This is a genomic window from Nocardiopsis sp. NPDC049922, assembly GCF_040660275.1.
GTDB lineage: Bacteria > Actinomycetota > Actinomycetes > Streptosporangiales > Streptosporangiaceae > Nocardiopsis.
This window is the reverse complement of record NZ_JBFAME010000001.1, coordinates 1-227119: the sequence shown is the minus strand read 5'-3', so window position 1 is coordinate 227119 and position 227119 is coordinate 1. Positions and strand designations below refer to the sequence as shown.

Below are 227119 nucleotides of genomic sequence, written 5' to 3'. Positions count from 1 at the left end.
CAGCGGACGCCGTCGGCGCCGTCACGGCGCACGTCGTCCCGGCTCGCGCTCGCGACCACCCGTGCCGGGGCCTCCCGCAGTGCCCTCCAGCGGGTGGGCGTCATGGCCGAGCACAGCAGGAGCACGCCCAGTGGAAGCGCGACCGCCGTCCCCGCGCCGCCCGGAAAGACGAAGCTCTCCGGGTCGAGCCAGCCGAGCACCGCGCCGAGCGACGCCGGTGCGGTCACCGGCCACAGCGCGAGCGCCGTCAGCAGGGCGCCGCTGGAGGCGGCGAACAGCGGGGACACGTGGCCCGCCGCCAGGTAGGCCCCGCCGATTCCCACCAGGCACAGCACCACCACGGACAACACGGATGCGATCGTCACGTCACCCCCGGTGATCCGCGGGAGGATGTCGGCGCCCCACGCGACGGCGATCCACAGGACCGGCGTCAGGGCGATGCCTGCCAGCAGACCGACCAGATGGCGGAGCACGGGTCACCTTCCTCGCACGGGATCACGCACAGATGTTGTCCCGGGCGGTCGTCGTGGCCAGGGGGCCGTCGGAGGCGGAGGCCTCCGGTTCGGGCTCCGGGAGCTCGGGGGCGGTGAAGGTCGTGAAGTTGAAGCCGATCACGACCTGGATCTCGTCGTCCAGGGTACGGTCCTCCACCAGCTCCGAACCGGGGAAGACCTCCGCCACGAACCGCGCCCGCTCCTCGGCTCCGGCACCGCGCGGGTGCCGGATCTGCGTCGTGGCCACGTCGCGGTTGTCCCAGTTCTCGGCCGGGGCGATGACGTCGAACCCGACCTGGTCGAGGTTGTCGTCGGTCCGCGCGCCCATGCCCGGGGTGGCGGTCCCGTTGAACACCCGGATCCGGATGTCGGCCGGGTCCGGCGGTTCGGGGGAGGCCTCCTCGGCCGGGTCCCCCTCGGCGATGGGGCGGTCGGCGCGGATGTCGGCGAACAGGTCGCGGGCGGCGGGCTCGTCCCACAGCAGCGCGACGTCACCGCGCGGCGTCCAGTGGTTCATGTCGGCGATCGGCACCTGCGTGAACGCCACCGCCGACAGGTCGATCTCGCGCAGCTGGTACGCGAGCTCGTTGAGCGCGCGTCCGTCCAGCTCCTCGTCCACCGTCACCGAGGACAGCGCGCTCTCCAGGAACGTCGCCAGCCGTGCCGGGTCGGTGAGGGTCTCGCTGCCCATCGCCCGGTCGAGCATCGCGGACAGGACCTGCTGCTGCCGGTCGATCCGGTCCAGGTCGCCGCGCGCGGTGGCGCGGGTCCGGGCGAAGGCCAGCGCCTCGGCGCCGTCCACCTCGTGCGTGCCCGCCGCCATGTCCAGCCGCGCCTTCGGGTCGTCGATCGCCTCGGGCAGGCACACCTCGATGCCGCCCAGGGCGTCCACGACGTCCACGAAGCCCTCGAAGTCCACCTCGACGTAGTGGTCGATCCGCACGTCCGTCAGGGACTCCACCGTCCGGACGGTCATCGCCGGGCCGCCGTGGGCGTAGGCGGCGTTGATCTTGTCCTCGCCCTCGCCGGGGATGTCGACCCACAGGTCGCGGGGGATGCCGACCACGTTGACCCGGTCGCGGTCCTCGTTGATCCGCACCATCATGATGACGTCGGACCGTCGGCCCGGCGTCGATCCCACGCTCAGCGCGTCCTGGTTCTCCTGGCTCATCTCCCCGCGCGCGTCGGAGCCGATCACCAGGAAGGTGAGTCCGCCGGTCGGGTTGTCGGGACGGTCGCCCGCCGCGAGCGCCCCGAACACGTCGAACCGGTTGAGCGCCCCCGACATCCAGCCGGTGATCGCCCAGGACGTTCCGGAGGCGAGCAGGACCAGCGCCGACAGCGCGCCCATGACCAGCAGACCGGTCCTGCGGCGGCGCACGGCGACCGGGGGCACCGTCACCCGACCGGAGCGCGCCGACCGGCGGGCCTCGGGCGGGACCGGCTGGGAACGCTTGCGCCGGAACTCCTCCGGCGGTCCCTGCCGTCCGGTGTTGTCGTCGCCCATCGGAGTCCCCGTCCCACCCGTGCAGCGGTGTCCTTCATCCTTAGGTTGTCACCCGATCCGCCGAAGGGCGCGGGATGTCAACGCTCGGCGTGTTGTCGTCCGTTTGGGTGTGACGCCGTCGGCCGGGGAACCGTTCACGCGGGAACGAACGGGCCGAAACCCCGGCTGTCGGAGGCCGCCGTGTGCAGTACGGTTGACGCGCGTACCACGCAGTCCCGACACGTCTTGACCTTGGGAAGTGCCCCGTGTCCTGGCCGCCAGTCTCCGTCGTCATGCCCGTCCTCAACGAAGAGCGCCACCTCGCCGCCGCGGTGGAGCACGTCCTCGCCCAGGAGTACCCGGGCGAACTGGAGGTCGTGCTGGGCGTGGGCCCCTCCACCGACCGCACCCGCGAGGTGGCCGACGGGCTCGCCGCCGCGGACCCGCGCGTCAAGGTGGTGGACAACCCCACGGGACGGACCCCGGCCGGGCTCAACGCCGCGATCGGCGCCTCCAGCCACGACATCGTCGCCCGGATCGACGGGCACGCCATGATGCCGTCGGACTACCTGAGGGTCGCCGTCGAGACGCTGCGCGAGACGGGGGCGGACAACGTCGGCGGCATCATGGCCGCCGAGGGGACCACACCGTGGGAGAAGGCCGTCGCAGCCGCCATGACCTCCAAGGTCGGCGTGGGCAACGCGCGCTTCCACACCGGTGGTGAGGGCGGCCCCGCCGACACCGTCTACCTGGGCGTCTTCCAGCGCTCGGCGCTCGACCGGGTCGGCGGCTACGACGAGGCCTTCCTGCGCGCCCAGGACTGGGAGATGAACCACCGCATCCGCACCACCGGCGGCACGGTGTGGTTCCAGCCGCGCATGCGGGTCTCCTACCGGCCCCGGCGCGACGTGCGGCTGCTCGCCAAGCAGTACTTCCACTACGGCCGCTGGCGGCGCGTGGTCGCCCGCCAGCACAGGGGCACCATCAACCTGCGCTACCTCGCTCCGCCGGTCGCCGTGGCGGGCGTCCTCGCCGGGCTGGTCGGCGGCCTGTTCTGGTGGCCGCTGTTCCTGGTGCCCGCCGCCTACCTGGCCCTGGTCACGGCGGCGTCGGTGCCGCTGGCCAAGGGCCTGCCCGCCGCCAGCCTGCCGTTGCTCCCGCTGGCCCTGACGACCATGCACATGTCGTGGGGTGTGGGCTTCATCACCAGCCCGCCCGGTCTCGGGTCGGACTCGCGCACCGCGCGGGCCTCGCGCTCCACACGCGCCTGACGCCTGGGGCCCGCCCCTACCGCTGGGCCCGACCCGGGCGGCGGGGCCCGACACACGCCCGGGGCGCCGAGCACCCGCCCGGCCACCGGACACGGTCACCCGGTCGGGGCGGCGCCAGCCCCGCCGACGGCCTTGAGCGCCGACACCGTGCCCGGCACGTCGTCCACCACGACCGCGTCCATCCCCGCCTCGGCGTACCTGGCCGCGTCCACCGGGTCCGGGCACCACGAGATGATCTCCAGCCCGGCGCGGTGCGCCAGGGCGACGGTGTAGGAGACCGACCGGCGGCCGGGCCGGGGCGCGTCGCCCGTCCGTCCGAGCGACCGTGCGTCGACCGCCACGATCGAGCAGCCCATCCCGGCCGCCCCGGCCACCGCCTGGTCGAGCGGGTTGCGCACGTAGGGCATCCACGCCGTCGGCACCCCGGGCGCGCCCTCGCGGACGGCCAGCAGGACACCGGGGTCGAAGGAGCACACGAACACGCGCCGCCGCGCGGCCTCCCGGCGCAGGTGGGGGAGGAGGAGCGACACCGTGCGGCGCGACGGGGCGTCCACCGCGTCCTCCATCACCGACTTGACGTCCACGTCCAGGCCCACCCCGGCGGGGAGGGCCGCCAACCCCTCCTCCAGGCGGATCACGCCCGCCGCCGCGCACGCGTCGGCGGTCAGGTCCACGATCGCCCGCCCGTCGTCCAGGGCCGCGTCGTGGTGGAGGACGAGGGAGTCGTCGGCCGTGCGGCGCACGTCGATCTCCACCCAGTCCGCCCCGGCCTCGGCCGCGGCGGCGTAGGAGGCCGCGGAGTTCTCCGGAGCGCCGTCGACCACGCCGCGCCCGGCGCCCCGGTGGCCGATCACTTCGGTCGGCGTGAACACCCGGCTCATCGCGCCTCCCCCGCGCTCCCGTTCCCGTGCCGGACGCGTGCCCGCCGAAGCAGGGTCTCGGCGATCTCGACGTCGCCCGGGTTGGTCACCTTGATGTTGCCCTCGTCACCCGGCACGATCCGGACCTCCTCCTGGGGCAGGTACCGCAGCACCACCCCGCAGTCGTCCGTGGCGACCAGGCCGGGGTCGGCCATCGCCAGCGCGTAGGCGCGGCGGAGCACGCCCAGGCGGAACCCCTGCGGCGTCTGCATCCTGCGCAGCTCGGCGCGCGGGGGCACGTCCACGATCGCCTCCCCGCCGGTCCGACCGGGGGCCACCCGCACGGTCGTGTCCGTGCTGGGCACCGCGACCCCGACCGCGCCCGCCTCGCCCAGCGCCGCCACGCACGACGTGACCGTGGCCGGGCGGAGCAGCGGTCGGGCGGCGTCGTGCAGCAGGGCGAGATCGGTGTCGGCGGCCGACGCCATCGCCGTCAGCGCCGCGTAGGAGGTCTCGGTCCGGGTGGCGCCGCCCGGCAGCACCCTGGTGACCTTGGTGAACCCGGCGTCGGCGACGAGGTCCTCCACCCGGCCCACGTGCTCGGCGACCATCAGCACGATGATCTCGTCCACCTCGGGGCAGGCCTCGAAGGCGGCGACGGAGTGCTCGATGATCGGCCGGCCCTCCAGCGGGAGCAGCTGTTTGGGCGTGGCCGCGCCCATCCGCGCGCCCACCCCTCCGGCCAGGACCGCGGCGATCACGCGCGGAGCTGCGGACATCTCTTCGCCTTTCTCGGGACGCGTGCGCACGCACGGGGAATCCAGTCGCCGACACTAGCGGACGGCCTCCGTGGGCACCCGACCGATGGTTCGGTCCGTCTTCCACGGCGGTAACCTATGGACGCCTGTATGGCGTGCCCGGTCCGGACCTCCTCTGACACGGTCGTGAGACCGGGCGCGGTCCGCGACATCCCCCACTCGCTCGGACACGCCCCCCGTGCCACGGGCCCGGTGAGGGCGGAACCGCGAATGTCGGCCCGGTGCGCGCAGGTGAGTACCTACACGCCCGTCCGGAACGCTTCGACCCCGGACGTGAATCAAACCCTTGGAGGTGGCGGTGGCGTCAAGGACGCTGGCCGTCTGGGAGCACCGGAGGGTCGTCGGCCTCCTGGTCCGGCGCGACCTGAAGGTCAAGTACCAGCAGTCCGTACTCGGATACGCGTGGACGATGCTGGAGCCCATGGCCATGACGTTGGTCTACTTCACCGTCTTCGGCGTCATCCTCAACGCGAACCGCGGGATGCCGGAGAGCGCCATGGACAGCGGCGGCTTCCTGCTGTTCCTGGTCGCGGGCATTCTGCCGTGGACCACCTTCGGCGCGATCCTCGGCGAGGCGCCCCGGGCGATGATCACGCACTCCAAGCTGATCACCACGATGAAGGTGCCCCGGGAGATCTTCCCCCTGGCGACCGTGGGCACGAAGTTCGTCGAGTACCTGCTGACCTGGCCGGTCCTGCTCGTCTTCGTGTTCGCGCTGGGCGGTCGTCCCTCCGTCGAGGGCCTGCTCCTGTGGCTGCCGCTGGCGGTCGTGCTGACCTTCATGTTCGGCCTGGGCGTCACCCTGTTCCTGTCCTCGGTCAACGTCCTGCTGCGCGACGTGGAGCGCCTGACGCGCATCGTCACGCGTGTGCTGTTCTACGGTTCGGCGATCCTGTTCCCGGCCTCGATGGTCCTGGACTCGGCCCGGCTGCCGGGTTGGGCGGGGACGCTCTTCCAGCTCAACCCCCTGATGGGGATCTTCCAGATGCACCGCACGGTGTGGTTCGCTGGGTTCGAGGAACTAACGCCGACGACCTTGGCGTTGTCCGCTTCGGTGGCGGGTTCCGTCCTGATGCTGATCATCGGATACTGGACGTTCCGCCGTCTGGAGATGTCCGTCCTGAAGGAGTTGTGATGGCGCAGACCACCTACGGCGCCGAGGGCACCGGCGGACCGGTCATCGAGGCCAAGGGGCTCGGCGTCAAGTTCGCCGTGAACCGCCGCCGTAAGCGCAGCCTGCGCGAGATGTTCATCCACGGGTCCAAGCGCGACCCCAACGCCGAGGGCGACGAGTTCTGGCCGCTGCGCGACGTCTCCTTCGAGATCGCGCGCGGCGACTGCGTGGGCATCGTCGGCAAGAACGGCACGGGCAAGTCGACGCTGCTCAAGCTCATCGCGGGCGTGCTCATGCCGGACGAGGGCGAGGTCCACGTGCGCGGCAAGGTCGCCCCGCTGCTGGAGCTGCGGGCGGGCTTCAACGACAACCTCACCGGCCGCGAGAACGTGTACCTGGTCGGCTCGCTGCACGGCATGTCCGAGAAGCAGATCGACGAGCGCTTCGAGGAGATCGTCGACTTCGCCGAGATCGAGTCGAAGTTCATCGACTCCCCGGTGCGCCACTACTCCAGCGGGATGAAGGTCCGGCTCGGGTTCGCGCTGATCTCCCAGCTGGAGCACCCGATCATGCTGGTCGACGAGGTGCTCGCGGTCGGCGACAAGGCGTTCAAGCGCAAGTGCTACGACGCGATCGACCGGATGCTGGCCAACCAGCGCACGATGGTCCTGGTCTCCCACAGCGAGAGGGACCTGCGCCGGTTCTGCAACCGGGGTCTGTACGTCAAGGGCGGCGGGCTCGCCCTGGACACCGACATCGAGGCGGCCCTGGACGCCTACAACGAGGACACCCAGGCCAAGATCGCCGAGCGCAAGAAGCGCGAGGAGGAGAAGAAGCGCAAGGCCGAGGCCGAGCGCGAGAACGGCGAGGACCCGACGGGCGGCGGCAGGGCCGCCTGACGGGCTCGGGCCGGACGGCGGCCCGAACCCTCCCGCGAACGAGTGACGACGAGCGCATCTCCGACCCCTTTCGGAGATGCGCTCGCGTCTGTCCGGGCATGCCCGAAACGCGGTCGCTCGACCCTCGCCACGTCTTACCAGGCGCTATGTGCGTGTCAGTGGTTGAATGGTTACTCAGAGTGAGAAACGGTGACTCCCAGCACGGCTGGAGGAGGCACGACCATGGCCAAGGACTCGGTGGCGCGGGCCACCGCGCGCATGTTGGAACGCAGGTGCGTCACCCGCTCGGGGGTGACACGGATCAGCGTCGTGGCGGCGATCGCGGCGGCGGTCTGGTTCTCCCAGGCCGACACGGTCGGCTGCCTCGTCGGCTCGGCCTTCCTCGGGGTCGTGCTGTTCTGCGACGCCGTCCGGGCGCGCATCCGGACCGACCGCCGCGACGCGCTCACCATGTGGCTCGCGGCGATGCTCGGCCAGCTGCGCGAGTACGCCGTCTACGTCGGGCTCGCCCTCGGGGCGGTCGCGGCGGGCATCCAGGGCGCGTGGGGCTGGGCGGCGGGCGCGCTCATCGCGTTGGCGCTGCGGGACTCGTTCCTGGTCGTGCGGTCGGCGCCGCCCGCGACCGGGAACGGCACGGGCGGCGGAGCCGTGTGGGGGAGAGGGGACACCGCCGGTGCGGGCGGGTCCGCCGCGCGCGGCGACAGCGGTGTCCAGGACGGGCCCGACGGGCTCCTGGCCGGACTCGTGCCCCCGCCGCCCCGGGACACCCGGGAGAACGACCCCAGGCTCACCGACCGCCTCCTCGGCGGCCCCGAAGGGCGCCCGGTCGCCACGCGCGACGGCGTCGCCCCTGGCTCCTCCACCGGAACCGCCGTCCGCGCCACCGCGGGGGTCGCCGCCGCACCCTCCACCACGGAAACGGCCGCCGCCGCGGCCGACACCGGCGCGCACGACGCCGCCGCCCGAGCCGGGGGAGCGCCCCTGCCCGCGGCGATCCGGCGCGTCATGGTCTTCACCCAGCCCACGCGCTTCCTGACCATCGCGGTCACCACCACGGTCTGGGACGCGCGGGTCGCCTTCCTCACCCTCGTCGTCGGGTGCGCGCTCGCCGTGACCGGGGAACTCGTCGACCCCACCGCCAAGGAGACGCGCCGGTGACCGGACACGACCTCGACGGCGGCGCCCGGGCGCCGCGTGAGCGTCTGTGCGCCACCGTTCCCGACCTGCGGACACTACGTGACGACAGTCACGTCTGCGCGCTGCTCGGTCGGGTCGCCCCGGGAGCCGTCGCGCCCATGCTGCCGGCGCTCACCGGCCTGCTGGTGGCCGGGACGCTCCTCGTGGCGGTTCGGGGACAGCTGGCAGGCATTACCCTGTTCGCACCGGTCGCTGCCCTGCTACTGTCCGGTCTGGCCTCGGGGCACCCGCACGACGGGCGCCTCGACCGGCTCGTGCCGCCCGTCCTGCGGATCACCGAGTACGGGTACCTGGCGGTCCTGGGGCTGGCGTCCGGTGTACCCGGTCCATTGGTGTTCGTACTCTTGATGGTGGTCGTCAGCCACCACCGCGACGACGTCGCGCGTCCCTCCGTCGGCGTCGCCCGCCCCGCTTGGGTGCGCAGGGCGGCGCTCGGATGGGACGGGCGCATGCTCGTCATCGCGGTCGGCGGTGCGTTCGACGTCCTCGCGCCCGCCTACGGGGCACTCGCCGGATACCTGGCGGTGCTCCTGGTCCGCGAGGCGGTGCGCTCCTGGTGCGCGACGCCCGTGACCGAGGTGTGCACGACCGTCACCGCGTCCCCTCGCGGAGGCGGCACGGACCGGGGAGGTCCCCGGACGACCCCACCTGGACACGAGGACGGGGGCCGACCGGCCGCCGGAACGAACGGGGAGGCGTGAGGCGTCTCCCCGACCTAAGGAGGAACACGCCCTCATGCTCGGAATGGTTCTCGCCGCAGGCGCGGGACGGCGTCTGCGCCCCTACACCGACACCCTGCCCAAGGCTCTGGTGCCCGTCGACGGTGAGACGACCATCATGGACATCTCGCTGCGCAACCTCGCCGCCGCCGGGCTCACCGACGTGGTCGTGGTGGTCGGTTACCGTGCGGAGGCCGTCGAGGCCCGCAAGGAGGCGCTCGAGGAGCGTCACGGCGTCAAGATCACCCTCAGCTACAACGACAAGGCCGAGGAGTGGAACAACGCCTACTCCCTGTGGACCGCACGCGAGTTCTTCCCCGAGGGCGTCCTCCTGGTCAACGGTGACACGGTTCACCCCGTGAGCGTCGAGGAAACGCTACTCGCCGCGCGGGGTCCGGAACTCCTCCTCGCGGTGGACAACGTGAAAAATCTGGCCGACGAGGAGATGAAGGTGACCCTCGACGAGGGCGGCCACCTCAAGACCATCACCAAGCTGATGGACCCGGCCACCGCCGCGGGCGAGTACATCGGCGCCACCCTCGTCGAGGGCTCGCTCGACGCCCGCCTGGCCGACGCGCTCAAGGCCACCTGGGAGCGCGACCCGCAGCTGTACTACGAGGACGGCTACCAGGAGCTGGTCCGCCGCGGCGAGAAGGTCTCCGTCGCCCCGATCGGCGACGTCCAGTGGGTCGAGGTCGACAACCACGACGACCTGGCCAAGGCGAGGGAGATCGCGTGCCGCTACTAGCGCGAATGCTCCCCTCCCCCCTGGCGATCGACGTGCGCCGGGGGGCCATCGCCTCCCTCGGAACGGTGCTCGCCGACCGCCGGATCGCCACCGAGGGCCGCATCGCGGTCGCGGTCGGCCCGGGCCAGGGCGCGCAGATCGCCGCCGACCTGGACCTGCCCCAGTGCGAGGTCTTCCAGGTCGACGAGGGCACCGTGGACGCCGCCACCGACCTGGGCAAGAAGCTCCGGTCGGGCGCCTACGAGGCGGTCGCCGGCATCGGCGGCGGCAAGACCATCGACGTGACCAAGTTCGCCGCGACCATGGCGGGCATCCCCATGGTCGCCGTCGCGACCAACCTGGCGCACGACGGCATCGCCTCGCCGGTCAGCTCCCTCGAACACGAGGGCGGAAAGCCGTCCATCGGCGTCACCATGCCCATCGCCGTGGTCATCGACGTCGACTACGTCCAGGCCGCCCCCTCGCACCTGGTCCGCTCCGGCATCGGCGACGTCGTCAGCAACATCTCGGCCATCGAGGACTGGGAGCTGGCGGGCCGGATCGGCGGCGAGCCGGTCGACGGCATGGCAGTCACCTTCGCCCGGGTCGCGGCGGAGGCGGTGCTGCACCGCCCCGACTCCATCGAGTCCGACGCCTTCCTCGCCGTGCTCGCCGAGGGTCTGGTGCTCTCGGGGATGGCGATGTCGGTGGCCGGGTCCAGCCGACCCGCCAGCGGCGCGTGCCACGAGATCCTGCACGCGATCACGCAGCTCTACCCGGGGACCAGCAACCACGGCGAGCTCGCCGGGCTGGGCGCGCTGTACGCGTCCTTCCTGCGGGTGCGCCACCTGGGTTGGTCGCAGCGGCGCCTGGAGGAGATCCGCACCTGCCTGGTCCGCCACCAGCTGCCGACCCTCCCCTCCGACGTGGGGCTCGACGAGGACGCCTTCACGCGTGCCGTCGTCCACGCTCCGGGCACGCGTCCCGGCCGCTTCACCATCCTTGAACACCTGAACCTCTCCGAGGACGAGATCAAGCGGAGTGTCGCGGACTATGTCGAAGCCGTCGGTCGCTGAGGTCCGCGCGGGCGGCCAGCCCGCGGGGATCAAGGAGCGTGTGAACGAGGAGCACTGGGCGGGCCGCTACTACATGCGGGACGTCTCCCCGTACCTGAGCACGCTGTTCGTCCGGCTCGGCGTCCCGCCGAACCCGATCACCTACCTGATGATGGTGTTCGGCGTCCTGGCCGGGGTCGTCGTGGCCTTCGGCGGTCTGTGGTCGGCCGTCCTGGCGGCCGTGTTGGTGCAGGTCTACCTGCTGCTGGACTGCTCCGACGGCGAGGTGGCCCGGTACACGGGACGCACCAGCGTGGCGGGGATCTACCTGGACCGGATCGGCCACTACGTGTCGGAGATCGCCCTGCTCATCGGCCTGGGCGTGCGTGCCCAGGGCGGGTTCGAGCCGGGCGGCTGGGTCATCCTCGGGATGGCCGCGGCGATCGGCGTCGCGCTGATCAAGGCCGAGACGGACAACGTCGTGGTGGCCCGCGCCAAGGCGGGGCTGTCGGAGGAGGTCACGGCCGAGGCGATGCGGCCGCGCTCGTCCGGGCTGAGCCTGGCCCGGCGCCTGGCCTCCGCGTTGAAGGTGCACCGCGTGATCCAGGCGGTCGAGCTTTCGCTGCTGGTCGTGGTGGCGGCGGTCGTGGACGCCGTCCTCGGCGACCTGGCCGCGACCCGGGTGCTCGTGGTCGCGTGCGCGGCCGTGGGCGTGGTCATGAGTCTCGCTCATTTCGTGAGCGTGGTCGCGTCGCGTCGCCTGGAATAACGCGTCAGTGACGGTACCGTCACATACGAGGCCGTGCGTGTTACCCGCCCCACGGCCTCGTACACCTTTCTCTTATTCTCTCGTTAGTCTGTTCGTGCGAATGTTGACGAGAGTCAATCTTCTCGATGTCCGTCGTCCACTGAACGGTCGCAAGCATGGCCACATCCGTGATCCCGTCCTCACCGGTCTCCGGCGCGTCCGCGGGGGAGGACTCCCGAGCGCCGAGAGCCGAACGGAGCCGTCCCGAGGTGTCCGGTCCCATCCAGCCCACGCTGTCCTGCGTCCTGCTCACCATGGGCAACCGCCCGGCTGAGCTGCGCAGGGCGATCACCAGTGTGCTCGAGCAGGAGGGCGCGGACGTCGAGGTGGTCGTGGTCGGCAACGGCGCTGACCTGCCCGAGCTGCCCGAGGGCGTCAGGACCGTGCGGCTGCCGGAGAACGTGGGCATCCCCGCGGGGCGCAACCACGGGGTGCGGGCGACCAAGGGCGACGTCGTGCTGTTCCTGGACGACGACGGGTGGTACCGCTCCACCGACCTGGCCCGGCACGTGCGGGAGCGGTTCGCCGCCGAACCCACGCTGGGCGCGCTGTCCTTCCGGATCGCCGACCCGGACGGGGGCCCCGACCAGCGCCGCCACGTGCCGCGGCTGCGGGTGGGCGACTCCCGGAGGTCGAGCGTGGTGACCACCTTCCTGGGCGGTGCGTGCGCGATCCGGCGCACCGCGTTCGAGGAGGGCGGCGGTCTGCCGGGCGAGTTCTTCTACGCCCACGAGGAGACCGACCTGGCCTGGCGGATCATGGACGCGGGCTACACGATCGAGTACGACGCCGACGCGGTGATGTACCACCCGGCGGTCGCGCCGACCCGGCACGAGAACTTCTACCGGCTCAACGCCCGCAACCGGGTGTGGCTGGCGCGTCGCAACCTGCCGTGGGCGCTGGCCCTCGCCTACCTGGGGACCTGGGTCGGACTGACGGTGCTGCGCGAGCGGGACCGGGCGGCGCTGCGGTCGTGGTTCGGCGGCTTCCGCGAGGGCTGGCGCGAGAACCCGGGACCGCGCACGCCGATCCGGTGGTCGACCGCCTGGCGGATGACGCGCGCGGGACGCCCTCCGGTCATCTGAGATCCGCCCTCGTGCCGCTCGGGGAACGGGTAGATTCCTGGGGCAGGATCAACAGCTCCCACAGCCGAAGGCAGGACGGTAGCGATGCCCGAACAGCCTGTGGTCGAAGCCACAGAGGCGCCCTACATCCCACGCCCGGACGCGAATCCCACCGCGTTGCGTGCCGCCTTGTCGCGGATCTCCCCTTCCCAGGTGAAGGAGTTCGACCGGCAGCTTGTCGAGGCCAGCACGAAGGCGCAGACCAACCAGAGCCTTGGCCCGCTGTGGCTGTTCTGTCGTTCGTGGGCCCAGTTCATCGAGGTGGAGAGACACCCCGACATCGCGCGTCGGCAGGCTGAGCTGTTGGCCATGGTGGAGGACAGACACCCGGACGCCAGGGAGGCCATCTCTGAGATCTCGCGCATTCTGGCCTGGGCGGACGCGAGGCTCGGCAGGTGAACGAATGGACGTGGTGCTTCGACCCGGAGGACATCTCCAAGGGACTTCCGCCCGGGGCGCTGGCGGCGGTCGAACGCTTCGCGACGGAACTGGCGGTCCTGGGCCCCGAAGCCGATCACGTGGGCGATCCCCCCGATCGCTCAGGCGGGCTGCGGGAGTTCTCACTCGGGGATGAGGTGGGCTTCTTCAAGTTCCTCCTCGCCCACCACAGGAGGGAGATCGTGATCGTCCACATCACCCTCTGGCCACACTGAGGACACGAGGGGGCTGGGCGCCGCGCGGCGCCCAGCCCCGTTCGAGCGTGGATCAGACCTCGGTGACGACGTCCTCGTAGTCCAGGCGCGGCAGGCGGTCGAACCAGGCGTCCGGGCCGGGCTTGCCTACGTTCATCACGACGACGGGTCGCAGCGGCGAGTCCTCGCCGAAGAACTCCCCGCGCACGCCCTCGGCGTCGAAGCCGGTCATCGGCCCGGCTGCCAGGCCGGCGGCGCGCACGCCGATGATCAGGTACGCGATCTGGAGGAACGCGCTCTGCTCGGCCACCCTCTCGCGGGCCTCGGGCGCCTCCGCGAGGTTGTCGCGCGCGCCCGGGAAGACCGGGAAGACCTCGGGCAGCCGCTCGTGGAAGTCGGTGTCCGCGGACAGGATGAGGGACAGCGGCGCGGTCGAGGTCTTCGGGGCGTTGTTGTCCCACATGTGCTCGACCAGGCGTTCGCGCGCCTCGGGGGAGCGCACGACCGTCACGCGCAGCGCCTGGTTGTTCATCGCGGTCGGGCCGAACTTGACCAGGTCGTGGATGGCACGGACCTGTTCGTCGGTCACGGGCTCGTCGGTGAACGTGTTCGCGGTACGGGCGGACCGGAACAGCAGGTCCTGGGCGGTCTTGTCGAGAACCAGTGCCTCGTGCATGTCATAACCTCTGGGGTGCTCTGCGGGCGCCACCAGCGCGAACGCCGTGGCGGGCTGACAGAGGCCACAACATAGTTATCTAGGAAGATATTTCCCAGAGTCCTTCAAGTGGTCCGGATCACTCGCTCGTCGCGAACCGGCGCCGCGTCCTCGGGCGCGGTATCTCCGGCACGACCGGTGAGCTCCTGTCCGCCCACTCCTCCAACCGCTTGACGAACAGCCGCGCCTGCACCGGCCAGTGGTACGACGTCCGTGCGATCCTGTGCCCGGTGCGCGCCAGCGAACGCCGCAGGTCGGCGTCGCGCCGCAGCCGCAGCACCGCGTCCTCGGCCGCGTCCACGTCGCCGAACGGGACCACCAGGCCCGCGTCGCCCTCGGGGCGTCCCGTGACCAGGTCCTTGGCCATCGGGTTGGCGGTCGTCACCACCGGCAGGCCGTGCGCCATGTACTCCACGACCTTGGTCGGCATCGAGTGCCGGTAGTTCGGGGTGTCGTGCAGCAGGCTCAGCCCCGCCATCGCCCCCGCGCAGATCCGCAGCGCCCGGTCGTTGGGCACGAACCCGTACCAGTTCAGGTCGCCGTCCTGCTGTGCCTGACGCAGCAGCGGCCGCACACTCGCGTCCGCGCCGCCGATCACCTCCAGCCGCACCCCGTGCGGACGCAGTCTGCGACCCAACTCGACCAGCTCGTGCGCCCCGCGCGCCACGGACACGTGGCCCAGGTACACGACCCGGTCGTCACCCGGCTCACGGGCGGGCTCCACCGGCACGTCGGTCGTGTTGGGCACCACCGGGTGCTCGAACCTGAACCGCGACCGGTACCCCTCCTCGGCCAGCAGCAACCGCATCCGGCGCTCGGCCCCGCGCTCGAAGGCGCGCGCCAGCGTGCCGAGCGGCCGCCGCAGCGGCCGGGGCACCCACGGCTTGGTCAGGATGGCCGCGGCGGTGTCCTCGTGGACGTCCCACACGGTCACGGGACGCTTGGCGGGCAGGGCCAGCATGAGTTCGGGGTCGTGGAAGAGCAGCAGGTCGGCGCGGGGAGCGTGCTCGGCGAGCACCGCGCGCGCCGCGCGCAGGGCCTTGAGCCGCTCACGGCCGACCGCCCGGGGAACGTCGACGGAGTTCACCTCACCCCACGGGGTGACACCGCACTCCCTGAACGGGGCGACGTAGGTCACGTCGTGTCCCGCTTCGAGGAGCGCGCGGATCTGTCGGTGCAGGATCCGGGCGTCCTCGGGATGGTGGACCACCGTGGCCACGAGCGCGTGCATTGAACATCACCTAAGTCACCGGTCGGGTCCGTCTACAGCGATGATCCGCCTCACCTGCGCGGTACCAGCTGTCCGACACGGTATTCACCTGCGGAAACGGTGCGAATAAACCACGGTGGACACATGGGGGTGATCCGGTGAACCTTCGGTTGGACGAAGGTGAACGAAACGGGGCACGCCGATGAACCGCGATGGGTTCGGAATCGGCGTGCCCCGGTCCTTCCCGTTCAGGGGGCGGCGGGCGCTCAGAGCACCCGGAGGCCCTCGTGCCGCGCGAGCGCGCGGGTCTGGGACGGCACCTCCGCGTCGGCCTCGGGCGCCGAGCGGCGCAGCACGCCGCGGGTGTCCAGCAGCAGCCGCGCGTACTCCGCGAGCCGCTTGGGCCGGTACTCGCCGTGGTCGGTGAGCAGGATGGTCAGGTCGGCCTCGGCCAGCGCCCGGTCCAGGTCAGTGGCCCGGGGGACCTCCTGGCCGTCGACCTCCCACGCGTCGACGTGCGGGTCGTGGTAGGTGAGCGTGGCGCCCTTGGCCGCGAGCTTGCGCGCCACCGGCCGCGCCGGGGACTCGCGCTGGTCGGCGATGTCGGCCTTGTAGGTCACGCCCAGCAGCAGCACCTTGGACCGCGACAGCGCCAGCCCGGACTCGTTGAGCAGCTCCTGCGCCCGCTGCGTCACGTAGGCGGGCATCCGGCCGTTGATCTCCTGCGCCAGCTCCACGAACCGGAACGGGTAGCCCAGCGTCTTGACCTTGTACGACAGGTAGTTCGGGTCGATCGGGATGCAGTGCCCGCCCACGCCCGGCCCCGGGTAGAAGGCCTGGAAGCCGAACGGCTTGGTCTTGGCCGCCGCGATGGCGTCCCACAGGTCCACGCCCAGCTCCTGGCAGAAGATGGCCATCTCGTTCACCAGGGCGATGTTGACGTGCCGGTAGGTGTTCTCCAGCAGCTTGGCCATCTCCGCCTCGCGCGTCCCGCGCGCCCGGACGACGGTCTCCACGAACCGGCCGTAGAACTCCGCCGCGGCCGTTCCGCACTCCTCGGTCAGGCCGCCGACCACCTTGGGGGTGTTGGCGACGCCGAAGGTCGGGTTGCCCGGGTCGATCCGCTCGGGGGAGAACGCCAGGTGGAAGTCGGCGCCCGCGACCAGACCGGACTCCTCCAGCAGCGGCCGGACCACCTCCTCGGTGGTGCCCGGGTAGGTGGTGGACTCCAGGATGACCAGCGTGCCCGGGGTCAGGTGGGCGGCGATGGCCTTGGCGGCGGAGGTCACCGCGCCCAGGTCCGGCCCACCCTCGGGGGACAGGGGGGTCGGCACGCAGATGACGATCGTGCGCGTGCGGGCCAGGCACGCGGCGTCCGTGGTCGCGATGAACCCGCCCTCGCGCATCGCGCGGACGTCCTCGTCGGCGAGGTCGTCCACGTGCGACACCCCGCGGTTGAGCCCGTCGACGACGTGCTCGTTCACGTCGAGACCGACCACGCGCAGCCCCGCGGACGCGGCCTCGGCCGCCAGGGGCAGGCCGACGTAGCCGAGCCCGATGATGACGAGGTCGCTGGTCTCACCGGAGGGCTGTTCGGGAACGGACACTGGGTTGGAGGCTGCGGCATCCACTTCGCGGTCACACTCGCATTCGTTTGGTGAACGGGCGCACTGTTTTCGGGGACAGCCTGGGGAGGAGGGCGGGACACCCGAGTGTAGGCAGATGTCGTCCCCGGCTATGGGATCTGGCCTGGTTCGGACAATTTCCGAATAAGAGCCCGGTACGCCTGGTTGTAGCGGTATGCGGCTTCCGCCCAGGTCCGATCGGTGCCGACACGGTTTCGGCCAGCGAGACCGTACGAAATCCGCTTTTCATGACTGTAAGCGAGCTTTGTCAGCACTTCAGCGAGACCCGCTGATTCGCCAGCCGGAATTAACTCACCAGTCACCCCTGGTTCCACAATCTCTTGCAACGCCGGCAACCCACTGGCCACAACGGGGAGGCCTCCCGCCATAGCCTCCACGGGCTTGAGCGGTGTCACCAGCCGACACACCCGCTCGTCCCGGCGGGGCACGGCGAACACGTCCAACGCGCCGTGGTACGAGCGCACCTCGCCGGCCGGAACCCGCCCCGGGAAGTGCGCCGCCCCCGCCAGACCGATCTCCCGCGCGTGGGCGCGCAGCGCGGGCAGTTCGGGGCCGTCGCCGACGACCAGCGCGTGCACCCGCTCCCCTCGGCCGCGCATCAGCGCCACCGCGTCCAGCAGCACGTCCAGGCCCTCGTAGGAGAAGCAGCTGGTGGTCGTGCCCACCACGAACTCCTCGGCGCCGATCCCCAACGCCGCCCGCACGCCGTCGCCCGGCGGCAGCGGTTCGAGGAAGGAGGCGTCCACCGCGTTGGGCACCACCAGCAGCCGCTCGCGCGGCACGCCCCGGGCCTCGATGTCCGCGCGCATCGCCTCGCCCAGCGTGACCACCAGGTCGGCGGCCAGCATGCACTCCGTCTCGCTCGCCCGTTCCGCCTGGTAGAAGGCATCCTCCACACTGCGCGAGGGGTCCCGCGAGAGCCAGGACTCCTCCAGGAAGCCCCGCACCTCGTACACCACCGGCAGCCCGTACCGCCGACCCAGTTCCAGGGCCAGCCGCGCGTTGTGGTGGTTGCTCGCCGCGTGCAGCACGTGCGGGCGCAACGCCTCCACCAGGGGCCCCGCCAGTCTCAGACCGGCCGCCAACTCCGCGCGCGCGTCGGCGGGCGCCGTCCACGGCAGCAGCCGGTGGTAGGCGATCCCGTCCACCCGCACCAGCGTCCGCGGGTCCGCGGCCCCCTTCGTGAGCGGGTATCCGGCACGGGTCACCACGTGCACGTCCATCCCCGCCTCCCGCTGCGCGGTGGCGATGCGGTGCGTGCGCTGCGTGTACCCCGCGTTGGTGTGCGGTAGCGCGTTGGTGACCAGATGCAGCACGCGCAGCCCCGCCCCCGGTGCGGCCGGGTCCCCGGCCACACGCCACCGTTCACCGGCGGGGCGTGCCGGTCGCCGAGCGTTCACCGTGTCGTCGGGCCGCGTTCGGTGACCACGGGTTAACGTGATCCCGTGATGGTCGGGCGACGTGGACGGGGACGCGGGAACAGCGCGTCCTGTCGCCAGAGCCGTCCGATACTCCGCCGCGTCCCGACGCGGACCCTCCGGGAGCTGTTCCACCAGCTCACGTGCGGTGTCCGCGTCGCCCGCGGCCAGGCTGGCCGACACCAGCCGGTCGACGCGGCGGGGGGAGGCTCCCCTCGCGGCGGCGAGCACCGCCGCGCGCGCCTCCCCGCGCTGGCCCCGGTCCCAGAGCGCGTAGGCCCGTGCCAGGCCGCCCATCCGGGTGGCCGCGGCCCGGACCGCGTGCCGCAGCGGGCCGGGCGTCAACCGCAGCGCCAGCAGCGGCAACCGCGCGGGATCGGACCGCAGGTGTCGCCAGGCCAACGTGACGGTGAACGTCACCGCTCGCACCCAGCGGGTACGCGGACGCGGGACGTGGGATTCGGAAGTCTGGGTGTCATGCACGGTCAGTCACACAACCACGTGGACGTGACCAGGTGGTGACACCACGGCGACACGGACGGGACGGCTCGGGCAAGGAACCGGGCGGACCGTTCCGGGGCCGGACCGGGCCCACCCCCCACCACCAGGTCGGACCCGCCCCACCAACCCCCTCGGTGGGCACAGCACCCCAACAGAAGGAAACGTGAGAGACGTGGCATCGAGCGCTCCCCTCGGGAGTCAGGACACCGGGATCGTGCACGTCGTCGGAGCACGGCCCAACTTCGTCAAGGCCGCGCCCGTCGTCTCGGCACTGCGCGAGCGCGGCGCGCACCAGGCGGTCGTCCACACCGGGCAGCACTACGACGACCGCATGTCCGCCGTCTTCTTCCGCGACCTGGGCCTGCCCACCCCCGACGTCGACCTCGGCGTGGGCTCGGGCTCCCACGCGGCGCAGACCGCCGCCCTCATGGTCGGGCTGGAGAAGGAGTTCACCGAGCGCCGCCCCGGCATGGTCGTCGTCTACGGCGACGTCAACTCCACCGTGGCCGCCGCCCTGGTCGCCGCCAAGCTGCACATCCCCGTCGCGCACGTGGAGGCCGGACTGCGGTCCTTCGACGACACGATGCCGGAGGAGATCAACCGCCGCGTCACCGACCAGCTCAGCGACCTCTGCTTCGCCACGAGCCCGGAGGCGATCGGCCACCTGGCCGCGGAGGGCGTCCCGACCCACCGCGTCCACCTGGTCGGCAACCCCATGATCGACACCCTCCTCGGCAACCTCGACCGCTTCGACGCCGACGCGCTGCGCGCCCGCCTCGACCTGCCCGAGCGCTACGTCGCCGCCACCCTGCACCGGCCCGCCAACGTCGACGACCCCGAGATCGTGGCCCGCCTCGTCGCCCGGCTGCACGAGATCGCCGACGCCGTCGACGTGGTCATGCCCGTGCACCCGCGCGGCAAGGCCGCCTTCGACCGCGCCGGGCTCGGCGACCACCCGCGTGTGCGCCTCCTCGAACCCCTCGGCTACCTCGACTTCGTCGCGCTGACCCGCGGCGCCGCCGCCGTGGTCACCGACTCCGGCGGAGTCCAGGAGGAGACCACCATCCTCGGCGTCCCCTGCCTGACCCTGCGCCCCAACACCGAACGGCCCGTCACCATCACCCACGGGACCAACCAGCTCGTCACCGAGGCCGACCTCCTCCAGGCCCTCACCAAGGTCCTGGACGGGCACGGCCCCGAGCGGCTCGGCGACGACGTCCCGCCGCTGTGGGACGGGCGCGCCGGCGAGCGCATCGCGGCCGTCCTCACCCAGTGGTCCAGGTGAGCACCATGGCACACTTCCACCAGACCATCCCCACACAGCGCAGACCGCGCACGGGACCCGCCACCCGCCCGGCCACGGGCGTCCGCGCGTCCCGGAGCACACACCCGGCACCGTCCGACCGATCCCGCACCCAGGCCCGACGCGGTGGAGACGCCGACCCGACCAGAACGCGAGGTGGCAGACCGTGAAACGGCGTGAACAGAGCCAGACCGAGCAGCTCAAGCAGGCCCTGGCCGAACGCGAGGCCCAGCTCCAGGAGGCGCGCGCACGCCTGGCCGCCGTGGAGGGCTCGACCTCCCTCCAGGTCGGGCGGGCGCTCACCGCCGCCGCCAAGCGGCCCGGCCGCTCCCTCGTCCGGCTCCCGCGCGACCTCTACCGCCTCTGGCGCCGCAGCGGCCAGACCAACCACAGCGAGCGCCGCCGCCCCGCCAACGAGCCGGTCCGCTCCTTCGACGCCGAACGCCAGGAGGCCCGCCTCCTCACCGGCGTCGTGGGCGGTCGCGAGGACCTGCTCATCGCGGCCACCGTCGTCGGCCCCGCCATCCAGGCCGCCGTCGACCCCTACGTCCGCACGGTCCCGCTGCGTCCCCACGACGCGCAGATCGTCATGGACGGCGTCGACGTCGACCTCGTCCTGGTCTCCTCGTCCGCCGCCGCCCCCGGCTCTCCGTGGGCGCACGTGGGCGACCCCGCCTCCGCCGACCGCACCCGCGCCCTGCACTGGGTCCTGGAGTCGGCGGCCGCCCGGGGCATCCCCGCCGTCCTCCTCGACGACGCGCCCGCCCCGCCCGCCCTGCGCGAGCTCGGGTTCGACCGCGTCCACCGGGGCGACGCCGGGGTCCCCCTCCACCTGTTCAACCCGGTCGCCGCCGACCTCGCGCCCGGCCCCGCCGCCGTGTACGTCCGCGCCGTGCCCGACGAGCCCGTCCCGGACGTCCTGGCCGACCTCGGCGTGCGCGTGGTCGACGCCGACGCCGCCGACCTGCCCGACGCCCTGCGCGCGGCCAACGTCGCCGTCGTCCCCGACGCCTCCCCGGACACCGACCGCCTCCGTCGCCGCGCCTGGGCCTGCGGCGCCCGCGTGGTCACCCACTCGCCGGTGCCCCAGCCCACCGGCGAGGACCTCGCGGTGTCCGTGCCGCGCCTGCGCGCCGAGGAGCCCACCGAGACCGAGCAGCGCGAACTGCTGCGCCGGGTGTTCCTCGACGAGGCCACGCCGGTCCGTCTGTCCTCGGTCCTGGACGGGCTCGACTTCGCCTCCGGCACGTCCGGCACCGACCTGCCCCTGCGCGGGCGCTCCGTCGCCGTCCTCGCCGACCCCGCGGGGGAGGCCGACGCCGACCAGCTCGCCGCCGACCTCCTGACCGCCCGGCTGCGTCCGGCCGAGGTCGTCGTCCCGGGCACGGCCGCCAAGCTGCCCGGCGTCAAGCGGCTGCGCGCCGAGGGCGTCACCGTGCGCACCGTGCGTTTCAGCGCTCCCGACACCCCCGAGGAACTCACGCGGGACACCGCCCGCGACGGCGGGGACGGCCACGGCGGGCTCTCCGCCCAGCGGTGGGCCGCCCTGGCCGAACGCGCCACCTCGCCCTGGGCCCACCCGTGGACCCGCCCCCTCGGCGACCACCGGCTCGTCGACCTCGTCTGCGCCGCCGAGTGCTCCGGGGCCGACGCCGTCGGTACGGCCGACACCGGCGCCGACCCCGACGACCCCCTCGCGAACCCGGGGGAGCGCGGCTTCTTCGACCGCCCGACCACCGGCGGCCAGCAGTACGAGTTCGTCAGCGCCATCACCCCGGAGCTGGCCCGCACCGAACTCCTCAGGCGCGGCTGGCGCCCCAGGGAGTGGAACCGGCGCGGCAGCCGCCTCCTGGCGCTGGGCCCGGACCACGGCACCGGCGCCGACCCCGGCGACGACGGGTCCTCCCACACCGCCGCCCAGACCGGCGCCGTCGGTTGACCCCCGACCGCGCCGACCGCCCCGCACGGGCAACCCGAAAGCATCCGAAGGGAAGAACGTGAGTACACCTCCTCCGCGCGCACTCCTGTACGGGGACGTGGACCTCAACATCATCGACGGTTCCGCGATCTGGGCGCAGTCGATGGCGCAGGCCCTGGCCGCCGCCGGATGCGAGGTCACCCTCCTGCTCAAGGCGCCCGTGCGCACCGACCGGCTGACCGCGCCCCTGACGGAGGTGCCCGGCGTCCGGCTGCTGCGGCCCTACGAGGACAAGCTCCTTCCCGACCTCGGACCGCGCGGGCTCACCCCCGAGCAGGCCGTCGCCCTGATGACCAGACAGGACGGGCGCAGGCGGTTCGACCTGGTGGTGGTGCGGGGCCGGCGGCTGGCCGGGCTGGCCGCCCAGGAGGAGTCGCTGTCCGGTCGGCTGTGGACCTACCTCACCGACTTCCCGCACGGCGTCGCGGAGTTCACCGCCACCGCCACGGCGGAGCTCACCGAGATCGCGTTGGCCTCCCGCTTCCTGCTCTGCCAGACCGAGGAGCTGCGGGCCTTCCTGGAGTCGTCGGTCCCCGCCGCGTGCGGGCGCTCGGTCCTGTTCCCGCCCGTGGTGGTCGTCCCCGAGGACGTGCGCGCCCAGGGGGAGGTGCACGCCCGCGCCCGACTGGCCTACACCGGCAAGTTCGCGCCCCGGTGGAACACCCTGGAGATGACCGAGCTCCCGGCGGAGCTGGCCCGTCTCGGGGTGGACGCCGAGGTGGTGATGATCGGCGACAAGATCCACTCCGACCCGGCGGACTGGGCCAAGCGCATGCGCAGGGGCCTGGAGAGCACCGAGAACGTGGACTGGCGCGGCGGCATGTCGCGCGCCGACGCGCTCCGCCAGGCCGCCGAGTGCGACTTCGGGCTCTCCTGGCGCGACCCGTCCATGGACGCCAGCCTCGAACTGTCCACCAAGGTCCTGGAGTTGGGCGCGCTCGGCCTGCCCGTGGTCCTCAACCGCACCCCCATGCACGAGGCCATGCTGGGCCAGGACTACCCGCTCTTCGCGGGCACCGGGGTCGGCTCGGTCGCCGCCGTCGTCGCCCGGGCCCACGGAGACCGCGCCGTCTACGCGGACGCGGCCGAGCGCTGCCGTCGTGCCGCCGCCGACCACACGCTGGAGCGCGCCGCCCAGCGGCTGCGCGCCTGCCTGACCGAGGCGCTCCCGCCCGCCCCCGCCGGGGCCGATCCCGAGCGTCCGCTCAAGGTGGTCGTGGCCGGGCACGACCTCAAGTTCTTCACCCGCCTGGCCGACTACCTCGACTCCCTGCCCGGGCTCGACGTGCGCATCGACCAGTGGGAGGGTCTGAGCACCCACGACCAGTACCGTTCCCGGGAGCTCGCCGGGTGGGCGGACGTGGTGATCTGCGAGTGGTGCGGCCCCAACGCGCTGTTCTACGCCAAGTGGAAACGCCCCGACCAGCGGCTCGTGGTGCGCCTGCACCGGTTCGAGCTCTACGCCGAGTGGCCGCGCAGGCTGGACGTCGACAAGGTGGACGCGGTGGTGTGCGTCAGCCCCCACTACGCCGACCTGACCCGCGAGATCACCGGCTGGCCCGCCGACAAGGTGATCGTCGTGCCCAACTGGGTGGACGACGAGCAGCTGAGCCGTCCCAAGCTCGCCGGGGCGGAGTACGCCCTGGGCATGATCGGGATCGCGCCCTCACGCAAGCGCCTGGACCGCGGCCTGGACGTGCTCGCCGAACTGCGGCGGATGGATCCCCGGTACACGCTCTCGGTCAAGACCAAGCAGCCGTGGGACTACTGGTGGATCTGGAACCGGCCCGAGGAGCGCGCCTACTTCGAGCGCGTCTACCGGAGGATCCAGCGCGACGAGCGGCTCGCCCCGGCCGTGGTCTTCGACCCGTTCGGCCCCGACGTGGCCACCTGGCTGCGGCGGGTCGGCTTCATGCTCTCCACCAGCGACGACGAGTCCTTCCACCTGGCGCCCGCCGAGTGCGCCGCCTCGGGCGGGGTGCCCGCCCTGCTGCCGTGGCCGGGCGCCGACACCATCTACGACCCGCACTGGATCCACGCGGACGCGGTGGAGATGGCCGAGGCCATCCACACGATCGTGTCCGAGGGCCGGTTCGCCGAGGAGGCCGAACGGGCCCGCGCCGAGGTGACGGGCGCCTACGGCTTGTCCCGGGTGCGTGCCCTGTGGAGCGACCTCGTGGTCGGCGGGAAGGTGCCCCAGGACGCGACGTCCCCGACGGTCGCCTAGGTTCGCTCCGAAACGGAGCGGAGGCCCCAAGAAGCACGGTCAGACCGGACCGGTCATCTTCGTCAGGCCGCCCGCCCCCGCGGGCAGGAACAGGGCGAAGGTGGTCGGCCGGGTCTGCACCAGCTCGATCCTGGCGCCCTCGGACTCGGCGATGTGCCGGGCCAGCGCCAGCCCGAGCCCGGTGCCGCCGTCACCGCTGACCTCGCGGTCGAAGATCCGGCCCGACAGGTGCTCGGGGACGCCGTCACCCTCGTCGCTGACCTCGACGCGCACCGACTGCCCGGTGTCGACGCGGCGGATGGTGACGGTGCCCGCGCCGTGCTTGTAGGCGTTCTCGACCAGGGTGGCGAGGATCTGCGCGAGGTCGCTCGGCACGGTCATGGCGGTCAGTCCGGCGGCGCCGGTGACGATCAGGTCGCGCTGTTCCTGCTGGAAGACGGGGGACCACTCGGCCTGGAGGTGGTTGAGGACCGGGTCGAGCTCCACCGGTTCGACCTCGGGGTTCTGGCTCTTGCGGGCGCGGCCCAACAGGCTCTCGACGGTCTCCGCGAGGCGTTCGGTCTGCGCGAGGGCGGCCTCGCCCTCCTCCCGGACCACCTCGGGGTTGCCGGACTCGGCGATGATCTCCTCCAGGCGCATGGTCAGCGCGGTGAGCGGGGTGCGCAGCTGGTGGGAGGCGTCGGTGGCGAAGTGGCGTTCGGTGGCGATCAGCCCGGCGATGCGTTCGGCGCTGCGGTCGAGCACCTCGGCCACCCGGTCCGCCTCGGGGATGCCGTAGCGATGGCCCCACGGCGTGGTGACCCCCGATCCCAGGCGTTCGGCGGTGGCGGCGAGGTCGACGAGGGGGAGGGTGAGTCTGCGGGCCTGGAACATCGACAGCCCCACGGCCACGCCGATGGCCAGCAGGGAGAGGGAGGCGATCCCCAGCCAGGCGCGGACGACGCTGCGCTGGACCTCGTCGGCGCTGGCCCAGACCTCGACGACGGTGCCGCGGCTGGTGGTGTCCGTGGCCCGGAGCAGGCTCGGCGCGTCCGGGGCCACGGGGTTGAGCGTCGGGTCCCCGGCCGTGAACGACGCCGCGTCCCTGGGGGGAGTGACACGCATGAACCGGGCGGGGTGCTCGGCGCTCAACTCGGCGGGGTCGAGCTCGCCCTGGAGTTCGAGCATGTTGTCGCTCTCCGCGCCGATGAGCTCCGCCTCGCTGTGGAGCTGGCGGCTGGCCTCGTCGTGCACCAGTTTGTACGTGAGCGCGCCCAGAGGCAGGCCGAGCAGCATGACGGCGATGACGGTCACCACGAGGGTGGAGAAAACCATCCGCCTGCGCATGTCACCTCATCCGTGCGGCCCCGGTGGCCGATCCGCGTGCGTCGGCCGGGGCCGGGTCAGTCCCGTTCGAAGCGGAAGCCCACGCCGCGAACGGTGGTGATGTACGACGGCTGGTTGGCGTCGTCGCCGAGCTTGCGACGCAGCCAGGAGATGTGCATGTCCAGGGTCTTGGTCGAGCCCCACCAGTTGGTGTCCCAGACCTCGCGCATGATCTGCTCACGGGTCACGACCTTGCCCGCGTCGCGTACCAGGACGCGCAGGAGGTCGAACTCCTTGGTGGTGAGTTGGAGCTCGCGCTCGCCGAGCCAGGCGCGGCGCGAGTCGTTGTCGATGCGCACGCCGTGGACGACCGGAACCTCGGCCCCTCCCCGTCGCAGGAGCGCGCGGACGCGGGCGAGCAGTTCGGCGAGGCGGAACGGTTTGGTGACGTAGTCGTCCGCCCCCGCGTCGAGGCCGACCACGGTGTCGACCTCGTCGGCGCGGGCCGTGAGGATGAGGATCGGTGTGCCGTGACCCTCGGCACGCAGCCGACGCGCCACCTCGAGGCCGTCCATTTCGGGCAGCCCGAGGTCCAGGACCATGAGGTCGATGTCTCCCGCACGGGCACGGTCGAGTGTCTCAACGCCGTTGACGGTCACGTCCACCGTGTAGCCTTCGCGGCGGAGTGCACGCGCGAGGGGCTCGGAGATCGAGACATCGTCTTCGGCCAGCAAAACGCAGGTCATGATCCCGATCGTAGGTCCGAGGTCGCGCATTTCCCTATTATGCGCGCCGGATGGCCCAAGGTTGGCCGAAAATACGCTATTCACATACTGGGCATATGGTTCAAGAGCCCATATTCTATGTTTTCTTTGCTTTTTCTTGGCGAAACTGGGATGCTTGTTCACTCCAAGCGTGGTGGTCCCCACTCTCGGCGCTTCGAGCCGACCCCGCTCCGCGCCACCCTGAGGAAGTGGGACACTTCACCACGCGACGGGTCATGGGGGTGGCTCAGGCGGGGCATCGACGCGGAGTCGGGACCGCGTTCCGCCGCCAGTCCCCGTCCGGGCGCGACCGACCCCCATCCCCAGACACCGAGGAGCCCCTGAGTGAACCACCACACCCCCGACCCCGGAGGCGGCTTCGGTCCGCCGCCCCAGGGCCCGCACGGTCAGCAGGGCCCCCAACAGCCGCACCAGGGTCAGGGCCCCCAACAGCCGCAGGGGCAGTCGGACGCGCACGGGTACCAGCAGCCCTACAACCCTCAGGGAACGCAGCAGTCTCAGGCGGCGCAGTCCTTCCTGGACGCCCACACCCCCCAGGGATCTCCGGGCGGCTGGGGAGGGCAGCCGCCCCAGGGACCGACCGGCCCCACGCCGCCCCCTCCGCCTCCGCGCCCCGGCCGATACGGGACCGGCGTCCTGGCCGTGCTCACCGTGATCGCCGTCCTGGCGGGCGCGTCCTTCCTCGGCGGTGGCATCGTCCTCGGCCAGACCGTGGTGAGCGGCTTCGCGGCGGACGCGTCCCCCGAGCCGTCCGACGAGCCCACGGAGGAGCCGACCGAGGAGTCGTCCCCGACCCCCGCCGAGGACCCCTATGAGCCGACCGAGGAACCCACGGAGGAGCCCACCGAGGCGCCGACCTTCGAGCCCGAGGAGCTGCTGACCTCCGAGGAACTCGTCGACGAGCTGGCGAACGACTTCGACATCGCCGGTCGCCTCGACACCACCGACGACGTGTGCGTGTCCGAGAGCGGTGAGGAGGCGCCCTTCCAGTGCACCTCGGCGATGGACACCAACCTCGTGCGCGTGGTCGCGTTCGAGAACGTCGGCATCGCCTCGATCGTGGCCATCGGACTGGCCGCGGACGAGGAGTCCGACGCCGTGGACGTGCAGAGCGCCTGCCACTTCGTGCTCATCTGGTTCGAGGCCAACGGCACGGACCAGGGCCAGCGCGACGACATCGTCTCCACCGCCGAGGAGATCACCGGCTGCGTCTGAGCCGCGGTCCAGGGCGTCCTCCCGTCCGGGACGCCCCACGTGTCGTTACGCGCGCTGTCGATCACTCTGGGTGACAATAGCCTCGTTGGTGCGGTCCGCCGGGCTTGTGTGCCCTGTGTCCGTTCCACTGAGTTCATCCATCCCGGTGCCAGCCCCGGCCGCCACCCAACGGCCGACAGCCCGACCGGAGCGCCGACACCGGCAACATCCCCGTCCCGTGTTCCGGGGCGGGGCGAGGAGCGGCGATGGCCAACAGACGAATCCTGAGAGCGACGGCGGCGGCCCTGGGGCTCGCGACGCCCCTGGCCCTGGCGGCGCCGACCGCCGTGGCGGAGAGCGCCGCGGCGCCGACCGCGCCCGGTGGCCGGTCGGCGGCGGAGTCCTTCTCCCCGCGGCTGTACTACACGACCTGGCGCGAGGCCAGCACCTACTGGTCCGCGGACACCCGCTACAGCACCGGTGGCTGGCTGTGGCCCGGAAGGCACTACGTCTTCTGTCAGGCCGAGGGCCAGCCACACACCGACGACCAGGGCAACCGCACGATGTGGTGGGTGCTCACCGACGACGACACCGGCAACAGGGACGTCTTCGTCAGCGCGACCGCCTTCGAGGCGTCCGAGCCCTGGAAGCCGATCGAGGGCCTGCCGCTCTGCTGAGCGCCCGGGGGCGGCCCGACGACGGGCCCGCCCCGGCAGGCGGCACCGGCGCCGTCCGACTCCGCGAGGGAAGCGGGGCGGACGGCGCCGTGCGCGTCAGCGCTCCTCGACTCAGCGCTCCTCGACCTCGAAGGTCAGCGGGCCGGCCAGGACGTTCCCGTCACGGTCGAGCAGGTAGGCCGTGAACATGCCCGTCCCCAGGCCGCGCGTGCTGATCGGGACACGCCCCCACGCGCGGTGGGCCCGACGCGCGGCCAGCGGTTCGTCCTCCCCGGGGACACCGTCCTCCGCGAACACGGCCACGCGGTTGCCGCGGTCGGGCGCGTCGGTCGTGTACCGGAAGATCGCCGTCGTGCGCTCGCGGACCGGCGTGCGGGCGAGTTCCAGCGTCCCGGTCGGCTCCCCGCCCGGGTCGGTGGCCTCCTCCCCGACGACGATCCGACCCGAACCGCCCTCCGGGTACCGCTCGGCGGTCACCCGGCCCTCCAGGGTCTCGCGGAGGTACCGCTCCAGGGCGCCCTGGTAGGTCGCGCCCACCACGGTGAAGTCCGCGCCGCGGAACGGGTACATGTCGCCGCCGCGCGCGGAGAAGTCGATGGTGGCGATCGTGATCGGGTCGCCCTCGACCACCTCCCCGTTCTCGACGACGACCGTCCCGTCGTGCAGGATCACCTCGCGGACCCGCTCGCCCGGCGTGAGCACCCGGCCGTCCGCGTCGACCTCCTGGGCGGTCCGCTCCGGGTCGTAGGCGAAGTTCACCCCGCCCACCTGCATGAACCCGCCGTTGGCCGCCGGGGCGGCGTGCACGCCGTGTTCGAGGAGCTCCTTGATCTGCGTGCGCGGGACGTCCGGCACCACCACGACCTGGTTGGCGAACGGCGCGATCCCGTAGGTGTCGAGGGCGGTCAGCGGCCCCGGCGGGATCACCGACGAGTTGCGGATGCCGCCGCCGTTCTGGATGCCGATCCGCGGTTCGGGAACCCCGTACTCGGCCGCGTTGCGGCGACCGGTGTCCAGCAGCGCGTCGGCCATCAGACCGCCCAGGTTGGTCTCCTGGGTGCGCACCCCCGGGTCGCGTGTGCCGTCCAGGGCGACCTCGCTCTCCGCGACCACGGTCTCGTCGAGGGCGGCGACGTGGTCCGAGACCGGCTCGGTGACCTCGTCGCGCACCCCGGCGTGCGGTTCGACGGCGTCGTCGCCGGTGCCCGACACCCGGACGGTCCCGGAGCGGTCCGAGACCGAGGACACGCGGCCCTCGGCGTCGAAGGTGACCACCAGGCGGCCGACGTACTCGTAGTCGCCGCCGGTGGTGACGATCGGCAGGTCGGCGCCCTCGCCGTCGCTCACCCACAGCGGGTAGGCCAGGGGCTCGCCGGTGGAGGGGTGCGCGGTCACCTCGTCACCGGGGATCAGCGCGTCGTCGGGGTTGGCCATGACCTCGTGGCCGCCGCCGGAGACGATCGCGTCGACGCCGGTCAGCTGCCGGCCGACGCTCTCCTCGAAGCCGATGTTCTGGAGGTGGGAGATCATGACGATCTTGTCGACGCCCTCGGCCGTGAGCCGGTCGACCTCGGCCTGCACCGGGCCGACGACCTCGTCGATCACCAGGTCGCGCGGGCTGCTGATGCTGTGCAGCGCGGGGTAGAGGGCGCCGACGACACCGACCCGCTCGCCCGCCACGTCGACCACGGTGCTGGGCGCGATGCGGCCCGCGTCCGCGAGCGCGGCCAGGCGCGGCTCCCCCGACACGTCCACGTTGGCCGCCACGACGGTGGTGTCGCCGGTGAGCTGTTCGAGGAAGTCGGCGTACACGTCCGGGCCGAAGTCGAACTCGTGGTTGCCCATCGAGACGGCGTCGTAGCCCACGTGGTCGGTGGCGATCGCGTCGTAGAAGGGCGCGCCCTCCTCCATGGAGGCGGAGAACTCCGGCCCGGGCAGGTAGAGGTCGCCGGAGTTGACCGAGAGCACGCCCCGCTCCGCGGCCTCGTCGGCGCCCGCGCCGACACCGGTGTTCTCGGCGTCGCGCAGCTGGTGGAAGAGGGTGGTGTACCGTGCCGCGCCGCCGAAGTCCGGCTGGCCGGAGGTGTGCAGCAGGTGGGACTCGGGGTCGTTCCCGTGCAGGATCGTCAGGGTGAAGTCGGCCGCGGCCTGGGTCCCGGGGGTCTCGCTGGGGGCCACGCCCGCCGCGGAGACGGACACGGACGCGGCGACCAGGCCGCCCGCCAGTGCCAGCGCGCCGGAGACGCGCAAGAGTCTGGACATGCTCGGGGACTCCTGTTTCTCGGGGGTCGGGGGAACAGGGGATGGGATACCGAAGGGATCACCCTAGAGGACGGACGCCGCCCTGGCACGGGTCACGGGGTGACGAAGCGGAGAACCCGCGGTGCCGTCGCGGGGAGGCGGGCGGACGCCCCCGGAGGGCGACGCGGCCCCGGAGGAAACGGGTGCGCGCACTACCGCGTCCCCGGTCGCCGCGCGACTACCATGGACGCACACGCCCATCGACTCCTCGGAGGACCCCCGTGTCTCCCTCTGGCCAGGACCCGCACGACTTCGACGGGGAGCGGAGCGCGGGCGGCGTCCCTCCGCAGCGGGGGCTGTTCGGCTTCGGTCCGCACTTCGACGCCCTGCGCCCGGACGCCCCGACGCCCCGCAAGGTGGCGGTGGTCAGGACGCTCATGCTCATCGGCGGATCCTGCGGTCTGGCGCTGGCGGCGCTGTTCCTCATGGGGCTGAGCGTGCCGACGGAGGCGATGGACGAGGCCCTTCGGCAGCAGGTCGACACCGCCGCCCAACAGGGCGTCGAGCTGGTGGTCACCGTCGACGTCATGCGTTCGCTCATGGGGGTGCTGGCACTGGTCACCGGGGCGTACGGAGTGCTGTCCACACTGCTGGCGACCCGGATCCGGCGGCGGACGGTCGGCGTCTTCTGGGGCGTGGTGCTCTTCCAGGTCGCCGCGGGGCTGGTGCTCCTGTGGAACCTGCTCGGCGGGGAGCTGTTCTCCCTCGTGCCGCTGGGCTTCACGGCCACCATGGTGGCGTTCATGTTCTCCCGCGAGGGCCGCGCCTACTACGGGCTGCTCTGAGACCCGTCCGCCCGGTCCGCTCCGGTCAGTCCGCGTTCCCGCCCGAGCCGCGCCCGAACGGCCACGGCCCCTCGCGCGGGGGCAGCGGGGGCCGGACCGCGACCTCCGTCCACTGGCGGCCGAGCAGCGCGCGCACCGCGCCCGCCCCCGAACCCGGCGCCGCGGCGTCCTCGGGCGCCCGCACGCCGCCCTCCGCGTTCTCCAGCGCGAGGCAGGCGCGCAGCAGCTCCCCCGCGTCGGGACGGTCGTCCGGGTCCTTGGCCATCGCCGCCGCCACCAGCCGTTCCAATCCCGGGGGAAGGTGGTCCACGTCCGGTTCCTCGAACATGACCCGACGCGCCATCTCCTTGGGGTGCGCGTGCCCGAACGGGTCGTGGCCGACGGCGGCGAACGCGACCGTCGCCCCCCACAGGAACACGTCCGCCCGTTGGGTGGTGGGCTGGCGTCCGTACTGCTCCGGGCTCATCCACCCCGGTGTGCCGAGCTTGTCCGGACGCCGCGCCAACCGCTCGTCGGAGAGCGTCTCCGGTGACGGAAGCCGCAGGTCGCGGTAGGCGCGACGCATCCGGCGCAGCCTGATCCACTTGGTGGGGTCGGGGTCCTCCACCGGGTGGGCGATCCCGAAGTCCAGCAGCTTGGGCCCGCGCTCCGAGAGCACGACGTTGCTCGGCTTGAGGTCGCGGTGCACCACCCCGGCGTCGTGGATGGCGCGCAGGGCCTCGGCCGTGCCGACCGCCAGTCCGAGCAGCATGCCCCGGCGCAGCCGGCCGAAGCGCTCCACGTGGCGGCGGAGGGTGGGGCCGGGCACGTACTCGGTGATCATCCATGGAGGGTCGGCCTCCACGTCCGCGCGCACGAACCGTGCCACCGACGGGCTGTTCACCCTGGCCAACAGCCGTGCCTCGTGGGCGAACCGCGCCCGGAAGCGGGGGTCGGCCGCCTGCTCGGGGTGGACGACCTTGACCGCCAGGTAGCCGTGGACACCGGGGGAGTCGGCGGCGTAGACCGTGCCCATCCCGCCGGAGCCCACCCGCCCCCTGACGCGATGCCCGCCCACGCTACGCGGGTCTCCGGGTTCGAGCGGGGCGAGTCTGCGGGTGCCGCGCGCCTTCATGGTGCTCCCGTTCGCTGGAGGACGCGTGTGCCGGGATCCTATCCCCGGCACGGTTACGGGACAGGTCACGAACGCGCGACGGTCGGCGCGGCCGCGGTACGGACGCACACCCCTCGGCGCACACGGGATTGGGCACAACCACGGACGCGGTTCGGGCGTCGAATCCGGCGAGAGGTACGCCCACCCTCGGGCCGCACGCCGGAAGGGACACGATGAAGTTCAACCTCGCCGACGGCACGACCGTGCGGATCACCGCCACCACCTCCCGCGCGTTGCGCGCGGCGGTGCCCGTGCCCGGCCGTCCCGGCGTGCTGCGGCTGCGCGGCCGCACCCCCGGTGAGGCCCTCCGGGACCTGGCCGAACAGCGGTTGGCCGTCCACGACCGGCACCTGGGCGTCTGGGTGCTCACCCAACGCGGCGCGGGGGTGCGGGAGCTCCTGGACAACGCGCCCGGCGTCGCGGTCGGCGACGCGGACGACGGCGGCTGGGGCGGTCAGGAGCCCACGCGCCTCACCATCCATCCCGAGGTCGACGACACGACCGCCGTGCGCCTCAACGCGGCCGCGCTCCGCCGGCACCAACCCCCGCCACCCCCGCCCCCCCTCCCGTACTGGCGCTCCGGCGCCCCGTCCCGCGCGAACGACCACTGGATCTACCCGGTCGGCGCAGCGGCGCTCGTCGCACTGGGTCTGACCCTGGTGGCGGTCGCCGGCGTGCTGGCCCTGATGCCGCTCCTGTTCGTCGCCGGGTGCGTGGTGGCTGCCGTGAAGCTCGCGAACGGGCTCTCGAAGTCGGCCGCGGCTCCCGTGCCCCGGCAGGTCCAGGAGGCGGCCGAGCGCGAGTGGGAGCGCCGCCTCCTGGAGCAGTGGCGGGACTGGTACGTCGGCCCCGACGCGCTCGACACCCAGGCCCGGGCGCTGCTCGCCCGCACCCAGGCCGCCGTCGACTCGGTCCTGGCGTCCTCCCTGCACGACCAGGGCCTCCTGCTCGACACGGTGCGCAACCGGGTGGTCCTGGCCGACGTCGAGTGGGCCGTGGCCGACCGCCTGCGCGGCCACACCCGCACCCGCCGCACCATGGCGAGCACGCCCACCCCCGGGGAGCACAGCCGGCGGGCCGCCGCCCGCGCCCGGGAGGTCCTCGACCAGGACGTGGCCCGGGTCGAGGCGCGCGTCCGGGTGCTGGAGGACTACGCCGCCAAGGTCCGCGCGGCGGAGATGGAGCGGTACGACCGCCGGGCCGCCGAGCGCCTGGACGCCCTGGCCGTCGAGGCGGGGGTCGACCACGAACAGCAGGACGAGGCCCTCTCCTCCCTCGTCCAGGCCCAGGAACTGGCCCTGCGCGTGGCCTCCCTCACCGACGAACTCCTCGGTCCCGGCCGACCCGGCGGCCCGGAACCGCTGGACCCCCCGGAGGAGGGCCGTTGACCCGCGTCGTCCACCGATCCACGACGGCGCCTCCCGTTCGTCGGTCCCTTCTGGCACGCTCGACGTGAGAGGAGGGACCATGACCCCCGAGCAGTTCGTCGACGCCGCCCTGTGGTTTCCGGAGGCGTCCGAGTCCGAGCCCTTCGGCCCCGGGCCGCTGGTCTACAAGGTCGCCGGGCAGAAGGTGTTCGCCGTGCTCACGGAGCGCGACCAGGGCCCGGTCGCCAACCTCAAGTGCGACCCGGAGCTGGCCCTGGAGCTGCGCGACCAGTTCCCCGGGGTCACCCCCGGTTACCACATGAACAAGCGGCACTGGAACTCCGTGTCGCTGGACGGTTCGGTTCCCGACGACGAGGTCCTGGAGATGCTGAGACACTCCTACGTACTCGTCGCCCGGAGCCTGCGCCGGGCCGACGGGGACCGCGTGCTCGCCGTCCTGGGTGACGACGCCCCCGACCCCGGGGGAGCGCGCGACACCGTTTGACTGCTCCCCTCCCTGAAAGGAAGGGGATTCTCATCACCCTTCCCACCATGAGACCTGCGGGGATTCCTGGCCCAGGCCGCCCGAACGTCCAGCGGACGTTCGGGTCCTCTGCCCTCGACACCAGCCGGGGCCAGACCCGCCCGGACCAGCACCACGTGCGCGGAGTTCTTGTCCCGGGGACGCGAAACCCCGCACGCGGTGCAGGTGTAGGTTCTCTCCGACAACGGCAGGCGGTGCTTGGCCCTGGCACCACACCAGCCGCAGTCCATCGTCGTATACGCCGCACGCACCAGGCGCACGTCCCGGCCGTGCTTACGGCCCATCTCCATCAACGCCTGTTTGGTCGCGCCGATCGCCGCGTCGGCGGCCTTGCGCGCCATCGAGGACTTGGCGAGGAACTTGGGTTTGAAGTCCTCCACCGCGATCGAGTCATGGTCACGGACGACACGCTTGGCCCACTTACGGGCCCGATCCTGGCGCTGCCGGGCGACCTTCGCGTGCGCTTTGGCGGCCCGCTTCTTCGCTCGCTGGTAGCCCTTGGACGCCTTCTGTCCTTTGGGTGGCTTGCGGCGGGCCATCATCCGCTGGTACCGGGCCAGCTTGGCTTGGGCCTTCCTGCCGTGTTCGGTGTGCGGCAGGTCGTGCTCGTCCGAGGTGGTGGTCGCGGTCTCCCTGACGCCCCAGTCCACACCGATCACCCGCCCGGTGGAGGGCAGGGGCTCGGCCTGGGCCGGGACCACGAACGAGCAGTACCAGTGGCCCAGACCGTCGCGGTAGATCCGCACGCTCGACGGTTCGGCGGGAAGCTGGCGCGACCACACCACCCTCAGGGCGATGCCCCCGGCCAGGTGCAGGCGTCCGTCCCTGAGACGGAACCCGCGCCGGGTGTAGTTCAACGTCGCAGCGGCCTCGTGCTTCCTCTTGAAGCGGGGCATCCCCGCCCGCTGACGGACCGGTACCCGGTTCCTGATGTCCTTCAAGGCTTTGTTCCGGGCGGTGGCGAAGTCGCGGACGGTCTGCTGTTGGGGCACCGACCCGCCCTCGCGCAGCCACCCCCGGGCCGCACGCCACCCGGTCAGGAGTTTGTCCAAGTGGGCCGGGCCACACTCCTGTCCCGCCTGGTGCGCGGCGCGGGATTCGGCGACGCACTGGTTCCACACCCACCGGCACCGGTCCCACTCACCCGACAGAGCCCGGCGGGCGGTGGACGACACACGCAGCCGGAAGGTGTACCGGGCGTACCCGGCCTCCTCGGTCATGTGTGTTGGTGTCGTCACGATCGGCAAACTAGCGGGGACCCACGACGAAGAAGGGAGGATCCCCCACGTGTGTGAGTCAGATCACCACCAGTGCGGGTGGGCGACAACGGAGGCTCCGATTCCTCCCCGGCCTGAAGGCCGAGGCATCCTCGGAGGAAACTGGTGACCGCACCGTCCGACCGACCGGGAAGGGACGCTCCCGTGTCCGACAAGACCTTCCGGCCCGCCGTCGTCCAGGGTGTCCTGGAACGGATCACCTACGTCAACGAGGACAACGGGTACACCGTCGCCAAGGTCGACACCGGACACGGGCCGCACGACCTCCTCACCGTCGTGGGCGCGCTCGCGGGAGTCCAGCCCGGCGAGGCGGTGCGGATGCGGGGCCGCTGGGGCTCCCACCCCCAGTACGGCCGCCAGTTCCAGGTGGAGGACTACACCACCGTCCTGCCCGCCACCGTGCAGGGCATCCGCCGCTACCTCGGCTCCGGGCTGATCAAGGGGATCGGCCCGAAGATGGCCGAGCGCATCGTCGACCACTTCGGCACCGACGCCCTGGACGTCATCGAGGACGACCCCGAGCGGCTCATCGAGGTTCCCGGACTCGGGCCCAAGCGCACCCGGCTCATCGCGGACGCCTGGGAGGAGCAGAAGGCGATCAAGGAGGTCATGGTCTTCCTCCAGGGGGTGGAGGTGACCACCTCGCTGGCCGTGCGCATCTACAAGAAGTACGGGGACGCGTCCATCAACGTCGTCCAGAAGGAGCCCTACCGGCTGGCGTCGGACGTGTGGGGGATCGGGTTCAAGACCGCGGACACCATCGCCCAGGCGGTCGGGATCCCGCACGACAGTCCGCAGCGGGTCATGGCGGGCATCCAGTTCACCCTGTCCGAGTCGACCGGCGACGGGCACTGCTACCTGCCCGAGGAACGGCTGATCTCGGCCGCCGTGAAGATCCTCGGCGTGGAGGCCGGGCTGGTGATCGAGTGCCTCCAGCAGCTGGTCGCCGACGAGGGCGTGGCCCGCGAGACCGTCCCCGGCCCCGAGGACGAGCCGGTGCGCGCGGTCTACCTCCTGCCGATGCACCGGGCCGAGATCGGACTCGCCTCGGGCCTGCGCTCCCTCCTGGACCACCCCGTGGACCGGCTCTCCGCCTTCTCCGACGTGGACTGGGACGTGGCCCTGGGCTGGCTGCGCGAGCGCACCCACGTCGACCTCGCCGACGCGCAGCGCGAGGCCGTGCGCACGGCGCTCACCCGGAAGGTGTGCGTGCTCACCGGCGGCCCCGGGTGCGGCAAGTCGTTCACCGTCTCCTCCGTGGTCACGCTGGCGGCGGCCAAGCACGCCAGGATCGTCCTCGCCGCGCCCACCGGTCGCGCGGCCAAGCGGCTGACCGAGCTCACCGGCGTGGACGCCTCCACCGTCCACCGCCTGCTCGAACTGCGTCCCGGCGGCGACGCCGCCTACGACCGCGACAACCCCCTCGACTGCGACCTGCTCGTGGTCGACGAGGCGTCCATGCTCGACCTCGTCCTGGCCAACAAGCTGGTCAAGGCGGTGCCGCCCGGCGCGCACGTGCTCTTCGTCGGCGACGTCGACCAGCTGCCCTCCGTCGGCGCCGGGCAGGTGCTCCGCGACCTCCTCGCCGAGGGCTCGCCCATCCCCAGCGTCCGCCTGACCCACGTGTTCCGGCAGGCCCAGCAGTCCGGCGTGGTCACCAACGCCCACCGCGTCAACACCGGTGAACAGCCCGAGCTCCAGGGGATGACCGACTTCTTCCTCTTCGCCTGCGACGACGCGGAGCGGGCGGCCGAGCTCACCGTCGACGTCGTCGCCCGCCGCATCCCCCGCAGGTTCGGCCTCGACCCCCGCCGCGATGTCCAGGTGCTCACCCCGATGAAGGGCGGACCGGCCGGGTCCGGGCAGCTCAACACCGCCCTGCAGGCCGCGGTGACACCGCCGGGGGAGGGCGTGCCCGAACGCCGCTTCGGCGGACGCGTCTTCCGGGTCGGCGACAAGGTCACGCAGATCCGCAACAACTACGAGAAGGGCGCGAACGGCGTCTTCAACGGGACGCTGGGCGTGGTCACCGGCATCGACGCCGTCGCCCAGGAGGTGGCCGTGCGCACCGACGAGGACGAGGAGATCGCCTACGACTTCGCCGAACTCGACGAGCTTGCGCACGCCTACGCCATCACGGTGCACCGCTCCCAGGGCAGCGAGTACCCGTGCGTGGTGGTGCCGGTCACCACCAGCGCGTGGATGATGCTCCAGCGCAACCTGCTCTACACCGCCATCACCCGGGCCAAGAAGCTCGTGGTCCTGGTCGGTTCCCGGCGTGCCCTCGCCCAGGCCGTGCGCAACGCCTCCTCCGGTCACCGGTACACCGCCCTGGCCCACCGGCTGGGCAGTGTTGTTTAGGGCCTCCGCTTCGCTTCGGCCCGTGTTCGGGCGCCCCAAGGCCAGGGATGCTTCCTCCTCGGCCACGCCCGCCCGTCGCCCTCCACCACCCTCAACGGACGCCTCCGGCGCGGTCTCGACTCAAGCTCGTTCCTCGCTAGCGGCTCGCCTCGTCGTGCAGCACCCTGGCGGCGCCCGAACGGCAACCCCCAGGGGTGCCGGTCCCAGGAATAGGCCATAGGCTGGTTGACCGTGCGAGAGACCCTGATCGTCGTCGGCGCCGCCATCATCCGTGACGGCCGCGTCCTGGCCGCGCAGCGCGCCGAACCCGCCGCCCTGCGCGGTCGGTGGGAGTTCCCCGGCGGCAAGGTCGACGACGGCGAGTCGGCGGTCGAGGCGCTCACCCGCGAGTGCCGGGAGGAACTCGGCGTCACCGTCCGGCCCCTGCACCCGATCGGCTCCGACGCCCCCTTCCCCGCCCCCTCCGCGGCCCGCGCGCGCGACGCCGTGCTGCGGCTGTGGCGGGTCGAACTGGTCGAGGGCGAGCCCGAACCGCTGGAACACCTGTCCCTGCGCTGGCTCTCCGCCGCCGACCTGCGCGCCGTCGACTGGCTGCCCGCGGACGTCCCCTTCCTCGACCCGCTCGCACCGCTGCTGGCAGACCCATCGTGACCGGGCTGACCTGCACGTTTCCCCACCAGACATCTGTTACCGCATAAACTGGCAACGGGCCGTGGCACTCTGCGGTCTCTACCCAGTACCAGGAGATCGAGACTTTCCCATGTCCAGCGCCATGCCCGTCGAGGGCTCCGCACGCCGCAGCGACATCCGCAACGTCGCCATCGTCGCCCACGTGGACCACGGCAAGACGACCCTCGTCGACGCCATGCTCTGGCAGTCCGGTGTGTTCCGTGAGAACCAGGACGTCGACGACCGCGTGATGGACTCCAACGACCTGGAGCGCGAGAAGGGCATCACCATTCTCGCGAAGAACACGGCCGTCCACTACACCACGCCCGAGGGCGAGGACGTGGTCATCAACATCATCGACACCCCCGGCCACGCCGACTTCGGCGGCGAGGTCGAGCGCGGTCTGTCGATGGTCGACGGCGTCGTCCTGCTCGTGGACGCCAGCGAGGGCCCGCTGCCGCAGACCCGCTTCGTGCTCCGCAAGGCCCTGGCCGCCAAGCTTCCCGTCATCCTCGTCATCAACAAGGTCGACCGGCCCGACAGCCGGATCGCCGAGGTCGTGGACGACACCTACGAGCTGTTCATGGACCTGGACGCGGACGAGTCGCAGATCGAGTTCCCGATCATCTACACCTGCGCCCGCGACGGCAAGGCCTCCCTGGAGCGCCCCGAGAACGGCCAGGTGCCCGACAACGACAACCTCGTCCCGCTGTTCACCACCATCCTGGACACCATCCCGGCGCCCGAGTACACGCCCGGCGCGCCCCTCCAGGCCCACGTCACCAACCTGGACGCCTCCCCGTTCCTGGGCCGTCTGGCGCTGGTGCGCGTCCAGCAGGGCGAGCTGCGCAAGGGCCAGCAGGTCGCGTGGATCCGCGCTGACGGCACCACCCAGCAGGTCAAGATCACCGAGCTGCTCATGACCGACGGCCTGGAGCGCCAGCCCGCCGAGAAGGCCGGGCCCGGCGACATCGCCGCCATCGCCGGTATCCCCGACATCATGATCGGCGAGACCCTCGCCGACCCCGAGGACCCGCGCCCGCTGCCGCTGATCACGGTGGACGAGCCCGCCATCTCCATGACCATCGGCACCAACACCTCGCCGCTGGTCGGCAAGGTCAAGGGCGCCAAGGTCACCGCCCGCCTGGTCAAGGACCGGCTGGACCGCGAGCTCATCGGCAACGTGTCGCTGCGCGTGCTGCCCACCGAGCGCCCCGACGCCTGGGAGGTACAGGGCCGCGGTGAGCTGGCGCTGGCCATCCTGGTCGAGCAGATGCGCCGCGAGGGCTACGAGCTCACCGTCGGCAAGCCGCAGGTGGTCACCCGCGTGATCGACGGCAAGACGCACGAGCCGGTCGAGCGCCTCACGGTGGACGCCCCCGAGGAGTTCATGGGCGCCATCACCCAGCTGCTCAGCGTCCGTAAGGGCCGCATGGAGAACATGGTCAACCACGGCACCGGCTGGGTGCGCATGGACTGGCTGGTCCCCTCCCGCGGCCTCATCGGGTTCCGCACCGAGTTCCTCACCGAGACCCGGGGCACCGGCATCGCCCACCACGTCTTCGAGAAGTTCGAGCCGTGGTTCGGCGAGCTGCGCACCCGTCCCAACGGCTCCCTGGTCGCCGACCGCGCCGGGGTCGCCGTGGCGTTCGCGATGTTCAACCTCCAGGAGCGCGGCACGCTGTTCGTCGAGCCGACCACCGAGGTGTACGAGGGCATGGTCGTGGGCGAGAACTCGCGCTCCGACGACATGGACGTGAACATCACCAAGGAGAAGAAGCTCACCAACATGCGCTCGGCCACCGGCGACGAGCTCGTGCGCCTGGTGCCGCCGCGCCGTCTGTCCCTGGAGCAGGCCCTGGAGTTCTGCCGCGAGGACGAGTGCGTGGAGGTCACCCCGGAGAACGTGCGCATCCGCAAGGTCGTCCTCGACCAGAAGGAGCGCGCCCGGATGACCGCGCACAAGAAGCGCCAGCAGCAGTAGGCTCTGGATCCTCCGCGAGGGCGGCCGGTGACTCCGGCCGCCCTCGGTGCGTTTCTCGGCAGGTCAGGGGGGTAGACCGCATAGAGCGATGAAGTCGGAGCCCTCGTGTCCTCGATGCGGGCGCTCGGTCCAGCCTCCGGGGCTGTGGACCAGCGCCTGGCAGTGTGACGTCCACGGCCCGGTGGCGCCCCTCCAGGGGGTCAGAGCCCCCGGGGTGAGCAGCCTCGACGCCCTGCTTCCCCAGGCGCGCGTACCGGTCTGGGTACCGTGGCCCCTGCCCACCGGGTGGGTGGTCACCGGGTTCGCGGAGGCGGGCGACGAACGCAGCGGAGTGGTGGCCGCCGCGGTCGCCCTCTCCGGACCCAACCCGCTCGGCGGGATCGGCGAGGTCGCCATCGTGGCCGAGGACCCGGGCGTGGGCCTCGGCGCGCGACTGTCCGGGCTGGAGGGGCCCGACCCGGGCGACGGGTTCGACTCCTCGGCCGCCGACGCCAAGGTCCGCTTCGACGGCCACGAGATCGCCCTGTGGAACCTCGACGTCGGCCGCGACCGGGCGGTCTACGCGGGTGAGGCGCTCGCCCACTGGCTGTGGTTCGTGTTCGCCTCACCGGACACCGCGATCCTCATGTGCGAGATCAACGCACTCCGGGACCTGCGCGACATCAAGGACGGCGGCGTCGCCTTCGAGCCGCCGTTCGGGGCGCTCAGCCCCTTCCTCACCAGGGGCCTGGCCCCCCAGGCCTGACCTCCGACGACCGCGTCTGACTACAATCGCCCGGTGACCCGAATCGACCTGCACTCCCACAGCTCCGTCTCCGACGGGACCGACACGCCCGCCGAGGTCCTCGGGTACGCGGTGGCCGCCGGTCTCGACGTCCTCGCCCTGACCGACCACGACACGGTCGGCGGGATCGCGGAGGCGGCCGAGCACGTGCCGCCGGGCTTCACCCTCGTCCCCGGGATGGAGCTCTCCTGCGCCCACGCCGGTTCCAGCGTCCACCTGGTGTCCTACCTGTTCGACCCCGAGGACGCCGGGCTGGCCGCCGAGCTGCGCCGGGTGCGCTCCGACCGCGCCTCGCGCGCGGAGGAGATGGTGGCCAAGCTGCGCGCGCTCGGCGTCGACGTCACCTGGGAACGGGTCCTGCGCATCGCCGGGGCGGGCCACGACGAGTACGCCGACGCCAGCACGATCGGCCGACCCCACCTGGCGCGCGCGATCGTGGAGGCGGGCGCGGCCCGCGACGTCCAGGACGCCTTCGACCGGTGGATCGGGTCGGGCGGCCCCGCCTACGCGGCGCGCTACGCCCTCGACCCGGTCCGCGCCGTGCGGCTGGTGCGGGCGGCGGGCGGCGTCTGCTCCCTGGCCCACCCGGCGCGGGCCGAGGGCGCACTCAACGGGGCGGTCCCGATCGACCTCGTCGAACGCATGGTGGCCGCCGGTCTGGGCGGGATCGAGGCCGACCACCCCTCGCACAACCGGGCGCAGACCAAGGTGTGGCGGGGCGTTGCGGCCGACCTGGGCGTGGTGGTCACCGGCTCCAGCGACGACCACGGGAGCCTGACCGGTCACCGGCTGGGCTGCCGTACCACGGCGCCGGAGGCCTTCGAGGAACTCGTGGCCCCCGCGACCGGCGCCGCACTGATCCGAGGATGACCCGCGTGCCCGGCCTGCGCGTTCGATACGGTACGGACCACTGCCGCAGGGCGCGACAATGGTCGCGGAGAACTACCCGAACTTGGACGATTCGAAAGGTCTGACGCCGTGTTCTGGAAGCGGAAGCCGAAGAAGCAGGACGGCCAGGAGGCCGCCGACTCCGCTGCGGAGGTGGCGGTGGAGGTCGAGGAGGCCGAGGACACGGCGACGACCTCGGACGACAAGGACGAGCGGGACTCCGCCGCGGAGGCCGGGAAGGCCGAGGAGCAGGAGAAGGACGCGGAGGAGACCGAGGCCTCCGACGAGGACACCCGGGAGGCCGAGGAGTCCGAGGAGAAGGAGTCCGAGGACGAGGCTCCCGCCGACATCTTCGCCGACGACTCCGAGGAGGTCGGCGTGACCGGCCCCGACGACGACGGCATCACGCGCGTGCGCACCAAGGGCACGTTCGAGTTCGACGACGAGACCTACGAGATCGTCAGCAACACCTGGATCGTGGACGCCGACGACGAGGGCGTCGTCGTCATCGACCCCGGGCACGACCCCGAGGCGATCCTCAAGGCCGTCGGCGAGCGCGAGATCTACCTCGTGGCCTGCACCAACGGCTACACCCCCCACATCGAGGGCGCGCTCCGGGTCGCCGAGGAGGCGGAGACGGACATCGCCCTGCACCCGCGCGAGATGCGCGCCTGGCGTCGCCGCCACGGCGCCGAGCACCGTCCCGAGATCGAGGTCGAGGGCCAGGGCGCCTTCGACATCGGCGACCTGCACATCGACGTCCTGGCGCTGCCCGGGACCTCGCCCGGCACCGTCGGCTACTACATCAGCCAGCTCGGCGTGGTCTTCAGCGGCGACACCGTGCGCAAGGGCGAGCCCGGCATGGTCGGCAACACCTACATCGACTACACGACGCAGCTCGCCTCCATCGGCGAGGCCCTGCTGTCGCTGCCGCCGACCACCCGCATCCTGCCCGACCGCGGCCCGGCCACCACGTCGGGCGCGGAGAGCGCCAACTTCGACGCCTGGGTCTGACCCGGCCGGTTCCGTCCGCCGCGCCGCTCAGGCGGCGCGGCGGACGCCCCTAGCGGCGGCCCACGGACTCCGTCTCGTTCCAGAACGAGGTGAGCGCGCTCGACGTGGTCTCCGGGGCCTCCACGTTGGGGGAGTGCCCGGCGCCGGGCACGACCAGGCGCTCGGCGTCGAGCCGCCGTGCCATCTCGGCCTGCTCGTCCGTCGACCAGGTGTCGTCGTTCTCGCCGTACAGCACCAGGACGGGCAGGTCCAGGGCGGCCAGTTCGTCCACCCGGTCGGCCGTGCCCAGCAGGTCCTCGGCGGTGCGCATGAGGCCCGTCGCGCTGCTCGACAGCAGCCGTCGGCGCAGGAAGTCGTGGATACGCGGATCCTCGGTGCGCTGCCACGCCTCGGAGTCGAACTGCTCGTCCCACAGCTCCCGCAGGCGCTCGGTGGAGGGGTCCATGGACAGCGCGGCGATGAGGTTGCGGGTGCCGGACGCCCGGTCGCCCTCCAACGCGCCGGGGCCGCTGCACATGAGCGTGAGCGAGGCCAGGGGCACGCGTTCGGACAGTGCTGTCTCCCGGACCACCAGCCCGCCGAAGGAGTGCCCGACGAGGTGGACGGGGGATCCCTGGCCGACCTCGCGGACGACCTCGGCGACGACCGCGCCGAGGGAGGAGAGCCGGTAGTCGGGGAGCTGGACGTCCGGAGGCGCGGTCAGCGTCTCCGGACCGGGTGACTCGTAGGTCCCGGGCAGGTCGATCGCGACCACCTCCCGGCCGACCTGCGCCAGGCTCTGGAGGAGGGCGATGAAGTCCTCCTTGCTGCCGGTGAAGCCGTGCACCAGGACGGCGGGCGCCAGTTCGGCGCCGCCGGAGGTCGGCAGCGCGCGCAGGGCCGCCACCGGGCCGTGGGACAGGTGCAGGTCCACCCGCCGCACACCGGGCGGCGGGTCGAGGAACGTCGGTGTACTCACGTCGGGCAACCCTAGGGCATCCCCGCCCACCCGTCCGCCACCTGGGCGGACGGCAGACGGTCACGGGATCAGGTGTTCTCCGGGTCCCGGCGTGCGGCGCTGGCGCCACCGCGCGTACGGCGGCGACGGCGGACCCGCTTGGCGCCCTCCTCGCCGGAGGACTGCGCGGTGGAGCGGGCGGGCGCGCTGGCCGCCTTCTCGGCGGTGGCGTTCTCGGCGGGCGTCACGGTCGTGCCGCCGCGGGTACGGCGGCGCGGACGCCTCCGGCTCCGGCCCTCGCCGCGCGAGCCCTCGCTACGGCCTCCCTCGCCACGGTTTCCCTCGCCGCGGCCACGGCGTCCGCCGCGCTCGGCACGGGGACCGCCGGTGTCGCCGATGTCCTCGACCTCCTCGGCCTCCAGACCGGCGTGCGTGCGCTTCTCGACCGCCAGCTTGCCCTTGGTCCCCGCGGGGATCTTGAGCGCGCCGAAGAAGTGCTCGGAGGTGGAGTAGGTCTCCTCGGGGTCCGGGAACGGCAGGTCCAGGGCGGCGTTGATGAGCTTCCACCGCGGCATCTCCTGCCAGTCCACGAAGGTGACGGCGGTGCCGCTGCGCCCGGCCCGGCCGGTGCGGCCGATCCGGTGGGTGTAGGTCTTCTCGTCCTCGGGCGTCTCGTAGTTGACGACGTGCGTGACGTCGTCGACGTCCAGGCCCCGGGCGGCCACGTCGGTGGCCACCAGGATGTTGATCTTGCCGTTGCGGAACGCCCGCAGAGCGCGCTCGCGCTGGCTCTGGCCCAGGTCGCCGTGGACGGCCGCGGCGGCGAACCCGCGCGCCTTCAGGTCGGTGGCGACGCGGTCGCAGGTCCGCTTGGTCTGGCAGAAGACCATGCTCTGACCGTGGCCCTCGGCCTGGAGCAGGCGGGCCAGCATCTCGATCTTGTCCATCTGGTGCGTGCGGAACGCGTGCTGGGCGATCCGGCCGGTGATGGAGGAGCCGTCGATCTCGTCGTCGTCGCTGGCGCGCACGTGGGTGGGCCGGGTCAGGTACTTGCGGGAGAGGGCGACGATCTCGCTCGGCATGGTGGCCGAGAAGAGCATGGTCTGGCGCTCGGACGGGGTTCTGGTGAGGATGCGCTCGATGTCGGGGAGGAACCCGAGGTCGAGCATCTTGTCGGCCTCGTCCAGGACCACGGCCGCGACCTGGTCCAGCCGCAGGTGCTTCTGGTTCTCCAGGTCCAGCAGGCGGCCGGGGGTGCCGACGACGACGTCCGCGCCCTCCTTGAGGCCGTTGATCTGCGGCTCGTAGGAACGGCCGCCGTAGACGGTGAGGATGCGCAGGCCGTTGCGCTTGCTGGCGGTGGTCAGGTCCGCGGCCACCTGGATGGCCAGTTCACGGGTGGGGACCACGACGAGGGCGCGGGGGCGCTTGGCCGAACCGGGCTCCGCCTGGGCCCGCTGGAGCAGCGGGAGGCCGAAGGCGAGGGTCTTGCCGGTACCGGTGCGGGCTTGGCCGATGATGTCGTTGCCGCTCAGGGCGATCGGGAGGGCCAGCTCCTGGATGAGGAAGGGTTCGACGATCCCCTCCGCCTCCAGCGCGTCGACGATCTCGGCGCTCAGGCCGAGATCGCGGAAGGTCATTCGGGACTGTGTGGTCTGTGGTGTGCTGCTCAGGGCTCAAGCCTCCATCTTGGCGGGCCGAGGCGTTGGCGTGGCCGCGGCGCGGTGCGGTCGCGGGCGGCTTCTGGCCGCCGCGTGGGGCGCGGCTCACCGCTGCTCCACCTTCCGGTGGGCGGCGCGGTGGCGCTGCCGTTTGGATCGGCGCGGTTCGGGCCGTACCCGTCCGCGTACCGGCTCCATCCGCAGTTCTGTCGTGTACGAGGGGTCTGTCCCCGCGTGTGAGGGGCGCTTCGAGGGCCGCTGTGTTCCAGACCGGCACCGATCGCCGCGCCGTGGTGGCCGGGTGACCGTCCCCGAAGGGGCGAGGGCTGGTCTGGTCGTCTGCACACGCCGGTCATCACGCAGAGTCTAGCTGGTGCCCCGCCCGGTGGACGTAACGGTTCGCCGGGCTGTGGACGGCCGGGGACCTACCCGTTCCCAGCCGGTGCAACCGTGGTCGCGGCGTGTTTAGTCCCCGGACGGGCCGACGGGCGGGTGCGGGAGGTCCCCCGTTCGGTCCGCGCGCGACCGGGCGCTACGCTGACGGGCATGACGCAAGGCCCTTCTGCCGACCCCGGGGTGATCGACCTCCTCGGGCTGCTCGCCTACGCCGAACTCGGCTCCTTCTTCCGGCTCGCCGACGACGCGGGGCTCGCCCCGACCCTGCGCGCGAAGGGCCAGCTGGCCGCCCTCGCCGCCACGGAGCAGGCGCACTACCAGGCGCTCCGCGACCGCCTGGAGGAGCTCGGCGCCGACCCCGAGGAGGCCATGGCGCCGTTCGTCGCGCCGCTGGACGCCTGGACGGAGCGCACCGAGCCGAAGAGCTGGCTGGAGAGCCTGGTCAAGACCTACGTCGGCGACGGCATCGCCGGGGACTTCTACGCCCGCGTCGCCGGGCTGGCCGACGACGAGACCCGCGTCCTGATCGAGGGCGTGCTCGCCGAGACCGGCCGCGCCGAGTTCGTCGCCGAGACCGTGCGCGGCGCGCTGGAGGAGGACCCCAAGCTCGCGGGACGCCTGGCCCTGTGGGCGCGGCGCCTGGTCGGCGAGGCCCTGAGCCAGGCGCAGGCCGTGGCCGTGCGGCGTCCCGAACTCGCCACACTGCTGGCCGGGGGCGCCGAGGGCGAGGAGCGGCGTTCGTCGAAGTCCTCCGGCACGGGCGATCTGGCGGCCGTCAGTAGGATGTTCGCCTCACTGACCGAGGGGCACGCCGGGCGTCTGCGCGCGATGGGGCTGGCGGACTAGCCCCGCCGTCCGCCGGATCCGGAAGGATCCACGGATTCCCGGGACCGCCGTGGGGACGGCGTTCCGGGTGGTCGGACCGGGGTCGTCTCCAACACTTTCATGACGATTCCTTGGTGAATGCACGTATAGTCGATGACGTCTCCCGTCTCCTGACCACGCGAGTAGGTACTTCCATGCCCCGTGGGACCTCCCTGCGCCACCCGCTGGCCGGACTCACCCGTGACTTCCACAAGATCGGTCCGCTCGACGCCGACGTCGAGCCCGGCATGGCCGCTGAGCTGGACCAGCACGCCGCGGAGGTGTGCGCGGCGATCACCTCGTCCGGCCGCGCGCTCAGCGCCCGCAGCCTCGGCACGTACCTGCACGGTTTCCTCGACGGGTGCCTGGAGCGCGGCTGGGACTCCGAGGCGGTCGAGTACGACTGGGAGACCCTCCGCGTCCTCGCGATCTGCCGCCTGGCCAAGGAACGGGGCTTCGTCCGCTAGGTTGGTGGCATCCGCGGGCGGTCGCGGACGCGATCATGCTCGCTGCGACCGGGCCCACCCGTTCTCCAGCGAAAACCCGGAGCTCGGCGTACGCTGAAGATAGCCGGTGACGATCAGAGGCCGATGTGCGGCCCCGTCGCCGAGGCTGGTCCAGGGCCCCGCGGAAGGCAACGTGGGATGCGCGGTACCGGTCCGGAGGGACCGGGCGCCGCGACTGGCGGAGCGGCCCGCAGAGCCGCGAGAAAGGAATCCGAATGAGGAGCGGTCGGCATGGGGCGGCGCGTCCACCGGTCGGCGTCCTGATCCAACAGGATCGCGTCGACTTCGCGCTGTTCGCACTGATCATCGTCGTCGCGCTGGTCTCGATGGTCCTCACCGGGCCGGGCAGCGCGGTCTTCTGGCTGGCGTTCGTTCCGGTCATCGCCACGGGCGTCCTCGCGTTCCGGAGGATCGAGCACCTGTCGCGCCTGGAACTGCGCGACTCCGAGCTGCTCTGAGCCCGCGCGCCGGTCCTGCGGCGCCCGGGCACGACGCGAGGGCGGGGTCTGACGGCCCCGCCCCCTACCTGCATCCCTTTCCTCCGGCCGATGACGCGGCCGCAGGTCTCGCGCGCGGCTACCGGGTGGCCTCACCGCCGCCGCGCTGTCCGGGGGTCGCCTTCGCCTCCTCCGCGCCCTTCTCCTTCTCGGCGGGGCGCCTCATCGCCGCCTCGCGGCCGGCCTCGTAGCTGGGGCCCTCGCCCATCTGGCGCGTCTCGCGCTCGACCACGTCCAGCCACCGCGACCAGCGCGACTGCATCGGCCGGATCATGCCGCCGCCGACACCGACGACGAGGATGCCGCCGACCGTGGCCAGCGCCGCGATGAGGACCGGCATGGTGACGGTCAGCGCCACGCCCATCTGGTTCAGCGCGGCGATCACACCGAGCGCCAGGATGGCCACCGCCGCCACGTTGGCCAGGAGACGGCCGTACGAGAGGCCACCGAGCGCCCCGCTGATGAGGTCGCGGACGGCCTTGGCCAGCATTCCGGCCACGACGAGGATCACCAGTGCCACGATGCCGTGCGGGATCCAGGCGATGACGTCGTTGAGCAGGAGACTGATCGGGTTCGGTCCGAAGACGTTGAACGCCAGCGTGAGGACGAACAGGACGCCGACGTAGTAGATGATCTTCCCGCACAGCTCACTGGCGCTCCAGCGGCTGCGGTCGAAGTACTGGCCCACGCCGCCGCGGTGCAGCGCGCGGTCGAGGCCCACGGAGTGCAGACCCCGCGCGACGCCCTTGCCCAGGACCCAGGCGACGAACCAGCCCACCACGAGGATCACGAGGAACCCGACCAGCAACGGCACGAAGGTCGCCACCGCCTCCCAGGCCGCGGTCATGCCCTGACCAATGTCCATAACGCCTTCACCCCCGAATCGCGTCGACCGCCGGGGCACGGAGATCGCCCGGACGGGTACGGCGGAACAAGTGCCGTACGTCTCATGTCCGCGATACCCGACCTTCGGGAATTGAACCTTTTGCCCGCCTTGTCAGGGTGGGCTTGACCTTTTCCTGGAATTCCTTGACCAAAGAGTGGGCGACGCGTCGAAGCGGGGCGTGGACAATCCGTTTCCCGGTATTTCGGGGATTCCTCCCGACGGGAAAGGAGAACCCCCGGGCGCGCGTTCGGCGCGCCCGGGGGCGAGGTCGTCCCGGTCCGTCCGGTGTCAGTCCTCGGAGCGCTCGCCCCGGTCCTGGCGGTGCAGGTCCCAACCGCTGATCCCGCGCCAGGCGAGGCGGGCGACGAGCAGTTCGGCGGCGTCCTTGGGGAGCTCGCCGTAGTTGTTGAGCCAGTACCGCGCGCTGGTCTCGGCCATGCCGACCAGCCCGATGCTCAGCAGCCGGGCCTCCTCGTCGGAGATGCTGGTGTCCTGGCGGATCACCTCTCCGATCAGCTCGGCGCAGCGCTGGAAGGTCTGCTCGCTCTTCTCGCGCACGGCGGGCAGGTTGCGCAGGTCGGATTCGAAGACCAGCCGGAACGCCTCGCCGTCGCCCGCGACGAAGTCGAAGTAGGCCCGGAAGCTCGCGATCACGCGCTGGCGGTTGTCGTCCGTGCTCTCCAGCGCCTCGCGCTGCTTCTCGACCAGTGCCTCGGAGTGCTCCTCCAACAGGGCCAGGTAGAGCTCCAGCTTGCCTGGGAAGTGCTGGTACAGGACCGGCTTGCTGACCCCCGCGCGCTCGGCGATCTCGTCCATGGCCGCGGCGTGGTAGCCGCGGGCGACGAAGACCTCCTGAGCCGCGGCCAGGAGCTGGCGTCGGCGCCTGACCCGGGGCAAGCGGGTACCCCGGGCGCGGGCGTCTGAAGGAGCTGTCACACCCACACCCTCCGAATTCGGCATGGCAGATGCACGCCAGTACCGAACATCTGCGTGGCTAGTTCTGCCCGACGCGACCACGTGTCGCGCCCCACAGGCTTCCCCTCATCTTACTCCGGCGTAGGTTCGCTGTGGGCGGTCGGTCGCGAGCCCGGTCACCGGTGCTCCTCCTCCTCGTCGGTGCCCAGCTCACGCAGCTGTTCGACCACGTCCCCCTCGCTGGCCTGGTCCAGGGACCGGCCGGCGGGTTTCTCCAGCCAGTGGTCGTTCGCCTCCTCGACGGTCACCGCGCTCTGCTCCGCCGCGTCGGCCTCGGGCACCTCCGCCGGCGGGTCCTCCTCGATCTCGGGGCGTCGCTTCCCGGAACGCTTCTGTGCTGCCACGGGATCCTCCCGGCGTCGTCGCTGCGCGTACAGACGACACTACCCGCCCCGGGGCCGCCGAGGAGGGAGGCCGAGGCGGCGAACTCGCAGGCGGCACGGGGTGGCGCGGGTACGTTGGAGAGCGGGCGACGGGGTGTGGCCCAGGCCTCCCCGGGGTGGGAATGGGAAACCCCACCCGTTAGGTTGGGTATAAGTGCAAGCATGCTCCGCGCCCCGCCCCCTCGGCCGGACGCCCTCCGGTCCGGGCGGTGCGGAGCCACCTGAACAGACATGAGGAGTCACCGTGTCGCTGCCGCCGCTGGTGGAACCAGCTGACGAGCTGACCGTGGACGAGGTGCGCCGTTACTCGCGTCACCTGATCATCCCCGACGTGGGCATGGACGGGCAGAAGCGCCTGAAGAACGCCAAGGTCCTGGTCGTCGGCGCCGGCGGTCTGGGTTCCCCGGCACTGCTCTACCTCGCCGCGGCGGGTGTGGGCACGCTCGGCATCATCGACTTCGACGTCGTGGACGAGTCCAACCTCCAGCGCCAGATCATCCACGGTCAGAGCGACGTCGACCGCCCCAAGGCCGAGTCCGCCCGGGACAGCATCAAGGAGGTGAACCCGAACGTCGAGGTCGTCCTGCACCAGGAGCGCCTGGAGTCGGACAACGCGTTGGACATCTTCGCCGGGTACGACCTGATCCTGGACGGCACGGACAACTTCGCCACCCGCTACCTGGTCAACGACGCCTGCGTGCTGCTGAACAAGCCGTACGTGTGGGGCTCGATCTACCGCTTCGACGGCCAGGTCAGCGTCTTCTGGAACGAGTACGGGCCGCAGTACCGCGACCTCTACCCCGAGCCGCCGCCGCCCGGGATGGTCCCGTCCTGCGCCGAGGGCGGCGTGCTGGGCGTCCTGTGCGCGTCCATCGGCTCCGTCATGGTGAACGAGGCGATCAAGCTGATCACCGGTATCGGTGAGCCGCTGGTCGGCCGTCTGCTCATCTTCGACGCCCTGGAGATGACCTGGCGCGAGGTGAAGGTCCGCAAGGACCCCGACACCGAGCCGGTCACCGAGCTCATCGACTACGAGGCGTTCTGCGGCGTGGTCTCGGATGAGGCCGCCGAGGCCGCCGCCGGTTCCACCATCACCGCGGGCGAGCTCAAGGACCTGCTGGACAAGGACGAGGACGTCTTCCTCGTCGACGTCCGCGAGCAGAACGAGTACGAGATCGTCAACATCCCGGGCGCGGTCCTCATCCCCAAGGGCGAGTTCCTCAACGGGAAGGCCTTCGAGCGGCTTCCGCAGGACCGGCGCATCGTCCTGCACTGCAAGTCGGGCGCGCGTTCGGCCGAGGCGCTGGCGGCGGTCAAGGCCGCCGGCTTCACCGACGCCGTGCACGTCGGCGGCGGTGTGCTCGCCTGGATCAACCAGGTCGACCCGAGCCTGCCCGTCTACTGACCGGCGGCCCCGAGCGCGAGGGGCGGCGGAACCGGGTCCCTTCCGGCTCCGCCGCCCCTTCGCCGTCGTCCACAACCTCGGACCGGCGTCGTCTCTCCGCTCCGAGTGGGTAGAACCCCCACGAGGGCCGCCGCCGACTCCACCAGGGCGGCCCGCCGCTGGGAGGTGGCGTGATGCGAGAGAAGGGACGCTGGGCCGACTGGGTGGCCGTCGCCGTCGGTCTGGCCCTCGGAGTGAGCTGGATGTGGCACGGCATGCTCGGCTGGTCCGGCGGGCTGATGTTCGTGTTCGGACTGGTCGTGGTCATGGCCTCGGTCATCTCCCTGACCCGGCCGGGGGCGGTGTCCGGGGAGATCGCGGCGCTGGTCGTGGGTCTGCTGACGTTCGCGCTGCCGTGGCTCCTGGAGTTCACCGACCAGCCCCTCGCCGCGTGGAGCGCCTGGGTGCTCGGGGCGGCGATCGCGCTGCTGGGGGTCTACGGGCTGGTGATGGCCACCCGGACCCGCCGACGCGACCCGGAACTCGCCTGGACCGTGCACCGCAACGAGATCCCCGGGAGACCGGCGGGCAGAACCGGAGCCTGAGCGGCCCGGAGCGGTGCCGGGGTGACCCGCCGAACCCCGGTCCTCCGGGGCCCCGCCGCAGTAGGCTCTGCGGTGTGCTGGACGACGACCCCCACGAAGGCCCCGACGACTACGCCGAGGAGGTCCTCGCCGTGGTCGAACGCATCCCGCCCGGCAGGGTGATGTCCTACGGCGACATCGCCGAGTACGTCGGCCGGGGCGGCCCCCGCCAGGTCGGCTCCGTCATGTCCACCTGGGGCGGCGGCGTCCCCTGGTGGCGTGTCGTGCGCTCGGACGGCCGCCCGGCCTCCGGCCACGAGGTGCGTGCCCTGTCCCACTACGCGGCCGAGGCGACCCCCATGCGCCCCGGCGGCGACCGCGTGGACATGCGCCGGGGCCGGTGGGACGGGCACGGCTGAGCCCCGTGGGGAGCACGGCCGCCCACGGTGTGTCCGAGAAGGTCCCCGACCTCTGGTGAACTGGTGCTCGTGGACCATGCCCGATACCGACTCGTGCGGCGCGCCAACCAGGCGCAGCCGCCACCGGTGCTGGACGGGAACCAGCGGCGCGTGGTCGAGCACGCGGGCGGTCCCCTGCTCGTGTTGGCCGGTCCCGGCACCGGGAAGACCACCACCATCGTCGAGGCCGTCGTCGACCGCATCGACAACCGGGGCGTCGACCCCTCCCGCGTCCTCGTGCTCACGTTCAGCCGCAAGGCCGCCCAGGAACTGCGCGAACGGATCACCGCCCGGCTGCGCCGCACCACGCGCGAACCCCTCGCGCTCACCTTCCACAGCTACGCCTACGCCCTGATCCGCCGCGAGTTCCAGCGGATGGGCGACCTGCCGCCGCGCCTGCTGTCCGGACCCGAGCAGCTGATGGAGGTGCGCGAACTGCTCTCCGGGGAGGCCCGGGACGGCGGCGAGGCCTGGCCCGAGCGGCTGCGCCCGGCGCTGGAGACGCGCGGCTTCGCCGAGGAGCTGCGCGACTTCCTCATGCGCGCCCAGGAGCGCGGCCTGGGACCGGCCGAGCTGGACCGGCTCGGCCGTGAGCGCGGAAGGGACGACTGGGTGGCGGCCGCCGGGTTCCTGGAGCGCTACACCGGCCGGTTCGACATCGCGCCCGTGCCCACGCTCAACTACGCCGAACTCGTCCGCGTCGCCGCCAACATGCTCGCCGACCCCGGAGTCCAGGAGCGCGAGCGCGCGGCCCGCGAGGTCGTGTTCGTCGACGAGTACCAGGACACCGACCCCGCCCAGGAGGAGCTGCTGCGCGCCCTGGCGGGGGACGGTCGCGACCTCGTCGCGGTCGGCGACCCCGACCAGTCCATCTACGCGTTCCGCGGCGCCGAGGTCGACAACATCCTGGAGTTTCCCCGCCGCTTCCGCGCCGCGGACCGCTCCGAGGCGCCCGTCGTCGCGCTGCGCACCTGCCGCCGCAGCGGCTCCGCGCTGCTGTCCGCCTCCCGGGGGCTGACCCGGCGCCTGCCCGCCGTCGCGTCGGCGGGCGGGCACGTCAACGAGCACCGCGACCTGACGCCGGGGGAGAACGTCCCGGAGGGCGCCGTCCAGGTCCTCATGGCCGACAGCGGCGCCCAGGAGGCGGCGGTCATCGCCGACACCCTGCGCCGGGCGCACCTGGTCGACGGCGTGCCCTGGTCGGACATGGCGGTCCTCGTGCGCTCCGCCACCCGCCAGCTGCCGGTCCTGCGCCGCGCCCTGACCGCCGCGTCGGTCCCCGTGGCCGTGGGCGCGGACGACCTGCCCGTGGCCGCCGAACCGATCGTCCGGCCGCTGCTCGCGCTCATCCGCTACGGCCTGTCCCCGGACGAGCTCGACGACGACACCGCCCGCGCGCTGCTCACCAGCCCGTTCGGCGAGGCCGACACCGTCCGGCTGCGGCGGCTCGTGCGGGCCCTGCGCCGCCTCGACCTGGACCGGGCGGCCGCCGCCAGGGCCGACCGCGACGCGACCGCCCCGGACACCGCGGGCGGCTCCGACGACGGCTACCGTCCCGCCTCCCGCCTGCTCGTGGACGCCCTGCGCGACCCCCGCGAACTGGCCCTGGTCGACCCCGGCGTCGCCGCGCCCGCCCTGCGCGTGGCCGAGGCCCTGGCCACCGTCCGGACGCTGACCGACCAGGGCGCCGACGCCGAGCAGGTCCTGTGGCGGCTGTGGCGCGACAGCGGTCTCGCCGACCGCCTCCTGCGCGCCAGCCAGGCGGGCGGCCGCCGGGGCGCCGCCGCCGACCGCGACCTGGACGCCGTGGTGGCCCTCTTCGAGAGCGCCGCCCGCTACTGCGACCGCCTGCCCCCCGGCGCCCCGGCCGGATTCCTGGAGGACCTCGCCGCCCAGGAGATTCCCGGGGACAGCCTCGCCGAGCGCGCTCCCGAGGGCGAGGCGGTGCGCATCCTCACCGCCCACCGCTCCAAGGGCCTGGAGTGGGGGCTGGTCGTGGTGGCCGGGGCGCAGGAGGGTGAGTGGCCCGACCTGCGACTGCGCGGATCGCTGCTCGGGGTCGAGGAGCTCGTCGACGCCGACGTCCACTCCGCCGACACCTCCGGCGCGGCCCTGGCCTCCAAGCTCCTGGACGAGGAACGCCGCCTGTTCTACGTCGCCCTCACCCGCGCCCGGCACACCCTGGTCGTCACCGCCGTGGGCGGCGAGGACACCGACGAGCGCCCCTCGCGGTTCCTCAACGAGATGGGCGTGGGCGACCCCGAGCCGGTCAGCACCGGCCGCCGCTGGCTGTCCCTGCCCGCGCTCGTCGCGGACCTGCGCTCGGTGGTCACCGACCCCTCCGCCCCCGAGCCGCTGCGCGAGGCCGCCGCCGCCCACCTGGCTCGCCTGGCCGAGGAGGGCGTGCGCGGCGCCGACCCGGCCGAGTGGTACGCCCTCACCCCCTTCACCGACGACGGCCCGCTGGCGGGGGAGGAGGACACCATCCGCGTCTCCCCGTCCCAGGTGGAGAGCTTCACCAACTGCCAGCTGCGGTGGCTGCTCGAACGCGCCGCCGGGGCCTCCTCCGGCGACTCCGCCTCCGCGCTGGGCACGGTCGTGCACGCCGTCGCGGTCCTGGTCGCGCACGGCGCCTCCCCGGACGAGATCCGCGAACGCATGGACGAGATCTGGTCCGACCTCGACTTCGGCGGCCCCTGGCAGGCGGCCAAGCAGCGCGAGCGCGCCGACGAGATGGTCGGCAAACTCCTGGACTGGGACGCCGCCAACGACCGCGAGCTGGTCGTCACCGAGGAGGGCTTCCGCGTGGACGTCGGCGGCATCGAGATCACCGGGCGCGTGGACCGCCTCGAACGCGACGACCGGGGCCGCGCGGTCGTCGTCGACATCAAGACCGGCCGGAACAAGGCCGAGGACCTGGCCCGCCACCCCCAGCTCGGCGTCTACCAGATGGCCGTGCTCAAGGGCGCCTTCGCCAAGCTCGGCCTCACCGAACCCGGCGGCGCCGCCCTCGTCCAGGTCGGCGAGAAGACCAGGAAGTGGCGCGAACAGCCCCAGCCCCCGCTGGGCGAGGACCCCGACCCCGAGTGGGCCGGGACGCTGGTGCGCGAGGTCGCCGCCGGGATGGGCGGCGCCCGCTTCACCGCCACACGCAACAAGGGCTGCAACGCGTGCGCCGTGCGCGCCTGCTGTCCCGTCCAGGACGAGGGACGCCATGTCTAGACCCCGCACCGACCCCTCCGACGCCCCGCCGACGTTCCCCCGTCTGACCCCCGCCGAACTGGCCCGGCTGCTCGGCCAGCCCGAACCCACCGCCGAGCAGTCCGAGGTCGTCTCCGCGCCCTTGGAACCGGGCGTGGTCATCGCGGGCGCGGGGTCGGGCAAGAGCGAGACCATGGCCGCCCGCGTCGTGTGGCTGGTCGCCAACGGGCACGTGCGCCCGGAACAGGTGCTCGGCCTGACCTTCACCCGCAAGGCCACCGCCGAGCTGGCCGAGCGCGTCCGCAAGCGCCTCGACCAGCTGCGCGCCACCGAGCAGCTGCCCTCGGAGGTGCTCGACGGCGAGCCGACCGTGTCCACCTACAACGCCTACGCCGGGCGGATCGTCGCCGACCACGCCCTGCGCGAGGCGGTCGAGCCCACCGCCCGCCTGCTCAGCGAGGGGCAGTCCTGGCAGCTGGCCGCGCGGATCGTCGGCGAGTACGACGGGCCGATGGACCGCATCACCGTCGGGGCGGACACCGTCACCCAGCGGGTCCTGCACCTGTCCGGGGAGATCGCCGACCACCTGACCACCACCGACCGCGTGCGCGGGATCGGCCGGTGGATCCAGGCCGAGGTCGACGCGATGACCCGCAAGGCCACCAGGGAGACCCGCGACCTGGTCGACGCCCAGCGCCGCCGCGAACAGCTCCTGCCGCTCGTGGACCGGTACAACCACGCCAAGCACGTCCGCGAGGCGATGGACTTCGGCGACCAGATGGCCCTGGCCGCGCGCATCGCGGAGAACCACCCCGAGGTCGGCCTCATCGAACGCGGCCGGTTCCGCGTGGTCCTCCTCGACGAGTACCAGGACACCAGCCACGCCCAGCTCGTGCTGCTGCGGTCCCTGTTCGGGGAGGGGCACCCGGTCACCGCCGTCGGCGACCCCTGCCAGTCCATCTACGGCTGGCGGGGCGCGATCGCCGCCAACCTCACCCGCTTCCCCACCGACTTCCCGGTCTCCCCCGGCCGGCCCGCCCCCGTGCGCCGCCTGTCCACCAGCTTCCGCAACGGCGAACGCGTGCTGGGCGTGGCCGAGCGGATCGCCGAGCCGCTGCGCGCCGAGGCCGCCGAGGTCCCCGTCCTCCACCCGGGTCCGGCCCGCCGGGGGCGCGGCACCGCCCTGACCGCGCTCTTCCCGACGGAGACCGAGGAGGCCGCGTGGATCGCCGAGCAGGTGCACAGCCTCGTCCACGCCCGACCGGGTGAGCCGGGCGACACGCACACCGCCCCCGACTTCCTGCCGTGGCCGGACGGCGAGTCGGGCGGCGGCGAGGACGGCGGGGTCAGTCCGGGCGACGTCGCCGTGCTGTGCCGCAAGCGCGCCCAGTTCCCGCCGCTGCGCGAGGCCCTGGAGGCGCGCGGGATCCCCGTCGAGGTGGTCGGGCTCGGCGGGCTCATGCTCGTCCCCGAGGTGCGCGACATCATCGCCACCCTGCGCGTGGTGCACGACGCGTCGGCGGGCAACGAGCTGGCCCGCCTGCTCACCGGACCCCGGTGGCGGCTGGGCCCGCGCGACCTCGCCGCGCTGGGCGCCCGCGCCGCCGAACTCGCGCGGCACACCAGACGCGACCTGACCGCCCCCGCACCGGAGGAGGAGCAAGAGGAGGACATCCTGCGGCGCACGGTCCTGGACCTGACCGCCGAGAGCGGCAGCCTCGTGGACGCCGTGGACGACCCCGGACCCGCCGAGCACTACTCCGAGGCCGCCTACGCACGCCTGGGCCGCCTCGCCGAGGAGCTGCGGTCGCTGCGCACACTGGTCGGCCAGCCCCTGCCGGACCTGGTCACCGAGGTCGAGCGGATGCTCGGCCTGGACATCGAGGTGGGCGCCCGCACCGGCCGCGACCCGCTGTCGGCCCGCGCCGACCTGGACGCCTTCGTCGACCACGCGGTCCGCTTCGTGGGCAACAGCGAGGACCCCACCCTGGGCGGCTTCCTCGGCTACCTCAACGCCGCCGAGGAGAACGAGAGCGGTCTGGCGCCCGGCGAGCGGGTCGGGGGGTCGGACAGCGTCAAGCTCATGACCGTGCACGGGGCCAAGGGGCTCCAGTGGCCGGTGGTGATCGTGCCCGGACTGTGCGCGGGCCAGAGGTCACCGCTGTTCCCGGCCAGGGCACGCGACGCACTGGCCTGGGTCAAGGGCGACCACCTGCTCCCGTACCCGCTGCGCGGCGACCGCGCGAGCCTGCCCACCCTGGCGGGCGTGGCCAAGGAGGACATCGCCGACTTCAAGGCGGCCGAGGAGGCGCGCCACCTCATGGAGGAGCGCCGCCTGGCGTACGTGGCGGTGACCCGCGCGTCCTTCGCGCTGCTGTGCACCGGCCACTGGTGGGGGCGTACCGGCGGCACGCCGCGCGGCCCGTCGGTGTTCCTGGAGGAGGTCCGCGAGGCGTGCGAGGCGGGCGCCGGGTCGGTCGTGGCCTGGGCGCCGCCGCCGGACCCGGAGGAGACCAACCCGCACGACGACGAGGAGCACGCCGCCGTGTGGCCCCCGGCGCACGCCGAGGGCGCCGCCGCCCCCGAGGGGGCCGCCGGGTCGACCCGCGAGGCGGCCGACGCCCGGCGCGCGGAGGTCCTGGCGGGCGCCGCGCTGGTCGAGCGCGCCCGGGCCCGGCTCCGGGCGGGGGAGACGAGCGCCGAACCGGCCCCGTCCGGCCTGCGCCGCCGACTCCAGGGGTGGGAGCGCGACACCGAACTCCTGCTCGCCCACCGCCGGACCGCGGCGGCCGGGCCGGGGGAGGGGCCGGTCGAGGTCGAGCTGCCCGCCCACCTGTCCGTGTCCTCCATGGTGTGGCTGGCCCGCGACCCCTCCGCCCTGGCGCGGCGGATCCGCCGCCCCCTGCCCCGGCCGCCCGCGCCGCACACCCGGCGCGGAACGGCCTTCCATACCTGGCTGGAGCAGCGGTTCGGCCGCGACATCGCGCTCCTGGACGAGCTGCCGGGGGCCGCCGACGAGACCGCCGGAGAGGACGAGGACCTGGCCGAGCTCCAGCGCCGCTTCGAGGAGAGCGAGTGGGGCGCGCGGGTCCCGGCCGAGGTCGAGGTGCCGTTCGAGACGGTCATCGGCGACCGCCTCATCCGGGGGCGCATGGACGCGGTCTTCCACGACCCCGAGACCGGGCGCTACGACGTCGTCGACTGGAAGACCGGCCGCCCGCCCACCACCGAGGTCGAGCGCCGTGCCGTCGGCGTGCAGCTGGCCGCCTACCGGCTGGCCTGGGCCGACCTCGCCGACGTGAAGCTCGGCGAGGTCCGCGCCGCGTTCCACTACGTCCGCGCCGGGGAGACGGTCCGCCCCGCCGACCTGCTCGACGCGGAGGGGCTGGCCGCGCTCATCGCCTCGGTCCCCGAACCGGGGTGAGGGCACCGCCACGCCGGTCCGGCTCCGCCCGTTCACCGGCGTGGTGGACAATGACCCGCGTGTCGACGACAGGAACCCCCCACGCGGGAATCCCCCAGGACAGCGGCGCGCCGGTGCGCGCCGGCGTGCCCGAGCACGGGCGCGTCCCCAAGTACTACGCGGTGCGCATACTCCTCACCGACCTGGTGTCCGAGCTCGCCGTGGGCGCGGTCCTGCCCACCGAGCGCGAGCTGGCCGAACGCTTCGGCGCGGCCCGCGAGACGGTCCGCCAGGCCCTCCGCGACCTGCTGCTGGAGGGCAGGCTGACCCGCAGGGGGCGGGGGACGGTCGTCGCCGGCCCCAAACTCGCGCAGCCCCTGGCCCTGGCCAGCTACACCGAGGGCGTGCGCCGCCAGGGCCTGCGGCCGGGCCGGACCCTCGTCGACCTGCGCAGCTGGCCGTGCCCGCCCCAGCTGGCGAACGAACTCCGGGTGAACCCGGGGGAGCCGGTCTGGCACATGGAACGGGTCCTGCTCGCCGACGACGAGCGCGTGGGGCTGGAGTCGACCTACATCGCCGTGGCTCGCGCGCCCCGCCTGGACGTGGACTTCGACCCGGACTCCACCTTCTACGGCTACCTGCGGGACGAGCTGGGCATCGCGTTCGGCGACGCCGAGGAACGGCTGGAGACCGTCCTGGCCACCCCGCGCGAGGCGCTGCTCATCGGCACCCCTCCGGCACTGCCCATGCTGCTCATCCACCGGACGTCGCGGGACGGGGAGGGCCGCCCCCTCGAACGCGTGCGCTCGCTCTACCGGGGCGACCGGTTCAGCTTCACCGCCCACCTGGAGGGCGACGGCCAGGGGTGACCCGCGGCCCGCCTCCCCGGGATTTAAGATCACTAAATGATAACAGGTCTGGTCCAAAGTTCGGTCCTGGTTCACCGAGCCGTCCCCGCCGGTCCCGGTCGTCTCCACCCGGGTCGGCGAACCTCGTGGTCATGCGAGTGATCATCGTCGGTGCCGGAGTCCTCGGCACCATGCACGCCTGGCAGGCCGTCGACCGAGGCCACGAGGTCGTCCACCTCGAACGCGAGGCCGCCGCGCGCGGCGCCTCCGTCCGCAACTTCGGCCTGGTCTGGGTCGGCGGTCGCGCGCCCGGCCCCGAACTGGAGGCCGCCCGCCGGGCCCGCGTCCTGTGGGAGGAGATCGCCGACCGGGTTCCCGCCCTCGGCTTCCGGCCCTCCGGCTCCCTCACGGTCGCCAGGACCGAACACGAGCTGGCCGTGGCCAGGGCCGCGGCCCAGGCGCCCGACGCCGCCGAGCGCGGCTACCGGCTCCTCGACCCGGAGCGGGTCCGGGAGGTCAACCCCGCCCTGCGCGGCGACCACCTCGGCGCCCTGTGGTGCCGATCCGACGCCCAGGTCGAGCCCCGCACCGCCCAGGCCGCCCTCCAGGACGAACTCCGCCGCGGCGGCCGCTACACGCTCCTCACCGGCCGCGAGGTCCGCGACCTGGCCGGACCCGGCGCCGTCCGCGACGACCACGGCGAGGTCCACCGGGGCGACGCCGTCGTCCTGTGCACCGGCGCCTGGCTCGGCGGCCTGGTCCGCGAACTCCTGCCCGACCCGCCCGTCCGCCGCGTCCGCCTCCAGATGGCCCAGACCGCGCCCCTGGGCACGACCCTGACCACCGCCGTCGCGGACGGCGACAGCTTCCGCTACTACCCCGCCTACCGCGGCCCCGCGCTGGACGAGCTCAACTCCGCCCAGCCCCAGCCGCCCACCGCCCGCGACCACGGCATGCAGCTGCTCATGGTCCAGCGCGCCGACGGCTCCCTGACCATCGGCGACACCCACGAGTACGACGCACCCTTCGCCTTCGACACCGTCGAGGACCCCTACGAGCACCTCACCGAGGTCGCCGGGCGCCTCCTCGGCCGACCGCTGCCCCCGATCCGCCGCCGCTGGGCGGGCGTGTACGCGCAGTGCGCCGACCCCTCCAGCGTCGTGCACCGCGCCGCCGTCGGCCCCGACGCCTGGCTGGTCACCGGGCCCGGCGGGCGCGGCATGACCTGCTCCCCGGCCATCGCCGAGACCACCGCTGACGAACTGGGCTGGTAACCATGCACCGCACCACCGACCACACGACCCCCGTCGAACTCGTCGTCCTGGACATGGCGGGCACCACCGTCGCCGACGACGGCCTCGTCGAGGAGGCCTTCGCGGCCGCCCTGCCCGACCACTCGCCCGAGGCCGCCGCGTACGTGCGCGCCACCATGGGCGAGTCCAAGATCACCGTCTTCCGCCACCTGTGCCCGGATGAGGAGAGCGCCCAGGCCGCCAACCGCGCCTTCGAGGCCGCCTACGCCCGCCTCGTCGACGAGGGCCGCTGCGCCCCCCTGCCCGGGGCCGGGGACACCCTGCGCGCCCTCCGGGACCAGGGTCGAACCACCGCCCTGACCACCGGGTTCTCCGGCGACACCCAGGCCCGGATCCTCCGCGCCCTCGGCTGGGAGGACGCCGCCGACCTCGTGCTGTGCCCGGCCGACGCGGGCGGTCGCGGGCGTCCCCACCCCGACATGGTGCTCACCGCCGCCCTGCGCGCGCGGGTCGGCTCGGTGGCCGCGATCGCCGTCGTGGGGGACACCGCCTCCGACGTCCGCAGCGGACTGCGCGCCGGGGCCTCGGTCGTGGCCGGGGTGCGCACCGGAGCCCACGACGACGCCGCGCTGCGCGCCGCCGGGGCCACCAACGTCCTCGACGGCGTGGCCGACCTGCCCGACCTGCTCGCCGCGCGGGAGGGCTGACCCGTGGGCATCCGCTTCGACCACGTCAGCGTCGCCTACGGGGACACCGTCGTCCTGGACGACCTCGACCTGACCGTCGAGCCCGGCGAGTTCATGGCCCTGCTCGGCCCCTCCGGGTCGGGCAAGACCACCGCGCTGCGCGCCGTCGCGGGGTTCGTCCGGCCCTCCTCCGGCCGCGTCCTGCTCGACGGCCGCGACGTCACCGACCTGCCGCCCCACGCGCGCGGCGTGGGCATGGTCGTGCAGAGCTACGCCCTCTTCCCGCACATGCGCGTGGACCAGAACGTCGCGTTCGGCCTGCGCGCCCAGGGGACGCCGCGCCGTGCGATCGCCGGTCGGGTCGCCGAGGCGCTGGACATGACGGGCATGGGCGACTACGCACGACGCCACCCGCGCGAACTCTCCGGCGGGCAGCAGCAGCGCGTGGCCATCGCCCGCGCCCTGGCCATCCGCCCCGACGTCCTCCTGCTCGACGAACCGCTGTCCGCGCTCGACGCCCAGCTGCGCTCGGACATGCTCGCCGAACTGGCCCGCCTGCACCGCGACCTGCCCGACGTCACCGTCCTGTACGTCACCCACGACCAGAGCGAGGCGCTCACCCTCGCCGACCGGGTGGCGGTCCTGGACCGGGCCCGACTACGCGAGTGCGACACGCCCCAGGGCCTCTACCAACGACCCCGCTCACCGTTCACCGCCCGTTTCGTCGGCGGGGCCAACCTCCTGCCCGCACGGCTGGAGGACGGCCGGGTGCACTGCTGCGGCACGGTCCTGGCGGCCGGCCCCGCCGACCTGCCGGACGGCGCCGGGGACGGAGACGGCCTGCGGGTGTGCCTGCGCCCGCACCGGCTCGCCCTCGGCGCCGACGAGCACACCCTGCAGGGCCTGGTGACCGACGTCCAGTGGCGCGGCGCCACCCATCGCGTCACCGCCCTGGTCGACGGCACGCCCGTCACCGCCGAACTCCGGGAACTGCGCACCCCGCCCGAACCCGGCGCCACCGTCACCCTCGGCTTCGCCCGCCGGGACGCCGTCCTCCTCCCGGAGGAGGCGGCCTGATGCTGGAGTCACGACACGGGACGAGGCGCGGGCCGGGGTCGGTCGGGCCCGCGGTCGCGCCGGATCGCGCACAGCACGTCGGCCCGGCGGCGACCCCGTCCGGGGAACGCCCCGACCGGCCCCCGCGCCGTCGCGCCGTCCCCGCGTGGGTGTGGGCGGTCCCGCCCGTCGCGCTGCTCGCCCTGGTGCTGCTCTACCCGCTCGCCCTCGTGGCGGCCGAGTCCCTGGCCGCGCCCGGCGGCGGCCTCACCGCCGCCCACTACGCCGACGTCGTGGCCTCCCCGCGCTTCCGGTCGGCGCTGGTCACGACCGTGTTCGTCGCCGTCGCCGCCACGCTCGGCTGTCTCGTGCTCGGCTTCTTCCTCTCCCTGGTCGTGGCGTTCGTGCCCTTCCCGGGGAGCGGGGCCACCGCCCGGTTCATCGACACCTACCTGTCCTTCCCGTCCTTCCTCATCACCCTGGCGCTCCTGTTCCTCTACGGCACCGTGGGCGTGGCCAACGGCCTGTGGACGGAGGTCACCGGCGCGGACACCGGGCCGATCGCCTTCCTCGCCACACCCTGGGGGGTGGTCCTGGCGGAGGTCACCTACTTCACCCCGTTCGTCATGCGGCCCCTGCTCGCCGCGTTCGCGCAGCTCGACACCGCCCAACTGGAGGTCGCCTCCTCCCTGGGCGCCCGGCCCGCCAGGATCGTGCGGACCGTCATCCTGCCCGAGGCGGTGCCCGCGCTCGCCGCCGGAGGCGCCCTCGTCCTGGTGCTGTGCCTCAACGAGTTCGCCATCGTCCTGTTCACCGGAGCCAAGGACGTGGTGACCCTGCCGACGCTGATCTACGGCGCGGCGATCCTGGAGTCCGACTACACCACCGCCTGCGTGGTCGCCACGATCCAGGCGGCGCTGTCGGTCTCCCTCTACCTCGTCTACCGCGCGGTCACCGCACGGCCGCGCCCAGCCTCGGGAGGCCGCCGTGCTCGTGCGTAGCCGCACCGCCCGCTGGGCCGTCTGGGCGGTCTTCGCCGTCCTCGTCCTGCCGCTGTTCCTGCTCCCGCTCGGCGTCATCGCCGCCGCGGCGTTCGCCACCAACTGGAGCGGCGTCCTGCCCTCCGGGCCGACCCTGGACAACTTCGCGGGCATGTCCCGGGGAGACACGCTGGAGGCGCTGCGGGTCAGCATGGTCACCGCCGCGACCGCGAGCGTCCTCGCCCTGGTCGTCGGCGTCTGGAGCGCGCTGACCGCCCACGCGCTGGGCCGACGCGGACGCGCCGTCCTCGACGCCCTGTTCATGCTGCCCGTCGCCGTGCCCACGGTGGTGGTCGGACTGGCCCTGCTCGTGGCCTTCAGCCGACCGCCGCTGCTGCTCAACGGCACCCAGACCATCGTCATCGTCGCGCACACCGTGCTGGTGACCGCCTTCGCCCACCAGTCGGTCTCGGCCGCCCTGGACCGGCTCGACCCGGTCTACGCGCAGGTCGCCAGCTCGCTCGGCGCCCGTCCGGCGCGGGTGCTGTTCCAGGTGCGGCTGCCGCTGCTGCTGCCCTCGCTCCGGGCGGCGGCCGGCCTCTGCTTCGCCCTGTCCATGGGCGAACTGAGCGCGACCATGATGCTCTACCCGCCCGACTGGACGCCGCTGCCGGTCCGGATCTTCGCCGCCACCGACCGGGGCGCCCTGTTCTCGGGCGCGGCCGCGGCCATCGTGCTCATGGCCACCACCCTTCTCGTCCTGCTCGCCCTGTCCCGCGTGCGCACCCGCGCCGCGCACCGCTGAACCGCACCGGCCCCCGCACACCGACCCCGTCGCACCCCGCCGCACAGAACCGAAAGGCACCGCCGTGTCCGTCCCCCGCAGGTCCACCGTCCGCACCGCCACCGCCGCGACCGCGCTCGTCCTCACGGCCGCGCTCACCTCCTGCACCGCCTCCGACCCCGCCGAGACCGTCACCGTCTACACCGCCGACGGTCTGCGCGACGAGGAGGGCACCGGCTGGTTCGACCAGGTCTTCGCCGACTTCGAGGAGGAGACCGGGGTCGAGGTCCGGGTCGTCGAGGGCGGCTCGGGCGAGATCGTCCAGCGCGCCGACCGCGAGAGCGCCAACCCCCAGGCCGACGTCCTGGTCACCCTGCCGCCGTTCATCCAGCAGGCCGACGGCCTCGGCCTCCTCCAGGAGTACGAGCCGAGCGGGGTCGAGAACGTCGAGGTCAGGGACCCGAACGGTCGGTGGGCCACGATCGTCGACAACTACTTCTGTTTCATCTACAACACCGAGGAGCTGGAGGAGCCGCCCACCACCTGGGAGGACCTGCTCGACCCCCGCTTCGCAGACCGTCTCCAGTACTCCACCCCGGGCGTGGCGGGCGACGGCACCGCCGTGGTCATCAAGGCCATGCACGACTTCGGCGGCGAGGAGGCCGCCATGGAGTACCTCGGCGAACTCCAGGCCAACAACGTCGGCCCCTCCTCGTCCACCGGCGCGCTCGGCCCCAAGGTGGACAAGGGGGAGCTGCTGATCGCCAACGGCGACGTGCAGATGAACGTCGCCCAGGCGCGCACGATGCCCAACATCGGCATCTGGTTCCCCGCGCCCGAGGGCGGCGCTCCCACCACCTTCGCCCTGCCCTACACCGCGGGCCTGATCACCGACGCGCCCCAGTCCGAGAACGGCCGGGCCCTCCTCGACTTCCTGCTCTCGGAGGCGGCCCAGGAGCGGGTCGTCCCCGTCGCCGGGGGCTTCCCCGCCCGCACCGACATCCCGGTCGAGGGCGAGGGCGCCGAGGAGCTGGCCGACCTCCTCGACGGCGTCGAGGTCTTCGAACCCGACTGGGAGGACATCGACGCCAACCTCTCCGACCACGTGGACGCCTGGCGGGCGGCCACCGGCGGCTGACGCCCCTCCACGGATGGAGCCGGGGGCGGCACGGACGCGGTCCGGGCCGCCCCCGGCGCCGTCAGATGACGCCGAAGACGAACCCGCCCGCGGACTCGGTGTCGTCGCCGAACAGGTACTGGCGGGCCGAGAGGACGAACTCCTCGCGGCTGATGAACCCGTCGCCGTCGGTGTCCAGGGCCTTGAACCGGTCCCACGCGGTGTCGACCGCCACGCCCAGGACCTCCGCGTACTCGACGTACTCGGCCTCGCTGACGGTGCCGTCGTCGTCGGCGTCCAGGAGGTCGAAGGCGGCCTCGGCCACGCCCTCCGTCACGTTGGAGCTGCTCCGGTCCTCCGACGCGGCGTGCATCGCGGCGACGAACGCGTCCCGGTCCAGACGGGTCCCGTCTCCCGCGTGCCCGACCAGACCCTCCCACAGCCTGAGGTAGGCGGCGCGGATCTCCTGGGCCCGCGCGTCGTCCGCGTCCAGGGAGTACCCCTCGGCGTAGCGGTCGACCAGGCGCTGGTAGTCGTCCCAGGTGAGGGTCTTGTCGTCGTCGGTGTCCAGCGTGTCGAAGAGCGTGCCGAACCGCTCGGCGATCGCGGCGGAGGGAGCGGAGTCCACGGGCGTTCCTCTCGTCGTGGGGCGGGGCTGTCCCGCCCGCTGCACCCTTCGAGTGTCCCGCGCCGCGACCGGTTCCCGGGACGGAAGACCGCGTCCCGGCCACGGGTTCGGCGTCGACCGCGTCCGCGAACGGTCCTAAGCTCGGACCGGACGAGGACGTCGAGGAAGGAACGAGGCGAACATGGACGTACGCGGGTACATCGAGGAGCACCGGGACGAGTTCCTCTCCTCCCTCAAGGAGTGGCTGGCCATCCCGTCGATCTCCGCCGACCCCGCCCGCGCCGACGACGTGCGCGCCTCCGCCCGCTGGCTCGCCGAGCACCTCACCGCGACCGGCTTCCCGACCGTCCAGGTGTGGGAGACCCCCGGCCTGCCCGCCGTCTTCGCCGAGTGGCCCGCCGCCGACCCCGACGCCCCCACCGTTCTCGTCTACGGACACCACGACGTCCAGCCCGTCGACCCCGTCGAGGAGTGGGACACCGACCCCTTCACCCCCACCGAGCGCGGCGCCTCCCTCTTCGCGCGCGGCGCCTCCGACGACAAGGGCCAGGTCCTGTTCCACGCCCTGGGCGTGCGCGCCGCCCTGGCCGCCTCCGGCGCCGACGCCCCGCCCGTCACCCTCAAGCTGCTGGTCGAGGGCGAGGAGGAGTCCGGCTCGGTGCACTTCGCCGAACTGATGCGCGCCAACCGCGATCGCCTGGCCTGCGACGTCGCCGTCATCTCCGACACCACCATGTGGGCGGCCGACACCCCCTCCATGTGCGTGGGGATGCGCGGCGTCACCGACGTCGAGATCGCCCTGTACGGCCCCTCCCGCGACCTGCACAGCGGTTCCTTCGGCGGCGCCGTGCCCAACCCGCTCAAGGCCATGAGCGATCTGCTGTCCGGCCTGCACGACGCCGACGGTCGGATCGCCGTCCCCGGCTTCTACGACGGCGTCGTCGAGGCCAGCGACGAGGAGCGCGCCCTCATCGCCCAGCTGCCCTTCGACGAGAAGGAGTGGCTGGAGACCGCCGCCTCGACCGCCACCTGGGGCGAGGCCGGGTACAGCACCCTGGAGCGGATCTGGCTGCGCCCGACCGCCGAGGTCAACGGCATGTGGGGCGGGCACACCGGCGCGGGCGGCAAGACCATCGTGCCCCGTTCCGCGCACGCCAAGGTCAGCTTCCGCCTCGTCCCCGGTCAGGAGCCCGCGCACGTCCAGGAGTGCGTCCGGGCCTTCGTCGAGGCGGGCGTCCCCGAGGGGCTGCGCGCCGAGCTGGAGTTCGGCGGCCCCGGCGTGCGCGCGTGCGCCTCGGACCTGACCTCGCCCGAACTGCGCGCCGCCCGCACCGCCATGGAGCGCGCCTTCGGCACCCGCGTCCTCCACACCCGTGAGGGCGGCAGCGGCCCGGAGGCCGACATCGCCGACATCCTGGGCGCGCCGCTCGTGTTCGTCGCCGTCGGTCTCGACGAGGACCGCATCCACGCCCCCAACGAGAAGGTCGAGGTCCCGCTCCTGCTCAAGGGCGCCGAGAGCGCCGCCTACCTGTGGGAGGAGCTCGCCGCCGCCCGCGGCGCCTGACCGAGTTCGCCGCCGCGGGGCATGGGCCGCCCGCCCCGTGGTGTTACCTGTAAGGCGAGGGCCGTGCCCCCACGGCCGCCCGAGCCGTCACCGGAAGGACCCATGGACGCCGACACCACCCCCGCACTGTCCCGATCCGCGGTCGACCCCGCGGGCCACCGGCGCGCGGACGCCGCGTGGCTGGAGAGGGCGTGGGCGGACCCCGGCACGCGGGTGCTCGTCCTGGAGGGCGGCGACCCGGGCAGCTACGGGTGGCAGGCGATCATGAACAAGCAGTCGCGCGCCCTGGTCACCACAGGTCAGGCGCCCGAACTCGTGCTCACCGGCCCCGACCGGGCACCCGAGGGCGAGCGGTACCTGCTGGGCGTCCAGGACGGCACGGCCTACTTCGCGGTCCGCTCGCGCCAGGACCTCGCCGCGACCTCCACCGCCGCACCGGCGTCGCTGCGCGAGGTGGGCGCCCTGCTCGACGACCACGACACCGGGCTGCTGACCAGGGCGGTCGCGCTGGCCAACTGGAACGCCTCGCACGGCTTCTGCCCGCGCTGCGGGTCGCCCACGACCATGGCCGCGGCCGGACACGTGCGCGTGTGCCAGGAGGAGGGCACCGAGCAGTTCCCCCGGACGGACCCGGCCGTGATCATGCTGGTGCACCGCGAGCGCGACGGTCGCGAGGAGGCGCTGCTGGGCAACAACCCCAAGTGGGGTCCCCAGCGGTTCTCGGTCCTGGCGGGCTTCGTGGACGCGGGGGAGTCGCTGGAACAGGCGGTGGTGCGCGAGGTGGCGGAGGAGGCCGGGATCGTCGTGGCGGACCCGCGCTACCTGTCGTCGCAGCCGTGGCCGTTCCCGCGCAGTCTCATGGTGGGGTACACGGCGCGGGCGGTCGGGGAGACGCAGCGCACCGACGACGAGATCGCCGAGACCCGCTGGTTCACGCGCGAGCGGCTCTTCTCGGCCGTGGACTCCGGCGAGGTGACGCTGCCCGGCCACGCCTCCATCGCGCGCACCCTCATCGAGCACTGGTACGGAGGCGTCCTGCCCGGCGAGTGGTGAGGCCCGCTCGAAGCGAAGCGGTCACCCGAGGGGGTGTGGTTCGGGCGCCGCCAGGGTGCTGCACGACGAGGCGAGCCGCTAGCGAGGAACGAGCGTCAGGCGAAGCCGAGGAGGAAGCATCCCTGGCCTTGAGGCGCCCGAACACGGGCCGAAGCGCCAGCGGAGGCCCGAAACAAGCACGGCCCCGCACGTCCGCCCCCCGGGATCGGTCGTGCGGGGCCCTTCGTCGGAATCCGGCCTCGCGTTCCCTCGCCGCCGCCGGCGGCCTCAGTTCACGCTGGTCGAGGTGTTCAGCTCGTCCGGAAGCGCGGTCAGCGGGCTCGTGCTGCTCTCCACCACGTCCCGCGCCAGGTCGGCGACCTTGCGACCCCGGGACCGCGCCGACGACCGCAGCCGCTCGAACGCCTCTCTGGGCAGCAGCGTGTGCCGTTCCGCCAGAACTCCTATCGCCTGCTCGACCGTGACACGCGAATGCAGGGCGTGCTCCAGTTGCGCGACCGTGTGGCGCAGCCGCTCCACCTCGGTCGCGTCGTCCGGCGCGCGCCCGGGCGACTGCGCGCGCGGCTTCGGTACACCGGCCTCGTCCGACAGCAGGTCCGCCAGCACCATGGCGCTCACCAGGTCGGGCATCTCCTGCGTGCCCTCGACCCGCCACCCCGTCGGGGTACGGCGCACCACGCCGACGTCCAACGTGTCGGCGACCGCTATGTCATGAGGCCTCATGTCGTCCCCCAACTCAACACTCCCCGTCGTCTTCGTCCAACCAGCGGTTGGCCGTGCCGGTCGCCGGACGGTGTGCGGACACTCCGGGGCCGTGCCCCGAGGGAGGAGTCGCCGCGGTGCGGACCGCGTCCCCGAAGGGCGCGCGGCCCGCGCACCGACCTACGCCAACTCGGTCAGTTTCCTCTTCACCTGAGCGAGCGACGGGTTGGTCATCGCCGCGCCGTCGCTGAAGACCAGTGTGGGAACGGTCTGGTTCCCGCCGTTGACCTTCATCACGATGTCCGCGGACTCCGGGTGCTCCTCGATGTTCACCTCACGCCCGGTGATCCCCTCGCGGGCGAGCTGGCTCTTCAACCGCTTGCAGTACCCGCACCAGGGGGTGGTGTACATCGTGAACAGTTCGGTGCCCGTCTTCGTCATGTCGCTCACGTCACTTCCTGTCAGGCGTTCGGTGGGATCGGTCGATCCTCCAGATGTCAACACCGAGGGGTGCGACCCGCTTCCCACGACCGTCGGACACACCGTGGGATGCCTCACTGCCCGGACTGGTTCCGGATTGTCTGGCGACGCTCCGAACGTGCTCGGTGCCGATCCGCTCCCGATGACGGCCGATACTTGAGAGACTGTGCCCCCGAGAACCGCTCAGACTCCCCAACCACACGCAGGAGCACCATGGATCCCGACCGCGTCCTGGAGGGACTGGACCCGGAGCAGACCCAGGCGGCACGTGCCCTGCGCGGGCCCGTGTGCATCCTGGCGGGAGCCGGGACGGGCAAGACCCGCGCCATCACCCACCGGATCGCGCACGCGGTCGCCAGCGGGGTCGTCGAGGAGCAGCAGATCCTCGCCGTCACCTTCACCGTGCGCGCCGCCGGGGAGATGCGCGGCCGTCTGCGCGGCCTGGGCGCCCCCCGCGTGCAGGCCCGCACCTTCCACGCCGCGGCCATGCGCCAGCTGTCGTTCTTCTGGCCGCAGGTGATCGGCGGCCCGCTGCCCACCCTCGTCGAGAGCAAGCTCAAGGCGGTCGCGCGCGCCGCCCACTCGGTCGGCCTCCAGACGGAGGGCGCCACCGGCCTGCGGGACCTGGCCAGCGAGATCGAGTGGGCCAAGGTCACCCAGGTCCGCCCCACCGACTACGCCAAGGCGGTCGCCAAGGCGGGCCGCCAGCCCCCGGTCCCCGCGGGCGAGGTCGCGCGGGTCTTCGAGGCCTACGAGGAGCTGTGCCGCGAGCGCAACCTCCTCGACTTCGAGTCCATGCTCGAACTCACCGCGGGCATGATCACCGAGTACCCCGCGATCGCCCAGCGGGTCCGCGACCAGTACCGGTACTTCGTCGTCGACGAGTTCCAGGACGTCAACCCGCTCCAGAAGCTGCTGCTCGACGCCTGGCTCGGCGACCGCGACGACCTCTGCGTCGTCGGCGACCCCAGCCAGACCATCTACTCCTTCGCCGGCGCCACCCCCGCCTACCTGACCGGGTTCGGCGCGCGCTACCCGCACGCCACGATCGTCGAACTCGTCCGCGACTACCGCTCCACCCCCCAGGTCGTGCGCGTGGCCAACCACGTCATCGGGCAGGCGCGCGGAGCCACCGGCCACCTCACCCTCCAGGCCCAGCGACCCGACGGCCCCGACCCGATCTACCAGGAGTACGACGACGAGCCCGCCGAGGCCACCGGCGTCGCGCGCAAGATCAGCCTCCTCGTCGAGCAGGGCACCCCGGCCAGCGAGATCGCCGTCCTGGTGCGCACCAACTCCCAGTCGGCCGCCTACGAACAGGCGCTGTCCGACGAGGGCGTGCCGTTCACCGTGCGCGGCACCACGCGGTTCTTCGAGCGACCCGAGATCAAACAGGCCGTGCACACCCTGCGCGGCGCCCGCCACGGCGCCGCCGGGGAGGACGACGAGCCGCTCGTGCACACCGTCCGCCAGCTGCTCGGGCCGCTCGGACTGACCGACCAGGCCCCCGAGGGCCGCCAGGCCCGCGAGCGGTGGGAGTCGCTGACGGCGCTCGCCCAGCTCGCCGAGGACATGGCCGCCACGCCCGGCCCGGGCGGACGGGCCGTCACCATGGCGCACTTCGTCGAGGAGCTCGACGCGCGCATGGCCACCGAGCACGCCCCCGGCTTCGAGGGGGTGACCATCGCCTCCCTGCACTCGGCCAAGGGTCTGGAGTGGGACGCGGTGTTCCTGGTCGGACTCACCGAGGGCATGATGCCGATCATCTACGCCGAGACCGACGAGCAGGTCGAGGAGGAGCGCCGCCTGTTCTACGTCGGGGTGACCCGCGCGCGCGCCGATCTGTCGATGTCGTGGGCGCTGGCCCGCTCGCCCGGGGGCAGGCGCACCCGCAAGCCCTCCCGCTTCCTCGACGGTCTGCGTCCCGCCTCCCCGTCCACGTCCACCCGCCGGGGCGAGCGCCGCAAGGGCGGTCCGGTGCGGTGCCGGGTGTGCGGCGTGACCCTCGCCGACGCGGCCGAACGCAAGCTCGGCCGCTGCCTGGGCTGCCCCTCCAGCTACGATGAGGCGCTGTTGGAGCGGCTGCGCGAGTGGCGTCGGGCCACCGCACGGGAGCAGAAGGTGCCCGCGTACGTGGTCTTCACGGACGCCACCCTCCAGGCCGTCGCCGAACAGGAACCGTCGAGCGTGACACAGCTGTCCGCCGTGTCCGGTGTCGGTCAGGTCAAGCTCGACCGCTACGGTGAGGCCGTACTCGCGCTGGTCGCCGGTGCCGACCCCGCTGACCTGCTGGAGGAGTCCGCGTCGGAGGCCGAGGGAGCGCACGGCGCCGACGGCGTGGACGCATAGGGCGAAGGACGGGGAGGAACCGACCGATGGATGAGGGCGCGGACGCCGGCCGCGGAGAGCAGTCGCTGGCGGATCTGCTGGAGGTTCTCGACCTGGAGCGGATCGAGGACGACATCTTCCGGGGGAGCAGCCCGGAGGCGGGGCCGCAGCGCGTCTTCGGCGGTCTGGTCGCGGGCCAGGCGCTGGTGGCGGCCGGGCGGACCGTGCCCGCCGAGCGCCACGTGCACTCCCTGCACGCGTACTTCATCCGTCCCGGCGACCCCCGGGTGCCGATCGTCTACGAGGTCGACCGGGTTCGCGACGGGCGGTCGTTCACCACCCGCCGGGTGGTCGCGGTCCAGCACGGGAAGGCGATCTTCACGCTGTCGGCGTCCTTCCACAAGGAGGAGCCGGGGCTCGACCACCAGATCCCGATGCCCGACGTCCCGCCGCCCGAGGACCTGCCGACGACGCGTGAGCGGCTCCAGGAGGCGTTCGGGAAGGTGCCGGGGTTCGTGCGGTGGCACCCGATCGAACTGCGCCCGGTGGGGCCGCTGTCCTTCGAGGCCGAGCGGAACCCGCAGCTGCGCACGGTGTCCAACCCGGTCTGGCTCAAGGTCGACGGCAAGCTGCCCGACGACCGCCTGAGCCAGGTGTGCCTGATGACCTACGCCTCGGACATGACCCTGCTGGACACCGTGCTGCTGCGGCACGGGCGCTCGTTCGCGGGGATATCGATGGCCAGCCTCGACCACGCGATGTGGTTCCACCGGCCGTTCCGGGCCGACGAGTGGCTGCTCTACGCGCAGGAGGCGCCGACCGCGCAGGGCGCGCGGGGGCTCGCGCGCGGGCTGGTCTACACGCGCGACGGTCAGCTGGTGTGCTCCGTGGTCCAGGAGGGCCTGATCCGCGTCGTCGACGCCGAGGGCTGGGTCTGACCGGTCCCGGGCCGGTCGGGCGCGCCGCGGCTAGGACTTCGGGATACGCACGCTCACGGTGAAGGGCCGCTCCACCCGCAGTCCCGCGCCGGGCGGCAGGGTCGAGCTGATGCCGAGCTGGGCGGAGAAGGCGCAGCCGGCGCTGTTGAGCAGGACGAAGGCGTCGGTGGCGTTGTACACCGCCCTGGTGCTCTCGGGGAGGTCGACGCACCGGACGTCGTCGTTGAGGTGGAGGACGATGCTCGCGGCGTCCGTGAAGAGGACGAGGCGCCCCGTGGCGGCGTCGGCGGGGGCCGCGGTGGCCAGGGTGAGCGCGGCCGCGGCGGCGAGGCCGCCGAGGGCGGTGGCGGGTCGACGCATATCTGCTCCTTGCGGAAGGTGTTCGGTGTCGGTGGAACTGCCCCCGGGCTCCGCCCCCGTGCCTCACCGGCGGGGGCGGAGCGGTGCTGGCTACCAGACGACGAGGCTCTTCGCGAAGCTGGACAGATCCTCCTCCTCGCCGGGGAGCACGACGTCGATGATGTGCGGGCGGTAGGCGCACGGCTTGCTGGACACGAGGAGGCGCCGGTTCGTGTCGTTCTCGACCTCCGTGGAGTTCTCGGGGAGGAGGATGCAGCCAACCGGGTCCTCGTACTCGATCTCGACCTCGGTCGTGCCCCCGTTGTCCTCGACCTCGACGGTGACTTCGACCGTTCCGCGGGCCGGGCGCGGATGGGACTTCTTCTCCGGGTCGTAGGCGGCCGCGGGTGCGGCCGTGGCCAGGCTGAGCGCGGCCGTGGTGGTGAGCGTTCCGAGGATTACGGCGGTGCGGCGCACGTTGACTCCCTCTGGTGTTCGAGTCGTGACTCTCTGTCGTCACCCTGTGTGGAACACCTATCACCCGTCGTCGCGCCGCGCACGCACCGGCGCGAGGTCGGCGGCCCGGGGTGTCCGCCCCGCCGGGCGCGGGGTCGGTTCCCCGTATCGGGGAGTCGTGGTTTCGGAGGAGTGCCGGACCGGCGGCCGTCAACACCGCGGAGAGCGCGGGCATTCCCTCGAACCCGTGGCCGGATGCGGACGTTTTCGCAGGTCAAAAATGGGTTGCTGTTCTTCGCGGCCACCCCATAGTCTGTACATCGTCGTCATGACCGCCCCTGGCGCAGGTGAAAGACCCTGCCGCCCGATCGTGAAGGAGGTGCCCCATCTCATGAGCAACACCACGGAAAACACCGGCTTCGTCGCTGTCTTCGCCATGTCTACGCGTCAGCGCCCGATGACTGTTGCCCAGGGCACCGCCTTGGCTGGTCACAGGGACGTCAACGCCGTGTTCGGCGAGTTCACCACCACCGGTAGCGCCATCGTCGGCGGTCGCGAGAGCGGCCTCGGCGGCTTCCTCGGCATGGCTGGTCTCCAGGGGTCCCGTCCCCGCGCGATCCAGGCTGCCAAGGGCGATGCCCGTACCGGCAGCGGTGTCCTCGCTGAGCGTGAGCTGGCCCTGCCCTGGGGCGAGCCGCTGGCGAACCACGCCGAAACCACCCGGCGCCGTTATGGCGCAGTGGGTAAGTGTCCACGGAGAATTCCGGCCTAGAGCAGGACAGGCCGAGAGTTTCGACCGTGGCCGCGGACCCCACACAGGGGCCGCGGCCTTCTTTGTATCTCCGTAACCGGACTCCGTCCCCCAGGGGCGGTGGACGGGGACGGCCGCATCGCAAGTCCAGGTCCCTCACCGGACCCGTCCGGTGACAGCAAGCACCGACCGCGTTGTACGAAACGAACAAAGATCTTGGAGGGCACCGATGCTTGCGTCGGTCCTGCAAACGCCCTGGCTGGGTGAGACCGAAGTCCCCTGCCGCCTCCAGCCCGACCTGTTCTTCGCCGAGGCGCCCGCCGACGTCGAGGCGGCCAAGGCCGTGTGCGGCGCCTGCCCCGTCATGGAGCAGTGCCTGGCGGACGCGCTGGAGCGCAAGGAGCCGTGGGGCGTCTGGGGCGGGCAGCTGCTCGTCGCCGGTCAGGTCGTGGCGCGCAAGCGCCCGCGTGGCCGCCCCCGGAAGAACCCCGCCCCGGTCGCCGCCTGACCCCCACCCCCCATCCCGAACACACACGTCGAAGGAACGAAACGATGATGCTGCTCCAGGACCTCATGCGCGTGGTCGAGGGTACGGACGTCGAACCCCGTGACCGCGAGAACCTCCGGCTCGGTGCGCGCCAGCTGCGCGCGCGTCAGCGCCAGGAGCGCCGCTTGGAAGAGTCGCTCATGGAAATCGCGTGGTCGAGGCTGTGTTGACGCACGGCTGACCGGTGGGAGGGCGACGGATGTGGACCCTCCACCTGATCACTCACGCGCGGTGTGGAACCGGGCGGTGGCCTCCGGATGGGGTCACCGCCCGGTCTCTTTTGTATTGCGAAAAGATCATGGAACCATCGCGCCACGTGCCCGTGTGCTGCCTCGAACGGCCGGGGTGTCGCCCTGGTCCGAGTGGAATCCGCCACACCGTAGGGCTTTTCGTGCGCATCAGGTCACCCGGTCATCACGGAAGCGACCGACAATTCTCCGCAAGACACACCTGTGCTACGGGCCCCGCCTCGGCTACCGTAAAGTTCGTGCCCTCGAACACCAAAATCGAGGTACGCCGCAGTCCTCGTCGCCGACGCACGGTGTCGGCCTACCGGGACGGGGACACCACGGTCGTCCTCGTGCCCGCGACGTTCTCCCGCGCTGAGGAAAAGCGCTGGGTGGGACGGATGCTGCAACGGCTGGAGGCCCGCGAGGGCCGACGCCACTCCAAAGACGCGGAGCTGCACGAACGCGCGCTGGAGTTGGCTCGCCAGTACCTCGGCGGGACCGAGCTGCCCGAGTCCGTGCGCTGGGTGGACAACCAGAACGCGCGCTGGGGTTCGTGCACCCCCGAGACCCGCACGATCAGGATCTCCCGACGTCTGGTCGGCATGCCCTCGTGGGTGGTGGACTACGTGCTCATCCATGAGCTCGCCCACCTGTTCCACGCCGACCACGGGCGCGAGTTCTGGGAGTTGGTGCGGCGCTACCCGAAGACCGAGCGCGCCCGGGGGTACCTGGAGGGGTTCAGCGCGGCGTCCCGCCTGGAGCCCTGCGATCAGGGCGATGGTGTGGAGGACGCCGACGAGGACCTGATCGCGGCCGAGGACTGAGCGCCCCCGACGCCGTGAAGGCCGCGCCGGAGCGGTCCGGCACGGCCTCGGGTTCGTGGCGGCGAGCGTGGGGGTCAGGCACGCGCGGCGAGGGTGACCAGGGCCCGCCATTCCTCTCGGGGGAAGGACAGGTGGCCCGCATCGCGGTTCTGGGTGTCGCGAACGTCCGCGCCGGTCGGGTACTCGCGCACCTCGACGCACTGCGCCCCCGAGTGGCTGTAGCTGGACTTGTGCCAGTCGTTCACAGTAGCTCTCCTAGTACCTGCAATGACTGCCGGGTGGGGAGGGCGCATTGCAGAGCGCGCTTCACCAGGCCGTGCAGGCGGTCATACCCGGTGGAATCCTCATGGAGCACGTTACCGGCAACGTGATCGGACGAAGCAACCTTGTCCCCTCCGGGCAGGTGGAACATGATGAAGGGACTCGTCACCCCAATGAGAAGGGTCCCTTCTGGTACGAGATTGACGCGTACCCTCCCGGTTGCGGCGAGCGTCATCAAATGTGCAACTTGTTCCCGTTTGACGGCGTCCGGCGTCCAGGTCAGTGCGGTGGCCGGAAACATCGCGGTGATGACGGGGTTGTTCTTCGCGCGCAGATACTCGTAGCGTCCGCAGCGGTGCGCCATCAGCCGTTCGATCTCGCGGTCCGATCCGGCCAGCCCCTCCTCGAAGACCAAGCGCGCGTACCGGGGTGACTGCAAGGTCCCTGGAACCATCAGCGGTGAGACCAGTTCGATGGTCTCGGCGCGTTCCTCCAGTCGCTCGATATCCCGCATCCAGGGCGCGAGTGCGGTCCCACTGGTATCCAGCTCCCACACACGCACCAGACGTCCCCGCATTTCGAGCACGTCGTCCAGGCGGTGCACGGTGTCTCTGCGCGGAGTGGACTTTCCGGATTCCCAACGGCAGATGCTGCTGGCCGCCGCGCCGACACGGGAGGCCAGCTGCCGCTGTGTGAGGCCCGCGATTTCGCGCCCTTTTTCCAGGTTCGAGGGGAAGGCATGTTCCGTCATGCTCCAACTCCTATCAACGCCGTTCCGTTGTGCGCTATGTCGTTGGGGATACATGGCACTTACTCGCGCAACATGAAATCGGGGTCGCAGCATGAGGCCATGAAAGAAATCATCCGGGCCCTGAATGAACTTCAGGGAGAATTCGCGCGACGTCGTCTCGATACCACTATGTCCGACAAATCCCACTGGTTCTCCGTCGAGCCCATTCCCACCCTCACCTGCTGCGAGTACCTGGGGCGCTGCGAGGTCACCGTGACCGAGTTCGACTGCTACACGTGGCTCAACGGTAGCGGCGACCGCATGTACATGGATCGGGAGTTCGCCGAGGCCGTCGTGAGCGAGGTGATCGCGACCCGCGCGGGTCTGGCCGGACGTCTCGGATGTCCGTATCCGGCCCCGGCCCGGTCCCGACCGGGCCCCGTCTCCGTCGTTCCCCGGCCGCGACTGCCGCCGCTGCCCCGGAGGAAGCGAGAGCGTTGAATGCGGACTTCTCCCCTCATATTACTCGGGGGGAAAGTCGCACATTTCGGAAGTCCTGTGACTATTTTCCAGTAGAGGGTGCGCGGTGCGAGAAAAAGCCCTACTCTCTTCGCGCACGACGAATGCAGAAGACCCCGCGACGCTTAGCACCGTCCGGGGTCGTGGCCAGCAAGCAAACATCTTTCAAGGAAAAGGTTGCCAGCGTGCGCAAGTTTACCGCTGCCCTCATCGCCGTGGCCAGGGCCTACGCCAAAGCCCTGCTCACCCCCGCTCGCGGACGCCACTCCGCCGCCGCGCGGCGGCGCCGTTCCACCCGGGTCCGTCCCTACGCGCCGGTCCCCGAACAGGCCATCGCACCGACCCGGCCCAGCCCGTCCGCGCTCCCGAGCCGCCCCGCCACTCCGGTGACCCTCGCCGCCCCGACCGTGGAGGCCCCCGTCGCCGCCGACGTCGCCCTGGTGCGCCCCTACTACGTGGCCCACGAACGCGAACTCGCCCGTGCCACCGAACGCCCGCGCTCCTGGAGCGCATCGACCGTGCAACCGATCGTTCCGAGTCCACGCGTCCCCCTCGGCGACCTTCTGGCCGCGCCTTGACGGGTGTTGCGGTGACCAGCAGCGGACATACTGGAAGGCAGATGTGATCTCCAAAGGACGACACCCGAAGAACGATGTGGCCCGGGCGCTCAGTGACGCGGAGACATCCGGGATGCTCGTCAAGGTGGTGCACAGCGGACACGTCTGGGGGCACCTGTGCTGCCCCTGCGGTCAGAAACGCAAGGTCTGGTCGACACCGAAGAACCCGGGGAACCATGCGAAGGACATTCGCCAGTTCACCCGCAAACACGCCGGACATCTGGAGGAGTAGATGCGGACCTGGGATTTCACCCTCATCCTCGACCGTGACCTGACCGATGCCGAGACCGAGGCGTGGGATGAGCACGGAGAGGACCTGGGCGACGAGGCGAACGGTTCCCTCACCCCCGAGTACGGCGGCGGTCGGGCGGAGGTGGTGTGTCACACGCCCGGGGAGTCCTTGATCGACGCCATCATGCGCGCGTCCTACGCCGTCATGGACGCCACGGGGGCTCGTGTGGCGAAGGTGGTCGCCGACCCCCGAACGTGGGTGTCCGCGCCGCCTCAGGAGGTCGTTCCTCCCACCCTTCTCTCCGCCTAGGAAGACACGGAGCAGGTCACAGCCGTGGACCCGAGCCTGGCCGTCGCGCACCCCTTCTCGACGTTATGGCCGGTCTCGGCGAGGCCGCCCAGAAGCACATGGAGGACCTGATGGCCGTGGACACCTGGGAATGGCAGAGCGACTTCGCCCGCAAGTACGTCGGGATCGGTAGGGAGGAGGGCCGTGAGGAGGGTCGTGCGAAGGAAGCGGCGCGGAACGTGATCCTCATTCTCCAGGACCGTGGGCTCACCCCCTCCGAACAGGAACGGCAGCGGATCGAGTCCTGCACCGACCTGGACACACTGAAGACGTGGGTGCTCAGGGCCGTGCGGGTCGAGCGTTCCGAGGACCTCTTCGACTGATCGGCCCCGGATCGTGCGGGTCCCAGCTCCGGAGGGCGGAGCGGGGACCCCCGCTCTCAGGCCGTGGACGCCCGACCGGCGGCCAGGTGCTCCGCCACCGCCGACGCGGCGGCCCGTACCAGGGCGCGGCACGGCTCGTCGGAGGGCTCCGGCACCGCGTCGACCGGGAACCAGCCGAGGTCGTGCGACTCGTCGGGATCCCGCACCAGCACGGCGTCCGCCGGCGCGATGGCCGCGTACTGGACGTCCAGGTGGTGGCTCCCACCCCCGCACGGCACCGCGTGGCGGTCGAGCCGAACGGGCTCGGGCAGCAGGGTCAACCCCCGGATCCCCGACTCCTCGGTCGCCTCGCGCAGCGCCGCCCCGGCGAGCGTGGCGTCCTCGGGTTCGCAGTGCCCTCCGGTCTGCAACCACAGGTTGTGGACACCGTGCAGCACCAGCGCCACCCGGGCGCCGTCCGCCGAGATGATCGCCGAACTCGCCGTCACGTGGCCGGGCAGGCACCCGCGCCACATCGCGTCCTCGTGCGCGCCCAGGTGCTCCAGGTACGACCGGCGCAGCTCCTCCTGCCGGGCGTCGGGCGCGCTCCACGCACCCAGCACCGCCCGGGCGTCCGCGTGCAACGACACGGCCTAGGCGTCCTCTCCGCGGTCGTCCCGGTCGTCCTTCGTGCCGTCGGCGTCGCCGGTCAGCTTCGAGATGTCGAAGTCGGCGTCACCGAACTCCCCGCCGCCGCTGACGAACGCGTCCGGGTCGTCCAGGTCGGCGCCCGTGGGCATGAGGTCGGGGTGCTGCCACACCGCGTCGCGCCCCTCGACGCCCCGCGCCCGCTCCAGCGCGGTCCACAGGGCCGACGCCTCGCGCAGACGGCGCGGTCGCAGCTCCAGCCCGACCAGCGCGGCGAACGTGTGCTCGGCGGGCCCACCGGTCGCCCGGCGCCGCCGGGTCGCCTCCGCCAGGGCCCCCGACTGCGGCAGCCGGTCGGACACCGCGTCCGACACCACCGTGGCCACCCAGCCCTCGATCAGCGCCAGCGTGGTCTCCAGCCGTGCCAGGGCCGCCTTCTGCTGCGGGGTGTCCTCGGGCTGGAACAGGCTCTCCCCGCCGACACCGCCGGACAGCGCCTCCTGGAGGGCCTCGGGGTTGGTGAGATCGATCTCGCCGAGCTTGTCCTCCAGGCCGCTGACGTCGAAGGACATCCCAGCCGCGTACTCCTCGACCAGGTTGGACACGTGCGAGCGCAGCCACGGCACGTGCGAGTACAGCCGGTGCACGGCGGCCTCGCGGGCGGCCAGGTACAGCCGCACCTCGTCCTCGGGGATCTCCAGCCCCTCGCCGAACGCCGCCACACCGGGCGGCAGCAGGGCGGCGTTGCCCTCACCGGCCAGCGGCACGCCGATGTCCGTGGTGCCGATCACCTCGCGCGCCAGCTCGCCGATGGCCTGGCCCGCCTGCTGGCCGACCATCATGCCGCCCATCTGCTGGACCATGCCCAGCAGCGGACCCGCGACCGACCGCATCTCCTCGGGCAGGTTCTGGCTCATGGCCCGCACGGTCTTGGACGTCAGGGGGTCGCAGAGCTGCGCCCACGCGGCCATCGTCTTCTCGATCCACTCCGACCGGCTCCAGGCCTGGGCGGTGTGGAGACCCGACGGCAGGTCGGTAGCCTGGTCGAGCCACAGGTCGGCGAGGCGGAGCGCCTCCTCGACCTTGGCGTAGTCGTGCGGCGGGATGCTCGGGTCGCCGTGCTGGGACACCGTGTGGCGCGCGATGTTCTTGGCCATGTCCCAGTTGATCCCCGACGCCGACGCCGACGTCGTCTCGCCGGAGGCGCCGGGGCTCGGCTGGGCGGACATCATGTCGGCGAACTGCCGGAGCATGTTGGCCATCTGCTGTGGGTCGCCGAACGGGAAGTCGCTCGGCGTTCCGGAGTCTCCCCCGCCCGGGCGGCCGCTGCCGGCACCCGAGCCGGAGTCGCCTGAACGGCGTCCGGACTCGTCATCGGGGTCGTTCGGCATGCTGAAACCGAATGGCAGGTCGCTCACAATCAGACCTCAGGCAGGATTAGGTTTGGTCTCCACTGTCACGTTAGCTGGGAGTCGCCCGGAGTGAATACCGATAGCAGCCAGGTTCGCCCAGAGCACAGCCCCTCCGAGGGCGCGGGCCCGGTGATCGCGGTCACCGGCGCCGCCTTCGGGTTGGGTCGGCTCCTCGTGCAACGCCTGACCGAACCGAATGGTTCCGTGGCTGCCCGGGAGGTCGTCGCGATCGACGACGAGTTCTCCGACCTGCGCGGCGTCACGTGGCGCATCGCCGACGTGTGCGATCCGGCGCTCGTCTCCCGGCTCGACGGGATCGACGTCCTCGTGCACACCGCCGACGACCGCTCCCTGGACACCAAGCCCGCCAAGCGCCGCCAGCACAACATCCGCGCCGCGCAGACCGTGCTGACCGCGGCCGCGGCGTCGGGCGTTCCGCGCGTCATCCTGGTCACGGGCACGATGGTCTACGGCGCCGCCCCCGACAACCCGGTGCCCCTGCCCGAGGACGCCCCCCGGGTGTCCGACAACAGTGCCGCGCTGACCGGCGACTTCGCCGAGATCGAGGCGCTGGCCGAACGCGCCCGCCGCGCCCATCCCAGTCTGTCCGTGACCGTCGTCCGCCCGGCGCCGCTGGTCGGCCCCGGGCTGGACACCCTGCTCAGCCGCCACTTCTCGGCTCCGCGCCTGCTCACGGTCAAGGGGCACGAGCAGCGGTGGCAGTTCTGCCACGTCGACGACCTGGCCAGGGCGCTGGCGTTCTGCGCCCTGCACGGCGTCGAGGGCGTCGGCGGCGTCGTCACGGTGGCGTGCGAGGGCTCCCTCACCCAGGAGGAGGTGGAGGAGATCGCGGGCATGAAGTCCTTCGAGGTCACCGCGAACCTGGCCTTCGGCGCCATCCGCCGCCTCCACCAGGCGAGGATCACCCCGGCGGCGGAGGGCGAGCTCAAGCACCTCGTCTACCCCTGCGTCGTGGACTGCGCCGCCCTGCGCGAGGCCGGGTGGAAGCCCCTCCACGACAACCGCGACGTGCTCACCGCACTGCTGGAGTACCGGAGCGGCAAGCCCGCGCTGGTCGGCCGCGAACTGGGGGCCAAGGAGGTCACCATCACCGCGGCGGGCGCGGCCGGTGCGGCGGCCGCGGCGATCGGCACCGCCGCCGCCATCCGCCACCTGCGCAGGCGCGGCCGGAGCTGACCGGCGGGCGCGACCCCCGTACCGGCGGCGCGGCCCCCGTACCGGCGGCGCGGCCTTCGTGCCGGACGACGAGGCGGAGCCGCGCCGTACTGGAGGACCGCACAGGGGTTGCGTCGAATCCGGGACCGGGCAGGTCAGGGTTGGTACCGTCGAGTCGTGCAAGAAATCACTCTCGCCGCCGTGCGCGCCACGCCCCTGTCCGTCGACGAGGTCCTCGCCGCCGTCGCGGACCCCCACGCCGGGGGGACCGCCGTCTTCATCGGCACGGTCCGGGACCACGACCACGGGCGCGACGTCTCCAGGCTGGCCTACTCCGCGCACCCCTCGGTCGAGGAGCGGCTGCGGGCCGTCATGGAGAAGGTCCTCTCCGACACCACCGTCCCCGGCCGACCGGTCGTGCGGATGGCCGCCGTCCACCGCGTCGGCGACCTGGAGATCGGCGACGCGGCGGTGGTCGTGGCGGCCGCGGCGGCGCACCGCCAGGAGGCCTTCGACGCCTGCCGCCGACTGATCGACGACCTCAAGGCGGAGGTGCCGATCTGGAAGCACCAGTCCTTCGAGGACGGCCAGGACGAGTGGGTCGGCACCCCCTAGCACCCGGGGCCGGCCGGGCGCGCGTCCGGGTTCCGCACGGGCCATAAGGTATGGGCATGGTTCGTCGCGTCCTGACCCTCGTTGTCGCGCTCGTCCTGCTCGTGGGACTGGCGGTCGGCAGCCTCTACCTCCCCATGCCCTACATCGTGGCCACCCCCGGCGTCACGGTGAACACCGTGGGCGAGTTCGAGAACGGCCCGGTGATCCGGATCGAGGGCGCGCGGACCTACGAGCACGACGGCGCGCTCTCCATGGTCACCATCCAGTACGCGGGCGGCCCCCAACGGCGGCTCAACACCCTGGAGGTCCTCACCGGGTGGCTCTCGCCGAACAACGCGGTCATGCCCGAGGAACTGCTCTTCCCGGCCGACCGGTCGCCCGAGGAGGTCAGCGAGCGGCAGACCGTCCAGATGAACGACTCCCAGACCAACGCCACCGCCGCCGCCCTCAACCAGCTCGGCATCGGCTACGAGGCGGTGCCGATCGTCGCGGACACCGTCGAGGACATGCCCGCCGAGGGCCTGGTCGAGCCCGGTGACGTCATCGTCGAGATCGACGGGGAGCCCGTCCCCACCGACACCGGTGAGGGCGACGGCGACCAGGCCGTGGGCAGCGCGGCCGTCGTGGACGCGGTGAGCGCCCGCGAGCCCGGCGACGTCGTGGAGATGACGGTCGACCGCGACGGAGAGACCGTCGAGGTCGAGATCACCACCGCCGAGGGCGAGGACGGCACGGCCGCCGTCGGCATCCTCATCGCCGACGAGACCGACTTCCCGATCGACGTCGAGATCTCCGTCGGCGACATCGGCGGACCGAGCGCCGGGATGATGTTCGCCCTCGGGATCATGGACCGGCTCAGCGAGGACGGCCTGACCGGCGGCACCCGGGTGGCCGGATCGGGCACCATCAGCGCGGACGGCCAGGTCGGCGGGATCAGCGGCATCCCGCAGAAGATGGTCAGCGCCCGGCGCGACGGCGCCGAGTACTTCCTCGTGGCCGCCGACAGCTGCTCCCAGGTCGCCGATTCGGCCGCCTACGGGGAACTGGAGGTGGTCCGGGTGGAGACGCTCGACGACGCGGTCGACGCCCTGGAGACCATCCGGACCGGCGAGGGCGACCTGCCCCGCTGCGAGTCGTAGGGGACGCCGCGCATCCTGGCGGACACGGGACGCCGTGCCCGGACACCGCGCCCGACGGCGGGCGCCCCGGCCGTGGGCGTGCCGGTCAGCCGTTCGCGGCCTGACCGCCCGGCGCGCCGCCCTCGCCCTCGTCGAGGTCCAGGGTCAGCGCCAGCGCCGAGGTCAGCGCCGGGATGAGGTCGGCGCCGTTGAGGACCTTGTCGTCGCTGTCGTGGCTGCGCATCCGCATCGCGCAGTGGCGCGAGCCGTCGCGCAGGACACCGGCGACCATCCGGATCTCCTCGGTCTCCCGGCCCGACGTGACCGGGTCCTCGCCCACGGCCAGGGTCTCGTCCGAGCCCTTGACCACCAGGCGCTCCATCACCAGCGCGCACCCGGCCACCTCGTCCGGCCACAGGATGCGCCCCAGCGCCTCCTCCAGGGGGACGTCGTCGGGCAGCGGCTCCTGCTCGACCGGGGTCAGTTCGTCGGGGTCGACGGGGGAGTCGATCCCCAGCAGACCGGCCAGCGCCGGTTCCGCCTTCAGCAGGTCGGCGGTCGGCACCAGGGCGTACAGGCCCAGCGGCCGGTCCCACCCCTGCTCGGCGGCGTGGCGTTCCAGGTCCATGACGGCTTCGCGAATGTTCGACACGCTTCCATGGTGACCGATGCGGGACCCTCGCCGGTCCGTTCCCGGACAGTAGGGTCGCCATGGGCGTGCGGGTTGCCGCTCCGATACCCCACCGATGCCGGCTCGTCACCCGGCCGGGGGGATTTCGGGAACCCGGCGGTCTCCACATAAGTTCTCAGTAATAAGGCGCCACACGCGCACCGAACGCATCTAGCAAGCCAGAACGAGGGGGAGGCGTGAGCTTCCGATCGCCCGGCGCACCACCTGCGCGTATGCCTCGCCGATCAAGGTTGCTCGCGCCTGTCGCGGCGACCGTGGTCGTCATCATCGCGGGCCTGGCGCTCGCCGCGAACTTCTGGACCGACTACAAGTGGTTCAGCTCCGTCGGGTTCACCACGGTCTTCCTGACCGAGCTGTGGACGCGCGTGCTCCTGTTCGCCGTCTCCGCGGCGGTGATGGCCGTCATCGTCGGCGCCAGCATCTTCTTCGCCTACCGGTCCCGACCCGGTGTGCGACCCATGAGCCTGGAACAGCAGGGACTCGACCGCTACCGGCAGTCGATCGACCCGCACCGCAAGCTGTTCTTCTGGATCGCGGTCGGCGCCCTCGCCGTGCTGGCCGGAGCCGCGGCCAGCGGTGACTGGCGCGCCTACCTCCAGTTCGTGCACGCGACCGACTTCGGCGCGCTCGACCCCGAGTTCGGCATGGACATCGGGTTCTTCGCGTTCGTCTACCCGTTCCTACGGACGCTGCTCGGGTACGTCTACGCGGCGGTCATCCTGGCGTTCATCGCCGCGGTCATCGTCCACTACCTGTACGGGGGCGTGCGCCTCCAGAACGACAGCGGCCAGCGCGCCACCCCCGCGGCCCGCGTGCACCTGTCGGTGCTGCTGGGCGTCTTCGTGCTGCTGCGCGCCGGATCGTACTGGCTGGACCGCTACGGTCTGGTCTTCTCCGACCGCGGCTACACGTTCGGCGCCTCCTACACCGACGTGAACGCGGTCAAGACGGCCCTGACGATCCTCACGGTCATCTCGGTCATCTGCGCCGTGCTGTTCTTCGCCAACATCTACTTCAAGAACACCATGGTCCCCATGGCCAGCCTCGGTCTGCTGGTCCTGTCCGCGGTGCTGGTCGGTGTCGCCTACCCCGAGATCGTCCAGCGCTTCCAGGTCGGGCCCAACGAGCTGCGCCTGGAGCAGCCCTACATCGAGCGCAACATCGAGTACACACGGGACGCCTACGGCATCGCCGACGCCGAGGTGACGGACTACGACGCCACCACGGAGCTGACGCCGCAGGAGCTGGCCTCCGAGGCCGACACCATTCCCAGCGTCCGCCTGGCCGACCCGTCCGTCATCTCGCAGACGTTCCAGCAGATGCAGCAGGTCCGCGGCTTCTACCAGTTCCCGGACGTGCTGGAGGTCGACCGCTACCCCGACACCGACGGCAACCTGATCGACACGATCGTGGCCGTCCGCGAACTCGACGGTCCCCCCGCCGACCAGGACAACTGGCTCAACCGGCACCTGATCTACACCCACGGCTACGGCATGGTCGCGGCGGCGGGCAACCTGATCGACCCCGAGGGGCGCCCGGTCTTCACCGAGTACAACATCCCGCCCCGGGGCGAGCTGAGCGAGGTCACCGGCGAGTACGAGCCGCGGATCTACTACGGCCGCGAGGGCGCCGAGTACGTCATCGTCCAGGCCGAGAACGAGTACGACTACCCGCTCGACCCCGAGGAGGAGACCGAGGAGGTCCCCACCCTGGAGGACGCGCAGGAGCCGACGCCCAGCCCCACGCCGGACGAGGCCCGCGCCCCGTCCGACTCCGAGGCGGACTCCGGAACCGAGGAGGGCACGCAGGACGAGACCGCGCAGGACGAGCCCACCCGGGAGGGGGCCGACAGCGAGGCCACCGAGAACGGCGGCGAGGACGGCCAGTCCCAGGCCTACAACCGCTACGAGGGCAGCGGCGGCGTCCAGCTGAGCAGCTTCTTCGACCGGATCCTGTACGCGATCAAGTACCAGGAACCCAACATCCTGCTCAACAGCGCCATCACCGGCGACTCGCGCATCATCTACGAGCGCGACCCGCTGGAGCGCGTGGAGCGCGTCGCCCCGTTCCTGACGGTCGACAGCAGCCCCTACCCGGCGGTGGTCGACGGTCGGGTCCAGTGGATCGTGGACGCCTACACCACGTCCAACGGCTACCCGTACGCCAACCCGATCGACTTCAACCAGGCGGTCACCGACACGTTCACGGACGGGACGGCGCAGCAGGTCGGCACGCTGCCGGGCAACGAGGTCAACTACATCCGCAACTCGGTCAAGGCGACCGTCGACGCCTACGACGGCACCGTCACCCTGTACGCGTGGGACGAGGAGGACCCCGTCCTCCAGACCTGGATGAGCTCGTTCCCGGGCATCGTGACCCCGCGGTCGGAGATGAGCGAGGAGCTGCTCCAGCACGTCCGCTACCCGGACGACCTGTTCAAGGTCCAGCGCGAGATCATGCGCCAGTACCACGTGACCAACGCTGAGGCGTTCTACGGGGGCCAGGACTTCTGGACGGTGCCGACGGACCCGACCCGGGACACCGACGACCCGGTGCCGCCGTACCGGCAGACGATCAACTACCCGGGCGGGGACACGGCCAGTTTCTCGCTGACCACCACGTTCGTGCCGCGCGGGCGTGAGAACCTCGCGGCGTTCATGGCGGTCAACAGCGACGCGGAGTCGGAGAACTACGGCCAGCTGCAACTGCTGGAGCTGCCCCGCAGCACGGTCAACTTCGGTCCCGGCCAGGTGCAGAACGCCTTCGACTCCGACGCGGCGGTCCGCGAGGTCCTGCTGCCCCTGGAGCAGTCGAACGCGCAGGTGACGCGGGGCAACCTGCTGACCCTGCCGTTCGCGGGCGGTCTGCTGTACGTCGAGCCGCTGTACGTGCAGGCGGGCGGCGGAGGCGCGGCCTCGTTCCCGCTGCTCCAGCAGGTGATGGTCGGGTTCGGTGAGGACGTCGCCATCGGCAACAACCTCCAGGACGCGCTGAACAACCTCTTCGGTGAGGATGAGGCGCCGCTGCCCGACCCGGAGGCGCCCGCCGAGGAGGAGCCCGCGGAGGGCGACGCCGGGACGGACGAGCCGTCCGGCGACCAGGAGCTCACCGACGCGCTCAACGAGGCCGTCGAGGCCTGGGAGGAAGCGCAGGAGAACCAGGAGCAGGCCAACGAGAACCTGCGTGAGGCCCTGGAGGCCATCGAGGAGGCGCTGAACGAGTAGTCGCCGGAGTCCGCCGGGGCGGGACACCCGGCGCGTCGGCGGTGGACGGGGCGGGGCCTTCGGGCTCCGCCCCGTCCGTGCGCCGGGGGCGGGGCCGTGCGGAGGGGCGTGGGAGCGGGGGGTGAGGGCCGGGGTGGGCCACGTCTCGTGGTTTCGATTTGGGTTCACGGCCCGGACACGCTACTGTTGAGAACACAACGACGCGGGGTGGAGCAGTTCGGTAGCTCGCTGGGCTCATAACCCAGAGGTCGCAGGTTCAAATCCTGTCCCCGCTACCAACCGGGAGGCCGGTGGAGTCGGAAGCGGAGCTTCCTTCCCCACCGGCTTCCCGCATTTTCCTGGGGGTGGCCCTCAGCCCGCCGAGGGGAAACCGGGCTCGGGAGAAATCTCGGCTCCGGTGCTTTTCACCCGGTGCGCCGTTCCGGCCGCGGCGCGGAGCAATTCGGCCGGGCGACCGCGGCGGCGGTCGTTCACGGTGGTCGTTCCGGGCTTCGCGTCCTGGTACGATTGGCCAAGGCCGGATCGGAAGATCAGGCCGGGGTGGATCCCGATCGGTTCGAGAAAACCGATTTGCCACCCGGGGAGAAACCCCCTAAAGTAGGGATCAACGACGCGGGGTGGAGCAGTTCGGTAGCTCGCTGGGCTCATAACCCAGAGGTCGCAGGTTCAAATCCTGTCCCCGCTACCAACCGGGAGGCCGGTGGAGAAGGAAGATTCACTTCCGACTCCACCGGCCTCCCGCATTTTTCTGAACGGCGTCCCCAGCCCCCTGAGCGAACACGGGCCGGTTCCGGAGGTTTCGACTTCCGAAACCGGCTCTTCGCATTTCCCGGACGCATCCGACGACGCGGCGAAACACGCTGGACCTCCGGGGCATTTCCTCCGTGGAGAGGAACCGGGCCGCGGCGTCGCCGCCACGGCCCGGACGCACGTGCGGGAGGGAGAGGGGAGGGTCAGCGGGTGCGGCCCTCGACGAGCTCGACCACGCGGTCGGCCCGCTTCGCGACCTTGGGGTCGTGCGTCACCACGACCACGGCCGCGCCGCGCCGCTCGGCCTGCCCCAGGAGCTCGTCCATGATCATCCCGCTGCTGGCGGCGTCCAGGGCGCCCGTGGGCTCGTCGGCGAGGATGAGCGCGGGTTCCCGGCTCAGCGCGCGGGCCAGCGCCACACGCTGCTGCTCACCGCCGGAGAGCTGGTGCGGGTGCGAGTTGAGGCGGTGGCCCAGCCCGACCGACTCCAGCAGTTCGCGGGCACGGGAGCGGCGCCGCAGCACCGGGACCCCGCCCAGCACCATCGGCACACCGACGTTGGCCAGGGCGCTGCGCCGTTCCAGCAGGTGGAACTGCTGGAACACGAAGCCGATGCCCTCGCCGCGCAGCCGCGACCGGCGTCCCTCGCCCAGACGGGTGGTCTCCACGCCGTCGAACGTGTACGTACCGCTGCTGGGCTTGTCGAGCAGACCGAGGATGTTGAGGAGGGTGGACTTGCCCGACCCCGACTGTCCGACGATCGCCACGACCTCGCCGCGGGCCACCTCGAACGTGCAGTCGTGCAGCACGTCGATGCGCGTGCCGGAGACCATGAAGTGCCTGGTCAGGCCCTCCACGCGGAGGAGTGCGGACGTGTCGGCCGGGGTACGCGCGGCCTCCGGCGCGGGTACGTCGACCGACATTTACTCCACCTCCATGAAGAACTCCTCATCGGAGGACTCCTCGTCGTCCGAACCCCCGGGAACGTCGAACCGGGGGTCGAGCGGAACCGGGTCCAGGACCTGCTCGCCGACACTCAGACCCTCGACGACCTCGACCATGGATCCGTCGGACACGCCCAGGGTGACCTGGCGCGTCTCCTGGGAGCCGTCCTCGGTCACGACCATGACCTCGCCCTCGTCGGCGGTGCCGCGCACGGCGGTCACGGGGACGGCGAGCACGTTGGAGACGTCGTCCACGGCCACCGACAGTTTTCCCTGGACGCCCTCGTAGGCCTCCACGTCGGCGGGGACGCGGCAGACCAGTTCGGTGCCGCCGCCACCGCCTCCGCCGCCCTCGCCCCCTTCCTCACCCTCGGCGCCGCCTCCGGAGCCGCCGGACGAACTCTGGTCGGCCGGGCCGAGCGAGACGAACTCGCACGGGGTGGGCGCGGGGCCCTGGTCGATGCTCAGCTCGATGTCCCTGGGCTCGCCCCCGAACCGGTACAGGTCGTTCGACGGGATGGACGCGACGGCCCGGAACTCGTCCGGGGCGACCGTGGCCACGGTCGCCCCCGGTTCGAGGACGTCACCGTTGCGCAGGTCGCCCAGCCCGGAGACGTCACCCGCGCGAGGCGCGTAGAGCGTGACCTCGCGCGTGGCGGGAGCCTCCGCGCCCTCCTCGCCCTCGGAGCCCCCGCCCGCCCCCGGGACGGACAGGGTCACGATCGGGGCGCCGTTCTCGACCGGCGTGCCGTCGCCCACCCAGACGCGGGTGACCGTGCCGCCGTTGCGGGCCGAGACGTCCTCGCCGGGGGCGGCCCGGACGGTGGCGTCCAGCACCATCACCGAACTGATCGAGCCCAGTTCCACCGGGAACGGCACGCTTGACTCCAGTGCGGCCTGCTCCACGGGGATCTCCGGGCCGCCGCCACCGCCGAGCATCCCCGGCAGCACGACGTAGGCGCCGCCGCCGAGCCCCGCGAGGAGCACGAGCCCGGTACCGGCGATGATCCACTTCTTCTTGCTCATCTTGAGTCTCCTACTCGCGGAGTCCGGCGACGACGGACGCGCGCAGCGCCCGGGCCGCGGGGATGATCCCGGCCAACAGTCCGACGCCGGCGGCGCTGCCCAGCCCGAGGAGCACGCCGTTGGCGGGGACGCGCACGTCGACGCCGGGCGGCACCAGATCGAGTTCGGTGATGATCGTGGAGCCCAGGGCGGCCAGCGCCCAGCACCCGGCGAGGGCGATGACGCCCGCCACGACCGACACGACCACGGCCTCCATCACCACGGCCACGAAGAGCGTGAACCGGGTGGCGCCCAGGGCGCGGTAGGTGGCCAGCTCGCGGCGGCGCTCGCGCACGGTGACCAGCCCGACGTTGAGCACGCCGAGCAGACCGGTGCCGAGGGTGATGAAGGCGATGCCGAGGAGCCCCCAGGTCATGTACCTGAGGGGTTCCTCCAGCAGGTCGGCGCTGTCCACGCGGAAGCTGTAGACCGACTCGGGGTTGTCGAGCCCCCAGCGCCAACCGGCGGAGGCCATCGTCTCCGCGAACCCCTCGCCGAACTCGCCCATACCCGGGTGGTCCGGGTCCAGACGGACGAGGTAGGTGTTCTCGCCGCCGAAGGCCATGAAGTCGTCCGGGGAGGCCTCGGACTCCGCCGGGGCGAAGAGCATCTCCTCGGTGGCGGGGGAACGCAGCAGGTAGGCGGTCTGCCAGGCGAAGTCCATGTTGGAGTCGGCGATGACGCCGACGACGCGCGCGTCCACCCACCGGTCCTGGCCGATCTGCACCTGTGCGGTGTCGGACAGCTGGCTGGCGAGCGACGCGTTGACCACCAGGACGGGGGCCAGGGACTCGGCGTCCTCCTCGGCGAACCAGCGGCCCTGGGCCATGTTGAGACGGCGGATGTCGCCGAGTTCGACGTCGACACCGCGGAACTCCACGTCGGGTACGGACGCGTCGCCGGACCGGATCCGGATGGAGTTCCCCGGCGCCTGGTAGAGGGAGACCTGCTCGCCGCCGGCGCGGCGGAGGTCCTCCTCCAGGGCGTCGCGGTCCGTGACGTCGCCGCTGACGGTGACTTCGAGGGTCGCGGGGAGTCCGCCCTGGATCTCGCTGTAGGCCACGGCGTAGCGCTGACCGAAGTCGCTGGCCATGACCACGGTGATCAGGGCGCCGACGCCGATGACGACGCCCGCGCAGGACAGGATGGTCCGGGCGATGTTGGCCCGGGAACCGGCGAAGGCGAGCACGATCCCGGCTGTGAGGGAACGTAGCATTCGGCCCCTTCCCGTGTGTGGGGCCCGGCGCCGTCGAGGCGGCCGGGCCCGCGTGAATCGGGTGGTTTCACGACACCCAACGTGGGGAACACGGGTTTCGGTTCACCGCAGGACGGGGTTGTGGTCGTGCGTCAGCCGAAGGTGGGGCCGGTGATCACTCGACGGTGAAACCGTCGCAGGTCAGAGCGGTTCCGGAAGCGCTGTCGGACCAGATAACGGTATGGACACCCTCGGTGGGGCCGTCCGGGGAGCCGTCGGCGGCGGGGGTGAAGTCCTGGGGATAGTCGACGTGGGACCAGGACTCGCGGACGAGATCGGCGTCGGCGGACGAGGAGGTTCCGTCGGCGGCGCGGACGGTCACCGTCACGCCGGAGACGTCGGTGTCCTCGTCGGCCAGCACCCCCAGGCGCACCGGTTCGCCCGGTGTGACGCCCGAACGGGGCGCCTCGGTGCGCCAGGTGTCCGACGTGGGGGAGTCCACGGCGGGGGAGCACATGAAGGTGTCGGGGTCGAACACGGCGTCCGGCAGCGCGGAGGGGTCCGCCTCGGCGGAGGCGCGCACGGTGTCGGCGATCATCTCGTCGAGCTCTTCGGGGGTGTGCCCGTGCCCGCCACCGCAGCCGGTGAGCAGGAGAGCCGAACCGCACAGCGCGGCCAGGAGGGGTGTGGAGGTCTGCACACCCGGCAGGTTACTACGTTGCGTATCGGCGAAGGCGTGGAACGTCACAGAAACGATGCGGAACGTCACCGAACGGGTATGGGCCCCCCGTTGAGCCAGGTCAGGGCGGCGTCGTGGAGGACGCCGTTGCTGCACACCAGCGGACCGCCGTCCTCGAAGTCCTCACCCCGCAGGTTCGTGGCCCGGCCGCCGGCCTCCTCCAGGATGATCGGCAGCGGCGCGGCGTCCCACAGGGAGAGCTCCGGCTCGGCGGACACGTCCACGACACCCTCGGCGACCATCACGTGGGACCAGAAGTCACCGTAGGCGCGTGTGCGCCAGACCGAGCGGGTCAGGCCGAGGAACGAGTCGAGCAGGCCGCGCTCCTCCCAACCGGTCAGCGACGAGTAGCTGAACGAGGCGTCGGCGAGCTCCGACACCTTGGAGACCTGGCAGCGCGACGCCTTCGACAGACTGCGCCCCGACCACGTGCCGCCGCCCTTCGAGGCCCACCAGCGCCGGTGCAGGGCGGGGGCGGACACCACGCCGACGACCGGCCGGTCGCCCTCCAGCAGGGCGATGAGGGTGGCCCAGACGGGGACGCCGCGGACGTAGTTCTTCGTCCCGTCGATGGGGTCGATGACCCACACGCGGTTGCTGTTGCCCGTCTTGCCGTACTCCTCGCCCACGACCGCGTCGCGGGGACGGGCACGCGAGAGCACACCGCGCAGGGTCTCCTCGACCATGCGGTCGGCCTCGGTCACCGGGGTGAGGTCCGGCTTGGTGTCGACCACCAGATCGAGCGCGCGAAACCGCTTGAGCGCGATGTCGTCGGCAGCGTCGGCGAGCACGTGGGCCAGCCGCAGATCATCGTCAAAGGACGCCATGGCCGGTAACGCTACCTCGCCCGGGGTGCCCGTGGCGATGAGGGCACCCCCACGTGACCAGAGTGTTAGTCACACGGACGGTGGGACGGGAAGAATGGAGGCATGGAGACCGAGAGGGGGGCGTCAGCGCGGGAGCGGTTGATGGACGCCGCGTACGCCGAGGTCGTGGGTGGTGCGTGGCCCGGGCAGCGGATGGCGGACATCGCCGCGGCGGCCATGGTGTCCCGGCAGACCCTGTACAACGTGTTCGGCAGCAAGGAGGGGCTGCTCCAGGCGGTCGTGGTCCGCGAGGTCGACGGACTGCTGGACACGGTGGTGCGGTCGTTGGAGGCGGAGGAACAGGACCCGGCGCACGCGGTGAGCCGGGCGACGCGGCTGGTGCTGCTCGCGGCGCGGGACAACCCGCTGATGAGGGCGGTGGTCACGGGGGACAGGGACCTGCTGCCGGTGCTCACGACGCGGTCGGCGCCGCTCCTCGAGGTGATGGGGGAGCGGATCGCGTGGCGGCTGGGCGAGCTCTGTCCAGGGGCGGACGCGGCCCTGGCCGAGGTGGTGGCCGATGTGGCGGTGCGGCTGACGGTCTCCTACGCCTTGCAGCCGATCGACCCGGAACAGGCGGCGGAGCGGGTGGAACGCGTGGTGCACGGGATGCTGTTGTTGAGCCGCTGAGAGAGGGTGCCGCTCGTGTGGGAGGAGCCGCTGTCGGAACGGGATCGACGGAAGGTGCTGAGGGAGTACATGTCCGACGGGCGGATCACGGCGTTTCCGGTGCGCCGGTCCGAGCGGATGGTGCTGTTGGACCAGGTGGCGCGCACCTTCGAGCCCGGCGTTCGGTACACGGAGGACGAGGTCAACGCGGTGCTGGGGCGGTTCAGCGCGGACCTGTCGGTGCTGCGGCACTGCCTGGTCGACGAGGGCTTCATGGAGCGGGACCGATCGCGGTACTGGCGCTGCGGAGGAACCGTCGACCTGGAGGACTGACACCCCCCGACCGCCCAACCGGGGACCCGTGCCACAGGGGGTTCGGGTGACCGTCCCCGGTCGGCCAACCGTAGGGGGTTGGACGGGCACCGTGTCCGCCTCGGGCCACCGTAGGGGGTTCGCCTGACCGGGACCTGTGCCATAGGGGGTTCGGGGTGACCGTCCCCGACCGCCCAGCCGCAGGGGGGTTGGACGGACACCGTGTCCGTCTCGGGTCACCGCAGGGGGGTTCGCCTGACCGGGTCCTGTGCCGGAGGGGGTTGGGGTGATCGTTCCTGGTGGGCCAGCCGTAGGGGGGTTTGGTCGGGAACCGTGTCCGTCTCGGGTTTCCGTAGGGGGTTTGGGTTGTCCGGGTCCTGTGCCGGAGGGGGTTGGGGTGATCGTTCCTGGTGGGCCAGCCGCAGGGGGTTTGGTCGGAGACCGTGACCGCCCAGGGTCACCGAAGGGGGGTTGGGTCGACCGGTTCTCGGGTCCATAGGGGGCTGGGTGTGGTGTCCTGCTCACCCGGTCACCACTGGGGGTGTGGCTCGACCCGGAGGGCGTGTTCGCGGAGCGAATTCGTTCCGGAGGGCGAGGTCCCTCACCCACACCCGCCATCCGCCCTCCACAGATATGCAGGACACGGCCACCACGTGGAAACGTGATTCCGAAGTGATGACACCCCCGGCCCCAGGAGCGGGGGGTGGACGGTTCAGGGACCACCGGCCCCAGGCCCCACACAAGTCCGCGCGCCGGCCACCGAAGGGAGCTGGGGACACGTGACCGTCCCGGCCACCCCAGGGGGGTGGGGATGGCATGACCACTACAGGACCACAAGGGGCTGGGGACACCCGACCACCCCGGTCACCACAGGGGGGTTCGCGGAAGCGTCCCTGGTTGCCCAGCCACAAGGGGTCAGCCGGACACCCGACCGCTACAGCACCACAGGGGGCTGGGGACACGTGACCGTCCCAGTCACCCCGGGGGGGTTCACGGAAACCCGACCACCCCGAAACTACAGGTGCCAGGTGGGATACCCAGAATCGAGAACTTGTCGGGCCGGAGGAAGATGCCTCCGACCCGGTAAAGCCGCGGTCAGGTACCCTCCCGACTCGGCGGTTCAGCGGTCAGGGGCACACGGTCAGTCGAAGAGTTGGTCGACGTCGGTGACCGTGACGGCCCGGTCGATCCAGCTCTCCAGGTGGGCGAGGTTCACGCACTGGTTAATGCGGTCGAGGGCGGAGTCCGAGACCGGGACGCCACGCGCCTCAAGAATGCGCAGCAGGGCTTTTCGCTCGCCCTCGATCCGCCCAGCCACATGACCCTCGAGGAGGCCTTCCGCGCGGCCTTCCGAGCGGCCTTCCGCGAGACCCTCTTCGCGCCCCTGGCCGACGTACTTGCGTGCGAAGTCGCTCTGCCACTCGTAGGTTCCGATGACTGACCCCCCTCTATCCCTCTCTGACCTGCGGCGATGCAGAAATCTCACGCATGATCGGGGTCGCACACGGCATCCACGTCGTACTATCACGGCCCCGCTCGGTCTGTACACCCTCCGGAGTAGATCCATGCCGCGCACTGCCACCGAACACACTCCCATCGGCCAGCTCGACCGCTCCTGGAAACGCTACCTGCGGGCCGAAGGCCGCGCTGACGCGACCATCCGAAACTACATGCTGACTCTCCGACACTTCTCCGCTTGGCTCGAAGCTGAAGGACACCCCAACACCATCGCCGAGATCGACGCCGACATCATCACGGACTGGCTGCTCGACGTTGCCGACCGCACCACCGGCGCCAACGCCACGTTCCACTTCCGCAACTTGCGCGGCCTCTACTCCTGGCTGACCTCTCGTCGTGAGCAGGCCATCAAGAAGTCCGAATCCCCCATGCTCGACGTGTCCGAGCCCAAGGCGGTCGCCCCGCCTCGGCCGTCCTTCACCGACGACGAGGTGTCCGCCATGTTGAAGACCTGCAAGGGGACTGGGTTCTTCGCCCGCCGCGACGAAGCCATCATCCGCCTGTTCTACACGACCGGCATGCGGGTGTCCGGACTGACTGGGCTCTGCTACCAGGAGGACGCACCCCAGCTCGACAACCCCGGCGCGAACGACGTGTTCCTCGACCACAAGCAGCCGCTCGTGCGCCTGCGCCTCAAGGGCGGCAAGGTTCACCTCGTTCCCATCGGTCCGCGAGCCGCGGTCGCGATGGATCGCTACCTCCGAGTCCGTGCCTCCCACGCTCACGCAGGCACTGGTGCTCTGTGGGTGGGACCGAAGGGACCCATCGGCCCGAAGGCAGTGAATGAGATGCTCAAGCGACGTGGCCGCCAGGGTGGGGTCACATCGAGGGTCCACTCCCACAGGTTCCGGCGCACTCTGGCCACCCGCCTCTTGGACGAGGAAGTGGATCGCACCTACGTAGCGAAGATCCTGGGCTGGTCCGACCTCAGGAACGTCGCGCTCTACGCCAGCGACACCGAACAGCAGCGGGCCTGGGCGGCCGCCGCCCGTGCAGGGGTCGACTCCCGCGTCTGACCCCTAACGAATCTCACCCCCGACCGCAAAAAGGCGGCCGGAGGTGAGCGCTGCTATGCCCTGTGGCGGGCGAGGGGTCAGGCTGGCACTGTGGCCAACCAGGCGTGGTTCCATGGGGTCACCAGGCCGGGAAAGGACTCCTCGATCATGCGCACGGAGGTGGGGTTGACCGGCCAGTCGGGGTTCCACCACATCATGCGCTCGCACAGGTCCGGGTTGTCGCGGAAGTCGACGATGCCCGTGGCGTGGAACAGCCTTCGACGCGCCCAGTCGGGCAGGCCGTCGATGTACGCGCGGACGAGCGCTCCATAGGTGATGCTGTCGCGAACGTGGATCAGGAAGTGGCCGGGCAGGATCTCCTCGATCACGAACGGAACGCGGTGAGGCATGGTGTCGAGCGTGACGGACAGGAGCGGCTCTGTGGGGTCGAAAATGGTGGCACGTCCTTGTGCCATTGCATAGGGGTGCAGCGGCATGAATATCCCCTCCCATGTGCTGCTGGGCCCGCTGTAGGGGGCGGGGATGATCATGCTAAGTCGATCCCGTGTCCGAATCCAGGATTTTGACCTGCTAATTTCACGGTGTGATGTATATACGCACAATCCGTAATTGGTTTACGGCATGCGTGGCCACATCCGGCCACGAAATCAGGCTTGATCCTCGTCGCCGCCACGATCGCGTCGATGTAGCTCCGCGTCGAACATGAGCTCCGCCTGCTCCTGGGCGCGCGCGAGGACGCGCTCGATCATCGCCCGCTCCTCCTCCTCACTGAGCCCCGCCTCCTCCGCCCGCTCCTCCAGGCTGCGCACGATGCGTCGCATCCGGCCGGTATGGGGATTGGTCATCTCCTCGACGGAGTGGGGCACGCCCGCGCCAGCGTCCACCGCGACGCCCGGATACCCGGCCGCCGCGCACAGATCCCGGACTATGGCCCGGTACTCCTCCGTCGGATGCTGGTCTATCAGGGCGGTCGCGAGCGCCCTGACCGCGTCGTATCCGGGCCGATGGCCGCCCGAGGACCAGCGGCTCATCTGGGATCGGCTGATCTGTGCGAGGTCCGCCAGCCGCGTCATGGTGTAGTCGCGGTCTTTGAGTTGTTGAAGCGCGGCGGCGAGGGCAGGGGCGTCCCACCCGGGCGGGGAAGTTGTGTGCATGCACCGCACAATAGACCACCCTGCGCGGCGTTGTTAGGGAACCCTGCCTCTTATGGCGCAGGGGTTACGTAGTTCTTACCTACAACCCTTGCTGTGCACCAATCGCACACTCGTGCGAGCGCGTCGATTGACCTAACGATTCACTGTTGCGTGCACGCGCATCACGGAGTAATGTGCGGTGCATGCACAGCACACTTCGACCGGATGCGGCCATAGGGGTTGCGGTGCGCCGCACGGAGTGGCAGCGGCGCATGCACGCCGCCGGGCTCACCACCACCACCGCCCAGGGCGAGGCGCTCGGCGTCTCGCACACCACGGCCCTCCGCGTCGCCCGCGGGGAGGTCGCCCCGTCCACCAACGTCATCGGCCGCGCCATGCTCCTCCTCGGCGCCCGGTTCGAGGAGCTGTTCGAGGTCACCGAGGACAGCGAGAGGAGCGCCTGACATGGCCCACCCCGACCCGAAGCGCCGCTCGGAGAACGCCAGCATCGCCGCCCACTGGTCCTGGGCTGACACCAAGGACCGGTCCGCGCGAACCTTGCCCGCCCGCCGGGCCTCCGCTGCTCGGTTCGAGCGGCTCGTCGACCCCGACGGCGTCATGGACCCCGCCGCCCGAGCCTCCGCCGCAGAGAACCGCCGCAAGGCGGAGATGAAAGCCATGGCGAAGAAGCGGTGGGACACCTACCGCGCCGAACGGGCCGCCAAGAACCGCGCCGCCTGACCCCGCACATGACGAAGCCCCTGCGCATCCGCCAAGACACCGCAGGGGCCCGAAGAAGAAGGGATCCCTTCATGTCACAGAGTACCGAAGACATCCGCGCGTTCGCCCGCGCCGTCCGCGACGCGATCGACAGCTGCTCCCGGGACCAGGGGGTCGCCCACCTCCTCGGTGTCCTGGACGCATTCGTCGAAGAAGACGGCGTCGATGTCGACGTGGCCGTCCGCATGATGCAGCGCATCACCGCCCAGGCCAGGCCCGAGGCGGTGGCCGAGTGATCGCCGCAGACCTCCTCACCCTCGCCGAGACCGCGCTGCCCGTCCTCACCCTGATCGCCGTGGCCGGATCCGGCGTCACCGGCTACCTGCTCGCGTCCGAGCGGGTGCGCCGCCAGCGCCGCATCATTCGCCGCCAGGACCGCACCATCGCCGCCCTGGAGGGGCAGCTGTCCGAGGCCGAGGACGTCGTCGCCCGGGTGACCGGCGGCACCGACGACATCATCGCCGCCGTCCGCGGCACCCACCACCGCCAGGAGGAGGGCGACGGTTGATGGCCGCGAAGCTCAACAGCCTCATCCCCGACGGGGACCTCCGGCCGTCCCGCGAGCAGGCCGTGGCCGCTCGCCTGGTCGTCGCCGGACGGGCCGAGGACGCCGAGGACCTGCGCGACCTACTCAGCATCCTCGGGCTGCGCGACACGAAGGTGTGCGGCACCTGCCACGCCGAGAAGCCGCTCGTCGACTTCCCCCGGGTCCCCGCTAGGTGGGACGGCCACGACGGCCGGTGCGCCGCGTGCAAGCGCGCTGCGGTCGCCGCGCGCAAGGCCAAGCCCCGGACCCACGCTGCCGCCGCGCGGAAGGCGGAGCCCGGCACATACGACGTCGCCGACCTCGCCCGGATGCCCGAGGAGGAGCTGTCCGCCGTGCTCGCCGCCGGCGGCGCCCCGAACCCCTGATACCCAGCTCGACCGCCCCGCCCTTGAAGCGGGGCGGCCACCCACCACAGGAAGGAGGAGCCCATGTCGGCACAGAACAAAGCCGCAGCGGCCCTCGCCGAGCTCGTCCGTGAGGACGCACCGGCCGTCGCCTGGGAGCTCCCGCCGGACCACCAGAAGCTGTACGGCCTCCTGGACGCGGCCAGCACCCACGACCACTTCGTCGGCCTGGCCGCCTGGCAGCGGGTCATCGGCGCCGGACCCCTCACCCACGCGACCGCGGGCGAGTGGCAGCACCTGACCGCGACCGGCTCCTACGAAGGCGTGCCGGTCGAAGTCGTCGCCATGATCCCGAAAGGGGAAGCCCTGTGAGCGGACCACGATCCATCGGCACCCGCGCCGAAACCGGCGTCGTCCGGTACCTGCGCGCCCACGGCTGGCCGTCCGCCGAACGCCGCGCCCTGGCCGGTGGCAACGACCTCGGCGACATCACCGGCACCCCCGGCCTGTGCTGGGAGATCAAGGGCGGCAAGGTCGCCGAGTCCGCCCACGACGCCGACATCACCCGGTGGCTCGCCGAGACGGAGACCGAGACCGCCAACGCGGGAGCCGACCTGGGCATCCTCGTGACGAAGCGCCGCAGCTACAGCGCCGTCTCGGCCGGATCCTGGTGGGCGCACCTGGACCTGACCACCTGGCAGGCCCTCACCCGCGGCCGGATGGTCGTGGCGGCCCCCCTCGTCGCCGCCCCGGTGCGGATGCACCTGTCCACTCTCGTGCCGATCCTGCACGCCGCCGGGTACGGCGACCCCACCCCGGCCGCGCTGACCGCCGAGGGCGAGGTGGCGTGATGGCCGAGCACGTCGACATCACCGACGAGGCCACGCTGATCGGGACCCTGCGCCTGGTCCGTGCCCAGATCGCCGAGAAGAAGGAGATCGAGGCCGCCCTCGTCGAGAAGGTCAAGGCCCTCCTGGGTGACGCCACGGAGGCCCGGATCGGTGGACGGCCGGTCGTCTACTACAGGTGGACCAAGCCGCGCGAGCAGGTGGACACCCGGCGCCTGCGTAAGGAACACCCCGACCTCGTCGAGGAGTACACCCGCACCACCACGCCGTCCCGTCGGCTCGTCCTCCTCGATCCCTCTGGCGAGGAGGGGCGATCGTGATGTTCGCTCAGCCCGGCGACGCGGCCGGCGTCGAGCCCGACAGCAGCGAGGGCATTCGCCGGATGCTCACCGAGATCATCCTCGACGCCTCCACCAACGCCCCGCGGTCGTGCCAGCGCAGGATCGGCCCGTCCGAGGTCGGCGACCCCTGCCCCCGCCGCCTGGCCTACAAGCTCCTCGACTGGCCGACCGTCAACGATGGCGGTGACCCGTGGCCGTCCATCGTCGGCACCGCCACCCACGACTGGCTGGCCAACGCCCTGGAACGCCACAACCGCGAGAGCGGCCAGAAGCGGTTCCTCGTCGAGGAGCGCGTCGAAGTCGACGACGGCACCGTCTCCGGCTACAAGCTCGGCGGCTCCTGCGACGCCTACGACACCGCCACGCACACGGTCATCGACCACAAGGTCGTCGGCGACTCGGTGATGCGCAAGTACAAGACCGAGGGCGTGCGCGAGCAGTACCGCATCCAGGCCAACCTCTACGGCCTCGGGTTCGAGCGGCGCGGACTCACCCCGCAGACCGTGGCCCTGGCCTTCTACCCGCGCGGCGGGATGCTCGGCGGCCTGTGGGTGTGGACCGACGTCTACGAACGCCAGGTCGCCCTCGACGCGCTCAAGCGGCTCGGCACCATCCGCGACGCCCTGATCGCCCTCGACCCGGAGGCCCGCCCCCAGATGTGGGAGCACCTCCCCGCCACCGCGAGCAGCGCCTGCCGGTTCTGCCCGTGGTGGAAACCCGGAAGCACCGACCTCGCCGTCGGCTGCGCAGGAAACCTCAACCCCACCCAGGCCGCAACGGCCGCATAGGAAACGGAGACACACCATGTCGTTCCAGTTCAGCAAGCCCACCGCCCCGGCCATGGGCGGGTTCTTCAAGCCCGCCGAGCACGACGGCCACCTCATCCTCATCACGCAGGTGTACGCGATCGAGGACCGCTACGACCAGTTCAAGGGCAAGGAGGTCCCCGCCGCCACCGTCGACCTGGTCGACCTCAACGACGCCGCCCAGGAGCTGCGCGAGGGTGTCCTGGTCACCCACACCGGCATCGTGAACCGGCTGAGCGCCGGGCAGTCGCTGGTCCTCGGCCGCATCGGCAAGGCCACCACGAAGTCGGGCTTCGAGGCGTGGGTGCTGGAGGAGTACCGCGAGGACTCCGACGACGTCGTCCGGGCCCAGGCGTGGATGGAGGCCCGCGAGAAGGGCATCACCCAGCCCGCCCCGCAGGCCGCTCCCGCTCCGGCGCCCCAGCCGCAGCAGCAGACGCCCGCCCCCCAGGCCCCGGCGGCGACCCTGCCTGCGGCCGGTGGCGGTCAGGCGATGGCCGACCCCAACGACCCGGCCGTCCAGGCGCTGCTCCAGTCCCTCCAGCAGAAGTAGCCCACCGACCGCCCGCCGCGGCCGTGACTCGACTCCGGTCGCGGCGGGCCCCACCCCCCTGGGACAGGAGCACACCGCATGGCCACCATCGCCGAGCTGTTCGCCATCGACACCAAGACCCACCGCCTGGAGATCGCCCAGGACGACGGCCTCTACCGGCACCTGCGATTCCGCGCCCACACCGAGGACGGCCGGATGCGCAGCAACGCCTGGTTCGACCTGATCACCGTCCCCGGCACTCTCACCTTCGTCGGCGACTACGACGCCGTCACCTTCCGGCGCCTGCCCGACATGTTCGAGTTCTTCCGCGGCTCCGTCCACCGGGGCGAGCCGAACTTCGGCTACTGGGCAGAGAAGGTCGCCTCCGGAGGACCCCGCAGCGTCGAGGAGTACTCGGAGGACGTGTTCCGACAGGTCGTCAAGGAGCGCGTCACCCAGGACATCCGCGACGGCGAGACGCCGCGCGGACTCGCCCTGGCTGTCCGGGACCTGCTCGACCCCGACTCCTGGGAGCACGACATCACCTACGAGTCTGGCGCCCGCGCCGCCCTCGACGACTTCGACCACGAGGGCTACCGGTTCGAGGACACCTGGGAGTGGTCCTTCAAGGACTACAGCCACGCCTTCAAGTGGGCCTGCCACGGGATCGCCTGGGGCATCCGCCAGTACGACCAGGCCAAGGCCAGCATCCCGGCCGCCGCCTGACCCCACCGACCAGCCCGACCGGACCCAGCCGGACACGCCGCGTGCAACCCCGCGGGCGGGCGCCAACCACCAGGCCGCACGACGACGAGGGGGAGAAGTGCAGCAGATCGACACCGCCGAGGGGGTCCGGCTCCGCGACGCCGGGATGGCCGCCGCCGAAGAGGCCGCCGGGGACGACGTCGCCGCCATCGACCTCCTCATCGCCCGCGCCGCCGCCACCGGCCGCCCCTTCTCCGCCAACGACCTCCGCGGGCACCTGCCACCCGGCGTGCGCACCGCCGCCATCGGCGCCCGGTTCGCCCACGCCCGCCGCCGAGGCGTCATCACCCCCGTCGGCTACGTCACCAGCACCGACCCCGGAACCCACGCCCACCAGGTCCGCCAGTGGCAAGGCGTGGCCCGATGAGCGCCCCCACCGACTCGCCCCACCCGCACGAGCAGGACAGGACCCACGTGACCGAGCGCTCCACCCTCGACGCCGCCCTGGCCCTGCACGCCGCCGGGCTGTGCGTCATCCCCGCCGCCGCCGACGGCACCAAGGCCCCCGGCACCGGCCGGTGGCGCGACTACATGACCACCCGCCCCGGCGAGGACCAGATCCGCGCGTGGTTCTCCGGCGGTCACCCCGGCATCGGCATCGTCGCCGGAGCCGTCTCCGGCGGCCTCGTCGCCCTGGACGTGGAAGGCCGCGCCGTCGCCGAAGGCACCTTCGCGAAGTACGTGGAACTGGCCGACGGCTCCGGCCTCGGCGAGGTCCTCCGACACGTGATGGGCGGGTACACCGAGGCGACCGCGTCCGGCGGCCTCCACCTCCTGTGGCGCGTGGACGACGGCCAGGGCGTGGAGAACCTCAAGCTCGCTCGCCGACCGAGCACCGAAGAGGAGCTGGCCGCCGCCCCCAAGCAGAAGCTCCAGGTCCTCATCGAGACCAAGAGCGAAGGGGGCTTCCTCGTCGTCGCCCCCTCGCACGGGCCCGTCCACCCCACCGGCCGCCCCTGGGAGATGAAGGCCGGCGGCCCGGACAGCATCGTCACCCTGGAGCGCGAGGTGTCTGACGCGCTCCTGGAACTCGCCCGGATGCTCGACGCCATGCCGCGCCGCGAGCCCCCCGCGTTCTCCCAGCCCGCCAGCGCCCCCAGCTCCAACGGTGGCACCTCCCCCGGAGACGACTACGAGGCCCGCGTCGACTGGTCCGACATCCTCACCCCCCACGGGTGGACCGAGCTGTTCCGCACCGGGCAGACCCGGTACTGGCGGCGACCCGAGAAGCGCATGGGCATCTCCGCGACGACCGGCTACGCCTCGGACAGGGACCGCCTGTTCGTGTTCACCACCTCGACGGAGTTCGACTCGGAGGTGCCCTACACGAAGTTCGGCGCCTACGCCCTCCTGGAGCACGGCGGCGACCACCGGGCCGCGGCCAAAACCCTCGCCGCCGCCGGGTACGGCCGCCCCGCCCCCGAACCACCCCGGCACCTGTCCGTCGTCCCCACCCAGTTCTCCCAGCCCGGCCAGCCCCCGGCCGCCGACGGCACCGCCGCCCTAGCTGTCGACGAGGCCGCGCCCGTCACCGCGCTCGACACCTACAGCCGCACCGACGACGGCAACGCCCTGCGCTTGGTCGACGAACACGCCCGAGGCATCCGCTACGTCCCCGAGCGCGGAAAGTGGCTCACCTGGGACGGCCACCGATGGGCCTGGGACGACCGCGGCCAGGTCCCCGAGCTCGCCCGCGCCATCGCCCGAGCACTCCCCGACGAAGCCAAGGAGGACGCCGCCCACAAGGCCCGCTCGCTGGCCGCCCGCAACCTCGGCGCGATGGTCCAACTCGCCCGCACCGACCCGCGCATCGTCGCCCCCGCCGCGCTGCTGGACGCCGACCCCCACCTGCTCAACACCACCAGCGGCGTCGTCGACCTCAAGACCGGCACCCTCGCCTCCCCCGACCCCACCCAGCTCCACACCCGGTCGGCCACCACCGCCCCCGACCCCGACATGGCCACCCCCAAGTGGGACACCTTCCTCGCCGACACCTTCAGCGACGACCCCGAGATCATCGGCTACGTCCAACGCCTCGCCGGATACTCCGCGAGCGCCGACACCGGAACCCACGTCCTGCCCTTCCTCCACGGCGGCGGCCAGAACGGCAAGAGCGTCCTCCTCGACGTCCTGCGCGCGCTGCTCGGCGACTACGCCACCACCGCCCCGCACGACTTCCTCATGCACTCCCGCTCCTCCCACGAGACCGAACTCGCCCGGCTCCAGGGCATGCGCCTGGTCATCTGCTCCGAGGTCAACCAGGAGGACCGCTTCGACGAAGCGAAGATGAAGACCCTCACCGGCGGCGACGCGGTCACGGCCCGGTTCATGCGCCAAGACCACTTCACCTTCGAGCCCACCCACCACCTGTGGCTGATGGGCAACCACCAGCCCGAGGTCAAGAGCGGCGGAACGTCCTTCTGGCGACGGCTCCGGCTGATCCCCTTCCTCAACACCGTCCCGCCCGAGAAGCGCGTGGAGAACCTCGCGCGCATCCTCGTCGCCGAGGAGGGCCCCGGCATCCTCGCCTGGGTCGTCGAGGGCGCCCGCCAGTACTTCACCGACGGCCTCCAGGACCCCGCGAAGGTCAAGGCCGCCACGGACAAGTACGCGTCCGAGGAGGACCACGTCGGCCGGTTCCTGGAGGAGTGCTGCCACGCGAGCAGGAGCACACAGGTGAAGCAGGAGGCGAAGGCGCTCCGGGCCGCCTACGAGTCCTGGTGCATGGGCGAGGGCATCAAGCCGCTCAACGCCCAGTCGCTCGGCCGGGAACTCACCGGCCGCGGGCACGCCCGCAAAGCCTCCAACGGCAAGAAGTTCTACGAGGGCCTGGCCCTCATCGACGACGGCATCGAAGACGACGGACGGGCGGGTGCCTGATGGCTGCGCATGAGGGGGTACTGCCCGCCGAGGGGGTACTGGCGAAGGGGTACTGCCGAGAACCCGAAAGGGCCGCCGCGATCGACTGCCGCCTGCTCGCAGTACCCCCAAGGACCCTTTGCAGGACCCCAAAGTACCCCCTTGCAGTACCCCTTTCCAGCGACGTTTCCGCTGTTCAACGCACCGCAGTACCCCCTAGTACCCCCTTTTGCACAGTTCCACCCCCATGCGGGCGCGCGCATGCGCACGATCGGGTCAACGACGAAACGCCCGTAGGGGGTACTGGGGGGTACTGCCAGTACTGCCCGACGGCGGATCGAGACCGCCGATGAAGGCCCCGAAGGTCCGCGCCCGACTGGACACCTGCCCTCGATGCTCGGCGGCGATCATCGTGGCCCTCGACGCCGCCGTCGCCGGACTGCCGGTCCACGCCGACCCACTCCCGCTCGACGGGCCCGCCGAACTCCAGGCCCGCCTGGAGGGGCGCACGACCTACAACGTCGTCGGCCACGCGCGCGTCGGCCAGGCCCTCGTCGAGCGCATCCCCGAACTGATCAAGCACCGACGCCACCCGGTCGTCGCCACCCACCGCTGCCCCGGCCCGGTCCCCGCCACCGCCATCCCGCCGCCGCGCCAGACCGGACCGGCCGAGCCCAACCTGTTCACCCCGGAAGACGAACCGCCGTACTGACCGAGGAGACCACCCCCGATGAGCACCGACCTGAACCCCGCCACCCCGGACAGCTCGCCGGGCTCGCGAGCAGAAGCCCACCGCCCGACCGACGGCCGCCTGGGAGCAGCCGCCCCTGTTCGCCACCCCCTGACCCGAACGGAGACCACCGATGAGTGCCCCTCGCCGACGCCGCAGGACCCCTCACCCGCTGACGAACGCACCCAACGAACGCACCCACTGCCCCACCTGCGAACACCCCCTCGACGCCACCGAGCGCGACGAGGTCGGCCAGTGCACACACACCCTCGCCACCGCCACGCACGCCATCTACCGCAGCGCGGGCCGCACCTGCGGGCTGGACCTCGGCACCGGACTCGCCTGCACCCGTGATGACCAGCACTGGTCCGACGAGTGCAGGAACACAGACGACTGACCGACCAGGGACGTCGCGAACCGCGACCCCCCACCCTCCCGAAGGAGTCCCATGTTCAGCCGCTACACCATCCGCCCCCGCAAGCCCCGAGAGATCAGCGCCCTCAAAATCACGCACGCAAACTACGCCGACGCGCAGGACTGGATCGAGGAGAACCTCGCCGACCACCGAGGCGTGAAGCGCGTCAACCCCAGCAGGCGGCGCATGCGCACAGGCGTTCCAGTGGCCGTCTTCGGCATTGGTGACACGGGCCCCAACCGCAAGGTCGTCGTGCCGATCCCCGGCTACCTGGTCGAGGAGGTCACCGCCGACGGCACGGTCATCTACTACGGCGCCCGCGTCGAGGCATTCGACGAGGAGTGGCAACCCGTCGAGGACTGACCACCCACCCGGGTTCCGTCCGGCAGGCGGATGGAACCCGGGCCCACCCCACCGACCGCCACGACCACCCGGGGGACCCCATGAGCACCACCCACTACCCGTGCGACCTGTGCGGCCGCCCGTCCGGCGACGACGCGCCCGTGTGCGTCTCCTGCGCCGACCAGGCGGCCGCCGCTCTCCGGCAGGTGTCGGAGTGGCTCGCCGAGGACCTGGTGACCGCCACAGCCCGCCAGACGGCCCTGGGAGGCCGCTCCGGCGGGAAGCCGACGAAGGCGTCCGAAGCACCGCTCCCGCTCGATCTGCGTGCCTCAGAGGCCGCGACCGTGCTCCGGTCCACCCTCGCCGGGTGGATCCGGGTGGTGGCCGATGACGGGGCCGCCGGCAGCCTCCCCGCCGACACCCTCCAGGCGATGGCCGCGTGGCTGGCGCCGGTCGTCCAGTGGATCCGGACCCGGCCCTACGGCGCGGAGGCAGTCGACGAGATCCTCGCCGGCGTCCGTCAGGCCGTGCGGGCGGTGGACCGGCCGATCCGGTACGTGCCGCTCCCGCAGGCGTGCCGGGCGATCACCCTTGTCGGTCAGACGCCGGTCGCGTGCGGCGGGGCGCTGCGGGCCGTCATCGCGCCGGGGCTACCCAGTGATGGGCAGGTGCGGTGCGAGGTCGACCGGAGGCACACGAGCACGGTGGCGGCCGAGGAGGCCGAGAGACGAAGGGCGACGCGTGTACGTGCGCACTTGCGCACAGCTTGACAAGATGGAAGAATCCCGTGTCAGGATGGCGAGAGCTGTCCGGAGACGCCAGACGGCCCCGACCAGCACACGCCGGTTGGGGCCGCTGTCGTGAGGACTACTCTGCGCCTGTAATCCCCCAGGTCTTTGGCCGGAACACGTCGACCGACACGAACTCGTCCGGTGCCTCTGGATTCCTTCGGTGCTCACGCTGACCACCCACGAACGCGAACACCACGTAGTGACCGGCTTCGGTGGCTTTCCACTCCATCTGGCCTGCGGGAATGTCCAGGTAGTCGCCGTCGAGGTGCCGGACTGCCTCGAAGGCAGGCTCGGGTTCATCAGGAACTGCGAGCCTGATGCGCCTTGTTCCTGGCATGTCGCCCCTTTCGCTGAAGTTGTCGGAAGCGTAACTCTCATGATCTCGCCCGGCGGCGACCACACAACAAGAGGCCGTCCCAACGCACGGGGTTCGGTCGATTGGCCTCGTACCGCCGGGCTCCACACGTCCCGTCCCCGTCTCCGCGCCGCTGGGGGGTAGGCGCGTCGAGGTGGGGGCGGGGCTCTACTCGTCGAAGCAGTCCAGCTCTACGACCGGCCACTCGCCGTCCTCCGACGTCACCGAGCCGCCCGTGAACACCTCGGCGGCCTGCTCGTCCTCCACCCACCGGGCACGGCATACGACCGACCCCGCGTCCGCGGTCGCGATCACCTGGACGTTGTGCTCGTCCTCCCAGGTCTCCGAGTTCTCCGCGACGACCTGGTTGATGATCGCCTCGGCGCCCTCAGCGTCGACGCCCTCCGACAGCAGCTCCGTCACGCGCTCCTCGTCCGTGACCACCTCGTAGTCAGGCACGTCCGCCGCCGTGGGCGCGGCCTCCTCGCTGCCGCCGCACCCGGACACCACCATCACCACGCCCACCAGGGCCACAGCCACACGTCTCATCACGCACTCCTCATGTAGGGGTTGCGCCATTACATCGCGCCCGACGACGGCGCCGCATCCCGTGGCCGGGGTCGGCCACCGCCCAACCTGGAGGTCCCTGTGGCACGCATCGCCATCCCCATCACCACCATCAGCCGCGACGGCGTCACCGGCGCCGCCGCCACCATCGGCGACGCCGTCGAGGGCCACAGCGTGCCCAACACCGGACGGGTGATCGTGGAGGTCGCCAACGTCAGCATCGACACCGACCACACCGTCACCTTCGTCACCCAGGCGACCGTGGACGGCTTCGACGTCGCCGACCGCACCAAGCTCATCCCGTTCGGCGAGACCCACTACTTCGCCGACTTCCCCGCCAGCGCCTACGGCCGCGAACTGTGGATCGACGTGGACGCGGCCGACCTGGAGCTGCGCGCCTACGCCTACCCGGCCTGACCGCACACACCCCCTGGAGGACCACACCGATGTCCGAACCGCGCACTTACACCACCCGGCCGCGCACCGTGCAGGCCATGCAGGTCACCCGCGAGACCCTCGCGGCCGTGGAGGAGTGGGCGCACGTCCGCTGCGAACTGGCCAACCTGCCCGGCCCCGGCCGTGGGCTGACCGCCGGAGTGATCATCCGCAGCCGCGACGGCAAGGTGAACGCCCGCTTCGGCGACTACCTCGTGCTGCCTCTGGAGGTCATCGGTAAGGCCGACTTCGAGGCCCGCTTCGCCGCCGACGACGAAGGCCAGGGCGACACCGAGGAGGCCCCCGCCGCCGACACCCGGGGCCGACCTCTCCCCACCATCTGGGGGGTGGGCACCGACACCGAGGGGGGTACCTACGGCGAGGACGCCCCCACCCCCGAGGGGTGACCCCCGGTGCCCTACTCCGCCCCCTCCCGGTGTGGCCACCGGGGGGATGACGGCCGCCCCTGCCCCGAGCTGGCCACCACCCGAGGCCGGTGCGAGGACCACCAGCCACCGCCGTGGCAGCGCCGCTCCAAGGCGTGGGGCAACGGCGGCTCGAGGAAGTGGCGCGCGCTGCGCGACAAGGTGCTGCGCGACGAGCCCAACTGCCGAAGCTGCGGCCAGCCCGCGACGCAGGTCGACCACATCACGCCGCTGTCGAAACGAGGAGCGAAGTTCGATCGAGCGAACCTACAACCGCTCTGCGACGACTGTCACGACGCGAAGAGCCGAGAGGACAACCGCAGATGAGGACCCTCAAGGCCGCCTACCAGGCCCTGCGCGACGCCACTGTGCGCGCCTGGAACACGTTCCGCCTGGCCGTCCGCACGATCCGCAGCGGCGCCTACGCGCGCGGCGGCATCCTGCCGACCGGCCCGGCCTACGCCCACAACACCACCGGCCGAACGGAGCGGGTAGCCACCCCCACCCGGGGGAGGGGGAGTTCGCGCCACAGAATCGGACATAGCGGACAGCGCCGCGGTTAACTCGGCGTTCTCCCGCTCAGAAAATCGAAGGGGGGGTCTATGGGGCGCACCGCCAAGCCCGCCAAGCTCCGCCTCCTCGAGGGCCGCTCGCCCGGCCGCGACTCGGGCGGTCGCGAGGTCCCTACGCCTCCGGCGTTCAAGCGGATCCCGCCCAACCCGCCGAGCTGGCTCACCCGGGAGGCCGCCGCCGAGTGGCGCCGCGTGGTGCCCGGCCTGTCCCGCCTGGACCTGCTCAAGCCCGAGGACCGCGCCGCGCTCGCCGCCTACTGCGAGTCCTGGGCCACCTTCGTGACCGCGACCCGGCAGGTGCAGAAGGAGGGCCTGACCATCGACGCCGCCCAGGGCACTCTGCCGCACCCGGCCGTCGCCATCGCCCGCAACGCCGGACGCGAGATGCGCGCCTGGGCCGGACACTTCGGCCTGACGCCCAGCACGGAGCAGGCCCTGGCGAGGGGGGCCGACGATGACGGCGAGGACAACCCGTTCGCCTGACGTAGAGCTGCCGGACGCCGAGGAGCTGGATCGGCTCAAGATCTCGCCCGAGGTCGCCTGGTACCTGCTCTCCCGCGGCTTCGGCTTGCCCGACTGCCCGCCCTTGTGGAAGACGCCCGAGCCACGAGACGAGCCCGGCGCGGCCTTCGACCCTGACCGTGTTGACCGGATCATCGCCGCGTTCGCTGTGCTCCGGCACACCCAGGGCAAGTGGGCCGGGCAGCCGCTCCGGCCAGACCCGTGGCAGGTCGCGTACATCCTGGCCCCGGTGTTCGGGTGGGTCCATTTCGACGAAGACGCCGACGCCTGGGTCCGCATCATCACGTCCTTGTACGTGGACGTCCCCCGCAAGAACGGCAAGAGCACCTTGCTGGGCGGTATCGCGATCTACATGACCGCCGCCGACGGCGAGCAGGGCGCCCAGGTCCTGGCCGCCGCGACGACCACCCGCCAGGCCGGGTTCGTCTTCCAGCCGATCAAGCAACTCGCCGAGCGCGCCCCCGGACTGAAGGGCCACGTCAAGCCGCTCACCGGCAAGATCCTGCACCCCAAGTCGGGCAGCTACTTCGAGGTCGTCTCCTCGGTCGCCGACGCCCAGCACGGCGGGAACATCCACTGCGCCGTCGTCGACGAGCTGCACGTCCACAAAGACCCGGAGCTGGTCGAGACCATCGAGACCGGCACCGGATCGCGCACCCAGCCGCTCGTCGCCATCATCACCACCGCCGACAGCGGCAAGAAGAACACGATCTACGACCGCAAGCGCCGCCGGATCGAGCAGCTCGCCCGCGGCGCCCTGAAGGACCCGACCACCTACGGGGTGGTGTTCGCCGCCGAGGAAGGCGCCGACCCCTTCGCCGAGGAAACCCAGCGCAAGGCCAACCCCGGATTCGGGGTCTCGCCGTCGCGCGCGTACCTGCGCAAGGCCGCGGCCGAGGCCCAGGAGTCCCCGGCCGACCTGGCGAAGTACCTGAGGCTGCACCTGGGCATCCGCACCAAGCAGGAGACCAAGTTCATCAACCTGGAGGCGTGGGACCGCAACGCGGGCCTGGTCGACGAGACACGCCTGCGCGGCCGGGAAGCCTACGGCGGCCTGGACCTGGGCAGTACCAGCGACCTGTGCGCGCTGTGCTGGGCCTTTCCCGACGACGACCGTGGCGGCATCGACGTCCTGTGGCGGCTGTGGACCCCCGAGGACAACCTGCCACGCCTGGACAAGCGCACTGCCGGAATGGCGTCGGTGTGGGTCCGCCAAGGCCTGCTGGCCACCACCCCGGGCAACGTCGCCGACTACGAGTACATCCGTCGCACCATCGACACCGACATGGACACCTTCGACGTCCGCTCGATCGGCTTCGACCCGTGGAACGCCACCCCGCTGACCAACGACCTGATCGAGGACGGCGCCCCGATGGTGAAGGTCCGTCAGGGGTTCGTCACCCAGTCGCCACCGCTCAAGGAGCTGCAGCGGCTCGTGCTGAAGGGAACCGTCGAGCAGCCCCTGGTGCGACACGGCGGCAACCCTGCGGTCAGGTGGCAGGTCGACAACCTGGCCGTCGCGATGGACCCGGCCGGGAACGTCAAGCCGGACAAGAAGAACAGCGGCGACAAGATCGACGCCGTGTCCGCGCTGACCAACGCCTTCGCCGAGACCATGACCCGCGAACCTCCGAAGCGCAGTGCCTACGACGACGAGGACGCCGAGGTCCTGATCATCTGACCGCCCCACCATGAGAGGAGGCCAGGATGCGCAGGCACATCGGCCGCCGGATCAACGCCCAGCTCTCCGACGGATCGACCCTGAGCGGCACCCTGTCACGCGTCACCCGCCGCGAGGTGGAGCTGACCGGGGCCGCGTTCGTCCAGGGCACCGCTCGCGCACCGGTCGACGGGACCGTGGTCATCGACCGGGCCGCACTGCTGTGGACACAGGTGATGTGACGTGCCCAGCTTCGAGTCCCTCGGCCAGCTCGGCGACTACGTGACCACCAACGGCATCGAGATCGTCGACCCAGGTCTGCCGCTGACCGACCTGACCGGCGACCACGGAGCCCACCACGTGTGGCGCACCCAGCCCTCGGTCCGCAAGGTCACCGACTTCATCGCCCGGCAGATCAGCACGATCCCGCTGCACCTGTACGACCGGGTCTCCGACACCGACCGGAAGCGGGTCACCGACCACCCGCTGGCCGCCGTCCTGGGTGCCCCCGCCCCGCGGACCGCACCGGCCCGGTTCTGGCACTCGGTCATGGTCGACTTCCTGACCTACGACCGGTGGTGCGTGCAGAAGGTCCCCCAGGGCGACGGCGGCATGGAGCTGGTCCGCATTCCCGCCCGCCGCTTCCGGCTTGTCGCCGACGGCTTGGACCGGGTCGCTGCGATCCGCATCTGGACCGCCGACGGCCACTACACCGACCGCGACCCGGACGGGTACCTGTACGACGCCGGGTACTCCCCGCGCGGGGCCAACGGCGTCAGCCCGATGGAGACCCTCCAGGACATCCTGGCCGAGGCGTCCGAGGCCGTCGCCTACCGGCGCGGTATCTGGAAGCGGGGCGCCCGGGTGCCCGCGGTCATCGAGCGCCCAGCCGATGCCCCGGACTGGATCAAGAACAAAGCGCGGGACCGGTTCGTCGAGAGCTGGCGCCGATTCACGCGCAGTGGTGGACAGGAGGGCGGCACGCCGATCCTCGAGGACGGCATGTCCCTGAAGAAGGTCGACGTCTTCTCCCCCCGTGACACCGCCGACTTGGAGGGGCGCAAGCTCACCGACGCCGAGGTCGCGTCCGCGTACCACATCGCTCCGGAGCTGGTCGGTGCCCGAGAGGGCACGTACTCCAACGTGGAGGCGTACCGGGAGATGCTCTACCGGGACGCCCTGGGACCGCTCATCACGCTGTGGGAGCAGGTCATCAACGCGATGCTGACCCCGGACCTGGCCGACGGCCGCCCGCTGTACGTCGAGGCCAACGTCGAATCCAAGATGCGCCTGTCCTTCGAGGAGCAGGCCCGCGTGCTGTCCTCGGCAGTCGGCGCTCCGTGGATGCTCCGGGCCGAGGCCCGAGCCCGCGCGAACCTGCCCGCCATCGAGGGCGCCGACGACCTGGTGGTGCCGCTCAACGTCGCCGTGGGCGGCCTTGCCTCCCCGAGGGACACCGCGCCACCCCCAAAAGGTCGGGGCCGGTCCTGATCAAGGCGGATCGGCCCGACGACCTCGGCACGTTCGACGCCGAGCGCGCCGCGTTCGAGGCCGCCCTGGTCGGCTACGCCCACAGCCAGGCCGACCGGCTACGCGACCTCCTGAGCGATGCGGCCAGCACTCTGGACCCCTGGAGGTCCACCGCCGAGGAGCGCGTCGACCAGCTCGCCCAACTGATCGGCGGCCGGAACTACCGCCTCGCCCAGGTGGGCGCCTGGGAGGCGCTGGCCGCGTGGAACCCAACCGCGGACGGGTGGGACCCCGAGGTGATGCTCGCCTGGCTCACCACCGCAGCCGCCACCTGGGCGGGTGACTTCGAGGAGACCACCACGGCCGCCGCCGAGGAGGCGCTCGCTGCCGACGACGTCGAGGAGTCCCTCGCCGACGCGCTGACCGGGTGGACCACCACAGCCGCTCTGTACGGCCAGACCATCGCGACCGAGGCCCGCGGCTTCGGCGGTGTCGACGCCGCCCGCGCCTCCGGCGTCGGCTTCAAGATCTGGCGGACCGGCGGAACCAACCCGCGCCCGTCGCACCGGGCGCAGAACAACGAGTCGACGCCGATCGACGACGTGTTCTCCAACGGGCTGCGCTGGCCGGGCGACAGGTCTGGCCGCACCGAGGAGACCGCGAACTGCAACTGCCGCATGACCTACTCCCGGGAGGAGTGAGATGCACACCAAGTCGTTCCCCGCCCGGGTCAAGGCCGTGGGCGCAGCGCAGGGCCTCGAAGACGGGCAGGTGAAGGCCCTGGTTTCGGTGTTCGGCAACGAGGACAGCTACGGCGACGTCGTCCAACCGGGTGCGTTCGCCGACGACCTGGACCGGTGGAAGGCCTCGGGCGACCCGATCCCGTTCATCTGGTCCCACGACTGGGGCGACCCCTTCTCCCACGTCGGCCACGTCCTCGACGCCGAGGAGACGAACGAGGGCCTGGTCGTCACCGCCCAGATCGACGACCTCGACACCAACCCTAAGGCCGCCCAGGTGCACCGCCTCCTCAAAGGCCGCAGGGTGACGCAGTTCAGCTTCGCCTACGACGTGGTCGAAGGGGCCTTCGTCGAGAAGGAGGACCACCGCTACGGCGGCTACTACGAGCTGCGCAAGATGCGCGTCCACGAGGTCGGCCCGTGCTTGATCGGCGCCAACCAGGAGACCGAGCTGCTCGCCGCCAAGGCCGCCGACCTGACCTGCGGCATCAAGGCCGGGCGCGTGCTCAGCCAGGCCAACTACGACCGGCTGACCAAGGCGCGCGACTCGATCACCGCGGTCCTGGACGCAGCCACCCCCGAAGACACCAACGACGACGCCAAGCGCGCCAGCCAGCCCGCCAGTGGTGCGGCCAGCGGCAGCGACCCGGACCGCGCTCCGGACGCCCCGCCCGCCAAGCAGCACGGCCGGTCCGCTCAGGTCGCCGCACGGCTCACCCTGATGACCGCACTGAACGGAGCATGACGTGAACCTCAAGGCCCAGCTCGACGCCGCACTCAAGCGCGCCAAGGAGCTGAACGACGTCGCCGCCAAGGGCGACCTGACCGACGAGCAGATTACCGAGGCGACCACGCTGGCCAAGACCATCGAGGACCTGCGCGCCAAGATCAAGAAGGCCGAGGAAGCCGCCGCGCTCGTCAAGGGCCTGGCCGCCGACGACGGCGACGCACCCGAAGGCGACGACGGTGACGGCGAGCCCGGCACCCCGGGCGTGAAGACCGGCAACGGTGGCGCCCGCACTCCCGCGGGGCCCACCAGCTTCGGTGAGAAGTTCACCAAGTCCGAGCCCTACCAGCGCTTCCAGAAGGCCAACCCCTCCGGCGTCGGGCACGGAACGCCGATCAACATCGGCCGCGTCAAGGTCGGCACGATGGAGGACTGGGCCTCTGGACGCAAGGCCACCCTGACCACAGGTGTCGGCCAGATCCAGAACGTCCGGATGCCGATGGTCGACCTGGTCGACCGCGACCGGCTGACCCTGCTGGACCTCATCTCGCGCGGCCAGACCGGCGGCAACTTCGAGTACGTCCAGGTGACCGGGGTGACCCGCAACGCCGCCGTGGTGCCTGAGTCCACCGGCCCGGCCGACGCCAACGCGCTCAAGCCCACCTCGGACATGACCACCAACCTGGCCGACGCGAAGGTGTACACATACGCCGACGGCTACGACGTCACCAACCAGCTCCTGGCCGACGCGCCCGCGTTCGCGTCCTACATGGACAACGAGCTGCGCTACAGCCTGGACAGCGTCGTGGAGGACAAGCTGCTCAACGGCACCGGGGTGTCCGGTGAGCCGCTGGGCATCCTCGCCACCACGGGAGTGCAGGAGCAGACCTACACCGTCGCCGACGCCGGATTCGTCTACGACCCCAACAACCCCGCCGACGTGATGGCGCTGGTCAAGGCCATCCGCAAGTCCATCACCCGCGTCACCCGGCTGGGCGGCACGGTCACCGCGATCCTGCTGTCCCCGGAGGACGACGAGGCGATCGACCTGCTCCAGGACGCCAACGACCGGTTCTACGGACAGGGCCCGTTCGGATCCGGCCCCGGCACCCTGTGGGGCCGCCCCCGGGTCACCTCCGAGCGCCTGACCATCGGCGAGCCGCTGCTGGGCGACTTCCGCCAGGTCGCCCTGCTCGACAGGGAGGGTCTGTCGGTCATGGCGTTCAACCAGCACAAGGACTACGCCCAGCGCAACATGACCTACGTCCGCGCCGAGCTGCGCGCCGCCCAGGTCCTGTGGCGCCCGAACCGGCTGGTCGTCACCAAGCCCGCCACGTCGTAAGGAGCCCCTCGTGCCCCAGCACAAGATGATCACCATCAACGGCATCCGCTACCGGCCCGAGGACGTACCCGAGGGGTACACGCCTCCGGCGAGGCGCACGCCGCGCACCCTGTCCACCCAGCAGCCCACGCCGCCGGGCCCGTTCGACCCGTCCGCCGCCGGGGTCGACGCGGTCCTGGCGTACCTAGAGACCGCCGACCACACCGAGGCCACCCGAGTCCTGGACGCCGAGGCCGACGACAAGGCGAGGTCGACCATCCTCGGCAAGCGCGAGGAGATCCTCGCCGCGAAGGAGGGCGCTGGCGATGGCGATTCCGGCGGGACTGCTGGCTGACCCTGCGGAGCTGGCCGAGGTCCTGGGCGTACCAGCCGACGACCCGACGCTGGTCGCCCGCGTGCGCGCGGCCAGCCGCCGGTTCCTCGGCGCGGTGCGTCCGACCTCGTTCACCCCGGTCGGCGGTGCCGAGCTGTGGCTCAACGGCGACGGCAGCACCACGCTGCTGCTGCCTGTGTGCCCGGTCCGCGCCGTCACCACCGTGGAGGTCGACGGCTTGGCGCTCACCTCCGACGACTTCGAGTGGTCCGAGGAGGGCGTCCTGCGTCGCTGCTCGCGCTGGCCGGACCGGCTTCGGTCGGTGCGGGTCGTCCTCGATCACGGGTACATGGCCGTTCCCGAGGACGTCCAAGAGGTCGTTCTAGACCAGGCTGAGGCCGCGTTCAACATCCGCAAGGGCGTGCAGTCGGTGTCCGTCGACGGCCAGTCGGTCACCTACGGGACCCAGTCCGCGGTCGGTGTCACCCAGGCCTGGGCGGACGCCGTCGCCCGCTACGCCCTGCGGGGTGACCGGGCATGACCCTGCTCTTCCACCAGGAGGCGGTCCGGGTCCGCGCCGGGACCCGCACGGACCGGGCGGGCAACACAATCCCGGACTGGTCGCCGGAGGCCGTGGACCGACTGACGCTCACCCGCCTCAACATCGCGCCACGCACCACCGAGGAGAACCGCGACGAGTCCGGCGTCCGCGTTACCACCGGGTGGTGGCTGCAGACCGCCCCCGGCGCAGACGCCGACATTGCATCCGCCGACCGGATCGAATTCGACGGGCTCCTGTGCGAGGTCGTCGGCGACGTCGCCCGGTGGCCGGACCCCTTCACCGGCAAGGTTCACCACGTCAAGGTCGCACTCCAGCGCGCCACATAGGGGGTGATCCCGTGTCGGGGTCGAAGGTCGAATGGAGCGTGCGGGTGGACTCCAAGGGCATCCGCCGCATCCTCAAATCCGCGCCGATGCGCTCCGTGGTGAACCGGGCCGCCCGCAAGGTCGCCCGCGGCGCCGGGCCGGACGCCTCGGTCAGCGAGTACACCACCGACCGCGAAGCCGCCTCGGTCGGTGTACCTGCCGAACAGCAGGCCATCCACGGGCGGCTCACCCGCGCCGCGGCCAAGGCCGGGCTGGAGGTGCGCGCTCCGTGAGGACCCTGCCCGACATCCGCGCTCCGGCCACCGTGGCGCTGCGGGCCCTGCTCGCCGACCGGTCCGAGCCCTACGCGCTCGACGCCCTCGTCGGCACCGAGCTGCCCGCCAGCGCGACACCGGAGGAGAGGCACCTGCCCTACGTGCTGGTCGCCACCGACGACACCACCGCGTGGGCCTGGCCCGCCGCCGCCCGCGGCTTGGTCCGGCTCACCGCCTGGGCGAGCACCGAGGACGATGCGCACGACCTGGCCGTGCTCGCCCAGGCGCTCCTAGCCGACCACCACGACCAGGTCATCCGGTCCATGCGCCCGACGGGCGGCCTAGTCCACGGGCGCGACCCTGACACCGACATCCCGGTGTGCTCCGCGCTGCTGCGCGCGACCTGCCACACCACCGTGATCTGACCGGCCCGGCCGGGCCCACCTGCACACCCATCTACCTGAGGAGGATCCGGCATGGCCGGGAACCCGACCAACGTCGACATCTGGAGCGGTGCGGACGTCTTCTTCGACTTCACCCGCACGGCCCCCAGTCCCACTGACCTGGTCACCGCGTGGGATCCGCTGTGGATCCCCGCCGGGCTGCTCAACGGGGACGATGGCATGACCGACTCCAGGGACGAGTCCAGCGAGGACCACTTCGCGTGGGGCAACATTCTCGTGCGGACCACGTTCGGGCAGCACAAGCGGAGCGTCAACGTCGTCATGCTTGAGGACAACGCGGTCACCTTCGAGCTGATCAACCCCGGCGACTCCACGCGCACCGTCTCCGGCGGTGTCATCACCGACGAGGTGTACGTCCCTCAGCGCCGCAAGCTCAAGATGGGCCTGGAGCTGCGCGACGGCGACAAGATCAAGCGCCGCGTCATCGACACCGTCGAGCTGGGTGAGGTCGCCGAGCTGCAGATGGCGGAGAACACGATGCAGCAGTACAACGCGACGCTGTCCGTCTACCCCGACGGCGCCGGGAAGCTCTGGCGCGACCTGAAGACCGACCCGAACTACGTCGCCCCGTAGCGGGTCACCCGCGTGGTGGGGCGGTGTGCGTGCAGGTCGCCGCCCCACCACCCCCACACCTCTGACCACCTGCACGAGGAAGGAACCTGCACACCATGACCGCTCCGAAGAAGTCGCCCCGCGCCGCCAAGCCCGCCGCTCCGCAGACGGCCGCCGAACCCCACCCCGAGCGGCTCGCCGCCGTCCAGGACGAGGCGACCCGCAGCGAGCAGATGGAGCCCACCGACCTGCTCAAGGTCGTGCAGTGGCGCGGAACCGACGTTCGGGTCCCGCCGACCGTGGACGACTGGGACATCGAGATCCAGGAGTACGCCGAGGACGGCCAGCTCGTGAAGCACCTGCGGGCGCTGCTCGGCGTCGCCCAGTGGGCGGAGCTGAAGGGGGCCCACACGCCCATGAAGTTCGGGGACGTCCGCGACCTGCAGGAGACCATCATGCGCGACGCCTACGGGCAGTCTGCGGGGGAATGAGAAGCCTCCTCCGCCTACTCCGCCGCTACGCGGACGCGGTGGAGGCCGACCTGCTGCGCGTCTACCAGGTCGACCTCGTGGACCTTTACCGGCCGGGGTCCCGCCTGACCTGGCGGCGCCTGGGCACGCTCGTGCGGATGCTGCCCGCCGACGCCACGGTCTGGCGCGCGGCCGGGGTCGACCACCTCTCCCGCTCCGAGCACTACTTGGCCGGGCTGTGGGAGCTGTGGGCCGAGCAGTCTCACCCGGACCGGCCGGGGCCGCCGGTCGACGAGGGCCGACAGCGCGTGACCCAGCGGGGTGCCCCGCCTGACGGTGACTGGTCGCGCAAGCTCCTTGACCACCAGAAGCGGTACGCCAACCGGGCGTCCTGACGTCGTGAGGGAGGTGATCCCTCATGGCTGCGGAGTCCGCCGGGTACGCCGTGCTCACCGTCATCCCGTCCGTGCGCGGGATCGGCGCGCAGATGGGTGCCCAGCTCAACACCCCGATCACCAGGGCGGGGCGGCAGGCCGGGGACGACCTCGGTGCGACGTTGACCAGCCGCGCTGGGGCCTCGATCCGGCGCGGCGCGTCGCAGATCTCCAGCGCCGTGTCCACGGTCGCGGCCGGAGCCGCTGCGGCCGGTGGCGCCGCCCTGGGCGCCGGGTTCACCTCGGCGCTGGACATGTCCGCCGCGACCGGCCGGTTCCAGTCCCAGCTCGGTGTCAGCGAGACCGAGGCCGCCCGGATCGGCGCGGTCGCCGGGCAGGTGTATGCCTCTGGGTTCGGCGCGTCCATGCCGGAGGTGTCCGATGCCGTTGGCGACGTCGTCCAGCAGATGCAGTTCATGCGCGACTCCAGCTCGGCCGACCTCCAGGAGGTCTCCAGGCAGGCGCTGGTCGTCGCCGACACCCTGAACGTGGACGTGGGCCGCGCTGCCCGGGCGGCTGCGCAGATGGTCAAGACCGGCTTGGCCGCGGACGCGCAGGAAGCGTTCGACATCATGATCTCCGGCGCCCAGGGCGGCGCCAACGCGGCCGACGACCTCGCTGACACCTTCAGCGAGTACAGCACCCAGTTCCGCAACATGGGGCTCAGCGGGGCCGACTCGGTCGGGCTGATGGCCCAGGGCCTCAACGCCGGTGCGCGCGACGCTGACACGGTCGCGGACGCGATCAAGGAATTCTCGATCGAGGCCGTGGCCGGGGCCGACCGGGTCCGGACCGGCTACGAGATGCTCGGCATGGACGCCGACGCCATGTTCGCCGCCATCGGCGAGGGCGGATCCTCGGCGCGCGGCGCTCTGGACGAGACCCTGGACGCCCTGCGCGACGTAGAGGACCCCACCGAGCGCAACGCCATCGCCACCGAGCTGTTCGGCACCAAGGCCGAGGACCTCGGGCAGAGCCTGTACTCCCTGGACCTGGACACGGCAGCCGACGGCATGGGCGACATCGCCGGGGCCGCCTCCGACGCCGCCGACGCGATGGAGCAGACCGACGCCCAGCAGTTCGCCTCCGCCTGGCGCGAGCTGAAGACCGTCCTCGGTGAGGAGTTGGCACCGGTCCTGACCCAGGTGACCGAGTGGGTCACCACCAACATGGACACCGTCAAACAGGCCGGGGCCGCCGTCCTCGGACTCGGCGCGGCCTGGGCCGCGTACAAGGTCGCCGCGACCGCCGCGACCGTGGCCACCGGGGCGTGGAACGTCGGGCGCGGCATCGTCCAGGGCGCCACCGCCGGAGGCAAGGCCCTCGGCGACCTCGCCAGGAAGGGGCGCCCCGCCCTAGACGGGCTGCGCCTGCGCGCCATGTACGCCGGGGACTCCATCAAAGGCGCCGGAGCCAAGGCGGGCACCGCAGCCAAGGGCGGCATCACCACCGCCGCCTCGGCCGCCACCAAGGCCGGTCGGGCAGCGCTCACCTCCGCCCGTCACTGGGGAACGCTCGCCCTGGCCCAGACCCGGGCGGCGGTGTCCGCGACCCGGGCCCGGGTCGCCACCATCGCCACCGCGGTCGCCCAGCGAGCGGTACGCCTGGCCACGATCGCCTGGACCGGCGTGCAGTGGCTGTTGAACGCAGCGCTCACGGCCAACCCGATCGGGTTGATCGTGGTCGGCATCGGACTGCTCATCGGCGCGCTCCTGTTGGCCTACAACAAAGTCGACTGGTTCCGCGACCTGGTCGACGCCGCGTTCGCCGGGATCGCCGCAGCCGCGACGTGGCTGGGAGAACAGGGCAAGGCGCTGTGGGACAACTACCTGTCCCCGGCGTTCTCGGCCATCGGCGACGCAGCGATGTGGCTGTGGAACAACGTCGTGACTCCCGCCTTCCAGGGGATCGGCAAGGCCATCTCCTGGGCCTGGTCCAAGGTCATCAAGCCCGCCTTCACCGCCGTCCACGGATTCATCGACGGCACCCTGGCGCCAATCTTCACCTGGCTGTGGAAGAACGTCGTCACGCCTGCCTGGGACGGCATCAAGACCGGCATCTCGCGCGCCTGGGACGGCATCAAGATCGTCTTCGACTACGTCAAGGACGGCGTCCAGGCGGTCAAGCGCAGCTTCGAGACTGCGAAGGACGGGATCGGCAAGGCCTGGGAGAAGGTCAAGGACCTGACCAAAGCGCCCGCCAGATTCGTGGTCGAGCAGGTGTACAACCAGGGCATCCGCAAGGTATGGAACTGGGTTGCCGACAAGGTCGGCTTGTCTACCCTCGACAAGGTCAACCTGCCTGAGGGATTCGCGCGAGGCGGCATCCTGCCCGGCCGGAGCAGCTGGCGGGGAGGCGACACCCACATGCGCCCCATGCGCGAGGGTGAAGGCGTCGCGGTCTCCGAGGCGATGCGTGTCCCCGCGCTGCGCAACGAACTGCTGCGCTGGAACGCAATCGGAGTCTCCGGGGGGACGACTGCGCTGCAGCGGTACGCAGCCGGGCGAGGCCCCCAGTCGGGCACCTCGCCTCGGGTGCGCGACCTCGCTCAGGGCGCCGGGTACGCCCAGGGCGGCATCGTCGACGCCGTCAGCAACTTCGGCCGCAACCTCACCACGGGCTTTTTGACCGGCGGCCTGGCCGGGGCGGTCGACGAGGTCGCCCGCCCGCTCGTGTCCGTGATCGAATCCCGGTTCGGGCGGGATGGATTCCGGGGTCTGCCGACGCGCGGTGTGGAGTACCTGGTCGACGGCCTCAAGGACAAGATCAAATCCTTCTCGTGGCTGGAGGCCACCAACGGCGGCGCCGCGAACTGGGTCGGGCTCGCCACCGCCTCCCGGCGCCTGCAGGCCGCCGCCGAGTGGGTCGACACCCAGGTCGGCCTCCCCTACCAGTGGGGTGGCGGAGGCAACCCGAGCTGGGACTGCTCCGGGTTCATGGCCGGGATCGAAAACGTGATCCGCGGCCTGCGCCCCGCCAGGCGGTACACGACCATGGACTTCCGCGGCACCCGGGCACCGTCCGGGTGGGTGCGCGGCCTACGGTCGCCCTTCGAGGTCGGCGTCGTCAACGGCTCCTCGGCGCGCGGGTCGCACATGTCCGGCACCCTGCTCGGCGTCAACGTCGAGTCCTCCGGATCGGCGGGTGTCCACAAGGGCACGTCGGCACGCGGCGCCTCGCACTCGATGTACACCGACCGGTACGGGTTTGCCCCCGTGGCCTACGCCGCCGGGGGCCCCGGCTCGCAGTCGACTGCCGGTGGGGGCGCCCAGCTCTACGACGGCGGCGGGTGGCTCCGGCCCGGCTACACGATGGTCGAGAACCGCACCGGCCGCCCGGAAGCGGTGTACACCTCGGCGCAGCAGGACCGGATCGACCGGATGATCTCCGTCCTGGAACGGCAGGGCCACCGCACCCGCGAAGGCCACACGTTCCACATCACCGGCAGCGGCGACGGCCGCCGCACGGCTCGCCGTGTCGTGACCGCGCTGTCCGACTGGGAGCGCCTGCACCCCGTCCCGTAGAGGAGGCTCGTCGTGCCCATCGTGTACCTGCCAGCCGAACCGGTCGAACCTGCGCCGGAGCCGGTGGTGCCGGGCAGTCCGGTCGGGTCGCCGCCGCGGGTCACCTGGACCTCGGCGGCAGGGCAGGAGGTGCGCCTGTCCGACATCGGGCAGGGGTACGCGGTCCTGGAGGGCGCCCGCGGGTTGGCCATGCCGACCTACCAGCTCTACCAGTCCGACAGCCTCCTGGACGGCACCGTCATCCGCGGCACCCGCACCGAGGCCAGGGAGGTGTTCCTGCCCATCTACCTGGAGGCACCCACCCGCCCCGAGGTGCTCGCCAAGCGGCGCGCGCTCGCCCAGGCGTTCTCCCCAACCGAGGCCGACGGCGGGGGCGACGGCGTCCTGGAGGTCGCCGAGTCCACCGGCCAGCGTCGGTGGATCCGCGCCCGGTACGTCTCCGGCATGGACGGCCCCGAGGGCGGGGGCGACACCGGCATGGACTGGGCGACCTACGGGCTCACCCTGCTCGCCTCCCAGCCCTACTGGGAGCGGGCCCCGATCACGGTCCGGTGGGCGCTGGAGCCCGTCACCGACACCTGGCTGCCGATCCTGCCCGTGCAGGTACGCGACTCCGGTGTGGTCGGCCAGGGCATGACGATCCGCAACCCCGGCAGTGTGCGGGGCTGGCCGGTGTGGACGATCACCGGGCCGCTCTCCGGCACCGCGACCATGACCAACGTGTCCACCGGCCAGGGGCTGGAGTTCGACGCGACCCTGGCCGCCGGGGAGCAGATCATCATCGACACCCGCCCCCGACACAAGACCGTCCGCGACCACACCGGAGCCAACCGGTTCGCCGACCTGGCGCTCGGGTCGGTGCTGTGGCCGCTCGCCCCCGGTGCCAACACCGTCGACATCATCCTCACCGGGCTCGGCACCGGGTCGAAGCTGGAGATGACCCTGACCCCCTGGGAGCTGACCGCATGAGCACCGAGTGGATGCTGCTCGTGCGCAACCCCGACCTCAGCTTGGCGGGCCTGATAGAGGACGAGACCGCCCTGGAGGCCACCGAGCGGCACCTGGCCCTGGGCGCGTGGAAGGTCAGCGTTCCGGCGGGCTCGGCGTCGGCGGACCTGCTCCTGTCCGGTGCGGGCATCCTGCTCCTGGACGGCGACGGCCAGGTGCTGCTGTCCGGCCCGGCCCGGCCGACCGAGCGCGCCGCGGACGGCGAGTCCGACACCGTCACCGTCTCCGGGGTCACCGACACCGCCGCCCTGGCCCGGCTGTGCTGGCCCCGCCCGTCCCAGACCATCCCGACCACCGGAGCCACCCAGGACGACGCCCACTACGTCACCACCGGTCCGGCCGAGACGGTCATGCGCACCCTGATCGACGTCAACGCCGGAGGCTCGGCGCTCGCCGACCGGCAGGTGCCCGGCCTGGTACTCCCGGCCTCCCAGGGCCGCGGCCCCACGATCGAGTCCAAGACCCGGTTCGACGTCCTGTTGGACGCGCTGTGGGGCATCGGACAGACCGCCGGGCTGGGTTTCCGCGTCGTGCAGCAGGGCGCGTCCCTGGTGTGGGAGCCCTACGTGCCCGTCGACCGCTCCGGGCAGGTGCGGTTCTCCACCGGGCTCGGGACCCTCGGCTCGTACAGCTACTCGCTGACCCCGCCGGAGGTCACCGACATCGTCGTCGGCGTCGGCGGTGAAGGCCAGCAGCGCCGGTTCTACCGGTTCACCCAGCCCGACCCGCTGTGGCCAGGACTCCAGCGCGAGGAGTTCATCGACCGGCGCGACGTCGACCCGGCCGCCGCCCCGGGTTCGGACGGCTACGTCGACCCCGACGCCGCCGCGCAAGCCTCCGCCGACGAGCGGTTCGCCGAAGCCGGTGGAAAAGCCTCGGTGACCTTCGAGCCCATCGAGACCGACGCGATCCGGTGGGGGCGCGACTACTGGCTCGGCGACATCGTCACCGCCGAGACCGAGATCGGCGACGTCACCGACATCATCCGCGAGGTCACCTACACCCGCACCCCCGACGACGGGCCCCGCATCGAGCCCAGCATCGGCGACGCCCAGGACGCGCCCGCCATCTACCAGCGCGTCGCCAAGCTGCGGCGCGACGTCGACCAACTCCAGAACAGGAGGTGACCCGTGGCCGAGGAGTACGGGGTGTTCACCGCCACCCCCATCACCGCCGATACCTCCTACGCGCGGCTGGTGCGCCGCCACGCCGCCGACGGTGTGGTGGCCTCCGGGCCCGACGCAGGGAACCAGCTCACCGTCACCGCGAACACCACTTCGCAGCTCACCGTCGGCACCGGCTACGCCATGGTGGGCGGCTGGTGGTACCGCACCGACGCCCCCGTCCCGCTGTCCATCCCACCCAACGGCGCCAGCCAGGAGCGTCGGGACCTGGTGGTCCTGCGCGCCGACACCGGCACCGGCACCTGCTACCCACACATCATCGAGGGCACCGCGGGCTCGTCTTCCTGGCCCTCGCCGACCCGCGACCCGGCAGGCACCTGGGACACGGTCCTGGCCCGGTACACCATCGCCGGAGGATCCGCCGTGGTCGGCCCCGGCGACGTCGCCCTGTCCGTGCGCCAGTGGACAGCCCCCTCCGGGGCCATCCCCTGCGTCTCCACCGTCCGCCCGCCCAACCCGTGGGACGGCGCGCTGGCCTTCGAGACCGACACCGGCCGCCTGATCACCTACACGTCGGGGGCCTGGCGGCTGGTCGCCGACACCACCTACCCGTCCCCGTGGCAGCCGCTCACTCTGCGCGCGGGGTACGAACCCGCACCCGGCACGCCTCCGAGGTGGCGCTACGACGCCCCCGACGTCGTCCGCCTGGACGGGAGGATCCGACGCCAGAGCGGCGCGGCGCTGGACAGCGGCGAGTACGTGGCGCGCGTCCCGTCAGAGATCCGCACGGGCTCATACCGGCGGTGGGCGGTCGCGACCACGTCGCGGTCCAACGGGACCACGTCACGCCTGGAGCTGCTGTCCACCTCGGTCGGCTCCGCTGACGCGGGCCGCCTGCTCGTCTACACCCACTACGACCCGACGTGGGTCGACCTCGGCGGGTCGACCTACGTCCTGGACTGAGGAGGGCGCATGCGCTACTGGTTCGGCGACAGCCCCACCGACTTCGTCGTCGGCCCCGGCGAGCAGTACACCTGGGCCGACGAACAGCTCGGCTACAACGCCGTACTCATACCGGGCGCACGCCTGTGGGCCTACGACTACACCACCGGCACCCGCATCACCGACCTGCTCGACCACACCGGCGCGGCCGTCACCGAGATCACCGCGACCAGCTACGGCAGGATCCCGCGCTTCCGCGGCCCCGACGAGGCCAAAACCCTCCTCCTCGGCCAGGCCGAGGACACCTTCGACGGAGTCGACGACCCCCCAGACCTGAACAAGTGGGTTCTCACCAGCATCGACTGGCCCTCCATCGTCGCCGGAGTCGAGGCGCGCGTGACCACCCTGGAGCAGGGCGGCACAGAGGTCGTCGCGACCGCCCACCCGCTGGTGTGGACCATGGCCGGAGCAGTGGAAGACGCGACCAGTCCCCACCGGTACGTGAACCTGGAGGGCACAGGGCAGACCATCGAGACCGTGCGCGCCGAGGCCACCATCACCACCGGCAGCGTCACCGTGCAGGTCCTCACCGTCGACCTGGACACCCAGGCCACCACCGTCGTGGCCGCCGTCGTCCTCGACACCACCACCCAGGCCGCCACCGTCACCCCCGCCGCGGCCGTCTCGGACGGGACCGGCGTCACCACCCAGGTAACCCTGTCCGACCCGGCCGACGACGTCGCCGACGTCACGGTGCAGGTGATGATCCGGTGACCCTCACGATCGACAACCGCCTGAACGGGGACGTCGGTGTGCAGGCCACCGATGTCACTCTGGCCGCGTCCGCTGACGTCGGCACGGTCACCATCGCCCACGGCGGCGCCCGCGCGGTCTACGACGACACCCACACCGTGCACGACTTCCCGGTGCTGCGCCTAGACACGGGAGGCCACCGCGGCGAGACACCCGCACTGCAGGTATCCCTGCCCGCGTCGGGCCCGTGGTCGGCCCGGTGGTACGTGTGGATGCCCCAGCTCCAGGACGCGGGACACGGCACCGATGAGGTTCGCTCCTCTGCTGTGCTGCCCACGCACGCCTGGACGGTGCACGGCACCGCCGGGGGGAACGTCGGCACCAGGCTGCAGACGCCGGACCTGGCCGCGGCCCCGCTGGTGTGGGACTCCTCGGACGGGTCCGCTGTCGCGCTCGGGCAGCTGCTCCGCGTGGAGCTGGCCTACGACGGCACCGACCTCGTGTCCCAGGTGTTCGCCGGGCACGCCACCACCGGAGCCCGCATCAACACCTGGCTGGGCCTAGCCGACCCGGGTCGCACTCTTAACATCACCGGCTACCGGTGGCGCCGCCGCACCACTCTGCGGATCGGCGACCAAGGCCCCGAGGTCACCGAGCTACAGAACGACCTGATCGACTTGGGCGAAGACCTGTCGCCGTGGGGCGCCGACGGCGATTTCGGGTCCGGCACCCAGTCCGCCGTGATGAACCAGCAGACCGACCTCGGACTCGCCCTGGTCGACGGCGAGGCCGGGCCCGAGACCCGCGCCGCGATGGACCTCGCGCTGGGCACGATCCCGCCGCCGGTGTACCTGTCCCACCTGGCCGTGGCCGACGACGGGGTGTGGATCGGCCCCGCCGCTGCACCGCCCGAGCCGTCCGCCCCAGCGGTGCTGCGGCTCGGATCGCCGATCTAGGAGCGCTCGTGACGACATCACCATCCCCGAGCCAGTACACGCACCTCGGAGAGCTTCTGACGTTGATGCGTGACGAGATGCGCCGCGGCTTCGACGACATCAAACGTGAACTCGCCGACCGCGTGTCCGGTGACGTGTACGCGGCCGACAAACGGCTCGCCGAGGAGCGCGCCGATCGGCTCGCCGCCGAGGTCGCCGCCGTGCGCGCCGAACTGGAGCGCGCCGAGGAACGCCAGGACGTCGAACGAGTACGCACCGAGGAGCGGCGTGCGGCCGACCGCCGCATGGTGTGGGGCGCGGTGATCGCTGGGGGTCTGTCCCTGGTGGTCGGGTCTGTGCTCCTGGCCGTGCAGCTCCTCACCACCTGACCCATCACCCCACTCTCCCCGGCCGCCGCCGGGGCCGTCACCATGCCCTGGAGGCGACCGATGATCGACTACCCGCGGACCTACTTCGGCTGGTCCGCGTCCTCACCCGCCGACTATGCCGACCCGGAGTCCGGTCTCGTCGTGCACTACAACGGGCCCGCGACCGGGCTCACCGGCCACGGCGACTGTGTCGCGTACTGGAAGGCCACCCGCGACGGCCACGTGTCAGGGAACGGCTGGGCCGACATCGGGTACAGCTTCGGCATCTCGACCGAGGGCGGCATCTTCGAGGGTCGCGGGCTCAACCGCTACCAGGCCGCCCAGGGCACCACCTCGGGCAACCGCAACTGGTACAGCGTGTCCCTGATGATCGGCGAGGGCGAGCGACCCACCGACGCGCAGATCGACGGCGTCCGCCGACTCCGTGCCCGGCTGATGTCCGAGCACGGCGTGTCCGGAAGGGTGCTCGGACACCGCGACTTCTCCTCTACTTCGTGTCCGGGCAGCCTGCTCTACGACCTCGTCGAGGACGGCACCTTCGAGCAACCGCCCGGCTCACCCACACCCACCACCACGGAAGGACATGACCCGATGCTCGGATTGACGAAGGGCGACAGCGGGCGCCCGGTGACCGCTCTTCAACAGGTGCTGCTCTACTGCGGTGCGAGCCTGCCCCAGTACGGCGCGGACGGCGGCTACGGCCAGGAGACCGCCGACGCGGTCCTGTGGGTGCGCCAGCAGATGGGCTCCAGTGCCACCAACGGTGACACCGTCACCTCCTACGCCTACGCCCAGATCCTCAAGGCCCTCGCGCGCAAGCAGGCCGAGGAGATCCTCGCGGACGCGCCCAGCGGCTCCGGCACCAGCCTGCCCGCGACCGCCACCATCACCGGCACCGTCAACCTGGAGGCATGACCACCATGCACGAGGCTCCGAAGTCGTCCGCCCGTCCCGAGAAGAAGGTCACCGTGGCCACCGCGTCGGCCGCGGCCGTCACCGTGCTCGTGTTCGCCACGTCCCAGTTCGGCATGGACGTGCCCGAGACCGTCGCCGCTGCGGCTGTGACCCTGGTCGTGTTCGTCGCCGGGTGGCTGGCACCGCACACCCGCCGGTCGTAGGCCACACACCAGCGCGCCCCCGCTCCTCGCACGAGGAGCGGGGGCGCGTTCGTCATTCCGTCGCCTTCTTGCGGGCTGCGGTGCTCTTGCCCTCGGCGATCCCCTGAGCACGGCTGCGGGTGATGCCCAACTCCGTCGCGACGTCGGCATGCGAGGCACCCGCGGCGCGCATCTGGAGGACGGCTTCCTGGCGCGCTTCGCGTAGTGCGCGCTGGAGGGCGGGGATGGAGTTGAGCATGTCTCCGGCGGCGCGGGCACGGCTGGCGGGGTCATTGATGCTGGTCAGGGCGTTGATGATGTGGGTGGTGTGGTCGTCTGCGAAGCTCATGAGAAAAGTGTACTGCCTAGGCTTGCACATGTCATGCCTAGGCAGTACACTGAAAGCACAACAGAATAGAGGGGAGGTGAGAGAGTGACTCTCTTCCAGGCGATCACGCTGACGATCGCGAGCACGGCCCTCCTGCTGGCGCTGATCCGGTTCATCCAGGACCGGCCCAAGCCAGGCAAGGGAAAGCACGCGATCGGACGCCACCGCCGCCGCCACAAGCGGTAAGGCGGGCCCCGGATGCACACATCATCCGGGGTCCGCCCCACCTCCCAGACTCGCACAGAACCACCGCGTATAGGAAGGATGCCTATGAAGACGAAGACCGCCGTCTGGATCACGTGGGCGACCGTGCTGCTCGCCCTGGCCGCCATCGTCGTCGGCACCATCATGACCGGCCCGGCCTGGTGGGCCTGGACCATCTGGGCCGCCCTCGTGGCGGGAACCGGTGCGCTCCACATGGTCGCTCACCGCCGCGGCATGATGTGATCGGATGACGGCTCCGCCTCTTCGACGAGGGGCGGAGCCGTTGCGTGTCCGGATGCGGCCACCGGCCGCGATTGACCCTTCAGGACACGTGAACCTCCCTCCACCAGCCGTTGATCGCGCCGAGGCCCTCCAGCTCGTCATGAATGGTGGTCGCCAGCCGGTCCCGTGTGGAGTCGTGCTCCCCGAGCGCGTGATCGGCTCGGAACGCCGCCTCTTCCTCTTCTCGCATCGGGATCCGGATGTTCAACCTGTGCTCTGCCATGTATCCCCCCTGTGGCTGTGCGTGATGGCGTGAGGGTTGGAAGTGGGGCCACCGGCTTCTCTCCGGTGGCCCCGGGCCCGGCCGCCCCTCATCCCCCAACGCGGGGCGGCCGCCTGGTCCCGCGTGCCCGGTAGGGACTCCGGACACGCGGGGGTCTACTCATCGCCGTCGCTGCCCTCGTTCTCGGCGGGCTCAACGGGCGGCTCGTCGGGCTCACCCCGGTCGGCGCGGGCGGGTCCGCGGGCGTACCAGCCCATCAGGCGACCGCCCGCCGGGGTGGGCCTGGTGGCCCTACGGCGTCCGCACCTGACCGTGCGGGCGCCGAGTCATGTGGCGGCGTACACCCGCATCCACGCGGGGACGTCCTCCGGCACCCGGGGTGGGTACGGGGCCGGGGGGTGTGCGCTGGTGACCCTCGCGAAGTAGTGGCCCAGCGCGCTACGCAGCGTCTGTGGAGTGACCGGCTCGTCGGCGGGCGCAAGGTGCCGGGTGCGGAGTCCGCCGTCGGCCACACCACCGCGCCGTGCAGAGATCTCGTACCGCCACTCCCCACCGTCCAGGTACACACGGATCGCGGCGGCCACTTCGCCGCCCACCGTCACCCGCACGTCCACAGAGCGCGGTGAGGAGTCGTCCGGGATCTCGACCACGGCGTCGTACCCGGCCTGCTCGGCGGTGGCCCTCAGGGCGAGGATTCGGGTCTCGTCGGGGGTCATGGCGTCCTCTCTGTCGGGGAGCCGCGCCCCGGGCCAGGGTCGGCGGAGGGGGCCCGGGGCGCGGCGGTCAACGGTCCCGCGTCGCGGCGGGTACACGCGGGCGGGTGTGGCGGTGGAGCCGTGTCTCCAGCTGTTCGACGGTCGGCTCGACCTCGGTGCGCCAGGGGGCGCAGCGGTCGTGAGCGGTGGCGACCCACATGCGGCCGGTCCACGCGATCCAGTAGGCGTGGCCCCATCGGTCCCGGAGCCGGGGCAAGGAGACCTCCGGCGGCTCCCAGCGGCGGCCCTTGGCGTCCTCGTGCCGGTCCTCATGGCCGGGGGCCAGGACGCACCGGCGGACGAATCCGGAAGGGTCAAGTCCGATCTCGGGGCACGTCTCCTCGGAGGTCATGCCGCCCTCCTCGCGGTGAGAAGCAGTCGCACGCCCAGCGCCAGCGGAGCGAGGTCGCCAGCGGGCCACGCCACGTAGGCGCGAATGCGCTCTGCCCGCCGCGGTCGCCGCCAGCCCAGGCGAATGGCCAGCGGTCGGGGTGGTCTTGTCGGCTGGGTCTTCCGTGTCATGGTCATCACCTCTTGCAGTCGCGTCGCATGACTGATCGTCGCCAGACGCGCACTGGGTGGGGAGTGGCCTCGGGGGTAGCCAAATAGTTAACCCCCCTCTTAAGATTGGGTGGCACTCAACCGAAGGGGACTCCCGTGGCCGACCAGATCGCCAACGAACTGACTCGACAAGACGCCCTTGACCTTGCGTTTCGCCGTGCAGGGGCAAGCGCGAAGTCCTTCCCCCGGCTCGCCGCAGCCCTTCACGGAGAGGGTTCAGGTATGTGGGTGGCCGGTGGCCAGGCATGGGAAGCGCTGGCCACCGGGGCGACGTGGTCGGTCGTCTGCCGATCGGTCGCAGAAGTAGCCCGCGATGCTGAGCACGCGGTCGGCAGCACCTTCCGCGTGCTTACCGACCCGACCCGGATCACCAGCGAGGACGACCGCGACGCCCACCTGGCCACCTGGGCGGAGTTCGCCGATCTGTTCCTGGCCAGCCTCGGCTACAGCGACCCCGCCGAGGTCGACGCGGCCATCACCGCTCGCATGGAGGAGGCCCGCACGTGGCTGTCCGTGCTGGGATTCCTGCGCGCGGATCACGTGCGCCGTGCGTTCGGAACTGAACGCGGCTCCCAGGCTGCGGCTGCTCGGGCTCTTGGCATCTCGGGCGCCGCCATCTCCGGGATGCTGTCGGCGGACGACGAGCGGTGGGCTGGCTGGCGCTACGACGCCGACGAGAGTGCGGCTGGCAGGCCGCCGCGCGACCCCGCAGAACTGTAGTAGTCACCCACACGAAGACGCCCCGCAGTCAGAGCTACGGGGCATCTTCACGCTTTCTCAGGCGGATCTGACTTCCTCGGCCAATCGCCGCAACGTCACCGACCGCTGCGGCGCCGGGAGTTGGTTGAGCGCGGTCGTGGCGTGTGAGACGCCGCCGCGTTGGTCGCCAGCCTTGGCGAGCATCAACCCTCGGTGCATGTCGAGATGGGTGCGATACCGGTCATGCCCGGAGGGGATCGACGTCTCCGCCTCCTCCTGGGCGGCCAGCGCCGTCTGCTCATCACCGGTCCGCGCTGCTGCCCCCGAGGTGAAGATTCCGAACCGCCACCAGGGCATGTTGAAGTCGCTGCTGGTGTCGTCCACCCCGGCCGCGTCGAAGGCGCGCCGAGCGTCGGTCAGGTGGTCGGCCGCCGCCCGGGCGTCACCACGGACGGCTGCCACGTGAGAGGCCGCCAGGTGTGCGCTGAGTCGTCCGACGGCTGGGGTCTCGTCCAGGGCAAGGGCCTGGGTGGCGAGGAGATCCGCCGTGTCGACATCGGAACGGTCGTAGGCGAGCGCCAACGCAGCCCGACCTCGCACCCACACGCGCGTCTTGACGTCCTCGGACCGATCAGCGAGCGCAGCGGATCGGCGGTACCACTGGACGGCGGTGGCGTGGTCGCCGAGCGGCATGGTCTTAGCGAACAGAACGGCGAGCACGGAGGCGACCGCCCAGGCTCGTGGCTCGGCGAGGGACTGCTGGATGGCGACCATGTCCACGGTGAGGCGGTCACGAATGCCCACCACACCCTGGCGCATGTAGGTGCGGCCGTAGTCGTCAAGGACAGCGTCCCAGTCGTCGGTCGTGCGGCGGGCATCAGCAGCGGCGAACCCCGCTGCGAGCAGATCAGAGGCGATCATCGGCGCGACGGACACGCCAGTCGCGGCCATAAGGAAACGTCGGCGGTCCACGCGGGCGGCCTCCAGGGCATCGAGAGGAACTCGGAGTGCGGTGGCCAGATGTGGCCGCCAGAACGATCCCGGTTTCCTCTTACCCGACTCCCAGCGGGAGATCGTCTCGCGGGTGACGGTGTCGCGTCCGGCGGCGTCACACACAGCCTCCGCGAGTCGAGTCTGCGACCAACCCCAGCCTTCGCGTAGTTCCCGAATCGCTGTGGCCACTCCATTGGCCACCCCCTGGGGACTATCATGTGTGACCACGGGCCCCGCCTTCCTGTCGCGTCGCAACCTCAGGATAGGCGGGGCTTCTACGTGTGCGCTGGGAATGCGATTCAGCCGTGACCCGCTCACCTTTGCCGGTCACGCGACGGCCAGCTGGCGGTCGCTCTCGTCGGGCATGGCCGCGCGGACATCCCGCAGCACCCGACGCCCGGTCCGCGCGGACACCCGGCCGTGGCCGCGCGCGGCCAGCATCTCGACGACGTCCGCCCCGGTGGCCGTGTCCGGCGTGATGGCCGTGTCCGGGTCGGTCAGCCACTCCATGACCGCCTCGGCGCGGTCGCCGATGGCCACAGGGGCGTCCGGCCGCGCCGCGGGGATGTCCGCAGGCTCCTCGGCGGCCACCTCCGACGCCGGGTCGATGTCCGTCGCCACGGGCGTGGCCGTCCCTCGGACGACCGGACGCGTGGACACGGCCGCCTCCGCCGTGGCGTTCTCCTCGTCCTCCTGGTGGTGGGCGGCCACGCGCACCATGAGCGCGGCCACGGGGATGGTGTGGTCGCAGATGGCCGGACGCGTGTCCGCGCGATCAGCGACGGCCGCCTCCTGGACGATCCGGAGCGCGGCCATCGCGAGGAGGTACGCCAGCTCGGCGACGAGCGGGACCCAGATGGCCGTGGCCACGCCCGGCCACCCGTAGGCGACGCCGTGCGCGAGGTTGGCCGCGCCCGTGGCCGCGACGCCGACGAGGAGGGACGCCTTCGCCACCGGCGGCGGCTTCTGGCCGTGTCGCCGGGCCAGCGCGATCGTCGCCAGCGACATGACGATCAGCCCGTCCACCGTCGCCGCGATGACCGCGGCCTCCCACGAGGCGGCCCCGGCGAGGAGCGCGACGGCGAAGATGTGGCCGTAGGACACGGCGGCGAGCCCGGCCGCGATGCCGAGGCCCGCGACAGCGGGAAGGGGGACGCGCGCAGGGCGCGGTACGGTGGTCATGGGTCTACTCCTGGTCTGCACAGGTAGTGGATCAAGCCCTCGGCGCGGTGTTGGTAGCACCGCCCGGGGGCGTCTTGTTGTGGGGCCCTAGTCGACGACGCCGACATCGCTCCGGGTGTTGGAGACCGTACCGGAGTTTCTTTTCGTGCGCCACAAGATCCGGAGTAGATCCATCATATGGATGCTTGTTTTTGGTGAATCTATGAGTCGCCTACGGCACTCTGCTAGAATGACGTTTGCGCAGGTCAGGAGTCTCTATCGGGGGGTCGCACACGGCATTCCGGTGAATTTACCACTCGTAGGTTCCGGTCGCCATGAGTTCCTCCCACTTCTGTCGAGCCGCCGCGCTGAGCTTCGACTCGATGTAGTCATAGTAAATGAGCCTGGTGTGTTCGGGCAGGGCGTCCAGGGCCGATTCGGTGGCCTTGAGAACCGCAGGGTTGTCACCGTGCGCGGCGGCAGACAGCACGGACAGTTCCGGTAGGCGCCGGGCCTGGTCGATGTCGTCGATCACTGGCGTGTTGGTCGGTCCCAGTACGGCGGGAGTGAAGACAGCCCCACCGGCCTCGAACTCGATGGGGGTTCGCGCCCACTCCTCGGTTCCGCTGTCCGGGCAGACCACCATCAGTCTGACCGGACAGCGCAGGATCTCCCGCACGGTGGCCACGTACAGCGGCCAGGTGTACGGCTTGTCGTGGTCCTTCTTCTGCTGGACCTCGGCGATGATGGCCATCACCTTGGCCCCCTTGCGGTCGTAGAGGACGACGACGTCATCCGACTTGAACGGCACGGGCTTGAGCTTGGTGTGGTCGGTACAGCCGAGCTCGGCGTGCGCGTAGTCGGGTACCGGGAAGCCGATCGTGTCCCGCAGCATGGCGGGGGCCAGCTCGGGACGGTTGTGGAACAGGCGCACCTGAAGCTCGTGGTCGAATCCTGGCATGGCAGGAGACTACCGAGGGTGATCGCACGATTCTGGGGATTCGGGAAAACTGCCCGTGTGCGGGAGAAGTTTCCCGATCCCCCTGAGATGGCCGGGGCGGTCGTGCCGTCCCTCACCCCCTGTGGTGCTGTAGTGGTCGTGCCGTCCCCAGCCCCCTGGGGTGCTGTAGCGGTCATGCCATCCCCAGCCCCCTGTGGTGGGGCGGGCGGGGAGGCTTCCGTGAACCCCCCTGTGGTGGTCGGGGTGGTCGGGTGTCCGGCCGACCCCCTGTGGCTGGGCGACCAGGGACACTTCCGCGAACCCCCCTGGGGTGACCGGGCTGGTCGTGCCGTCCCTAGCCCCCTGTGGTCCTGTAGCGGTCGTGCCGTCCCTAGCCCCCTGGGGTGCTGTAGCGGTCGGGTGTCCGGCCAACCCCCCTGTGGTGGGGCGACCAGGGACGCTTCCGCGAACCCCCTGGGGTGGCCGGGGTGGTCGGGTGTCCCCAGCCCCCTGTGGTCCCGAAGCGGTCATGCCGTCCCCACCCCCCCTGTGGTGGCCGGGACGGTCACGTGTCCCCAGCCCCCTTCGGTGACCGGCGCGCGGACTTGTGTGGGGCCTGGGGCCGGTGGTCCCTGAACCGTCCACCCCCCGCTCCTGGGGCCGGGGGTGTCATCACTTCGGAATCACGTTTCCACGTGGTGGCCGTGTCCTGCATATCTGTGGAGGGCAGAGGGTGACCATAGGTGAGGGACCTCGCCCTCCGGAACGAATTCGCTCCGCGAACACGCCCTCCGGGTCGAGCCACACCCCCAGTGGTGACCGGGTGAGCAGGACACCACACCCAGCCCCCTATGGACCCGAGAACCGGTCGACCCAACCCCCCTTGGGTGAGTCGGGGCGATCACGGTCTCCGTCCAACCCCCCTGCAGCTGGGCGGTCGGGGACGGTCACCCCGAACCCCCTCCGGCACAGGACCCGGACAACCCAAACCCCCTACGGAAACCCGAGGCGGTCACGGTCTCCGACCAAACCCCCTGCGGCTGGCCCACCAGGAACGGTCACCCCGAACCCCCTCCGGCACAGGACCCGGACAACCCAAACCCCCTGCGGTGGCCCGAGACGGACACGGTTCCCGACCAAACCCCCTACGGTTGGCCGACCGGGGACGGTTCCCGTCCAAACCCCCCGTGGCACGGGTCCCGGTCAGGCGAACCCCCTTCAGTGACCCGAGGCGGACACGGTTTCCGACCAAACCCCCCTGCGGCTGGGCGGTCGGGGACGGTCACTCCGAACCCCCTGTGGCACGGGTCTCCGGTCAGGTGAACCCCCCTTTGGTGGGTCGGGGCGGCCGTCCAACCCCCCTGTGGCTGGGCGGTCGGGGGTGGTCAGGGCTCCTCGTCGAGGGTTCCCTCGCGGCTGGCGAGCAGGCGGCGCAGCGACCCCACGCGGTCGGCGTCCAAGCGGCCCGCGGACAGGGCGGCCGCGACCGCGCAGTCCTCCTCCTCGGGCTGGTGCGTGCAGCCCGGCGGGCAGTCGCGCGTGACCTCGTCGATGTCGGCGAAGCCCGCCACGATGTCCTCCGGTTCGATGTGCGCGAGGCCGAAGCTGCGCACCCCCGGGGTGTCGATGAGCCAGCCGCCCTCGAAGGGCAGCGCCACGGCGGAGGTCGACGTGTGGCGTCCCCGGCCGGTCACGGCGTTGACGTGCCCCACCGCCCGGTCGGTTCCCGGAATCAGGCGATTGACCAGCGTCGACTTCCCGACGCCGGACGAGCCGACGAACACACTGGTTCGGTTGGCCAGGCGGGATCTGAGCCGGGTCAGGTCCCCCTCGGGGCTGAGCACCTCGTAGGGCAGGCCGAGGGGTTCGTAGACCCGGACCAGGTCGTCGGGTTCGGCCAGGTCGGCCTTGGTCAGGCACAGCAGCGGTGCGAGGCCGGCGTCGTAGGCCGCCACCAGGCAGCGGTCCACGAAGCGGGGCTGAGGCGCCGGGTCGGCCAGGGCGCACACGATCGCGAGCTGGTCGGCGTTGGCGACGATCACCCGCTCGACGGGGTCGGTGTCGTCGGCCGTGCGCCGGAGGACGCTCTCCCTCTGGCGGACCCGGACGACGCGGGCGAGGGTGTCGGGTCTGCCGGACAGGTCACCGACGACGTCGACGCGGTCCCCCACGACGATGGAGCCGCGGCCCAGCTCACGGGCCTTCATCGCGACGACCGGCACCTCGTTGACCAGGCACCGGTAGCGACCCCGGTCGACGGCGGTGACCAGGCCCTCCGCGGCGTTCTCGTGCTTGGGCCGGGTCCTGGTGCGGGGTCGGGAACCGCCCCGGGCACGCACCCGGATGTCGTCCTCGTCCAGGTGGCGTCCCCCGCCCCGCGTGCGGCTCATGCGAGGGCCTCCGCCCACAGGCCGGGGAAGTCGGGCAGCGTCTTGCGCGTGGTGGCGATGTTCTCCACCTCCACCCCGGGCACCGACAGCCCGATCACGGCCCCGGAGGTGGCCATCCGGTGGTCGTCGTAGGAGTGGAACACGCCTCCGTGGAGGGGCCGGGGCCGGATGACCAGACCGTCCGGCAGCTCCTCGGCGTCCCCGCCCAGATGGTTGATCTCGGCGGCGAGCGCGGCGATGCGGTCGGTCTCGTGGCGGCGCAGGTGCGCGATCCCGGTGAGTCGGGAGGGCGAGTCCGCCAGCGCGGCCACCGCGGCGATGGTCGGCGTGAGCTCGCCGACGTCACGCAGGTCGGCGGTGATGCCGTTGATCTGCCCGGTGCCGCGCAGGGTCAGGTCGTCGCCGGACCGGGACACCTCGCCGCCCATCCGGGTGAAGAGGGAGCGCAGCTCGTCCCCGGGCTGGGTGGTGTGCTCGGGCCACCCCTCGACGGTGACCTCGCCGCCCGTGATCAGGGCGGCGGCCAGGAACGGCGCCGCGTTGGACAGGTCGGGCTCCACGGTGATCTCCGTGGCCTTGATCGGTCCCGGCGCCACCCGCCAGGAGTTCTCCCCGGTGGTCACGGACACGCCGACGGCGCGGAGCATCTCCACCGTCATGTCCAGGTGCGGCTGGGAGGGCACCGGCGGCCCCTCGTGCCGGACGTGCACCCCCTCGGTGAACCGGGCGCCGCTGAGGAGGAGGGCGGACACGAACTGGGACGAACCGGAGGCGTCCAGGGTGACCTCGCCTCCGGGCACGGCTCCGGTGCCGTGGATGGTCATGGGCAGGGCGCCGCGTCCGCCGTCGTCGATGTCCGTCCCGAGGGCGCGCAGGGCGTTGAGCAGCTCGTCGACGGGCCGCTCCCGGGCACGCGGGTCCCCGTCGAAGTGGACGTCGCCGGCGGCGAGGGCGGCGAGTGGCGGAACGAAGCGCATGACGGTTCCCGCGTTGCCGACGTCGACGGACGCCGGTCCGCGCAGCATCGCGGGGGTGACCACGAGGTCCTCGCCCTCGGCGGTGATCCCCACGCCCAGCGCGCGCAGCGCGCCGATCATGAGCTCGCTGTCCCGGCTGGCGAGTGGACGGCGCACCAGGCACGGCGTCTCCGAGAGCGCGGCCAGAACGAGCGCCCGGTTGGTCACCGACTTGGAGCCGGGCAGGGACAGCCGCGCGCTCACCGGGCGCTGGACGGTCGGGGCGGGCCAGTGGGCGGCGGGCTGCGGGGACGCGGTGTCAGGCATGACTCAAGGTTATCGGGGTTGGGGGAGGAGGGGAGGGGTCGGATCGCGGCTGTGGACAACGGCGGCCGCGTATTCTGGGACCGCCATGGTGTATCTGGATCACGCAGCCACGACCGAGGTCCGTGCCGAGGTCGTCGCCGACCTCACGGACGAGCTCGGCGCCCTCGGGAACCCGTCCTCCCTGCACGGCCACGGACGGGCCGCGCGCCGCACGGTCGAGGAGTCGCGCGAACGTCTCGCCCGCGCTCTGGGGTGCACGCCGCACGAGGTGGTCTTCACCGGTGGCGGCACCGAGTCGGACAACATCGCGATCAAGGGCCTGTACTGGGCCCGCAACGCCGAGGCGCCCGCGCGCCGACGGATCCTCGTGAGCGCCGTCGAGCACCACGCGGCACTGGACCCCGCGCACTGGATGGCCGAGCACCAGGGCGCCGTCTTCGAGCCGCTGGCCGTGGACGGCCTCGGGCGCGTCGATCCAGGGACGCTGCGGGAGGCGATCGAGCGCGATCCGGCGACCGTCGCCCTCGTCTCGGTCATGTGGGCCAACAACGAGGTCGGCACCGTGCAGCCGGTGGCCGAGCTCGCCTCGGTCGCCGCCGAGTACGGCGTCCCCTTCCACACGGACGCCGTCCAGGCGGTGGGCTCCGAACCGGTCGACTTCGCCGCCAGCGGCGTCGGCGCGCTCACGGTCAGCGGTCACAAGCTCGGCGGTCCGGTCGGTGCGGGCGCGCTGGTCGTCGCCCGGGGCCTGACCCCCGTGCCGGTCCTCCACGGGGGCGGGCAGGAGCGCGACATCCGCTCCGGCAGCCTGTCCACTCCGCTCCTGCGCGGCCTGGCCACCGCGGTCGACCTCGCCGTGGCCGAACGCGAGGAGCACGTCAAGCACCTGACGGCGCTCCGGGACGAGCTGGAGGAGCGCGTGCGCGCGGTGGTCCCGGACGTCGTGGTCAACGGCGACCCGGACGGGCGCCTGGCCGGGATCTCCCACCTGTCGTTCCCCGGCTGCGAGGGCGACGCCCTGCTCATGCTGCTCGACGCGAAGGGCATCTCCTGCTCGACCGGATCCGCCTGCTCGGCCGGGGTCGCCCAGCCCAGCCACGTCCTGCTGGCGATGGGGGCCGACCCGGACACCGCGCTGAGTAGTCTGCGGCTGTCGCTGGGACGGACCTCCACGCCGGAGGACGTCGCGGCACTGGCCGAGGCGATCGGGCCCGCCGTGGAGCGGGCCCGAGCCGCCAGGGCCAAGCGCCGACGCTGATTCCTCAGTCCCCGGAGCGCCGGATCGTGACGGACTCCAGCGTCACGTCCTCCGTCGGACGGTCGCCCTGGTCGGTCGCCACCTGGGAGATCGCCTCCACGACCTCGTACGACTCCTCGTCCGCCACCTGGCCGAAGATCGTGTGGCGGTCGTCGAGGTGCTCGGTCGGCGCGACCGTGATGAAGAACTGCGAGCCGTTGGTGCCCGGGCCCGAGTTGGCCATGGCGAGGACGCCCGGCTCCGCGAACGTCCGACCGGACCCGAACTCGTCCTCGAACGTGTACCCGGGGCCGCCGCGACCGGTTCCCTCGGGGTCGCCGCCCTGGATCATGAACCCCTCGATCACCCGGTGGAAGACCGTCCCGTCGTAGTACGCGGCCGCACCGGTCACCGGGTTGGGCACCCCCTCGCCCTCGGCGAGCCCGACGAAGTTGGCCACGGTCAGCGGGGCGTCCTCCGGGAAGAGGTCCACCTCGATGTCGCCCTCGCTGGTGCTCAGGACGGCGCCCTCCACGTCCGAGACGTCGATGTCCGCGGGACCGCCGGACGCCTCGGGGCTGGAGGTCGTCTCGGCGTCGGCGGCGGCCTCCCGAGCCGTCTCCTGTGCCGACGCCTGGCCGGTGTCGCTCTGACACGCGGTCGTGGCGAGCAGGACGGTGGAGGCCAGCAGGGCGGTCGCCGACAGGGTAGAGCGCTTCATCGGTTCACTTCCGAGGTGAGGTTCGCGGCTTGGCGGCACACAGAGTACTGGGGTCGGCGGGGTTACCCCACCTTGGGGCACGCCGAAGGTGTCCCTGGTCAGAAGAGTGTCGGGTCATGGGACGGCATTGTCAGTCCTTGTACGGACTTATCACCGATCGCCGCACCCGCCCGGTCGCTTGACCAGCCGCCCCGCCACGGGAGAGGGTCGGATGGAGGGGGCGGGGAGCCGACCCGAGGGACCGGCCCGCCCCGACCGGCGACGGGAGAGGAATCGGGAGTGAACACGGCGTTGCCTTCTGCGATGTGGCTCCCCTTCGGCGCGCGGGTGCTGCGCGCCAGGTCCGACAAGGGGCTCTCACGCGCCGAGCTGGCCAGGACCGTCGGCGTGACCGACGACAAGCTCCGCGAGGTGGAGTACGCGCACTGCCGACCGGCCCGGACGCTGGTCGAGAGGGTGGACACCGCGCTGGGAGCCGACCACCAGCTGGTCGACGCGTGGGCGATCACCCTCCAGGCCGAGGCCTTCCCCAACGAGTTCGGGGACATGCGGGAGCTCGGCGCGCACGCGGCCCGGCTCTGGGAGCACCAGCCCATGGCCGTGCCCACGTACCTGCGCACACGGGAGTACTCCAGGGCCATCCTGGGGCCCGCCCACCCCGACCTCGACGGGGACCAGGTCGAGGCGATGGTCGACGAGGAGATGGCGCACCGGGCGGCGATGACCGGCCCGGACGGCCCCGGGCTGCGGGTGGTGCTCAACGAACCCGCCCTGACGCGTCCCCAGGGGGGCGCGGCCGTGGTCAACGCCCAGCGCGGATTCCTGGCCGACCTCATCGAGGCGGGCATCGTCACCATGGGCGTGATCCCCGAGCAGACGCCGCGCCACCCGGGCCTGGGCGGCGCGTTCCGGCTCATGGAGTTCGAGGACCGGCCGAGCATGGTGTACGCGTTCGCGGCCCAGGGCGGGGAGCTCACGGCCGATCCCGCGCAGGTCGGGCGCTGCACGATGGTGCGCGACGCCATCGAGCACGCCGCCGTCGAGCTGACGCCGGACTCGGAGATCCTGACCTCGCGGTGGCCGGGGCTCTGACCTGAGGCGGAGCACCGACCCCTTGGGGAACGCCGGGGGATGGGCTAGGTTGCCCGCCATGGATATCGCGATCACTTCCGGGTTCGTCGTTCCCGTCGACGGCGACCCCATCGACGGCGGCACGGTCCTCATCTCCGACGGCACCATCACGGCGGTCGGCGCGGACGCGGACGTCACCGTCCCCGAGGGAGCCACGGTCGTCGACGCGTCCGGCAGGTGGGTGCTCCCCGGTTTCGTCGAGGCGCACGGCCACGTCGGCATCGACGAGGAGGGCGTCGGCTGGGCGGGCGACGACACCAACGAGATGACCGACCCCAACGGCGCGCGTCTGCGCGCCCTGGACGCCATCAACCCCGCCGACCAGGGGTTCGTCGACGCCCTGTCCGGCGGCGTGACCAGCTCCGTGGTCAAGCCCGGCTCCGGCAACCCGATCGGCGGCCAGACCGTCGCCGTCAAGTGCTGGGGACGCAGCATGGAGGACCGGCTGATCAAGCAGCCGACCAGCGTCAAGAGCGCGCTGGGGGAGAACCCCAAGCGCGTGTACGGGGAGAAGAAGCAGCTGCCCTCGACCCGGCAGGGCGTGGCGGCGGTGATCCGCGACGCGTTCACCAAGGCGCAGGACTACAAGGCCAAGCGCGAGCACGCCGCCGCCGAGGGCACGCCGTTCGACCGGGACACCACCCTGGAGGTCCTGGTCAGGGTCCTGGACGGCGAGCTGCCCTGGTGCCAGCACGTCCACCGGGCCGACGACATGCACACGGCGATGCGGCTGGCCGACGAGTTCGGGTACCGACTGATCATCAACCACTGCACCGAGGGCCACCTGCTGGCCGACGAGATCGCGGAGCGCGGGATTCCGGTGATCACGGGTCCGCTGATGGTCGGCCGGTCCAAGGTCGAGGTCAAGAACAAGACGCTGGCCAACCCGGGGATCCTCGACCGCGCGGGCGTGAAGGTCGCGCTCACCACCGACCACCCGGTCGTGCCCATCGAGTTCCTGGTCCACCAGGCCACCCTGTGCGTCAAGGAGGGGCTGGACCGGGACAGCGCGATCCGGGCGATCACGCTCAACCCGGCCGAGATCATGGGGATCGACGACCGGGTGGGGGCGCTGCGCCCCGGCCTGGACGGCGACGTGGTGGTGTGGTCGGGCGACCCGCTGGACGTGATGAGCCGCGCGCTGCGCGTGTTCGTCGGCGGGCGTGAGGTGTACACCTACGACGAGGAGCGGCGCGAGGGCGTGGTCGCGGACGCCTACTACCGCGAGTCCTAGGGCACGCGCCCCCGGCGTGTCCCTAAGGAGCTCCCGGCGGTGCCTTAGCCGGTGCGTCCTGGTCCGCGGCGCGTGCCGCGGACCGGAAATACGGCGGATATCCCATGGTGGCGGCCCCCTCCTTAGCGCGAGTCTGGTGGCGGCCGGGACGTACGGTCCCGCCCCACCGGACTCACGGGAGGACGCCATGCACCCCGATCTGCACGCCCAGGCCGCCGACCTCTACCGCGCCGAGCGGGAGCGGGAGGCGCGTGACGCCAGGTTGGCGCGCGAGGCCCGCAGGGCGGCCAAGGCGCGTGCGGCCCGCGAGGCCGACGCCGACGGCGGATCAGACCAGGAGGCGCGGTCCCGCGGCCGCCGCCACACCGCTCCCGGCCGGGTCGAGGACGGCGGTGGCGCCTTCCATCTTCAGGCGTGAGAGCAGGTCCGGCACGTCGTCGGGGCCGCCCTCGGCGAGGATGACCGGGGCGCCCGCGGCCACCGGCGCCAGGAGGGCCGAGGCGTCGTCGCCGAGCGCGGAGAGCGGGGTGGCGGGGCCGACCACGATCGCCACGCGGTCCTCCGCGGTCAGTGCCCACTCCCCGGCTCGGCGGTGGGCGGCCGCCACCAGTTCCGTGCCGGTCCACTCGCGGGCCGTCGCGTACGCGGTGGCGTCGGCGTCGAGCGCGTAGGGGGAGAAGTGGTCACCGTGGGCCCGTGCCTCGGTGGTGTAGTCGAGGACCATCGGGGGCAGATCCCTCAGGGGCAGCCCGAGCGGGTGCAGCGAGGCGCCCACGACCTCCTCCGCGCCGCTGTCGAGCGCCGCCTCCAGCCGGTCGGCGTCGGCCACCGCGATCTGCGCGCCGCCGGGGAACGCGTCGCCGTCGACGGGGACGGCCACCGCCCCGACCGACCAGGCCGACAGCAGCCAGACGAGCGACTGCCAGTGGAGGGGGAGCGCGATCGCGACCCGGTCGTCCGGCTGCGTCCCGAACCCGTCCACCATCAGGTTCGCGGTCTTGGACACCCAGTTGTCGAGGGTGGCGGGGGAGAGCTCGACCCGCCCTCCCGACGCGTCGTAGGAGGTCACGAACGGGCGGGCGGGGGCGGTGGCGACCAGGTCGCGCCACAGCTGTGCTGGAGTCTGGGACATGCCGCCACTCTACGGGCGGCGCCCCGGTCCCCGACCTGGCTGGTCCGCGCCCCCCGTCCCCCGAACCCCGTCCGCACCCACGAACCCGAGAGGCGAACCCGTGCAGCGCTACATCCTCACCGGCACCCCCGGCGCCGGGAAGACCGCCGTCCTCCGCTGGCTGGAGTCCGACGGCGACACGGTGATCGAGGAGGCCGCCACCGACGTCATCGCGCTGGAACAGGCCCGCGGGAACCCCGAACCCTGGACCGACGCCTCCTTCCCCGACGCGGTCTGCGCGCTGCAGCGCCGCCGCCAGATCAACGCCTCCCGGTTGGCCGACACCGTCCAGTTCTACGACCGCTCACCGGTCTGCACCCACGCCCTCGCCACGTACCTCGGCCACCCCGTCCCGCCCGCTCTGGAGCGCGAACTCGACCGGATCGCGAGCGGGCGGGTGTACGAGCGGCGCGTCCTCTTCGTCCAGAACCAGGGCTTCACCGCGCCGACGGAGGCCCGGCGGATCACCCACGACGAGGCGCTGCGGTTCGAGAAGCTGCACCTGGAGACCTATCGCGGCCTCGGCTACGACTGCGTCCCCATCCCGCCGGGCACGCTGTCCGAGCGCGTCGACGCGGTCCGGCGGGCGGTGATCCGACCTTGACCCTCCGCCCGGCCCGCGCACCTGCGGCATTCCCGTCCGACCGGTGCCCCGCGCGGGCCCGAGATGTGCGTCACGTGGCTGGAGCTGCCACAGTGTCCCCATGCGCTTGCCTCCCGGACGGCTCCTCGCCCGCGTCACCGCGCTCCCCGCCATCGCCGTCTCGGCCTGGCTCCTGGTGGCCTTCCCCCTCCTGGCGTTCGGTGTCCTCACGCCCGTGGCGGGGCTCATCGTCGGTGTCCCGGCCGTGGTCGCGGCATGCGTCCTGGTGACGCGGCTCGTTCCGGACCCCGAGGAGGACGTGCCCTGGTGGCCGGTCGTCCTGGTGCTGCTGATCGCCGTGGCCTTCGCCGCGGTGCAGATCGCCTACCACGCGGAGGCACTGGTCATCCGGCGCGACCCGGCCTCCTACGCGATGTACACGGCCTGGATCGCGGAGAACGGGTCCCTTCCGATCCCCCTGCGCACCGACCTCATCGCCGGGGACGATCCCTCCCTCAGCTACCAGAGCCTCGCCCAGTACCAGCGCGGCGACGTCATCTGGCCGCAGTTCATGGCCGGCGCGCCCCTGCTCACGTCGATCGGCTACTGGGCGGGCGGCCTCACCGGCATGCTCGTGACCACCCCGGTCCTGGGCGCGCTGGGCGTGCTGACCCTCGCCGGGCTCACCGCACGCCTCGTCGGAGCCCGCTGGGCTCCGCTGGCGGCCCTGGTCCTGGCCGTGTGCCTGCCCCAGCAGTGGGTCAGCCGGTTCACCTACAGCGAGCCCGCCACCCAGATCCTCCTGCTCGGCGGGCTCGTCCTGGCCTACGACGCGCTCTTCCGGCGTTCCCTCCTGCGCGACCGCTGGTCCGCCCAGCACACCCTCGCGGCCGCCGCGGGGCTGTCGTTCGGGCTGGGGTTGGTGGTCCGGATCGACGTCCTGCGCGACCTGCTTCCCGTCATCGGCTTCGTCGGGCTCCTGCTCCTCGCCCGCCGGGGTCAGGCCCTCCCGCTGCTGGGCGGCCTGGTCGTCGGCGGGTGTCTCGGCCTGTACGCGGGCTACGGACTCTCCGAGCCCTACCTGGACTACCTGTCGGACTCGCTGAACCCGCTGCTGATCATCAGCGCCGTGGTCATCGTGCTCACGGTCGTCGCCACGGCCGCGCTGTGGCGGTACGGCGTCCCCCGCGTGGAGCGGGTCCGCTGGCTGCCCAACGCGATGGCCGCGCTGGCGCTGATCGCGATGGTCGGCTTCGCGATCCGACCGCTGCTGTGGCCCGACTACGGCCACGGCAGCGATTTCACCGACCAGTGGGTGGCCGCCGTCCAGCAGCGCGAGGGGCTTCCGGTCGAGGGCAGCCGCACCTACTACGACCACAGTCTCTACTGGGTGGGGTGGTACGTGGGTCTGAGCACCGTCCTGTTCGCCGGGCTCGGGCTCGCCCTGGTCCTGCGCCGGATCGTCCAGCGCCGCGAACCCCAGTGGGTCCTGCCCGCCATGCTGCTGGTGTGGTCGGTGGGAACAACGCTCCTGCGTCCCGCCATCACCCCCGACCACCCGTGGGCCAGCAGACGGCTGATCGCCCTGGTGATCCCCGCGTTCATCCTCTTCGCCGTCTGGTTCGCGGCCTGGCTGACCCGCTACTGCGACACCGCCGTTCGCGCCAACGGCCACGGCCCCCTCGCGCGCTCCCTCCCGGCCGCGGTGGCCGCGGGCGCCGCCGTGGCGATGATCGTGCCGACCGCCACCACCGCGGCCAACGGCGTCATGGGGTACCGGCAGGACGTGGGCACGGTCGCGGCCACGGAGAACCTGTGCGCGCACCTACCGGACGACGGGTCGGTCATCGTGGTCGACGGGGGGATGGCCGGGAACTACCTGCCGCTGTTCCGGAACGTGTGCGGGCTGCCCACCGCCGCGATGGACGAGCCCACGCCGCAGGACGTGGAACGGGTGGTCGGCGAGATCCACGAGCGCGGGCGCGACGCCGTCCTCGCCGCGCCCGACTGGGCCCCGCTCGACGAGTTGACCGGCGGCGCCGTCGAGCCCGTCCGGCCCTTCCACGTCGTCGCCGACATGGATCCCAGTACCCTCATGGAACCGCCCACCGGCCACTGGACCTTCCGAGGGAACGTCTGGGTGGCCGTCATCCCCGCCTGACCGACCAGCCCCGACCACACAGACGGAACACAGACGGACGCATGAGCGAGACACCCGATCACACCCAGGACCGCAGCGCCGGCGACCCGCCGGTGCGGGTCACCATCGTGCTCCCGTGCTACAACGAGCAGGACCACGTCCTCGACGAGGTCAAGCGGATCAGCGCGGCCATGGACGCCTCCGGGTACGGCTACGAACTGCTGGCCGTGGACGACGCCTCCACCGACGACACCCTCGCCCGACTGCGCGACGCCGAGGCCCTGTACCCCCACCTGCGGGTGATCGCCTTCGGCCACAACGGCGGCTCCGGCACGGTGCGCCGGATCGGCAGCCAGCGGGCGCGCGGCGAGTTCGTCGTGTGGACCGACGCCGACATGAGCTACCCGAACGAGCGCATCCCCGAGCTGGTCGCGATGCTCGACCAGGACCCCGAGACCGACCAGATCGTGGGGGCGCGCACCCAGGAGATGGGGTCGCACAAGGCGCTGCGGGTCCCCGCCAAGTGGGTCATCCGCAAGTTCGCCGAACGCCTCACGGGCACCCGCATCCCCGACCTCAACTCCGGGCTGCGCGTGTTTCGCCGCGACGTCGCCCGCCCCTACCTGCGCCTCCTGCCCCCCGGGTTCTCCTGCGTCACGACGATCACGCTGGCCTTCCTGTCCAACCACCACCCGGTCCGGTACGTGCCGATCGCGTACGCCACGCGGGCGGGCACGTCGAAGTTCCACTTCGTCAAGGACGCCTACCGCTACATCCTCCAGGTGCTGCGGATGGTCATGTACTTCAACCCGCTCAAGGTGCTCATGCCGCCCGCGCTGACCCTGTTGGGGATCGGCGTCGCCAAGGTCGTCTTCGACCAGGTGCGCAACCCGCTGTACATCCCCAACAACACGGTCATGATCCTCATGACGGGACTGATCATCGCGGCGATCGCCCTCCTGGCCGACCTCATCGTCCGCTCGCGGGACGGCGCGTGAGCGGCGGACCGGACGCGGGCGGCGGCCCGACCCGGGTGGCCCTGGTGGGTCCCGCCCACCCCTACAAGGGCGGCGGCGCCCGGCACACCACCGAACTGGCGCACCGGCTGCGCGCGCTCGGCCACCCCACGGTGATCGAGTCGTGGCGGGCGCAGTACCCGTCCGCGCTGTACCCGGGGCAGCAGACCATCACCGACCCGGAGGGCGAGCCCTACCCCGACACCCGCCACGCCCTGGCCTGGTACCGGCCGGACGGTTGGTGGCGCACCGGGCGGCGCCTCGCGGACGAGGCCGACCTGGTCGTACTGACCCTGTTCTCCCCGGTCCAGATCCCCGCCTACCTCGGCGTCCTCGCGGGCGTGCGGTCGCGGCGGGCGGGGACGCGGGTGGTCGCGCTGTGCCACAACGTGCTGCCGCACGAGCGCGGCGCGGTCGACGTGTCCCTGACCCGCGCCCTGCTGCGGCGGGTCGACGGCGTGGTGACCCACTCGCCCGACCAGGCGCTCCTCGCCGAGGGGCTGCGGGGCCCGGGGCGGCCCCGGCCGGTGGTCGCGGAGATGCCGCCGCACCTGCCGGAGACGGGCGGCCCCCGACCCCCCGCGCCCGGTGAGCGGCGGCACCTGCTGTTCCTGGGCATCGTCCGCCCGTACAAGGGCGTGGACGTGCTGCTGCGGGCCCTGGCGGACGGGGCTCCGGAGGACGTCGCGCTCACCGTCGCCGGGGAGTTCTGGGGCGGCCCCGGCGAGCTGTCGGAGCTGGCGGCGGAGCTGGGGATCGCCCACCGCGTCCGGTTCCACGAGGGGTACGTGCCCGCCGTCGACCTGCCCGCGCTGTTCGCGGGGGCCGACGCCGTCGTCCTGCCGTACCGGACGGCCACGGCCAGCCAGAACGTCTGGCTCGCCCACGAGCACGGCGTGCCCGTGGTCGCGACCCGGGCCGGGACGTTGGCGGACCACGTCCGCGACGGCGTCGACGGGCTGCTGTGCGCGCCGGGCGACGTCGACGACCTGGCGCGCGCGCTGAAGGGGTTCTACGCCCCCGGGGAGCCGGAACGGCTGCGCGCCGGGGTCCGCCCGGTGGACGCCGGACCGTACTGGACGGCCTACACCGGGCGGCTGCTGGAGGCGTGAGAGCGCCGCTCCGCCCCGCCGGGGCGGAGCGGCGGCGCCTTCGCGCGAGGTCACCCTCCGGTGGGGTCCTCCACGTCCGGCCAGGAGTCGTTCCACTCGGAGGTCTCGTAGAGCCTGTAGTGCACCACGTCGCCGGGCTCGGCCCAGTCGGCCTCCCACTCCGGGGCCTCGACCACGACCCGCTCGACGGAGAGGAGCCGACCGGTCTCGGGGTCGAAGAGGATCCGCTCCTCGTACCGTCCGTCCATCAGCCCGTCGACGTCGTAGGCGACGCCCACGGCGGGCCGTCCGGACAGGTCCTCGGTCACCCCCTCGGCCTCCCGGACGCCGGGCAGGCCCGCCAGGACCTCGTAGACGCCCGCCCTGACCTGCGGAGGAAGGGGAAGGTTCAGGGTGCTGGTGACGACCGCGATCGACGGTTCGGGCCGGGGTTCGAAGCCCGCCCGCGCCGTGTCCCCCTCGTCCAACGGCTCCTCGTCGTCCTCCTCGGGCCGCAGCATCTCCCGCAGCCGGTCCGGGTCGGAGGGCAGGTCCTGGAGGTCCTGGGGGCTCAGCGAGTCGTCGCCGATGGGGTAGCCCACCGTGTCCGTGGCGTACGGCCCCGCGTCATTCTCCGGGGCGGGGATCTCCTGTCGCGCGGTCTCCTCCGGCCAGAACGAGGGGGAGCCGTCGCGCTGCCACGCTCCCCGCACGCGGTCGGTGACCAGCGACCAGTCCGTCGACACGCTCTCGTAGGCGGCCCGCCCGGTCTCGGTGTCCGTCCACTCCCGGGCCTCACGGACGTCGTACACCCCGTACCGGTCGCCCTCGGGGCCCACGCCCCAGGCGTCGGCGGCCGTGAGGCCCTGCTGCCAGACGGCGCCGTCGACCGGCTGGGACCGGACGGCCTCGGCGAGGGGGGCCATGACCTCCATCGCGGTTCCGTCGTTTCCGGCCCCTCCCGACGACGGGGAGAGCGGCTCCACCGCGACCGAGTCCGAGCCCGGGAATCCGCCCGGTCCCAGCGCCAGGAACGTGAACACGGCCGCGGCGACGAGCACGGCCGCTCCGGACAGTGCCAGGGGGATCCGCCCGGTCGCGCGGACGCGGCGGGCGGGCATCGCGCCTCCGGGGCGCCAGCCCGTGCGCACGGCCAGTTCCTCCGCGGTGGGCTCGGGGACGTCCGCGCGCACCCGGCTCAGGTGGTCGATCTCGTTCACTGGGAGTTCCCCTTCACGGAGGAGGCGGCGGGGGGCAGGGCGGCGCGCACGCGCTTGCGGGCGCGGTGGAGTCGGGACCGGACGGTCCCCATCGGGACACCGAGCACCTGGGCGGTCTCCTCGTAGGTCAGTCCTCCCCAGGCGATGAGCAGCAGTGTGTCCCGGTCGCCCTTGGACAGGCGTGCCAGGGCCGAGGCCAGGTCGCCGGAGAGGGCGGTCGCGTCCACGCGCTCGGCGGCCCGGTCGGCGACGCCCTCCATGACCGGGTCGGCGCCGGTCCGTGCCAGGGCCTTGTAGGCGCGTGTCTCCGACCGGTGGCGGCGGCGCACCAGGTTGGTGGCGATCCGCCACAGCCAGGGTCGGGAGTCGGGACGGTCGGTGTCGTACCGGCGGCGCTTGCGGAACGCGATGTGGAAGGTCTCGGCGACGATGTCGTCGGCGTCGGCCCTTCCCAGGCGCCGGGCGACGTACCGGTGCAGGGCGGGGGCGTGGCGGCGGAAGATCTCGCCGAACACCGTGGGGTCGGTCAGGGAGCGTTGGACGACGACCGCGTCGGACTCCGGTCCGCCGGGTGCGGAGGCCCTGGGGACGGTCTCGGGCATGGGGGATCCGATCAGGTCGATGGACGGTGGTCTCACACCCCTGGTAGCCCGATCCCGGCTTTCCTGTTCGCGGTCAGGGCGCTTCCTGGGGTGTGACTGTCGTCACATCGCGCCGGGCGGACCGGGACAGCGGGACGGACAGCCCCGCCCACGCCAGGTCCGCGACCGTCATGACCAGCCGGGAGAGCACCGCGACCACCAGCGCCGCGCCCGCGTCGACGACCGGGGCGAGCGCCACCACCAGCACCGCCTCGCGCACCCCCAGACCGGCGGGCGCGAACACCACCAGCAGCCCCAGCGTCCACGCCAGGGCGTAGGCCCCCACCGCGGGCCCGATCGAGCGCACGGGGTCGCCGCCCACCGCCCACGTCAACAGCCACACGTGCGCGCCCAACGGCGCCCACGCCAGCAGGGTCCACGCGACCGACGCGGCCATCGCGCGCCCCGGCAGCCGGAGCGGGCCCGCCTCGGCCACCTCCCGGAACCGGGCGAACGGCCGGGCGGCGATCCGTACGCCCAGCTCCACCACGCGCGGGTGCAGGGCGGCCAGGAGCAGGGGCGCCAGGGCCAGCGCCCACCACCAGCGCCGGGCCGCCTCGGCGGACGACAGCGGGAGCGCGACCGCCGCGACGGACAGGCTCACCGCGAGCGTCACCCCGACGGCGAGCAGGGTCGCGGCCGCCCCGCGCACGCGCGGCACCCGCCAGTCGCGCGCCAGCTCCACCTGGGCGACGAACGCCCACACCGACCCGGGCAGGTACTTGCCGAGCTGGCCGACGAACATGACCCGGGCCGCGACCGCGCGCGGCAGCGGTGACCCGAGCCCGGCGAGCAGCGCCCGCCAGGCCATCATCTGTCCCGTCAGTCCCGCCATGCCCGCCAGCACCGCCGCCGGAAGGACCCACAGCGGCAGCGCCACGGCGGCGTCCCGGGCCTGCTCCCAGTGCGCGCGCACCGCGAGGCCCGCGCACGCCAGGAGCGCCAGCAGCACCGCCAGTCGCACCCACGGGTTGTCGCGCAGCCGACTCAGCACGGATCCTCCCTCCTCGCGGCCGATCCACCGATGATCGCAGAACACCTGGACGGTCGCCTGCGGCGCGGTGCCTCCCACGTCGCCCCTTCGACCGGCTCCCGCGACACGGCGTCGACCCGCGCATCGTAGGGTGCGTCCATGAGTGGTGCGAACGACCTGGGAGCCGACGCCTCCCCGACCCCCTCCGCGATGCGCCGTGCGCTGGCCCGCGCCCGCGACGGCAAGACCCTCGACGTCACCGAGGCCGAGGTTCTCCTCCACGCCCGCGGCGACGACCTGGAGGTCCTCCTCGACCACGCCGGGCGGGTCCGCGACGCCGGACTGGAGGCCGCCGGACGGCCCGGGGTCGTCACCTACAGCCGCAAGGTCTTCATCCCGCTGACCCGACTGTGCCGCGACCGCTGCCACTACTGCACGTTCGCCACCGTGCCCGGACGCCTGGAGTCGCCCTTCCTCTCGCCCGACGAGGTCCTGGAGATCGCCCGCCAGGGCGCCGCCCTCGGCTGCAAGGAGGCGCTGTTCACCCTCGGCGACCGCCCCGAGGACCGCTGGACGGCGGCGGCCGAGTGGCTCGACGCCCACGGCTACGACGACACCCTGTCCTACGTGCGCGCCATGGCCGTCATGGTCCTGGAGGAGACCGGTCTCCTGCCGCACCTCAACCCGGGCGTGCTCACCTGGTCGGACTTCCAGCGGCTCAAGCCGGTCGCCCCGTCCATGGGCATGATGCTGGAGACCACCTCCACCCGTCTGTTCACGGAGAAGGGCCAGGCCCACTACGGCAGCCCGGACAAGGACCCGGCCGTGCGGCTGCGGGTCCTGGAGGACGCGGGCCGCTCCAGCGTCCCGTTCACCACCGGCATCCTCCTGGGGATCGGCGAGAACCACCGCGAACGCGCCGAGTCGGTCTTCGCCATGCGCGCCGTCGCCCGCCGCTACGGCGGCGTCCAGGAGGTCATCGTCCAGAACTTCCGCGCCAAACCGGCCACCGCGATGATGCACCGGCCCGACGCCGAGCGCGAGGAGATGGCCGCCGCGATCGCCGTCACCCGCCTGGTCATGGGGCCGAAGGCGCACGTGCAGGCGCCGCCGAACCTCATCGGGGCCGAACACGGGGGCGTGGACGAGTACGCGCTCATGATCCGCGCGGGCATCGACGACTGGGGCGGCGTCTCCCCGCTCACCCCCGACCACGTCAACCCCGAGCGCCCGTGGCCGCAGATCGACGACCTGGCCGCGCGCACCGCCGCCCTGGGCTTCACCCTGCGCGAGCGGCTCACCGTCTACCCGGAGTACGTCCGGACGGGCGAACCGTGGCTCGACCCGAGGGTGGCCGGGCACGTGGCGGCGCTCGCCGACCCGGAGACCGGGCTGGCCCGCGAGGACGCCCCCGTCGTCGGCCGACCGTGGCAGGAGCCCGAGGCCGTGCTGGTCTCCTCGGGCCGCACCGACCTGCACACCGGGATCGACGCGCGGGGCCGGAGCGAGGACCGGCGCGGCGACTTCGACTCGGTGTACGGCGACTGGGACGAGCTGCGGTCCGGCGTCGACCGGGAGGGGGCCGTGCCCCGCCGGTTCGACCCCGAGATCGCCGCCGCCCTGCGCCGGGCCGAGTCCGACCCCGCCGGTCTCACCGACGACGAGGCGCTCGCCCTGCTGCACGCCGACGGTCCCGAACTGGAGGCGCTGGCCGACCTGGCGGACCGGGTCCGGCGCGACACCGTCGGCGACGACGTCACGTTCGTGGTCACCAGGAACATCAATTTCACCAACGTCTGCTACACCGGCTGCCGGTTCTGCGCCTTCGCCCAACGCCGCACCGACGCCGACGCCTACACGCTCTCGCTCGACCAGGTCGCCGACCGCGCCGAGGAGGCGTGGAACGCGGGGGCCACCGAGGTGTGCATGCAGGGCGGGATCCACCCCGACCTGCCCGGCACCGCCTACTTCGACATCGCCGCGGCCGTCCGCGAGCGGGTTCCGGACATGCACGTCCACGCCTTCAGCCCGATGGAGGTGGTCAACGGGGCGGCCCGCACCGACCTGCCGATCCGCGAGTGGCTGACGCGGGCGCGCGAGGCGGGGCTCGGTTCGGTCCCCGGGACCGCCGCGGAGATCCTCGACGACGAGGTCCGCTGGATCCTCACCAAGGGCAAGCTGCCCGCCAGCGCGTGGGTCGAGGTGATCACGACCGCGCACGACCTGGGCATCCCCACCACGTCCACGATGATGTACGGGCACGTGGACTCGCCGCACCACTGGGTCGCCCACCTCAGGCTCCTGCGGTCGCTCCAGGAACGCGCCAGGGAGCGCAACGGCCGTCCGGGCTTCACCGAGTTCGTGCCGCTGCCGTTCGTGCACACCAACGCCCCGATCTACCTGGCGGGCCTGGCCCGGACGGGGCCGACGGTACGCGAGAACCGGGCGGTGCACGCCCTGGCCCGGCTGCTGCTGCACGGCAGCATCGACAACATCCAGTGCTCGTGGGTCAAGCTCGCCGAGGACACGTGCCGCCAGCTGCTGGCGGGTGGTGTCAACGACGTGGGCGGCACGCTCATGGAGGAGACGATCAGCCGTATGGCGGGCTCGGGGCAGGGGTCGTACAAGACGATCAGCGACATCCGCGCCCTGGTCGCGCCGACCGGTCGCCCCGTCCGCCAGCGGACGACGCTCTACGGGGAGGTCGCCGAGGACCGGCGCCGGGTGGCGGAGGCCAGCGACGGGGTCGCCCCCAGCGTCCGGCGAACGTCCCTGCCGCTCGTGTAGGGAGGTTCACGTTCCTCCGGGACACGGAGTATGACGAACAAGCGCGTCACCAGTTTTCTGCGAGGATGCTCCTGTCCTTCGGGCCGGGGAGGAATCGGAGCCTCCGTTGTCGCCCACCCGCAGTGGTGGTGATCTGACTCACACATATGAGGGATTCTCCCTTCTTCGTCGGCGCTTCCCGTTAGATCGCCGATCGTGACGACACCACCACACACCGACCGGAAGGTCGGGTATGCCCGGTACACCTTTCGGTTGCGTGTGTCGTCCATCGCCCGCCGGGCCCTGTCGGGTGAGTGGGACCGGTGCCGGTGGGTGTGGAACCAGTGCGTCGCCGAATCCCGCGCCGCGCACCAGGCGGGACAGGAGTGTGGCCCGGCCCGGCTGGACAAGCTGTTGACCGGGTGGCGTGCGGCCCGGGGGTGGCTGCGCGAGGGCGGGTCGGTCCCCCAACAGCAGACGATCCGCGACTTCGCCAAAGCCCGCGCCAAGGCCGTGAAGGACATCCAGAACCGGGTACCGGTGCGCCAGCGGGCGGGGATGCCCCGCTTCAAACGGAAACACGCGGCGCGTCCGACGTTGAACTACACCCGGCGGGGCTTCCGTCTCAGGGACGGACGCCTGCACCTGGCCGGGGGCATCGTCCTGAACACGGACGCCGGGCCGCCCGGTGTCTGGCCCGGTACCAGCGGATGATGGCCCGCAGGAAACCCGTTCGGGGTCAGAAGGCGTCGAAGGGCTACCTGAGGGCGAAGAAGCGGGCCGCCGGGGCGCACGCGAAGGTGGCCCGGCAGCGTCAGGACAGCGCGCGTAAGTGGGCCAGGCGTGTGGTGCGTGACCATGACGCGATCGCGGTGGAGGACTTCAAACCCCGGTTCCTGGCCAAGACGTCGATGGCGCGTAAGGCCGCGGACGCGGCGATCGGCGCGACGAAGCACGCGTTGGTCGAGATGGGGCGTAAGCACGGCCGGGACGTGCGCCTGGTGCGTCCGGCGTTGACGACGATGGACTGCGGCGACTGTGGTGCGAGAGCCAAGCACCGCCTGCCGTTGTCGGAGAGAACCTACACCTGCACCGCGTGCGGGGTTTCGCGTCCCCGGGACAAGAACTCCGCGCACGTGGTGCTGGTCCGGGCGGGTCTGGCCCCGGCTGGTGTCGAGGGCATGAGGCCGTGCGCCCCGCCGGGGCGCACGGCGGCCTGAGCCAGGAATCCCCGCAGGCCCCATGGTGGGAGGGAACTCGTTCCGAGAGTTCGCTTCCTTCAGGGAGGGGAGCATTCAATATCAGCGTCCCGGGGGAGATCGTGGCCAAAGCCCAGCGTGCGGTGGATTCCGGGCGGGCCGGTTCGGTGTCGGCGTACTTCACCGAACTCGCGGAGAACGAGCCCGACTGGGCGGATGCCGAGCTCTTGGCCACCCAGATTCTGGAGGAATCGGGCGGAACGACCGCCGAGGATGAGGGGTGGGTCGAAAGCGTGCTCGGCGTGAAGGAGACCCCCTGAGAGTCCGCTGCATGAAAGCAGACGTGGTCGTCTTCGACTCGGGCGGGCTGATCTCGCTCGAACGGCGGCAGGTCAGGATGTGGCGGCTGGTTCGACGGGTGGCGAGGGAACGCCAGCGCATCATCCTGCCCGCGGGCGTGTTTGCCCAGGTGTGGAGAGACGACCCTCGGCAACATGCCATCGCCCGGCTGGTCAAGGGGCGAACCACACTCGTCGACCCTTTGACACGGGAGACCGCGCGGCAGGTGGGCGTTCTTCTGGGGAGGACCGGTGGCAGTGATGTGGTGGACGGCCACGTCGCGCTCCTGGGGCGGAAGTTCCAGGCCCCGGTCCTCACCTCCGATCCGGACGACATCGGCAAACTGGATCCCACACTCACGATCGTGCGGATCTGAGGAAGCGGAACGGGCGGGCCGCCACACCGGGTGTGACGGCCCGCCCGGGGGTGCGAAGCCGCCCCGGCGGCCCCGCACCTGGTCAGCAGGTGCCGAGGACCTCCCAGGCGCCCCACTCACCGGTGGTGCCGGGCTCCGCCTGCGTCCACCACTTGGCCCGGTACGCCGTGCCGTCGTGCGTCACGGTGTCGCCCTGGGTGTAGGTCTCCCCGGCGACCCAGGCCGGAGCGGCGCAGTCGTCGGGGTCGCCGCCACCGCCACCGTCGCCGCCCCCGGGCGCGTCGACCAGCGTCCCCGCGCGCGGGTGGTCGTAGGTGATCGCGTACTCGTCGCCGTTCACGTTGAGGCGGAAGTTCGACGGCTGGGCGATCGGGAGCCGGTAGCTGAGCGTGAAGTCCAGCGAACCCCCGGCCGGGATGCTCTGCCAGTTGGGCACGGTCAGTTCCACCCGGTGGAAGGTCCCGTCCAGACCGCCGATGTTGTCACCCCGGTCGTGGCCGAGCTGCACGTGGGTCAGCCCCATCCCGGACTGGTCGCTCATGTTGCCCGGCGCGGAGGTGCCGTAGTCGAACGTGATCGTCGAGCCGCCGGGGATCTCGCCCGCCGAGTCGTTGGTGATGGTCACGTCCGGCGTGATCGGGTAGTTGTTGTCGCCCAGGGCGAACCCGTGGAAGTCCACGTCGACGTCGAGGACCTCGGCGGGCGCGGCGGTCTCGGCCTTGGTGGCGCCGTAGGGTCCGGCGGTGCTGAACGCCTCGTGGATGCCGGTGATGAGGGTGTCGCCCATCACGTACTGGCCCGCGGCGGAGTCGTACGCGTAGTCGCCCGCCATCTCCCAGATCATGATGCCGCCGAGCCCGGTGTCGGCGACGTAGTCGGTCTTGGCGGCGATGGTCTGGTCCGCGTCACCGGACAGGAACGTGTCGGTCGTGGAGTTCCACCACCACTCGTTCTTGGTGACGTCGTCCCAGTGGCGGGTGTAGGAGCCCTCGATCCCGTCGGTGATCCCGTAGTCGGCGACGTAGTCTCCGACGACGCCGTTCTCCAGGTTCAGCACGTGCCACATCGGGTTGGCCCCGGCCGCGATGGCGTTCCCGGTGATGGGGTCGCTGTCGTGCCACAGGTTGTCGATGCCGTCCGCGCCGTCGCCGCAGGGCGTGGAGACGCCGGTTCCGGGCTGGCACTCGTTCTGGTTCGGCAGCGCCGCGGTGCCCCACAGCCCGTTCTGCCCGCCCTCGACGTCCTTCCACCCGCGCGTGTAGAACGGCACGCCGAGGTTGATCCGTCCCGCCTGCATGGCGCCGCGGAAGTAGTGGTGGGCCCAGTCGGCGTTGAGGTAGCCGATGCCGTTGTAGGCGTTGTAGACGTCGGCCAGCTCGGGGTCCTGGCCGCTGTCGTAGAGCGCGCCGTTGTGGCCGACGAAGTGGTTCCACGTGCCGTGCAGGTCGTAGGTCATCATGTTGACGAAGTCCAGGTACCGCACGACCTGGTGCACCTCCTGCCCGCGCAGCAGCCAGCCGGAGGAGGGGACGGCGGCGGTCAGCTGGTAGTACCTGCCGTCCTCGGCCGAGGCCGCGTCGAGCTTCTCGCGCAGGACGCGCATCAGCTCCTCGTAGCCCTCCCAGAGGAGCCCGCGGCGCTCGTCGGAGATCCAGAAGTCGTCGGGGTTGCCCGCGCCGTTGTTGGACGTGGCGTACTCGTAGTCGATGTCGACGCCGTCGAACCCGTACTGGCGGACGAACTCGACCGCCGAGTCGGCGAAGGTCTCGATCCCCTGGTGGTTCACGCCGGTGGCGGTCGTGGTCATCGAGTAGAAGCCGCCGGAGTCCACGCGCGTGCCGTCCAGTCCGAAGTAGCCGCCGGTCTCGGCCCAGCCGCCGACGGCGACCAGGGTCCGGACGCCCGGGTTCTCCTTCTTGAACTTGTTGAGCTGGTTGAAGTGGCCGCCGTAGGCGAACTCGGGGTCGGGCGCCAGCGCGGGGTCGTCCCAGGTCATGCCGGTGGCCGGGTTGTCGGGGCCGTCCGGTCCCACGGAGAGGCGGTTGTCGCCGTCGACGTGCCCGAAGGCGTAGTTGATGTGGGAGATCCGGTCCCAGGGGATGTCGTCGACGAGGTAGGTCGGCTGGCCGTTGGAGCCGTTGCGCCAGCTGGTGAAGTACCCGATCACCCGGCGGTCGAGGTCGTTGGGGAGGATCTCGCGGCCGTCGGCGTCGTAGACGTCGCAGTACGGGACGTCGATCCCGGGCGTCTGGTGGAGCCCGTCGGGCCGGCACCCGGCGTGGTCGGTGGTGGAGGCGGGCATCGGCGCGGCCTCGGGCGCGATCGTCGCGGCGTGTGCGGTCGGCGCCGTGACGAGCATGCTCGCGGACACGCACAACCCTGCGGCGGCCGCGCCGAGGGCTCTGGCCCACCGGATGGGCCGGGCCCGTTCTCTGGGGGGTCGGGAGGTCATGGAGGACCCTTTCTGGTGGTGTTCTCAGGGCACACCGAGCGGACCCCTCCCCGGCCGGCGGCGGGGGAGGCGTTCACGCTGGTGAAGGGGGTCGAGGCCGTCGGTCGGTCGAGGGGAGACCGGGCGGACGGGCGCGCCGGAGGCGGGCGGTCACGTCCGGTGCGCTCCCGAGGAGCGGTCTCCCGGGGGAGGTGGGCCGTCACGCGAGGGGAGTGGGGTGACGGCCCACCCGGGGGAGGGGAAGCGGGTCGAGGGTGTCCCGTGGGTCGGTCAGCAGGCGCCGACGGTCGCCCAGACGCCCCACTGGCCGGTGGTGCCCGGTTCCTCGCCCAGCGTCCACCACTTGGCCCGGTAGACGGTGCCCCGGTGGGAGACGGTGTCGCCGCCCGTGTAGACGGTGTCGGCGTCCCAGGCCGGAGCGTCGCAGTCGACCGGAGGGTCGGTCGGCGGGTCGGTCGGGGGATCCGTGGGCGGGTCGGTCGGCGGGTCCGTCGGACCGGTGCCGAGCCGCGCGGAGATGTCGCGGGCGAACTGGTAGCCGTTGGTCGCGTCCCAGTTGACCGACCAGGTCATCACGCCGCCGATGGGGCCGTACGGGGTGCTCGGCGAGAACCGCCCGCAGCTGGTCCCGGCCTCCAGGCAGTCCAGGGCGGCGATGACGCTGCTCGTGGGCATGTACCCGCCGCCGGCGGCCGAGGGGACGGCGGGGATGCCCAGTCCGACCTGGCTCGGGGACAGGCCCATCTCCAGCTGGATGCAGGCCTGGGCGGCGACGAAGTCGACCGTGCCTTGGCCGTAGACCTGGTCGTCGCACCCCAGCATCGTGCCGGAGTTGTAGTACTGCATGTTCACGATGGTGAGGATGTCGCGGATGTTCGACGCCAGCCGGTAGTACTGCTGGCTGGGCGCCTGGAAGTCGATGGTCTGCGGCGCCATCGCGATGATGAGGCTCGACCCGGCGCTCGCGCGCAGGTCGCGCAGCGCGGACTCCATGTACTGGGCGTTGATCCCGTGTTCGAGGTCGATGTCGATGCCGTCGAACCCGTAGTCCCGCATCAGCGCGTACGCCGTGTCGGCGAAGTTGCGCGCCTGGGTGGCGTTGGTGACGCTCACGTGCCCGTTCTGACCGCCGACCGACAGGATGACCTTGCGGCCCTGCGCCTGGACGGCGGCGATGTCGGACCGGAACTGGGCGTCGGTGTAGCCGTTCAGCTCGCCGCTGGCGAGGGTGAACGTGATGCCGCCGTCGAGCGAGGGGTGGTTGTCGGCGAAGGCGACGGCCACCAGGTTGTACTCGGACGGGATGTCGGCCAGCGTCAGGACGGTGGAACCGTTGTCGAAGTTGTGCCAGTAGCCCGTGAGCCACTGTCCGGTCGCCTGGGCCGAGCTGGTCTCGGCGACGGGCTCGGCCTCGCCGGCCGCGAGGGGGAGCTGGGCGGCGCCGGCGACGAGCGCGGCGGCCAGGACGGCGAAGACGCCGGTCAGGGCGGCTCGGGCCCGGGACGGGCCACTCCTTCGTGGGCGGGGGGTTCGGCGGACGTTGAGCATGGGGGGTGCTCCTCTTGTCGGGCGGGGGCGACGAACCGGCTGGATGCCCTTAATTGTTAAGAAACCTTAGAGTTGCTTTACCGGCGCGTCAACAAAAACCGTAAGGAAACTTTGCGATTTTTCGGAGGCGTAGCGTGCGCTCGTGTCACCTGTGGCTTCCGTGCTTCGGGGGTCACCGAGGCCGTGGCGGCCACGCGGCGCACACGTCACCGGACTCACGCGTACGGCCAGCGCCCCGCCCCGGGACGCTGGCCGTCGGTCGCCCACCGCGTCATCGCACGGTCACGAAGTCCTCCGGATCGCGTGGCGGTCGCTCCCTCGGCGGCTCGGCGGCGTGGCCGACCGCCACCGCCCCCATCGGCTGCCAGTCCTCCGGCACGTCGAGCACCCCGCGCACGACGTCCGGGCAGAACATGGTCGAGGAGATCCACGCCGAACCCAGCCCCTCCATGGCCAGCCCCACCAGGAGGCTCTGCACTCCGGCGCCCATCGCGACCAGGAACATCGACCGCTCGGCGTCCGCGCGGCGCCGGTCCGGGTAGGGGTGCGCGCCGTCGGCGACCAGGAACGGGACCACCAGGTACGGGGCGGCGCGCAGCACGTCACCCCGCCGGGTCCGCCGCGCGATCGCCTCCTCGGAGAAGCCGTCGCCGCGCAGGTCGGCCACCCACGCGTTCAGCATGGCGTCCAGCAGCCGCTTGCGCGTGCGTTCCGACTCCACCAGGACGTACCGCCAGGGGGTGGTGTGGTGCGGCGCGGGCGCGGTCAGCGCCGTGCCCACCGCGCGCCGCACCGCGCCCGGGTCCACGGGGGCGTCGGTGAACGCGCGCACCGTGCGCCGGGCGGGAACGACGTCGCGCGATCCGTAGCGGAACAGGTCGGCGTCGGCCGAGCGGACGAGCGCGGCCGCCCCCGGACCGTCCTCCTCGGTGACCAGGGCGCCCAGACCGCTGACCACGGCGACGGGCACATCGTCGGCCTTGCCCTTGACCAGTTCGCCCGCGCCCGCGATCTCGTCGGCGACCGCGTTCACGGTCACCTCCATGACGTTGCCGTGGGTGTCGGTGCCGCCCCGCAGGTCCTGGAGCACCGACAGCCCCGCCGCGCCGATCGCCACGTCGGTCTGGCCCACCCGCCACGGGCGGCCGAACGTGTCGGAGACGACCACCGCCACCTCCACGCCCAGGCGCTCGCGCAGCTCCGCGCGCAGGGCACGGGCGGAGGCGTCGGGGTCCTCGGGCAGCAGGAGGACCGTTCCGGGTTCGACGTTGGAGGCGTCCACCCCGGCGGCCGCCATGACGAGTCCGTGCCGCGTCTGCGCGATCCGCGTACGCCCGGCCCGGGCCACCACGCGCACGGTCTCGGCGTCGATCGCCGCGTCGCGGTCCATCCGCCGGGCACGTCCCTCGGCCTTGCTGACGATCTTGGAGGTCACCACGAGCACGTCGCCGTCGACCAGGGGCGTGCCCGAGGCGGCCACGGCGTCGGCGACCAGGGCCGCGAGGTCGTCGCCCGGTCGCACCTCGGGGATCCCGGGCAGCCCGCGCACGCGTATGTCGTCGGTCACTCCCGCACCTCCGACAACTCGACCGCCAGGTCCACCGCCGCGCGGGCGATCGCCTCGGTCGCGGCGGGGTCGCTCATGTACAGCGGCCGGGACCGGACCTCGATCCCCTCGACCTTCGCGTCAGCGTCGGCGTCGTCCACCAGCCAGCCGTCCAGCAGGTCCGATCCCAGGTGCTCGGCGACGGCGGCGGCGCTGGTCTCCACACCGATCGCGGTCAGGCAGGCGTCGGCCATTCCGCGCACGGGCGCGTCGCCGATGATCGGCGAGACGCCGACCACGGTCTTGTCGACCAGGGCTTCGCGGATGCCGGGGACGCCCAGCACGGACCCGACGCTGACGACCGGGTTGGACGGCGGCAGGATCACGGCGTCCGCCTCGGCGATGGCGGCCAGGACGCCCGGCGCGGGCGTGGCCGACTCCGCTCCCACGCTGATGATGCGCTCCGCGGGAAGCGCGGCGCGGTGGCGGATCCACCACTCCTGGAAGTGGATGGCGCGACGGCCCTCGCCGTCGTCGACCACCACGTGCGTCTCCACCTGGTCGTCGGTCATGGGCAGCAGGCGGACGCCGGGCTTCCAGCGGTCGCACAGCGCCTGGGTGACCGCCGAGAGCGGGTACCCGGCGGCGAGCATCTGCGCCCGGACGATGTGCGTGGCGGTGTCCCGGTCGCCCAGGCCGAACCACGTGGGCCGCATGCCGTAGGCGGCGAGCTCCTCCTTGACGGTGAAGGTCTCGTCGGCCCTGCCCCAGCCCTGTTCCTCGTTGATGCCCCCGCCCAGGGTGTACATCACAGTGTCCAGATCCGGACAGATCCGGAGGCCGAACAGGGTGATGTCGTCGCCGGTGTTGCCGATGACGGTGATGGCGCTGTCTGTGGTCTGGTCCCCGGTGGTGGCGGCGTCGATCCCGAGCGCCGCCCGCAGGCCGCGAAGGAACCGTGCTCCGCCGATACCGCCGGCCGGTACGACTATCCGCATGCGTCCAAGTCTGGCAGGCTGGGGGCGTGTATGAGTCGTCTGCCCCGCCATGGGGCACGACCTCGGCGTGATCGCGCTCCGACCGGGGATCTCCGAACTCCGGGGCCGCGTCCGCCGTCTCACCGGTCGGCGGTGTCCGATGTCCCCATTCCCCGTCGGGGCGCGGCCGACACCCGACAGCCCGACGATATGCAAAGCCTCCCCCGTCTCGGTGGGGGAACCAGCGGAGGGGATCCTCTCTTGAACAACGAATCACTCGAACGCCTGCGCCCGCTGGGGGCCTGGGTGCTCCTCGGGGCCGTGGGGGCGTCCCTGCTCTCCGGGCTGATCCGCCTGATCGTGGTGGCCAGCGACTTCACCGGGGGGTTCGCCGCCGGGGTGGAGTCGGCCGCGTCCAGCTTCTTCGGCCTGTGGAACGTCGTCCTCCTGGTCGCCGCCGTCGCCCTGGTGGTCACGAGCCAGCGCACGCGTCCGGCCGCCGCGCCCGTCGTCGTCACCGCGATGATCATGGTCGGCGTCGGGCTGCTGTTCGCCCTGATCTCGCTCATCACCGGGTTCGTCGACTCCGGGAGCGTCGGGTTCGGCTTCGCGCGCTTCTTCACGACGCTCGCCGAGGGCGCGGTGCTCGGCATGGCGGGTTTCGTCTTCCTCAAGCTCTACAACGACCCCACGCTGGTCCCGCGCGCGACCCAGCAGGCCCAGTACAACCCGCAGCAGCCGTACGGGGTCGGCCAGGCCTACGCCCAGCCCGGGTACCCGGCCGCCGACCCGACGCAGACCGGCTCCGGGCAGGTCTACGGGCAGGACCCGACCCAGACGGCGTCGGGCCAGCAGCAGGCGTACGGACAGGCGTACGGGCAGGCGTACGCGCAGCCGGCGGACGCCGCGCAGGGCGCCTCCGGCCAGCAGCAGGCCTACGCCCAGTACGGGCAGGAGGCTCAGGCCTACGACGCCTCCGCGCAGCAGGCGGCGGCCTACGGCACCGGGGCCCAGCAGGCGTACGACGCCTCGGCCCAGCAGCAGGCCTACGGCGCCTCCGCGCAGCAGCAGGCCGGGTACGGCACCGGCGGCCAGCAGGCCTACGACGCCTCGGCCCAGCAGGCGGCGGCCTACGGAACCGGGGCCCAGCAGGCCTACGGCCAGTACACGGACGCGGCGGCCCAGCAGCAGGGCTACGCCTACGGCACGGGCGGCCAGCAGGCCTACGACCCCGCGCAGTACGCCCAGCAGTACGGTCAGCAGCAGGACGCGGCGGCCCAGCAGCAGGACGCCGCCCAGGCCTACGACCCCGCGCAGTACGCGCCGCAGTCCTACGACGCCCAGCAGGCCGCGCAGCAGGCGGCGGCCTCGGGTGAGCAGGCCGCCCAGGACGCCATCCAGTACGGGTGGTACCAGGGCGCCGAGCAGGGCCAGCAGGCGCAGGACACACCGTCCGCCGGCGGAGTTGACCCTTTCTTTAACTCCGGTGAGCAGGCTGGTACGGACGCTTCCGGCCAGGGCGGCGCCTCGTACGGAAGCCAGTACGAGGGCGGTTCCGTTTACGGCTCTGACCAGCAGGGACAGGGCAACAGCGGGGGCCAGCAGGGCTGGTACGGCGGGGAGGACCAGCGCTGATCACGCCTGGCGCCTCCGCGCCTCCGCCGCCTGGGAAGGCCGTGAATTGCGTGGTAATTCACAGAACGGACATGGCACGATCGTCGTTGGCGGTTCGTTACATGATATTCAGTGGATTACCACGTAGGGCGCTTGACTCCTGGTCACGGGCCCGCGTGTAATTTCAAGGTGGGATTCCACCCGGCCTTGGGGGACGAAAAGGGCCGGGGACATCTATGGGGGGCAACAGGAGGTGCGCATGAGCGAGGTGATCCCGCTGGCGCACGGCTCGGACGAGGATCTGGGCTGGCAGGAACGTGCCTTGTGCGCGCAGACCGACCCGGAGGCGTTCTTCCCCGAGAAGGGCGGCTCGACCCGGGAGGCGAAGAAGGTCTGCCAGTCGTGTGAGGTGCGTGCGGAGTGCCTGGAATACGCGCTGGAGCACGACGAGCGCTTCGGCATCTGGGGGGGACTCTCCGAGCGTGAGCGCCGTAGGCTGAAGAAAGCCGCCGGAGGGGATTTCGATTTCCTGGCGGAGATGCTCTAGGGGCACACGCGCGAGGCGCGTCCGGACCGCGAGTCCGGGCGCGCCTTTTTCATGTTTCATCCCGTTTGGGACTTTGGTGAGGAATGCACCACACATCCGTGCTGGTGTGAATGCGGTGATACGTCTCGTCATGGCGATGGGGACGAACAGCCCCGCGCCGCGCCGAGGTGGCGTATGGTGATGACCCGCTCCCACCGTGCCGGACCGGCCACGCCGGACCAACCGTGCCGAAGTGGACCTGGACGGGGCACACCGGCACCCGGCGCGCCCACGCGCCCGTCGGTGGGGCACCGTCCCCGCGACCCGGGGCCCGCCCCTCTCCCGGAAGAGAACACACCACAGCCGTGCTCGACCACGACCCCGCCCGACACGTCGTCACCGCGGTGATCGTCTCCCACGACGGCGCGCGTTGGCTGCCGGAGACCCTCGCCGCCGTCCGCGGCCAGTCCCGGCCCGTCCAGCGCGTCGTGGCCGCCGACACCGGAAGCACCGACGGCAGCGCCGACCTGCTCACCGAGTACCTGCCCGACGACGCCGTCCTGGACCTCCCGGCCGCCACCGGCTACGGCGACGCCGTCCGCGGCGCGCTCGACCTGCCCCGCTCCACCGCCCCCGTCCCCGGCCACCCGGACGCCACGGAGTGGATCTGGCTCATCCACGACGACCTCACCCCCGAGCGCGACGCCCTCGAACGCCTGCTCGCGGCCGCCGACCAGGACCCCCGCGCCGCCGTGCTCGGCCCCAAGCTCCGCGACTGGTTCGACCGCCGCCGCCTCGTCGAGGCGGGCGTCACCATCGACGGGGCGGGACGCCGCGAGACCGGCCTCGAACAGCGGGAGTTCGACCACGGCCAGCACGACGGCACCCGCCAGGTCCTCGCCGTCTCCAGCGCGGGCATGCTCGTCCGCCGCGACGTGTGGGACCGGCTCGGCGGATTCGACCCCGCCCTCCCGCTCTTCCGCGACGACATCGACTTCTGCTGGCGCGTGGGCGGCGCCGGGCTCCGCGCGGTCCTGGTCACCGACGCGGTCGCCTACCACGCCGAGGCCTCGGCCCGACGCCGCCGCCGCATCACCGCCACGCGCAACCACCCGCGCCGGGTCGACCGCAGGCACGCCGTGTTCGTCCTCCTGGCCAACCTGCCCGCGGGCGGCATGGCGGCCGCGCTCGTGCGCAACTCCGTGGTCTCGCTGCTGCGTGTGCTGACGTACCTGCTCACCAAGCAGCCCGGCAACGCCCTGGACGAGGCCGCGGCCATCACACTCGTGTACCTGAGACCGCTCCGCCTGGCCCGGGCCAGGTTCCGGCGCCGCCGCGACCGGCGCCGCACCTACAGCGCGATCCGCCCGTTCCTCGCCCGGGGCGTGGCCCTGCGCCAGTTCGCCGACACCCTCACCGGCATCCTGTCCGGCGAGCCCGTGCTCAACACCCCCGGCCGTCACCAGGCGGTCACCGTCGCGCCCAGCCCCGACGACGAGGACGCCGCGCTCGCCGACCAGACCAGCTTCCTGCGCCGGGTCGTCCTGCGCCCCGGCGTCCTGCTCGTCCTGGGCCTGGCCGTCGTCGCCCTCGTCGCCGAACGCTCCCTGCTGTTCGGCGACCTCCTCGCGGGCGGGGCGCTGCCCCCGGTCGCGGGCTCGGCCGGTGACCTGTGGTCCCTCTACCTGGCCGCGTGGCCCGACACCGGGCTCGGGTCGAGCGCGCCCGTCGCGCCCTACGTCGGACTCCTGGCCCTGGCGTCCACGCTCACCCTGGGCCAACCGTGGATCGCCGTCTCCGTGATCCTCCTCGGCTGCGTGCCGCTGTCCGGGCTGACGGCCTTCCTGCTCGCCCGCGAGGTGGTGGGACCGCGCCCGGTCCGCCTGTGGACGGCCGCCGTCTACGCCCTGCTGCCCGTGGCCACCGGCGCGGTCGCCCAGGGGCGGCTCGGCACGGCCCTCGTCCACATCCTGCTGCCCGTCATGGGACTGCTGCTGGTCCGTCTCGTGACGCTGCCACCGCGACCGTCCCGCCGCGCGGCGTGGGGACTCGGCCTGGTCCTGGCGGCGGCCACCGCGTTCGTCCCGCTCGTGTGGGCGCTCTTCCTGCTCACGGGGATCCTGGTCGCGGCGGCGTTCGGGCACCTGGGACGGCGGCTGTACGTCAGCGTCGCGCTGAGCCTGGCCGTCCCGATCGTCCTGCTGCTGCCGTGGTCGCTCGAACTCCTGCGCCACCCCACCCTGTGGCTGCTGGAGGCCGGACTGCACCCGCCGACGACCGGGGCCACCGCCGCGCGGCTGCTCCTGCTGTCCCCCGGCGGCCCGGGGACCCCTCCGGTCTGGGTCACGGCCGGGTTCGCGGCCGCCGCGCTGTGCTCGCTGCTGCTCCTGCGCGACCGGATGATCGTCGCCGCCGGGTGGACGCTCGCCCTGGCCGGACTGCTCGTCGCCGTCGTGACCAGCCGCCTGGTCGTCGAACCGTACTCCGGCGGGCCCCCGGTCCAGATCTGGCCCGGCGCCGCCCTGTCGTTCGCCGCCGCAGCCGTGCTGCTGTCCGCCGCCACCGGCGCGCGGTCGCTCGGCCCCATGCTGCGCCTCGGCGGGCTCCGCCGGGTGTTCGCGGTCGCCGTGTCCGCCCTCGCCCTGGCCACGCCGCTCTCCGCCGCCGCCGTGTGGACGGCACAGGGCGTGGACGGGCCGCTCACCGGTCGGGCCGACATGGTGGTGTCCCGCGCGCTGGCGGTCATCGACCGGGACGGCACCCGGCCCCGCACACTGGTCGTCACCCCGGGCGAGGGCGGCGTCGACTACGTCGTCCTGCGCGGCGAGGAACCCCGACTCGGGGACGAGGGCGTCGTGCCGACCGCCCCGGCCAGGGAGGTCATGGACCGGGCGGTCGCCGAGTTGGTCGCCGGTCAGGGCGGCGAGCACCTGCACACCCTCGCCGACTTCGGCGTCCAGTACGTGCTCTACCCGCGTCCGGAGGTCGACGGCGCGCACGACACCTCGATGGTCACGACCCTGGACGGCACGCCGGGACTGCTGCGGATGTCGCTGTCCGACCGCTACGGGCTCTGGCGCGTGGGGGAGCCCACCGGGGCCCTGCGCGTGGTCGAGGAGGCCGCCGACGGGGCCGAGGAGGCCGAGGCCCAGGCTCTCGTGATCGGCGACGACCTGCCCGAGGGGGAGCCCGGTCGGCTGCTGTCGCTGGCCGAGCCCGCCGACGACGGGTGGCGGGCCACACTCGACGGGACCGCGCTGACCCCCGTCGCCACGGAGAACGGCGTCCAGGCGTGGGAGCTGCCGGCGGAGGGCGGCGCGTTGGACGTCCGCCACGTCGACCCCGTCCACACCGCGTGGCTGGTCGCACAGGGGGTGGCGCTCCTGGTGGTCGCCGTCCTCGCCGCCCCCGGAGCGCGGACCGAGGAGGAGACCCGCCTGGTCGAGGCCGCCCCGACGCCCCGACCACGCCGACCGCGGTGGACCGGCCGCCGTTCCCGCGGGGGCGGGCGGCGACGGGCCGGCCGGGTCACGACCACGACCAGGGGGGCCTGATGCGGCTCATCGTGCGGAACCGGTTCGCGCTGTTCGGCCTCGTGACGCTGGCGCTGGCGGCGCTGTTCGGCGCCGCCCTCGTCCCCGCGACGGAACCCCTGGGCACCACCGATCCGGGCACGGTCCGGCCCGACCGCGCCGTTCGGGTGTGCCCCGCTCCGCACGACGGGTCGGACGGCACCCTGGCCGCCTACGCGCCGAGGGTCGGCCGCGACGACGTCGGCAGGCTGTGGGCCGACGTCGGGGACGAGATCACCGAGCCCGGGAGCGTCTGGCTGGCGGAGACCGGAGGCTCGGACGACCCCACCGTCCTGCGCGCCGAGGGAAGCCTGGCCTCCGGACTCGACTCCGCGCAGACCACCGTGACGGACGACGGCGTGACCGAGGTCCGCTGCGAGCCCCCCTCGACCAGCACCTGGTTCGCCCTCCCCGGCGGCGCCGAGCAGGGCGCGGGCGGCGAGCCGAACCCGCACCCGATGGGCGAGGGAGAGGACGCGCAGGACTGGGGCGGGACCGAGACGCTCACCGTCCACCTCGCCAACCCGGCCCAGACCGCGGCGACGGTCAGCGTGGACGTGTACACCGAGAGCGGGCTGTCCTTCTCCGCCGAGAGCCGTGGGATCTCCGTGCCCGCGGGGCGGTCGACCGATCTCGACCTGACGGAGCTGATCCGGCGGTCCGCCGCCCTCGGCGTCCACGTCCGCACCAGCACCGGCCGGGTGGCCGCCGCCCTGCTCGCCGAGCACGAGGGCGGCGCCACGGGGTGGGTGCCGCCCACGCGGGTCCCGGACGAACGGCACGTCATCCCCGGCGTGCCCGGCGGCGAGGGCGCGCGGCGGCTGTTCGTGACCGTTCCCGGTGACGAGTACACCGAGGTCCGGGTGCGCGTGCTGCCCGCCGACGACGATCCCGAGGAGGAGCTGGTCCTCGACGTACCCCCGTCCGCCTCCGGGTGGATCACCCTGTCGTCGGCCCTGGCGGGCCGCGCGGGCACGGTCGTCGTGGAGGCCGACGCGCCCGTGGTCGCGGGCGTGCTCGCCGAGGACTCCGACACCGCCTATCCCGCCGCCGTCGACCCGCTCGCCCTCCCCCTGGACACCAGCGCCGTCCTGCCGTTCGTTCCCGGCGACACCGACGTGGAGGTGGTGATGAGCGCCCTGGACCGCGACGCGCAGGTGGTGGTGACCCCGATCGGCGCCGACGGGACCCAGGGCGACGCCGCCCACGTCGACCTGCCCGCGGGGACCACGCGCGTGGTCGGGCAGGACTGGGACCTGCCCTCGGAGGAGGGGAACGCGTTCCGTCTGGAGTTGCTGGAGGACTCCGGACCGGTGCACGCCGCGCGGATCCTCAGCACGGAGGACGGATGGAGCGTGCTGCCGGTGCCCCCGGCGCCCGTGGAGGTGCGGCTGCCGACGGCGCGGGGGTCGATGCTCGGGATCGTTCCGTAGGGCGGGACGGCGTCGGTCCGGAGGCCCTCACGCCTCGGGATCGACGGACTCCGGCTCCACGCCCAACAGGTTGGCGACCTCCTCGACGACCGCCTCGTGGACCAGCAGGGCCATCTCCTCGGGATCCTTGGTGCGGATCTCCACGGGACGCCGGTAGACCACGATGCGGGCCCTGCCGTTGGGGTCGGTCTCCAGACGGGAGAAGGGGATCGACTCCGTCAGGGGGCCGCGGGGCGGGATCGGGGGGACGTCCTCGACGAGGAAGTCCACGTTCGCCAGTTCGCGCGCCCACAGGCGCTCCAGGCGTTCGACGGCGTCCAACACGAGGTCGTCGAACGCCTGCGCTCGGCTACGGAACACCGGCAGGTCGGCGGGCACGAGAGGACCGCGGATACCTCGGCCGCGGCGGTCCCGGCGCCGCACTCGGTCTGGTTGGCCACTGGAAAGGCGCACTCGTCGCACACTTCGAGACTAAGCCATCATCCGCCTCGCGCGTAGTCCCGATCGGCCGGAACCCGGGCGCGCGAGACCCGGTGCGGCGACGGTCGTGGGACGATGCTGGCGTGTCTCCCGGTAAAGGCATACAGTCAAACGCTGTGAGCCATGTTCGACGCTGCTCCCGTACCGCGTGCAGGCAGCCCGCCGTCTTCACGCTCACGTACGTGTACGCCGACTCCACCGCGGTCCTGGGTCCACTCGCCGCCTACGTGGAACCGCACTGCTACGACCTGTGCGCCGTCCACGCCGACCGGCTGACGGCCCCCCGCGGCTGGGAGGTCGTGCGGCTTCCGGTCGAGACGTCGGGCGGCGGTCCCGGCAGCGACGACCTGGAGGCGCTCGCGGACGCGGTGCGTGAGGCGGCGCGTCCGCCGTCGCGCGCGGTTCCTCCGGACGACGCCGTCGGCGAGGGGACCGAGACCCTGCGCCGCGGCCACCTGCGCGTGGTCCGCTCCGACCCCGGCCGGGGCGACCAGGACCCCAGGCCCCGGGGCTGATCCCGCGCCCGCGGCACGGACGCGGCGGACGCGGCGACCCCCCCATCGGCCCGCCCCCGGCCCCGGGCCCGCCCCCCGAATCCGGGGCCGATCCCCGTCACCCTCCGTCGATCCCCCTCCACCCCCGGGCGCCGTCCGCCGCCCCCGGCCGCTTGCTACGTTGGTACGGCGCGGGGCCCTCGCGCCACAGAACCAGGAGCAGGACCGACTGGCCGGAGAAGACGTGGCTGACCTCGGAAGCATCTTCAAGGCATACGACGTGCGCGGTGTGATTCCGGACACCTTCGACGCCGACATCGCCCGCGCGATCGGTGCGGCCTTCGCCCGTGTGGTCGGCGGCCCGGCCGTCGTGGTCGCACACGACATGCGCCCCTCCTCACCCGAACTGGCGACGGCCTTCGCCGACGGCGTCGTCTCCCAGGGTCTGGACGTCGTGTTCGCCGGACTCGGCTCCACCGACCTCCTCTACTACGGCTCGGGCCACCTCGACCTGCCCGGCGCCATGTTCACCGCCAGCCACAACCCCGCCGAGTACAACGGCATCAAGATGTGCCGGGCCGGAGCCGCCCCCATCAGCGCCGAGACCGGCCTGGACGAGATCAGACGCCTGGCCGAGTCCGGGGTCGTGGAGCACGACGGGCCCGAGGGCGCCGTCACCGAGCGGGACCTGCTTCCGGGCTACGCCGCCTACCTGCGCGAGCTGGTCGACCTGTCGGGGATCCGCCCCCTGAGGGTGGCCGTCGACGCGGGCAACGGCATGGGCGGGTACACGGTCCCGGCCGTCCTGGAGCGGGGCCTGCCGCTGGAGATCGTCCCCCTCTACTTCGAGCTGGACGGCACCTTCCCCAACCACCCCGCCAACCCGCTGGACGCGGCCAACCTGGTCGACCTCCAGGCGAAGGTCCGCGAGGTCGGCGCCGACATCGGCCTGGCCTTCGACGGCGACGCCGACCGCTGCTTCGTCGTCGACGAGCGCGGCGAGCCCGTCCCCCCGTCCGCCATCACCGCCCTGGTCGCCGCCCAGGAGCTCGCCCGCGAGCCCGGGTCGACGATCATCCACAACCTCATCACCTCCACCGCCGTCCCCGAGATCGTGCGGGAGCGGGGCGGCGTCCCCGTCCGCACCCGGGTCGGCCACTCCTTCATCAAGGCCACCATGGCCGAGACCGGCGCGATCTTCGGCGGGGAGCACTCCGCCCACTACTACTTCCGGGACTTCTGGCGGGCCGACACGGGTATGCTCGCGGCGATGCACGTCCTGCGGGTCCTGGGCTCGGACGACCGTCCGCTCTCCCGGATCACCGAGGAGTACTCGCGCTACGCGTCGTCCGGGGAGGTCAACTCCACGGTGGCCGACGCACCCTCCCGGATGGCGCAGGTCCGCGCGGCCTTCGCCGACAGGGACGGCGTCACCGTCGACGAACTCGACGGCCTGACCGTCCAGTTGCCGGACGGAACCTGGTTCAACCTGCGCGCCTCCAACACCGAGCCGCTCCTGCGGCTCAACGTGGAGGCACCCGACGAGGGAACCGTGGCCAAGGTGCGCGACGAGGTCCTGGCCATCGTCCGGGCCTGACCGGGCGACGGGAGGTTCCGCGCCGGGCGGAGGGATCCGCGCGGCGCGGACGTGCCCCGGCGTGGTCGCGCCACGGGCACACGACATCACGAGGAACGAGAACATGAGCACGAAGATCGACGGGTGGCTGTTGGACATCCTGGCCTGCCCGCAGAGCCAGGCCCCGCTGCGCCACGACCCCGAGACCGACGAACTGGTCTGCGACGAGAGCGGCCTGGCCTACCCGATCCGGGACGGCATCCCGGTGCTGCTCGTCGACGAGGCGCGAAAAATCGGTTGAGTCGGGACGGAACGAACTGGCCGTTCCAGCAGTCGAAGCGGCTACGGACAGGGTGTGAACCGCACCGCGCGGACGTGCTCGTCCACGACGCGGGGTTTCCGAGACCCCGTACCCTGATTCTGCGCGTCCCGCACGAAAGCCCTGGAGGACACTGATGCCCGGTCAACCGCTACAGCCGAGCGACCCCGCAGCGTTCGGCGCGTACCGCGTGACCGGCCGCCTGGGCAAGGGCGGGCAGGGCGTGGTGTACCTCGCTGAGGACACCGAGGGCGACCAGGTGGCGGTCAAGGTCCTCAACGACCAGTGGTCGGGCGACGGCGACCTGCGTCGGCGCTTCGCCAAGGAGGTCCGGGCGGCGCAGAAGGTGGCGTCGTTCTGCACGGCCGCGATCCTCGACGCCCAGCTCGACGAGGACCCGCCCTACGTGGTCAGCGAGTTCGTGCCGGGCAGGGACCTCCAGGACACGGTCGCCAAGGGCGCCCCGCTGCGGGGGCCCAAGCTCCAGCGTCTCGCCGTGTCCACGGCCACCGCCCTGGTCGCGATCCACAAGGCGGGCATCGTCCACCGCGACTTCAAGCCCGGCAACGTCCTGTTGGGTCCGGACGGGCCGCGGGTGATCGACTTCGGCATCGCGCGCATGGACGACGGCACGGCCACCATGACCAACTCGATCGTCGGGACGCCGTCCTACATGGCGCCCGAGCAGATCGAGGGGCGCGGGGTCACCGACAAGTGCGACATCTTCGCCTGGGGCTGCGTGATCGCCTTCGCCTCCACCGGCCACGCCCCGTTCGGAGCCGACACCGTTCCGGCGGTGGTGCACCGGGTGATCAGCGCACCGCCCGAACTGGACGGGGTGGACGAGGCGCTGCGACCGGTCGTCGAGTCCTGTCTGGACAAGAACCCCGACAACCGACCCAACGCGCAGACCCTGCTCATGCGCCTGCTGGGCCACGACGGGGTCGAGGACGCCGGCTCCACCGACGACGCGCTCCAGCGGGGCGAGCAGATCGCCCAGGCGGGGGGCGCGTTCACCGGCGGACAGGTTCCTCCGACGGGGCCCCACGCGCCGCCGCGCACCGGCCCCCAGCAGGGCTTCGGGGGCTACCCGCCGCACGTGTCCGACCCGCGCACGTCCAACCCCCGCCCCATGGGGCAGCCGATGGGCACGGGGCCGCGTCCCGGCTACGGCGCGCACCCGGGCGCGGCGAACGCCCGGCCCGGCATGCCGGGGGGCTACCCGCAGCCCCAACGTCCGCCGATGCCGCCCGCCGGGCCGCGCGGGGTCAACCCGATGGCCGCCGGCGGGAACCCGAACCAGACCTACGCGCGCCCCGGGGCGGGGCGGCCGATGCCGCGCCCGGTCGAGCAGAACTCGGTGCTCCAGCAGAGCTGGGTGATCCCGGCCGTGTTGATGACCATCGTCATCCTCATCCTGTTCCTGGTGCTGCTCGCCGTCAGCTGACCGGTGGCGGGCCGCCCCCGGCACCCTGGCGGCGCCCGAACGACACCCCCGGGTCCGCCTCCGGGTCACACTCGGGTGAGGACGTTCATCGCCCGCGAGACCGCCTCGTCCACCAGGTCGCGCATCTGCGGCCAGCGGTCGTCCACGCAGTCCGAGGGCATCACGGTGACGCTCTCGGGGCCGGACATGTCCAGCGCGTCGCGCACCCCCTCCGGCGTGGTGAGCCGCGCGTCCGCGGTGACCGCCAGGACGCCGGTGGTGGGGCGGCCGACCTCCTGCACGACCACGAACAGGGTCAGTGACGCGTCGCCCACCACCAGCTCCAGGGCCGTCCACCAGTGCGCGGCGCCCGGGGTGAGGACCGTCCGGGCGGCCGGCGCGGGGGCGGTGGCGTCCTCCGGGGCGTCGTCGGACCCGCCCGTGCGCACGGTCGTCCTCGCCCGCGGGTCCAGGGCCTGGAGGATGAGCGCGAGGGAGGTCCGGCGCGACCGCACGTAGTCCTGGATCCTGCGGCACGTCACCGACGCGAGCGGAGGGATGTGCGCCCGCGGGGGCGGAACACTCGCGGGCGCCCAGCACAGTTCGTCGCGCAGGGCGCTGGTGACCAGGCGCGCGAAGTGGTGGACCAGCTCGGCGAACCGTGCGGCGGGGTCCCGCTCCTCGGACGGCGGCGGGAAGCAGCGGGGGTCCGGGAACAGGGGCGGGTGGTCGGCGCGCTGGAGCACCAGGGACGTGAGGATCCACGGCAGGGCCCACGGCGGGTCGCCGTCGTCGGCGGCGCGGCCGCCGGTCTCCGTCCCGGGTTCCGCCGTCTCGGCGGCCCGGAGGCGGCGCAGCACATCGACGCATTCGGCGTACACGTGCGCGGCGCGGACGACGGGGTGCGCGGGGACGGCGGCGGCCCCGGCCAGTCGGCGGGCCTCGGCGGTCCCGAGGGGGCCGGGGGAGCGGTGGGGGCAGTCGGCGGGCAGGGCGGCCGCGCGTCGGGCGAGGCCCTCGACGTAGTCCACGGTGACCGGTTGGCCGGACATCCCCTCCTCTGAGGTGGACACGACCAGCTCCTCCAGGGCGGGCCCGCCGCCCCAGTCGCGGACACGGCGCCGGATCAGTTCGCGCAGGGCGGCCGCGCGCGCGTCCTGCGGCTGGCCGTGGCGGTGCCGGGTCCAGATCGCATGGAGCCGGTCGACGTCGGTGAGCTCGTCGCGCACGTGGACCGGGAGACGGTTCAGGGTCACGCCGCTGCTAAGGGTATCCACGTGTGGATCCGTAGCCCGTGGACTCGCCGCCAAAACCTGTTGGGACGCAGGGCATGTGGCCGTGACCGGCCGCGTACGCGTGTCAACCCACGGTGGGGATGAGCGTCGTCGGTCAGGGGCGACGGTGGTGGAGCAGGCGCATCGCCTTCTCCTTCTCGAAGTCCATCGCGCGCGCGGGGGCGGCGGTCAGCCTGCCCAGCCGTTCGCCGTGCGCCCGCACCCGCGCCAGGACCTCCGGCTCGGCCAGCACGCGCAGCGCGAACGCCAGCGCGGCGGGCGGGATGTCGAACTCGCGCTCCATCTCCAGGCCGACCTCGATCGTGCGCAGGTCCTCCTCGGTGAAGCGGCGGTGGCGGTGCCCGCGTCCGGTGGGCCGTTCCTGGGTGCGGGGCAGCAGGCCCAGGGCCTCGCGGTAGCGCAGCATCCGGGCCGTCGTGCCCACCCGCTCGGCCGCCGCCGAGATCGGCACGGGCCCGGCCGGCGCGGAGAGCCGGTCGGGTGCGGGCGGGGCGTCGTCGAGGGCGGCCATGGACGCGAGCCTAACCCACTTTCCACGCGAGTCGAAGCAAAACTGACAGTCGATTGTCAGAAACACTCCGCGCGGCCGGGAGCACCCATACAATCAGGGTCGCCACCACGATCACGAGTGAGGAACGCATGGCTTTCGACTTCAAGGTCGCCGATCTTTCCCTGGCCGAGTTCGGCCGTGACGAGATCCGGCTCGCCGAGCACGAGATGCCCGGCCTCATGGCCACTCGCGCGGAGTACGGCGACAGCAAGCCCCTGCGGGGCGCCCGCATCATGGGCTCCCTGCACATGACCGTGCAGACCGCTGTTCTGATCGAGACCCTGGTCGCCCTCGGCGCCGAGGTGCGCTGGGTCAGCTGCAACATCTTCTCCACCCAGGACCACGCGGCCGCGGCCGTGGTCGTCGGCCCCGACGGCACCGTCGACGACCCCAGGGGCGTCCCGGTGTTCGCCTGGAAGGGCGAGACGCTGGAGGAGTACTGGTGGTGCACCGAGCAGGCGCTCACGTGGCCGGGCGCCGAGGGCCCCAACATGATCCTCGACGACGGCGGCGACGCCACCATGCTCGTCCACAAGGGCGCGGAGTACGAGAAGGCCGGTGCGGTCCCCGACCCCGCCACCGCCGACAGCGAGGAGTTCGGCGTCGTCCTCACGCTCCTGCGCGAGAGCCTGGCCAAGGACCCGCAGAAGTGGACGAAGATCGCCGCGGGCGTCAAGGGCGTCACCGAGGAGACGACCACCGGCGTCCACCGCCTGTACGAGATGCAGCGCGACGGCAGCCTCGCCTTCCCCGCGATCAACGTCAACGACTCCGTCACCAAGAGCAAGTTCGACAACAAGTACGGCATCCGCCACTCGCTGCCCGACGGCATCATGCGCGCCACCGACGTCCTCATCGGCGGCAAGGTGGCCGTGGTGTGCGGCTACGGCGACGTCGGCAAGGGCTCCGCCGAGGCGCTGCGCGGTCAGGGCGCCCGGGTGATCGTCACCGAGATCGACCCGATCAACGCCCTCCAGGCGGCCATGGACGGCTTCCAGGTCAGCACCCTGGAGGACGTCGTGGAGACCGGTGACATCTTCATCACCACCACCGGCAACTTCAACGTGATCATGGCCGACCAGATCGCCCGCATGAAGCACCAGGCGATCATCGGCAACGTCGGCCACTTCGACAACGAGATCGACATGGCGGGCCTGGCGAAGATCCCCGGGATCACCAAGAAGGAGATCAAGCCGCAGGTCCACGAGTGGACCTTCGCCGACGGCACGTCCGTGCTCGTGCTGTCCGAGGGCCGACTGCTCAACCTGGGCAACGCCACCGGCCACCCGAGCTTCGTGATGTCCAACAGCTTCACCAACCAGGTCATCGCGCAGATCGAGCTGTTCACCAAGCCGGACGAGTACCCGACCAACGTGTACACGCTGCCGAAGATCCTGGACGAGAAGGTGGCGCGGCTGCACCTGGACGCGCTCGGCGTCCGGCTGACCACGCTCACCAAGGAGCAGGCCGCCTACATCGGCGTGGACGTCGAGGGCCCGTACAAGCCCGACCACTACCGCTACTAGAGGCCAGGGCCGGGCCGGGGCCGGGAACGCCACCCGCCCCCGGCCCGGTTCGCGAGAGACGGACGCGGGTGAGCTGATGACAGGCCCCTCACACGAGGTGGCGGACCTCGGTCTGGCCGAGGCCGGGGTGCGCCGGGTGGACTGGGCCGAGCGCTCCATGCCCGTGCTGCGCAGCGTGCGCGAGCGGTTCGCGCGGGAACGGCCGCTCGACGGCACGCGCGTCGCCGCGTGCCTGCACGTGACCGCCGAGACGGCCAACCTGCTGCGCGCCCTGCGCGCGGGCGGCGCGGAGGTCTGGCTGGCCGCCTCCAACCCGCTGTCCACCCAGGACGACACCGCCGCCGCCCTGGTCGCCGAGTACGGCGTGGCGGTGCACGCGTGGGCGGGCATGGACCAGGCCGCCTACGACCGCAACCTGGTCACCGTCCTGGAGGCACGGCCCCACCTGCTGCTCGACGACGGCTGCGACCTGGTGAACACGGTCCACTCGCTGCGCCCCGACCTGATGGACGGCGTGCTGGGCGGCTGCGAGCAGACCACCACCGGGGTCATCCGGCTGCGGCGGATGAGCGCGGCTGGCGAGCTGCGGCTGCCGATGGTCGCGGTCAACGACACCGCCACCAAGCGCATGTTCGACAACCGGTACGGCACCGGGCAGTCGACGATAGACGGCATCCTGCGCGCCACCAACGCGATGCTCGCGGGGCGCACGGTCGTCGTGGCCGGGTTCGGCTACTGCGGTCGCGGCCTGGCCGAGCGCGCCCGGGGGATGGGCGCCCGGGTGGTCGTCACCGAGGTGGACCCGGTCAAGGCCCTGGACGCGGTCATGCAGGGCTACACGGTCACGACCATGGACGAGGCGGCCCCGCTCGGGGACGTGTTCGTCACCGTGACCGGCAACCGGGACGTCGTGCGCGCCGAGCACCTGGAACTGATGCGGGACGGGGCGATCCTGGCCAACTCCGGCCACTTCGACCTGGAGATCGACCTCGTCGCGCTGGACCGCCTGGCGGTCGAGGTCAACCGCGGGGTCCGCGAGCAGGCGGACGAGTACGTGTTCGCCGACGGGCGCCGGGTCCTGCTGCTGTCCGAGGGGCGGCTGGTCAACCTGGGGGCGGCGGAGGGGCACCCGGCCGCCGTCATGGACATGTCCTTCGCCGTACAGGCCCTGACCACCGAGTGGCTCGCCCGGCACCACGCCGACCTGGAGCCGGGTGTGGTCGAGGTGCCGGAGGAGACCGACACCGAGGTGGCCAGGCTCGAACTGGCGGCGCTGGGGGTGCGGATCGACACCCTCACCCCCGACCAGGACGCCTACCTGCGCTCCTGGCACCCCTGAGGGGGATCAGGAGCGGCCGTTCGGGGGTCCGGGGGCGCCGTCGATCCAGGCGTTCAGCTCGTGCCTGCGGCGGCGTTCGGCGAGCACGGCGGCCAGGTAGTGCGGCGGGGCCGTCCCCGGCGGCGGGGGCGGGCTGATCTGGGCGGCCACCGCGTCGGCGAGGCGCAGACCCATCTCGTGGCGGGTGTGCTCGGCCAGCTCCGTGTACCGCAGGACGTACTGGCGGACGGACGCGGCGGTCTCGGGGGTGAGACGGGACAGCTCGGCGCCGGCGGCCCACGCCGCCAGGTGCGGGGGCATCGCGATGAACTCCTCGCGTCGGCGCCCGGCGCGTTCCTCGACGACCATCGTGCCCGCGATGAAGTCGCCCACGCGCCGCCCGTCGCGGTTGATCATCGACGTGAGCAGGGCGATCACCCCGGTCGTCAGCCAGATCTCCACGACCGCCGCGAGCGCGCGGGCCAGGGCCTGAAGGAAGCGGACGGGGGAGCCGTCGGTGCCGACCACCCGCAGCCCCAGCGCCAGCTTGCCGAGCGACCGGCCGCGGGAGACGGTCTCGAACACGGTGGGGTATCCGACGAGGACGAGGACCATCGCCGCCGTGGCGAAGGCCATCGTGGCGGCCATGTCGACGCCCGTGCCGATCCAGGTGGCCGCCACGGCCAGGGCGACCAGGAGGATGAGCTGGAGGATGACGTCCAGCGCGATGGCCGCGGCCCTGGTGGCGAAGCCCGCCGGGCGCAGGTCGAGGACCACCGCGTCGCCCGTGACCAGCGGAGCCGTGCCGTACACGTCTTCGCGGGCCTCGCCGCCGGGATGGTTCACCCGCACACACTCCCTCGAAGTCCGTACCGTACCCTCCGACACTACCGCCACCTGCGCTTCCGGGTGTCAGCGGCCGGAGCACGGAACGGACGGAACGACCGAGTAGGGTCTCACACGTGGATATCGACGTGTTCGCGGCGGCGCACGCCCAGGAGTGGGACCGCCTGGACCGCCTGGTGGGCAGGCGCCGACGGCTGTCCGGCGAGGAGATCGACGAGCTGGTCGAGCTCTACCAGAGGGTGTCCACGCACCTGTCGGTGGTGCGCTCCTCCGGGCAGGACCCGGCGCTGGTGGGACGGCTGTCGGCGCTGGTGGCACGCGCGCGCTCGGCGGTGACCGGGGCGCACTCCCCGGCCTGGCGGGACGCGGCGGGCTTCTTCACGCGGGTGTTCCCGGCCGTGCTGTACCGGCTGCGGTGGTGGTGGCTCGCGGTGACCCTGGGCATGGTGCTGGTGTCCACGGCGACGGCCGCGTGGCTGGTGAACACCCCGGAGGCGCTCTACGCGCTCGGTTCGCCGGAGGACATGGCGCGGTACGTCGAGCACGACTTCGCCAACTACTACGTGGAGAATCCCTCGGCTTCGTTCGCCGCGCGGGTGTGGACGAACAACGCGTGGATCGCGGCGATGGCGATCGTCTCCGGAGCGTTCCTCGGACTGCCGACCCTGTACGTGCTGGCGGCCAACGGGGTGGCGCTGGGTCAGGTCGCGGCCATGATGATCGCCAACGACCGGGCGGGCGTGTTCTTCGGGCTGATCCTGCCGCACGGACTGCTGGAGCTGACGGCGGTGTTCGTGGCGGGCGGCGTGGGCCTCAAGCTCGGGTGGACGATCATCTCCCCGGGCGACCGGACGCGGCTGCGGGCGCTGGGCGAGGAGGGCCGGGCCGCCGTCGCGGTGGCGCTGGGGCTCGTGGTGGTGCTGTTCATCTCCGGGCTCATCGAGGGCTTCGTGACCGGGTGGGTCGAGGCGGTGTGGCTGCGGATCGGGATCGGTGTGGTCGCGGAGGTGCTGTTCTTCGTGTACGTGTACACGCTCGGGAGGTGGGCGTACCAGGAGGGCGAGACCGGGGACCTGGAGAACGCGCCGGCGGCCGTGCCGGTCGCGTGAAACCCCCGGCGGCGCGGGGGTTCCTGTGGCAGCATCGGCCGCATGGACGAACAGACCCCACGCTGGTTCAAGAGTTCCTACAGTTCCTACGTCGGCGCGTGTGTGGAGGCCTCGCTGGCCACGGAAGCGGGCTGGTTCAAGAGCACCCACAGCAGTCCGAAGACGGCCAACTGCGTGGAGGCCGCCGTTTCCGATCGGGCTGGCCTACACCTCAGGGACTCGACGCATCCGGACCAGACCGTGCTCAGCTTCGGCGCGGTCGAGTGGATGGGCTTCTTGTGGCGGGTGACGGCACAGGTGGACTGAGGCCTGTTCATGCCTCCCTGAGCCGCCGGGTGGCCTCGCCAAGTTGTTCGCGAGCCAGTCGGGTGTCGGGGTGGTCCGACCCAAGGGTTCGCGTCCACACGAGTAGTGCGTTCTTGAAGGCGTCCTGAGCGAGGTGGGTGTTGCCCTGTTCGAGGAGGTTCAAGCCCACGTAGAACTCGGCCTGCGCGGTCAGGGGGTGTTGCTCACCCCACACACGCGTTCGGATCGCCCATACCTCGCGGAACATTGACTCGGCCGACGTCAGATCACCGCGACTCATGATGACGAAGGCCAGATTCTCCATGGCCGCCTGCGTAGCTCGTTGCTCGGGCCCCTCCTGGCGCATACGTGCCTCGAGCACCGCCCGGGACTCGACCTCAGCCGCTGCCCAGTCGCCACGCTCACCGTGGATCATGGCCAGTTGGTGACGACTGTCGAGGACGGCGGGGTGGTCTTGTCCAAGGGTCGCCTCGCGGGCCGCGAGCACGTCGCGGTGGATCGCTTCGGCCGTGTCCAGGTCGTTGGCCTTCTGGAGCGCCTCCCCGAGATGATGCCGGGCCGTGAGCGTGATCGGATGTGTATCCCCGAGGCTGTTCTCCGCTACCGCGGCGAGCCGCGTGAAGATCCTCGCCGATTCGCCGAACTCCCCGAGGTGGATGAGCGCGCGGGCGGCCGCGATGGACATGACAACGGATGCTCCGGGCTGCTCCGGAACCAGGCGCTCGTACAGTCGACTGAGCGCCCAGTGGCTCATGGACTCCAACAGGAGATCTCTGCCGCGCACCCGACTCAGGAGTTGCTCCGCCGTCCGTAGGAAGGGGACGTCGTTCGCGGTGAACCCAGCACGGATCGTCTCGGAGACGAGCGGGTGGAGCCACAGGGACACCTCTTCTTGCTGATTGGTCACTGTGACCAGTCCGTGGATGACGAGCGCGTTGATGGTCCGGGCGAACGCCGCCTCGTCGAGCCCATCGAAGGAGCCTCCGCCCAGTTCCGACAACGGGAGTCTCCGGAGCGGAACTTCTCTGGCCTCGGGCCCCAGGATCGCGAGCAGACGGAGCAATGGAGCCGCGAAAGCGTCCTTCTCAGTGACAAGTCGGAGCGACAGATCCCAGACGTTGGAGAGGAGTCTGCGGTCCGTGTCGCGACCCGTGACGAAGGGGGCGGCCAGCTGGTCCAGTTCGCCGAAGTTCTGGTCGAGTCGGTCCAGCAGGGCGTGCGCGTCAGGGAACACCACTCTGTGCGTGGCCAGGATGCGTCCGGCGAGGGAGAGGGCCAGCGGCACACCACTGAGGCGCTCGGCCAGCACGTCGGCTCCGGGAAGGTCGGGGAGCCCCGCGTGATCAGCGAGCGCCGTGGTGGCGGAGACGGCGTCCAACTCACCGATGCGATGCACCTCCGCCGGGGCCCAGAGCGCGGGGTCATCCACCCGACTCGTCACCAGGACGAACCCACCCGGGCTGGCGCGCATCCAGCCCAGTTGGTCGCCGACACGGTTGTCGGGGTCCAGTTCCTCCGGTCGATCCGCGTTGTCGATGACCAGCAGCCACGGCCGGGGCGCCTCGTCGAGATGACGCCAGACCCACCGCGCCGCCTGGCGCCGGGTGCCTCGGAGCCGGTCGGCCTCCTCCCTGGGACCGCCCAACTCGATGGCGGCCTCCAGCATGCTCGCCGTGACACTTCCGGGGCGCACCCAGAAGACCGTCCACCCGTCCGAGCGCGCGCGTTCGGCCAGCGCGGCGGCCACCGTGGTCTTCCCGAACCCGCCCGGACCTGTCAAGACATGTGGCACGGGCGCACCGGCCGCCATCGCCTCGCCGAGGGTGTGCAGGAGATCATCGCGCCCGCGTACGGCGGTCGCGAGCCGGGGCGGATCCAGGGACACGTCCGACGACGGCGCGACTGGGGCTGACGGCACGTTGATCGTCACACCGCCGTGGATGTCCCTGGCCTGGACCATCTGACCGTACACGGCTCCGTGGGAGGAGTTCTCGTGGGCGTCGGGGGGAGAAGCCATGCCCTCATACTGCCCGCGATCCCGTTCGGACTGGGATCCAATTCGATGCTTATGTGCCGTATGTCCAGATATTGACGATTGGCACTGTTCTGAACCGCTGCCTGGGGTTAGGTTCGCTCCGGATTGCTCGAACAGGAGGCGTGCCAGTGGGAAGAGAAACGGACTCCACCAGACGGAAGTGGCGGAAGTCGTCGTACAGCGACGCCGCCAACGGCTGCCTGGAGGTGGCCGAGGCCCGGGGGCGCATGTGTGTCAGGGACTCGAAGAACACGGAACTCGGCTTCCTCGGGTTCACAGAGGACGAGTGGAGCGCCTTCCTGAGACCGGTGACGCGACGCTGAGTTGCTTCTTGTGCGACGCCGCCCGCTACGCATGCTCGCGGTTCTCCACAGGGCGTGCCTCAAAGACGGCGCAGCCGTACTGGACCACAAGCTGCTGACGGCGTTGGCCGAGCGGTCGCAGGTCACGTTGTTGACGGTCGGAGACGTCGGTGACTACGGAAACGTGGACATCGTCGCGCTCGCGGGGGACCGGCGTTCAACACAGGCCGACGAAGCCCGCCCCATTCTGGACCAGGCGATCCGTCGGGCGTCTCCGGAATCCATCGGTCTCCCGTCGGCCCCCTGCCACTTCGACGCGGTGATCGGATCGGGCTGGACCTCGGGAAGGGAGGCCGGTCTCCTGCGCAGGACCCTGTATCCCTCTGCGATCGTGGTCAATGCCCTGCATACGGATCCGCGTGGTCTCGGCACGGTGTCGGGCCAACCCGCACGTTTCCGGCTCCTCACGGCGATCCACCAAGACGTCTTCCGCGAATCCGACCTCGTGTTCGCGCCGGGGCCCAAGGCCGCCCGTGACGCCCGGGAGCTGATCTCCGAAGGCCACGCCACCTCCGGCCCACCCGTTCACGAACTGATCCCGGGCGTCACGGTTCCGTCCTCGACGCGCGGTTCAACCTGGAGCGGCGGAACGTTCGACCTCCTCATGCTCTGCCGCGCCGAGGACCGGAACAAGGGCGTGATCGACGTGGCACGGGCGGTCCGCGACCTCCGCCACCGCGGCCACGACGTACGACTCACCGTCCGGGGAACACCGCCCGATCGGGTGGCCGCGTTCCAGGCGTCCATGGACACCGAGACAGGACACTCCGGGCTGGTCCGCGTCCTGCCCTTCACCGACGACAGGGCGCGGCTCGACGCGGACATCGACTCCGCCCACGCCCTCATCGTCGCCTCCGAGAACGAGGCGTACGGCCTCGTGGCCGGGGAATGTGCCGCGCGCGGCACACCGTTCCTCGTCGCCCGTGGCAACGGCAACGGCTTCGCCGAACTGCTCTCGGAACCGGGCGGGATCGCGGGGAACACCGGGCACCGGTTCGTGATCGAGGACGGCGGCACCCTCTCCGCCAACGGCAACCGCATGGGAACGGGCCACCCTGACGCCGGACCCCGCCACCGGGTCCTCGCCCGCGCGATCGCCGGACTCATGGCCGACCACCCCCGCATGACGGAGCACACCCGGGCCATCCAGCGCTCCCTGCGCGCCTACACCCCGTCCGACATGGCGCAGGCCTTCGCGGAGGCGGTCCGACGCGTGGTCGCCGGTCACCGCGACTCGACCAGGCAGGGCCCGAACGGACGTCTGACCACCGTGTTCCGGCATGACCGCCGCCCTACAACCGCCCCTGGGCCTTGAGGTTGATGTAGGCGTCCGCGAGCGCCGGGGCAATGTGCTCCGGGTCGGCGTCCACCACCTCCACACCCATCCTCCGCAGCTCCGCCGTGACCCGCCGCCGCTCGCCCAGCGTCCGCTCCGCCGCGGCCGCCCGGTACAGCGCGTCCGCGCTCCCGCGCTCGGCCGCCATCGCGCCCACCGCCGGATCGGTGACCGCCGCGACCATCACCAGGTGCCGCGAGGTCAGCGCGGGCAGCTTCGGCAGCAGCCCCTCCTCCAGCGACGCCGCGTTGAGGTCGGTCAGCAGCACCACCAGGCGCCGCGCCTTGCCCTGCGTCCCCAGAACGGTCGACACCATCCCCGCCGGGTCCGACTCCACCAGCTCCGCCTCCAGCGGGGCCATGGCCTCCACGATCCGGCTCACCTGGCTGCCCTTGCCCGACGCGCGCACCTGCGCCCGCGTCCGCCGGTCGTAGGCCAGGAAGTCCACCCGGTCGCCCGCCCTGCCCGCCAGCGCCGCGAGCAGCAGAGCCGCGTCCATCGAGTGGTCCAGGCGCGGGGTGTCGCCGACCCGCCCCGCCGACGTGCGCCCGGTGTCGAGCACGATGAGGATCCGACGGTCGCGCTCCGGCCGCCACGTCCGCACCACCACGCCGTCGCCCCGCGCCGTCGCCCGCCAGTCGATCGACCGCACGTCGTCGCCAGGCACGTAGTCGCGCAGCGAGTCGAACTCACTGCCCTGCCCGCGCACCATCGCCGTGTGCTGACCCTCCAGCTCCCGCAGCCGCGACAGCTTTCCCGGCAGGTGGCGGCGGCTGTGGAACGGCGGCAGCGTCCGCACCGCCCACTCCGTCGACAGCGTCCGCTGGCGCCCCGCCAGCCCCATCGGCCCGATGCTGCGCACCGTCACCCCGGCCGCCCGCGCGTCGCCGCGGCGGGTCGGCGTCAGCGTCGTCGTGATCCGTCGCCGCTCGCCCGCCGCCACCCGCACCGGGACCCTCTTCGGGGTCGCGCTCGCGCTCGGCGGCCAGGCGTCGCGCACCCACCCCCGGAGCGGGCGCCGGGTCGGGTTGGCCAGGGTCACGTACACCGTCGCCGAGTCGCCCAGGCGCAGCGTCGTGTCCCCCTCCCGGGTCAGGCGCAGCGCCCTCGGGCTCGCGGCCAACAGCACGTCCGTCGCGAGCAGCACGACCAGGACGCCCAAAGCGACAGCGGTCGCCCACGCGCCCACGGTCCCCGAGATCGCCACGGCGGCCACCGCGAGGAGCCCGACGACGACCGCCCGGCCGGTGACCGCCATCAGCGGGGCACCGGGACGGAGGCGAGCACACCGTCCAGGATTCCGTCGGTGGTCGCGCCCTCCAGTTCGGCCTCCGGACGCAGCGAGACGCGGTGCCGCAGCGTCCCCTTGGCCAGCGCCTTCACGTCGTCCGGCGTCACGTAGTCGCGACCGGTCAGCCACGCCCACGCCCGGCTGGTCCGCAGCAGCGCCGTCGCACCGCGCGGGGAGGCGCCCAGCTGGAGCGAGGGCGACTGGCGGGTCGCCCGGCACAGGTCCACGATGTAGCCCAGCACCTCGGGCGCCACGCGGACCCCCTCCACGGCGAGCCGCGCGGCGTGCAGCTCGGCGGCCCCGGCCACGGGGGTCACCCCGGCGGCGGCCAGGTCGCCCGGGTCGAACCCGTCGGCGTGGCGGCCCAGCATCTCGACCTCGGCCGCGCGCTCGGGCAGGGGGATGGTCACCTTGAGCAGGAACCGGTCCAGCTGGGCCTCGGGCAGCGGGTAGGTGCCCTCGTACTCCACCGGGTTCTGCGTCGCGGCGACCATGAACGGATCCGGCAGCGCCACCGGGCTGCCCTCGACCGTCACCTGCCGCTCCTCCATGGCCTCCAGCAGGGAGGCCTGCGTCTTGGGCGGGGTCCGGTTGATCTCGTCGGCCAGCAGCAGGTTGGTGAAGACCGGCCCCCTGAGGAACTCGAACTTCGCGGTGTGCTGGTCGTAGACGAGCGAACCCGTCACGTCCCCGGGCATCAGGTCCGGGGTGAACTGCACCCGCTTGTGGTCCAGGGACAGCGCCGCCGACACGGTGCGCACCAACAGCGTCTTGGCGACACCCGGCACACCCTCCATCAGCACGTGGCCACGGCACAGCAGCGCCACGACCAGCCCGGTCACCGTCTCGTCCTGGCCCACGACCGCCTTGCCGACCTCCTGGCGCAGGGCGGTCAGCGCCGCCCGCGCCTCGTCGGCGGAGGGCAGTGCCTCGGATGTGAAGGCGCTCACGTGCCGTCTACCTCTCTCGATACCTCGGTGGTCTGTCGCGGGTCCCGGGCCGCCGGGGTCACCGCAGCTTCCTGGAGCGTTCGTCCAGTTCGTCGGCGAGCCGGACCAGGGACCGGTCGTCGGCGGTGAACGCGTCGTCCCGCCCGCCGTAGATCAGGGCCCGCAGCCGCGCGGGGTCGTCGCCGGTCCGTTCGGCCACGGCGGCGACGACGGCGTCGGGGGAGGCGTCCGGGTCGAGTCCGAGCTTGGGCACCGTCCGCCGGCGGAACCCCCGACGCAGCGCGTCGGCGGCCCGGTCCCGCGCCCGGCGCGACTGGTACAGCCCGGCACGGCCCTCGGTGGTCTCCGACGCCCGCACCACGACCGGCAGCGCCTCGGGCACGAGCGCGCCCATCCGACGCCCGCGCCACAGCGCGAGCAGTCCCAGCGTCGCCACGAGCGGCAGCACCGACCACCGCAGCCCCGCGGGCAGCAGGTCCCACATCGAGGAGCCGCCGCCCACCTGGGCCGGGTCGGGGCGCAGCCACACGACCTGGTCCGCCTCCAGCAGGTTGAGCGCCAGCGCCGCGTTCCCGCGGGCGGAGAGCGCCGTGTTCGTCAGCGGGTGGCCGGTGCCGAGCACGGTGGTCGTGGTCCCGTCCTCGGTGACCTGGACCAGCGCGTCCCCCGTCGCCGACGGGTAGCAGCCCACGGCGTCGACGCCGGGGTCGGCGGTGTACGACTCCCCGCCGACCCCGGCCTCGCCCGCCGCGACGGCGGCGGGCAGGGCGCACTCGGGCGTCAGCGCGTCGCCGGTGTCGATCCGACCCGTGACGTCGAGCCCCGGCGCGAACGCCGACAGCGTGAGCGCGGAGGGCTGGACCAGGACCGTGTCGACGTCCGACGCGGCCAGCTCCGCGACCTCCTCCGGCAGCAGCCGGTGGTCGAGCGAGACCAGCAGGACGGTGTCCTCCCCGGCGTCGGCGACGGCCTCCCGAGCCTCGGCCGAAGACCGCGCGATGTCGACGTCGCCGTCCTCCTCCAACAGCTGGACCAGAGCCCGCGTCCCGTCGGGGGAGACGCTCTCCGGGTCCAGGACCCCCTCCGGGAACCGCTCGGCGCCGAGCGAGAGCAGGACCGCCACCACGACGAGCGCGGTGAACAGCAGGAGCGGGGTGCGGACGGCGCGCCAGGTGCGGGCGATCGGGCCGCCGGTCGGTTCGGAGGCCTCCGGGATCGCGATCGGGGGCGTGGGCGGGGCGGCGGGCGTGGGGGCGGTCACCGGGCCTCCTCCTCGGCCGGCACGGGACGGGCGGACTCCAGCCGAAGGTCCAGCTCACGCAGGATCCGGGCGGAGTCGGCGGTGGCCGGACGGTCGCCGTAGGCCACGTCGTTGAAGATCCGGGCGCCCTCGGCCAGGCCGCCCGCCTCGCCCGGCAGCACGATCGAGGCCTCCCGCGCCAGCTCGGTGGCGGTACGCCCCAGGCGGGGCGTGATCACCGCCCGCTCCTCCAGCGCGACGCTGATGGCGCGCAACCGCTCGGTGACGGCGGCGGCGTACTCCCCGGTGGCCTCGTGCCGCTCGGCGGCGGCCCGGTGGTCGGCCACGGACAGCGGAGCCTCCTCGTGGACGGCCTTGCCGCGGCGGCGGCTCGACGACGGTCGGAGGTAGACGACCAGCCACACCAGCAGGCCCGCGAGCACCACCAGGAGGGGCCCGAGCACGGCCCAGCCGCCGATGACCCCCGAACCGGCTTCGGCCAGCCCGGCGATGAGGTCGAAGATCCACGCGCGGATCCGGTCGAGGAGTGAGGGCGTCTGATCGCCGTAGAGGGGGTCGGACAGCTCCTCGACCGCGCGTCTACGACCCTCCTCGCGGGTCACCTCCGCGACGCCCGTCCGAGGAGTCACGCGCGCCACTCCGGAAGGAAGATCTCCGGGCCCGCCTCGCGGCCCGCCCGGGCGGCCTCGTGCAGCCGCAGGTCGAGGCCCTCACGCCGCATGCGCAGGTCGATGTAGAGCAGCGTGGTCACGCCCACCGTGAACGGGGTGGTGATCGCGCTGATGACGACGGTGCCGACGTAGACGATGGCGCCCGAGACGACGGGCATCCACGCCTCCAGCGGGAAGACGACCACCAGCACGGCCGCCGTGCCGCTGAACGGAGCGGTGAGCAGGCCGCCGATGACCTGGACGAGGAGCATCGTCAGCAGGATGACGCCGAAGACCCGCCACCAGCTGCCCCTGGTCAGGTTCCACGACCGGGCCAGGGCGGCGAACACGCCCACCCGCTCCAGGACGACGACCGGCATGGCGAACTGGATGCGGACGGCGATCCACAGGAACACCGCGAACGACGCGAGCCCGGCCGCCAGCCCCAGGACCAGGATGGCGATCCCCAGTTCGACCGACGCGGAGGCCATGACGGCGACGCCGACGACCACGCCGACGACGGTGACCGCGAGCACGGTGAACGTCAGCCCGAAGAAGATGAGGAGCTGGGTCAGGGCCAGCCGCACGACCGCCCACATCCGATCGCGGACGGCGGCCCACGCCTGGCCGGGCGTGAGCCTGCGGCCCAGGACCGCCAGCCCGACGACCGCCGTGAGCAGCCCGGTGACCAGGACGATTCCGGCCTGGGACAGGAGCGCCCCGGAGTAGGTGGCCACCACCGACCACACGGACAGCGGCATCGGGTCGTCGGGGTCGATGGCGGTCGGGTCGTTGAACGCCTGGTCGACGAACACACCGTAGTCGGCCATGGTCCCGCCGAAGCCGATGACGCTGACGACGCTCGTGACCGCCACGACGATCATCGACAGACCCACGGTGGTCTTCGGGTTGTTCCGGATGAGGGCGAACGCGCCGTTGAACAGGTCGCCGACGGTCATCGGGCGCAGCGGCACGACACCGGGCCTGGGCGCGACCGGCCGTCCGGCCGTGGGGTGCCGGTAGCCGTGGCCCGCGCCCGGGTGCGCATGGCCGGGGGCGCCGCCGGGAGCCGCGTAGCCCGGCGCCGCGCCCGGCGGGCCGTAGCCGGGGGTGCCGCCGGGAGGTGCGTACGTGGGGGCCGCGTGTTCGGGGACACCGCCGGGGACGGCGTACCCGGGCGCCGCACCCGCCGGTCCGTACCCGGGCGCCGTTCCTGGCTCACCGTGTCCGGCGGCCGTCCCGGGCGTCGGGTACCCCTGGCCCGTTTCGGGGGCGGGCGCCGGGGCCGCCGCGCCCTCCGCGGCGTCGGACACCGGGCCCTGTCCCGGAGCGGACCAACCGCCGCTCTCCCCGGGAGTCCCGGAAGCGGAGGTCTGGCCGGGCTCCGAACCCCCCGGGGTGGTTCCCGGAGGGTCGCGGTGGTCGTCCCCCTGGCTCATCTGGCCCAGCCCTCCGTGACTTGCGGCTACGCTGCGTGAGCGGTGTCCCTGTCGGGTCGCGCTCCTTCCCCCAACCTACCGGCCAGTCGCACCGCACTTCGGCGGCACCGTGGTAGTGACCGACGCAACCTAGGCACTTCATTCCTTTTGTATGCTTTCTGTTACCAACCGGTTCAGTGGTGACCGCTCCCGGCGCAGCTCAGCCGGGTCGCCGCCGCCGGTGGCCGAAACCGGCCCACAGGGCCAAAAAAACGTCGATCCCTCTTCCAACGTTGTCCGAAGGTGGCAAGGTTGGGGGACGACTGCGGTTCCCCGCGCACGGGGGACCGGGGCACCGCCCACATCCGCCGCTCGAGTGTTCCAGGAGAGAGGAGTAGGCGCCGCGAGGTTCGCCCGCGAGGGGCGCCCGCGTCCGGCGCCGGACGCACCTATGAAGGGACGTGTACTGGTTGTCGACGACGACCTCGCCCTGGCCGAAATGCTCGGCATCGTGCTGCGGGGGGAGGGGTTCGAGCCGTCGTTCGTCCACGACGGGGACAAGGCCCTGGAGGCCTTCCGCGAGACCAAACCCGACCTGGTGCTCCTCGACCTGATGCTGCCCGGCGCCGACGGCATCGACGTCTGCCGTCAGATCCGCGCCGAGTCCGGCGTCCCGATCGTCATGCTCACCGCCAAGAGCGACACCATCGACGTCGTCCTCGGCCTGGAGTCCGGCGCCGACGACTACATCGTCAAGCCCTTCAAGCCCAAGGAGCTCGTGGCCCGCGTGCGCGTGCGCCTGCGCCGCACCGAGGAGCCCGCTCCCGAGGTCCTCCAGATCGGTGACATCACCATCGACGTCGCCGGGCACGCCGTGCGCCGCGACGGCGAGCAGATCAGCCTCACGCCCCTGGAGTTCGACCTGCTGGTCGCCCTGGCCCGCAAGCCGCGCCAGGTGTTCACCCGCGAGGTCCTGCTCGAACAGGTCTGGGGTTACCGCCACGCCGCCGACACCCGCCTGGTCAACGTTCACGTGCAGCGCCTGCGCGCCAAGATCGAGAAGGACCCCGAGCACCCCGAGGTCGTCGTGACCGTCCGCGGTGTCGGCTACAAGGCCGGTACCGCCTGATCCGGACCCACCCACACATGACGCCAGCCGTACCCGAGGACGACCGGGGGGCCGACCCCGGGGAGGGTCGGTCCGCCCCGGCCACGGGAGTGCCCGCGGACGAGTCGGGCGATCCGGGCAGCAGCCTGACCAGGACCTACGCCTTCGCCCAGCGGGCCGCCCGCGCGTTGGTGCGCGGTGTCCAGACCAACTGGCGCCGTTCCCTGCACCTGCGGGTCATCTCCACGACCCTGGTGCTGTCCCTCGTGGTGATGGTGGGACTGGGCTACGTCCTGGTCAGCCAGGTGCGCGGCGGCCTCCTGGAGGCCAAGATCTCCACCGCCGTCAACGACCACCGGGCTGGGCTCAACCTCGCGCTCACCGAGCTGCGGGAGAACGAGGTCGGGGACCGGAACCGGCTCCTGTACAACATCACCAGCGAGCTGCACAGCCGGAGCGGGGACACCGGACTGTACGGCGTGGTGATCCTGCCGTCGGTCGGCGGTGAGAACGGGTGGGCGACCGACGAGAACAGCTCCCCCCAGCGGCTCGAGGAGAGCGTTCCCGAGCGGCTCATCGACGAGGTCCGGCGCTCCGAGTCCACCGAGCAGCAGTACCACACGTACACGAGCATCGAACGGGACGGATCCACCGAACCCGCCCTCGTGGTCGGCGCCCAGCTGACCTACGCCTACGAGCTCTACTACGTCTTCCCGCTCCAGCACGAGCAGGAGATCCTCGACCTGGTCCAACGCACCGTCGCGCTCGTCGGCGTGCTGCTGGTGGTGCTCCTGGGCCTGATCGCCTTCGTCATCACCCGCCAGGTGGTCAGCCCGGTCCGGTCCGCGGCACGCTCGGCTGAGCGGCTCGCCGCGGGTGACCTGGCCGAACGCATGACCGTGCAGGGCGAGGACGACCTCGCGCGGCTGGCGGTCTCGTTCAACGACATGGCGGGCAACCTCCAGGAGAAGATCCAGGAGCTGGAGGAGCTGTCCAAGCTCCAGCGCCAGTTCGTCTCCGACGTCTCCCACGAACTCCGCACCCCGCTCACCACCATCAAGATGGCGGGCGACCTCCTGTTCGACGACCGCGAGGAGTTCGAACCCACGCAGCGGCGGTCGGTCGAGCTGCTCCAGAGCCAGGTGGAGCGGTTCGAGGAGCTGCTGAGCGACCTGCTGGAGATCAGCCGCCACGACGCGGGCGCGGCCACCCTCGGCATCGAGTCGGCGGACATCCGCGACGCCGTGATGAAGGCCGTCGGCGACGCCGAGCAGATCGCCGAGCGCCGCGGGATCAAGGTGGTCCTGCGGCTGCCCGCCGAACCCTGCGTGGCCGAGTTCGACACCCGCCGGATCAACCGCATCCTGCGCAACCTCATCGTCAACGCCATCGAGCACAGCGAGGGCCGTGACGTCATCGTCGCGGCGGCGGGCGACCGCGACTCGGTGGCGGTGGCCGTCCGCGACTTCGGGGTCGGGCTCAAGGAGGGGGAGGAGCACCTGTGCTTCGACCGCTTCTGGCGGGCCGACCCGGCGCGCGTGCGCACCACCGGCGGCACCGGACTCGGCCTGGCCATCGCCAAGGAGGACGCGCAGCTGCACGGCGGCTGGCTCCAGGCCTGGGGCATGCCGGGGCAGGGTTCGCAGTTCCGCCTCTCGCTTCCGCGCACGTCCGGCAGCGAGCTGCGCGGCTCCCCGCTGCCCCTGGTGCCTCCGGAGATCGCGATCAGCCGCAACTTCGCCGCCTACGGGGACCGGGACAGCGGGGGCACGACCGAGCGGCCCGACCGCGCGGACCGCTCCGACCAGCAGGAAGAGCACGTCAACCGGGGTGAGGAGGAGGCGTGAGGGATCGGATCCGACGGGGTGCGCGGGCGTCCGCCGCGGCCGCGCTGACGTGCGTGTCGCTCGCCGCCTGCGCCACCGTGCCCGTGACCGGTCCCGTGGTCCCCGGTGACGGCGGGGGCACCGCGGGGGACAGCGGCGTGTACGTGCGGTTGCTGCCCGCCGGACCGCAGCAGGGCATGGGCCCGGAGGCCCTCGTCCGGGGGTTCCTCAGGGACATGGGCAGCTTCGAGGAGGACCACGACGCCGCCCGCAGCTACATGACCGAGGAGACCGGTCAGCGGTGGTCTCCGGGCGAGACCGTCCAGGTGTACTCCGGTACCGAGACGGTGGACCTGTCCTCGGAGATCAGCGCCGACGGGCTGACCGCCACCGTGCGGATGCGCACCTCGCTGGTGGCCACGATCGACGCGTCCGGCAAGTACGTCCCGAGCGAGCCCGGCACGCTCCTGAACCTCCCCTTCACCCTGGTCAGGGAGGGCGGCGACCCCGAGGGCGAGTGGCGGGTGAGCGAACTGACCGACGAGTTGGTCCTGAGCCAGCTCGACGTGGAGCGCACGCACCGGCCGTTCAACCTCTACTACTACAACCGCGAGCGGTCCGCCCTGGTGCCGGACCCGGTGTACCTCTCCGTGAGCGCGGACGAGTCGGAGGTGCTGGCCGAACGCCTGCTGGACCACCTGGTCGCGGGTCCCACCGACTGGTTGGCGCCCGCGGTGAACTCGACCCTTCCGGAGAGCACCTCCGTGGAGGTGGACGAGGAGCGCGCCGTGATCCGCGTCGACGGCGCGGGCCAGGTCGACGAGTACCGTCTGGGCGCCCAGATCGCCTGGACACTGCGCCAGCTGCCCGAGGTGCAGGAGTTCACGCTGGTGGTGAACGACTCCGAGGTCGCCTTCCCGCGCGCGGAGGGGGAGAGCGCCGAGCTGCCCCGACCCGGCAGTGACCACTGGGCCGACGTGGGCCCCGGCGCGGCCGCGGCCGGACTGCGCGCCTACTACATGCAGGAGGGGCAGCTGTGGTCGGCGGCCGAACTCGGCGCGGAGGCGTTCACCGACGCCGAACGGGTGCCCGGACCGCTGGGCGCGGGTGACGTGCCGCTGGAGCGCTTCGCCGTCTCGATGCAGGAGAGCACCGTCGCGGGCATCACCGTGGGCGGCGGCGAGGTCGTGACCAGCTTCGCCAGTGCGGGCGCCGAGGTTCGCAGGGTCCTGTCGGACGGGGTCTTCACCGACCTGTCGTGGGACGTGGACGGCCACCTGTGGGTGGTCGAGGAGACCGAGGGGCCCGCGGGGCGCGACGAGTCCGAGGAGGACGAGGGCGACGACGAGGACCGGGACGACCCGGCGGGCGGGAACGCACCGGAGAGCCTGAGCGCCGACACACTGCCCGAGCCGGGTGCGACGGCCCTGTGGACGCTGCGCAACGGCGACGAGGTGGTCGGGGTCGACATCTCGGAGCTGGACGACCGCTCGGTCGTGGAGTTCCGTATCTCCCGTGACGGGGCCCGCGCCGCCGTCGTGACCGAGGTCGACGGCCAGCGGTCACTGGAGGTCGGACGCGTGGTCGTGGACGGGGACGGACGGGTGTCGGTCGGGGACTTCGTCACGCTGGCCGGGGAGCTCGCCGACGTCACGGACATCGCGTGGCGCTCGGGGGACCAGCTGGTCGTGTTGGGCAGCCGTGAGGCCGGTACCGCCCAGGCCTTCCTGGTCGCACTGGACGGCGGCACGCCCGCCACGAGCGCCGGGGCTCCCGCGGGGATGACGAGCGTGTCGGGCGCTCCGGGGCAGCCGCTGATCGCGGGGGCCGAGGACGGCAACGTGTATCTCTCCAATGACCGCCTGCACTGGCAGAACGTGGTGGAGGGAGTCTCGCCGGCCTACCCGGGCTGATCGGGGCGGCGGGGACTCGCGCCGGTGCCGGGAATCCGGAGCCGCGAAGCACGGCGATCCCGGTCCGCGCGCCCCCCGTCCGCGCCCTCGCGGACCCGGCCGTGGTGTCCGAGGCGGGCGCGGTGCGACGGTCCGGTCGTCCACGGATGCGAACGTCCTTCCTCGGGCGGACGTGAGCGTGCGGGTGTCCGAGGCGGGCGCGGAGTGGCGTCCGGTCGTCCACGGATGCGAACGTCCTTCCTCGGGCGGACGCGGGAGCGCGCGTGCCCGAGGCGGGCGCGGTGCGGCGGTCTGGTCGTCCACGGATCGGAACGTCCTTCCTCGGGCGGACGCGGGAGCGCGGGTGCCCGAGGCGGGCGCGGTGCGGCGGCTCGGTTGTCCACAGATCCGCATTCCCTCTGGCAGCCGTCCCTCCACCAGCGGATCCTGAGGGCATGAACGATCTGATCCGCCGGATCGGGCGCGTGCTGGAGCGCCTGTTCGCGGTGCTGCTGGACCTACTGCTGCCCCAACCCTGTGCGGCCTGCTCGGGGACTCCCGGGCCGCTGTGCGGTGACTGCCGGACGCTCCTGGAACGGCGGCCCCGGCAGTGCGCCCCGCGGCCGGGGTGCCCACCCGTCTGGGCGGCGGGCCCCTACGCCGGGCTCGACCGTCGCGTCCTGCTCGCCTTCAAGGAGGGCGGGGTCGACGCACTGGCCGCTCCGCTCGGCGCCCGCCTCGCCGCCGTGTACGCGGCGACCGGGTGGTCCGGACCGGACACCCTGCTCGTGCCGGTGCCAGGACGGGGTCCGCCGTGGCGCCGCTCCGGTCCGGTCGACCGGCTGGCGGGGGTGTGCCTGGAGCGTTCGGGCGGTGCGGGGTGGGTGGTTCCGCTGTTGCGGTACCGGCGACGGGCCAGACCCCAGGTCGGGTTGGGTCGCGCCGAGCGCCTGACCAACCGGAGGGGTGCCTTCGCGGCGGATCCCGGTGCGGTGGGCGGCGGCGTGGGGCCGGGCCTTCGGGCGGTGGTGGTGGACGACGTGCTGACCACCGGGGCGACGGTCGCCGAGGCCACGCGCGCGCTGCGCAGCGCGGGTGTTCCGGTGGCGGGCGCCGTGGTGCTGGCCGAGCGCGGTTGGTGGGACAGCGGTTCGCCCGACCGCGGCCGGTGGGACGCGGGTGCGCCGGGGTGGGGCTCGCGGGACGCGGGCGCGCCGAGACAGGGCGGACAGGACGCGGGCGCGGTCGGGTGGGGCCGGTCGGAGAGCGGTCCGTCGGGGCGCGGCGGCGGACCCGTCGCCACGGGTCCGCCCCGGGCGGACCCCGGGCGGACCGGTGCCGGGCCGTGAGGGCGAGTACCGGCGGCGAAGGTTTTACGAAGCTCTCGTGAACGGGTGAAAAGCCCCTCTGTACAGGGGTTTGTGGTGTTCGGCGAGGAGAGGGGGAGACCCTGGCTACCTGACAGACGCGCCGGGACAGGTTACGGTCCAGGTATGGCACCCGTCCGGGTCCGTGGTTGCGCCGGAACGACCGAGCTCCTGGGAAAGCCGGGGAGCGGTTCCGGCAAGCCGATGCCAGGCGCAGGCGAAACGGCCCACGTAAGGCGACTTTTCGTCGACCGATCACGGTGCGCCTTAGAGGTAAGCCCTGCCCCGCGGAGGGTCCCGATGTCCCTCATGACAGGGAGAAGAGCAGTAGTCGCGGACAAGAGCGGCGACACTCTCAGCAGGCGGATGTGGGGACGAAGACCAGGTCGGCCGGACGGGTGGCATGCCCTCGCGCGGGGGTTCACCGTCGAGGGTGAACCCCGCGGGAGCACGTCCCCCCAGTCATACCCGGTTCCTCACCACCGGGGGACGTGTGCCACGCGCTCGCCCCACTCCTCTTCGGACCGTCGGTCCCCCCGGCGGCGAGCATTCCGTCACGAATCCGACGTGTGTCCGTCCACCCTGTTCCAAGGTCTCGATTCACGTGTTGATGCGCGTGAGGACCGTGCTTCTGGTGGGTATACGCACATCCAACCGAGCCGTGGCCCCGACCAGACGGGGTCACCAGCGGAAGGGGGCTAGCGCGACACTCTTCCGCTCCCCACGGCGGAAGGGAGAAGAACCAGCCTGGCCGTCGCCTTCACGGCGGCCACGCGATGAAGGGGGTCCTATGGACATCATCGTCAAGGGTCGACGCACCAATGTGAGCGAGAGGTTCCGACAGCACGTCGAGGACAAGCTCGAACGGCTCTCCAAGTGGGAGCGCAAGGGCATGAGCGTCGACGTGGAGGTGTCCGCGGAGCGCAACCCCAAGCTCGCCGACGTTCGCGAGCGGGTTGAACTGACCATCCACTCCAACGGTCCGGTCATCCGCAGCGAGGCGGCGGCCGCGGACCGGCACGGGGCTCTCGACCTCGCCATCGACAAGATCGAGGCCCGACTCCGCAAGGCGGCGGACCGACGCAAGGTCCACCGCGGGAACCACGCCCCGGTGTCCGTCGCGGCCGCGACCGCGAACCTCGCCGGGAACCTCGTCACCGAGACCACCACCGCGGAACAGGCGCCCCCCGTCCAGCGCCGCGGGGAGGAGGAGCTCGGGGAAACGGCGGTCAGCGAGCGGTTCTCCGAGGACATCGTCGAACTCGACACCCAGGGGGACACTCCCGTCATCGTTCGGGAGAAGTTCCACCGGGCCAAGCCGATGAGCATCGACCAGGCGTTGATGGAAATGGAACTCGTCGGACACGACTTCTACCTCTTCCACGACGAGGTGAAGGACGCTCCGAGCGTCGTCTACCGCCGTAGGGGCTTCAACTACGGAGTCCTCCGGCTCGTGGACTGAGGTCGCCGAGGATCGGGAGCCGGCCGTCGGTCGGTGTCCCGGAGGCGAAGGCGGCCCGCCCGCGTCCCGCCCGTACGAGGGCGGCCCCGCCTTCCCCGGCCCCGTCCACGGGGTCGGCCCCCCGCGTCCCGCACACGGACCCGCCCCGAGCCCGGGGCGGGTCCGCTCGCGTCATGACCGGTGCCCGTGCGTCGGCCGGTACGCCGTCGCGGACGGCCCCGACGGGGGCACGGGGGTCGCCCTCCGGCCCCTGGGCGGACCAGGCCGGAGAGGTGACATCGCGTGGTGGGCGCCACGCCGTCGCGCCCGCTGTGTCCCGCCGTGTCCCGACGTCTCGTCGGTCCTGGGCACAGGGGCGGGCCGTGCGCGACCACTGGCACGCACGGCCCCGGGGAGAGTAGTCAGCCGAGTCGGCGGGCCTGCTCCTGCTTGATCTGGTGCAGCGGGGTGGCGTGCGGTTCCTCGGACTCGTACCTGGGCGGGTCGAGCACCACGTCCGCCAGGATGTCCCACACGACGGCCACCACGAGCGCGGCCACCATCAGGAGACCGCCCACGATCAGCAGCCACGCCGTCCACCCGAGCACCACGGCCAGTCCGCACATCGCGAACCCGACGAAGGCCAGGCCGACCGCGACCCAGGACGCCGGGCTCCCACGGTGGTGGGCGGTCGGCGCGAGGTTGCCCCCCTGCCGCTGGAACCCCCGGATGTGCCCGAATCCCTCATCGTCCCTCGGCCGGCGCCGTTCCCACCACGACCCGGGGTCGTTGTCCACCACGGGCTTGGGGGCCTTCGCCCCGGGCTGGAAGAGCGCACCCTCGATGAACTCGAACGGGGTGCGCGGGGCCGGGGCCCCTTCGGCCGTCTCCGTCTCCCGCTTCCTTCGGCTCGCTCGCATCGCCATCCCCCTCCGGCACGCGTCGCGCCCACGGCACCACGGAGAACACGGGTCATCGGCGCGACCTCATATGAATCCATTACCCACTGGGGTGCCACGGGCCGCACAAACACCACGAAAAGGCGGGGAACATCCGAACCCGTTCCATACGTTCGTAGGAGGGTAGGAAAAGGGGCGGACCGGGGTGGTTCCGACCGGTATCCGGCCGCGTTCGGAGTGTAGCCGCTTCGACGTTGCCGGGCTCGCGGCCGTGGTCCTCTAGGATGGAGCCCCGAGGGCCCAGGAACCCCCGGCGTCCACCGCGGTCGCTGGAGCGGGCGGTCCGCGGGCCCAGGTCTGACTCTCCACGTCCGTGGAGCCAACCGCGATCTGCGAGGAGCGCATAGGAAGTGCCAGGGATACTCAGTAAGCTCCTGCGCGCGGGTGAGGGAAAGATCCTGCGCCGGCTCACCAAGCTCAAGGACCAGGTCAACTCCCTCGAGGAGGACTACGTCGACCTGACGGACGAGGAGCTGCGGGACCTCACCAAGGAGTACAGGGAGAGGTACGAGGACGGCGAGTCGCTCGACGACCTCCTCCCGGAGGCCTTCGCCACCGTTCGCGAGGCGGCCAAGCGCACCCTCGGCCAGCGGCCCTACGACGTCCAGATCATGGGCGGCGCCGCGCTCCACTTCGGCAACATCGCCGAGATGAAGACCGGTGAGGGCAAGACCCTGACCAGTACCCTGGCGGTCTACCTCAACGCCCTCGCGGGCAGAGGCGTCCACGTCATCACGACCAACGACTACCTCGCCCGCCGCGACGCCCAGAACATGGGCCGCATCTACCACTTCCTCGGCATGGACGTCGGCGTGGTCAGCCCGCAGATGACCCCGTCCGCCCGCCGCGCGGCCTACCAGGCCGACATCACCTACGGCACGAACAACGAGTTCGGCTTCGACTACCTGCGCGACAACATGGCGCTGTCCCTGGAGGACACCGTCCAGCGCGAGCACTTCTTCGCCATCGTCGACGAGGTCGACTCCATCCTCATCGACGAGGCGCGCACACCGCTGATCATCAGCGGCCCCTCCGAGCAGAACTCCCGTTGGTACGCCGAGTTCGCCAAGATCGCCCCCCGCCTCAAGCGCGACGACGACTACGAGGTCGACGAGAAGAAGCGCACCGTCGGCATCACCGAGTCCGGTGTGGCCAAGGTCGAGGACTGGCTGGGCATCGACAACCTCTACGAGGCCGTCAACACCCCGCTGATCAGCTTCCTCAACAACTCGCTCAAGGCCAAGGAGCTGTACCGCAAGGACAAGGAGTACATCGTCAGCGACGGTGAGGTCCTCATCGTCGACGAGTTCACCGGTCGCGTCCTGGCGGGTCGCCGCTACAACGAGGGCATGCACCAGGCCATCGAGGCCAAGGAACGCGTCAAGATCAAGGACGAGAACCAGACCCTGGCCAAGGTCACCCTCCAGAACTACTTCCGCCTCTACGAGAAGCTGTCCGGCATGACCGGTACCGCCCAGACCGAGGCGGCGGAGTTCAGCCAGACCTACGACGTCGGCGTGGTGCCGATCCCCACCAACAAGCCGATGATCCGCGACGACGTCAAGGACGTCGTCTACAAGCACGAGGACGCCAAGTTCCAGGCGGTCGCCGAGGACATCGCCGAGCGCCACGAGGCCGGGCAGCCGGTCCTCGTCGGCACCACCAGCGTCGAGAAGTCCGAGCTGCTCTCCCGCATGCTCAAGCGCGAGGGCGTCCCGCACGAGGTCCTCAACGCCAAGAACCACGCCCGTGAGGCCGCGATCATCGCCCGCGCGGGCAAGCTCGGCGCCGTCACGGTCGCCACCAACATGGCCGGTCGCGGTACCGACATCATGCTCGGCGGCAACCCCGACTTCCTCGCCGACGAGGAGCTCCAGAACCGCGGCCTGAGCCCGCTGGAGACCCCGGAGGAGTACGAGGAGGCCTGGCCGGAGGCGCTGGAGAAGGCCACGAAGGAGTACGAGGAGGAGCACGAGAAGGTCGTCGAGGCGGGCGGCCTGTACGTCCTCGGCACCGAGCGGCACGAGTCCCGTCGCATCGACAACCAGCTGCGCGGTCGTTCCGGCCGTCAGGGTGACCCGGGCATCTCCCGCTTCTACCTCTCCCTTCAGGACGACCTCCTGCGGCTGTTCAACAGCAGCCGCCTGGAGGCCTTCATGAACCAGCTGAACATCCCCGACGACCAGCCGATCGAGTCGGGCATGGTCAGCAAGGCGATCGCGTCCGCCCAGGGCCAGGTGGAGACGCAGAACTTCGAGATCCGCAAGAACGTCCTCAAGTACGACGAGGTCCTCAACCGCCAGCGCAAGGTCATCTACGCCGAGCGCCGCAAGGTGCTGGAGGGCCAGGACCTGCGCGAGCAGGTCGTCGAGATGCTCGAGGACGTGCTGCGCGGCTACGTCACCGCCGAGACCTCCGAGGGCGACCCGAACGACTGGGACCTCGACCGGCTCTGGCGCGCGTTCCGGCAGATCTACCCGGTCAGCTTCTCCGTCGACGAGTTCATCGACGAGAACGGCGACGTGGCCTCCCTGACCGCGGAGCTCATCGCCGACCGGGTCGTGGAGGACGCCAAGGAGGCCTACGCGGCCCGCGAGACCGAGCTGGGCGAGGAGACCATGCGCGAGGTCGAGCGCCGGGTCATCCTCCAGGTGATGGACCGCAAGTGGCGTGAGCACCTCTACGAGATGGACTACCTCCAGGAGGGCATCGGCCTGCGCGCGATGGCCCAGCGGAACCCGCTGATCGAGTTCCAGCGCGAGGGCTTCGACATGTTCCAGCAGATGCTGGAGGCCATCAAGGAGGAGTCCGTCGGCTACATGTTCAACGTGGAGGTCCAGGTCCGCAAGAAGGAGGAGCCGACCCTGACCGCCTCCGCCGCGGCCAAGACCGCTGCGAGCGTCGGCGGGGCCGCGGGCGCCACGGCCGTCGCGACCGTCGTCGACGAGGACGAGGAGGCCGCCGCGGCCGAGGCCCCCAGCGAGGAGGCCGAGCCCGTCGAGGACGTGGTCGTCCCCGGCTTCGGCGAGGACCGCCCGGACCGGCTCCAGTACTCCGCTCCGAGCGAGGGCGGCGGGGTCGAGCAGCACAGCGAGGCCGCCGACGAGTACGCCGGTACGGCCCGCAACTCGCCCTGCCCCTGCGGCTCGGGCAAGAAGTTCAAGAAGTGCCACGGCGCCCCGGCCGCCACGTAGCCACGGCCGGTAGCCGCTGAACGCGTGTGGGCGCGACCTGACCTGGTCGCGCCCACACGCGTTCCGACGTTCGGGGGCGTTCGTTCCTTCTGACCCGTGTTCGGCGGGAAGGCTCCGTGCTCGCGCGGGCGAAGGGCCTTCGGCCGCCCCGTCGCGGACGGGGGTGTCCGCGGGGAGACCGGAGGCCCTCGGGGTGCGACCGCGGTGCCTCAGGTACGGAGGGGAACCTGATTCGCCAGGGGGATCCCCAACTTGCGTCGGGCACGGACGTACTCGTACTCCGCGCTCAACTCCCACTGGATCCACGCCGAGGACTCCGGGATGGTCCTCCCGGCCAGTCGCAGAACACGGGCCGCGAGCTCCGTCTCGCCCGCGAAGTAGAGCGCGGCGCCGAACTCGTGCGCGATCTCCTCCCTGCCGGGGTGGTCGTTGTCCCCGGACAGCCACAGGTCCGCGGCGCCGATGATCTCCGACCGCACCCCAGGGTCGGTGAGGTACTCCTTCCGCAGGGAGACGAGGTCGCCGACGGTCACCACGTCGTCCTCCCGTTCCCGCTGCAGCATCATGAACCGTTCCACGTGCGCCCGCGGCACCAGCTCCAGCAGCGGGTCGCCCGCACGGGCGTGGGCGGCGGCCTGCCGGGCGAAGGCGAACATCTCCTCGTGGGAGCCCTTCCACTTCTGGCACAGGACCTGGAGGCGGGATTGGTGGCTCGCGTGGTGCCAGGGATCGCGATCGATGATCCGCTCCCACAGGAAGTCGAGGTCCTCGCGGTGCATCCCCGCTCCCAGGCCGAACCACTGTAGACGGTTCAACGCGTCCGGTCGCTCCGGGGCCGCGTTGGTCGCGTGGACCAGGTGCTCGTAGGCCGGGGGGAGCATGGCGTGGAACTCGTCGAAGCGCTCCCTGCTCACGTCCTTGGCCCACGCGCCGGTCCGGACCTTCCACGCCGCGAAGATCCGCGTCGTTCCGGCCAGGAGGGCGAGATCGGGGTCATCGCTCCGCTTCAGGCCATCCTCGATCGTGTCCAGGAAGGGAACGCATTCCGTTCCCAGGACATCGACGCGCAGGGCGCGCAGGTTCGGGTCCAGGGTCTTGAGCAGCATGACCGCCGCGTCCGTGTCACCCGAGCGGACGGCGGGGAGCTTCGACGCCAGATCCTGGTCCCTCCACGCGCGTCCTAGGGTGACACCCGCCTTTCTGGCCACGCGTAGTTCGTGCTTATAGATGAGATTGCTGAGCACCATGGTGTATTTCTAGCGGATCCAGGGCGCATAGCGGCATCTACCGGTCATAGACCACGAAACGGTTCAGCGCCTACAACTCGACCGGGGCCGATCCGAAGGCGACCGAGAAGCGGTCGCACCAGATGACCACGCTGGTCATACCGGAGATGTCGGCGTCCGCCGGGATCTCGTAGTTGGCCGACCCGTGGGTGCCCCTCAGCTCGCCCAGGGCGACGTACCGGCCGTCGCGGTACTTGAACCAGTCGCCGCCCGCCTCCTGGTCCGTGATCCAGACGTGGAGGTCGGGGCCGTCGCTCGTGGCCAGGTCCTCCACGCGGACGTGGCGCGACCCGTCGGACAGCTCCAGGACGGTGACCGTGCCGGAGGTGTCGTGCTCCTGGGTCACGAACTCGCCCTCCGCCAGCACCACCGGCGCCGTCTCCTCTTCCTCCGCACCGGCTGACGCGCCGTCCTCCGCGCCGTCGCCCCCGTCGTCGGCCCGGCCCTCGCCGTCGGAGTCGCTCGGCGCCGCGACCGCGACCGGCGGCGGCTCCTCGACCGTGCGCGTGGTGAACAACCGCCAGGGCTGGAAGGCCCACAGGCCGGTCGCGACCAGGACCAGGACGAGACCGGCGACCGGCCACACCACCAGGGGACGGCGCCACCACGCCGCCTTCGGAGTCCGCGTGTTCATCGCTCCGCCTTTCCAGAAGGTTCGTTACCTCCCGCATTCGGAGCGGACGGCGGTGAGGAGACCCGACTTCGCCGAATTCCTCACCGCCGGACCCCACCGTGGGCGGCTCAGCCGGTGCGGTCGCCCTTCTCCTCGCCGCCGCCCCCGGCCGCACCGGGTGCCGAGGCACCGGCGTCGGCCTTGCCGGTCGCGTCGTCCTCCGCGGGCTCACGGCCCGGCGTGGGCAGGTTCATCTTCCGGATGAGGAAGGTGAACACGAAGTAGTAGAGGAAGAAGTAGCCGACCCCCAACGCGAGGATCCACAGCAGCCCGGTCGTGTTCGACTTCGTCGCGTTGATGAGCAGGTCGATCGCTCCCGCCGAGAAGCCGAAGCCCAGGTGCGCGTCCAGGGCGCTGAGGACCGCCATCGAGATGCCCGTCAGCACGATGTGCACGGCGAACAGCACCGGGGCGACGAAGATGAACGCGTACTCGATCGGCTCGGTGATACCCGTGACGAACGCCGTGAGCGCCGCCGCCACCATGAGGCTGCCGATCTCCTTGCGCTGGGTCGGGTGCGCGCAGCGCCAGATCGCCAGCGCCGCGCCCGGCAGACCGAACATCAGCACGGGGAAGAAGCCGGACAGGAAGCCGCCGGCCGTCGGGTCGCCGGCCAGGTAGCGGTTGATCTCGCCCAGGAACACGTCGCCCGACTCCGGGTCGGTGTACTCGCCGAACACGAACCACACGACCGAGTTGACGATGTGGTGCAGGCCGAGCGGCAGCAGCAGGCGGTTGACCACGCCGTAGACGCCCGCGCCGACCGAGCCCATCCCGATGATCCACGTGCCGAAGTCGTTGATCCACCCGCCGACCGTCGGCCAGACCAGACCGAAGACCACGGCGATCAGGGTGGCGACGCCCGCCATGAGGATGGGCACGAAGCGGCGCCCGCCGAAGAAGCCCAGCCAGGTGGGCAGCTTGATCCGGTGGTAGCGCTGCCACAGCAGCGCCGTGACGATGCCGATGACGATGCCGCCGAGCACGTCGCTCGGGTTCTTCACACCCCAGTTGACCACGGCCTCGCCCGCGGCGCCGAAGCTGACGCGCTCGCCGATCTCGCCGCCCTGCTCGAAGAAGAGCAGCTTGGACACCCGGTCGAAGACCAGGTAGCCGACCAGGGCCGCCAGCGCGGTCGACCCGTCCGCGCGCTTGGCGAAGCCGATGGCCACGCCGACCGCGAAGAGCAGCGGCATCGCCTGGAACAGCGAGTCGCCGGCGGCGCCGACCACGCCGGAGACCGTCGCCATCCAGCCCATCCCGGGCCAGCTCGCGACACCGTCGGCGCCCAGGAGGTCGGGCTGGCCCAGGCGCAGGAGCAGGGCGGCCGCGGGCAGGACCGCGATCGGCATCATCATGCTGCGGCCGAGGCGCTGCAGCACCGCCAGGGTCGTGGAGGACCGCTTGTCGGTCGCCGTGTTCTTCGCTGACGTGGTGGGGGATTTGTCCGGACTCATGGGGGGCCTTCCACGGATGTGCGCCGCGTGGGCGCAACGGAATCAGTCTCCGTGCCGCCGGGGGTCCAGCCTGGAGTGCAGCTGGTAGCGGTCGGCGCGGTAGGTGGACAGCGCCAACTCGACGCACTGTCCCTTCGCGAAGCTCCGGCGCTGCATCACCAGCACCGGGCTGCCGGCGGGCAGGCCGAGCAGGCGGGAGTCCGCGGAGTCGCAGATGCCCGCCTCGATCGTCTGCTCACCGGAGTCCAGGAGGATGTCGTACTCGTTCTCCAGCACCTCGTACAGGGAGCGCTCGGCCAGGTCGAAGTCCTCCAGCCCCGGCACCATCGTCGCCGGGATGTTGGAGCGCTCCACCGCCATGGGCTCGTCGTCGGCGGTGCGCATCCGCTCGATGTGGTGGACCAGGGTGCCGGGCGCGATGTCGAGCATGCGCGCGGTGTGCCCGCTGGCCGGGATGACCTGGCGGATCAGCTCCCGGGCGCCGGGCTCGTAGCCGCGGGCGCGCATGTCCTCGCTGAAGGAGGCCAGGACGAGGGACATCTCGATCTTGGGGCGGGCGATGAAGGTGCCCTTGCCCGGGACGCGGTACAGGCGCCCCTCGGACACCAGCAGGTCGATGGTCTGCCGCACGGTCATGCGGGACAGCTGGTAGGTGGCGCTCAGTTCGCGCTCGGAGGGGATCATGTCGTCCACGCCCAGCCCGGCCTCCGTGATCCAGTCCAGGAGCAGGTCGCGGAGCTGACTGTACTTCGGGAGCGGGTTGCTGGGGTCGATCGGCATGGGCGGACGGCCTTCTCGTTCGGCGGGTGGTCGGCGTACGACTCTAACGCCACGGGCCCCGGTGGGCCGGGGCGGCGGGACCGCCCCGACTCCGGGAGGATAGGGATGAGACTGGTATAGTCCGGACTAGACCACAGCTCCGTCCGCGTGTCAACACATTCCACACGGGGCGGCCCGAACCCCAGGGAAGGTGTCCATGCCCACCACCACGAGCGTCATGCGCTCCGAGATCGCCGAACAGCCCGAGGCCCTGCGCCGCACCTTCGCGGAGCTGCTCCCGCTGCGCCCGGAGATCGAGGCTCTGGGCCGCACCACCAAGCAGGTGCTGTTCATCGCGCGCGGTTCCTCCGACAACGCCGCGGTCTACGGCGGTTATCTGCTCCAGGCCCACACCGGCCGCCTGGCCACCCTGGGCTCGCCCTCCATCGCCACCACCTACGGCGCCAAGGTCGACCTGTCCGGCGTCCTGGCCGTCGCCATCTCCCAGTCGGGCAAGACCGAGGAGATCGTCGAGACCATGCGCTGGGCCGCCGACTGCGGCGCCCGCACCGTCGGCGTCACCAACGGCGCCGACTCCCCGCTGGCCGCCGAGGCCGACGTCGCCCTGGTCACCCAGGCCGGGAACGAGGTCGCGGTGCCCGCCACCAAGACCTACAACACCCAGCTCGCCGCCCTCGCCGTCCTCGCCCTGGGCCTGGGCGCGAACCTCGACGCGGGCGACCTGGAGCGCGTGGCGGACGGCATCGAGCAGACCCTCGCCGCGCCCACCGACGCCGTCGAGGAGATCGTCGAGCGCATGGTCGCCGTCCAGGGCGCGGTCATCTCCGGCCGCGGCATGGCCTTCTCCACCGCGCTGGAGGCCGCGCTCAAGCTCAAGGAGGCCTGCTACCTCCACGCCATGGGGCTGTCCTACGCCGACCTGCTGCACGGCCCCATCGCCGTCGTCGACCCGCGCACCCCCGCGCTGCTCGTCGCCGCCCCCACCGGCCCCACCCTCCAGGGCACGGTCGCCCTCGCCGAACGCGTCCGCTCCGCCGGCGCCCCGGTCTTCGGCTTCGGCGGCGGTGACGCCCTCGCCGCCGCCAGCGACCTGTCCGTCCCCGTTCCGGACGTGCCCGAGTGGGTCTCGCCGATGAACCTCATCGTCCCGGCCCAGCTGCTCACCGAGCACCTCGCCCGCCGCCTCGGCTACAACCCGGACGTCCCGCGCGGCCTCAACAAGGTCACCCAGACCTCCTGATCCCGGCTCCGGTCCAGACCGGATCCCGCCCAAGCCTGGTGCGGCGGGGTCCGGGGCCGTAGGCTCGCGTCAACCCTCAGGAACCCACTCCTGTGAGCGCACACGTTACGGAGGATTCATGGCGGACAAGGCGGCCGCGATCGTGGCCGGGCTCGGCGGCGCGGACAACATCGAGGACATCGAGGGCTGCATCACCCGGCTGCGCACCGAGGTCAACGACGCCAGCCTGGTGGACGAGGCCGCGCTGAAGGCCGCGGGCGCCATCGGCGTCCTCGCCGCGGGCACGGTCGTCCAGGTGGTCGTGGGACCGGAGGCCGAGTCACTCGCCGACGACATCCAGGACCTGCTCGACTGACCACCCACCCGAGGAAGGTTGCCCCCCGCATGTCGAATCACGCACTGCGCGTCCTGGCCCCCGTGCCGGGCACGGCCCGCCCCCTGGACTCGGTCCCCGACCCGGTCTTCTCCCAGAGCATGGTCGGCCCCGGCGTCGCCGTCCACCCCGAGACGGGGACGGAGGGCGCGGACGACCCCCAGGAGGCGCGCTCGCCCATCGACGGAACCGTGGTGAAGCTGCACCCCCACGCGTACGTGGTGATGTCCCCCGACGGCGTCCGGGGCGTCCTCGTCCACCTGGGCATCGACACCGTGGAGCTCGCGGGGGAGGGGTTCGCCCTCCTCGTCGACCAGGGCGCCGAGGTCAGCGCGGGCACCCCCGTGGTGCGCTGGTCCCCCGGACGGGTGGCCGCCCTGGGCAGGTCCCCGGCCGTGCCCGTCGTCGCCCTGGACGCCGCCCCCGACGCGCTCACCGGGCCCGCCGACGGCGCGGTGGGCCACGGCGACCCCCTCTTCACCTGGGGCTGATCCCCGCGCCGCCCGGACGGAGCCGGTACCCATCCCGGCTCCTCCCGGCGCGGCCGGGGCCCAGCACCTCCGCTGACGGGGTAGTCTCCGGCGAGCCCAGATGATCTCCGGAGAACGGCCCGCCATGAGACTGTCGCACCTGCTGGCCCCGGTCTGCGTGTGCCTGGCCCTGATCGCGTCCGCCTGCACCACGGAGGAGGTGGGTTCGTCGCCCCAGGCCGATGAACCGCGGCCCAGCCCCAGCCCGAGCCCCGAGCCCTTCGAGCCGGTCCTCGCGCCGCGCGTGCTGGAGGAGATGACGCTCGACGACAAGATCGGCCAGCTCCTCGTCCTGACCGCCCAGGGCACCACCGCCGCCGAGAACGCCGCCCAGATCGAGGCGTACCGCCCCGGCGGCGTCATCTACTTCGACCGCAACCTGGCCGACGCGCCCCAGATCGCCGCGATGTCCGCCGGGCTCCAGGAACTGGCCGCCGCCCAGGGACCGGGCACGCCGCTGTTCGTCGGCGTCGACCAGGAGCAGGGCAAAGTCGCCCGCCTGCCCGTGGGCACGCGCTTCCCCGACGCGATGGCCGTCGGCGCCACCGGCGATCCCGCGATGGCCGAGCTGCTCGCGTCGACCACCGCCGCCGAGCTCACCGCGCTCGGGATCAACCTCGACTACGCGCCCGTCGCCGACGTCAACACCAACCCCGACAACCCGGTCATCGGCGTCCGCTCCTTCGGCGCCGACCCCGACCTGGTCGCCGAGATGGCCGTCGCGGAGGCCGAGGCCTACGCCGAGGCCGGGGTGGTCCCGGTCGTCAAGCACTTCCCCGGACACGGCGACACCGACGTGGACAGCCACACCGGGCTGCCCGTCATCGACCTGCCCCGCGACCGGTGGGAGGCCGAGCACCTGCCGCCGTTCCGCGCCGCCGTCGACGCCGGGGTGGACGCCGTCATGACCGCCCACGTCCTCATGCCGGGGCTCGACGCCTCCGAGGACCCCCAGCCCGCCACGCTCTCCCCGGCCCTCATCGACGGTGTCCTCCGCGACGAGCTGGGCTTCGACGGCGTCGTCACCACCGACGCCCTCAACATGGAGGGCGTGCGCCAGACCCACTCCGACGGGGAGATCGCCGTCCGCGCCGTCGAGGCCGGGGTCGACCAGCTGCTCATGCCGCCCGACCCGGCCGCCGCGGTCGCCGCCCTGCGCGCGGCGGTCGAGGAGGGCCGTCTCACCGAGGAGCGCGTCGACGCGTCCGTCCTGCGCGTGCTCGCCCTCAAGGAGAAGCGCGGCATCCTCACCGAGGACCCGCCCGCACCCGCCGACCCCGAGGCCGCAGAGGCGGCCGTGACCGATCCCGCGCACGCCGAGGCCGCCCAGCGCGTCGCCGACGCGTCGGCGACCCTCGTCCGGGACGAGGACGGGCTCCTCCCCCTGGCCGAGGGCACCACCGTGAGCGTGCGCGGCGAGGGGGCCGACCGCATCGCCTCCGGCCTGCTCGACGCGGGGTTCAGCGTGGTCGAGACCGGCGCCGACGTCGTGGTCGTCGGCACCGACGGCGCCCGGGGGTCGGCGGTGCAGCGCACCCCGGTCGAGTTCGCGCTCGCGCAGGGGACGCCGGTCATCGTGGTCGCCCAGGGCGGTCCGTACGACCTGGAGGCGTTCCCCGAGGTCGGCACGTACCTGGCGGTCTACTCGTCGGTGGACGTGTCCCGGACCGCTGCCGCGCGCGTGATCGCGGGCGAGGTGGAGCCCTCCGGGACCCTTCCCGTGGACATCCCCGGTGCCGGAGTGGAGGCGGGAACGGGACTCGGCTACTGACCACCCAGCCCCCTGGGTGGTTGAAACGTGTGCGAAACGGGAAGAACCGTTCCCCGCCCGGCACTCGGGCTCCCTCCGAGCACCGGTCGGACCACGTCCGCGACACGGATGGAGGGGATCGGATGATGGACAGCGCACGCCGAGGTGTCATCTCGGACTGGGGCGGAGTGCTCACCACGCCGCTGCTCGACGCCATCAGCGCCTGGCTCGACGACGAGCGCATCGACGGCGCCCACTACCAGCGGGTCATGCGGCCCTACTTCGACGGCAGCCTGGACGGGAACAACCCGGTCCACGCGCTGGAGCGCGGTGAGATCGACACCGCGACGTTCGAGCGCGACCTGGCCGCCCTGCTCAGGCTCAGCGACGGCGGCACGGTGGCCGCCGAGGGCCTGATCCACCGCATGTTCGCCCGCTTCGACCCCGTGCACGAGATGTACGAGACGCTGCGCGCCCTGCGGCGGTCCGGCGTCGGCACCGCCCTGCTGTCCAACTCCTGGGGCAACGGGTACCCCCGTGAGCACTTCGAGACCGCCTTCGACGAGGTCGTCATCTCCGGCGAGGTCGGGATGCGCAAGCCCGAACCCCGGATCTACCTGCACACCTGCGAACTCCTCGGCCTGCGCCCGCGGGACTGCGTGTTCATCGACGACCTGGAGCACAACGTCCGCACCGCCGAGGAACTCGGCATGACCGGTCTCCTGCACACCGACGCGGCGACCACCCGTCGCGAACTGGCCCGCCTCCTGTCCGTCGACGTCGACGCCGAGGACTCCAGAGCGGCCTGACCGGGTGGCGTGCGGCGGGGCGGTGGCGCGTCCACCGGCCGTTCCTTGGCAGACTCATGGGGACCGCACACCATTCCGGAGAGCCGATGTACGTCTTCCTGCCCAGCACCGTCCCCGCCCTCGCGAAGGTCCTTGAGGAGGGGCGGGTGGACGGAGCGCCGCTGACCGCCTTCGCGGCCGACCCCGACTCCGGGGTCGACGCGGAGGAGGCCGAGTACGACGCCATGTACGCCGCCGCCGACGAGTCGCTGACCCTGCTGGCCGCCGACCCCGCCGCCCCCCGCCGCCGGGTGGTGCTGGCCGCGACCATGCCCGACCACGTGGTCGAGCGGGTGGGCGCGGCGGGCCCGGGCGTGCTCCGCGTGCGGGTCACCGGGCCGGTCCCCTACAAGAAGCTGGCCTCCGCGCACGTGGACGACGCCGGGGCGGCGGACGACGTCGCCGAGGCGGCGGCCGACCCGGCCTCCGACGCCGCCGAGGAGCACGAGCTCATGTGGTTCGCCGTCCAGGAGCTGCGCTACCTCGTCGGGGAGGCCTGAGCGGTATCCGGACACCGGGGAAGGCCGCCAACGCCCGGATATCCGTCGCTGGCGTGCACCTTGACCAGGGCAGCGGCCGAGGCGTCCAGATCCCTGTCGGCCCGGACCCGGATACTCGCGTTCTCCGTCATACCCAGTCCTCGATGTGCCAGGTCAACGCGCCCTTACCCACGGTCACAGTGAGCTTCGAGGTGTCGGCGTGCACTCCGAACTCCGTCAGCCCCGGTGATCCCAACCCCTGCCACTGGTCGACCGCCTTCTCCACCGCTCCCCACAACCGGTTCGGCCCGGCTTCATAGACCGTGAAACCGCCGTCGACGGGGACCAGAGCCGCCACCGACTCGCTGGCGAGGTCGACGAGGTAGTCGATCGTCCGCCCCTCGGAGTCAGCCATGCGCAGTCTCTGCGCGGTCGGTGCCACGCACTGGGCCACGAACCGTTCCACCCATCCGTCGAACACCTGCGGGCCGAACCGCGCCGGTCGGCCTTCCTCCTGCTCCGTCACCGCCGTCAGCCACCTGGGTATGTGCCGGACGGACTGGGGCGCGTGCGCGCGAGCAGGCATGAACGACACCGTTCCAGGCAGGAACCGGCCTTCGGCGGTTCCGTGTTCGGAGACCGTCAGCCGGGCGAGCCCGAACCCGAAGAGGCCGCCGGTGAGGGTGGCCAGGATCGTTCCCCCCGGCCTGACCTGTTGCAACCACGCCCGAGGGACGGTCCGGACCGAGCACGTGGCGATCAAGCGGTCATAGGGCGCGCCAGACGGGTGCCCGTCGAGCCCGTCCCCGATGACGAGGGTGGGCGCGTGACCGGCGCTGTGCAGGGCCCGGGCCGCACGCCCGCCCACCTGTGGATCGACTTCGACCGAGACCACACGCGCGTCGGTCAGACGTTCGCACAGCAGCGCGGTGGAGTACCCGGTTCCGGTGCCGATCTCCAGGACGCGGTCGCCATCACGCACGCTCAGGTCTTCCAGCATCCGCACGACCAGGCCGGGCAGGGTCGAGGAGGAGGTCGGGGCGCCCGTGACAGGACCGGGTGCGGGGTGGTCGTCTCCGTTGATCTGTGTGACCAGGGTGGTGTTGGCGTACACCATCGTCAACCACCGCTGAGGCGCGACGGATGCGCGCGTGATCGGCTCCCACCGGCCAGCGGTGTCCGCGGGCGTGTAGAAGCGGTCGCCGACGAACACCTCTCGTGGGACGTTCGCCACCGCCGCCCGCCAGGCGGGCGTGCGCAGGTCGCCGTCCCGCGTCAGGGTCTGGGCCAACTCCTCGCGCAGGCGCTCGGTTCCTTCCCGCATGGGCTCACCGTACGCGACTGATGCGATCCATTCCGTTGACTGACGTCATCCATTGCCGTTCAACTGGTGTGAGCGAGCAGGATCTGCCGTCCGCCTCGGGTTCCCCTGGCTTCACCGCGACCACGTGCGCAGCACACGGGTCGCGCCCCGAGAGGACGGCGTCCACCGACGACCTGAGTTGGAGCACCCCCCATGGCCGAGGTCGACTGTGCCGCATGCGGCGGAACCGGAAGCTTCGTCCTCACCTCGGACGGGCAGAAGGGGGGTTGGGGAAAAGACAAGGAAGTCCGCACCTGCCAGCGGCGCGACGGTACCGGGAAGGTACAGAAATGACGGACATCGGCCGGATGCACGTCGAGCTCACGGGCCGACTCGACACCACCGACGCCATCCGCGCCGCGTTCGCCGATCACCCACGGCACCACTACATCCCGGACCTGGTCTGGCCGGATCCGCAGGGGCTGCCCCTCATCCGCACCGCGAACCCGCAGCGGTGGGCCTCCTACGTGTACGACGACGATTCGGTGGTCACCCAGGCCAACGACGGCGGCAGCGGACTGGTCAACACGCCGAGCTCTTCCTCGTCGGCCCCGCAGCTCATGGCGGACATGATCGAGGCCGCCGGGGTCGAACCCGGTATGCGGGTGCTGGAGATCGGAACCGGGACCGGGTGGAACGCCGCCATCCTGGCTTCCCTGGTCGGCCCGACCGGGCACGTCACCTCGTTGGAGATCGACCCCGACGTCGCCGCGCACGCCCGCGATCGCCTCTCGGGAAGCGGTGTGCGTGTGGTACCCGGCATCGAGGTGCCCGACGATGTCGTCTACGACGCCGTGATCGCCACCTGTGCCGTCAGCAGGGTTCCCCCCGCGTGGATCGAGCAGGCGAGGCCGGAAGCGTCGCTCATCGTGCCCTGGGGGCCCTACTCCGGCTCCCACGCCAGTCCCGTCGCCGCCCTCCGCAAGACCGGGCCGAAGAGCGCCGCGGGGCCGTTCGTGTGCGAGGCGTACTTCATGCGAGACCGAACCCAGCGCGTTCCGGTGGGGGAGTTTCCCGGGATGGGCCGCGAGTCGGAGACGACCCGGGTCGTGCCGTTCACCCCGGAGGACCTGGTCACGGACGACCGTCTGGTCAGGTTCCTGCTCATGCTCCCCGGTGTGCGCATCGGCACGGGAGTGCGTCCCTTCAACGGGGACCGTGGGCGGATCGTGTACCTGGGAGCCCCGGACTCCTCCTGGGCGTACCTGTGGCCCGACGGCTCGGTTCACGGCGGAGGTCCCACGCCCCTGGCGGAGCGTCTGCGCGAGACACACGCACTCCTGGCGGGGGAGGGCTGGCCCGAGCTGGACGAATTCTCGCTGGCGGTCGACACGTCGGGCGAGGAGTGCCGAGTGCGGACGCGCTTCGGCACCTGGGAACACCGCGTGTAGACGGCCGCTCATCCGCTGAGCCCCCGCCGGGATCCTTCCCGGCGGGGGCTCACCGGTTGCCTGAGTCGGGCAGTGTCCCGTGGCCGTGCGTTTGGGCGGCGCCACCGGATGAGGGTGGCGTCGCCCAACGGCACGGATGCCGGATTCAGGTGACGCGGTAGCTCACCCGCCTGGAGTCGATGAGCGTCGCGCCTTCGGGCAGGTCCGTGCCGTCGTCGTCCTCGCGGAGGATGCGCAGCCAGACGCCGCTGTCGTCGGCGTAGGGGTCCAGCTTCTCCAGGAACTCCCACAGGCTGTGCGGGAGGGGCATGCAGGAACACGCGCAGGTGCGGGTGTTGTAGGTGGGCGTGAGGGGAGAGATGCGGCCCGCGAGGGAGATGCCGTCGTCGTCGGGCTCACCTCCCCGGATCACCTGGACCACTTCGGTGTACAGGTCGGCGCTGGACACGGTCGTTGACGCCATGGAGTCAACTCCTAACGCAGAGGAGGTGCCACCCGGTAGGGGTGTGCGACTGAGTCCAGTATGATTGAGTCCGAACTCAATAACAAGTGGATTCATGTGTTCGAGCTAAAAAATCTCGATCATGGTGTAGGCCACTACGATGCTGAGCACAGACTCTGCGTGGAATGGGGTTTTCCGTGACTGGTGGGCACTCGCCCGGTGTGCGGCGGCGTCGGCTGTCGGCCGCTCTCAAGCGCCTTCGCGGTGACAGTGGGATGTCCGCCGCTGAGGTGGCCAAGCGGCTGGGCTGGTCCTCCGCGACCAAGGTGACACGGGCTGAGCGCAACGAGTGGAAGTTCCCCAAGCGCACGGACGTGGAGGCCCTGCTGGACCTCTACGAGGTGGAGGGGGAGGAACGGGAGCACCTTCTCAGTCTGACCGAGGAAGCACGCGGGCGCAGCGATTGGCACCAATACGCTGACCTTTTCCCTGGCTCACTGCCTGACCTGGAGGCTGAGGCTGTCCGAATCCGCTCGTATGAGTCCCTTCTGATCCCTGGCCTCCTCCAAACTCCGGAATACGCAGCGGCTGTGTTCGAGGCCAGTCAGGTTGTGCCCGCTGACACGATCCAGCGCAAGGTGGCATCTCGGATGGCTCGACGTGCTGTGCTGGACAGCCCCAATGGGCCCACGTTCATTGCTGTCATAGATGAGGCAGCGTTGCGGCGTGTGGTTGGGTCCCACATCGTGATGGCTGAGCAGCTGCGATTCCTGGCCGGGATGGCGGCGCATTACAAGGTGACGGTCCTGGTCCTTCCGAATGAGGCCGGAGCCCATACGGCGATGGATGGAGCCTTCGCGCTGTTTGACTTCCCAAGCCCCGAGCCGGGGATCGTCAGTATCTCCACAGGTGTGGAGTCCTTGTACGTGGAGGATGGCGAGTACGTGGACCGGCATACGCTGATCTTCGACGGTGTCCACAACCTGGCGCTAGACCCACGGAAGTCCTTGGACCTCATCGTTTCCATCGCCGCCGAGCATGACAAGCGAGCCTGACCATGTTGCTGGAGTTCTACAAGTCTTCTCACTCTTCCGCGCAGGAGAACTGCGTGGAGGTCGCCCAGGTGTCCCCGGCGTTCCGTAAGTCCTCCTACTCGACCAGCCACGAGAACTGCGTCGAGGTCGCCGACCTGCCCACCGGCGCGGCCATCCGCGACTCCAAGCACCCCGAGCTGGGCTTCCTCCCCCTCGGGGCCGCCGAGTGGGTCTCCCTCGCCCGACTGGTAGCGGCGGAGGCCCCGCGCGCCTGAACCACCCATACGGCAAGATAGGTGCGTCCCTCGTCCCCGACACCCCCGAGGAGCCCGCCATCAGCCGCCTGGTGCTATGGAACGTCGATCTCACGCTCCTCGACGCGGGGCGCGTGACGCGGGCCGCCTACGCCGACGCCTTCGAGCGGGTCACCGGCGACCCCCTCGTCTACCTGACCTCCGCCGAGGGGCGCACGGACTCGGAGATGTTCTTCGAGTTCTGCGCCCGCAACGACACCGACGTCGAGCCCGACACCGACTCCCTGGAGCGGTTCCTGGCCGCCCTGGAGGACGCCTTCGCCCAGCGCGTGGACGAACTCCCCGCCAAGGGCCGCCTCATGCCCGGCGCGGTGGCCTCGCTCGCGGCGGTCGGCGGCCTGCCCGACACCGTCCAGACCGTGGTCAGCGGCAGCACCCGCGCGACCGCCACGGCCAAGCTCCGGGCGTTCGGCCTGGACGCCTACCTCGACCTGTCGATCGGCGGCTTCGGGTCGGTCAACTACCCCAAGTCCAGCCTCATCCAGTCGATCCGCCTGCACGCGGCGGGCGAGGGCGGCCACACCTACACGGAGAAGGAGACCGTGCTGATCACCGGCTCCGTCCCCGACATCCGCGCGGCCGTGATCGGCGGCGCGGTCCCCATCGCGGTGCTCACCGGATCGACCACCGAGGGACGGTTGCGCGAGGCGGGGGCGACAGCGGTCCTGGAGGACCTGACCGACCCGCGCGCGGTGATGACCGCCGTCCACGAGGCGACGGCGCCCTGACACCCCCTCGCACCCGTGCGCCCGGCAGGGGTGTTCACCGGGGGAGGGACGGACAGCCGCAATCCATTCCTAACAGTATGTAACCACCGCGTAACGGTGTTGGTCCTGTTCTCTGCGGCGAAAACCAGTAGCCTGGTCTGCGGGTGGGGACGGAACAACGGCGTTCCGACACCTCGCCGACCTTCAGCCTGTGCGCACAGGCCCACGCCCAACCACCATCCCCGTGCCTCCCTCACGGCCGAGAGGGTTCACGGAAACTCACAACCCAGCACGGAAGTTCACAGGTCACATGACCGGGTGTCCTCCGAAGCTCGTGCGACGTTGCTCACAAAGGAGTGAGAGAGCCATATGTCCGGGCAATCCGACGTCATCCTCCAGAAGCTGCTCAGTGACGCGGCGACCCGGTGGTCCCCAGGACCCCGGGTGAGTCGTGAGGAAGCCGACGCCGTCCGCCGATTCCTCCCCCTCTACTTCCGCCACACGGACCCCGAGGAGATCGCCGGGCGCAGCCCCGACCAGATCTGCGGCATCGCCCGTGCCCACCGCGCGTTCGGCGCCGACCGCGTCCCCGGCCGCGCCAAGGTCCGCGTGTACACCCCCACCGTCGGGGAGCACGGCTGGGAGCAGCAGACCAGCATCCTGGAGATCGTCACCGACAACGCGCCCTTCCTCGTCTCGTCCGTCACCATGGCGCTGAACGAGCTCGGCGCGGGCGCGCGGCTGATCATCCACCCCCAGATGACCGTCGGCCGCGACATCGAGGGCGTCCTGCGCGAGATCGACCCGGAGATCGGCGGCGAGGGCCTGCTGCCCACCGACGAGTCGTGGATGCACATCGAGATCGACCGGCAGACCGACCCCGAGCGGATCAAGGAGATCACCACCCGGATCGAGAGCGTCCTGGGCGACGTCCGCTACGTGGACGAGGACGCCGCCAAGATGAGCGACCGGGTGATCCGCATCGCCGACGAGCTCGCCGCCTACCCCGACCGCCTCGTCGCGGGCGGCGTGGACCCCCGCGAGATCGGCGAGAGCGTCGACTTCCTGCGCTGGATGGCCAGCCGCCACTTCACCTTCATGGGGTACCGCGAGTACGACCTGGTCACCGACGAGAACGGCGACGACGCCCTCCGTCCCCAGCCCGGTTCCGGGCTCGGCATCCTGCGCATGGACGCCCCCGCGTCCACGAGCTTCGCCGCCCTGCCGCCGGAGATCCGCGCCAAGGCCCGTGAGCCCTACGTGCTGGTCCTGACCAAGGCCAACTCCCGCGCGACGGTCTTCCGTCCCAAGTACCTCGACTACATCGGCGTCAAGAAGTTCGACGCCCAGGGCCGCATCGTCGGCGAGCGGCGCTTCCTCGGCCTGTTCACGCCGCAGGCCAACACCGCGAGCATCACGCAGATCCCGATCATGCGCCGCAAGCAGGCCGAGGTCCTGGCGCTGGCCGGGTTCGAGGCCGACAGCTACGACGGCAAGGACCTCATCGAGCTGCTGGAGACCTTCCCGCGCGAGGAACTCCTCCAGATCCCGTCCAACGAGCTGTACAACATCGTCCGCGGGGTCCTGCGCCTGCGCGACCGGCGCGGCACCAAGCTGTTCATGCGCCGCGACCCCTACGGCGGCCGGTACATGTCCTGCTTCGTGTACATGCCGCGCGACGAGTACAGCACCCGGATGCGCCTGGACATCCAGAGCGCCCTCGGCGAGGCCTTCGAGGGCGCGACGATGGACCACAACGTCATGGTCGGCGCGGCCCCGCTCGCCCGCCTGTACCTGGTGGCGCGCGCCCAGCACGGACACACCCTGGCCGACATCGACCAGGTCGCCCTGGAGGAGCGCGTCCGCCTGGCCGCCCGCTCCTGGGACACCGACTTCGACCAGGCGCTCACCCAGAAGTTCGGCCCCACCAGGGCCACCGAGCTCAAGGACCGCTACGCCAGCGGCATGAACGAGGCCTACCGGGTCGACAACGCCCCGGAGATCGCGGCGGCCGACGTCGGCGAGCTGGAGGAGCTGCTCGCGCGGACCGACGCCGACCGGCGCGCGGGCGAGTTCGGCGCCAGCCTGTACCGCCCGGACCCGGACGTCGACGCGTGGCGCTTCCGCCTCTACCGGATCGGCGACCCGATCTCGCTGAGCCGCGTCCTGCCCGTCCTGGAGCACCTGGGCGTCGAGGTCGTCGACGAGTGGCCCTACGACATCACGGTCAAGGACGTCGGCCGGGTGTGGATCTACGACTTCGGCCTCGGCCCGATCCCCGCCTCCGACCTGGCCCCCGAACGCCTCAAGGAGCTGTTCGAGGACGCCTTCGACGCCTCCTGGCGCGACCTGTGCGAGTCCGACCGGTTCAACCGCCTCGTCGTGCGCGCGGGGCTGGACTGGCACCAGATCACCGTGCTGCGCGCCTACGCCAAGTACCAGCGCCAGACCGGGTCCACGTTCACGCCCGACTTCATCGCGGACGTGCTCGGCGCCAACGTCTCCATCGCCAACCTGCTGCTGGAGCTGTTCGAGGCCCGCTTCGACCCCGACCAGCCCGACGCCGGCCGCGACGAGCGCTCCGACGCCCTGGTCCGCAAGATCGAGGGCGAGCTGGAGGCGGTCGCCAGCCTGGACCACGACCGCATCCTGCGGGCCTACGCCGCGACCATCCGCGCCACCCTGCGCACCAACCACTACCAGGACCACCCGTACCTGGTGCTCAAGCTCAACCCGCAGGAGATCCCGGACCTGCCGCACCCGCGGCCCCGGTTCGAGATGTACGTGTACTCGCCCCGCGTCGAGGGCGTCCACCTGCGCTTCGGGTCGGTCGCGCGCGGCGGCCTGCGGTGGTCGGACCGCTTCGAGGACTTCCGCACCGAGATCCTCGGCCTGGTCAAGGCCCAGATGGTGAAGAACTCGGTGATCGTCCCCAGCGGCGCCAAGGGCGGCTTCGTCTGCAAGCGCCTGCCCGAGAACGGCACCCGCGACCAGGTGATGGCCGAGGTCGTCTCCTGCTACAAGCAGTTCATCAGCGGCCTGCTCGACGTCACGGACAACCTGGTCAACGGCGAGGTCATCCACCCCGAGCGCACGGTCCTGCACGACGGCGACGACTCCTACCTGGTGGTCGCCGCGGACAAGGGCACCGCGACCTTCTCCGACATCGCCAACGAGATCTCCCTGGGACGGGACTTCTGGCTCGGCGACGCCTTCGCCTCCGGCGGTTCGGTCGGCTACGACCACAAGGCGATGGGCATCACCGCGCGCGGCGCCTGGGAGTCGGTGGCCTACCACTTCCGCGAGATGGGCGTGAACGTCCAGGAGCAGCCGTTCACCGTCGTCGGCGTCGGCGACATGTCCGGTGACGTGTTCGGCAACGGGATGCTGCTGTCCAAGCAGATCAAGCTGGTGGCCGCCTTCGACCACCGCCACGTCTTCCTGGACCCCGACCCCGACCCGGCCGCGTCCTGGGCCGAGCGCAAGCGGATGTTCGAGCTGCCGCGCAGCACCTGGGAGGACTACACCCCCGACCTCATCTCCGAGGGCGGCGGCGTGTACCCCCGTTCGGCCAAGTCGGTGCCGCTGACCCCGCAGGTCAAGGCGGTCCTGGGGATCGACCCGGAGGTCCGGGCGGTCACGCCCGACGAGCTGATCCGGTACGTCCTGACCTCGCCCGTCGACCTGCTGTGGAACGGCGGCATCGGGACCTACGTCAAGGCGAGCACCGAGACGCACGCCGACGCGGGCGACAAGGCCAACGACCAGGTCCGCGTCAACGCCGACGAGCTGCGCGTGCAGGTGGTCGGCGAGGGCGGCAACCTGGGCCTGACCCAGCCCGCCCGGATCGAGTACGCCCGCGAGGGAGGTCGGATCAACACCGACTCCATCGACAACTCCGCCGGTGTGGACACCTCCGACCACGAGGTGAACATCAAGATCATGCTGGACCGCCAGGTGCGGGCGGGCGAGCTGACCAAGGACGACCGCGACCGGCTGTTCATCGACATGACCGACGAGGTCGCCTCGCTGGTCCTGGACAACAACTACGCGCAGAACACCGTGCTGGCCGCCGCGCGCAAGCAGACCACGGAGATGCTGCACGTCCACGGCCGGTACATGCGCCACATGGAGCGCGCCAAGCTCCTCAAGCGCAAGCTGGAGGACCTGCCCTCCGACAAGGTCATCGCGGAGCGGCGCGCGTCGGGCAAGGGGCTGACCAGCCCCGAGTTCGCGACGCTGCTGTCGTACACCAAGATCGACCTCAAGGAGCAGATCGGGGAGTCCGACCTGGCCGACGACCCCTACCTGGCCGACACCCTGACGGAGTACTTCCCGACGCCGCTGCGCTCGGAGCGTTTCGCGCGCGCCGTGGCCTCGCACCCGCTGCGCCGGGAGATCATCGTCAACCAGGTCGTCAACCAGCTGGTCAACCGCTCCGGGGTGACCTTCGCCTTCCGGCTGAACGAGGAGCTGGGCTCCAGCGCCGCCGACATCGCCCGCGCCTACCTGGTGGTCCAGAACGTCCTCCAGCTGCGCAAGTACTGGGGCGAGGTCGAGAAGCTGGAGAACGTGATCTCCGTGGACAGCCAGCTGGTCCTGCTGTTGGAGACCCGCAAGCTCGCCGAGCGCTCCGCCCGCTGGCTGCTGCGTCACCGCAGCTTCCCGTTCGACATCCGCAGCGAGATCGGCTACTTCGCCGAGGCCGTGGGCGAGGTGCTGCCGCGCCTGCCCGACCTGGTCCGGGGGCGTGACCGCGAGGCCTACGTCGAGCGCCGCGACCGGTACACGGCCCTGGGCGTGCCCGCCGAGCTGGCCGAGCAGGTGGCGGTCATGGTGCCCGCCTACTCCACGCTGGACCTGGTGGAGATCGCCCAGCGCACCGGCCGCCCGGTGGAGAAGGTCGCCGAGCTGTACTTCGAGCTGGCCGACCGGGTCAACCTCAGCTGGTGGCGCGAGCGGATCATCGACCTGCCGCGCGACGACCGGTGGGGGACGATGGCGCGGTCCTCGATGCGCGACGACCTGTACTCCGCGCACGCCGACCTCACCGCGCGCGTGCTGGAGTCGGCCGACACCGACTCCACCGCCGAGCTGCTCGGCACCTGGACCGAGCAGAACCGCGACCAGGTGGAGCGGGTCGGGATGACGCTGTCGGAGATCCAGGAGAGCGAGCGGTTCGACCTGGCCACGTTGTCGGTGGCCCTGCGCTCCATCCGCTCCCTGGTGGACTGACCGCCGCGTGAGCTCTGACGGGCCCCGTGTTCACGACGAACACGGGGCCCGTTGGGTACGCCGGGGCGACGCGCGACGGGGTGGTGTCCGCCGCATACGCCCAGGGCGTGTGCGGTGGACGCTGCCCGTCGCGAGCGGCGTATCCAGTGGTGAACTCGCAAGGCCGAAGAGGGAGTCAGCCCGGGTTGGCTGTCGACTGATGAGAACGCAGCGAGGGTGCCGCTGGGGCGACGCGCAGCAGGGTAGGTGTCCGCCGCATACGCCCTAGACTGGGTGCGTGGCAGAACTGGACCCAGCAGAGAAAATCAAGGAGCTCGCGGCGACCCTCGCGAGCGTCACCGCCGTGGTGGACGTCGACGCGATGCGGACCGAGATCGCCGAACTGCGTGAACAGTCCGCCGACCCCGAACTGTGGGCCGACCAGGAGAACGCGCAGAAGGTGACGCGGAGGCTCTCCAGCCTGGAGTCCACGGTCAACAAGCTCGGCTCGATCGGGCAGCGCCTGGACGACCTCGGTGTGCTCTACGAGCTGGCCGAGGCCGAGGACGACGCCGACACCCGCGCCGAGGCCGACCGCGAGCTGGAACAGCTGCGCAAGGAGATCGGCGAGCTGGAGGTGCGCACGCTCCTCAACGGCCCGCACGACGAGCGCGAGGCCCTCGTCACGATCAACTCCCAGGCCGGTGGCGTGGACGCCGCCGACTGGGCGCAGATGCTCCAGCGCATGTACCTGCGCTGGGCCGAGCGGCACGGCTACCCGACCGAGATCTTCGAGACCTCGTACGCGGAGGAGGCGGGCATCAAGTCCACGTCCTTCGCGGTCCGCGCGCCGTTCGCCTACGGGACCCTGCGCGGGGAGCACGGCACGCACCGCCTCGTGCGCATCTCGCCGTTCGACAACCAGAACCGGCGGCAGACCTCGTTCGCCGGGGTGGACGTCGTCCCGGTCGTGGAGCAGAGCGACCACATCGACATCGACGAGACCGAGCTGCGCGTGGACGTGTACCGGTCGAGCGGACCCGGCGGCCAGGGCGTCAACACGACCGACTCGGCGGTGCGGATCACCCACCTGCCGAGCGGCATCGTCGTCTCCTGCCAGAACGAGCGGTCCCAGCTCCAGAACAAGGCGACCGCGATGTCGATGCTCCAGGCCAAGCTGCTGGCGCGTAAGCGGGAGGAGGAGCAGGCCGCCCTGGACGAGATCCGCGGTGAGTCGACGAGCAGCTGGGGCACCCAGATGCGCAACTACGTCCTGCACCCCTACCAGAGCGTGAAGGACGTGCGGACCGGCGCGGAGACCGGCAACACCACCGGCGTCCTGGACGGCGACATCGACGACTTCATCGACGCGGAGATCCGCTGGATGCGCAGCCGGGAACGGAACGGCGAGTCGGGCTGATCCCGCGGGACGTCCCCGCCCGCGGGCGGGGACGCGGCGGATCCCCCCGCCCCCGTCCGTGCCGAGCGGTGCGGATGGGGCTCGGGTGCGGTACGGATCCCGGTGTGATCACCGTGATTCGTGTCCCAAAGGTGATGAGGGTGACTCCGCACTTTTACCGAAACAGCTATATATGAACGTTACCATCGGTTGACACCTCCGATATGCTCGGGGCGGTCGCACGGCGGGGCCACGATCTGGCGGGCGTGCCGGGATCTGGACAATCCGGGCCGCGCCCCCCAATACACTGTCGGTTGGCCATGCGGCCGGTACGATCCCGCGGGAAGACACGCTTCGACGCGGGTGCCCATACCTTCGAGACCCTTGTGATGCGCCTGTGATCCACTTCGACAACGTCACCAAGGTCTACCCGACCCAGAAGCGCCCCGCGCTCGACGGCGTTTCCATTGACGTAGACAAGGGCGAGTTCGTCTTCCTCGTCGGCCCCTCGGGCTCGGGTAAGTCGACCTTCCTCCGGCTCGTGCTGAAGGAGGAGAAGCCCGACAAGGGACGCGTGCACGTCGCCGGCAAGGACCTCGCGCGCCTGTCCAACTGGAAGGTGCCGCACCTGCGCCGTCGTATCGGCTGCGTCTTCCAGGACTTCCGCCTGCTGCCGAACAAGAACGTCTTCGAGAACGTCGCCTTCGCGCTGGAGGTCATCGGCAAGCCCCGGAGGTTCATCCGCAAGGTCGTGCCCGAGGTCGTCGAGCTCGTCGGACTGGAGGGCAAGGCCGGCCGCATGCCCGGTGAGCTCTCCGGTGGTGAGCAGCAGCGCGTGGCCATCGCCCGCGCGTTCGTCAACCGCCCGCAGATCCTGCTGGCCGACGAGCCCACCGGAAACATCGACCCCGCGACCTCGATCGGCATCATGAAGGTGCTCGACCGCATCAACCGCACGGGCACCACCGTGGTGATGGCGACGCACGACGCCGCCATCGTCGACTCGATGCGCAAGCGCGTCATCGAAC

At 71.8% G+C, this 227119-nt stretch carries 226 protein-coding genes and 2 tRNA genes (1 of these 228 cut by a window edge); 155 read left to right on the top strand and 73 right to left on the bottom strand.

The genetic code is table 11. The annotated features are described in order from the left end of the window. On the bottom strand, nt 1–473 hold the 5' portion of the coding sequence (locus AB0I72_RS01140) for a YIP1 family protein (protein ID WP_358561274.1). 262 nt of this gene lie to the left of the window's left edge; only the first 473 of its 735 coding nucleotides appear in the window; it begins with the start codon at nt 471–473; its stop codon lies beyond the left edge, outside the window. A 22-nt stretch (nt 474–495) separates the two neighbouring features. Then, nucleotides 496–2001 carry an LCP family protein gene (locus AB0I72_RS01135; RefSeq protein ID WP_358561271.1) on the bottom strand — a complete coding sequence of 502 codons (1506 nt, stop codon included), beginning with the start codon at nt 1999–2001 and terminating at the stop codon, nt 496–498. 245 nt (nt 2002–2246) lie between these two features. Here AB0I72_RS01135 and AB0I72_RS01130 point away from each other — a divergent pair, with 245 nt between their 5' ends. After that, complete coding sequence (locus AB0I72_RS01130; protein WP_358561268.1) at nt 2247–3251, top strand: glycosyltransferase family 2 protein; 1005 nt, start codon at nt 2247–2249, stop codon at nt 3249–3251. 95 nt (nt 3252–3346) lie between these two features. Here AB0I72_RS01130 and AB0I72_RS01125 read toward each other — a convergent pair whose 3' ends face one another. Continuing rightward, the gene (locus AB0I72_RS01125; RefSeq protein WP_358561265.1) at nt 3347–4132 is read right to left on the bottom strand and encodes a glycerophosphodiester phosphodiesterase; all 786 of its coding nucleotides are present in this window, start codon (nt 4130–4132) and stop codon (nt 3347–3349) included. Next, a complete protein-coding gene (locus tag AB0I72_RS01120; RefSeq protein ID WP_358561262.1) occupies nt 4129–4890 on the bottom strand; it encodes an IspD/TarI family cytidylyltransferase in 762 nt (253 codons plus the stop codon). Before AB0I72_RS01120 ends, AB0I72_RS01125 begins: the two co-directional genes overlap by 4 nt. A 325-nt stretch (nt 4891–5215) precedes the next feature. Here AB0I72_RS01120 and AB0I72_RS01115 point away from each other — a divergent pair, with 325 nt between their 5' ends. The 10 genes from AB0I72_RS01115 (at nt 5216) to AB0I72_RS01070 (ending at nt 13225) form a co-directional block, all read left to right on the top strand. Beyond that, on the top strand, nt 5216–6064 hold the full coding sequence (locus tag AB0I72_RS01115) for an ABC transporter permease (protein WP_358561259.1): 849 nt from the start codon (nt 5216–5218) through the stop codon (nt 6062–6064). Continuing rightward, nucleotides 6064–6942, top strand: coding sequence for an ABC transporter ATP-binding protein (locus AB0I72_RS01110; protein ID WP_358561256.1), 879 nt, complete (start codon nt 6064–6066; stop codon nt 6940–6942). Before AB0I72_RS01115 ends, AB0I72_RS01110 begins: the two co-directional genes overlap by 1 nt. Before the next feature lie 222 nt (nt 6943–7164). After that, nucleotides 7165–8100, top strand: coding sequence for a hypothetical protein (locus AB0I72_RS01105; RefSeq protein ID WP_358561253.1), 936 nt, complete (start codon nt 7165–7167; stop codon nt 8098–8100). Nucleotides 8101–8144: 44 nt separating this feature from the next. Next, entirely contained in the window at nt 8145–8840 is a 696-nt protein-coding gene (locus AB0I72_RS01100) for a DUF5941 domain-containing protein (RefSeq protein WP_358562774.1), read from the top strand. Between the two features lie 34 nt (nt 8841–8874). Beyond that, a complete protein-coding gene (locus AB0I72_RS01095; protein WP_358561251.1) occupies nt 8875–9606 on the top strand; it encodes a phosphocholine cytidylyltransferase family protein in 732 nt (243 codons plus the stop codon). 5 nt (nt 9607–9611) lie between these two features. Then, complete coding sequence (locus AB0I72_RS01090; protein ID WP_358561248.1) at nt 9612–10661, top strand: iron-containing alcohol dehydrogenase family protein; 1050 nt, start codon at nt 9612–9614, stop codon at nt 10659–10661. Beyond that, nucleotides 10639–11409 carry a CDP-alcohol phosphatidyltransferase family protein gene (locus AB0I72_RS01085; protein WP_358561245.1) on the top strand — a complete coding sequence of 257 codons (771 nt, stop codon included), beginning with the start codon at nt 10639–10641 and terminating at the stop codon, nt 11407–11409. The genes AB0I72_RS01090 and AB0I72_RS01085 overlap by 23 nt, the downstream gene beginning before the upstream one ends. Before the next feature lie 293 nt (nt 11410–11702). Continuing rightward, nucleotides 11703–12533: a glycosyltransferase gene (locus tag AB0I72_RS01080; RefSeq protein WP_358562772.1), complete on the top strand. Its 831-nt coding sequence runs from the start codon at nt 11703–11705 to the stop codon at nt 12531–12533. An 84-nt stretch (nt 12534–12617) separates the two neighbouring features. Next, on the top strand, nt 12618–12971 hold the full coding sequence (locus AB0I72_RS01075) for a DUF6247 family protein (protein ID WP_358561242.1): 354 nt from the start codon (nt 12618–12620) through the stop codon (nt 12969–12971). After that, on the top strand, nt 12968–13225 hold the full coding sequence (locus AB0I72_RS01070) for a hypothetical protein (protein WP_358561239.1): 258 nt from the start codon (nt 12968–12970) through the stop codon (nt 13223–13225). The genes AB0I72_RS01075 and AB0I72_RS01070 overlap by 4 nt, the downstream gene beginning before the upstream one ends. Before the next feature lie 52 nt (nt 13226–13277). Here the strand turns inward: AB0I72_RS01070 and AB0I72_RS01065 are convergent, their stop codons facing one another. From AB0I72_RS01065 to AB0I72_RS01050, 4 genes are all read right to left on the bottom strand, one after another. Continuing rightward, nucleotides 13278–13880, bottom strand: coding sequence for a malonic semialdehyde reductase (locus AB0I72_RS01065; RefSeq protein WP_358561236.1), 603 nt, complete (start codon nt 13878–13880; stop codon nt 13278–13280). Between the two features lie 118 nt (nt 13881–13998). Next, entirely contained in the window at nt 13999–15150 is a 1152-nt protein-coding gene (locus tag AB0I72_RS01060) for a glycosyltransferase (RefSeq protein WP_358561233.1), read from the bottom strand. 245 nt (nt 15151–15395) lie between these two features. Continuing rightward, nucleotides 15396–16760: a nucleotide sugar dehydrogenase gene (locus AB0I72_RS01055; protein ID WP_358561230.1), complete on the bottom strand. Its 1365-nt coding sequence runs from the start codon at nt 16758–16760 to the stop codon at nt 15396–15398. 104 nt (nt 16761–16864) lie between these two features. Then, on the bottom strand, nt 16865–18613 hold the full coding sequence (locus tag AB0I72_RS01050; RefSeq protein ID WP_358561227.1) for a glycosyltransferase family 4 protein: 1749 nt from the start codon (nt 18611–18613) through the stop codon (nt 16865–16867). 253 nt (nt 18614–18866) lie between these two features. On the opposite strand from AB0I72_RS01050, the gene wecB reads away from it, so the two are divergent. From wecB to AB0I72_RS01035, 3 genes are all read left to right on the top strand, one after another. Further along, nucleotides 18867–19979: a UDP-N-acetylglucosamine 2-epimerase (non-hydrolyzing) gene (gene wecB, locus AB0I72_RS01045; RefSeq protein ID WP_358561224.1), complete on the top strand. Its 1113-nt coding sequence runs from the start codon at nt 18867–18869 to the stop codon at nt 19977–19979. A 184-nt stretch (nt 19980–20163) separates the two neighbouring features. Continuing rightward, on the top strand, nt 20164–21936 hold the full coding sequence (locus AB0I72_RS01040) for a hypothetical protein (protein ID WP_358561221.1): 1773 nt from the start codon (nt 20164–20166) through the stop codon (nt 21934–21936). A 58-nt stretch (nt 21937–21994) separates the two neighbouring features. Continuing rightward, nucleotides 21995–24202: a glycosyltransferase gene (locus AB0I72_RS01035; protein ID WP_358561219.1), complete on the top strand. Its 2208-nt coding sequence runs from the start codon at nt 21995–21997 to the stop codon at nt 24200–24202. Between the two features lie 39 nt (nt 24203–24241). Here AB0I72_RS01035 and AB0I72_RS01030 read toward each other — a convergent pair whose 3' ends face one another. Together AB0I72_RS01030 and AB0I72_RS01025 are read right to left on the bottom strand one after the other, a co-directional pair. Next, nucleotides 24242–25528, bottom strand: a complete 1287-nt coding sequence (locus AB0I72_RS01030) for a HAMP domain-containing sensor histidine kinase (RefSeq protein WP_358561216.1) — start codon at nt 25526–25528, stop codon at nt 24242–24244. Between the two features lie 56 nt (nt 25529–25584). Then, entirely contained in the window at nt 25585–26253 is a 669-nt protein-coding gene (locus AB0I72_RS01025) for a response regulator transcription factor (RefSeq protein ID WP_013154850.1), read from the bottom strand. A 363-nt stretch (nt 26254–26616) separates the two neighbouring features. Here AB0I72_RS01025 and AB0I72_RS01020 point away from each other — a divergent pair, with 363 nt between their 5' ends. Both AB0I72_RS01020 and AB0I72_RS01015 read left to right on the top strand, forming a co-directional pair. Next, a complete protein-coding gene (locus AB0I72_RS01020) occupies nt 26617–27507 on the top strand; it encodes a hypothetical protein (protein ID WP_358561213.1) in 891 nt (296 codons plus the stop codon). 245 nt (nt 27508–27752) lie between these two features. Further along, entirely contained in the window at nt 27753–28163 is a 411-nt protein-coding gene (locus AB0I72_RS01015; RefSeq protein WP_358561210.1) for a hypothetical protein, read from the top strand. A gap of 111 nt (nt 28164–28274) precedes the next feature. Here AB0I72_RS01015 and AB0I72_RS01010 read toward each other — a convergent pair whose 3' ends face one another. Continuing rightward, nucleotides 28275–30425, bottom strand: coding sequence for a bifunctional metallophosphatase/5'-nucleotidase (locus tag AB0I72_RS01010; RefSeq protein WP_358561207.1), 2151 nt, complete (start codon nt 30423–30425; stop codon nt 28275–28277). Nucleotides 30426–30685: 260 nt separating this feature from the next. On the opposite strand from AB0I72_RS01010, the gene AB0I72_RS01005 reads away from it, so the two are divergent. After that, nucleotides 30686–31249, top strand: coding sequence for a hypothetical protein (locus AB0I72_RS01005; protein ID WP_358561204.1), 564 nt, complete (start codon nt 30686–30688; stop codon nt 31247–31249). 25 nt (nt 31250–31274) lie between these two features. Here AB0I72_RS01005 and AB0I72_RS01000 read toward each other — a convergent pair whose 3' ends face one another. Then, nucleotides 31275–32363 (bottom strand): serine/threonine-protein kinase, encoded by a 1089-nt coding sequence (locus AB0I72_RS01000; protein WP_358561201.1) that lies wholly within the window; start codon nt 32361–32363, stop codon nt 31275–31277. A 212-nt stretch (nt 32364–32575) separates the two neighbouring features. On the opposite strand from AB0I72_RS01000, the gene AB0I72_RS00995 reads away from it, so the two are divergent. Together AB0I72_RS00995 and AB0I72_RS00990 are read left to right on the top strand one after the other, a co-directional pair. After that, a complete protein-coding gene (locus AB0I72_RS00995; protein WP_358561198.1) occupies nt 32576–33790 on the top strand; it encodes a hypothetical protein in 1215 nt (404 codons plus the stop codon). A gap of 79 nt (nt 33791–33869) precedes the next feature. Further along, nucleotides 33870–34274: an MmcQ/YjbR family DNA-binding protein gene (locus tag AB0I72_RS00990; protein ID WP_358561195.1), complete on the top strand. Its 405-nt coding sequence runs from the start codon at nt 33870–33872 to the stop codon at nt 34272–34274. On the opposite strand, the gene AB0I72_RS00985 is transcribed toward AB0I72_RS00990, so the two are convergent. Beyond that, complete coding sequence (locus AB0I72_RS00985; RefSeq protein ID WP_358561192.1) at nt 34169–35551, bottom strand: transposase; 1383 nt, start codon at nt 35549–35551, stop codon at nt 34169–34171. The genes AB0I72_RS00990 and AB0I72_RS00985 overlap by 106 nt on opposite strands. Before the next feature lie 183 nt (nt 35552–35734). Between AB0I72_RS00985 and AB0I72_RS00980 the strand changes: the two genes are divergently transcribed. The 6 genes from AB0I72_RS00980 to AB0I72_RS00955 all read left to right on the top strand — a co-directional run bounded on the left by AB0I72_RS00980 (nt 35735) and on the right by AB0I72_RS00955 (nt 43290). Further along, the gene (locus AB0I72_RS00980) at nt 35735–37951 is read left to right on the top strand and encodes an ATP-dependent RecD-like DNA helicase (RefSeq protein WP_358561189.1); all 2217 of its coding nucleotides are present in this window, start codon (nt 35735–35737) and stop codon (nt 37949–37951) included. A 231-nt stretch (nt 37952–38182) separates the two neighbouring features. Next, nucleotides 38183–38602 carry a (deoxy)nucleoside triphosphate pyrophosphohydrolase gene (locus AB0I72_RS00975; RefSeq protein ID WP_358561187.1) on the top strand — a complete coding sequence of 140 codons (420 nt, stop codon included), beginning with the start codon at nt 38183–38185 and terminating at the stop codon, nt 38600–38602. A 109-nt stretch (nt 38603–38711) separates the two neighbouring features. Further along, nucleotides 38712–40604 carry a translational GTPase TypA gene (gene typA, locus AB0I72_RS00970; protein ID WP_358561184.1) on the top strand — a complete coding sequence of 631 codons (1893 nt, stop codon included), beginning with the start codon at nt 38712–38714 and terminating at the stop codon, nt 40602–40604. Between the two features lie 88 nt (nt 40605–40692). After that, nucleotides 40693–41349 carry a DUF6758 family protein gene (locus tag AB0I72_RS00965; RefSeq protein WP_358561181.1) on the top strand — a complete coding sequence of 219 codons (657 nt, stop codon included), beginning with the start codon at nt 40693–40695 and terminating at the stop codon, nt 41347–41349. A gap of 33 nt (nt 41350–41382) precedes the next feature. Beyond that, nucleotides 41383–42258, top strand: a complete 876-nt coding sequence (locus AB0I72_RS00960) for a PHP domain-containing protein (RefSeq protein ID WP_358561178.1) — start codon at nt 41383–41385, stop codon at nt 42256–42258. A 108-nt stretch (nt 42259–42366) separates the two neighbouring features. Further along, the gene (locus AB0I72_RS00955; protein ID WP_358561175.1) at nt 42367–43290 is read left to right on the top strand and encodes an MBL fold metallo-hydrolase; all 924 of its coding nucleotides are present in this window, start codon (nt 42367–42369) and stop codon (nt 43288–43290) included. Between the two features lie 49 nt (nt 43291–43339). Here AB0I72_RS00955 and AB0I72_RS00950 read toward each other — a convergent pair whose 3' ends face one another. Both AB0I72_RS00950 and AB0I72_RS00945 read right to left on the bottom strand, forming a co-directional pair. Then, the gene (locus AB0I72_RS00950; RefSeq protein WP_358561172.1) at nt 43340–44248 is read right to left on the bottom strand and encodes an alpha/beta hydrolase; all 909 of its coding nucleotides are present in this window, start codon (nt 44246–44248) and stop codon (nt 43340–43342) included. 68 nt (nt 44249–44316) lie between these two features. After that, nucleotides 44317–45846 (bottom strand): DEAD/DEAH box helicase, encoded by a 1530-nt coding sequence (locus AB0I72_RS00945; protein ID WP_358562770.1) that lies wholly within the window; start codon nt 45844–45846, stop codon nt 44317–44319. A gap of 588 nt (nt 45847–46434) precedes the next feature. Here AB0I72_RS00945 and AB0I72_RS00940 point away from each other — a divergent pair. From AB0I72_RS00940 to AB0I72_RS00930, 3 genes are all read left to right on the top strand, one after another. Then, complete coding sequence (locus tag AB0I72_RS00940; RefSeq protein ID WP_358561169.1) at nt 46435–47130, top strand: ferritin-like fold-containing protein; 696 nt, start codon at nt 46435–46437, stop codon at nt 47128–47130. A gap of 173 nt (nt 47131–47303) precedes the next feature. Continuing rightward, nucleotides 47304–47615 (top strand): DUF6401 family natural product biosynthesis protein, encoded by a 312-nt coding sequence (locus AB0I72_RS00935; protein ID WP_358561166.1) that lies wholly within the window; start codon nt 47304–47306, stop codon nt 47613–47615. Between the two features lie 254 nt (nt 47616–47869). Further along, entirely contained in the window at nt 47870–48112 is a 243-nt protein-coding gene (locus AB0I72_RS00930) for a hypothetical protein (RefSeq protein WP_358561163.1), read from the top strand. A gap of 118 nt (nt 48113–48230) precedes the next feature. Here the strand turns inward: AB0I72_RS00930 and AB0I72_RS00925 are convergent, their stop codons facing one another. The 3 genes from AB0I72_RS00925 to AB0I72_RS00915 all read right to left on the bottom strand — a co-directional run bounded on the left by AB0I72_RS00925 (nt 48231) and on the right by AB0I72_RS00915 (nt 50356). Next, on the bottom strand, nt 48231–49016 hold the full coding sequence (locus AB0I72_RS00925; protein WP_358561161.1) for a hypothetical protein: 786 nt from the start codon (nt 49014–49016) through the stop codon (nt 48231–48233). A gap of 309 nt (nt 49017–49325) precedes the next feature. Further along, on the bottom strand, nt 49326–49973 hold the full coding sequence (locus AB0I72_RS00920) for a helix-turn-helix domain-containing protein (RefSeq protein ID WP_358561158.1): 648 nt from the start codon (nt 49971–49973) through the stop codon (nt 49326–49328). A gap of 155 nt (nt 49974–50128) precedes the next feature. Beyond that, nucleotides 50129–50356, bottom strand: coding sequence for a hypothetical protein (locus AB0I72_RS00915; RefSeq protein ID WP_358561155.1), 228 nt, complete (start codon nt 50354–50356; stop codon nt 50129–50131). Between the two features lie 283 nt (nt 50357–50639). On the opposite strand from AB0I72_RS00915, the gene moeZ reads away from it, so the two are divergent. The 12 genes from moeZ (at nt 50640) to AB0I72_RS00855 (ending at nt 66170) form a co-directional block, all read left to right on the top strand. After that, a complete protein-coding gene (moeZ, locus tag AB0I72_RS00910; RefSeq protein ID WP_358561152.1) occupies nt 50640–51800 on the top strand; it encodes an adenylyltransferase/sulfurtransferase MoeZ in 1161 nt (386 codons plus the stop codon). 173 nt (nt 51801–51973) lie between these two features. Continuing rightward, the gene (locus AB0I72_RS00905) at nt 51974–52384 is read left to right on the top strand and encodes an SPW repeat protein (RefSeq protein WP_358561150.1); all 411 of its coding nucleotides are present in this window, start codon (nt 51974–51976) and stop codon (nt 52382–52384) included. A 77-nt stretch (nt 52385–52461) separates the two neighbouring features. Beyond that, the gene (locus AB0I72_RS00900; RefSeq protein ID WP_358562768.1) at nt 52462–52782 is read left to right on the top strand and encodes an MGMT family protein; all 321 of its coding nucleotides are present in this window, start codon (nt 52462–52464) and stop codon (nt 52780–52782) included. A 93-nt stretch (nt 52783–52875) separates the two neighbouring features. Further along, nucleotides 52876–56043 (top strand): ATP-dependent DNA helicase, encoded by a 3168-nt coding sequence (locus AB0I72_RS00895; protein WP_358562766.1) that lies wholly within the window; start codon nt 52876–52878, stop codon nt 56041–56043. After that, the gene (locus tag AB0I72_RS00890; RefSeq protein ID WP_358561147.1) at nt 56036–59446 is read left to right on the top strand and encodes a UvrD-helicase domain-containing protein; all 3411 of its coding nucleotides are present in this window, start codon (nt 56036–56038) and stop codon (nt 59444–59446) included. Before AB0I72_RS00895 ends, AB0I72_RS00890 begins: the two co-directional genes overlap by 8 nt. A gap of 50 nt (nt 59447–59496) precedes the next feature. Beyond that, complete coding sequence (locus AB0I72_RS00885; RefSeq protein WP_358561144.1) at nt 59497–60294, top strand: GntR family transcriptional regulator; 798 nt, start codon at nt 59497–59499, stop codon at nt 60292–60294. 137 nt (nt 60295–60431) lie between these two features. Next, nucleotides 60432–61547, top strand: coding sequence for a TIGR03364 family FAD-dependent oxidoreductase (locus AB0I72_RS00880; RefSeq protein WP_358562764.1), 1116 nt, complete (start codon nt 60432–60434; stop codon nt 61545–61547). Between the two features lie 2 nt (nt 61548–61549). Continuing rightward, a complete protein-coding gene (locus tag AB0I72_RS00875; RefSeq protein WP_358561141.1) occupies nt 61550–62233 on the top strand; it encodes a phosphonatase-like hydrolase in 684 nt (227 codons plus the stop codon). A 3-nt stretch (nt 62234–62236) separates the two neighbouring features. After that, complete coding sequence (locus AB0I72_RS00870; protein WP_358561138.1) at nt 62237–63289, top strand: ABC transporter ATP-binding protein; 1053 nt, start codon at nt 62237–62239, stop codon at nt 63287–63289. Next, nucleotides 63289–64269: a 2-aminoethylphosphonate ABC transporter permease subunit gene (locus AB0I72_RS00865; protein ID WP_358561135.1), complete on the top strand. Its 981-nt coding sequence runs from the start codon at nt 63289–63291 to the stop codon at nt 64267–64269. Before AB0I72_RS00870 ends, AB0I72_RS00865 begins: the two co-directional genes overlap by 1 nt. Beyond that, nucleotides 64256–65053, top strand: a complete 798-nt coding sequence (locus AB0I72_RS00860) for an ABC transporter permease subunit (protein WP_358561132.1) — start codon at nt 64256–64258, stop codon at nt 65051–65053. The genes AB0I72_RS00865 and AB0I72_RS00860 overlap by 14 nt, the downstream gene beginning before the upstream one ends. 64 nt (nt 65054–65117) lie before the next feature. Further along, entirely contained in the window at nt 65118–66170 is a 1053-nt protein-coding gene (locus tag AB0I72_RS00855; RefSeq protein WP_358561129.1) for a 2-aminoethylphosphonate ABC transporter substrate-binding protein, read from the top strand. Nucleotides 66171–66231: 61 nt separating this feature from the next. Here the strand turns inward: AB0I72_RS00855 and AB0I72_RS00850 are convergent, their stop codons facing one another. Next, the gene (locus AB0I72_RS00850) at nt 66232–66777 is read right to left on the bottom strand and encodes an EF-hand domain-containing protein (RefSeq protein ID WP_358561127.1); all 546 of its coding nucleotides are present in this window, start codon (nt 66775–66777) and stop codon (nt 66232–66234) included. Nucleotides 66778–66958: 181 nt separating this feature from the next. Here AB0I72_RS00850 and AB0I72_RS00845 point away from each other — a divergent pair, with 181 nt between their 5' ends. Both AB0I72_RS00845 and nudC read left to right on the top strand, forming a co-directional pair. Then, the gene (locus tag AB0I72_RS00845) at nt 66959–68341 is read left to right on the top strand and encodes a dipeptidase (RefSeq protein ID WP_358561124.1); all 1383 of its coding nucleotides are present in this window, start codon (nt 66959–66961) and stop codon (nt 68339–68341) included. 102 nt (nt 68342–68443) lie between these two features. Further along, a complete protein-coding gene (gene nudC, locus AB0I72_RS00840; protein WP_358561121.1) occupies nt 68444–69394 on the top strand; it encodes an NAD(+) diphosphatase in 951 nt (316 codons plus the stop codon). Nucleotides 69395–69661: 267 nt separating this feature from the next. On the opposite strand, the gene AB0I72_RS00835 is transcribed toward nudC, so the two are convergent. Next, nucleotides 69662–70117, bottom strand: a complete 456-nt coding sequence (locus tag AB0I72_RS00835; RefSeq protein ID WP_358561118.1) for an ANTAR domain-containing protein — start codon at nt 70115–70117, stop codon at nt 69662–69664. Nucleotides 70118–70276: 159 nt separating this feature from the next. Then, on the bottom strand, nt 70277–70537 hold the full coding sequence (locus AB0I72_RS00830) for a mycoredoxin (RefSeq protein WP_358562762.1): 261 nt from the start codon (nt 70535–70537) through the stop codon (nt 70277–70279). A gap of 252 nt (nt 70538–70789) precedes the next feature. Between AB0I72_RS00830 and AB0I72_RS00825 the strand changes: the two genes are divergently transcribed. Together AB0I72_RS00825 and tesB are read left to right on the top strand one after the other, a co-directional pair. Then, entirely contained in the window at nt 70790–72925 is a 2136-nt protein-coding gene (locus tag AB0I72_RS00825) for an ATP-dependent DNA helicase UvrD2 (RefSeq protein WP_358561116.1), read from the top strand. A 26-nt stretch (nt 72926–72951) separates the two neighbouring features. Continuing rightward, a complete protein-coding gene (gene tesB, locus AB0I72_RS00820) occupies nt 72952–73842 on the top strand; it encodes an acyl-CoA thioesterase II (RefSeq protein ID WP_358561113.1) in 891 nt (296 codons plus the stop codon). Between the two features lie 30 nt (nt 73843–73872). On the opposite strand, the gene AB0I72_RS00815 is transcribed toward tesB, so the two are convergent. Both AB0I72_RS00815 and AB0I72_RS00810 read right to left on the bottom strand, forming a co-directional pair. After that, nucleotides 73873–74202: a hypothetical protein gene (locus tag AB0I72_RS00815; protein ID WP_358561110.1), complete on the bottom strand. Its 330-nt coding sequence runs from the start codon at nt 74200–74202 to the stop codon at nt 73873–73875. Nucleotides 74203–74292: 90 nt separating this feature from the next. Then, on the bottom strand, nt 74293–74658 hold the full coding sequence (locus AB0I72_RS00810) for a hypothetical protein (protein ID WP_358561107.1): 366 nt from the start codon (nt 74656–74658) through the stop codon (nt 74293–74295). 370 nt (nt 74659–75028) lie between these two features. Between AB0I72_RS00810 and AB0I72_RS00805 the strand changes: the two genes are divergently transcribed. The 4 genes from AB0I72_RS00805 to AB0I72_RS00790 all read left to right on the top strand — a co-directional run bounded on the left by AB0I72_RS00805 (nt 75029) and on the right by AB0I72_RS00790 (nt 76989). Further along, on the top strand, nt 75029–75409 hold the full coding sequence (locus AB0I72_RS00805) for a hypothetical protein (RefSeq protein ID WP_358561105.1): 381 nt from the start codon (nt 75029–75031) through the stop codon (nt 75407–75409). 208 nt (nt 75410–75617) lie between these two features. Then, nucleotides 75618–75896 carry a WhiB family transcriptional regulator gene (locus AB0I72_RS00800; RefSeq protein ID WP_358561102.1) on the top strand — a complete coding sequence of 93 codons (279 nt, stop codon included), beginning with the start codon at nt 75618–75620 and terminating at the stop codon, nt 75894–75896. Nucleotides 75897–75940: 44 nt separating this feature from the next. Then, nucleotides 75941–76105, top strand: coding sequence for a hypothetical protein (locus AB0I72_RS00795; protein WP_358562823.1), 165 nt, complete (start codon nt 75941–75943; stop codon nt 76103–76105). Between the two features lie 317 nt (nt 76106–76422). After that, nucleotides 76423–76989 carry a M48 family metallopeptidase gene (locus tag AB0I72_RS00790; protein ID WP_358561099.1) on the top strand — a complete coding sequence of 189 codons (567 nt, stop codon included), beginning with the start codon at nt 76423–76425 and terminating at the stop codon, nt 76987–76989. 74 nt (nt 76990–77063) lie between these two features. On the opposite strand, the gene AB0I72_RS00785 is transcribed toward AB0I72_RS00790, so the two are convergent. Both AB0I72_RS00785 and AB0I72_RS00780 read right to left on the bottom strand, forming a co-directional pair. After that, entirely contained in the window at nt 77064–77234 is a 171-nt protein-coding gene (locus tag AB0I72_RS00785; RefSeq protein ID WP_358561096.1) for a DUF397 domain-containing protein, read from the bottom strand. Next, entirely contained in the window at nt 77231–78001 is a 771-nt protein-coding gene (locus tag AB0I72_RS00780) for a helix-turn-helix transcriptional regulator (protein WP_358561093.1), read from the bottom strand. Before AB0I72_RS00780 ends, AB0I72_RS00785 begins: the two co-directional genes overlap by 4 nt. 168 nt (nt 78002–78169) lie before the next feature. Here AB0I72_RS00780 and AB0I72_RS00775 point away from each other — a divergent pair, with 168 nt between their 5' ends. The 4 genes from AB0I72_RS00775 (at nt 78170) to AB0I72_RS00760 (ending at nt 80019) form a co-directional block, all read left to right on the top strand. Further along, nucleotides 78170–78481, top strand: a complete 312-nt coding sequence (locus AB0I72_RS00775; protein ID WP_358561090.1) for a hypothetical protein — start codon at nt 78170–78172, stop codon at nt 78479–78481. Nucleotides 78482–78684: 203 nt separating this feature from the next. Further along, on the top strand, nt 78685–79077 hold the full coding sequence (locus tag AB0I72_RS00770; protein WP_358561087.1) for a hypothetical protein: 393 nt from the start codon (nt 78685–78687) through the stop codon (nt 79075–79077). A gap of 271 nt (nt 79078–79348) precedes the next feature. Continuing rightward, nucleotides 79349–79657 carry a hypothetical protein gene (locus AB0I72_RS00765; protein WP_358561084.1) on the top strand — a complete coding sequence of 103 codons (309 nt, stop codon included), beginning with the start codon at nt 79349–79351 and terminating at the stop codon, nt 79655–79657. A 65-nt stretch (nt 79658–79722) separates the two neighbouring features. Continuing rightward, nucleotides 79723–80019 (top strand): hypothetical protein, encoded by a 297-nt coding sequence (locus AB0I72_RS00760; protein WP_358561081.1) that lies wholly within the window; start codon nt 79723–79725, stop codon nt 80017–80019. Nucleotides 80020–80075: 56 nt separating this feature from the next. On the opposite strand, the gene AB0I72_RS00755 is transcribed toward AB0I72_RS00760, so the two are convergent. After that, nucleotides 80076–80648 carry an NUDIX domain-containing protein gene (locus tag AB0I72_RS00755; protein ID WP_358561078.1) on the bottom strand — a complete coding sequence of 191 codons (573 nt, stop codon included), beginning with the start codon at nt 80646–80648 and terminating at the stop codon, nt 80076–80078. A gap of 3 nt (nt 80649–80651) precedes the next feature. After that, nucleotides 80652–82064 carry a zinc-dependent metalloprotease gene (locus AB0I72_RS00750; RefSeq protein WP_358561075.1) on the bottom strand — a complete coding sequence of 471 codons (1413 nt, stop codon included), beginning with the start codon at nt 82062–82064 and terminating at the stop codon, nt 80652–80654. 123 nt (nt 82065–82187) lie between these two features. Here AB0I72_RS00750 and AB0I72_RS00745 point away from each other — a divergent pair, with 123 nt between their 5' ends. The 3 genes from AB0I72_RS00745 to AB0I72_RS00735 all read left to right on the top strand — a co-directional run bounded on the left by AB0I72_RS00745 (nt 82188) and on the right by AB0I72_RS00735 (nt 84988). Beyond that, nucleotides 82188–83255, top strand: a complete 1068-nt coding sequence (locus AB0I72_RS00745) for an NAD-dependent epimerase/dehydratase family protein (RefSeq protein WP_358562760.1) — start codon at nt 82188–82190, stop codon at nt 83253–83255. A 156-nt stretch (nt 83256–83411) separates the two neighbouring features. Next, on the top strand, nt 83412–83849 hold the full coding sequence (locus AB0I72_RS00740; RefSeq protein WP_358561072.1) for a molybdenum cofactor biosynthesis protein MoaE: 438 nt from the start codon (nt 83412–83414) through the stop codon (nt 83847–83849). Nucleotides 83850–83905: 56 nt separating this feature from the next. Next, on the top strand, nt 83906–84988 hold the full coding sequence (locus AB0I72_RS00735; RefSeq protein WP_358561069.1) for a PDZ domain-containing protein: 1083 nt from the start codon (nt 83906–83908) through the stop codon (nt 84986–84988). Nucleotides 84989–85073: 85 nt separating this feature from the next. Here the strand turns inward: AB0I72_RS00735 and AB0I72_RS00730 are convergent, their stop codons facing one another. Continuing rightward, nucleotides 85074–85619: a PPA1309 family protein gene (locus AB0I72_RS00730; protein WP_358561067.1), complete on the bottom strand. Its 546-nt coding sequence runs from the start codon at nt 85617–85619 to the stop codon at nt 85074–85076. A 251-nt stretch (nt 85620–85870) separates the two neighbouring features. Here AB0I72_RS00730 and AB0I72_RS00725 point away from each other — a divergent pair, with 251 nt between their 5' ends. The 3 genes from AB0I72_RS00725 to AB0I72_RS00715 all read left to right on the top strand — a co-directional run bounded on the left by AB0I72_RS00725 (nt 85871) and on the right by AB0I72_RS00715 (nt 89570). After that, nucleotides 85871–88882: a UPF0182 family protein gene (locus AB0I72_RS00725; protein ID WP_358561064.1), complete on the top strand. Its 3012-nt coding sequence runs from the start codon at nt 85871–85873 to the stop codon at nt 88880–88882. 201 nt (nt 88883–89083) lie between these two features. Continuing rightward, nucleotides 89084–89160: transfer RNA gene (locus AB0I72_RS00720), tRNA-Met, on the top strand. A 333-nt stretch (nt 89161–89493) separates the two neighbouring features. Continuing rightward, a tRNA-Met gene (locus AB0I72_RS00715) sits at nt 89494–89570 on the top strand. A 265-nt stretch (nt 89571–89835) separates the two neighbouring features. On the opposite strand, the gene AB0I72_RS00710 is transcribed toward AB0I72_RS00715, so the two are convergent. The 5 genes from AB0I72_RS00710 to hisN form a co-directional block, all read right to left on the bottom strand. Further along, the gene (locus AB0I72_RS00710; protein ID WP_358561061.1) at nt 89836–90555 is read right to left on the bottom strand and encodes an ABC transporter ATP-binding protein; all 720 of its coding nucleotides are present in this window, start codon (nt 90553–90555) and stop codon (nt 89836–89838) included. After that, nucleotides 90556–91602 carry an HlyD family efflux transporter periplasmic adaptor subunit gene (locus AB0I72_RS00705; RefSeq protein ID WP_358561059.1) on the bottom strand — a complete coding sequence of 349 codons (1047 nt, stop codon included), beginning with the start codon at nt 91600–91602 and terminating at the stop codon, nt 90556–90558. Between the two features lie 10 nt (nt 91603–91612). After that, nucleotides 91613–92857, bottom strand: a complete 1245-nt coding sequence (locus AB0I72_RS00700; RefSeq protein WP_358561056.1) for an ABC transporter permease — start codon at nt 92855–92857, stop codon at nt 91613–91615. 154 nt (nt 92858–93011) lie between these two features. Beyond that, a complete protein-coding gene (locus AB0I72_RS00695) occupies nt 93012–93536 on the bottom strand; it encodes a hypothetical protein (RefSeq protein ID WP_358561053.1) in 525 nt (174 codons plus the stop codon). 65 nt (nt 93537–93601) lie between these two features. After that, on the bottom strand, nt 93602–94402 hold the full coding sequence (gene hisN, locus AB0I72_RS00690) for a histidinol-phosphatase (protein ID WP_358561050.1): 801 nt from the start codon (nt 94400–94402) through the stop codon (nt 93602–93604). A gap of 102 nt (nt 94403–94504) precedes the next feature. Between hisN and AB0I72_RS00685 the strand changes: the two genes are divergently transcribed. Further along, the gene (locus tag AB0I72_RS00685; protein ID WP_358561047.1) at nt 94505–95071 is read left to right on the top strand and encodes a TetR family transcriptional regulator; all 567 of its coding nucleotides are present in this window, start codon (nt 94505–94507) and stop codon (nt 95069–95071) included. A 69-nt stretch (nt 95072–95140) separates the two neighbouring features. Further along, on the top strand, nt 95141–95383 hold the full coding sequence (locus tag AB0I72_RS00680) for a DUF2087 domain-containing protein (protein ID WP_358561044.1): 243 nt from the start codon (nt 95141–95143) through the stop codon (nt 95381–95383). 1120 nt (nt 95384–96503) lie between these two features. On the opposite strand, the gene AB0I72_RS00675 is transcribed toward AB0I72_RS00680, so the two are convergent. Next, on the bottom strand, nt 96504–96680 hold the full coding sequence (locus tag AB0I72_RS00675; RefSeq protein ID WP_358561041.1) for a hypothetical protein: 177 nt from the start codon (nt 96678–96680) through the stop codon (nt 96504–96506). A gap of 247 nt (nt 96681–96927) precedes the next feature. On the opposite strand from AB0I72_RS00675, the gene AB0I72_RS00670 reads away from it, so the two are divergent. After that, nucleotides 96928–97896, top strand: coding sequence for a tyrosine-type recombinase/integrase (locus AB0I72_RS00670; RefSeq protein WP_358561038.1), 969 nt, complete (start codon nt 96928–96930; stop codon nt 97894–97896). A gap of 77 nt (nt 97897–97973) precedes the next feature. Here AB0I72_RS00670 and AB0I72_RS00665 read toward each other — a convergent pair whose 3' ends face one another. Continuing rightward, nucleotides 97974–98372, bottom strand: coding sequence for a hypothetical protein (locus tag AB0I72_RS00665; protein WP_358561035.1), 399 nt, complete (start codon nt 98370–98372; stop codon nt 97974–97976). 171 nt (nt 98373–98543) lie between these two features. Then, entirely contained in the window at nt 98544–99050 is a 507-nt protein-coding gene (locus AB0I72_RS00660) for a helix-turn-helix transcriptional regulator (protein WP_358561032.1), read from the bottom strand. Nucleotides 99051–99274: 224 nt separating this feature from the next. Between AB0I72_RS00660 and AB0I72_RS00655 the strand changes: the two genes are divergently transcribed. The 17 genes from AB0I72_RS00655 (at nt 99275) to AB0I72_RS00575 (ending at nt 109108) form a co-directional block, all read left to right on the top strand. Beyond that, a complete protein-coding gene (locus AB0I72_RS00655) occupies nt 99275–99493 on the top strand; it encodes a hypothetical protein (RefSeq protein ID WP_358561029.1) in 219 nt (72 codons plus the stop codon). Nucleotide 99494: 1 nt separating this feature from the next. Continuing rightward, nucleotides 99495–99770, top strand: a complete 276-nt coding sequence (locus AB0I72_RS00650) for a hypothetical protein (protein ID WP_358561027.1) — start codon at nt 99495–99497, stop codon at nt 99768–99770. Between the two features lie 71 nt (nt 99771–99841). After that, entirely contained in the window at nt 99842–100045 is a 204-nt protein-coding gene (locus AB0I72_RS00645; protein ID WP_358561024.1) for a hypothetical protein, read from the top strand. Continuing rightward, nucleotides 100042–100317 (top strand): hypothetical protein, encoded by a 276-nt coding sequence (locus tag AB0I72_RS00640; RefSeq protein WP_358561021.1) that lies wholly within the window; start codon nt 100042–100044, stop codon nt 100315–100317. The genes AB0I72_RS00645 and AB0I72_RS00640 overlap by 4 nt, the downstream gene beginning before the upstream one ends. Beyond that, a complete protein-coding gene (locus tag AB0I72_RS00635; RefSeq protein WP_358561018.1) occupies nt 100317–100721 on the top strand; it encodes a hypothetical protein in 405 nt (134 codons plus the stop codon). The genes AB0I72_RS00640 and AB0I72_RS00635 overlap by 1 nt, the downstream gene beginning before the upstream one ends. Before the next feature lie 63 nt (nt 100722–100784). After that, on the top strand, nt 100785–101072 hold the full coding sequence (locus tag AB0I72_RS00630; protein WP_358561015.1) for a hypothetical protein: 288 nt from the start codon (nt 100785–100787) through the stop codon (nt 101070–101072). Then, on the top strand, nt 101069–101551 hold the full coding sequence (locus AB0I72_RS00625) for a hypothetical protein (protein WP_358561012.1): 483 nt from the start codon (nt 101069–101071) through the stop codon (nt 101549–101551). Before AB0I72_RS00630 ends, AB0I72_RS00625 begins: the two co-directional genes overlap by 4 nt. Next, nucleotides 101551–101868 carry a hypothetical protein gene (locus tag AB0I72_RS00620; RefSeq protein ID WP_358561009.1) on the top strand — a complete coding sequence of 106 codons (318 nt, stop codon included), beginning with the start codon at nt 101551–101553 and terminating at the stop codon, nt 101866–101868. Before AB0I72_RS00625 ends, AB0I72_RS00620 begins: the two co-directional genes overlap by 1 nt. Further along, complete coding sequence (locus tag AB0I72_RS00615; protein ID WP_358561007.1) at nt 101868–102677, top strand: hypothetical protein; 810 nt, start codon at nt 101868–101870, stop codon at nt 102675–102677. Before AB0I72_RS00620 ends, AB0I72_RS00615 begins: the two co-directional genes overlap by 1 nt. 16 nt (nt 102678–102693) lie before the next feature. Further along, nucleotides 102694–103248: a hypothetical protein gene (locus AB0I72_RS00610; RefSeq protein WP_358561004.1), complete on the top strand. Its 555-nt coding sequence runs from the start codon at nt 102694–102696 to the stop codon at nt 103246–103248. 78 nt (nt 103249–103326) lie between these two features. Then, nucleotides 103327–103953 carry a hypothetical protein gene (locus AB0I72_RS00605; protein WP_358561001.1) on the top strand — a complete coding sequence of 209 codons (627 nt, stop codon included), beginning with the start codon at nt 103327–103329 and terminating at the stop codon, nt 103951–103953. Nucleotides 103954–104050: 97 nt separating this feature from the next. After that, entirely contained in the window at nt 104051–104359 is a 309-nt protein-coding gene (locus tag AB0I72_RS00600) for a hypothetical protein (RefSeq protein WP_358560998.1), read from the top strand. Then, nucleotides 104356–106872 carry a phage/plasmid primase, P4 family gene (locus AB0I72_RS00595; RefSeq protein WP_358560995.1) on the top strand — a complete coding sequence of 839 codons (2517 nt, stop codon included), beginning with the start codon at nt 104356–104358 and terminating at the stop codon, nt 106870–106872. Before AB0I72_RS00600 ends, AB0I72_RS00595 begins: the two co-directional genes overlap by 4 nt. 328 nt (nt 106873–107200) lie before the next feature. After that, the gene (locus tag AB0I72_RS00590) at nt 107201–107563 is read left to right on the top strand and encodes a hypothetical protein (RefSeq protein ID WP_358560992.1); all 363 of its coding nucleotides are present in this window, start codon (nt 107201–107203) and stop codon (nt 107561–107563) included. Nucleotides 107564–107714: 151 nt separating this feature from the next. Continuing rightward, the gene (locus AB0I72_RS00585; protein WP_358560990.1) at nt 107715–107978 is read left to right on the top strand and encodes a hypothetical protein; all 264 of its coding nucleotides are present in this window, start codon (nt 107715–107717) and stop codon (nt 107976–107978) included. 51 nt (nt 107979–108029) lie between these two features. Beyond that, a complete protein-coding gene (locus AB0I72_RS00580) occupies nt 108030–108359 on the top strand; it encodes a hypothetical protein (protein WP_358560987.1) in 330 nt (109 codons plus the stop codon). An 80-nt stretch (nt 108360–108439) separates the two neighbouring features. Continuing rightward, nucleotides 108440–109108 (top strand): hypothetical protein, encoded by a 669-nt coding sequence (locus tag AB0I72_RS00575; RefSeq protein ID WP_358560984.1) that lies wholly within the window; start codon nt 108440–108442, stop codon nt 109106–109108. A gap of 97 nt (nt 109109–109205) precedes the next feature. On the opposite strand, the gene AB0I72_RS00570 is transcribed toward AB0I72_RS00575, so the two are convergent. Both AB0I72_RS00570 and AB0I72_RS00565 read right to left on the bottom strand, forming a co-directional pair. Further along, nucleotides 109206–109466: a hypothetical protein gene (locus AB0I72_RS00570; RefSeq protein ID WP_358560981.1), complete on the bottom strand. Its 261-nt coding sequence runs from the start codon at nt 109464–109466 to the stop codon at nt 109206–109208. 186 nt (nt 109467–109652) lie between these two features. Then, nucleotides 109653–110033: a hypothetical protein gene (locus tag AB0I72_RS00565; protein ID WP_358560978.1), complete on the bottom strand. Its 381-nt coding sequence runs from the start codon at nt 110031–110033 to the stop codon at nt 109653–109655. A 99-nt stretch (nt 110034–110132) separates the two neighbouring features. Between AB0I72_RS00565 and AB0I72_RS00560 the strand changes: the two genes are divergently transcribed. The 28 genes from AB0I72_RS00560 (at nt 110133) to AB0I72_RS00425 (ending at nt 131112) form a co-directional block, all read left to right on the top strand. Then, nucleotides 110133–110468 carry a hypothetical protein gene (locus tag AB0I72_RS00560; RefSeq protein ID WP_358560976.1) on the top strand — a complete coding sequence of 112 codons (336 nt, stop codon included), beginning with the start codon at nt 110133–110135 and terminating at the stop codon, nt 110466–110468. Between the two features lie 29 nt (nt 110469–110497). Next, nucleotides 110498–110893, top strand: coding sequence for a hypothetical protein (locus AB0I72_RS00555; RefSeq protein ID WP_358560973.1), 396 nt, complete (start codon nt 110498–110500; stop codon nt 110891–110893). Nucleotides 110894–110899: 6 nt separating this feature from the next. Continuing rightward, a complete protein-coding gene (locus AB0I72_RS00550; RefSeq protein WP_358560970.1) occupies nt 110900–111238 on the top strand; it encodes an HNH endonuclease signature motif containing protein in 339 nt (112 codons plus the stop codon). Continuing rightward, nucleotides 111235–111474 carry a hypothetical protein gene (locus AB0I72_RS00545; protein WP_358560967.1) on the top strand — a complete coding sequence of 80 codons (240 nt, stop codon included), beginning with the start codon at nt 111235–111237 and terminating at the stop codon, nt 111472–111474. The genes AB0I72_RS00550 and AB0I72_RS00545 overlap by 4 nt, the downstream gene beginning before the upstream one ends. 39 nt (nt 111475–111513) lie before the next feature. Further along, nucleotides 111514–111966 carry a phage terminase small subunit P27 family gene (locus AB0I72_RS00540; RefSeq protein ID WP_358560964.1) on the top strand — a complete coding sequence of 151 codons (453 nt, stop codon included), beginning with the start codon at nt 111514–111516 and terminating at the stop codon, nt 111964–111966. Beyond that, nucleotides 111938–113686, top strand: a complete 1749-nt coding sequence (locus AB0I72_RS00535; protein ID WP_358560961.1) for a terminase TerL endonuclease subunit — start codon at nt 111938–111940, stop codon at nt 113684–113686. The genes AB0I72_RS00540 and AB0I72_RS00535 overlap by 29 nt, the downstream gene beginning before the upstream one ends. Before the next feature lie 26 nt (nt 113687–113712). Then, complete coding sequence (locus AB0I72_RS00530; RefSeq protein WP_358560958.1) at nt 113713–113907, top strand: hypothetical protein; 195 nt, start codon at nt 113713–113715, stop codon at nt 113905–113907. 1 nt (nt 113908) lies between these two features. Beyond that, nucleotides 113909–115156 (top strand): phage portal protein, encoded by a 1248-nt coding sequence (locus AB0I72_RS00525; RefSeq protein ID WP_358560955.1) that lies wholly within the window; start codon nt 113909–113911, stop codon nt 115154–115156. Nucleotides 115157–115371: 215 nt separating this feature from the next. Beyond that, nucleotides 115372–115836 (top strand): hypothetical protein, encoded by a 465-nt coding sequence (locus tag AB0I72_RS00520; RefSeq protein WP_358560952.1) that lies wholly within the window; start codon nt 115372–115374, stop codon nt 115834–115836. A gap of 1 nt (nt 115837) precedes the next feature. Next, the gene (locus AB0I72_RS00515) at nt 115838–116620 is read left to right on the top strand and encodes an HK97 family phage prohead protease (protein ID WP_358560949.1); all 783 of its coding nucleotides are present in this window, start codon (nt 115838–115840) and stop codon (nt 116618–116620) included. Nucleotide 116621: 1 nt separating this feature from the next. Beyond that, nucleotides 116622–117944 carry a phage major capsid protein gene (locus AB0I72_RS00510; RefSeq protein ID WP_358560946.1) on the top strand — a complete coding sequence of 441 codons (1323 nt, stop codon included), beginning with the start codon at nt 116622–116624 and terminating at the stop codon, nt 117942–117944. A gap of 10 nt (nt 117945–117954) precedes the next feature. After that, nucleotides 117955–118278 carry a hypothetical protein gene (locus tag AB0I72_RS00505; RefSeq protein WP_358560944.1) on the top strand — a complete coding sequence of 108 codons (324 nt, stop codon included), beginning with the start codon at nt 117955–117957 and terminating at the stop codon, nt 118276–118278. Continuing rightward, a complete protein-coding gene (locus AB0I72_RS00500; protein ID WP_358560941.1) occupies nt 118250–118798 on the top strand; it encodes a hypothetical protein in 549 nt (182 codons plus the stop codon). Before AB0I72_RS00505 ends, AB0I72_RS00500 begins: the two co-directional genes overlap by 29 nt. Continuing rightward, nucleotides 118795–119145, top strand: coding sequence for a hypothetical protein (locus tag AB0I72_RS00495; protein ID WP_358560938.1), 351 nt, complete (start codon nt 118795–118797; stop codon nt 119143–119145). Before AB0I72_RS00500 ends, AB0I72_RS00495 begins: the two co-directional genes overlap by 4 nt. 11 nt (nt 119146–119156) lie before the next feature. Further along, the gene (locus AB0I72_RS00490; RefSeq protein WP_358560935.1) at nt 119157–119417 is read left to right on the top strand and encodes a hypothetical protein; all 261 of its coding nucleotides are present in this window, start codon (nt 119157–119159) and stop codon (nt 119415–119417) included. Beyond that, nucleotides 119414–119824, top strand: coding sequence for a hypothetical protein (locus AB0I72_RS00485; protein WP_358560932.1), 411 nt, complete (start codon nt 119414–119416; stop codon nt 119822–119824). Before AB0I72_RS00490 ends, AB0I72_RS00485 begins: the two co-directional genes overlap by 4 nt. Nucleotides 119825–119875: 51 nt before the next feature. Further along, the gene (locus AB0I72_RS00480) at nt 119876–120436 is read left to right on the top strand and encodes a hypothetical protein (RefSeq protein ID WP_358560930.1); all 561 of its coding nucleotides are present in this window, start codon (nt 119876–119878) and stop codon (nt 120434–120436) included. Nucleotides 120437–120531: 95 nt separating this feature from the next. Next, on the top strand, nt 120532–120906 hold the full coding sequence (locus AB0I72_RS00475; RefSeq protein WP_358560927.1) for a hypothetical protein: 375 nt from the start codon (nt 120532–120534) through the stop codon (nt 120904–120906). Continuing rightward, a complete protein-coding gene (locus tag AB0I72_RS00470) occupies nt 120903–121280 on the top strand; it encodes a hypothetical protein (RefSeq protein ID WP_358560924.1) in 378 nt (125 codons plus the stop codon). Before AB0I72_RS00475 ends, AB0I72_RS00470 begins: the two co-directional genes overlap by 4 nt. 23 nt (nt 121281–121303) lie before the next feature. Continuing rightward, complete coding sequence (locus AB0I72_RS00465) at nt 121304–124843, top strand: phage tail tape measure protein (protein WP_358560921.1); 3540 nt, start codon at nt 121304–121306, stop codon at nt 124841–124843. Between the two features lie 12 nt (nt 124844–124855). Further along, a complete protein-coding gene (locus AB0I72_RS00460) occupies nt 124856–125812 on the top strand; it encodes a hypothetical protein (protein WP_358560919.1) in 957 nt (318 codons plus the stop codon). Then, a complete protein-coding gene (locus AB0I72_RS00455) occupies nt 125809–126978 on the top strand; it encodes a siphovirus ReqiPepy6 Gp37-like family protein (protein WP_358560916.1) in 1170 nt (389 codons plus the stop codon). Before AB0I72_RS00460 ends, AB0I72_RS00455 begins: the two co-directional genes overlap by 4 nt. A gap of 3 nt (nt 126979–126981) precedes the next feature. After that, on the top strand, nt 126982–127938 hold the full coding sequence (locus AB0I72_RS00450; RefSeq protein WP_358560913.1) for a hypothetical protein: 957 nt from the start codon (nt 126982–126984) through the stop codon (nt 127936–127938). Nucleotides 127939–127947: 9 nt separating this feature from the next. After that, complete coding sequence (locus AB0I72_RS00445; RefSeq protein ID WP_358560910.1) at nt 127948–128691, top strand: hypothetical protein; 744 nt, start codon at nt 127948–127950, stop codon at nt 128689–128691. Then, nucleotides 128688–129626 carry a peptidoglycan-binding domain-containing protein gene (locus tag AB0I72_RS00440; RefSeq protein WP_358560907.1) on the top strand — a complete coding sequence of 313 codons (939 nt, stop codon included), beginning with the start codon at nt 128688–128690 and terminating at the stop codon, nt 129624–129626. Before AB0I72_RS00445 ends, AB0I72_RS00440 begins: the two co-directional genes overlap by 4 nt. 8 nt (nt 129627–129634) lie before the next feature. After that, complete coding sequence (locus AB0I72_RS00435) at nt 129635–129994, top strand: hypothetical protein (protein ID WP_358560904.1); 360 nt, start codon at nt 129635–129637, stop codon at nt 129992–129994. A 60-nt stretch (nt 129995–130054) separates the two neighbouring features. Continuing rightward, nucleotides 130055–130909 (top strand): peptidoglycan recognition family protein, encoded by an 855-nt coding sequence (locus AB0I72_RS00430; protein ID WP_358560901.1) that lies wholly within the window; start codon nt 130055–130057, stop codon nt 130907–130909. Then, nucleotides 130906–131112 (top strand): hypothetical protein, encoded by a 207-nt coding sequence (locus AB0I72_RS00425; protein ID WP_358560898.1) that lies wholly within the window; start codon nt 130906–130908, stop codon nt 131110–131112. Before AB0I72_RS00430 ends, AB0I72_RS00425 begins: the two co-directional genes overlap by 4 nt. 52 nt (nt 131113–131164) lie before the next feature. On the opposite strand, the gene AB0I72_RS00420 is transcribed toward AB0I72_RS00425, so the two are convergent. Further along, nucleotides 131165–131440, bottom strand: coding sequence for a hypothetical protein (locus AB0I72_RS00420; protein ID WP_358560895.1), 276 nt, complete (start codon nt 131438–131440; stop codon nt 131165–131167). An 84-nt stretch (nt 131441–131524) separates the two neighbouring features. Here AB0I72_RS00420 and AB0I72_RS00415 point away from each other — a divergent pair, with 84 nt between their 5' ends. Continuing rightward, on the top strand, nt 131525–131665 hold the full coding sequence (locus AB0I72_RS00415; protein WP_358560892.1) for a hypothetical protein: 141 nt from the start codon (nt 131525–131527) through the stop codon (nt 131663–131665). 84 nt (nt 131666–131749) lie between these two features. Continuing rightward, nucleotides 131750–131926, top strand: coding sequence for a hypothetical protein (locus AB0I72_RS00410; RefSeq protein WP_358560889.1), 177 nt, complete (start codon nt 131750–131752; stop codon nt 131924–131926). 79 nt (nt 131927–132005) lie between these two features. Here AB0I72_RS00410 and AB0I72_RS00405 read toward each other — a convergent pair whose 3' ends face one another. The 3 genes from AB0I72_RS00405 to AB0I72_RS00395 form a co-directional block, all read right to left on the bottom strand. Next, the gene (locus AB0I72_RS00405) at nt 132006–132188 is read right to left on the bottom strand and encodes a hypothetical protein (RefSeq protein WP_358560886.1); all 183 of its coding nucleotides are present in this window, start codon (nt 132186–132188) and stop codon (nt 132006–132008) included. Between the two features lie 326 nt (nt 132189–132514). Further along, nucleotides 132515–132904, bottom strand: coding sequence for a hypothetical protein (locus tag AB0I72_RS00400; protein WP_358560883.1), 390 nt, complete (start codon nt 132902–132904; stop codon nt 132515–132517). Nucleotides 132905–132971: 67 nt separating this feature from the next. Further along, nucleotides 132972–133295: a hypothetical protein gene (locus AB0I72_RS00395; RefSeq protein ID WP_358560880.1), complete on the bottom strand. Its 324-nt coding sequence runs from the start codon at nt 133293–133295 to the stop codon at nt 132972–132974. Nucleotides 133296–133600: 305 nt separating this feature from the next. Between AB0I72_RS00395 and AB0I72_RS00390 the strand changes: the two genes are divergently transcribed. Next, the gene (locus AB0I72_RS00390; RefSeq protein ID WP_358560877.1) at nt 133601–134224 is read left to right on the top strand and encodes a hypothetical protein; all 624 of its coding nucleotides are present in this window, start codon (nt 133601–133603) and stop codon (nt 134222–134224) included. Nucleotides 134225–134281: 57 nt separating this feature from the next. Here the strand turns inward: AB0I72_RS00390 and AB0I72_RS00385 are convergent, their stop codons facing one another. The 5 genes from AB0I72_RS00385 to aroA form a co-directional block, all read right to left on the bottom strand. Further along, the gene (locus AB0I72_RS00385; RefSeq protein WP_358560874.1) at nt 134282–135385 is read right to left on the bottom strand and encodes a helix-turn-helix transcriptional regulator; all 1104 of its coding nucleotides are present in this window, start codon (nt 135383–135385) and stop codon (nt 134282–134284) included. 138 nt (nt 135386–135523) lie between these two features. After that, entirely contained in the window at nt 135524–136378 is an 855-nt protein-coding gene (locus AB0I72_RS00380) for a hypothetical protein (RefSeq protein ID WP_358560871.1), read from the bottom strand. Between the two features lie 289 nt (nt 136379–136667). After that, the gene (locus AB0I72_RS00375; RefSeq protein ID WP_358560868.1) at nt 136668–137318 is read right to left on the bottom strand and encodes a hypothetical protein; all 651 of its coding nucleotides are present in this window, start codon (nt 137316–137318) and stop codon (nt 136668–136670) included. 1364 nt (nt 137319–138682) lie between these two features. After that, nucleotides 138683–139687, bottom strand: coding sequence for a ribosome small subunit-dependent GTPase A (gene rsgA, locus AB0I72_RS00370; RefSeq protein WP_358560865.1), 1005 nt, complete (start codon nt 139685–139687; stop codon nt 138683–138685). Next, entirely contained in the window at nt 139684–140970 is a 1287-nt protein-coding gene (aroA, locus tag AB0I72_RS00365) for a 3-phosphoshikimate 1-carboxyvinyltransferase (RefSeq protein WP_358560862.1), read from the bottom strand. Before aroA ends, rsgA begins: the two co-directional genes overlap by 4 nt. Nucleotides 140971–141055: 85 nt before the next feature. On the opposite strand from aroA, the gene AB0I72_RS00360 reads away from it, so the two are divergent. Beyond that, complete coding sequence (locus tag AB0I72_RS00360) at nt 141056–142228, top strand: cysteine desulfurase family protein (protein ID WP_358560859.1); 1173 nt, start codon at nt 141056–141058, stop codon at nt 142226–142228. Between the two features lie 4 nt (nt 142229–142232). Here AB0I72_RS00360 and AB0I72_RS00355 read toward each other — a convergent pair whose 3' ends face one another. Next, the gene (locus tag AB0I72_RS00355; protein ID WP_358560856.1) at nt 142233–142928 is read right to left on the bottom strand and encodes a peptidylprolyl isomerase; all 696 of its coding nucleotides are present in this window, start codon (nt 142926–142928) and stop codon (nt 142233–142235) included. A gap of 279 nt (nt 142929–143207) precedes the next feature. On the opposite strand from AB0I72_RS00355, the gene AB0I72_RS00350 reads away from it, so the two are divergent. From AB0I72_RS00350 to AB0I72_RS00340, 3 genes are all read left to right on the top strand, one after another. After that, nucleotides 143208–144020 (top strand): helix-turn-helix transcriptional regulator, encoded by an 813-nt coding sequence (locus tag AB0I72_RS00350; protein WP_358560853.1) that lies wholly within the window; start codon nt 143208–143210, stop codon nt 144018–144020. A gap of 58 nt (nt 144021–144078) precedes the next feature. After that, complete coding sequence (locus tag AB0I72_RS00345) at nt 144079–145293, top strand: amidohydrolase (protein WP_358560851.1); 1215 nt, start codon at nt 144079–144081, stop codon at nt 145291–145293. Nucleotides 145294–145429: 136 nt separating this feature from the next. Beyond that, nucleotides 145430–145711 carry a hypothetical protein gene (locus AB0I72_RS00340; RefSeq protein WP_358560848.1) on the top strand — a complete coding sequence of 94 codons (282 nt, stop codon included), beginning with the start codon at nt 145430–145432 and terminating at the stop codon, nt 145709–145711. Here the strand turns inward: AB0I72_RS00340 and AB0I72_RS00335 are convergent. After that, complete coding sequence (locus AB0I72_RS00335) at nt 145622–146425, bottom strand: TIGR03089 family protein (protein ID WP_358560845.1); 804 nt, start codon at nt 146423–146425, stop codon at nt 145622–145624. The genes AB0I72_RS00340 and AB0I72_RS00335 overlap by 90 nt on opposite strands. A 100-nt stretch (nt 146426–146525) precedes the next feature. Here AB0I72_RS00335 and AB0I72_RS00330 point away from each other — a divergent pair, with 100 nt between their 5' ends. The 4 genes from AB0I72_RS00330 (at nt 146526) to AB0I72_RS00315 (ending at nt 151315) form a co-directional block, all read left to right on the top strand. Next, entirely contained in the window at nt 146526–147068 is a 543-nt protein-coding gene (locus AB0I72_RS00330) for an AAA family ATPase (protein WP_358560842.1), read from the top strand. Nucleotides 147069–147168: 100 nt separating this feature from the next. After that, nucleotides 147169–149208, top strand: coding sequence for a hypothetical protein (locus AB0I72_RS00325; protein WP_358560839.1), 2040 nt, complete (start codon nt 147169–147171; stop codon nt 149206–149208). A gap of 41 nt (nt 149209–149249) precedes the next feature. Then, nucleotides 149250–150185, top strand: a complete 936-nt coding sequence (locus tag AB0I72_RS00320; protein WP_358560836.1) for a glycosyltransferase family 2 protein — start codon at nt 149250–149252, stop codon at nt 150183–150185. Next, nucleotides 150182–151315, top strand: coding sequence for a glycosyltransferase family 4 protein (locus AB0I72_RS00315; RefSeq protein WP_358560833.1), 1134 nt, complete (start codon nt 150182–150184; stop codon nt 151313–151315). Before AB0I72_RS00320 ends, AB0I72_RS00315 begins: the two co-directional genes overlap by 4 nt. 50 nt (nt 151316–151365) lie before the next feature. Here AB0I72_RS00315 and AB0I72_RS00310 read toward each other — a convergent pair whose 3' ends face one another. The 3 genes from AB0I72_RS00310 to AB0I72_RS00300 all read right to left on the bottom strand — a co-directional run bounded on the left by AB0I72_RS00310 (nt 151366) and on the right by AB0I72_RS00300 (nt 154149). Further along, on the bottom strand, nt 151366–152514 hold the full coding sequence (locus tag AB0I72_RS00310) for a CU044_5270 family protein (RefSeq protein ID WP_358560830.1): 1149 nt from the start codon (nt 152512–152514) through the stop codon (nt 151366–151368). Continuing rightward, complete coding sequence (locus tag AB0I72_RS00305; protein ID WP_358560828.1) at nt 152511–153116, bottom strand: RNA polymerase sigma factor; 606 nt, start codon at nt 153114–153116, stop codon at nt 152511–152513. Before AB0I72_RS00305 ends, AB0I72_RS00310 begins: the two co-directional genes overlap by 4 nt. Before the next feature lie 73 nt (nt 153117–153189). Further along, nucleotides 153190–154149: a lysylphosphatidylglycerol synthase domain-containing protein gene (locus AB0I72_RS00300; protein ID WP_358562758.1), complete on the bottom strand. Its 960-nt coding sequence runs from the start codon at nt 154147–154149 to the stop codon at nt 153190–153192. A gap of 138 nt (nt 154150–154287) precedes the next feature. On the opposite strand from AB0I72_RS00300, the gene AB0I72_RS00295 reads away from it, so the two are divergent. The 5 genes from AB0I72_RS00295 (at nt 154288) to AB0I72_RS00275 (ending at nt 158808) form a co-directional block, all read left to right on the top strand. Beyond that, a complete protein-coding gene (locus AB0I72_RS00295; RefSeq protein ID WP_358560825.1) occupies nt 154288–156915 on the top strand; it encodes a bifunctional FO biosynthesis protein CofGH in 2628 nt (875 codons plus the stop codon). Between the two features lie 195 nt (nt 156916–157110). Continuing rightward, the gene (locus AB0I72_RS00290) at nt 157111–157608 is read left to right on the top strand and encodes a transposase (protein WP_358560822.1); all 498 of its coding nucleotides are present in this window, start codon (nt 157111–157113) and stop codon (nt 157606–157608) included. Beyond that, on the top strand, nt 157605–158114 hold the full coding sequence (locus tag AB0I72_RS00285; protein ID WP_358560819.1) for a transposase: 510 nt from the start codon (nt 157605–157607) through the stop codon (nt 158112–158114). Before AB0I72_RS00290 ends, AB0I72_RS00285 begins: the two co-directional genes overlap by 4 nt. Nucleotides 158115–158215: 101 nt before the next feature. Beyond that, the gene (locus tag AB0I72_RS00280; protein ID WP_358560816.1) at nt 158216–158413 is read left to right on the top strand and encodes a hypothetical protein; all 198 of its coding nucleotides are present in this window, start codon (nt 158216–158218) and stop codon (nt 158411–158413) included. Nucleotides 158414–158436: 23 nt separating this feature from the next. After that, nucleotides 158437–158808, top strand: a complete 372-nt coding sequence (locus AB0I72_RS00275) for a hypothetical protein (RefSeq protein WP_358560813.1) — start codon at nt 158437–158439, stop codon at nt 158806–158808. An 82-nt stretch (nt 158809–158890) separates the two neighbouring features. Here AB0I72_RS00275 and AB0I72_RS00270 read toward each other — a convergent pair whose 3' ends face one another. The 4 genes from AB0I72_RS00270 to cofD form a co-directional block, all read right to left on the bottom strand. After that, a complete protein-coding gene (locus AB0I72_RS00270) occupies nt 158891–161260 on the bottom strand; it encodes a glycosyl hydrolase family 18 protein (RefSeq protein WP_358560811.1) in 2370 nt (789 codons plus the stop codon). Nucleotides 161261–161530: 270 nt separating this feature from the next. Then, nucleotides 161531–162808 (bottom strand): glycosyl hydrolase family 18 protein, encoded by a 1278-nt coding sequence (locus tag AB0I72_RS00265; protein ID WP_358560808.1) that lies wholly within the window; start codon nt 162806–162808, stop codon nt 161531–161533. 271 nt (nt 162809–163079) lie between these two features. After that, nucleotides 163080–164375 (bottom strand): coenzyme F420-0:L-glutamate ligase, encoded by a 1296-nt coding sequence (locus AB0I72_RS00260; RefSeq protein WP_358560805.1) that lies wholly within the window; start codon nt 164373–164375, stop codon nt 163080–163082. Next, nucleotides 164372–165352 carry a 2-phospho-L-lactate transferase gene (gene cofD, locus AB0I72_RS00255; RefSeq protein ID WP_358560802.1) on the bottom strand — a complete coding sequence of 327 codons (981 nt, stop codon included), beginning with the start codon at nt 165350–165352 and terminating at the stop codon, nt 164372–164374. Before cofD ends, AB0I72_RS00260 begins: the two co-directional genes overlap by 4 nt. 240 nt (nt 165353–165592) lie before the next feature. On the opposite strand from cofD, the gene AB0I72_RS00250 reads away from it, so the two are divergent. From AB0I72_RS00250 to AB0I72_RS00235, 4 genes are all read left to right on the top strand, one after another. Beyond that, nucleotides 165593–166966, top strand: a complete 1374-nt coding sequence (locus AB0I72_RS00250) for a hypothetical protein (RefSeq protein WP_358560799.1) — start codon at nt 165593–165595, stop codon at nt 166964–166966. A gap of 238 nt (nt 166967–167204) precedes the next feature. Then, entirely contained in the window at nt 167205–167492 is a 288-nt protein-coding gene (locus tag AB0I72_RS00245) for a WhiB family transcriptional regulator (RefSeq protein ID WP_013154770.1), read from the top strand. A gap of 344 nt (nt 167493–167836) precedes the next feature. Next, nucleotides 167837–171025, top strand: a complete 3189-nt coding sequence (locus AB0I72_RS00240; protein ID WP_358560796.1) for a glycosyltransferase family 2 protein — start codon at nt 167837–167839, stop codon at nt 171023–171025. Next, complete coding sequence (locus AB0I72_RS00235; RefSeq protein ID WP_358560793.1) at nt 171025–172476, top strand: DUF5719 family protein; 1452 nt, start codon at nt 171025–171027, stop codon at nt 172474–172476. Before AB0I72_RS00240 ends, AB0I72_RS00235 begins: the two co-directional genes overlap by 1 nt. 27 nt (nt 172477–172503) lie before the next feature. On the opposite strand, the gene AB0I72_RS00230 is transcribed toward AB0I72_RS00235, so the two are convergent. After that, nucleotides 172504–172899, bottom strand: a complete 396-nt coding sequence (locus AB0I72_RS00230) for a metallopeptidase family protein (protein ID WP_358560790.1) — start codon at nt 172897–172899, stop codon at nt 172504–172506. A 173-nt stretch (nt 172900–173072) separates the two neighbouring features. Here AB0I72_RS00230 and AB0I72_RS00225 point away from each other — a divergent pair, with 173 nt between their 5' ends. The 4 genes from AB0I72_RS00225 to AB0I72_RS00210 all read left to right on the top strand — a co-directional run bounded on the left by AB0I72_RS00225 (nt 173073) and on the right by AB0I72_RS00210 (nt 176792). Then, nucleotides 173073–173471, top strand: coding sequence for a DUF3499 domain-containing protein (locus AB0I72_RS00225; RefSeq protein ID WP_358560787.1), 399 nt, complete (start codon nt 173073–173075; stop codon nt 173469–173471). A 223-nt stretch (nt 173472–173694) separates the two neighbouring features. Further along, nucleotides 173695–175047: a phosphomannomutase/phosphoglucomutase gene (locus AB0I72_RS00220; protein ID WP_358560784.1), complete on the top strand. Its 1353-nt coding sequence runs from the start codon at nt 173695–173697 to the stop codon at nt 175045–175047. 103 nt (nt 175048–175150) lie between these two features. After that, nucleotides 175151–175327 (top strand): Trm112 family protein, encoded by a 177-nt coding sequence (locus tag AB0I72_RS00215; RefSeq protein WP_075926271.1) that lies wholly within the window; start codon nt 175151–175153, stop codon nt 175325–175327. A 154-nt stretch (nt 175328–175481) separates the two neighbouring features. Continuing rightward, entirely contained in the window at nt 175482–176792 is a 1311-nt protein-coding gene (locus AB0I72_RS00210) for a protein kinase (protein ID WP_358560779.1), read from the top strand. Between the two features lie 65 nt (nt 176793–176857). On the opposite strand, the gene AB0I72_RS00205 is transcribed toward AB0I72_RS00210, so the two are convergent. Beyond that, complete coding sequence (locus AB0I72_RS00205) at nt 176858–178048, bottom strand: hypothetical protein (protein ID WP_358560776.1); 1191 nt, start codon at nt 178046–178048, stop codon at nt 176858–176860. A 112-nt stretch (nt 178049–178160) separates the two neighbouring features. Beyond that, a complete protein-coding gene (locus AB0I72_RS00200; RefSeq protein ID WP_358560774.1) occupies nt 178161–178577 on the bottom strand; it encodes a MerR family transcriptional regulator in 417 nt (138 codons plus the stop codon). 128 nt (nt 178578–178705) lie between these two features. On the opposite strand from AB0I72_RS00200, the gene ahcY (AB0I72_RS00195) reads away from it, so the two are divergent. Both ahcY (AB0I72_RS00195) and ahcY (AB0I72_RS00190) read left to right on the top strand, forming a co-directional pair. Further along, nucleotides 178706–180142 carry an adenosylhomocysteinase gene (gene ahcY, locus AB0I72_RS00195; protein WP_358560771.1) on the top strand — a complete coding sequence of 479 codons (1437 nt, stop codon included), beginning with the start codon at nt 178706–178708 and terminating at the stop codon, nt 180140–180142. A gap of 76 nt (nt 180143–180218) precedes the next feature. After that, a complete protein-coding gene (gene ahcY / locus AB0I72_RS00190; protein WP_358560768.1) occupies nt 180219–181481 on the top strand; it encodes an adenosylhomocysteinase in 1263 nt (420 codons plus the stop codon). Nucleotides 181482–181487: 6 nt separating this feature from the next. On the opposite strand, the gene AB0I72_RS00185 is transcribed toward ahcY (AB0I72_RS00190), so the two are convergent. Next, nucleotides 181488–182312 carry an RDD family protein gene (locus AB0I72_RS00185; RefSeq protein WP_358560765.1) on the bottom strand — a complete coding sequence of 275 codons (825 nt, stop codon included), beginning with the start codon at nt 182310–182312 and terminating at the stop codon, nt 181488–181490. A gap of 110 nt (nt 182313–182422) precedes the next feature. Between AB0I72_RS00185 and AB0I72_RS00180 the strand changes: the two genes are divergently transcribed. Continuing rightward, nucleotides 182423–183415, top strand: a complete 993-nt coding sequence (locus AB0I72_RS00180; protein ID WP_358560762.1) for a stage II sporulation protein M — start codon at nt 182423–182425, stop codon at nt 183413–183415. A gap of 42 nt (nt 183416–183457) precedes the next feature. After that, nucleotides 183458–183721, top strand: coding sequence for a DUF397 domain-containing protein (locus AB0I72_RS00175; RefSeq protein ID WP_358560759.1), 264 nt, complete (start codon nt 183458–183460; stop codon nt 183719–183721). A 7-nt stretch (nt 183722–183728) separates the two neighbouring features. Here the strand turns inward: AB0I72_RS00175 and AB0I72_RS00170 are convergent, their stop codons facing one another. After that, entirely contained in the window at nt 183729–185738 is a 2010-nt protein-coding gene (locus AB0I72_RS00170) for a tetratricopeptide repeat protein (protein WP_358560757.1), read from the bottom strand. A gap of 53 nt (nt 185739–185791) precedes the next feature. Between AB0I72_RS00170 and AB0I72_RS00165 the strand changes: the two genes are divergently transcribed. Both AB0I72_RS00165 and AB0I72_RS00160 read left to right on the top strand, forming a co-directional pair. Then, nucleotides 185792–186079 (top strand): DUF397 domain-containing protein, encoded by a 288-nt coding sequence (locus AB0I72_RS00165; protein WP_358560754.1) that lies wholly within the window; start codon nt 185792–185794, stop codon nt 186077–186079. A 31-nt stretch (nt 186080–186110) separates the two neighbouring features. Next, nucleotides 186111–187433, top strand: coding sequence for a glycosyltransferase (locus AB0I72_RS00160; protein ID WP_358560751.1), 1323 nt, complete (start codon nt 186111–186113; stop codon nt 187431–187433). Here the strand turns inward: AB0I72_RS00160 and AB0I72_RS00155 are convergent. From AB0I72_RS00155 to AB0I72_RS00135, 5 genes are read right to left on the bottom strand one after another with little or no spacing between them, the layout of a single operon-like run. Continuing rightward, nucleotides 187411–188712, bottom strand: a complete 1302-nt coding sequence (locus tag AB0I72_RS00155) for a DUF58 domain-containing protein (RefSeq protein WP_358560749.1) — start codon at nt 188710–188712, stop codon at nt 187411–187413. The genes AB0I72_RS00160 and AB0I72_RS00155 overlap by 23 nt on opposite strands. Continuing rightward, complete coding sequence (locus AB0I72_RS00150) at nt 188712–189695, bottom strand: MoxR family ATPase (protein ID WP_358560746.1); 984 nt, start codon at nt 189693–189695, stop codon at nt 188712–188714. The genes AB0I72_RS00155 and AB0I72_RS00150 overlap by 1 nt, the downstream gene beginning before the upstream one ends. 58 nt (nt 189696–189753) lie before the next feature. Further along, nucleotides 189754–190917: a DUF4350 domain-containing protein gene (locus tag AB0I72_RS00145; protein ID WP_358562756.1), complete on the bottom strand. Its 1164-nt coding sequence runs from the start codon at nt 190915–190917 to the stop codon at nt 189754–189756. Nucleotides 190918–190952: 35 nt separating this feature from the next. Beyond that, nucleotides 190953–191585, bottom strand: coding sequence for a DUF4129 domain-containing protein (locus AB0I72_RS00140; protein ID WP_358560743.1), 633 nt, complete (start codon nt 191583–191585; stop codon nt 190953–190955). Next, nucleotides 191582–192919, bottom strand: a complete 1338-nt coding sequence (locus AB0I72_RS00135; RefSeq protein WP_358560740.1) for a glycerophosphoryl diester phosphodiesterase membrane domain-containing protein — start codon at nt 192917–192919, stop codon at nt 191582–191584. Before AB0I72_RS00135 ends, AB0I72_RS00140 begins: the two co-directional genes overlap by 4 nt. A 556-nt stretch (nt 192920–193475) precedes the next feature. On the opposite strand from AB0I72_RS00135, the gene mtrA reads away from it, so the two are divergent. The 5 genes from mtrA to raiA all read left to right on the top strand — a co-directional run bounded on the left by mtrA (nt 193476) and on the right by raiA (nt 200679). Beyond that, nucleotides 193476–194153: an MtrAB system response regulator MtrA gene (gene mtrA / locus AB0I72_RS00130; RefSeq protein ID WP_017570965.1), complete on the top strand. Its 678-nt coding sequence runs from the start codon at nt 193476–193478 to the stop codon at nt 194151–194153. 17 nt (nt 194154–194170) lie between these two features. Beyond that, entirely contained in the window at nt 194171–195979 is a 1809-nt protein-coding gene (mtrB, locus tag AB0I72_RS00125) for an MtrAB system histidine kinase MtrB (RefSeq protein WP_358560737.1), read from the top strand. Further along, nucleotides 195976–197871, top strand: a complete 1896-nt coding sequence (locus AB0I72_RS00120) for an LpqB family beta-propeller domain-containing protein (RefSeq protein ID WP_358560734.1) — start codon at nt 195976–195978, stop codon at nt 197869–197871. Before mtrB ends, AB0I72_RS00120 begins: the two co-directional genes overlap by 4 nt. Nucleotides 197872–198305: 434 nt before the next feature. Then, nucleotides 198306–199199, top strand: coding sequence for a phosphoribosyltransferase family protein (locus AB0I72_RS00115; RefSeq protein ID WP_358560731.1), 894 nt, complete (start codon nt 198306–198308; stop codon nt 199197–199199). Between the two features lie 808 nt (nt 199200–200007). Further along, the gene (gene raiA, locus AB0I72_RS00110) at nt 200008–200679 is read left to right on the top strand and encodes a ribosome-associated translation inhibitor RaiA (RefSeq protein ID WP_358560728.1); all 672 of its coding nucleotides are present in this window, start codon (nt 200008–200010) and stop codon (nt 200677–200679) included. A gap of 401 nt (nt 200680–201080) precedes the next feature. On the opposite strand, the gene AB0I72_RS00105 is transcribed toward raiA, so the two are convergent. Continuing rightward, nucleotides 201081–201578, bottom strand: a complete 498-nt coding sequence (locus AB0I72_RS00105) for a hypothetical protein (RefSeq protein ID WP_358560725.1) — start codon at nt 201576–201578, stop codon at nt 201081–201083. Nucleotides 201579–201967: 389 nt separating this feature from the next. Here AB0I72_RS00105 and secA point away from each other — a divergent pair, with 389 nt between their 5' ends. Then, entirely contained in the window at nt 201968–204811 is a 2844-nt protein-coding gene (gene secA / locus AB0I72_RS00100; protein WP_358560722.1) for a preprotein translocase subunit SecA, read from the top strand. A 209-nt stretch (nt 204812–205020) separates the two neighbouring features. Here the strand turns inward: secA and AB0I72_RS00095 are convergent, their stop codons facing one another. The 4 genes from AB0I72_RS00095 to AB0I72_RS00080 form a co-directional block, all read right to left on the bottom strand. Continuing rightward, entirely contained in the window at nt 205021–206058 is a 1038-nt protein-coding gene (locus tag AB0I72_RS00095; protein ID WP_358560720.1) for a hypothetical protein, read from the bottom strand. 70 nt (nt 206059–206128) lie between these two features. Continuing rightward, entirely contained in the window at nt 206129–206731 is a 603-nt protein-coding gene (locus tag AB0I72_RS00090; protein WP_358560717.1) for a DM13 domain-containing protein, read from the bottom strand. 107 nt (nt 206732–206838) lie between these two features. Continuing rightward, nucleotides 206839–208227 (bottom strand): PTS transporter subunit EIIC, encoded by a 1389-nt coding sequence (locus tag AB0I72_RS00085; protein WP_358560714.1) that lies wholly within the window; start codon nt 208225–208227, stop codon nt 206839–206841. Nucleotides 208228–208269: 42 nt separating this feature from the next. After that, nucleotides 208270–209007, bottom strand: coding sequence for a GntR family transcriptional regulator (locus AB0I72_RS00080; protein ID WP_358560711.1), 738 nt, complete (start codon nt 209005–209007; stop codon nt 208270–208272). Nucleotides 209008–209203: 196 nt separating this feature from the next. On the opposite strand from AB0I72_RS00080, the gene AB0I72_RS00075 reads away from it, so the two are divergent. The 6 genes from AB0I72_RS00075 to AB0I72_RS00050 all read left to right on the top strand — a co-directional run bounded on the left by AB0I72_RS00075 (nt 209204) and on the right by AB0I72_RS00050 (nt 214248). Further along, nucleotides 209204–210247, top strand: coding sequence for an SIS domain-containing protein (locus tag AB0I72_RS00075; RefSeq protein WP_358560708.1), 1044 nt, complete (start codon nt 209204–209206; stop codon nt 210245–210247). Between the two features lie 118 nt (nt 210248–210365). Then, nucleotides 210366–210602, top strand: a complete 237-nt coding sequence (locus tag AB0I72_RS00070; protein WP_358560705.1) for a PTS glucose/sucrose transporter subunit IIB — start codon at nt 210366–210368, stop codon at nt 210600–210602. 29 nt (nt 210603–210631) lie between these two features. Next, nucleotides 210632–211111, top strand: a complete 480-nt coding sequence (locus AB0I72_RS00065; RefSeq protein ID WP_358560702.1) for a PTS glucose transporter subunit IIA — start codon at nt 210632–210634, stop codon at nt 211109–211111. A 124-nt stretch (nt 211112–211235) separates the two neighbouring features. Further along, the gene (locus AB0I72_RS00060) at nt 211236–212921 is read left to right on the top strand and encodes a glycoside hydrolase family 3 N-terminal domain-containing protein (protein ID WP_358560699.1); all 1686 of its coding nucleotides are present in this window, start codon (nt 211236–211238) and stop codon (nt 212919–212921) included. Between the two features lie 125 nt (nt 212922–213046). Beyond that, nucleotides 213047–213709, top strand: a complete 663-nt coding sequence (locus AB0I72_RS00055; RefSeq protein ID WP_358562754.1) for an HAD family phosphatase — start codon at nt 213047–213049, stop codon at nt 213707–213709. Nucleotides 213710–213795: 86 nt separating this feature from the next. Continuing rightward, nucleotides 213796–214248 carry a hypothetical protein gene (locus AB0I72_RS00050; protein WP_358562752.1) on the top strand — a complete coding sequence of 151 codons (453 nt, stop codon included), beginning with the start codon at nt 213796–213798 and terminating at the stop codon, nt 214246–214248. 127 nt (nt 214249–214375) lie between these two features. Here AB0I72_RS00050 and tgmC read toward each other — a convergent pair whose 3' ends face one another. Then, a complete protein-coding gene (tgmC, locus tag AB0I72_RS00045; protein WP_358560696.1) occupies nt 214376–215551 on the bottom strand; it encodes an ATP-grasp peptide maturase system methyltransferase in 1176 nt (391 codons plus the stop codon). A 329-nt stretch (nt 215552–215880) separates the two neighbouring features. On the opposite strand from tgmC, the gene AB0I72_RS00040 reads away from it, so the two are divergent. Next, complete coding sequence (locus AB0I72_RS00040; RefSeq protein ID WP_358560694.1) at nt 215881–216981, top strand: rRNA adenine N-6-methyltransferase family protein; 1101 nt, start codon at nt 215881–215883, stop codon at nt 216979–216981. Nucleotides 216982–217126: 145 nt separating this feature from the next. Here the strand turns inward: AB0I72_RS00040 and AB0I72_RS00035 are convergent, their stop codons facing one another. Further along, complete coding sequence (locus tag AB0I72_RS00035) at nt 217127–217444, bottom strand: hypothetical protein (protein ID WP_358560692.1); 318 nt, start codon at nt 217442–217444, stop codon at nt 217127–217129. Between the two features lie 176 nt (nt 217445–217620). Here AB0I72_RS00035 and AB0I72_RS00030 point away from each other — a divergent pair, with 176 nt between their 5' ends. From AB0I72_RS00030 to ftsE, 6 genes are all read left to right on the top strand, one after another. After that, on the top strand, nt 217621–218478 hold the full coding sequence (locus AB0I72_RS00030; RefSeq protein ID WP_358562750.1) for a helix-turn-helix transcriptional regulator: 858 nt from the start codon (nt 217621–217623) through the stop codon (nt 218476–218478). Nucleotides 218479–218480: 2 nt separating this feature from the next. Further along, nucleotides 218481–218732 carry a DUF397 domain-containing protein gene (locus tag AB0I72_RS00025; RefSeq protein ID WP_358560689.1) on the top strand — a complete coding sequence of 84 codons (252 nt, stop codon included), beginning with the start codon at nt 218481–218483 and terminating at the stop codon, nt 218730–218732. 71 nt (nt 218733–218803) lie between these two features. Further along, on the top strand, nt 218804–219499 hold the full coding sequence (locus AB0I72_RS00020; RefSeq protein WP_358560686.1) for a haloacid dehalogenase-like hydrolase: 696 nt from the start codon (nt 218804–218806) through the stop codon (nt 219497–219499). Between the two features lie 348 nt (nt 219500–219847). Beyond that, complete coding sequence (locus AB0I72_RS00015) at nt 219848–224713, top strand: NAD-glutamate dehydrogenase (RefSeq protein ID WP_358560684.1); 4866 nt, start codon at nt 219848–219850, stop codon at nt 224711–224713. A gap of 277 nt (nt 224714–224990) precedes the next feature. Beyond that, a complete protein-coding gene (gene prfB / locus AB0I72_RS00010) occupies nt 224991–226112 on the top strand; it encodes a peptide chain release factor 2 (RefSeq protein WP_358560681.1) in 1122 nt (373 codons plus the stop codon). Nucleotides 226113–226488: 376 nt separating this feature from the next. After that, the coding region (ftsE, locus tag AB0I72_RS00005) for a cell division ATP-binding protein FtsE (protein ID WP_358560678.1) at nt 226489–227119 on the top strand (631 nt) is incomplete at its 3' end.

Bases quoted from the DNA above. Each gene is read 5' to 3' on its own strand.
- mtrA (WP_017570965.1), top strand. From the start codon at position 193,476: ATGAAGGGACGTGTACTGGTTGTCGACGACGACCTCGCCCTGGCCGAA.
- AB0I72_RS00725 (WP_358561064.1), top strand. From the start codon at position 85,871: ATGCCTCGCCGATCAAGGTTGCTCGCGCCTGTCGCGGCGACCGTGGTC.
- AB0I72_RS01060 (WP_358561233.1), bottom strand. From the start codon at position 15,150: ATGCACGCGCTCGTGGCCACGGTGGTCCACCATCCCGAGGACGCCCGG.
- AB0I72_RS00650 (WP_358561027.1), top strand. From the start codon at position 99,495: ATGGCCCACCCCGACCCGAAGCGCCGCTCGGAGAACGCCAGCATCGCC.
- AB0I72_RS00700 (WP_358561056.1), bottom strand. From the start codon at position 92,857: ATGCTACGTTCCCTCACAGCCGGGATCGTGCTCGCCTTCGCCGGTTCC.
- AB0I72_RS00085 (WP_358560714.1), bottom strand. From the start codon at position 208,227: ATGAGTCCGGACAAATCCCCCACCACGTCAGCGAAGAACACGGCGACC.
- AB0I72_RS01105 (WP_358561253.1), top strand. From the start codon at position 7,165: ATGGCCAAGGACTCGGTGGCGCGGGCCACCGCGCGCATGTTGGAACGC.
- AB0I72_RS01085 (WP_358561245.1), top strand. From the start codon at position 10,639: ATGTCGAAGCCGTCGGTCGCTGAGGTCCGCGCGGGCGGCCAGCCCGCG.
- AB0I72_RS00155 (WP_358560749.1), bottom strand. From the start codon at position 188,712: ATGGCGGTCACCGGCCGGGCGGTCGTCGTCGGGCTCCTCGCGGTGGCC.
- AB0I72_RS00065 (WP_358560702.1), top strand. From the start codon at position 210,632: ATGTCGAATCACGCACTGCGCGTCCTGGCCCCCGTGCCGGGCACGGCC.
- AB0I72_RS00925 (WP_358561161.1), bottom strand. From the start codon at position 49,016: ATGGACATTGGTCAGGGCATGACCGCGGCCTGGGAGGCGGTGGCGACC.
- ahcY (WP_358560768.1), top strand. From the start codon at position 180,219: ATGACAGGCCCCTCACACGAGGTGGCGGACCTCGGTCTGGCCGAGGCC.
- AB0I72_RS01135 (WP_358561271.1), bottom strand. From the start codon at position 2,001: ATGGGCGACGACAACACCGGACGGCAGGGACCGCCGGAGGAGTTCCGG.
- AB0I72_RS00060 (WP_358560699.1), top strand. From the start codon at position 211,236: ATGAGACTGTCGCACCTGCTGGCCCCGGTCTGCGTGTGCCTGGCCCTG.
- AB0I72_RS00595 (WP_358560995.1), top strand. From the start codon at position 104,356: ATGAGCGCCCCCACCGACTCGCCCCACCCGCACGAGCAGGACAGGACC.
- raiA (WP_358560728.1), top strand. From the start codon at position 200,008: ATGGACATCATCGTCAAGGGTCGACGCACCAATGTGAGCGAGAGGTTC.
- AB0I72_RS00035 (WP_358560692.1), bottom strand. From the start codon at position 217,444: ATGGCGTCAACGACCGTGTCCAGCGCCGACCTGTACACCGAAGTGGTC.
- AB0I72_RS00345 (WP_358560851.1), top strand. From the start codon at position 144,079: ATGGATATCGCGATCACTTCCGGGTTCGTCGTTCCCGTCGACGGCGAC.
- AB0I72_RS01065 (WP_358561236.1), bottom strand. From the start codon at position 13,880: ATGCACGAGGCACTGGTTCTCGACAAGACCGCCCAGGACCTGCTGTTC.
- AB0I72_RS00430 (WP_358560901.1), top strand. From the start codon at position 130,055: ATGATCGACTACCCGCGGACCTACTTCGGCTGGTCCGCGTCCTCACCC.
- rsgA (WP_358560865.1), bottom strand. From the start codon at position 139,687: ATGAGCCGCACGCGGGGCGGGGGACGCCACCTGGACGAGGACGACATC.
- AB0I72_RS00680 (WP_358561044.1), top strand. From the start codon at position 95,141: ATGTCCGACGGGCGGATCACGGCGTTTCCGGTGCGCCGGTCCGAGCGG.
- AB0I72_RS00825 (WP_358561116.1), top strand. From the start codon at position 70,790: ATGGATCCCGACCGCGTCCTGGAGGGACTGGACCCGGAGCAGACCCAG.
- AB0I72_RS00090 (WP_358560717.1), bottom strand. From the start codon at position 206,731: ATGAACACGCGGACTCCGAAGGCGGCGTGGTGGCGCCGTCCCCTGGTG.
- AB0I72_RS00405 (WP_358560886.1), bottom strand. From the start codon at position 132,188: ATGGCAGAGCACAGGTTGAACATCCGGATCCCGATGCGAGAAGAGGAA.
- AB0I72_RS00050 (WP_358562752.1), top strand. From the start codon at position 213,796: ATGTACGTCTTCCTGCCCAGCACCGTCCCCGCCCTCGCGAAGGTCCTT.
- AB0I72_RS00080 (WP_358560711.1), bottom strand. From the start codon at position 209,007: ATGCCGATCGACCCCAGCAACCCGCTCCCGAAGTACAGTCAGCTCCGC.
- AB0I72_RS00995 (WP_358561198.1), top strand. From the start codon at position 32,576: ATGAAGTTCAACCTCGCCGACGGCACGACCGTGCGGATCACCGCCACC.
- AB0I72_RS01125 (WP_358561265.1), bottom strand. From the start codon at position 4,132: ATGAGCCGGGTGTTCACGCCGACCGAAGTGATCGGCCACCGGGGCGCC.
- AB0I72_RS00535 (WP_358560961.1), top strand. From the start codon at position 111,938: ATGACGGCGAGGACAACCCGTTCGCCTGACGTAGAGCTGCCGGACGCC.
- ahcY (WP_358560771.1), top strand. From the start codon at position 178,706: ATGGCTTTCGACTTCAAGGTCGCCGATCTTTCCCTGGCCGAGTTCGGC.
- AB0I72_RS01120 (WP_358561262.1), bottom strand. From the start codon at position 4,890: ATGTCCGCAGCTCCGCGCGTGATCGCCGCGGTCCTGGCCGGAGGGGTG.
- AB0I72_RS00580 (WP_358560987.1), top strand. From the start codon at position 108,030: ATGTTCAGCCGCTACACCATCCGCCCCCGCAAGCCCCGAGAGATCAGC.
- AB0I72_RS00475 (WP_358560927.1), top strand. From the start codon at position 120,532: ATGACCGCTCCGAAGAAGTCGCCCCGCGCCGCCAAGCCCGCCGCTCCG.
- AB0I72_RS00455 (WP_358560916.1), top strand. From the start codon at position 125,809: ATGAGCACCGAGTGGATGCTGCTCGTGCGCAACCCCGACCTCAGCTTG.
- AB0I72_RS00055 (WP_358562754.1), top strand. From the start codon at position 213,047: ATGGACAGCGCACGCCGAGGTGTCATCTCGGACTGGGGCGGAGTGCTC.
- AB0I72_RS00200 (WP_358560774.1), bottom strand. From the start codon at position 178,577: ATGGCCGCCCTCGACGACGCCCCGCCCGCACCCGACCGGCTCTCCGCG.
- AB0I72_RS00075 (WP_358560708.1), top strand. From the start codon at position 209,204: ATGCCCACCACCACGAGCGTCATGCGCTCCGAGATCGCCGAACAGCCC.
- AB0I72_RS00760 (WP_358561081.1), top strand. From the start codon at position 79,723: ATGGCCGGTCTCGGCGAGGCCGCCCAGAAGCACATGGAGGACCTGATG.
- AB0I72_RS00285 (WP_358560819.1), top strand. From the start codon at position 157,605: ATGATGGCCCGCAGGAAACCCGTTCGGGGTCAGAAGGCGTCGAAGGGC.
- AB0I72_RS00610 (WP_358561004.1), top strand. From the start codon at position 102,694: ATGTCGTTCCAGTTCAGCAAGCCCACCGCCCCGGCCATGGGCGGGTTC.
- AB0I72_RS01095 (WP_358561251.1), top strand. From the start codon at position 8,875: ATGCTCGGAATGGTTCTCGCCGCAGGCGCGGGACGGCGTCTGCGCCCC.
- AB0I72_RS00615 (WP_358561007.1), top strand. From the start codon at position 101,868: ATGTTCGCTCAGCCCGGCGACGCGGCCGGCGTCGAGCCCGACAGCAGC.
- AB0I72_RS00375 (WP_358560868.1), bottom strand. From the start codon at position 137,318: ATGCCAGGATTCGACCACGAGCTTCAGGTGCGCCTGTTCCACAACCGT.
- AB0I72_RS00905 (WP_358561150.1), top strand. From the start codon at position 51,974: ATGCGAGAGAAGGGACGCTGGGCCGACTGGGTGGCCGTCGCCGTCGGT.
- AB0I72_RS00420 (WP_358560895.1), bottom strand. From the start codon at position 131,440: ATGAGCTTCGCAGACGACCACACCACCCACATCATCAACGCCCTGACC.
- AB0I72_RS00410 (WP_358560889.1), top strand. From the start codon at position 131,750: ATGAAGACGAAGACCGCCGTCTGGATCACGTGGGCGACCGTGCTGCTC.
- AB0I72_RS00245 (WP_013154770.1), top strand. From the start codon at position 167,205: ATGAGCGAGGTGATCCCGCTGGCGCACGGCTCGGACGAGGATCTGGGC.
- AB0I72_RS00635 (WP_358561018.1), top strand. From the start codon at position 100,317: ATGGCCGCGAAGCTCAACAGCCTCATCCCCGACGGGGACCTCCGGCCG.
- AB0I72_RS00480 (WP_358560930.1), top strand. From the start codon at position 119,876: ATGGCCGGGAACCCGACCAACGTCGACATCTGGAGCGGTGCGGACGTC.
- AB0I72_RS00515 (WP_358560949.1), top strand. From the start codon at position 115,838: ATGCACACCAAGTCGTTCCCCGCCCGGGTCAAGGCCGTGGGCGCAGCG.
- AB0I72_RS00890 (WP_358561147.1), top strand. From the start codon at position 56,036: ATGTCTAGACCCCGCACCGACCCCTCCGACGCCCCGCCGACGTTCCCC.
- AB0I72_RS00495 (WP_358560938.1), top strand. From the start codon at position 118,795: ATGACCCTGCTCTTCCACCAGGAGGCGGTCCGGGTCCGCGCCGGGACC.
- AB0I72_RS00360 (WP_358560859.1), top strand. From the start codon at position 141,056: ATGGTGTATCTGGATCACGCAGCCACGACCGAGGTCCGTGCCGAGGTC.
- AB0I72_RS00500 (WP_358560941.1), top strand. From the start codon at position 118,250: ATGGCGATTCCGGCGGGACTGCTGGCTGACCCTGCGGAGCTGGCCGAG.
- AB0I72_RS00685 (WP_358561047.1), top strand. From the start codon at position 94,505: ATGGAGACCGAGAGGGGGGCGTCAGCGCGGGAGCGGTTGATGGACGCC.
- AB0I72_RS00095 (WP_358560720.1), bottom strand. From the start codon at position 206,058: ATGGTGCTCAGCAATCTCATCTATAAGCACGAACTACGCGTGGCCAGA.
- AB0I72_RS00025 (WP_358560689.1), top strand. From the start codon at position 218,481: ATGTTGCTGGAGTTCTACAAGTCTTCTCACTCTTCCGCGCAGGAGAAC.
- AB0I72_RS00830 (WP_358562762.1), bottom strand. From the start codon at position 70,537: ATGACGAAGACGGGCACCGAACTGTTCACGATGTACACCACCCCCTGG.
- AB0I72_RS00555 (WP_358560973.1), top strand. From the start codon at position 110,498: ATGTCCGAACCGCGCACTTACACCACCCGGCCGCGCACCGTGCAGGCC.
- AB0I72_RS00115 (WP_358560731.1), top strand. From the start codon at position 198,306: ATGAACGATCTGATCCGCCGGATCGGGCGCGTGCTGGAGCGCCTGTTC.
- AB0I72_RS00620 (WP_358561009.1), top strand. From the start codon at position 101,551: ATGGCCGAGCACGTCGACATCACCGACGAGGCCACGCTGATCGGGACC.
- AB0I72_RS01010 (WP_358561207.1), bottom strand. From the start codon at position 30,425: ATGTCCAGACTCTTGCGCGTCTCCGGCGCGCTGGCACTGGCGGGCGGC.
- AB0I72_RS00585 (WP_358560990.1), top strand. From the start codon at position 107,715: ATGAGTGCCCCTCGCCGACGCCGCAGGACCCCTCACCCGCTGACGAAC.
- AB0I72_RS00940 (WP_358561169.1), top strand. From the start codon at position 46,435: ATGACGCAAGGCCCTTCTGCCGACCCCGGGGTGATCGACCTCCTCGGG.
- AB0I72_RS00565 (WP_358560978.1), bottom strand. From the start codon at position 110,033: ATGAGACGTGTGGCTGTGGCCCTGGTGGGCGTGGTGATGGTGGTGTCC.
- AB0I72_RS00040 (WP_358560694.1), top strand. From the start codon at position 215,881: ATGACGGACATCGGCCGGATGCACGTCGAGCTCACGGGCCGACTCGAC.
- AB0I72_RS00170 (WP_358560757.1), bottom strand. From the start codon at position 185,738: ATGGCTTCTCCCCCCGACGCCCACGAGAACTCCTCCCACGGAGCCGTG.
- AB0I72_RS00705 (WP_358561059.1), bottom strand. From the start codon at position 91,602: ATGAGCAAGAAGAAGTGGATCATCGCCGGTACCGGGCTCGTGCTCCTC.
- AB0I72_RS00845 (WP_358561124.1), top strand. From the start codon at position 66,959: ATGGACGTACGCGGGTACATCGAGGAGCACCGGGACGAGTTCCTCTCC.
- AB0I72_RS01000 (WP_358561201.1), bottom strand. From the start codon at position 32,363: ATGAAGGCGCGCGGCACCCGCAGACTCGCCCCGCTCGAACCCGGAGAC.
- AB0I72_RS00775 (WP_358561090.1), top strand. From the start codon at position 78,170: ATGTCCGACAAATCCCACTGGTTCTCCGTCGAGCCCATTCCCACCCTC.
- AB0I72_RS00780 (WP_358561093.1), bottom strand. From the start codon at position 78,001: ATGACGGAACATGCCTTCCCCTCGAACCTGGAAAAAGGGCGCGAAATC.
- AB0I72_RS01080 (WP_358562772.1), top strand. From the start codon at position 11,703: ATGGGCAACCGCCCGGCTGAGCTGCGCAGGGCGATCACCAGTGTGCTC.
- AB0I72_RS00710 (WP_358561061.1), bottom strand. From the start codon at position 90,555: ATGTCGGTCGACGTACCCGCGCCGGAGGCCGCGCGTACCCCGGCCGAC.
- AB0I72_RS00795 (WP_358562823.1), top strand. From the start codon at position 75,941: ATGATGCTGCTCCAGGACCTCATGCGCGTGGTCGAGGGTACGGACGTC.
- cofD (WP_358560802.1), bottom strand. From the start codon at position 165,352: ATGCGGATAGTCGTACCGGCCGGCGGTATCGGCGGAGCACGGTTCCTT.
- AB0I72_RS00630 (WP_358561015.1), top strand. From the start codon at position 100,785: ATGTCGGCACAGAACAAAGCCGCAGCGGCCCTCGCCGAGCTCGTCCGT.
- AB0I72_RS00335 (WP_358560845.1), bottom strand. From the start codon at position 146,425: ATGTCCCAGACTCCAGCACAGCTGTGGCGCGACCTGGTCGCCACCGCC.
- AB0I72_RS01030 (WP_358561216.1), bottom strand. From the start codon at position 25,528: ATGCGCAGGCGGATGGTTTTCTCCACCCTCGTGGTGACCGTCATCGCC.
- AB0I72_RS00015 (WP_358560684.1), top strand. From the start codon at position 219,848: ATGTCCGGGCAATCCGACGTCATCCTCCAGAAGCTGCTCAGTGACGCG.
- AB0I72_RS00590 (WP_358560992.1), top strand. From the start codon at position 107,201: ATGAAGGCCCCGAAGGTCCGCGCCCGACTGGACACCTGCCCTCGATGC.
- AB0I72_RS00965 (WP_358561181.1), top strand. From the start codon at position 40,693: ATGAAGTCGGAGCCCTCGTGTCCTCGATGCGGGCGCTCGGTCCAGCCT.
- AB0I72_RS00425 (WP_358560898.1), top strand. From the start codon at position 130,906: ATGACCACCATGCACGAGGCTCCGAAGTCGTCCGCCCGTCCCGAGAAG.
- hisN (WP_358561050.1), bottom strand. From the start codon at position 94,402: ATGGCGTCCTTTGACGATGATCTGCGGCTGGCCCACGTGCTCGCCGAC.
- typA (WP_358561184.1), top strand. From the start codon at position 38,712: ATGTCCAGCGCCATGCCCGTCGAGGGCTCCGCACGCCGCAGCGACATC.
- AB0I72_RS00660 (WP_358561032.1), bottom strand. From the start codon at position 99,050: ATGCACACAACTTCCCCGCCCGGGTGGGACGCCCCTGCCCTCGCCGCC.
- AB0I72_RS00355 (WP_358560856.1), bottom strand. From the start codon at position 142,928: ATGAAGCGCTCTACCCTGTCGGCGACCGCCCTGCTGGCCTCCACCGTC.
- AB0I72_RS00575 (WP_358560984.1), top strand. From the start codon at position 108,440: ATGAGCACCACCCACTACCCGTGCGACCTGTGCGGCCGCCCGTCCGGC.
- AB0I72_RS00885 (WP_358561144.1), top strand. From the start codon at position 59,497: ATGACCCGCGTGTCGACGACAGGAACCCCCCACGCGGGAATCCCCCAG.
- AB0I72_RS00545 (WP_358560967.1), top strand. From the start codon at position 111,235: ATGAGGACCCTCAAGGCCGCCTACCAGGCCCTGCGCGACGCCACTGTG.
- AB0I72_RS00070 (WP_358560705.1), top strand. From the start codon at position 210,366: ATGGCGGACAAGGCGGCCGCGATCGTGGCCGGGCTCGGCGGCGCGGAC.
- AB0I72_RS00735 (WP_358561069.1), top strand. From the start codon at position 83,906: ATGGTTCGTCGCGTCCTGACCCTCGTTGTCGCGCTCGTCCTGCTCGTG.
- AB0I72_RS01015 (WP_358561210.1), top strand. From the start codon at position 27,753: ATGGCCAACAGACGAATCCTGAGAGCGACGGCGGCGGCCCTGGGGCTC.
- AB0I72_RS00990 (WP_358561195.1), top strand. From the start codon at position 33,870: ATGACCCCCGAGCAGTTCGTCGACGCCGCCCTGTGGTTTCCGGAGGCG.
- AB0I72_RS00295 (WP_358560825.1), top strand. From the start codon at position 154,288: ATGAGTGGTGCGAACGACCTGGGAGCCGACGCCTCCCCGACCCCCTCC.
- AB0I72_RS00175 (WP_358560759.1), top strand. From the start codon at position 183,458: ATGGACGAACAGACCCCACGCTGGTTCAAGAGTTCCTACAGTTCCTAC.
- mtrB (WP_358560737.1), top strand. From the start codon at position 194,171: ATGACGCCAGCCGTACCCGAGGACGACCGGGGGGCCGACCCCGGGGAG.
- AB0I72_RS00325 (WP_358560839.1), top strand. From the start codon at position 147,169: ATGCGCTTGCCTCCCGGACGGCTCCTCGCCCGCGTCACCGCGCTCCCC.
- AB0I72_RS00235 (WP_358560793.1), top strand. From the start codon at position 171,025: ATGCGGCTCATCGTGCGGAACCGGTTCGCGCTGTTCGGCCTCGTGACG.
- AB0I72_RS00105 (WP_358560725.1), bottom strand. From the start codon at position 201,578: ATGCGAGCGAGCCGAAGGAAGCGGGAGACGGAGACGGCCGAAGGGGCC.
- AB0I72_RS00570 (WP_358560981.1), bottom strand. From the start codon at position 109,466: ATGCCAGGAACAAGGCGCATCAGGCTCGCAGTTCCTGATGAACCCGAG.
- AB0I72_RS00265 (WP_358560808.1), bottom strand. From the start codon at position 162,808: ATGCTCAACGTCCGCCGAACCCCCCGCCCACGAAGGAGTGGCCCGTCC.
- nudC (WP_358561121.1), top strand. From the start codon at position 68,444: ATGGACGCCGACACCACCCCCGCACTGTCCCGATCCGCGGTCGACCCC.
- AB0I72_RS00765 (WP_358561084.1), top strand. From the start codon at position 79,349: ATGCGGACCTGGGATTTCACCCTCATCCTCGACCGTGACCTGACCGAT.
- AB0I72_RS00805 (WP_358561105.1), top strand. From the start codon at position 75,029: ATGAGCAACACCACGGAAAACACCGGCTTCGTCGCTGTCTTCGCCATG.
- AB0I72_RS01090 (WP_358561248.1), top strand. From the start codon at position 9,612: ATGCTCCCCTCCCCCCTGGCGATCGACGTGCGCCGGGGGGCCATCGCC.
- AB0I72_RS00670 (WP_358561038.1), top strand. From the start codon at position 96,928: ATGCCGCGCACTGCCACCGAACACACTCCCATCGGCCAGCTCGACCGC.
- AB0I72_RS00645 (WP_358561024.1), top strand. From the start codon at position 99,842: ATGTCACAGAGTACCGAAGACATCCGCGCGTTCGCCCGCGCCGTCCGC.
- tgmC (WP_358560696.1), bottom strand. From the start codon at position 215,551: ATGCGGGAAGGAACCGAGCGCCTGCGCGAGGAGTTGGCCCAGACCCTG.
- AB0I72_RS00305 (WP_358560828.1), bottom strand. From the start codon at position 153,116: ATGCCCGAGACCGTCCCCAGGGCCTCCGCACCCGGCGGACCGGAGTCC.
- AB0I72_RS00210 (WP_358560779.1), top strand. From the start codon at position 175,482: ATGCCCGGTCAACCGCTACAGCCGAGCGACCCCGCAGCGTTCGGCGCG.
- aroA (WP_358560862.1), bottom strand. From the start codon at position 140,970: ATGCCTGACACCGCGTCCCCGCAGCCCGCCGCCCACTGGCCCGCCCCG.
- AB0I72_RS00865 (WP_358561135.1), top strand. From the start codon at position 63,289: ATGCTGGAGTCACGACACGGGACGAGGCGCGGGCCGGGGTCGGTCGGG.
- AB0I72_RS00470 (WP_358560924.1), top strand. From the start codon at position 120,903: ATGAGAAGCCTCCTCCGCCTACTCCGCCGCTACGCGGACGCGGTGGAG.
- AB0I72_RS00605 (WP_358561001.1), top strand. From the start codon at position 103,327: ATGGCCACCATCGCCGAGCTGTTCGCCATCGACACCAAGACCCACCGC.
- AB0I72_RS00400 (WP_358560883.1), bottom strand. From the start codon at position 132,904: ATGACCCCCGACGAGACCCGAATCCTCGCCCTGAGGGCCACCGCCGAG.
- AB0I72_RS00930 (WP_358561163.1), top strand. From the start codon at position 47,870: ATGAGGAGCGGTCGGCATGGGGCGGCGCGTCCACCGGTCGGCGTCCTG.
- AB0I72_RS00530 (WP_358560958.1), top strand. From the start codon at position 113,713: ATGCGCAGGCACATCGGCCGCCGGATCAACGCCCAGCTCTCCGACGGA.
- AB0I72_RS00160 (WP_358560751.1), top strand. From the start codon at position 186,111: ATGCTCGCGGTTCTCCACAGGGCGTGCCTCAAAGACGGCGCAGCCGTA.
- AB0I72_RS00835 (WP_358561118.1), bottom strand. From the start codon at position 70,117: ATGAGGCCTCATGACATAGCGGTCGCCGACACGTTGGACGTCGGCGTG.
- tesB (WP_358561113.1), top strand. From the start codon at position 72,952: ATGGATGAGGGCGCGGACGCCGGCCGCGGAGAGCAGTCGCTGGCGGAT.
- AB0I72_RS00445 (WP_358560910.1), top strand. From the start codon at position 127,948: ATGCGCTACTGGTTCGGCGACAGCCCCACCGACTTCGTCGTCGGCCCC.
- AB0I72_RS01075 (WP_358561242.1), top strand. From the start codon at position 12,618: ATGCCCGAACAGCCTGTGGTCGAAGCCACAGAGGCGCCCTACATCCCA.
- AB0I72_RS00665 (WP_358561035.1), bottom strand. From the start codon at position 98,372: ATGCCGCTGCACCCCTATGCAATGGCACAAGGACGTGCCACCATTTTC.
- AB0I72_RS00320 (WP_358560836.1), top strand. From the start codon at position 149,250: ATGAGCGAGACACCCGATCACACCCAGGACCGCAGCGCCGGCGACCCG.
- AB0I72_RS00270 (WP_358560811.1), bottom strand. From the start codon at position 161,260: ATGACCTCCCGACCCCCCAGAGAACGGGCCCGGCCCATCCGGTGGGCC.
- AB0I72_RS01110 (WP_358561256.1), top strand. From the start codon at position 6,064: ATGGCGCAGACCACCTACGGCGCCGAGGGCACCGGCGGACCGGTCATC.
- AB0I72_RS00800 (WP_358561102.1), top strand. From the start codon at position 75,618: ATGCTTGCGTCGGTCCTGCAAACGCCCTGGCTGGGTGAGACCGAAGTC.
- AB0I72_RS00935 (WP_358561166.1), top strand. From the start codon at position 47,304: ATGCCCCGTGGGACCTCCCTGCGCCACCCGCTGGCCGGACTCACCCGT.
- AB0I72_RS00395 (WP_358560880.1), bottom strand. From the start codon at position 133,295: ATGACCTCCGAGGAGACGTGCCCCGAGATCGGACTTGACCCTTCCGGA.
- AB0I72_RS00215 (WP_075926271.1), top strand. From the start codon at position 175,151: ATGAGCACGAAGATCGACGGGTGGCTGTTGGACATCCTGGCCTGCCCG.
- AB0I72_RS01025 (WP_013154850.1), bottom strand. From the start codon at position 26,253: ATGACCTGCGTTTTGCTGGCCGAAGACGATGTCTCGATCTCCGAGCCC.
- AB0I72_RS00540 (WP_358560964.1), top strand. From the start codon at position 111,514: ATGGGGCGCACCGCCAAGCCCGCCAAGCTCCGCCTCCTCGAGGGCCGC.
- AB0I72_RS00380 (WP_358560871.1), bottom strand. From the start codon at position 136,378: ATGACCACCGTACCGCGCCCTGCGCGCGTCCCCCTTCCCGCTGTCGCG.
- AB0I72_RS00815 (WP_358561110.1), bottom strand. From the start codon at position 74,202: ATGCGTCGACCCGCCACCGCCCTCGGCGGCCTCGCCGCCGCGGCCGCG.
- AB0I72_RS00465 (WP_358560921.1), top strand. From the start codon at position 121,304: ATGGCTGCGGAGTCCGCCGGGTACGCCGTGCTCACCGTCATCCCGTCC.
- AB0I72_RS00875 (WP_358561141.1), top strand. From the start codon at position 61,550: ATGCACCGCACCACCGACCACACGACCCCCGTCGAACTCGTCGTCCTG.